General features: G+C 50.7%; 222 protein-coding genes, 35 tRNA genes, 1 rRNA gene, 2 riboswitches and 1 other annotated feature. Of the genes, 198 read left to right on the forward strand and 60 right to left on the reverse strand.

The features are described from left to right. Positions 1 to 11 precede the first annotated feature (11 nt). The 24 genes from rrf to LLU09_RS00120 all read left to right on the forward strand — a co-directional run bounded on the left by rrf (position 12) and on the right by LLU09_RS00120 (position 2,185). Positions 12 to 126 (forward strand): 5S ribosomal RNA (gene rrf, locus LLU09_RS00005). Positions 127 to 148: 22 nt separating this feature from the next. Continuing rightward, positions 149 to 224, forward strand: a tRNA-Val gene (locus tag LLU09_RS00010). Between the two features lie 7 nt (positions 225 to 231). After that, positions 232 to 307, forward strand: a tRNA-Thr gene (locus LLU09_RS00015). Between the two features lie 15 nt (positions 308 to 322). Further along, positions 323 to 395: transfer RNA gene (locus LLU09_RS00020), tRNA-Lys, on the forward strand. Between the two features lie 5 nt (positions 396 to 400). Then, positions 401 to 482, forward strand: a tRNA-Leu gene (locus LLU09_RS00025). A 6-nt stretch (positions 483 to 488) separates the two neighbouring features. After that, positions 489 to 563 (forward strand) — tRNA-Gly (locus tag LLU09_RS00030). A gap of 7 nt (positions 564 to 570) precedes the next feature. Next, positions 571 to 659, forward strand: a tRNA-Leu gene (locus tag LLU09_RS00035). A 22-nt stretch (positions 660 to 681) separates the two neighbouring features. Beyond that, a tRNA-Arg gene (locus tag LLU09_RS00040) sits at positions 682 to 755 on the forward strand. 12 nt (positions 756 to 767) lie between these two features. After that, positions 768 to 841 (forward strand) — tRNA-Pro (locus LLU09_RS00045). 15 nt (positions 842 to 856) lie between these two features. After that, positions 857 to 932 (forward strand) — tRNA-Ala (locus LLU09_RS00050). A 25-nt stretch (positions 933 to 957) separates the two neighbouring features. After that, positions 958 to 1,031, forward strand: a tRNA-Met gene (locus tag LLU09_RS00055). 4 nt (positions 1,032 to 1,035) lie between these two features. Beyond that, positions 1,036 to 1,112: transfer RNA gene (locus tag LLU09_RS00060), tRNA-Ile, on the forward strand. Between the two features lie 22 nt (positions 1,113 to 1,134). Next, a tRNA-Ser gene (locus LLU09_RS00065) sits at positions 1,135 to 1,227 on the forward strand. 10 nt (positions 1,228 to 1,237) lie between these two features. After that, a tRNA-Met gene (locus tag LLU09_RS00070) sits at positions 1,238 to 1,311 on the forward strand. 14 nt (positions 1,312 to 1,325) lie between these two features. Further along, positions 1,326 to 1,401: transfer RNA gene (locus LLU09_RS00075), tRNA-Asp, on the forward strand. A 14-nt stretch (positions 1,402 to 1,415) separates the two neighbouring features. Beyond that, positions 1,416 to 1,491 (forward strand) — tRNA-Phe (locus tag LLU09_RS00080). An 8-nt stretch (positions 1,492 to 1,499) separates the two neighbouring features. Continuing rightward, positions 1,500 to 1,575: transfer RNA gene (locus tag LLU09_RS00085), tRNA-Thr, on the forward strand. Between the two features lie 18 nt (positions 1,576 to 1,593). Continuing rightward, a tRNA-Tyr gene (locus LLU09_RS00090) sits at positions 1,594 to 1,674 on the forward strand. A 5-nt stretch (positions 1,675 to 1,679) separates the two neighbouring features. Continuing rightward, positions 1,680 to 1,753: transfer RNA gene (locus tag LLU09_RS00095), tRNA-Trp, on the forward strand. A gap of 4 nt (positions 1,754 to 1,757) precedes the next feature. Continuing rightward, positions 1,758 to 1,833 (forward strand) — tRNA-His (locus LLU09_RS00100). Between the two features lie 7 nt (positions 1,834 to 1,840). Beyond that, a tRNA-Gln gene (locus LLU09_RS00105) sits at positions 1,841 to 1,912 on the forward strand. Between the two features lie 6 nt (positions 1,913 to 1,918). Further along, positions 1,919 to 1,992, forward strand: a tRNA-Cys gene (locus LLU09_RS00110). A gap of 15 nt (positions 1,993 to 2,007) precedes the next feature. Beyond that, positions 2,008 to 2,079, forward strand: a tRNA-OTHER gene (locus tag LLU09_RS00115). 21 nt (positions 2,080 to 2,100) lie between these two features. Next, positions 2,101 to 2,185: transfer RNA gene (locus LLU09_RS00120), tRNA-Leu, on the forward strand. 252 nt (positions 2,186 to 2,437) lie between these two features. On the opposite strand, the gene LLU09_RS00125 is transcribed toward LLU09_RS00120, so the two are convergent. Next, positions 2,438 to 2,587: a sporulation protein Cse60 gene (locus LLU09_RS00125; RefSeq protein WP_228309963.1), complete on the reverse strand. Its 150-nt coding sequence runs from the start codon at positions 2,585 to 2,587 to the stop codon at positions 2,438 to 2,440. A 131-nt stretch (positions 2,588 to 2,718) separates the two neighbouring features. Between LLU09_RS00125 and LLU09_RS00130 the strand changes: the two genes are divergently transcribed. Beyond that, positions 2,719 to 4,416 carry an alpha/beta hydrolase family protein gene (locus LLU09_RS00130; protein ID WP_228309964.1) on the forward strand — a complete coding sequence of 566 codons (1,698 nt, stop codon included), beginning with the start codon at positions 2,719 to 2,721 and terminating at the stop codon, positions 4,414 to 4,416. A 33-nt stretch (positions 4,417 to 4,449) separates the two neighbouring features. On the opposite strand, the gene LLU09_RS00135 is transcribed toward LLU09_RS00130, so the two are convergent. Next, complete coding sequence (locus tag LLU09_RS00135; RefSeq protein ID WP_228309965.1) at positions 4,450 to 5,550, reverse strand: 5-methyltetrahydropteroyltriglutamate--homocysteine S-methyltransferase; 1,101 nt, start codon at positions 5,548 to 5,550, stop codon at positions 4,450 to 4,452. 85 nt (positions 5,551 to 5,635) lie between these two features. Beyond that, a riboswitch (SAM riboswitch) is annotated at positions 5,636 to 5,732 on the reverse strand. A gap of 65 nt (positions 5,733 to 5,797) precedes the next feature. After that, positions 5,798 to 6,046, reverse strand: coding sequence for a YgaP family membrane protein (locus LLU09_RS00140; protein ID WP_228309966.1), 249 nt, complete (start codon positions 6,044 to 6,046; stop codon positions 5,798 to 5,800). Between the two features lie 318 nt (positions 6,047 to 6,364). Between LLU09_RS00140 and LLU09_RS00145 the strand changes: the two genes are divergently transcribed. The 14 genes from LLU09_RS00145 to LLU09_RS00210 all read left to right on the forward strand — a co-directional run bounded on the left by LLU09_RS00145 (position 6,365) and on the right by LLU09_RS00210 (position 20,467). Then, positions 6,365 to 6,895 carry a YceI family protein gene (locus LLU09_RS00145; protein WP_228309967.1) on the forward strand — a complete coding sequence of 177 codons (531 nt, stop codon included), beginning with the start codon at positions 6,365 to 6,367 and terminating at the stop codon, positions 6,893 to 6,895. Positions 6,896 to 7,211: 316 nt separating this feature from the next. Next, on the forward strand, positions 7,212 to 7,862 hold the full coding sequence (locus LLU09_RS00150) for an HD domain-containing protein (protein WP_228309968.1): 651 nt from the start codon (positions 7,212 to 7,214) through the stop codon (positions 7,860 to 7,862). Continuing rightward, positions 7,837 to 8,274: a DUF6176 family protein gene (locus LLU09_RS00155; RefSeq protein ID WP_255620610.1), complete on the forward strand. Its 438-nt coding sequence runs from the start codon at positions 7,837 to 7,839 to the stop codon at positions 8,272 to 8,274. The genes LLU09_RS00150 and LLU09_RS00155 overlap by 26 nt, the downstream gene beginning before the upstream one ends. Beyond that, positions 8,249 to 9,553: a D-serine ammonia-lyase gene (locus LLU09_RS00160; RefSeq protein WP_370632466.1), complete on the forward strand. Its 1,305-nt coding sequence runs from the start codon at positions 8,249 to 8,251 to the stop codon at positions 9,551 to 9,553. The genes LLU09_RS00155 and LLU09_RS00160 overlap by 26 nt, the downstream gene beginning before the upstream one ends. Positions 9,554 to 9,630: 77 nt before the next feature. Then, positions 9,631 to 10,761: a tRNA epoxyqueuosine(34) reductase QueG gene (gene queG, locus LLU09_RS00165; protein WP_228309970.1), complete on the forward strand. Its 1,131-nt coding sequence runs from the start codon at positions 9,631 to 9,633 to the stop codon at positions 10,759 to 10,761. Between the two features lie 9 nt (positions 10,762 to 10,770). Then, a complete protein-coding gene (gene trmL, locus LLU09_RS00170) occupies positions 10,771 to 11,241 on the forward strand; it encodes a tRNA (uridine(34)/cytosine(34)/5-carboxymethylaminomethyluridine(34)-2'-O)-methyltransferase TrmL (protein WP_228309971.1) in 471 nt (156 codons plus the stop codon). 11 nt (positions 11,242 to 11,252) lie between these two features. Next, positions 11,253 to 11,990: an oxygen-insensitive NADPH nitroreductase gene (nfsA, locus tag LLU09_RS00175; RefSeq protein WP_228309972.1), complete on the forward strand. Its 738-nt coding sequence runs from the start codon at positions 11,253 to 11,255 to the stop codon at positions 11,988 to 11,990. A gap of 306 nt (positions 11,991 to 12,296) precedes the next feature. Continuing rightward, a complete protein-coding gene (locus tag LLU09_RS00180; protein ID WP_222999110.1) occupies positions 12,297 to 12,890 on the forward strand; it encodes a 6-phosphogluconolactonase in 594 nt (197 codons plus the stop codon). Between the two features lie 14 nt (positions 12,891 to 12,904). After that, entirely contained in the window at positions 12,905 to 13,099 is a 195-nt protein-coding gene (locus LLU09_RS00185) for an SAS053 family DNA gyrase inhibitor (protein WP_094905300.1), read from the forward strand. A gap of 68 nt (positions 13,100 to 13,167) precedes the next feature. Further along, positions 13,168 to 14,556 carry a class II fumarate hydratase gene (fumC, locus tag LLU09_RS00190; RefSeq protein WP_175287309.1) on the forward strand — a complete coding sequence of 463 codons (1,389 nt, stop codon included), beginning with the start codon at positions 13,168 to 13,170 and terminating at the stop codon, positions 14,554 to 14,556. Between the two features lie 10 nt (positions 14,557 to 14,566). Further along, a complete protein-coding gene (gene ppx / locus LLU09_RS00195) occupies positions 14,567 to 16,093 on the forward strand; it encodes an exopolyphosphatase (RefSeq protein ID WP_228309973.1) in 1,527 nt (508 codons plus the stop codon). Positions 16,094 to 16,130: 37 nt separating this feature from the next. Next, entirely contained in the window at positions 16,131 to 18,251 is a 2,121-nt protein-coding gene (locus tag LLU09_RS00200) for an RNA degradosome polyphosphate kinase (RefSeq protein WP_228309974.1), read from the forward strand. A gap of 105 nt (positions 18,252 to 18,356) precedes the next feature. Continuing rightward, a complete protein-coding gene (trpE, locus tag LLU09_RS00205) occupies positions 18,357 to 19,859 on the forward strand; it encodes an anthranilate synthase component I (protein ID WP_228309975.1) in 1,503 nt (500 codons plus the stop codon). 11 nt (positions 19,860 to 19,870) lie between these two features. After that, complete coding sequence (locus LLU09_RS00210) at positions 19,871 to 20,467, forward strand: anthranilate synthase component II (protein ID WP_228309976.1); 597 nt, start codon at positions 19,871 to 19,873, stop codon at positions 20,465 to 20,467. A 22-nt stretch (positions 20,468 to 20,489) separates the two neighbouring features. Here the strand turns inward: LLU09_RS00210 and LLU09_RS00215 are convergent, their stop codons facing one another. From LLU09_RS00215 to LLU09_RS00225, 3 genes are read right to left on the reverse strand one after another with little or no spacing between them, the layout of a single operon-like run. Next, positions 20,490 to 21,317, reverse strand: coding sequence for an RluA family pseudouridine synthase (locus tag LLU09_RS00215; protein ID WP_228309977.1), 828 nt, complete (start codon positions 21,315 to 21,317; stop codon positions 20,490 to 20,492). Further along, positions 21,318 to 21,824 (reverse strand): thioredoxin family protein, encoded by a 507-nt coding sequence (locus LLU09_RS00220; RefSeq protein WP_228309978.1) that lies wholly within the window; start codon positions 21,822 to 21,824, stop codon positions 21,318 to 21,320. It abuts the gene before it with no gap. Between the two features lie 15 nt (positions 21,825 to 21,839). Then, a complete protein-coding gene (locus LLU09_RS00225; protein WP_094905307.1) occupies positions 21,840 to 22,247 on the reverse strand; it encodes a disulfide oxidoreductase in 408 nt (135 codons plus the stop codon). Positions 22,248 to 22,369: 122 nt separating this feature from the next. Between LLU09_RS00225 and LLU09_RS00230 the strand changes: the two genes are divergently transcribed. The 9 genes from LLU09_RS00230 to yhaM all read left to right on the forward strand — a co-directional run bounded on the left by LLU09_RS00230 (position 22,370) and on the right by yhaM (position 32,902). Continuing rightward, positions 22,370 to 23,476: a GAF domain-containing sensor histidine kinase gene (locus LLU09_RS00230; protein ID WP_228309979.1), complete on the forward strand. Its 1,107-nt coding sequence runs from the start codon at positions 22,370 to 22,372 to the stop codon at positions 23,474 to 23,476. Between the two features lie 4 nt (positions 23,477 to 23,480). Continuing rightward, complete coding sequence (locus LLU09_RS00235) at positions 23,481 to 24,113, forward strand: response regulator transcription factor (protein WP_031544227.1); 633 nt, start codon at positions 23,481 to 23,483, stop codon at positions 24,111 to 24,113. Positions 24,114 to 24,218: 105 nt separating this feature from the next. Next, the gene (locus LLU09_RS00240; RefSeq protein ID WP_228309980.1) at positions 24,219 to 25,508 is read left to right on the forward strand and encodes a dicarboxylate/amino acid:cation symporter; all 1,290 of its coding nucleotides are present in this window, start codon (positions 24,219 to 24,221) and stop codon (positions 25,506 to 25,508) included. A 161-nt stretch (positions 25,509 to 25,669) separates the two neighbouring features. Next, on the forward strand, positions 25,670 to 26,125 hold the full coding sequence (xdrA, locus tag LLU09_RS00245) for an XRE family transcriptional regulator XdrA (protein ID WP_094905310.1): 456 nt from the start codon (positions 25,670 to 25,672) through the stop codon (positions 26,123 to 26,125). A 76-nt stretch (positions 26,126 to 26,201) separates the two neighbouring features. Then, entirely contained in the window at positions 26,202 to 27,332 is a 1,131-nt protein-coding gene (locus LLU09_RS00250; RefSeq protein ID WP_228309981.1) for a DUF445 domain-containing protein, read from the forward strand. Positions 27,333 to 27,385: 53 nt separating this feature from the next. Continuing rightward, positions 27,386 to 27,742, forward strand: a complete 357-nt coding sequence (locus LLU09_RS00255; RefSeq protein ID WP_040106525.1) for a YlbF/YmcA family competence regulator — start codon at positions 27,386 to 27,388, stop codon at positions 27,740 to 27,742. Between the two features lie 87 nt (positions 27,743 to 27,829). Beyond that, the gene (locus tag LLU09_RS00260; protein ID WP_228309982.1) at positions 27,830 to 29,014 is read left to right on the forward strand and encodes a metallophosphoesterase family protein; all 1,185 of its coding nucleotides are present in this window, start codon (positions 27,830 to 27,832) and stop codon (positions 29,012 to 29,014) included. A gap of 7 nt (positions 29,015 to 29,021) precedes the next feature. Continuing rightward, positions 29,022 to 31,949 carry an ATP-binding protein gene (locus LLU09_RS00265; RefSeq protein ID WP_228309983.1) on the forward strand — a complete coding sequence of 976 codons (2,928 nt, stop codon included), beginning with the start codon at positions 29,022 to 29,024 and terminating at the stop codon, positions 31,947 to 31,949. An 11-nt stretch (positions 31,950 to 31,960) separates the two neighbouring features. Further along, on the forward strand, positions 31,961 to 32,902 hold the full coding sequence (yhaM, locus tag LLU09_RS00270; protein ID WP_040106528.1) for a 3'-5' exoribonuclease YhaM: 942 nt from the start codon (positions 31,961 to 31,963) through the stop codon (positions 32,900 to 32,902). 55 nt (positions 32,903 to 32,957) lie between these two features. Here yhaM and LLU09_RS00275 read toward each other — a convergent pair whose 3' ends face one another. From LLU09_RS00275 to LLU09_RS00285, 3 genes are all read right to left on the reverse strand, one after another. Further along, positions 32,958 to 33,971 (reverse strand): peptidylprolyl isomerase, encoded by a 1,014-nt coding sequence (locus tag LLU09_RS00275; protein ID WP_228309984.1) that lies wholly within the window; start codon positions 33,969 to 33,971, stop codon positions 32,958 to 32,960. A gap of 94 nt (positions 33,972 to 34,065) precedes the next feature. Further along, positions 34,066 to 34,422, reverse strand: coding sequence for a YtxH domain-containing protein (locus LLU09_RS00280; RefSeq protein ID WP_228309985.1), 357 nt, complete (start codon positions 34,420 to 34,422; stop codon positions 34,066 to 34,068). 48 nt (positions 34,423 to 34,470) lie between these two features. Further along, a complete protein-coding gene (locus LLU09_RS00285) occupies positions 34,471 to 34,899 on the reverse strand; it encodes an HIT family protein (protein ID WP_228309986.1) in 429 nt (142 codons plus the stop codon). Positions 34,900 to 34,984: 85 nt separating this feature from the next. Between LLU09_RS00285 and LLU09_RS00290 the strand changes: the two genes are divergently transcribed. Beyond that, positions 34,985 to 35,725: an ABC transporter ATP-binding protein gene (locus LLU09_RS00290; RefSeq protein ID WP_228309987.1), complete on the forward strand. Its 741-nt coding sequence runs from the start codon at positions 34,985 to 34,987 to the stop codon at positions 35,723 to 35,725. Further along, entirely contained in the window at positions 35,718 to 36,920 is a 1,203-nt protein-coding gene (locus tag LLU09_RS00295) for an ABC transporter permease (protein ID WP_228309988.1), read from the forward strand. The genes LLU09_RS00290 and LLU09_RS00295 overlap by 8 nt, the downstream gene beginning before the upstream one ends. A 13-nt stretch (positions 36,921 to 36,933) precedes the next feature. On the opposite strand, the gene LLU09_RS00300 is transcribed toward LLU09_RS00295, so the two are convergent. Continuing rightward, positions 36,934 to 37,464: a hypothetical protein gene (locus LLU09_RS00300; protein ID WP_228309989.1), complete on the reverse strand. Its 531-nt coding sequence runs from the start codon at positions 37,462 to 37,464 to the stop codon at positions 36,934 to 36,936. Positions 37,465 to 37,624: 160 nt separating this feature from the next. On the opposite strand from LLU09_RS00300, the gene hemE reads away from it, so the two are divergent. The 4 genes from hemE (at position 37,625) to lplA (ending at position 42,020) form a co-directional block, all read left to right on the forward strand. Continuing rightward, the gene (gene hemE, locus LLU09_RS00305; RefSeq protein ID WP_228309990.1) at positions 37,625 to 38,650 is read left to right on the forward strand and encodes a uroporphyrinogen decarboxylase; all 1,026 of its coding nucleotides are present in this window, start codon (positions 37,625 to 37,627) and stop codon (positions 38,648 to 38,650) included. 5 nt (positions 38,651 to 38,655) lie between these two features. Next, the gene (gene hemH / locus LLU09_RS00310) at positions 38,656 to 39,573 is read left to right on the forward strand and encodes a ferrochelatase (RefSeq protein WP_228309991.1); all 918 of its coding nucleotides are present in this window, start codon (positions 38,656 to 38,658) and stop codon (positions 39,571 to 39,573) included. Positions 39,574 to 39,588: 15 nt separating this feature from the next. After that, the gene (gene hemY, locus LLU09_RS00315; protein ID WP_228311096.1) at positions 39,589 to 40,962 is read left to right on the forward strand and encodes a protoporphyrinogen oxidase; all 1,374 of its coding nucleotides are present in this window, start codon (positions 39,589 to 39,591) and stop codon (positions 40,960 to 40,962) included. A gap of 68 nt (positions 40,963 to 41,030) precedes the next feature. Beyond that, on the forward strand, positions 41,031 to 42,020 hold the full coding sequence (gene lplA / locus LLU09_RS00320) for a lipoate--protein ligase (protein WP_094905321.1): 990 nt from the start codon (positions 41,031 to 41,033) through the stop codon (positions 42,018 to 42,020). A 72-nt stretch (positions 42,021 to 42,092) separates the two neighbouring features. On the opposite strand, the gene LLU09_RS00325 is transcribed toward lplA, so the two are convergent. After that, positions 42,093 to 42,314: an IDEAL domain-containing protein gene (locus tag LLU09_RS00325; protein WP_040106539.1), complete on the reverse strand. Its 222-nt coding sequence runs from the start codon at positions 42,312 to 42,314 to the stop codon at positions 42,093 to 42,095. 205 nt (positions 42,315 to 42,519) lie between these two features. Here LLU09_RS00325 and LLU09_RS00330 point away from each other — a divergent pair, with 205 nt between their 5' ends. The 4 genes from LLU09_RS00330 to LLU09_RS00345 all read left to right on the forward strand — a co-directional run bounded on the left by LLU09_RS00330 (position 42,520) and on the right by LLU09_RS00345 (position 44,897). Beyond that, entirely contained in the window at positions 42,520 to 43,116 is a 597-nt protein-coding gene (locus LLU09_RS00330) for a competence protein ComK (protein WP_094905322.1), read from the forward strand. A gap of 85 nt (positions 43,117 to 43,201) precedes the next feature. Continuing rightward, positions 43,202 to 43,276, forward strand: a tRNA-Asn gene (locus LLU09_RS00335). Between the two features lies 1 nt (position 43,277). Further along, positions 43,278 to 43,366, forward strand: a tRNA-Ser gene (locus tag LLU09_RS00340). A gap of 409 nt (positions 43,367 to 43,775) precedes the next feature. Beyond that, entirely contained in the window at positions 43,776 to 44,897 is a 1,122-nt protein-coding gene (locus tag LLU09_RS00345; protein ID WP_228309992.1) for a thermonuclease family protein, read from the forward strand. Between the two features lie 166 nt (positions 44,898 to 45,063). Here LLU09_RS00345 and LLU09_RS00350 read toward each other — a convergent pair whose 3' ends face one another. Next, positions 45,064 to 45,546 (reverse strand): hypothetical protein, encoded by a 483-nt coding sequence (locus LLU09_RS00350; RefSeq protein WP_228309993.1) that lies wholly within the window; start codon positions 45,544 to 45,546, stop codon positions 45,064 to 45,066. A 94-nt stretch (positions 45,547 to 45,640) separates the two neighbouring features. Further along, positions 45,641 to 46,492, reverse strand: coding sequence for a VOC family protein (locus tag LLU09_RS00355; protein ID WP_228309994.1), 852 nt, complete (start codon positions 46,490 to 46,492; stop codon positions 45,641 to 45,643). 129 nt (positions 46,493 to 46,621) lie between these two features. Between LLU09_RS00355 and LLU09_RS00360 the strand changes: the two genes are divergently transcribed. Then, positions 46,622 to 46,957, forward strand: coding sequence for a winged helix-turn-helix transcriptional regulator (locus LLU09_RS00360; protein ID WP_228309995.1), 336 nt, complete (start codon positions 46,622 to 46,624; stop codon positions 46,955 to 46,957). Positions 46,958 to 47,019: 62 nt separating this feature from the next. Here LLU09_RS00360 and LLU09_RS00365 read toward each other — a convergent pair whose 3' ends face one another. Beyond that, the gene (locus LLU09_RS00365; protein ID WP_228309996.1) at positions 47,020 to 48,504 is read right to left on the reverse strand and encodes a purine-cytosine permease family protein; all 1,485 of its coding nucleotides are present in this window, start codon (positions 48,502 to 48,504) and stop codon (positions 47,020 to 47,022) included. A gap of 411 nt (positions 48,505 to 48,915) precedes the next feature. Next, positions 48,916 to 50,460: an FAD-dependent oxidoreductase gene (locus tag LLU09_RS00370; protein ID WP_228309997.1), complete on the reverse strand. Its 1,545-nt coding sequence runs from the start codon at positions 50,458 to 50,460 to the stop codon at positions 48,916 to 48,918. 179 nt (positions 50,461 to 50,639) lie between these two features. Here LLU09_RS00370 and LLU09_RS00375 point away from each other — a divergent pair. The 8 genes from LLU09_RS00375 to LLU09_RS00410 all read left to right on the forward strand — a co-directional run bounded on the left by LLU09_RS00375 (position 50,640) and on the right by LLU09_RS00410 (position 51,356). Next, a tRNA-Met gene (locus tag LLU09_RS00375) sits at positions 50,640 to 50,713 on the forward strand. A 14-nt stretch (positions 50,714 to 50,727) separates the two neighbouring features. After that, positions 50,728 to 50,803, forward strand: a tRNA-Asp gene (locus LLU09_RS00380). A 26-nt stretch (positions 50,804 to 50,829) separates the two neighbouring features. Then, a tRNA-Phe gene (locus LLU09_RS00385) sits at positions 50,830 to 50,902 on the forward strand. A gap of 13 nt (positions 50,903 to 50,915) precedes the next feature. After that, positions 50,916 to 50,988: transfer RNA gene (locus LLU09_RS00390), tRNA-His, on the forward strand. A 12-nt stretch (positions 50,989 to 51,000) separates the two neighbouring features. Beyond that, a tRNA-Gly gene (locus tag LLU09_RS00395) sits at positions 51,001 to 51,074 on the forward strand. 9 nt (positions 51,075 to 51,083) lie between these two features. Beyond that, positions 51,084 to 51,158 (forward strand) — tRNA-Asn (locus LLU09_RS00400). A 1-nt stretch (position 51,159) separates the two neighbouring features. Then, a tRNA-Glu gene (locus LLU09_RS00405) sits at positions 51,160 to 51,231 on the forward strand. A 37-nt stretch (positions 51,232 to 51,268) separates the two neighbouring features. Next, positions 51,269 to 51,356: transfer RNA gene (locus LLU09_RS00410), tRNA-Ser, on the forward strand. Positions 51,357 to 51,406: 50 nt separating this feature from the next. Here the strand turns inward: LLU09_RS00410 and LLU09_RS00415 are convergent. Then, positions 51,407 to 51,544 carry a hypothetical protein gene (locus LLU09_RS00415; RefSeq protein ID WP_228309998.1) on the reverse strand — a complete coding sequence of 46 codons (138 nt, stop codon included), beginning with the start codon at positions 51,542 to 51,544 and terminating at the stop codon, positions 51,407 to 51,409. Positions 51,545 to 51,655: 111 nt separating this feature from the next. On the opposite strand from LLU09_RS00415, the gene LLU09_RS00420 reads away from it, so the two are divergent. Next, positions 51,656 to 52,264 (forward strand): DedA family protein, encoded by a 609-nt coding sequence (locus tag LLU09_RS00420; protein WP_228309999.1) that lies wholly within the window; start codon positions 51,656 to 51,658, stop codon positions 52,262 to 52,264. 129 nt (positions 52,265 to 52,393) lie between these two features. On the opposite strand, the gene LLU09_RS12730 is transcribed toward LLU09_RS00420, so the two are convergent. From LLU09_RS12730 to LLU09_RS00435, 4 genes are all read right to left on the reverse strand, one after another. Next, a complete protein-coding gene (locus LLU09_RS12730) occupies positions 52,394 to 52,636 on the reverse strand; it encodes a helix-turn-helix domain-containing protein (protein ID WP_483314028.1) in 243 nt (80 codons plus the stop codon). 133 nt (positions 52,637 to 52,769) lie between these two features. Continuing rightward, positions 52,770 to 53,096 (reverse strand): four-helix bundle copper-binding protein, encoded by a 327-nt coding sequence (locus LLU09_RS00425; protein ID WP_228310000.1) that lies wholly within the window; start codon positions 53,094 to 53,096, stop codon positions 52,770 to 52,772. A 78-nt stretch (positions 53,097 to 53,174) separates the two neighbouring features. After that, positions 53,175 to 53,966 (reverse strand): class I SAM-dependent methyltransferase, encoded by a 792-nt coding sequence (locus LLU09_RS00430; protein ID WP_228310001.1) that lies wholly within the window; start codon positions 53,964 to 53,966, stop codon positions 53,175 to 53,177. Positions 53,967 to 54,023: 57 nt separating this feature from the next. Next, positions 54,024 to 54,758: a DUF5067 domain-containing protein gene (locus LLU09_RS00435; RefSeq protein WP_228310002.1), complete on the reverse strand. Its 735-nt coding sequence runs from the start codon at positions 54,756 to 54,758 to the stop codon at positions 54,024 to 54,026. Between the two features lie 166 nt (positions 54,759 to 54,924). On the opposite strand from LLU09_RS00435, the gene LLU09_RS00440 reads away from it, so the two are divergent. Continuing rightward, positions 54,925 to 55,434 carry a hypothetical protein gene (locus LLU09_RS00440; protein ID WP_228310003.1) on the forward strand — a complete coding sequence of 170 codons (510 nt, stop codon included), beginning with the start codon at positions 54,925 to 54,927 and terminating at the stop codon, positions 55,432 to 55,434. A 28-nt stretch (positions 55,435 to 55,462) separates the two neighbouring features. Here LLU09_RS00440 and LLU09_RS00445 read toward each other — a convergent pair whose 3' ends face one another. Further along, positions 55,463 to 56,380 carry a 1,4-dihydroxy-2-naphthoate polyprenyltransferase gene (locus LLU09_RS00445; protein WP_228310004.1) on the reverse strand — a complete coding sequence of 306 codons (918 nt, stop codon included), beginning with the start codon at positions 56,378 to 56,380 and terminating at the stop codon, positions 55,463 to 55,465. Between the two features lie 119 nt (positions 56,381 to 56,499). Between LLU09_RS00445 and LLU09_RS00450 the strand changes: the two genes are divergently transcribed. Genes LLU09_RS00450 through menE form a run of 5 tightly spaced genes read left to right on the forward strand, consistent with a single transcriptional unit; the run spans position 56,500 to position 62,588 of the window. Continuing rightward, positions 56,500 to 57,864 carry an isochorismate synthase gene (locus tag LLU09_RS00450; RefSeq protein WP_228310005.1) on the forward strand — a complete coding sequence of 455 codons (1,365 nt, stop codon included), beginning with the start codon at positions 56,500 to 56,502 and terminating at the stop codon, positions 57,862 to 57,864. After that, positions 57,861 to 59,537, forward strand: coding sequence for a 2-succinyl-5-enolpyruvyl-6-hydroxy-3-cyclohexene-1-carboxylic-acid synthase (menD, locus tag LLU09_RS00455; protein ID WP_228310006.1), 1,677 nt, complete (start codon positions 57,861 to 57,863; stop codon positions 59,535 to 59,537). Before LLU09_RS00450 ends, menD begins: the two co-directional genes overlap by 4 nt. Further along, positions 59,527 to 60,312, forward strand: coding sequence for a 2-succinyl-6-hydroxy-2,4-cyclohexadiene-1-carboxylate synthase (gene menH, locus LLU09_RS00460; protein ID WP_228310007.1), 786 nt, complete (start codon positions 59,527 to 59,529; stop codon positions 60,310 to 60,312). The genes menD and menH overlap by 11 nt, the downstream gene beginning before the upstream one ends. A gap of 3 nt (positions 60,313 to 60,315) precedes the next feature. After that, entirely contained in the window at positions 60,316 to 61,134 is an 819-nt protein-coding gene (gene menB / locus LLU09_RS00465; protein WP_228310008.1) for a 1,4-dihydroxy-2-naphthoyl-CoA synthase, read from the forward strand. Positions 61,135 to 61,184: 50 nt separating this feature from the next. Beyond that, positions 61,185 to 62,588: an o-succinylbenzoate--CoA ligase gene (menE, locus tag LLU09_RS00470; RefSeq protein WP_228310009.1), complete on the forward strand. Its 1,404-nt coding sequence runs from the start codon at positions 61,185 to 61,187 to the stop codon at positions 62,586 to 62,588. A 1-nt stretch (position 62,589) separates the two neighbouring features. Here menE and yidD read toward each other — a convergent pair whose 3' ends face one another. Continuing rightward, positions 62,590 to 62,832, reverse strand: coding sequence for a membrane protein insertion efficiency factor YidD (gene yidD / locus LLU09_RS00475; RefSeq protein WP_228310010.1), 243 nt, complete (start codon positions 62,830 to 62,832; stop codon positions 62,590 to 62,592). Between the two features lie 76 nt (positions 62,833 to 62,908). Between yidD and ytkD the strand changes: the two genes are divergently transcribed. Next, positions 62,909 to 63,370, forward strand: coding sequence for an RNA deprotection pyrophosphohydrolase (gene ytkD / locus LLU09_RS00480; RefSeq protein WP_228310011.1), 462 nt, complete (start codon positions 62,909 to 62,911; stop codon positions 63,368 to 63,370). A 53-nt stretch (positions 63,371 to 63,423) separates the two neighbouring features. Here ytkD and pckA read toward each other — a convergent pair whose 3' ends face one another. Next, the gene (gene pckA / locus LLU09_RS00485; RefSeq protein WP_228310012.1) at positions 63,424 to 65,004 is read right to left on the reverse strand and encodes a phosphoenolpyruvate carboxykinase (ATP); all 1,581 of its coding nucleotides are present in this window, start codon (positions 65,002 to 65,004) and stop codon (positions 63,424 to 63,426) included. Between the two features lie 150 nt (positions 65,005 to 65,154). Continuing rightward, positions 65,155 to 65,260, forward strand: a riboswitch (SAM riboswitch). Positions 65,261 to 65,350: 90 nt separating this feature from the next. Here pckA and metK point away from each other — a divergent pair. Continuing rightward, positions 65,351 to 66,544 (forward strand): methionine adenosyltransferase, encoded by a 1,194-nt coding sequence (gene metK, locus LLU09_RS00490; protein WP_228310013.1) that lies wholly within the window; start codon positions 65,351 to 65,353, stop codon positions 66,542 to 66,544. Between the two features lie 49 nt (positions 66,545 to 66,593). On the opposite strand, the gene LLU09_RS00495 is transcribed toward metK, so the two are convergent. Beyond that, complete coding sequence (locus LLU09_RS00495; RefSeq protein WP_040106614.1) at positions 66,594 to 66,785, reverse strand: hypothetical protein; 192 nt, start codon at positions 66,783 to 66,785, stop codon at positions 66,594 to 66,596. A 317-nt stretch (positions 66,786 to 67,102) separates the two neighbouring features. On the opposite strand from LLU09_RS00495, the gene LLU09_RS00500 reads away from it, so the two are divergent. After that, on the forward strand, positions 67,103 to 68,011 hold the full coding sequence (locus tag LLU09_RS00500) for a nuclease-related domain-containing protein (protein ID WP_228310014.1): 909 nt from the start codon (positions 67,103 to 67,105) through the stop codon (positions 68,009 to 68,011). A gap of 78 nt (positions 68,012 to 68,089) precedes the next feature. After that, positions 68,090 to 69,469: an NAD-dependent succinate-semialdehyde dehydrogenase gene (locus LLU09_RS00505; RefSeq protein ID WP_228310015.1), complete on the forward strand. Its 1,380-nt coding sequence runs from the start codon at positions 68,090 to 68,092 to the stop codon at positions 69,467 to 69,469. 46 nt (positions 69,470 to 69,515) lie between these two features. Here LLU09_RS00505 and LLU09_RS00510 read toward each other — a convergent pair whose 3' ends face one another. Both LLU09_RS00510 and LLU09_RS00515 read right to left on the reverse strand, forming a co-directional pair. Next, positions 69,516 to 69,875, reverse strand: a complete 360-nt coding sequence (locus LLU09_RS00510; RefSeq protein WP_228310016.1) for a fluoride efflux transporter FluC — start codon at positions 69,873 to 69,875, stop codon at positions 69,516 to 69,518. Continuing rightward, entirely contained in the window at positions 69,872 to 70,234 is a 363-nt protein-coding gene (locus tag LLU09_RS00515) for a fluoride efflux transporter FluC (protein ID WP_228310017.1), read from the reverse strand. The genes LLU09_RS00510 and LLU09_RS00515 overlap by 4 nt, the downstream gene beginning before the upstream one ends. 99 nt (positions 70,235 to 70,333) lie before the next feature. Between LLU09_RS00515 and LLU09_RS00520 the strand changes: the two genes are divergently transcribed. Further along, positions 70,334 to 71,758: an FAD/NAD(P)-binding protein gene (locus tag LLU09_RS00520; RefSeq protein WP_228310018.1), complete on the forward strand. Its 1,425-nt coding sequence runs from the start codon at positions 70,334 to 70,336 to the stop codon at positions 71,756 to 71,758. Between the two features lie 43 nt (positions 71,759 to 71,801). Here the strand turns inward: LLU09_RS00520 and LLU09_RS00525 are convergent, their stop codons facing one another. Together LLU09_RS00525 and LLU09_RS00530 are read right to left on the reverse strand one after the other, a co-directional pair. Continuing rightward, positions 71,802 to 72,791, reverse strand: a complete 990-nt coding sequence (locus LLU09_RS00525) for a proline dehydrogenase family protein (RefSeq protein ID WP_228310019.1) — start codon at positions 72,789 to 72,791, stop codon at positions 71,802 to 71,804. Positions 72,792 to 72,872: 81 nt separating this feature from the next. Then, positions 72,873 to 73,373 (reverse strand): gamma carbonic anhydrase, encoded by a 501-nt coding sequence (locus LLU09_RS00530; protein WP_228310020.1) that lies wholly within the window; start codon positions 73,371 to 73,373, stop codon positions 72,873 to 72,875. An 81-nt stretch (positions 73,374 to 73,454) separates the two neighbouring features. On the opposite strand from LLU09_RS00530, the gene LLU09_RS00535 reads away from it, so the two are divergent. Continuing rightward, entirely contained in the window at positions 73,455 to 74,258 is an 804-nt protein-coding gene (locus tag LLU09_RS00535; protein WP_228310021.1) for an alpha/beta hydrolase, read from the forward strand. A 16-nt stretch (positions 74,259 to 74,274) separates the two neighbouring features. On the opposite strand, the gene mnmM is transcribed toward LLU09_RS00535, so the two are convergent. Together mnmM and mnmL are read right to left on the reverse strand one after the other, a co-directional pair. Continuing rightward, on the reverse strand, positions 74,275 to 74,835 hold the full coding sequence (gene mnmM / locus LLU09_RS00540; protein ID WP_228310022.1) for a tRNA 5-(aminomethyl)-2-thiouridylate-methyltransferase MnmM: 561 nt from the start codon (positions 74,833 to 74,835) through the stop codon (positions 74,275 to 74,277). Next, complete coding sequence (gene mnmL / locus LLU09_RS00545; RefSeq protein WP_228310023.1) at positions 74,828 to 75,781, reverse strand: tRNA modification radical SAM protein MnmL/YtqA; 954 nt, start codon at positions 75,779 to 75,781, stop codon at positions 74,828 to 74,830. Before mnmL ends, mnmM begins: the two co-directional genes overlap by 8 nt. A gap of 158 nt (positions 75,782 to 75,939) precedes the next feature. Here mnmL and LLU09_RS00550 point away from each other — a divergent pair, with 158 nt between their 5' ends. From LLU09_RS00550 to leuS, 4 genes are all read left to right on the forward strand, one after another. Continuing rightward, the gene (locus LLU09_RS00550; RefSeq protein WP_228310024.1) at positions 75,940 to 76,665 is read left to right on the forward strand and encodes an ABC transporter ATP-binding protein; all 726 of its coding nucleotides are present in this window, start codon (positions 75,940 to 75,942) and stop codon (positions 76,663 to 76,665) included. 2 nt (positions 76,666 to 76,667) lie between these two features. After that, positions 76,668 to 78,209, forward strand: a complete 1,542-nt coding sequence (locus tag LLU09_RS00555; RefSeq protein ID WP_228310025.1) for a hypothetical protein — start codon at positions 76,668 to 76,670, stop codon at positions 78,207 to 78,209. Between the two features lie 5 nt (positions 78,210 to 78,214). Then, positions 78,215 to 78,706 (forward strand): methylated-DNA--[protein]-cysteine S-methyltransferase, encoded by a 492-nt coding sequence (locus tag LLU09_RS00560; RefSeq protein ID WP_228310026.1) that lies wholly within the window; start codon positions 78,215 to 78,217, stop codon positions 78,704 to 78,706. 257 nt (positions 78,707 to 78,963) lie between these two features. Continuing rightward, the gene (leuS, locus tag LLU09_RS00565) at positions 78,964 to 81,375 is read left to right on the forward strand and encodes a leucine--tRNA ligase (RefSeq protein WP_228310027.1); all 2,412 of its coding nucleotides are present in this window, start codon (positions 78,964 to 78,966) and stop codon (positions 81,373 to 81,375) included. A gap of 57 nt (positions 81,376 to 81,432) precedes the next feature. On the opposite strand, the gene LLU09_RS00570 is transcribed toward leuS, so the two are convergent. Next, positions 81,433 to 82,683 carry a BaiN/RdsA family NAD(P)/FAD-dependent oxidoreductase gene (locus LLU09_RS00570; RefSeq protein WP_228310028.1) on the reverse strand — a complete coding sequence of 417 codons (1,251 nt, stop codon included), beginning with the start codon at positions 82,681 to 82,683 and terminating at the stop codon, positions 81,433 to 81,435. Between the two features lie 79 nt (positions 82,684 to 82,762). Here LLU09_RS00570 and LLU09_RS00575 point away from each other — a divergent pair, with 79 nt between their 5' ends. From LLU09_RS00575 to LLU09_RS00610, 8 genes are all read left to right on the forward strand, one after another. Further along, complete coding sequence (locus LLU09_RS00575) at positions 82,763 to 84,397, forward strand: putative polysaccharide biosynthesis protein (RefSeq protein WP_228310029.1); 1,635 nt, start codon at positions 82,763 to 82,765, stop codon at positions 84,395 to 84,397. Beyond that, positions 84,398 to 85,090: a pseudouridine synthase gene (locus tag LLU09_RS00580; RefSeq protein WP_228310030.1), complete on the forward strand. Its 693-nt coding sequence runs from the start codon at positions 84,398 to 84,400 to the stop codon at positions 85,088 to 85,090. It abuts the gene before it with no gap. Positions 85,091 to 85,156: 66 nt separating this feature from the next. Further along, entirely contained in the window at positions 85,157 to 85,918 is a 762-nt protein-coding gene (locus tag LLU09_RS00585; protein ID WP_228310031.1) for an apolipoprotein A1/A4/E family protein, read from the forward strand. 111 nt (positions 85,919 to 86,029) lie between these two features. Further along, positions 86,030 to 87,460 (forward strand): dipeptidase PepV, encoded by a 1,431-nt coding sequence (gene pepV / locus LLU09_RS00590; protein ID WP_228310032.1) that lies wholly within the window; start codon positions 86,030 to 86,032, stop codon positions 87,458 to 87,460. Next, positions 87,441 to 88,289: a D-amino-acid transaminase gene (gene dat, locus LLU09_RS00595; protein WP_228310033.1), complete on the forward strand. Its 849-nt coding sequence runs from the start codon at positions 87,441 to 87,443 to the stop codon at positions 88,287 to 88,289. Before pepV ends, dat begins: the two co-directional genes overlap by 20 nt. A gap of 222 nt (positions 88,290 to 88,511) precedes the next feature. After that, the gene (locus LLU09_RS00600; protein ID WP_031544355.1) at positions 88,512 to 89,303 is read left to right on the forward strand and encodes a phosphotransferase family protein; all 792 of its coding nucleotides are present in this window, start codon (positions 88,512 to 88,514) and stop codon (positions 89,301 to 89,303) included. Between the two features lie 43 nt (positions 89,304 to 89,346). Next, on the forward strand, positions 89,347 to 89,979 hold the full coding sequence (gene trmB / locus LLU09_RS00605) for a tRNA (guanosine(46)-N7)-methyltransferase TrmB (protein WP_228310034.1): 633 nt from the start codon (positions 89,347 to 89,349) through the stop codon (positions 89,977 to 89,979). 93 nt (positions 89,980 to 90,072) lie between these two features. Beyond that, positions 90,073 to 91,275 carry a MalY/PatB family protein gene (locus LLU09_RS00610; RefSeq protein WP_228310035.1) on the forward strand — a complete coding sequence of 401 codons (1,203 nt, stop codon included), beginning with the start codon at positions 90,073 to 90,075 and terminating at the stop codon, positions 91,273 to 91,275. Here the strand turns inward: LLU09_RS00610 and LLU09_RS00615 are convergent. Then, complete coding sequence (locus LLU09_RS00615) at positions 91,262 to 91,561, reverse strand: hypothetical protein (protein ID WP_094905371.1); 300 nt, start codon at positions 91,559 to 91,561, stop codon at positions 91,262 to 91,264. The two genes, LLU09_RS00610 and LLU09_RS00615, sit on opposite strands and share 14 nt — an antisense overlap. A gap of 71 nt (positions 91,562 to 91,632) precedes the next feature. On the opposite strand from LLU09_RS00615, the gene LLU09_RS00620 reads away from it, so the two are divergent. From LLU09_RS00620 to ccpA, 10 genes are all read left to right on the forward strand, one after another. Then, entirely contained in the window at positions 91,633 to 92,715 is a 1,083-nt protein-coding gene (locus LLU09_RS00620) for a M42 family metallopeptidase (protein WP_228310036.1), read from the forward strand. Then, a complete protein-coding gene (locus tag LLU09_RS00625) occupies positions 92,715 to 93,710 on the forward strand; it encodes a PTS sugar transporter subunit IIC (protein ID WP_094905373.1) in 996 nt (331 codons plus the stop codon). Before LLU09_RS00620 ends, LLU09_RS00625 begins: the two co-directional genes overlap by 1 nt. A gap of 16 nt (positions 93,711 to 93,726) precedes the next feature. Continuing rightward, positions 93,727 to 94,539 (forward strand): DUF1444 family protein, encoded by an 813-nt coding sequence (locus LLU09_RS00630; protein WP_228310037.1) that lies wholly within the window; start codon positions 93,727 to 93,729, stop codon positions 94,537 to 94,539. Further along, positions 94,536 to 95,126, forward strand: coding sequence for a YtpR family tRNA-binding protein (gene ytpR, locus LLU09_RS00635; protein ID WP_228310038.1), 591 nt, complete (start codon positions 94,536 to 94,538; stop codon positions 95,124 to 95,126). The genes LLU09_RS00630 and ytpR overlap by 4 nt, the downstream gene beginning before the upstream one ends. A gap of 11 nt (positions 95,127 to 95,137) precedes the next feature. After that, a complete protein-coding gene (locus LLU09_RS00640; RefSeq protein ID WP_228310039.1) occupies positions 95,138 to 96,871 on the forward strand; it encodes a DNA translocase FtsK in 1,734 nt (577 codons plus the stop codon). A gap of 28 nt (positions 96,872 to 96,899) precedes the next feature. After that, complete coding sequence (murC, locus tag LLU09_RS00645) at positions 96,900 to 98,198, forward strand: UDP-N-acetylmuramate--L-alanine ligase (RefSeq protein ID WP_228310040.1); 1,299 nt, start codon at positions 96,900 to 96,902, stop codon at positions 98,196 to 98,198. Between the two features lie 77 nt (positions 98,199 to 98,275). Continuing rightward, positions 98,276 to 98,839, forward strand: a complete 564-nt coding sequence (locus tag LLU09_RS00650; protein WP_094905378.1) for a DUF948 domain-containing protein — start codon at positions 98,276 to 98,278, stop codon at positions 98,837 to 98,839. A 14-nt stretch (positions 98,840 to 98,853) separates the two neighbouring features. Then, complete coding sequence (locus LLU09_RS00655; RefSeq protein ID WP_228310041.1) at positions 98,854 to 99,330, forward strand: YtxH domain-containing protein; 477 nt, start codon at positions 98,854 to 98,856, stop codon at positions 99,328 to 99,330. Between the two features lie 69 nt (positions 99,331 to 99,399). Beyond that, on the forward strand, positions 99,400 to 100,419 hold the full coding sequence (locus tag LLU09_RS00660; protein ID WP_228310042.1) for a bifunctional 3-deoxy-7-phosphoheptulonate synthase/chorismate mutase: 1,020 nt from the start codon (positions 99,400 to 99,402) through the stop codon (positions 100,417 to 100,419). 71 nt (positions 100,420 to 100,490) lie between these two features. Beyond that, a complete protein-coding gene (gene ccpA, locus LLU09_RS00665; RefSeq protein WP_228310043.1) occupies positions 100,491 to 101,480 on the forward strand; it encodes a catabolite control protein A in 990 nt (329 codons plus the stop codon). Between the two features lie 53 nt (positions 101,481 to 101,533). Here the strand turns inward: ccpA and LLU09_RS00670 are convergent, their stop codons facing one another. The 3 genes from LLU09_RS00670 to LLU09_RS00680 are packed head-to-tail and all read right to left on the reverse strand — an operon-like array spanning position 101,534 to position 103,966. Next, positions 101,534 to 102,685, reverse strand: coding sequence for an acetoin utilization protein AcuC (locus tag LLU09_RS00670; RefSeq protein WP_228310044.1), 1,152 nt, complete (start codon positions 102,683 to 102,685; stop codon positions 101,534 to 101,536). Further along, positions 102,682 to 103,323 (reverse strand): CBS and ACT domain-containing protein, encoded by a 642-nt coding sequence (locus LLU09_RS00675; RefSeq protein ID WP_228310045.1) that lies wholly within the window; start codon positions 103,321 to 103,323, stop codon positions 102,682 to 102,684. Before LLU09_RS00675 ends, LLU09_RS00670 begins: the two co-directional genes overlap by 4 nt. Positions 103,324 to 103,333: 10 nt before the next feature. Further along, positions 103,334 to 103,966, reverse strand: a complete 633-nt coding sequence (locus LLU09_RS00680) for a GNAT family N-acetyltransferase (RefSeq protein ID WP_228310046.1) — start codon at positions 103,964 to 103,966, stop codon at positions 103,334 to 103,336. 104 nt (positions 103,967 to 104,070) lie between these two features. Between LLU09_RS00680 and acsA the strand changes: the two genes are divergently transcribed. Both acsA and LLU09_RS00690 read left to right on the forward strand, forming a co-directional pair. Then, on the forward strand, positions 104,071 to 105,783 hold the full coding sequence (gene acsA, locus LLU09_RS00685) for an acetate--CoA ligase (RefSeq protein ID WP_228310047.1): 1,713 nt from the start codon (positions 104,071 to 104,073) through the stop codon (positions 105,781 to 105,783). A gap of 98 nt (positions 105,784 to 105,881) precedes the next feature. Further along, complete coding sequence (locus tag LLU09_RS00690) at positions 105,882 to 107,549, forward strand: formate--tetrahydrofolate ligase (RefSeq protein WP_228310048.1); 1,668 nt, start codon at positions 105,882 to 105,884, stop codon at positions 107,547 to 107,549. A gap of 65 nt (positions 107,550 to 107,614) precedes the next feature. Here the strand turns inward: LLU09_RS00690 and LLU09_RS00695 are convergent, their stop codons facing one another. Then, positions 107,615 to 110,173, reverse strand: a complete 2,559-nt coding sequence (locus tag LLU09_RS00695) for a transglycosylase domain-containing protein (RefSeq protein ID WP_228310049.1) — start codon at positions 110,171 to 110,173, stop codon at positions 107,615 to 107,617. 414 nt (positions 110,174 to 110,587) lie between these two features. Here LLU09_RS00695 and tyrS point away from each other — a divergent pair, with 414 nt between their 5' ends. The 3 genes from tyrS to LLU09_RS00710 all read left to right on the forward strand — a co-directional run bounded on the left by tyrS (position 110,588) and on the right by LLU09_RS00710 (position 113,412). Next, complete coding sequence (tyrS, locus tag LLU09_RS00700; RefSeq protein WP_228311097.1) at positions 110,588 to 111,850, forward strand: tyrosine--tRNA ligase; 1,263 nt, start codon at positions 110,588 to 110,590, stop codon at positions 111,848 to 111,850. Positions 111,851 to 111,961: 111 nt separating this feature from the next. After that, positions 111,962 to 112,546 carry a LemA family protein gene (locus LLU09_RS00705; RefSeq protein ID WP_228310050.1) on the forward strand — a complete coding sequence of 195 codons (585 nt, stop codon included), beginning with the start codon at positions 111,962 to 111,964 and terminating at the stop codon, positions 112,544 to 112,546. Then, positions 112,546 to 113,412, forward strand: coding sequence for a TPM domain-containing protein (locus tag LLU09_RS00710; RefSeq protein WP_228310051.1), 867 nt, complete (start codon positions 112,546 to 112,548; stop codon positions 113,410 to 113,412). The genes LLU09_RS00705 and LLU09_RS00710 overlap by 1 nt, the downstream gene beginning before the upstream one ends. 65 nt (positions 113,413 to 113,477) lie before the next feature. Here the strand turns inward: LLU09_RS00710 and LLU09_RS00715 are convergent, their stop codons facing one another. Further along, positions 113,478 to 114,806, reverse strand: a complete 1,329-nt coding sequence (locus tag LLU09_RS00715) for a YjiH family protein (RefSeq protein WP_228310052.1) — start codon at positions 114,804 to 114,806, stop codon at positions 113,478 to 113,480. Positions 114,807 to 114,993: 187 nt separating this feature from the next. Between LLU09_RS00715 and LLU09_RS00720 the strand changes: the two genes are divergently transcribed. Then, on the forward strand, positions 114,994 to 115,950 hold the full coding sequence (locus LLU09_RS00720; protein WP_228310053.1) for a dipeptidase: 957 nt from the start codon (positions 114,994 to 114,996) through the stop codon (positions 115,948 to 115,950). Between the two features lie 15 nt (positions 115,951 to 115,965). On the opposite strand, the gene LLU09_RS00725 is transcribed toward LLU09_RS00720, so the two are convergent. Continuing rightward, complete coding sequence (locus tag LLU09_RS00725) at positions 115,966 to 116,466, reverse strand: hypothetical protein (protein WP_228310054.1); 501 nt, start codon at positions 116,464 to 116,466, stop codon at positions 115,966 to 115,968. 95 nt (positions 116,467 to 116,561) lie between these two features. Here LLU09_RS00725 and LLU09_RS00730 point away from each other — a divergent pair, with 95 nt between their 5' ends. From LLU09_RS00730 to LLU09_RS00740, 3 genes are all read left to right on the forward strand, one after another. Then, on the forward strand, positions 116,562 to 117,707 hold the full coding sequence (locus LLU09_RS00730; RefSeq protein WP_228310055.1) for an MFS transporter: 1,146 nt from the start codon (positions 116,562 to 116,564) through the stop codon (positions 117,705 to 117,707). A 25-nt stretch (positions 117,708 to 117,732) separates the two neighbouring features. Continuing rightward, positions 117,733 to 118,032 carry a hypothetical protein gene (locus LLU09_RS00735; RefSeq protein ID WP_094905393.1) on the forward strand — a complete coding sequence of 100 codons (300 nt, stop codon included), beginning with the start codon at positions 117,733 to 117,735 and terminating at the stop codon, positions 118,030 to 118,032. An 83-nt stretch (positions 118,033 to 118,115) separates the two neighbouring features. Continuing rightward, a complete protein-coding gene (locus LLU09_RS00740; RefSeq protein WP_228310056.1) occupies positions 118,116 to 119,306 on the forward strand; it encodes a DUF418 domain-containing protein in 1,191 nt (396 codons plus the stop codon). A 13-nt stretch (positions 119,307 to 119,319) separates the two neighbouring features. On the opposite strand, the gene LLU09_RS00745 is transcribed toward LLU09_RS00740, so the two are convergent. The 3 genes from LLU09_RS00745 to LLU09_RS00755 are packed head-to-tail and all read right to left on the reverse strand — an operon-like array spanning position 119,320 to position 121,528. Then, positions 119,320 to 119,832, reverse strand: a complete 513-nt coding sequence (locus tag LLU09_RS00745) for a DUF421 domain-containing protein (protein WP_483314029.1) — start codon at positions 119,830 to 119,832, stop codon at positions 119,320 to 119,322. 37 nt (positions 119,833 to 119,869) lie between these two features. Further along, positions 119,870 to 120,922 (reverse strand): C45 family autoproteolytic acyltransferase/hydrolase, encoded by a 1,053-nt coding sequence (locus tag LLU09_RS00750; protein ID WP_228310058.1) that lies wholly within the window; start codon positions 120,920 to 120,922, stop codon positions 119,870 to 119,872. 15 nt (positions 120,923 to 120,937) lie between these two features. Continuing rightward, positions 120,938 to 121,528 (reverse strand): histidine phosphatase family protein, encoded by a 591-nt coding sequence (locus LLU09_RS00755; protein WP_228310059.1) that lies wholly within the window; start codon positions 121,526 to 121,528, stop codon positions 120,938 to 120,940. Between the two features lie 116 nt (positions 121,529 to 121,644). Here LLU09_RS00755 and LLU09_RS00760 point away from each other — a divergent pair, with 116 nt between their 5' ends. The 3 genes from LLU09_RS00760 to LLU09_RS00770 are packed head-to-tail and all read left to right on the forward strand — an operon-like array spanning position 121,645 to position 123,803. After that, the gene (locus tag LLU09_RS00760) at positions 121,645 to 122,367 is read left to right on the forward strand and encodes a metallophosphoesterase family protein (protein ID WP_228310060.1); all 723 of its coding nucleotides are present in this window, start codon (positions 121,645 to 121,647) and stop codon (positions 122,365 to 122,367) included. A gap of 3 nt (positions 122,368 to 122,370) precedes the next feature. Beyond that, a complete protein-coding gene (locus tag LLU09_RS00765) occupies positions 122,371 to 122,865 on the forward strand; it encodes a GNAT family N-acetyltransferase (RefSeq protein ID WP_228310061.1) in 495 nt (164 codons plus the stop codon). Between the two features lie 17 nt (positions 122,866 to 122,882). Beyond that, a complete protein-coding gene (locus LLU09_RS00770; RefSeq protein WP_228310062.1) occupies positions 122,883 to 123,803 on the forward strand; it encodes an alpha/beta hydrolase in 921 nt (306 codons plus the stop codon). Between the two features lie 12 nt (positions 123,804 to 123,815). On the opposite strand, the gene LLU09_RS00775 is transcribed toward LLU09_RS00770, so the two are convergent. After that, the gene (locus LLU09_RS00775) at positions 123,816 to 124,022 is read right to left on the reverse strand and encodes a hypothetical protein (protein WP_228310063.1); all 207 of its coding nucleotides are present in this window, start codon (positions 124,020 to 124,022) and stop codon (positions 123,816 to 123,818) included. Positions 124,023 to 124,112: 90 nt separating this feature from the next. Here LLU09_RS00775 and LLU09_RS00780 point away from each other — a divergent pair, with 90 nt between their 5' ends. Then, entirely contained in the window at positions 124,113 to 124,739 is a 627-nt protein-coding gene (locus LLU09_RS00780) for a GNAT family N-acetyltransferase (protein ID WP_228310064.1), read from the forward strand. Between the two features lie 134 nt (positions 124,740 to 124,873). Continuing rightward, entirely contained in the window at positions 124,874 to 125,230 is a 357-nt protein-coding gene (locus LLU09_RS00785) for a SpoIIAA family protein (protein ID WP_228310065.1), read from the forward strand. Here the strand turns inward: LLU09_RS00785 and LLU09_RS00790 are convergent. Then, a complete protein-coding gene (locus LLU09_RS00790) occupies positions 125,221 to 125,973 on the reverse strand; it encodes a YqjF family protein (RefSeq protein ID WP_228310066.1) in 753 nt (250 codons plus the stop codon). The genes LLU09_RS00785 and LLU09_RS00790 overlap by 10 nt on opposite strands. Positions 125,974 to 126,094: 121 nt before the next feature. Between LLU09_RS00790 and LLU09_RS00795 the strand changes: the two genes are divergently transcribed. From LLU09_RS00795 to LLU09_RS00805, 3 genes are all read left to right on the forward strand, one after another. Then, complete coding sequence (locus LLU09_RS00795) at positions 126,095 to 126,475, forward strand: DUF2512 family protein (RefSeq protein WP_228310067.1); 381 nt, start codon at positions 126,095 to 126,097, stop codon at positions 126,473 to 126,475. A gap of 114 nt (positions 126,476 to 126,589) precedes the next feature. After that, a complete protein-coding gene (locus LLU09_RS00800; protein WP_228310068.1) occupies positions 126,590 to 127,279 on the forward strand; it encodes a DUF421 domain-containing protein in 690 nt (229 codons plus the stop codon). A gap of 86 nt (positions 127,280 to 127,365) precedes the next feature. Further along, on the forward strand, positions 127,366 to 128,544 hold the full coding sequence (locus LLU09_RS00805) for a M20 metallopeptidase family protein (RefSeq protein ID WP_228310069.1): 1,179 nt from the start codon (positions 127,366 to 127,368) through the stop codon (positions 128,542 to 128,544). On the opposite strand, the gene LLU09_RS00810 is transcribed toward LLU09_RS00805, so the two are convergent. The 4 genes from LLU09_RS00810 to LLU09_RS00825 all read right to left on the reverse strand — a co-directional run bounded on the left by LLU09_RS00810 (position 128,528) and on the right by LLU09_RS00825 (position 131,246). Beyond that, positions 128,528 to 128,959, reverse strand: a complete 432-nt coding sequence (locus LLU09_RS00810) for a hypothetical protein (RefSeq protein WP_228310070.1) — start codon at positions 128,957 to 128,959, stop codon at positions 128,528 to 128,530. The genes LLU09_RS00805 and LLU09_RS00810 overlap by 17 nt on opposite strands. 144 nt (positions 128,960 to 129,103) lie before the next feature. Continuing rightward, positions 129,104 to 129,760, reverse strand: coding sequence for a potassium channel family protein (locus tag LLU09_RS00815; protein ID WP_040106673.1), 657 nt, complete (start codon positions 129,758 to 129,760; stop codon positions 129,104 to 129,106). A gap of 186 nt (positions 129,761 to 129,946) precedes the next feature. Beyond that, complete coding sequence (rpsD, locus tag LLU09_RS00820; protein WP_228310071.1) at positions 129,947 to 130,549, reverse strand: 30S ribosomal protein S4; 603 nt, start codon at positions 130,547 to 130,549, stop codon at positions 129,947 to 129,949. A gap of 226 nt (positions 130,550 to 130,775) precedes the next feature. Next, positions 130,776 to 131,246 (reverse strand): GAF domain-containing protein, encoded by a 471-nt coding sequence (locus tag LLU09_RS00825; RefSeq protein WP_040106721.1) that lies wholly within the window; start codon positions 131,244 to 131,246, stop codon positions 130,776 to 130,778. 103 nt (positions 131,247 to 131,349) lie between these two features. Between LLU09_RS00825 and LLU09_RS00830 the strand changes: the two genes are divergently transcribed. The 4 genes from LLU09_RS00830 (at position 131,350) to LLU09_RS00845 (ending at position 136,193) form a co-directional block, all read left to right on the forward strand. Then, positions 131,350 to 133,044, forward strand: a complete 1,695-nt coding sequence (locus LLU09_RS00830) for a septation ring formation regulator EzrA (RefSeq protein ID WP_040106722.1) — start codon at positions 131,350 to 131,352, stop codon at positions 133,042 to 133,044. Between the two features lie 66 nt (positions 133,045 to 133,110). Further along, a complete protein-coding gene (locus tag LLU09_RS00835) occupies positions 133,111 to 134,229 on the forward strand; it encodes a cysteine desulfurase family protein (protein ID WP_228311098.1) in 1,119 nt (372 codons plus the stop codon). Beyond that, complete coding sequence (gene thiI / locus LLU09_RS00840; RefSeq protein WP_228310072.1) at positions 134,226 to 135,425, forward strand: tRNA uracil 4-sulfurtransferase ThiI; 1,200 nt, start codon at positions 134,226 to 134,228, stop codon at positions 135,423 to 135,425. Before LLU09_RS00835 ends, thiI begins: the two co-directional genes overlap by 4 nt. Positions 135,426 to 135,428: 3 nt before the next feature. Continuing rightward, positions 135,429 to 136,193 carry a TSUP family transporter gene (locus LLU09_RS00845; RefSeq protein ID WP_228310073.1) on the forward strand — a complete coding sequence of 255 codons (765 nt, stop codon included), beginning with the start codon at positions 135,429 to 135,431 and terminating at the stop codon, positions 136,191 to 136,193. Positions 136,194 to 136,218: 25 nt separating this feature from the next. Here the strand turns inward: LLU09_RS00845 and LLU09_RS00850 are convergent, their stop codons facing one another. Then, positions 136,219 to 137,019 carry an NAD kinase gene (locus tag LLU09_RS00850; RefSeq protein ID WP_228310074.1) on the reverse strand — a complete coding sequence of 267 codons (801 nt, stop codon included), beginning with the start codon at positions 137,017 to 137,019 and terminating at the stop codon, positions 136,219 to 136,221. Between the two features lie 83 nt (positions 137,020 to 137,102). Between LLU09_RS00850 and sppA the strand changes: the two genes are divergently transcribed. From sppA to LLU09_RS00875, 5 genes are all read left to right on the forward strand, one after another. Next, complete coding sequence (gene sppA, locus LLU09_RS00855; protein ID WP_228310075.1) at positions 137,103 to 138,101, forward strand: signal peptide peptidase SppA; 999 nt, start codon at positions 137,103 to 137,105, stop codon at positions 138,099 to 138,101. A 12-nt stretch (positions 138,102 to 138,113) separates the two neighbouring features. After that, entirely contained in the window at positions 138,114 to 138,653 is a 540-nt protein-coding gene (locus tag LLU09_RS00860; RefSeq protein WP_228310076.1) for an RDD family protein, read from the forward strand. A gap of 23 nt (positions 138,654 to 138,676) precedes the next feature. Next, positions 138,677 to 139,174, forward strand: coding sequence for a thiol peroxidase (gene tpx, locus LLU09_RS00865; RefSeq protein WP_094905414.1), 498 nt, complete (start codon positions 138,677 to 138,679; stop codon positions 139,172 to 139,174). 69 nt (positions 139,175 to 139,243) lie between these two features. Further along, positions 139,244 to 140,140: a class I SAM-dependent methyltransferase gene (locus LLU09_RS00870; protein ID WP_094905415.1), complete on the forward strand. Its 897-nt coding sequence runs from the start codon at positions 139,244 to 139,246 to the stop codon at positions 140,138 to 140,140. 17 nt (positions 140,141 to 140,157) lie between these two features. Then, positions 140,158 to 141,348: an acetate kinase gene (locus tag LLU09_RS00875; RefSeq protein ID WP_228310077.1), complete on the forward strand. Its 1,191-nt coding sequence runs from the start codon at positions 140,158 to 140,160 to the stop codon at positions 141,346 to 141,348. 171 nt (positions 141,349 to 141,519) lie between these two features. On the opposite strand, the gene LLU09_RS00880 is transcribed toward LLU09_RS00875, so the two are convergent. Continuing rightward, positions 141,520 to 142,017: a universal stress protein gene (locus LLU09_RS00880; protein WP_228310078.1), complete on the reverse strand. Its 498-nt coding sequence runs from the start codon at positions 142,015 to 142,017 to the stop codon at positions 141,520 to 141,522. A gap of 157 nt (positions 142,018 to 142,174) precedes the next feature. Here LLU09_RS00880 and ald point away from each other — a divergent pair, with 157 nt between their 5' ends. Then, positions 142,175 to 143,287 (forward strand): alanine dehydrogenase, encoded by a 1,113-nt coding sequence (gene ald / locus LLU09_RS00885; RefSeq protein WP_228310079.1) that lies wholly within the window; start codon positions 142,175 to 142,177, stop codon positions 143,285 to 143,287. A gap of 68 nt (positions 143,288 to 143,355) precedes the next feature. Here ald and LLU09_RS00890 read toward each other — a convergent pair whose 3' ends face one another. Both LLU09_RS00890 and LLU09_RS00895 read right to left on the reverse strand, forming a co-directional pair. Further along, entirely contained in the window at positions 143,356 to 144,486 is a 1,131-nt protein-coding gene (locus tag LLU09_RS00890) for an alcohol dehydrogenase catalytic domain-containing protein (protein WP_228310080.1), read from the reverse strand. A gap of 62 nt (positions 144,487 to 144,548) precedes the next feature. Further along, positions 144,549 to 145,127: a hypothetical protein gene (locus LLU09_RS00895; RefSeq protein ID WP_228310081.1), complete on the reverse strand. Its 579-nt coding sequence runs from the start codon at positions 145,125 to 145,127 to the stop codon at positions 144,549 to 144,551. A gap of 99 nt (positions 145,128 to 145,226) precedes the next feature. Between LLU09_RS00895 and LLU09_RS00900 the strand changes: the two genes are divergently transcribed. Then, the gene (locus tag LLU09_RS00900) at positions 145,227 to 145,913 is read left to right on the forward strand and encodes a metal-dependent hydrolase (RefSeq protein ID WP_228310082.1); all 687 of its coding nucleotides are present in this window, start codon (positions 145,227 to 145,229) and stop codon (positions 145,911 to 145,913) included. A 76-nt stretch (positions 145,914 to 145,989) separates the two neighbouring features. Further along, positions 145,990 to 147,255 carry a DRTGG domain-containing protein gene (locus LLU09_RS00905; RefSeq protein WP_228310083.1) on the forward strand — a complete coding sequence of 422 codons (1,266 nt, stop codon included), beginning with the start codon at positions 145,990 to 145,992 and terminating at the stop codon, positions 147,253 to 147,255. Positions 147,256 to 147,281: 26 nt separating this feature from the next. Here LLU09_RS00905 and LLU09_RS00910 read toward each other — a convergent pair whose 3' ends face one another. Beyond that, on the reverse strand, positions 147,282 to 147,629 hold the full coding sequence (locus tag LLU09_RS00910) for a YtpI family protein (protein WP_228310084.1): 348 nt from the start codon (positions 147,627 to 147,629) through the stop codon (positions 147,282 to 147,284). A gap of 140 nt (positions 147,630 to 147,769) precedes the next feature. Here LLU09_RS00910 and LLU09_RS00915 point away from each other — a divergent pair, with 140 nt between their 5' ends. The 26 genes from LLU09_RS00915 (at position 147,770) to rplT (ending at position 178,034) form a co-directional block, all read left to right on the forward strand. After that, positions 147,770 to 148,669 carry a DHH family phosphoesterase gene (locus tag LLU09_RS00915; RefSeq protein WP_228310085.1) on the forward strand — a complete coding sequence of 300 codons (900 nt, stop codon included), beginning with the start codon at positions 147,770 to 147,772 and terminating at the stop codon, positions 148,667 to 148,669. 14 nt (positions 148,670 to 148,683) lie between these two features. Continuing rightward, positions 148,684 to 151,824 (forward strand): DNA polymerase III subunit alpha, encoded by a 3,141-nt coding sequence (locus LLU09_RS00920; protein ID WP_228310086.1) that lies wholly within the window; start codon positions 148,684 to 148,686, stop codon positions 151,822 to 151,824. A 71-nt stretch (positions 151,825 to 151,895) separates the two neighbouring features. Beyond that, a complete protein-coding gene (gene ystJ, locus LLU09_RS00925; RefSeq protein ID WP_228311099.1) occupies positions 151,896 to 153,119 on the forward strand; it encodes an NADP-dependent malic enzyme in 1,224 nt (407 codons plus the stop codon). Beyond that, a complete protein-coding gene (locus tag LLU09_RS00930) occupies positions 153,119 to 153,556 on the forward strand; it encodes a FadR/GntR family transcriptional regulator (protein ID WP_228310087.1) in 438 nt (145 codons plus the stop codon). The genes ystJ and LLU09_RS00930 overlap by 1 nt, the downstream gene beginning before the upstream one ends. Before the next feature lie 18 nt (positions 153,557 to 153,574). Continuing rightward, positions 153,575 to 154,426: an acetyl-CoA carboxylase, carboxyltransferase subunit beta gene (gene accD / locus LLU09_RS00935; protein ID WP_228310088.1), complete on the forward strand. Its 852-nt coding sequence runs from the start codon at positions 153,575 to 153,577 to the stop codon at positions 154,424 to 154,426. A 2-nt stretch (positions 154,427 to 154,428) separates the two neighbouring features. Continuing rightward, positions 154,429 to 155,382, forward strand: a complete 954-nt coding sequence (locus LLU09_RS00940; RefSeq protein WP_228310089.1) for an acetyl-CoA carboxylase carboxyltransferase subunit alpha — start codon at positions 154,429 to 154,431, stop codon at positions 155,380 to 155,382. Positions 155,383 to 155,491: 109 nt separating this feature from the next. After that, positions 155,492 to 156,451 (forward strand): 6-phosphofructokinase, encoded by a 960-nt coding sequence (gene pfkA / locus LLU09_RS00945; protein WP_228310090.1) that lies wholly within the window; start codon positions 155,492 to 155,494, stop codon positions 156,449 to 156,451. Positions 156,452 to 156,462: 11 nt separating this feature from the next. After that, positions 156,463 to 158,223 carry a pyruvate kinase gene (gene pyk, locus LLU09_RS00950; protein ID WP_228310091.1) on the forward strand — a complete coding sequence of 587 codons (1,761 nt, stop codon included), beginning with the start codon at positions 156,463 to 156,465 and terminating at the stop codon, positions 158,221 to 158,223. 90 nt (positions 158,224 to 158,313) lie between these two features. Continuing rightward, positions 158,314 to 159,057 (forward strand): hypothetical protein, encoded by a 744-nt coding sequence (locus LLU09_RS00955; protein WP_228310092.1) that lies wholly within the window; start codon positions 158,314 to 158,316, stop codon positions 159,055 to 159,057. A gap of 149 nt (positions 159,058 to 159,206) precedes the next feature. Continuing rightward, positions 159,207 to 159,518, forward strand: coding sequence for a DUF485 domain-containing protein (locus LLU09_RS00960; RefSeq protein ID WP_040106746.1), 312 nt, complete (start codon positions 159,207 to 159,209; stop codon positions 159,516 to 159,518). Next, positions 159,515 to 161,062 (forward strand): solute symporter family protein, encoded by a 1,548-nt coding sequence (locus LLU09_RS00965; protein WP_228310093.1) that lies wholly within the window; start codon positions 159,515 to 159,517, stop codon positions 161,060 to 161,062. Before LLU09_RS00960 ends, LLU09_RS00965 begins: the two co-directional genes overlap by 4 nt. 231 nt (positions 161,063 to 161,293) lie before the next feature. Then, complete coding sequence (locus LLU09_RS00970; protein WP_228310094.1) at positions 161,294 to 162,409, forward strand: citrate synthase; 1,116 nt, start codon at positions 161,294 to 161,296, stop codon at positions 162,407 to 162,409. Positions 162,410 to 162,443: 34 nt separating this feature from the next. Then, entirely contained in the window at positions 162,444 to 163,709 is a 1,266-nt protein-coding gene (gene icd / locus LLU09_RS00975) for an NADP-dependent isocitrate dehydrogenase (protein WP_228310095.1), read from the forward strand. Between the two features lie 9 nt (positions 163,710 to 163,718). Next, positions 163,719 to 164,672 (forward strand): malate dehydrogenase, encoded by a 954-nt coding sequence (mdh, locus tag LLU09_RS00980; protein ID WP_228310096.1) that lies wholly within the window; start codon positions 163,719 to 163,721, stop codon positions 164,670 to 164,672. Between the two features lie 94 nt (positions 164,673 to 164,766). Then, a complete protein-coding gene (locus tag LLU09_RS00985) occupies positions 164,767 to 166,344 on the forward strand; it encodes an AbgT family transporter (RefSeq protein ID WP_228310097.1) in 1,578 nt (525 codons plus the stop codon). 123 nt (positions 166,345 to 166,467) lie between these two features. Then, entirely contained in the window at positions 166,468 to 169,068 is a 2,601-nt protein-coding gene (gene polA / locus LLU09_RS00990; protein ID WP_228310098.1) for a DNA polymerase I, read from the forward strand. An 8-nt stretch (positions 169,069 to 169,076) separates the two neighbouring features. Continuing rightward, positions 169,077 to 169,946, forward strand: a complete 870-nt coding sequence (gene mutM, locus LLU09_RS00995) for a bifunctional DNA-formamidopyrimidine glycosylase/DNA-(apurinic or apyrimidinic site) lyase (protein WP_228310099.1) — start codon at positions 169,077 to 169,079, stop codon at positions 169,944 to 169,946. Positions 169,947 to 169,950: 4 nt separating this feature from the next. Beyond that, positions 169,951 to 170,541, forward strand: a complete 591-nt coding sequence (gene coaE, locus LLU09_RS01000; protein WP_228310100.1) for a dephospho-CoA kinase — start codon at positions 169,951 to 169,953, stop codon at positions 170,539 to 170,541. A gap of 85 nt (positions 170,542 to 170,626) precedes the next feature. After that, the gene (locus tag LLU09_RS01005; protein ID WP_228310101.1) at positions 170,627 to 171,631 is read left to right on the forward strand and encodes a glyceraldehyde-3-phosphate dehydrogenase; all 1,005 of its coding nucleotides are present in this window, start codon (positions 170,627 to 170,629) and stop codon (positions 171,629 to 171,631) included. Between the two features lie 91 nt (positions 171,632 to 171,722). Then, positions 171,723 to 172,196 carry a transcriptional regulator NrdR gene (gene nrdR / locus LLU09_RS01010; protein ID WP_040106756.1) on the forward strand — a complete coding sequence of 158 codons (474 nt, stop codon included), beginning with the start codon at positions 171,723 to 171,725 and terminating at the stop codon, positions 172,194 to 172,196. Beyond that, positions 172,180 to 173,508, forward strand: coding sequence for a replication initiation and membrane attachment family protein (locus tag LLU09_RS01015; protein ID WP_228310102.1), 1,329 nt, complete (start codon positions 172,180 to 172,182; stop codon positions 173,506 to 173,508). Before nrdR ends, LLU09_RS01015 begins: the two co-directional genes overlap by 17 nt. Before the next feature lie 5 nt (positions 173,509 to 173,513). Next, positions 173,514 to 174,443 (forward strand): primosomal protein DnaI, encoded by a 930-nt coding sequence (gene dnaI, locus LLU09_RS01020; RefSeq protein ID WP_228310103.1) that lies wholly within the window; start codon positions 173,514 to 173,516, stop codon positions 174,441 to 174,443. 304 nt (positions 174,444 to 174,747) lie between these two features. Beyond that, the gene (gene thrS, locus LLU09_RS01025) at positions 174,748 to 176,676 is read left to right on the forward strand and encodes a threonine--tRNA ligase (protein WP_228310104.1); all 1,929 of its coding nucleotides are present in this window, start codon (positions 174,748 to 174,750) and stop codon (positions 176,674 to 176,676) included. Positions 176,677 to 176,899: 223 nt separating this feature from the next. Next, positions 176,900 to 177,430 (forward strand): translation initiation factor IF-3, encoded by a 531-nt coding sequence (gene infC / locus LLU09_RS01030; protein WP_040106817.1) that lies wholly within the window; start codon positions 176,900 to 176,902, stop codon positions 177,428 to 177,430. A gap of 19 nt (positions 177,431 to 177,449) precedes the next feature. Beyond that, positions 177,450 to 177,650: a 50S ribosomal protein L35 gene (rpmI, locus tag LLU09_RS01035; protein WP_031544559.1), complete on the forward strand. Its 201-nt coding sequence runs from the start codon at positions 177,450 to 177,452 to the stop codon at positions 177,648 to 177,650. 24 nt (positions 177,651 to 177,674) lie between these two features. Further along, positions 177,675 to 178,034, forward strand: a complete 360-nt coding sequence (gene rplT, locus LLU09_RS01040; protein WP_031544561.1) for a 50S ribosomal protein L20 — start codon at positions 177,675 to 177,677, stop codon at positions 178,032 to 178,034. Positions 178,035 to 178,078: 44 nt separating this feature from the next. On the opposite strand, the gene LLU09_RS01045 is transcribed toward rplT, so the two are convergent. Next, on the reverse strand, positions 178,079 to 178,348 hold the full coding sequence (locus LLU09_RS01045) for a hypothetical protein (RefSeq protein ID WP_228310105.1): 270 nt from the start codon (positions 178,346 to 178,348) through the stop codon (positions 178,079 to 178,081). A 154-nt stretch (positions 178,349 to 178,502) separates the two neighbouring features. Here LLU09_RS01045 and LLU09_RS01050 point away from each other — a divergent pair, with 154 nt between their 5' ends. The 4 genes from LLU09_RS01050 (at position 178,503) to pheT (ending at position 184,061) form a co-directional block, all read left to right on the forward strand. Next, complete coding sequence (locus tag LLU09_RS01050) at positions 178,503 to 179,576, forward strand: M42 family metallopeptidase (RefSeq protein ID WP_228310106.1); 1,074 nt, start codon at positions 178,503 to 178,505, stop codon at positions 179,574 to 179,576. Continuing rightward, the gene (locus LLU09_RS01055) at positions 179,570 to 180,316 is read left to right on the forward strand and encodes a TrmH family RNA methyltransferase (RefSeq protein ID WP_228310107.1); all 747 of its coding nucleotides are present in this window, start codon (positions 179,570 to 179,572) and stop codon (positions 180,314 to 180,316) included. The genes LLU09_RS01050 and LLU09_RS01055 overlap by 7 nt, the downstream gene beginning before the upstream one ends. Before the next feature lie 285 nt (positions 180,317 to 180,601). Then, a complete protein-coding gene (gene pheS, locus LLU09_RS01060) occupies positions 180,602 to 181,669 on the forward strand; it encodes a phenylalanine--tRNA ligase subunit alpha (RefSeq protein ID WP_228310108.1) in 1,068 nt (355 codons plus the stop codon). After that, a complete protein-coding gene (gene pheT / locus LLU09_RS01065; RefSeq protein ID WP_228310109.1) occupies positions 181,656 to 184,061 on the forward strand; it encodes a phenylalanine--tRNA ligase subunit beta in 2,406 nt (801 codons plus the stop codon). Before pheS ends, pheT begins: the two co-directional genes overlap by 14 nt. A gap of 48 nt (positions 184,062 to 184,109) precedes the next feature. Here the strand turns inward: pheT and LLU09_RS01070 are convergent, their stop codons facing one another. Beyond that, a complete protein-coding gene (locus LLU09_RS01070) occupies positions 184,110 to 184,574 on the reverse strand; it encodes an S-ribosylhomocysteine lyase (protein ID WP_040106765.1) in 465 nt (154 codons plus the stop codon). Between the two features lie 73 nt (positions 184,575 to 184,647). Further along, positions 184,648 to 185,463, reverse strand: coding sequence for a ribonuclease HIII (gene rnhC / locus LLU09_RS01075; RefSeq protein WP_370632467.1), 816 nt, complete (start codon positions 185,461 to 185,463; stop codon positions 184,648 to 184,650). Here rnhC and zapA point away from each other — a divergent pair. The 13 genes from zapA (at position 185,454) to LLU09_RS01140 (ending at position 198,349) form a co-directional block, all read left to right on the forward strand. Beyond that, positions 185,454 to 185,711: a cell division protein ZapA gene (zapA, locus tag LLU09_RS01080; protein WP_040106767.1), complete on the forward strand. Its 258-nt coding sequence runs from the start codon at positions 185,454 to 185,456 to the stop codon at positions 185,709 to 185,711. The two genes, rnhC and zapA, sit on opposite strands and share 10 nt — an antisense overlap. Before the next feature lie 4 nt (positions 185,712 to 185,715). Beyond that, entirely contained in the window at positions 185,716 to 186,249 is a 534-nt protein-coding gene (locus tag LLU09_RS01085) for a CvpA family protein (protein WP_228310110.1), read from the forward strand. A 28-nt stretch (positions 186,250 to 186,277) separates the two neighbouring features. Then, positions 186,278 to 187,972 (forward strand): DNA polymerase/3'-5' exonuclease PolX, encoded by a 1,695-nt coding sequence (gene polX, locus LLU09_RS01090; protein WP_228310111.1) that lies wholly within the window; start codon positions 186,278 to 186,280, stop codon positions 187,970 to 187,972. A gap of 10 nt (positions 187,973 to 187,982) precedes the next feature. Next, complete coding sequence (locus LLU09_RS01095) at positions 187,983 to 190,310, forward strand: endonuclease MutS2 (protein ID WP_228310112.1); 2,328 nt, start codon at positions 187,983 to 187,985, stop codon at positions 190,308 to 190,310. Positions 190,311 to 190,490: 180 nt separating this feature from the next. After that, positions 190,491 to 190,805 (forward strand): thioredoxin, encoded by a 315-nt coding sequence (gene trxA / locus LLU09_RS01100; RefSeq protein WP_031544591.1) that lies wholly within the window; start codon positions 190,491 to 190,493, stop codon positions 190,803 to 190,805. 54 nt (positions 190,806 to 190,859) lie between these two features. Then, the gene (uvrC, locus tag LLU09_RS01105) at positions 190,860 to 192,629 is read left to right on the forward strand and encodes an excinuclease ABC subunit UvrC (RefSeq protein WP_228310113.1); all 1,770 of its coding nucleotides are present in this window, start codon (positions 190,860 to 190,862) and stop codon (positions 192,627 to 192,629) included. Positions 192,630 to 192,757: 128 nt separating this feature from the next. Next, positions 192,758 to 193,369 carry a succinate dehydrogenase cytochrome b558 subunit gene (locus LLU09_RS01110; RefSeq protein WP_228310114.1) on the forward strand — a complete coding sequence of 204 codons (612 nt, stop codon included), beginning with the start codon at positions 192,758 to 192,760 and terminating at the stop codon, positions 193,367 to 193,369. A gap of 15 nt (positions 193,370 to 193,384) precedes the next feature. After that, complete coding sequence (gene sdhA, locus LLU09_RS01115; protein WP_228310115.1) at positions 193,385 to 195,154, forward strand: succinate dehydrogenase flavoprotein subunit; 1,770 nt, start codon at positions 193,385 to 193,387, stop codon at positions 195,152 to 195,154. Next, positions 195,155 to 195,919 (forward strand): succinate dehydrogenase iron-sulfur subunit, encoded by a 765-nt coding sequence (sdhB, locus tag LLU09_RS01120; RefSeq protein WP_228310116.1) that lies wholly within the window; start codon positions 195,155 to 195,157, stop codon positions 195,917 to 195,919. Positions 195,920 to 196,006: 87 nt separating this feature from the next. Beyond that, a complete protein-coding gene (locus tag LLU09_RS01125) occupies positions 196,007 to 196,450 on the forward strand; it encodes a MarR family winged helix-turn-helix transcriptional regulator (protein ID WP_040106775.1) in 444 nt (147 codons plus the stop codon). Beyond that, complete coding sequence (racE, locus tag LLU09_RS01130) at positions 196,443 to 197,240, forward strand: glutamate racemase (RefSeq protein WP_228310117.1); 798 nt, start codon at positions 196,443 to 196,445, stop codon at positions 197,238 to 197,240. Before LLU09_RS01125 ends, racE begins: the two co-directional genes overlap by 8 nt. A gap of 13 nt (positions 197,241 to 197,253) precedes the next feature. Next, a complete protein-coding gene (gene rdgB, locus LLU09_RS01135) occupies positions 197,254 to 197,883 on the forward strand; it encodes an RdgB/HAM1 family non-canonical purine NTP pyrophosphatase (protein WP_228310118.1) in 630 nt (209 codons plus the stop codon). Next, positions 197,861 to 198,349, forward strand: coding sequence for a YfcE family phosphodiesterase (locus tag LLU09_RS01140; protein ID WP_228310119.1), 489 nt, complete (start codon positions 197,861 to 197,863; stop codon positions 198,347 to 198,349). Before rdgB ends, LLU09_RS01140 begins: the two co-directional genes overlap by 23 nt. On the opposite strand, the gene LLU09_RS01145 is transcribed toward LLU09_RS01140, so the two are convergent. Then, positions 198,346 to 198,579, reverse strand: coding sequence for a hypothetical protein (locus LLU09_RS01145; protein WP_228310120.1), 234 nt, complete (start codon positions 198,577 to 198,579; stop codon positions 198,346 to 198,348). The two genes, LLU09_RS01140 and LLU09_RS01145, sit on opposite strands and share 4 nt — an antisense overlap. A gap of 50 nt (positions 198,580 to 198,629) precedes the next feature. On the opposite strand from LLU09_RS01145, the gene LLU09_RS01150 reads away from it, so the two are divergent. The 19 genes from LLU09_RS01150 to LLU09_RS01240 all read left to right on the forward strand — a co-directional run bounded on the left by LLU09_RS01150 (position 198,630) and on the right by LLU09_RS01240 (position 217,028). Next, positions 198,630 to 198,986 carry a thiol-disulfide oxidoreductase DCC family protein gene (locus LLU09_RS01150; protein WP_228310121.1) on the forward strand — a complete coding sequence of 119 codons (357 nt, stop codon included), beginning with the start codon at positions 198,630 to 198,632 and terminating at the stop codon, positions 198,984 to 198,986. A 47-nt stretch (positions 198,987 to 199,033) separates the two neighbouring features. After that, a complete protein-coding gene (locus tag LLU09_RS01155) occupies positions 199,034 to 199,585 on the forward strand; it encodes a GNAT family N-acetyltransferase (protein WP_228310122.1) in 552 nt (183 codons plus the stop codon). Positions 199,586 to 199,682: 97 nt separating this feature from the next. Continuing rightward, positions 199,683 to 199,756: transfer RNA gene (locus LLU09_RS01160), tRNA-Arg, on the forward strand. A 52-nt stretch (positions 199,757 to 199,808) separates the two neighbouring features. Next, positions 199,809 to 199,882, forward strand: a tRNA-Arg gene (locus LLU09_RS01165). Between the two features lie 91 nt (positions 199,883 to 199,973). Continuing rightward, positions 199,974 to 200,591 (forward strand): NUDIX domain-containing protein, encoded by a 618-nt coding sequence (locus LLU09_RS01170; RefSeq protein WP_228310123.1) that lies wholly within the window; start codon positions 199,974 to 199,976, stop codon positions 200,589 to 200,591. After that, positions 200,581 to 201,522, forward strand: coding sequence for a hypothetical protein (locus tag LLU09_RS01175; RefSeq protein WP_228310124.1), 942 nt, complete (start codon positions 200,581 to 200,583; stop codon positions 201,520 to 201,522). The genes LLU09_RS01170 and LLU09_RS01175 overlap by 11 nt, the downstream gene beginning before the upstream one ends. A gap of 89 nt (positions 201,523 to 201,611) precedes the next feature. Further along, entirely contained in the window at positions 201,612 to 202,895 is a 1,284-nt protein-coding gene (gene tig, locus LLU09_RS01180; RefSeq protein WP_228310125.1) for a trigger factor, read from the forward strand. 145 nt (positions 202,896 to 203,040) lie between these two features. After that, entirely contained in the window at positions 203,041 to 204,297 is a 1,257-nt protein-coding gene (clpX, locus tag LLU09_RS01185; protein ID WP_228310126.1) for an ATP-dependent Clp protease ATP-binding subunit ClpX, read from the forward strand. 58 nt (positions 204,298 to 204,355) lie between these two features. Continuing rightward, positions 204,356 to 204,943 (forward strand): ribosome biogenesis GTP-binding protein YihA/YsxC, encoded by a 588-nt coding sequence (gene yihA, locus LLU09_RS01190; protein WP_228310127.1) that lies wholly within the window; start codon positions 204,356 to 204,358, stop codon positions 204,941 to 204,943. Positions 204,944 to 205,082: 139 nt separating this feature from the next. Beyond that, a complete protein-coding gene (gene hemA / locus LLU09_RS01195; protein WP_228310128.1) occupies positions 205,083 to 206,429 on the forward strand; it encodes a glutamyl-tRNA reductase in 1,347 nt (448 codons plus the stop codon). 12 nt (positions 206,430 to 206,441) lie between these two features. Beyond that, positions 206,442 to 207,266, forward strand: a complete 825-nt coding sequence (gene ccsA / locus LLU09_RS01200; protein WP_228310129.1) for a cytochrome c biogenesis protein CcsA — start codon at positions 206,442 to 206,444, stop codon at positions 207,264 to 207,266. Positions 207,267 to 207,278: 12 nt separating this feature from the next. Continuing rightward, entirely contained in the window at positions 207,279 to 208,202 is a 924-nt protein-coding gene (gene hemC, locus LLU09_RS01205) for a hydroxymethylbilane synthase (RefSeq protein ID WP_228310130.1), read from the forward strand. Further along, on the forward strand, positions 208,189 to 208,890 hold the full coding sequence (locus LLU09_RS01210; RefSeq protein WP_228310131.1) for a uroporphyrinogen-III synthase: 702 nt from the start codon (positions 208,189 to 208,191) through the stop codon (positions 208,888 to 208,890). Before hemC ends, LLU09_RS01210 begins: the two co-directional genes overlap by 14 nt. Position 208,891: 1 nt before the next feature. After that, positions 208,892 to 209,872 (forward strand): porphobilinogen synthase, encoded by a 981-nt coding sequence (gene hemB / locus LLU09_RS01215; RefSeq protein ID WP_124009941.1) that lies wholly within the window; start codon positions 208,892 to 208,894, stop codon positions 209,870 to 209,872. A 1-nt stretch (position 209,873) separates the two neighbouring features. Continuing rightward, positions 209,874 to 211,160, forward strand: coding sequence for a glutamate-1-semialdehyde 2,1-aminomutase (gene hemL / locus LLU09_RS01220; protein WP_040104806.1), 1,287 nt, complete (start codon positions 209,874 to 209,876; stop codon positions 211,158 to 211,160). A gap of 74 nt (positions 211,161 to 211,234) precedes the next feature. Next, entirely contained in the window at positions 211,235 to 211,663 is a 429-nt protein-coding gene (locus tag LLU09_RS01225; protein WP_228310132.1) for a cytochrome c, read from the forward strand. A gap of 105 nt (positions 211,664 to 211,768) precedes the next feature. Next, positions 211,769 to 212,842 carry an AbrB family transcriptional regulator gene (locus tag LLU09_RS01230; protein WP_124009943.1) on the forward strand — a complete coding sequence of 358 codons (1,074 nt, stop codon included), beginning with the start codon at positions 211,769 to 211,771 and terminating at the stop codon, positions 212,840 to 212,842. Between the two features lie 32 nt (positions 212,843 to 212,874). Next, positions 212,875 to 213,081 (forward strand) — a binding site (T-box leader). A gap of 44 nt (positions 213,082 to 213,125) precedes the next feature. Further along, the gene (locus tag LLU09_RS01235) at positions 213,126 to 215,753 is read left to right on the forward strand and encodes a valine--tRNA ligase (protein WP_228310133.1); all 2,628 of its coding nucleotides are present in this window, start codon (positions 213,126 to 213,128) and stop codon (positions 215,751 to 215,753) included. Between the two features lie 3 nt (positions 215,754 to 215,756). Beyond that, entirely contained in the window at positions 215,757 to 217,028 is a 1,272-nt protein-coding gene (locus LLU09_RS01240) for a bifunctional folylpolyglutamate synthase/dihydrofolate synthase (RefSeq protein ID WP_228310134.1), read from the forward strand. A gap of 28 nt (positions 217,029 to 217,056) precedes the next feature. On the opposite strand, the gene LLU09_RS01245 is transcribed toward LLU09_RS01240, so the two are convergent. Continuing rightward, positions 217,057 to 218,436 carry a YfcC family protein gene (locus tag LLU09_RS01245; RefSeq protein ID WP_228310135.1) on the reverse strand — a complete coding sequence of 460 codons (1,380 nt, stop codon included), beginning with the start codon at positions 218,434 to 218,436 and terminating at the stop codon, positions 217,057 to 217,059. 149 nt (positions 218,437 to 218,585) lie between these two features. Here LLU09_RS01245 and LLU09_RS01250 point away from each other — a divergent pair, with 149 nt between their 5' ends. Next, complete coding sequence (locus LLU09_RS01250; protein ID WP_228310136.1) at positions 218,586 to 219,998, forward strand: YfcC family protein; 1,413 nt, start codon at positions 218,586 to 218,588, stop codon at positions 219,996 to 219,998. 42 nt (positions 219,999 to 220,040) lie between these two features. Here LLU09_RS01250 and mscL read toward each other — a convergent pair whose 3' ends face one another. Continuing rightward, positions 220,041 to 220,409, reverse strand: coding sequence for a large conductance mechanosensitive channel protein MscL (mscL, locus tag LLU09_RS01255; RefSeq protein WP_228310137.1), 369 nt, complete (start codon positions 220,407 to 220,409; stop codon positions 220,041 to 220,043). A 229-nt stretch (positions 220,410 to 220,638) separates the two neighbouring features. Between mscL and LLU09_RS01260 the strand changes: the two genes are divergently transcribed. Both LLU09_RS01260 and acnA read left to right on the forward strand, forming a co-directional pair. Then, positions 220,639 to 222,222: a glycine betaine uptake BCCT transporter gene (locus tag LLU09_RS01260; protein WP_228310138.1), complete on the forward strand. Its 1,584-nt coding sequence runs from the start codon at positions 220,639 to 220,641 to the stop codon at positions 222,220 to 222,222. Positions 222,223 to 222,417: 195 nt separating this feature from the next. After that, positions 222,418 to 225,126 (forward strand): aconitate hydratase AcnA, encoded by a 2,709-nt coding sequence (gene acnA, locus LLU09_RS01265; protein WP_228310139.1) that lies wholly within the window; start codon positions 222,418 to 222,420, stop codon positions 225,124 to 225,126. A gap of 40 nt (positions 225,127 to 225,166) precedes the next feature. On the opposite strand, the gene LLU09_RS01270 is transcribed toward acnA, so the two are convergent. Together LLU09_RS01270 and plsY are read right to left on the reverse strand one after the other, a co-directional pair. Continuing rightward, positions 225,167 to 225,445: a HesB/YadR/YfhF family protein gene (locus LLU09_RS01270; protein ID WP_040104798.1), complete on the reverse strand. Its 279-nt coding sequence runs from the start codon at positions 225,443 to 225,445 to the stop codon at positions 225,167 to 225,169. Between the two features lie 17 nt (positions 225,446 to 225,462). Then, a complete protein-coding gene (plsY, locus tag LLU09_RS01275; protein WP_228310140.1) occupies positions 225,463 to 226,047 on the reverse strand; it encodes a glycerol-3-phosphate 1-O-acyltransferase PlsY in 585 nt (194 codons plus the stop codon). Positions 226,048 to 226,259: 212 nt separating this feature from the next. Between plsY and parE the strand changes: the two genes are divergently transcribed. Further along, positions 226,260 to 228,242 (forward strand): DNA topoisomerase IV subunit B, encoded by a 1,983-nt coding sequence (parE, locus tag LLU09_RS01280; protein ID WP_228310141.1) that lies wholly within the window; start codon positions 226,260 to 226,262, stop codon positions 228,240 to 228,242. Further along, the gene (parC, locus tag LLU09_RS01285) at positions 228,235 to 230,664 is read left to right on the forward strand and encodes a DNA topoisomerase IV subunit A (protein ID WP_228310142.1); all 2,430 of its coding nucleotides are present in this window, start codon (positions 228,235 to 228,237) and stop codon (positions 230,662 to 230,664) included. Before parE ends, parC begins: the two co-directional genes overlap by 8 nt. Positions 230,665 to 230,686: the final 22 nt, after the last annotated feature.

Genomic DNA, 230,686 nt, shown 5'->3' on the forward strand with positions numbered 1-230,686 from the left:
CCTGAATATTGTCCGGTGGCAATGGCGGAGAGGCCCCACCTGTTCCCATGCCGAACACAGCAGTTAAGCTCTCCAGCGCCGATGGTAGTTGGACTGACGTCCCGTGAGAGTAGGACGCCGCCGGGCAGTATACAATTTAATATCAAATGGAGAATTAGCTCAGCTGGGAGAGCATCTGCCTTACAAGCAGAGGGTCGGCGGTTCGAACCCGTCATTCTCCACCATTTAAATGCCGGTCTAGCTCAATTGGCAGAGCAACTGACTTGTAATCAGTAGGTTGGGGGTTCGATTCCTCTGGCCGGCACCATTTAATCAATATGATGAGCCATTAGCTCAGTTGGTAGAGCATCTGACTTTTAATCAGAGGGTCAGAGGTTCGAATCCTCTATGGCTCACATACGCGGGTGTGGCGGAACTGGCAGACGCACTAGATTTAGGATCTAGCGCCTTCGGGCGTGGGGGTTCGACTCCCTTCACCCGCATTATCTGCGGAAGTAGTTCAGTGGTAGAACACCACCTTGCCAAGGTGGGGGTCGCGGGTTCGAATCCCGTCTTCCGCTCCATTATTTCGCCGGGGTGGCGGAACTGGCAGACGCACAGGACTTAAAATCCTGCGGTAAGTAATTACCGTACCGGTTCGATTCCGGTCCTCGGCACCAGTATAGGAACATATACCATAATGCGCCCGTAGCTCAATTGGATAGAGCGTTTGACTACGGATCAAGAGGTTAGGGGTTCGACTCCTCTCGGGCGCGCTTTATTACTTACGGGAAGTAGCTCAGCTTGGTAGAGCACTTGGTTTGGGACCAAGGGGTCGCAGGTTCGAATCCTGTCTTCCCGACTCTTAAGAAAAAATGGGGGCTTAGCTCAGCTGGGAGAGCGCCTGCTTTGCACGCAGGAGGTCAGCGGTTCGATCCCGCTAGTCTCCACCATTTTACTTAAACCTATATTTTTCATGGCGGTGTAGCTCAGCTGGCTAGAGCGTACGGTTCATACCCGTGAGGTCGGGGGTTCGATCCCCTCCGCCGCCATATTGGACCTTTAGCTCAGTTGGTCAGAGCAAACGGCTCATAACCGTTGGGTCGCAGGTTCGAGTCCTGCAAGGTCCACCATCGTTTTATTTTCATATCATACGGAGGAATACCCAAGTCTGGCTGAAGGGATCGGTCTTGAAAACCGACAGGGGCTTAACGGCCCGCGGGGGTTCGAATCCCTCTTCCTCCGCCATTATTATTATCGCGGGATAGAGCAGTCTGGTAGCTCGTCGGGCTCATAACCCGGAGGTCGGTGGTTCAAATCCACCTCCCGCAATTTATTTTTTATGTGGTCCCGTGGTGTAGCGGTTAACATGCCTGCCTGTCACGCAGGAGATCGCGGGTTCGATTCCCGTCGGGACCGCCATTTAAAATTCAAGTGGTTCAGTAGCTCAGTCGGTAGAGCATGTGATTGAAGCTCACAGTGTCGGCGGTTCGATTCCGTCCTGAACCACCATTTGTGTTGCCGGTCTAGCTCAATTGGCAGAGCAACTGACTTGTAATCAGTAGGTTGGGGGTTCGATTCCTCTGGCCGGCACCATTTTTTGATACGCATGACGGAGGGGTAGCGAAGTGGCTAAACGCGGCGGACTGTAAATCCGCTCCTTCGGGTTCGGCAGTTCGAATCTGCCCCCCTCCATATATAGGGGTATAGTTCAATGGTAGAATAGAGGTCTCCAAAACCTTTGGTGTGGGTTCGATTCCTACTACCCCTGCCATATGGCGGTTGTGGCGAAGTGGTTAACGCACCGGATTGTGGCTCCGGCATTCGTGGGTTCGATTCCCATCATCCGCCCCATTTTTATTGGGCTATCGCCAAGCGGTAAGGCAACGGTTTTTGGTACCGTCATGCGCAGGTTCGAATCCTGCTAGCCCAGCTTTGAGGCGCCATAGCCAAGGGGTAAGGCCGAGGACTGCAAATCCTCTATCACCGGTTCAAATCCGGTTGGCGCCTCCAATTTCTTATTCCCATGCGGAAGTAGTTCAGTGTTCAGAACATGCTTCTACCTGAAGCAAGACATAGGTTCAAATCCTATCTTCCGCTTTATAATTCTATTAATACTGGGCCACCGTGGCGGAATTGGCAGACGCGCTGGACTCAAAATCCAGTTCCCATTGCGGGAGTGTCGGTTCGATCCCGACCGGTGGTATAACTTGTTTCCAAAACAATATAAATGATATGTTTAATAATTGCCCGAAGGCAGTCAGAATGAATCATTTCATCTGGCTGCTTTTTTGCGTCTTAACAATACAAGGAGGAGATAGTACGAGTAACAACGACAAGACGAAGAACGTTGCAGTTCTGGTAAAAGAAATACTCCAGAGGAGATAATATTTCCTTTACCGTTATTATCAAAATAGAGAAGCTCTGCACTTCAGGAAATTGAAGTGCAGGGCTTCTTTTAGTCCCTGTAGATTACCAGGACAGCGTATGAACTGCCATAGGAGAATTTGATGTCGAGGATCTCCAGTTCTTGATTTTCATCGAGGAATCCATTCACTTTCTTTTCGAGACCTTTTTCCGTCATCGCACTCAGTGTCTTGACTTTCATAATTGGAAGCTCCCTTCATTCGTATTTGTCCCCATTAACACCCAAAGTTGACAGAAAAGTCATTTAATATAGTAGAATGGGATGAAAGTCATAGATAAAGGGGAAACATGATGGGGACATTCACCAAATATATGAATCTGAAATACAGTAGGGAAGAGAAGGTATTATATTTCATAAGCAGTGAAAGCGGCATGCACCAGCTGTGGAAGTTCAATCCGTCAACAGGCAGGAAAATGCAGCTCACCAGGCTCGAACAGAACGTCAAGAACTATTGGCTTGAAGACGGACAGATTACAATCGCAGTGGACTACCATGGAAACGAGCGGAACCAGTTCCACATGATGGACGGGGAGGGGATCGGGACGCTGATTGAAGATCCCGACTACTTCCACCATTATGGGGAATATGATGATGATCAGAACATATATACCATGGTCCGCAACCACCATGAATCCTCCAATTTTGACCTTTGCCTTGTCCATGCCAAAGGATCTGTCAGAGTGCTTCGAACTTTTGGGGGACCAGTCCATTTCATTTCCGAACTCCCTGCGGACAGACTGCTGCTGTCGAAAGATGTGAATAACATTGATGAAGCGCTGATGATCTATGATATGGATAAGGATGAAATGGAGGATGTGCCGTTACCCGAAGCCCGATTCTCCGCCTTCAAGTTCCATGAAGACAGGTGCCTGTGCCTCAGCGACATGCATGATGGATATATGAACGTCCATGAAATCAACGTGGAAGAGGACAGTCATCGGCGGCTCACTGCATTCGAATGGGACGTTGAACATTTCAAAGTATCCGTAGACAAGACGGAAGCGATTCTTTCGTGCAATGAGAATGGACAATCCGTACTCTATCGGATGGATCTTGAAACATCGTCGACCGAGAAACTGGGGGTCATAGGCGATGGCGTCGTGCATTCTTTGGCCTACGGAGAAGGGCGGGAGCTGTTCCTGATCCATTCCTCGGTCGACCAGCCGCATCGAATATGCCGGCATTCACTTGAAACCGGTGAGATGGAAACTGTGCTCGGAAACACTGATCAGGTGTCGGAAGTTTCGTGGCGCTTATCATCCTATCATTCATTCGACGATCTGGAAGTGCCATATTTCATATATGAGACGGACCAGGAAGGGAAGAAGACTGTCATCCATATACATGGAGGTCCGGAATCGCAGGCCAGGCCGGAATTCAATGCGCTCTATTACCAGCTGAACAGGGCAGGTTACCAGGTCGTTGTGCCGAATATCAGGGGCAGCAAAGGCTATGGACGCAGCTATCTTGAAGCTGATGACAAGGAGAAGCGCCTGGATGCGATGAAGGATGTTATCGAACTGAGGCGTCATCTGGTGGAGGATGGAAGGGCTGAAGACTCCCGCATCTCGGTGATGGGCAGGAGCTATGGCGGGCTGATGACGCTTCTTCTGGTTACCCATCATCCCGAATTTTGGGCCTCTGCAGTAGATATCGTCGGCATCTCGCACCTCAGGACCTTCCTCGAACATACACCGCCGTGGAGAAGGGCGCTGCGTGCTGCAGAATACGGCTCGATAGAAGAATCAGGTGCGTTTCTGGACGACATCTCGCCCCTCTCGAGAAGTAAGGATATATCGGTGCCGCTGATGGTCTTCCACAGCCACCATGACGCCCGTGTCCCATACAGCGAATCGGTCCAGATGGTGGAGGCGATGAAGGAGAACGGACAGTATGTCGGGTTCACGGCATATGAAAATGAAGGGCATACCTACATGCATCAGGAGAACATCGATGACATGAACAGTAAGATACTCGAATTCTTCAACCGGACATTACAGCATCCATAAAAATAAGGCCTCAACGGGGCCTTATTTCTATTCTTACAGAAGTTTCTCTGCAAGCGATACGATATATTCAAGTTTCTTCCACTGGGCTTCTTCAGTAAGTTCATTGCCGTGGTGTGTAGAGGCGAAGCCGCATTGGGGACTCAGACAGAGCTGATCTTTGGAAACATATTTCGATGCTTCCGCAACCCGTTCCCTGATCACATCTTCATCCTCGAGCTCACCATGCTTTGAGGTGAACAGTCCAAGGACAACCCGCGGACCTTCTTTAGGAATGTAGGAGAGCGGTTCGAAGTCTCCGGAACGGTCATCGTCATATTCGAGGAAGAATCCGTCAACCTTCTCCTTGGCAAAGAGCACGGGGGCGATTTTGGCGTAGCTGCCCTCGAATGCCCATTTCGACCTGTAGTTCCCGCGGCAGAGATGTGTGGTGATGACCATGTCCTCAGGTTTCTGTTCGAGTACGCCGTTGAGCACCCTCAGTGCCAGATGAATCAGGGATTCCCTGTCATAGCCGCTGTCATTGAATGGAATCTCCGGCGCATTGAGCCCCGCAATGTATACATCATCGAACTGGAGGTAGCGGCACCCTGCATCATAGAACGCCTGTACCGTATCCTGATAGGCCTTGATGACATCCTTGGCATATGTTTCGACATCGGGATATATATCCTGGTTCCGGATGCCGGCATTGAACATCTGGTTCGGGCTTGGAATCGTCTGTTTAGGCACCGCCCGGTCGCCGACGATCTCCTTGAATTCGATGAAGTCCTTTATATGCGGGTGCTCTTTATTGAATGCGATTTTCCCTGTAACGCGTACATCATACCGCTCGGTCTCGATGCCGTCGAACTGGAACCCGGTATCTGGGACGTAGCCTTCCACGCCATCCAGGTGTTCAAGGAAATCGGTATGCCAGAAGCGCCTTCTGAATTCGCCGTCGGTGACCGCCTTGAGGCCCACTTCAATCTGCTTGTCGACCACTTTCCTGATCTCTTCGGTCTCGATCTCCCTCAGCTGTTCATAGGAGATTCTATCCTCCTGATGGTCCTTGCGCGCCCTATGTATGCTGTCGGGCCGCAGCAGGCTCCCCACGTGATCCGCCCTGAATGGTGCTTCGACTGCCGTTTTCGTCATGCTGATCCCTCTTTCCAATAATATTAATATAATAAAATCCCCAATTGTCCGAAGTGGATAAATTGGGGATGATCATCATCCATTCATCTCATCTTCGAGCAGTGCTCCTGGAATTAGCACGGTACCTGGGGTCCGCTGCTGAGGTTTCGTTGGGCCAGTCCCTCCGCCTCTCTCGATAAGAGTTCGATTATTATATTAAATAATACTTTAAAGTATAAAGAATTTTCTGTCAAGTGTACTCTTGATGTCATTCGAGGAGGTCTTCAAGCGCATTTTTCTCCTGGTTTATTTCCCCCGGCGTCCTGATGCCGAGACGGCGTATTACTGATAGGGACGGGCACCACCCCTGGATTGCATGCTGGAGCAGGAACGAACCGACGATTCCGGGAAGCAGATTCCACTTTCTGCTGACGGAGGCACCCAATATGCTGCCGATGATGACCAGGGTGCTGGCGTTCGCCTCCAGGACCCGTTCAGTGTTCCACTCCCTCTCCAATGCATCAATACGTTCTCTGATATCCTTTTCGTCTTTTGCCCGATAATGATCGATGCTGCGCTGAATGTCATCCTGTATCTCCCTATTGATATGTTCCGGTGTATGGTTATGGACCCTTCCGTCGTTGCCGCAACTATTGCCATTGAAGTTCCTCCTCTGACCATATTTGCAATTACTTCATTATTTCCCATAGAAGATGAAACGAAACAAATCCTCATCATTTATATATATTTAATAATTAACTTGCTTAAAGTAAGTAAGTGATGTAAAATATAATTATCTTGAATTAGAGATAATAATTATTGGAGGTTTTTGACGATGACAACGTTCGTAACAGATCCAGCCCACTCTGAAGTGGGATTCCAGGTAAAGCACATGATGGTATCAAAGGTGAAGGGGCACTTCGAAGATTTTCATTTTGAAGTAAAAACGAATAGTCTCGAAACTTTCGAGGACGCTGAAGTCCATGCAGAAATAGATGTAAACAGCATAAGCACCAAAAATGAAGACCGGGACGCACATTTGAAATCAGAGGATTTCTTCAATGTGGAAAAGAATCCGAAAATCACGTTCAAATCGAGTAATGTCAATAAGTCCGGGGATACTGTATCGGTGACAGGTGAGACGACGATGAACGGCATCACGAAGGAAATGACAATCGACCTCCAGTACAATGGCAAGGGGACAAACCCCTGGGGACAGGAAGTCCACGGCTTCGAAACCGAGTTCACGATCAACCGTGAAGCATTCGGACTGACATGGAACCAGCAGCTGGAAACAGGCGGTGTACTGGTGAGCAAGGATGTAAAGGCACAGCTGGAGCTCCAGTTCTCCGAAAAAAGTGAATAGGCATAGAAGATGAAGATATTTCTTGCAGACCGGTCTGAAGCCAACTATTGGCTCCAGACCGGTTTTTCATAGTGCGGAGGTCTATAGTGTAGTTTATTAAAAATAGAGGCATTGCTATAATTTATTGGAATATATAAAGAAGATGAACCATGCTTCCCATTATCGTAATATGGCTGATGCATATCAAAACGGGAGACGATGCTTTTGGCATGGATCCCGTTTTTTTATGGAACAACCGGACACCGCAATCATGATATAATAGCCGGTGAATGAACCAGTGCAGGTTCCAGCATGAAATTTAAAAGGAGTATGGATTATGGATCACCACAGCATCATCGAAGACGCAAAGGCACGGGTATATGAATTCCACGATTCGGACAGTACGGGACATGACTATTGGCACGTCATGCGTGTATATAATAACGCACGCATGCTCCAGGCAGAAGAGGGGGGAGACCGATTCATCATAGAGGTCGCAGCCCTTTTCCATGACATGATCGACTATAAGCTGACTGATGATGAATATGCACAGATTGAAGTGATAAAGACATTCCTCGAAGCGCGCGGAGTCGGGGCAGATGTGATCGAACGCATCATCCACGCCATGCAGGCGGTTTCCTACAAGGGCGGGAACAATACCGTCGAAGTCGCTACCGTGGAGGATGCGATCGTGCAGGACGCCGACCGTCTTGATGCACTCGGTGCAGTCGGTATTGCACGCACTTTCATATATGGGGGGAATAAGCGGCACGCGCTCTATGACCCGGACCGGACTGCACGCGAGGAACTGACTTTCGAACTATACAGCAAGGAAGACAATACCATGATCAACCATTTCTATGAAAAGCTGCTCAGGCTGAAGGATCTGATGCATACGGATGCTGCCAAAAATGTGGCGGAAGCGCGCCATCAGTTCATGGAAGTGTATCTGGAGCAGTTTTATGAAGAATGGGAAGGCAGGCGGTGACCTGCCGATCAAAGCAATGACAGGGGGAAGACATGTGAGAGTAGAACTGACCAAATTCAAGGTGAAGGCAAATAAAAGCCATAAAGTAGATGAATGGATGAAGTATATAGAGGAGAACATGGAGGATGCGCTACTTACACTCGAGGGCGAGAAGATGTACGTAGAGACGATATTCAGGGAACAGGAAGGCAACCATGAATACCTCTACTGGTACAGTGTGCAGGAGAGTGATATGGAGGATGATGAGGATCTCAAGATCAACCAGCAGCTGGTCGATTTCTTTGACGAGTGCATCGATAAGACTTTCCAGCCGCTCGACCTTGATGCATCCGTCGTGATGATGCCGAAGCGCATCAGAAATGCCATGTTCAACAGTGGACAGGAGGATGATCATGAAGAACCGGTTGATTGATCAGCATCCGATCATCGGTCAGATGGCTGCCGGCGAGTCGGTGTTCTGGAAGAATGAATACTATACGGCATTCCAAACGGATGCTCCAGACGCCTTTCTGAAGCACGAAGACATCATGGAGGCAGACAGGCGATTGAGCCGTTTTGCGCCTTTCATGGAATCTGCCTTTCCGGAGACGAAAGCGCAGGGCGGCATCATCGAGTCGCCATTGGTACAGGCAGAAGGGATGAAGGATTTTCTTGGCGAAAGGTATGGGACATCCATAGATGGACCGCTCTACATCAAGGCGGATGACAGTCTCACGGTGTCGGGCTCCGTAAAGGCGCGCGGCGGCATCTATGAAGTGCTGAAGCATGCCGAAGACCTTGCCCTGGAGCACGGGATCATCGACCAGACTCAAGACTATGCACAATTTGATTCGGAGAAGTTCAGGAAGTTCTTTTCGGAATACACCATCGTCTGCGGATCGACCGGGAATCTCGGCCTCTCCATCGGCATCATCGGTGCGGCCCTTGGATTCAAGGTCGTCATCCACATGTCGAGTGATGCGAAGCAGTGGAAGAAGGACATGCTGCGCCACAATGGCGTAAAAGTGGTCGAGCATGAGGACGACTACAGCAGAGCGGTGGAAGAGGGCCGGGAAGAAGCCTTGCGTGATGACAAAGGCTATTTTGTCGACGATGAAGATTCGGAACCGCTCTTCCTCGGTTATGCTGTGGCTGCACTGCGTATTGAAAAGCAGCTTGAGGCACAGGGCATCACTGTGGATGAAAAACATCCACTCTATGTCTATCTCCCATGCGGGGTCGGAAGCGCCCCAGGAGGCGTTAGCTTCGGCCTGAAGCACGTATTCGGTGATGCGGTCCATCCGGTGTTCGCCGAACCTGTACAATCACCATGCATGATGCTCGGCATGATCACGGGGAAGCATGATGAAGTATCTGTGCGGGATATCGGTCTCGATAACCGGACCATCGCTGATGGGCTCGCAGTCGGGAGGCCCTCAAAGTTTGCAGGGAAGCTCCTCACAGGGAGTATCCATTCGTTCTACACTGTCCAGGATGATGAAATGTATACGCTCCTGGCTGAACTGTACGACCGCGAGGGTATGAAGATCGAGCCGTCTGCAGCAGCTGGCCTGCTGGGCCCTGCCATTCTTCACCAGAATATGGAGCGCCCTGGAATCCGGAACGCCACACATATCGTCTGGAGCACGGGCGGCAGCATGGTGCCTGAGGAGGAATGGCGAAAGGATTACCTGAGGGGTAGCCACGGCTGATTGTCAAAAGGCGGGGCAGGTAGTATAATATCTAGTTGAATTTGACTACGGCTGGAGTTTTGAAAGCAGGTGAAGAGATGGAACGATCCGAATTCAAGAAGAAAGTGGTCGATTATGCGCATTCGATAGGGATAGATCAGATCGGCTTCACCCACGCGGAACCTTTCGCGGAATTCAGGGAGAAGCTCATCGATTATCACAGGAGGGGATATGCTTCCGGATTCGAGAAGGGGTCGGTGGATGAACGGACGGATCCCCGCCTCTCGCTTGGCTCGGCAAGGAGCATCATCTCCATTGCGGTCGGTTATCCGAACCGGCTGCCGGACGCTCCCAAGAGCAGAAAGGGTGAACGGCGCGGCACGTTCGCTCGGGCTTCATGGGGTGTCGACTACCACACGCTACTGAACAGAAGGCTTGCCAGCCTGGAAGAATATATAAAGACGCTGGACCCTTCCATCGAGTGCCGGTCCATGGTGGATACAGGTGTGCTCAGTGACCGGGAAGTGGCGCGGCGCAGCGGTCTCGGCTACATCGGCAAAAACGGCTTTGTGATCAACCCGGAGCTCGGGACATACTCCTATCTCGGTGAAATGATCACGGACTACCCATTCCCGCCCGACGAAGAGCTGATCGATTCCTGCGGCGACTGCAATCTATGCGTCGACCGGTGCCCGACGGGAGCACTTGTCGGGAACGGTCAGCTGGATTCGCAGAAGTGCATTTCCTTCCTCACCCAGACGAAGGGGTTCCTGCCGGATGAATACCGAGGCAAGATCGGCAACCGCCTGTACGGCTGCGACACCTGCCAGCAGGTCTGTCCGAGGAACAAGGGCATCAATACGGACCATCATGCAGACATCGTGCTCGAACCCGAAATATTGAAGCCCGAGCTGACTGGACTGCTTGAGATATCCAATAAGGAGTTCAAGGAAACCTATGGTCATCTGGCCGGGGTCTGGAGAGGGAAGAAACCCATCCAACGCAATGCCATCATCGCGCTTGCCCACTTCAAGGAGGAGTCGGCCGTCGACACGCTGAAGCGTGTGGCGGAGAACGATCCCCGTCCGGTCATAAAAGGGACGGCCTACTGGGCCATTGGCCGGATTCTCGGGGACCGCGCACTTGATTATATAAATGAAAGATATAAAATGGAAACGGACGAATCAGTCAAGGATGAAATGCTGAAGGGCATCCAGGAAGTCGCCTAGGAGGTTGCAATGCCAAACCATATTGTTCTATATCAACCGGAAATACCATCGAATACAGGGAATATCGGCCGCACATGTGCGGCCACGGATACGACACTCCATCTGATCCGGCCGCTCGGCTTCTCCACCGATGACAAGATGTTGAAACGTGCAGGCCTCGACTACTGGCCGCATATCGATGTCATCTACCATGATTCAGTGGAAGATTTCTTCGAAGCCACGGAGGGCACATACTACCTGCTCACCAAGTTTGCAGAGCAGTCCTATGCAGACATGGACTTCAGCAGCCGGGACACCGAGCATTACTTCATCTTCGGCAGGGAGACTTCAGGCCTTCCGGAGTGGATGAGGGAGAAGTACAGTGATACGTCCCTCAGGATACCGATGAATGACAAGGTCAGGTCCCTCAATCTTTCCAACACAGCAGCCATATTGATATACGAGGCGCTGAAACAGCAGGACTTTCCACAACTAAATTAGGAGGCAATACAATGAACCAAGTGATCGAGCTATTGAAGAACCACCGTTCCATCCGCAAGTTCAAGGATGAGCGTCTGGATGAAGATACAATCCGGGAACTCGTCACCGCTGCCCAGGCGGCGAGTACATCAAGCTATGTACAGGCCTACAGCATCCTCGGCGTCACGGATCCCGACAAGAAAGCGGCGCTCAGGGAGATCAGCACCCAGCCGTATGTGGAGCACAACGGGCACCTGTTCGTCTTCCTGATGGACTACAATCGTCATGTCGAACTTTCCAAGGAGAAGGGGACGCCGATCGATCATGACAAGACCGAGCAGCTCATCGTGGGCACTGTCGATGCGACACTCGCTGCCCAGAACCTCGCGGTGGCAGCTGAAAGCATGGGACTCGGCATGTGCTACATCGGCTCACTGAGGAATGACATGGCACGCGTCATAGAGATTCTGGAACTGCCGAAAGGAGTCGTTCCCCTGTTCGGTATGGTGGTCGGCATACCCGATCAGGAAGGCAGCCAGAAGGAAAGGCTGCCATTCGAAGCGGTCTACCACGAGAATACCTATACACCGGTCGCAGAGGTGAAGGATGCGATCGACAGTTATGACGCACGCATCAGTGCGTACTATAAGGAGCGCTCAGGCGGCAAGCGGGATGATTCCTGGAGCGACCAGGTCATCGGCATGCTCAGCAAGAAGCAGCGCCTTGATGTGGATCAGGTGGTGAAGGGTCAAGGCTTCCTCGGCCAGTAAAAAAATAAGGCCATGCGGGATATCCCGCATGGCTTTATTTCTATTGACTGAGCTTTTCATCTCCGTCATCCTTGTAGCCCCATTCGGAGTCACGGCTTGAAGAGAGGATGGCGGTGATGAAGGATATGCTTACCATGAGTATCAGAAATGCTTTCATAAACTAGCGCCTCCTATATTTCCATACATATACACATTATAAACCATATGATGAAAAGAAAAAAGCTGAAAAGGGGGAAAAGTTTTGTTAGAAATAGTTCCGATGAGGGTAGAATATAAAAGACATTGAGAAATCTAGGAGGAATCAACATGGCAATGAACTTTAAGATCTTCAAGGACAAGGAACTGGTCAGCATCTATCTTGCTGATATCATCAGAAAGCAGGTCCATAATAATCCAACCAGCGTGATGGGTCTTGAAATGAATGAAGAACTGGATTGGGCCTACCAGAAATTTGTCGGCGAATCCAAACAGCATCCGGCTGATTTCTCACAGATATACCTCGTGACCATCAACAAGGATGGGGACACGGAAATATTCGAAAAACTGGATATCCCGGATAATCAGCTGAAGCGTGACGGTACTGTGGATTCGATGAAGAAGGTGCTGGACGACAAGGATCAGCTGAATCTTGCAGTCCTCTCGATCGGTGCGAACAAGAATCTCGGCTACAACGATTCAGACGGCAACGACCAGCTGTTCGACTCAAGGGAACTCATCCTTGTGGCTACAGGCAACGACAAGGCGGATGCCATCAGGGATCTTTATGATGCGGTCGAGAATGACAAGGATGACTTCGGGAAAGTGAAGAAGCACCGCATGGTGACGGTGGTCATGGATACTGAAGCGGCGTCCCGGCTCGACCAGGACATCGTCGACTACTACACTTCCGAATTCGCCTAGGAACGGGGGAGAACATGAAAAAGGACAAGGATATCGACTACAGGAACGACATTGAACCGGACGAAAATGAGATGACTGAAGATATGGAAGATGTGAAGGCGCTGGGGAAGGAAATGGAACAGCTTTCCCAGAACGCCGACTATCCGATTGATTCTTCCGATGATGAATCGCATGGTATGGAACCGGAAGACGGGGAAAATAATGAATAACAGATGAATCCTTCTGTAAATTAGTATAAAATATTCTATGAATACTAATTTTTCAGGAGGTTTTTTAATTGTCATATAGAATAGAGAAAGATACGATCGGTGAAATTAAAGTTCCTGGTGACAAATACTGGGCTGCACAGACGGAGAGGAGCAGACAGAACTTCCCAGTGGGCAAGGAGAAGATGCCGATCGAGGTCATCGTAGCATTCGCCCATCTGAAGAAGGCGGCTGCCGTATCGAACCATGATCTCGGAAAGCTTTCAGCAGACAAGAAGGAAGCGATCGTCCATGCCTGCGACAGGATCATCGCACGTGAACTAGACGAGCACTTCCCGCTTGTCGTATGGCAGACGGGGAGCGGGACGCAGAGCAACATGAACGTCAACGAAGTGGTCAGCTATGTGGCAAATGAATATCTCGAGGAAAAGGGGAGCGGCGAAAAGGTCCACCCGAATGATGACGTGAACAAATCCCAGAGTTCCAACGACACCTACCCGACAGCAATGCATGTTGCGCTGTATCAGGCGGTCGAGGAGCAGCTTGTACCTGCACTCGGTGTACTCCGTTCGACATTCGCGGACAAAGAGGCGCAGTTCAAGGACATCATCAAAATCGGCCGGACACACCTGCAGGACGCGACACCGTTGACGCTCGGTCAGGAAATCAGTGGATGGAGATACATGCTCGAGAAGTGTGAGACACTGGTGAACGAATCCAAGAGACAGCTTACAAACCTCGCAATCGGCGGTACGGCAGTCGGCACAGGCATCAACGCACATCCGGAATTCGGCGACCGCGTGGCAAAGGAGATCTCGAAGCAGACAGGCTATGAATTCGTCTCATCCGAGAACAAGTTCCATGCGCTTACTGCACATGATGAAGTGGTCTATCTCCATGGGGCGCTCAAGGCACTGGCGGCAGATCTGATGAAGATCGCCAATGATGTCAGATGGCTGGCCTCCGGCCCGAGGGCAGGCATCGCAGAGATTGAAATCCCTGCAAATGAGCCGGGTTCATCCATCATGCCGGGCAAAGTCAACCCGACCCAGTCCGAAATGCTCACGATGGTCGCGACCCAAGTGTTCGGAAACGATGCAGCAGTCGGATTTGCAGCGTCCCAGGGCAATTTCGAACTGAACGTCTTCAAGCCGGTCATCCTTTTCAACACACTGCAGTCAATCTATCTGCTGGCAGATGGCATGAACACGTTTAATGATAAGTGTGCAGTGGGAATAGAACCAATAGAAGAGAACATTGAACGCTTCCTGAACAATTCATTGATGCTGGTGACTGCACTCAATCCGCATATCGGCTATGAAAACGCAGCCAAGATTGCGAAGAATGCCCATGAAAAGGGAATTACACTCAAAGAGTCGGCAGTCGAATCCGGCCACCTCACTGAAGCGCAGTTTGATGAATGGATCAATCCGGAAGATATGATCCAATCCAAAGATTAGGAGCTTACTTATGAAAAGAATCGGACTTGTGGATATCGGTTCCAACACTGTACGCCTTGTACTTTTCGAATACAATGAAGAGACCGGACTGAAGGAGCTGCAGAACATCAAGACGCCTGCCAGGCTGGCCAGATATCTGGATGAAGACAATGTGATGGCCGAGGAGGGGATCGACAACCTCCTCTCCATCCTCGGCAGCTTCCAGAAGATCAGCGAGAAGTATGATGTGACGGAAATCTATCCTGTTGCGACGGCAGCGATCAGGCAGTCCGTCAACGTCGAAGATATTCTGGAGCGGGCGAAAAAAGAGGTCGGCATGGAAATCAAAGTCATTACCGGTAAGGAAGAGGCCTATTACGGTTATCATGCCGTCGTCCATACGATCAGCAACATGGATGCAGTGACGATTGATATAGGCGGGGGGAGCACCGAACTCAACTTCTTCGAGAACAAGGAGCTCATCCATTCCGTCAGCCTGCCCTTCGGGGTCGTCACATTGAAATCCATGTTCTTCGAGGGCAAGGATCATAACGATGAAGATGCGCTCGAAGAGACCGAGAAGTATGTCAAGGAGCAGCTGAAATCGGTCAAATGGCTGGCCAAAAGACGGGTGCCGATCTTGGCGATCGGCGGTAGTGCGCGTAACATTGCGCGCATCCACCAATCCTCCGTCAACTATCCTATCGCAGGCGTCCATGGGTATTCGATGGACCGCAATGACCTGCAAGATGTATACGACCTGCTGGAAAGCACCAAAGGCGACGACCTTGACGACATCGACGGCCTCAGCAAGGACAGGAGCGACATTATCCTGCCGAGTGCCATCGTCTTCAAGTCACTCTACGACCTCGTCAGGGCGGAAGAGTTCAAGTTCAGCCGCAAGGGGCTGCGTGAAGGTATGGCGATGTCGATCATCTCGAAGGATTATCCGGCCGCCTTCAACAAATACCACATTTTCCGGGACTCGCTCATGGAACTCGCCAGTGACTTCAACATACTGAAGAGTGAAGGTGAAAAGCGGCAGGAGATTGCAGAGCGCATCTATCATGAGCTCGCCCGTTTCGATTTCATAAAGACCGGCAAGCATGAGAAATATCTGATGAAGAATGCAGCGCATATCTTCTATCTGGGATCGTTCATCGACCGTGATGCGACGAGCCAGCATACGTACTATATAATATCCAACAGCAACATCAACGGCATCGTACACGAGGACAGGGTCAGGCTTGCCCTGATGGCGAGCTTCAAGAACAAGACGCTGCTCAAGTTCTATGCCGAGGAGTCGGGGTGGTTCGACAGCAGCGACCTCGATGTACTGCTGACGCTCGGAAGCATATTGAAGTTCTCCAATGCATTGAACGTCTCCAACACGGGCATCGTCCAGGACCTCTATCTTGAGGAGGATGGGGATGACATGATCATGACAGTCAAATATAAGGGAGATCCGATTGCCGAGGAGTATCAGGCAATCAGGCAGAAGAAACACATAGAAAAAATTATGGATAAAGATCTCGATATCAGGTTTGTTGAAGTTTAACATTTATCTTTAATTTAGAGGGAGTAGGAGAATAGTGATGGCATATCGATTGAATGATAAGGAATATTATAACAATCGAGAGTTGAGCTGGCTCAGATTCAATTACAGAGTCATTGAAGAAGCGGCGGATCCCAACAACCCGCTTCTTGAGAGATTGAAGTTCCTGGCGATAACCAGCTCGAATCTCGATGAGTTCTTCATGGTTCGGGTGGCTGGACTGAAGGATCAGGTGAAGATGAACTATCATGAGCCTGATACGAAGACGCAGATGACCCCGGGGGAGCAGCTTGAGGGCATCAGTGCGCTGAACCGCGAGAACAGTACTGTGCAGTACGACTATTTCCATCGTCTCATGGGGGAACTGGAAGCTTATGACATCTATCTGAAGCGGCCATATGAACTCCCGGATCATCTTCAGGATGAACTTGAGGAAATATTCGATACAGAAATATTTCCGTCTCTTACCCCTCTTGGAATCGATGCCTATCGTCCGTTCCCGAAGTTGATGAATAAAAAGATAAACATATTCATAAATCTGTCGAACGAATTAGGCGACCAGGCTGCCATCGTCCAGCTGCCTACGGTCATCAGGCGCTATTATGAACTTGAAGATGCAGGCAGGACCTATATCGTACTGGCTGAAGACATCATTGAAATGCACATCAACAAACTGTTCAGAGGGTATAGGATCGACCGGACATTCCCTTTCAGGATTACAAGGAATGCAGATTTGACGATACATGAAGAGGGAGCGGCGGACCTGCTGATTGAAATCGAAAGGTTCCTCAAGGAGCGGACTAAGGGGGCAGCAGTACGACTTGAAATCGATATAAGCAGAAATGACACCATCAATGGTTCATTCCTGCGCAATGAGCTGGGGTTGTATGAACAGGATGTCTACAAGTTCCACGGCCCACTCGATCTGACTTTCCTGTTCGGGTTGACCGCCTCCCTCGGCGACAGGTTCCCGCATTTGACATACCCGCCGTTCACACCCCAGGAGCCGAAATTCCTTTCCGGGGCGAACATATATGACAAGGCGCTGAAGGAGGACATATTCTTCCATCATCCTTTCGAAAGCTTCCAGCCGATTGTCGAATTTATGCGTGAGGCGGCCGAGAACCCCGATGTTCTTGCGATCAAGCAGACGCTCTACCGGGTGTCAAGCGATTCCCCGATCATCGAGGCGCTGAAGCGGGCTGCAGAGAATGGCAAGCAGGTGACGGTGCTCGTTGAACTGAAGGCGCGTTTCGATGAGGAGAACAACGTGCAGTGGGCGAAGGAGCTTGAAGATGCAGGATGCCACGTCATATACGGCATGCATTATCTGAAGACGCACAGCAAGATCACGCTTGTGGTCAAACGGGTCGGCAAGAAGCTCGTCAGGTATGTCCATCTGGGTACAGGAAACTACAATGATTCCACCGCGAAACTCTACACCGACATGGGTCTCGTGACGACCGATGAGGATATCGGTAATGATGCGATCAACTTCTTCAACTACTTGAGCGGCTATTCGCTGAAGCCGGACTACGAGTCATTGTATGTGGCGCCTTTCGATATACGCGATCTTTTTGCGGAATATATCGACAAGGAAATTGAACTGCACAGGATGCATGGCAAGGGCTATATATTCGCCAAGATGAACTCGCTGACCGACAAGAAGATCATCAACAAGCTGATGCAGGCTTCCCAGGAGGGCGTGAAGGTCGATCTTGTGATCCGGGGCATCTGCTGTTTGAAGTCGGGCATTGAAGGTGTCAGCAACAATATCCGGGTCATCAGCATCGTGGGCAGATTCCTGGAGCATTCCAGAATCTACTACTTCCATCACAACGGTGAAGAGAAGATGTTCCTCTCCTCCGCAGATATGATGACCCGCAACATGATCAAGCGGGTGGAGATCCTCTTCCCGATCAAGAGTACGGCAATCCTTGAAGAGATAAAGTCCATCAACAGGCTCTATCTGATGGACAACATCAAAGCACGTGTACAGAAGCCGGACGGCACCTATGAATATGTCGATAATGAGCATGAACCGAACAGCGCCCAGGTCGAACTGATGCGCCGCGCCGAGAGGAGCGGCAGGGAGCAACTCGTCCAGAAGGAGAATCAGCTGCTGCTCAAAGTGAAGGACCGCTTCAAACGAAGAAAATAGAATGGATTTGAGCCGGGGACGGAAGTCTCCGGCCTCTTTGCAATTGACTTTGTTTTCTGAATTGTTTAGACTGTCTAGATATAACTAAAATAATGAGGTGAAGATATGACCACGTATGAGGAATTTTTGAAGGATGCCGGGAATCACCGCACTGTACCGGTGATCGAATCGTTCAGCACCGATCTGCTGACGCCTGTACAGATGTTTCATTCTTTAAAGGATGAAGCAGTCTATATGCTGGAAAGTCAGGAACCCGAATCAGCGTGGTCTAACTTCTCCTTCATCGGACTGGACCCGATGGTCGAAATCAGGGAAACCGGACGCCGGTTCACAGTCCATGATCTTGAGCGGGGGAGCCGTCTGACGCTGCCTTCGTTCAAGGAGGCATTCGAAGAGACGCTCGGCCGTCTTGAGGTGAAGATACCCGAGATGGATATTCCCTTCAAAGGCGGCGGGGTAGGCTATATCAGCTATGATGCGATATCCGACTACGAACCGGTGCCGAGGGCACCGGAGGAGGCGGTGCAGATTGCGAACTACCACCTACTCTTCTGCCGATCGCTGCTCGTATACAACCATAATTCAAAAGAGATTCACATCATCCATTTCGCCAGGGTCGATGACGACAGGGACAACGGAGAGATCTACGAGGAATCGATGGAGACGATCGAGCGCATCAGGACGCACCTTCTGCACGACAGCGACCTGTCCGATCTGCTGCTTCCCACTGCGCTGCCGATGACATCCGCCTTCGATCTTGAAAGCAACTACGAAAAGGGAAAGTTCCTATCCGACGTCGAAAAGATTAAGGAGTACATCGAAGCGGGGGACATACTGCAGGCGGTCCTCTCCCAGCGTTTCCACAAGAAGACGGAAAGAAGCGGCTTTGAACTCTACCGTGTGCTGAGGAAGGTGAACCCGTCCCCATACATGTACTACTTGAAATTCAACGGGCTCGAAGTGATCGGCAGCTCCCCGGAACGGCAGCTGCAGGTCCAGGACGGAAACCTTGAGATCCACCCGATTGCTGGCACGAGAAAAAGGGGTGCTACTAAAGAGGAGGACGACAGGCTTGCCAGGGAGCTGCTTGAAGATGAAAAGGAGATCGCCGAGCACCGCATGCTGGTGGACCTTGCCCGGAATGACATCGGCAGGGTCGCCGAATACGGTTCAGTGTCCGTCAGCGAATATATGGTGATCGGCCGCTTCTCACGCGTGATGCACATCATCAGCAAGGTCAGGGGCAGGCTCAAGAGGGGCGTTTCCCCGATAGATGCATTCATCTCCTCCTTCCCGGCCGGCACACTGTCAGGCGCCCCGAAAGTACGGGCGATGCAGATCCTGAGGGAACTTGAGCCGACAGCGCGGAACTTGTATGGCGGGAGCATCCTCTATCTTGGCTTCGATGGGAACATCGACTCCTGCATCACCATCCGCACGATGACATTGGTGGACCAGAACCTCTACATCCAGGCGGGGGCAGGTGTGGTCGCCGATTCGGATCCGGAGTCGGAATATCAGGAGACGATCAACAAGGCGAGCGCACTCGAGCAGACGGTGCATCTGACGGAAAAGATATTCAGCGATGGAAATATACTGAAAGTATAGGGGGAAGGAAAATGATATATATGATCGACCACTTTGATTCCTTCACCTATAATATCGTGCAGGCACTTGGCGAGATGGGTGAGGAAATCGTTGTGAGAAGAAACGATGCAATTGATTTCGACGAGATTGACCGGCTTGCACCGGACCTGATCTTCCTGTCACCGGGGCCAAAGCGTCCTGAAGATACGGGGGTGACCATGGAGGTCGTCCGCCGCTACAGCGGGGAAGTGCCGATATTCGGCGTATGCCTGGGCCATCAGACCATCGCCCATGTGTTCGGCGGCAGTGTCAGGCGCACAGGAAAACTGATGCACGGCAAGACCTCGGAACTCCACCATGGGGATACGGACATATACGCCGGGATGTCCCAAGGGTCCGAAGTGATGAACTACCATTCCCTCGTCGTGGATGAAGCGACGCTGCCGGAGTGCCTCGTGGTGACGGCGCAGTCGGAACTTGGGGAGATCCTCGGCATCAGACATGAATCCCTGCCGGTGGAAGGTGTTCAGTTCCACCCTGAATCCATCGGATCAGCAGAAGGGCTGACGCTGCTCCGGAATGTGCTTGATAAATATTGCAGAAACACAAAAACACCGCTGAAACAATGAAGTTTCAGTGGTGTTTTCTGATTTATAGCGTCTCCTTGTCCAGTTCCAAACGTACCGTCTTCTGGAGCAGCGGATGGGTGAACTCTATCCTATAGCTGAAGAGCTGGAGGTCCCTGAGTGTCGAACTTCCATAGAGCGGATCTCCGATGACCGGAAAGCCGACATGTGCAAGGTGCACGCGGATCTGGTGGGTGCGGCCGGTCTCAAGTTCAATCTCAAGCTCACAGTATTCCGGTGTGACCCTCGATTCGATGACATGCGTGACGGCCGCCTTTCCTTTCGCGGTCACATGATACTTGTTGCGCTCCTTCGGGTTTTTGGCGATCGGTGCATCAATCGTCTGGGGCTCGAGCCGTTTCTTTGTATCCACCCTTGCGATGTAGGTGCGCTTGATGTCCCGTTCACTCAGCATATGGTCGAGCATCTTCTTGACAAGCGGGTTTTTGGCGATCAGGATCACGCCCTTGGTCTCCTGATCGAGCCGGTGTACAGGTTCCAGATAATCCGATTCGATCGTGTATACCGCATGGTTCATGAGCGTGTTCGTCTCGTTCATCTGGTTCGGGTGGGTCTTCACACCCCTCGGCTTGAAGAGCACGGCGAGGTACCTGTCTTCATAAAGTACATCACAGGTGCGGTAGCTCGGCTTGTACTGGCTCTCGGCTCCGGTGTCGGGCAGGACGACCGCATCCCCTGTGTGGATGGGTGCATTAAGTGGGGCCTGTTCCCCATTGATTGTGATGACCTTCGACATGCGCAGGAAATGGAGCTCCTTCTTTGGAACGTGGAGTGACTTCAGCATGTCTTCAAGTGTCATGCCATCAAAATTTTCGTGGATGTTCACCTTCATCTATTCATCCCCGGTCATGGTATTGATGAATTCCGCATAGTCGTCGGCATTGCCCGGGTTGCCCGTCATCCTGTCGACTTCTTCGCCGTCCTCGAAGTAGGCGAGCGTCGGTGTGGCTTCGATGGCGTATTCGTTCCATGCCTGATCATATTCCAGTATGTTCAGCTGGGTCACTTCCTCGCCAGTCTCATCAAATGCATCCGTCAGGAATGGTGTGGCTGCGATGCAGTGTACACATGTCGGGCTCCAGAAGTAGACGAATTCTCCTTCGCCGTCGTCTATGATCTCCTGGGTCTCGTCGAAAGTCTTGTTGTAGTGGTAGTTCTCGTCATCAAGCTTGTCGATTGTCGCACCTTCAAGTTCTTCCGGGTCCTTGTCCGTATACGGATAGTAGCCGGAGTCGCTCAAGTTTTCCGGATCGTTTGAAGCACTGTTCATATAGATGAAGATGCCGACGAAAGCGACGATGATCAGTGCGATGATGCCATAAAATAGTTTATTGCCCATGATTGAATCTCCTTTTTATTTTCTTTTTATCATAAATGATAATATAAAGATGAGTATGAAAGCAATGAGGGAGAGTAATGGTATCGTGATGAAGCCGAATATGTTGATGTACTGGACGGTGCAGGACACGCCAGTACATGCTGCGAAATTATCTCCCAGGAAACTGATCTTCTGCAGTGCATAGTGGTAGGAGGCAAGCAGTATGCCGAGTCCGCTCATCACGCGGATGTAGTATTTTGCCCCGTGGTCGTCACGGATGAATCCGATGATCGAGATGATGACGAGTGGGTACATCAGTATGCGCTGGTACCAGCAGAACTCGCAGGGGACGTACTGTCTGATCTCACTGAAATACAGGGAGCCGAGTGTAGCGACCAGTGCAGTGAGGAAGATGAGCTGCATGAAAAGTTTATTGTTGGCCATGCCATCCCTCCTGTTTGCTTTTTTATTTCAAGATCATACTATATCATTATAAGTGATAATGATATATGGATGGAAACGATTAATTTACAAAGTTATTAACTTTTTGCAGAAAGGATGTCACGATGAAGAGCAAACTGCAGCTTTTGAAGGATATCGCCGAGTTCCTGAATGAAGAAACCGACCGCAGCACGATGATCCACGGCGCCCTGAAGCTCCTGGTAGACTATTCCGAGTTCGATACTGGCTGGATATTCTTCATCAACAGCGAGGGCCAGCATGAACTGAGCGCCCACTACCGGCTGCCGCCGTCGCTCGAGAAGGAGCAGTACCATCACCTGTGCGACGGCAAATGCTGGTGTGTGAACAAGTACAACAACCGTGAACTCAAGACGGCTACGAATATATTCGTCTGTTCCAGGCTCGAGAAGGCAAGGATGGATTATCCCGGGGAGAACATGGGCATCACCCATCACGCGACGGTGCCGCTCATATCCGGTGAGGAATCATTCGGCCTCCTGAACGTCGCCAGCCCCTACAGGGAACAATTCACCCAGGATGAACTGGACCTGCTGGAATCCGTCGCCTTCCAGATCGGTTCAACGCTCAAGCGCATTGAACTGACGGCGCAGGAGCAGGAGAACATGATCATCCGTGAGCGGCAGCGCCTTGCACGGGATCTTCATGATTCGGTGAATCAGATGCTCTTCTCGATCGGCATCACCTCCCATGCGGCGAAATCCCTGGGTGACCAGCAGAAGGTTCAGGATGCATTCCAGTCGATCGAGCATACGTCGAAGCATGCGATGAAGGAGATGAAGGCGCTCATCTGGCAGCTCAAGCCGATCGGCCTTGAAAATGGCATCATCGATGCAGTGGAGAAGTATGCGGACATACTCGATCTCGGCATCACGATACAGGTCGACGGCTTCTACAATGTCTCCGACCGTGTGGAAATCGGTCTCTACAGGGTCATCCAGGAGAGTCTCAACAACATCAGGAAGCACTCCGGGATCAATGCAGCGCGGATTGAAATGGTTGCGGGAACGGATATGCTGGAGGTTACAATAGTGGATGAGGGCCGGGGGTTCGAGATCGATGAAAGCAAAGGCTACAGCTATGGCCTTGCAAACATGCGGGAGCGGGTACACAAGCTCGGCGGTTCTTTCGACATCATTTCAAAAAAAGGTGAGGGCACGAAAGTGGTTGTCAGTGTCCCGATGAAGGAGTGAGTATATGTATAACATCATACTGGTGGACGATCATCATATCGTCAGGGAAGGGATGAAGTTCCTTCTGTCCACCACGGAAAACATCAACGTACTCGAGGATTTCGGCACGGGACAGGAAGTCCTGGACTATCTGGAGGAGAAGCATTCACATATAGACCTGGTGCTTCTGGATCTCGTGATGCCCGAGATGGACGGCATCGAAGTGACACGCGCAATCAAAAGCCATTATCCGGGCATCAAAGTGCTCGTGCTCTCCAGCTATACGAGTGAAGAGTACATCCGTCCGGTGTTCGCCGCCCATGCGGATGGGTACATCATCAAGGAGATGGAGGCGGAGGAACTGATCGACTCCATTATAAAGGTGATCGAGGGCGAGAAGGTGATCCACCCGAACATTCTTGAAGTGATCGACCGCGAGGGGGATATGCCCCATGAGAAGAATGCACTCTCGGCGCGTGAAGTCGAAGTGCTGCGGGAGATCGTCAAAGGGAAATCGAACAAGGAGATCGGGGAGGCGCTCTATGTGAGTGAAAAGACGGTGAAGACCCATGTCAGCCATATCCTGAACAAACTTGAAGTTTCCGACCGCACCCAGGCTGTCATCTATGCCATCAAATACAATATCGTGGAACTTTAGAAAGCCACGGATGACGCCGAGTAAACCGGTTACAAATAGCAGTTTACAAAAACTGTTACAAGGAAGTATAATGAATCAAGGAGTTTCAAAGTCTGGAGGGGTAATATGAAAGTGGGAAATAAACTGACAATACAGATCGTCATCGCCCTGATCCTCGGCATCATCGTGGGCTCGGTGCTCAGCCCGATGGCTGATCAAAGCTGGGTGCAATGGGTTGATCAGTACATATTCAACCTGGTGGGGCAGCTGTTCCTGAACATGATCTTCATGATGGTGGTGCCGGTTGTATTCATCTCCATCGTGCTCGGGGTCGTCAATGTCGGTGACCCGAAGATGCTCGGCGGCATCGGTCTCAAAACACTCGCATTCTATCTGGCGACTACAGCAATCGCCATCACCATCGCGATGATCGTGGCGAACGTCCTGAACCCTGGAGAGGGGCAGTCCGAGCTCCTGGATTCTGAAGAGGTGTCCGAGTACCGTGAATCAGAGCTTGAAGGCGGTTCAACCGGCGAAGCTCTGCAGCAGGGATTCGACCAGACGGTCATCAACCTGATTCCGACGAACATCATCGAAGCGATGGGTACGCAGAACATGCTTCAGATCATCGCCTTTGCGATCTTCATCGGCATCGCGATGATTGCAGGCAAGGAAAAATCGGCACGGCTGACAGCACTATTCGAAGAGGCGAATGATGTCGTGATGTGGATCGTCATGGCCATCATGAAATACTTCGCGGCGATCGGTGCCTTCGGCCTCGTGGCGACTGCATTCGTGCAGGCCGGTTTCGGTGCCATCCAGCAGCTCGGCATGTACTTCATCTGCGTGCTGCTTGCACTGTTCATACATCTCGCACTTGTATATGGTTCAGTCGTGCAGTTCATGGCAAAGAAAAGCTTCGTATGGTTCATCAAGAACTTTGCGCCGGCAATGGGTGTGGCGTTCAGTACATCATCCTCCAGTGCGGTGCTGCCGATTTCACTCGAGACGGCACAGGATAACCTGAAGATACGAAAAAGCATATCCAGCTTCGTGCAGCCGCTCGGAGCGACCATAAACATGGATGGTACGGCGATCATGCAGGGGGTGGCGACGGTGTTCATCGCGCAGCTCTCCGGCATCGACCTGACGCTCATGCAGATGGTCACAGTGGTCATCATCGCAGTGGTGGCAAGTATCGGTACCGCTGGTGTGCCGGGTGTCGGCCTTGTCATGCTGGCCATGGTACTGACGGCAGTCGGCCTCGATCCGGCGGCGATCGGCATCATCATCGGTATCGACAGGCTGCTTGATATGACCCGTACGATGGTCAATATCACCGGTGATGCAACGATTGCGCTCGTCATCAACGAGCAGCAGACGCGTCGCGAAGAAGCTGCAAAAGCTGAATCGTAAAGCTTTTTAGGCATTAAAACTGAATAGGGCATATATTGAACACTTGGTGAAATTCAATATATGCCCTTTTAATTTTACCCGATCTATATTATTATATTAAAAGTGTATTATTATCGCATTTAAATTTTACAATACCCGATTTGAGTGAAAGGAAGAAAAGAATGGATAAACAGACTTTTACGGAGATGCTCCAGTCGAAGTTCAAGATGGTCAGGACGGAAGCTGGTTATACGCAGGACTCCATGAGTCAGACGATAGGGCTGTCTAAAAAGACCCTCGTGCAGATCGAGAAAGAACGCATCCTTCCGAACTGGACAACATGCATCTCCCTGTGTGCACTCTTCAGGGATAGTGAAGTCCTGACGAATTCATTCGGAGGGGATCCCCTTGAACTTGCCCAGGTGATATCCAGAGGGCATTGTGTCTACCCGAATTATGATGGCGAAGCGGTATATTGGGAGGATCTCGACAGAAAGAATGGTTTCCGTCTGCAGTATAATAAAAGCAATAAAATATATAGAGTACTGAACGATTCGAACCGTCCGGTCCATGCCTCATATATTGAACGGGAAATCAGGACTTACTTCATGAGACAGACGGATCTACAGCCTGTCTGATAAAACAGAAGCACCGTAAGGTGCTTTTTCTTTTGCATTGTTGTAGGATTAACGACAAGAGAAGGAGGGCTTTTCCTTGAACGATGGTTTTCAGATAATACTCATGGCCATTATCGGTGCACTGATCGGCGGCTTGACGAATATGCTCGCCATACGCATGCTCTTCCGGCCGTATGAAACAAAATATCTCTTCGGCAGACGCCTCCCCCTGACGCCGGGCGTGATCCCACGGCGGCGTGAGGAGGCTTCCATAAAGATGGGTGAGATCGTCACCAGGCACCTGTTGACGCCTGACGCCTTCATCGAGAAGATAAAGAGCCGCGAAACCCAGAACTTCATCATGCTGTTCATCGACAGACAGATCGAGACGATCGAATCCGAAAAGCTGACATTGCGCTATTTCCTTGAACGCATCAACGAAGGGCTGTCCGACAAGGTGGTCAAGGGCTTCAATGCCCAGTTGTCCGACAAGGTGACGGCGGAAGGCGCCAGGCTCTACCAGCAGGAGATCAGGAACCTCGTCCCGACGGATGCCATGGCGACGCTTGATGGGAAAATTGACACCCTGCAGCCGCAGATTACGCAGAAGATAGAGGAATACATCAATTCCGAGAAGGGCTACCAGGACCTCTACACGATGACCGACGAGTTCGTCGAGCATCGGGGGAGACTTGCCCGCTCGTTGAAGTATCTGATGTCGAAGGAGACGATTGTACAGAATATACGCAATGAGCTGAACAAGCTGATCCATCACCCGAAAATGACGGAGATACAGGTCCGCATCATCAATGATGAGTATGAACGGATCAAAAACAGCCGGGTGGATGCCCTGATTTCCGAAAGGGACCAGCAAAGGCTGATAGACAGCGTCTATGATGTACTCAGGGAAAGGATAGACATCGAAGGCATACTCGATTATCCGATCGAGGACTTCAACCGTGAAATGTTCGAGTCATTCAAAACGCGCGGGAAGTACCAGCTCCGCGACAACATCATAGAATACCTCGGACAGAATACAGGAAGGATCGTCGAAAAGCTCCAGCTTGCCCAGGTGGTCAAAAAGCAGATCGACAGTTTCGAGCTCAGCCATATAGAAGATCTGGTGATGGAGATCTCGAGCAAGGAGTTCCGTATGATCACACTCCTCGGCTTTTTCCTTGGGGGTATGATAGGAATCGTACAGGGGCTCATCGTTGTGTTTTTATAAGTCGCGGTTTTATGTTACAGTAGATATATCTTTATAAAGGGAGTTTTTCAATAATGGCAGTTAATGTATACGATCAGGCGAATGCATTGGAAGATGCACTCCGCAACTCAGATGAATTTCAAAATATGAAAGATCTTTATGGCAAAGTGAATTCCAATCCGGAATCCAAGCAGCTGTTCGAAGAGTTCAGGGAAGTACAGATGGACTTGCAGCAGAAACAGATGCAGGGTGAGGAAATCAATGAAGAAGATGTTCAGAAAGCACAGAAATCAGCAGAAGATATAGAGAAGGACGAAAATATCAAATCACTGATGGAAGCAGAACAGAAAATGAGCGAACTCATTCAGGACCTGAACCGCGTCATCATGAAACCTATAGAAGAGCTTTATGGTCTGAACAACCAGAATTAATTACTGAAGAGGTCTATTATAGGCCTCTTTCTTTTGTGTTTTTTGGTATACTGAAAATATAATGCCAGGAAAAGTCAGGTGAAATATATGGTTAAGTTTATTCACAGCGCAGATCTGCATCTGGACAGTCCTTTCAAGTCCAGGTCCAAAATGCCTTCAGGCATATTGGATGTGCTCATGGAAAGTACATACAATAGTGTCACGAGGATGATGGATCATGCCATTGAAGAAAAAGTCGACTTCATCATAATTGCGGGGGATGTCTTCGATCAGGCGAACCGCACATTGAAATCCGAGATATTCATGAAGCGCCAGTTCGAAAGGCTCAGGGAGGCCGGCATATTCGCCTACGTCATCCATGGGAACCATGACCCTCTGACTGATGGGATCAGGACATCCTGGCCGGACAACGTCACGGTCTTCAATGAAAATGTCGAAAGCTATGAGATGATCAGCGCGAAGGGGGAGAGTGTATTCCTTCACGGGTTCAGCTATTTCCTGGATGATACATACGAGAATAAGCTCGGAGATTATCCGGTGAATACGATGAACGACGGGATACATATCGGCATCCTGCACGGCACCTATTCGAAGAGCCAGTATGGACAGGAGCGCTATACGGAATTCAATCTGGAAGTGCTGAACGAGAAATTGTATCATTATTGGGCGCTCGGCCATATCCATCAGCGGGAACAGCTCAGCGACCTGCCGCCGATCCATTATTCCGGGAATATACAGGGCCGGCACAAGAATGAATATGGGGAAAAGGGCTTCCTGCTGGTGGAAGGGGACGATGTCTTCCTCAGTTCCCGTTTCGTGCCGGTACAGGAGCTCATCTTTTCGGAGTATGACCTTGAAGTCCAGTCGCTCGCCAAACAAGATCTTTACCAGACGATCGTCGAATTCAAGCATCGTCTGCGGGAGAAGGGGCGCCACATCATACAGCTCAATCTTATATATGATGGGGAAGAAGTGATATCGGCCGCCGATTTCACCGAAGTGATCGAACTGTTGAAGGAGGACGAGAGGGATCTGAAGCAGTTCATATGGATCGATGACCTCCGTCTCAAATATCTCACCCAGGACAACATCGCCCTGCTCAATGATATAAAGGCGACCCATTCCGGAAACAGGGAGCTGTTCAAGGAAGCGGTCAATGCACTTTATATGGATCCGAGGCTCAACAGATACTTGGAGCCCATCCAGGACATCGAGCAGGAAGCGCTGCTCAAAGAAGGCGAAGAGCGCCTTAGAATGCTGATGAGGAAGTAGTGGATATATGAAGATAATTGCTCTGAACATATACGGATATGGAAAGATAACAGAAACTGAAATAGATGTCGATCAGCAGTTCATCCAGTTCTTCGGGGAGAACGAAGCAGGCAAATCCACGATGCAGTCGTTCATTCATTCCATCCTGTTCGGTTTTCCGACGCGGAAGGAACAGGAGCCAAGAAGGGAACCGCGCATGCATAACCTGTATGGCGGGAAGATTACGGTGGAATTCCCCGATGAAGCGGGGCCGGTGGAGATCGAACGCATAAAAGGGAAGGTGCAGGGTGACGTCAAGGTCTATCTGGCGGATGGTACCGTCAGAGGCGAAGACTGGCTGATCAAGAAGCTGAACTTCATCGACAAGAAAACATACCGGTCGATCTTCTCCTTTGATGTGCTGGGCCTCCAGGATATCCATAAGAATATGACCGAAGACAAGCTGCAGGAATACCTGCTCCGTGCAGGCGCCCTCGGCTCGCATGAGTATGATGAGATGCTCAGTGCCATAGATGCCGAGATGAAATCCATCTATAAGAAGAATGGCACGAATCCGGAACTGAACCATGAAATGGATGAAATTTCCAGGCTCACTGAGAAGATCAGGGTGCTTGAACAGACGGAGGAGCGCTACAAGACGCTCATCAACGAAAAGATCAAGACCGAAGACAGCCTGAATGCGAAGCAGGATGCCTTGTTCCAGCTGGATATGGTCCGCAAGCAGAAGATGAAGGAAGTCATGTACCATAAGGACATCAAGGAATGGAAGACGCTTGAGGACAAGCTGAACATTGAACCCGTGGTCTTTCCGGAGCAGGGGCTCGAAAGGTATGAAAAGCTGAGGCATCAGGTCCAGCAGACCGACCGCGACATCGCCCTGCGCACCGAGAAGCTCAAAGTCCTGAAAAATGAAATGGACGGTGTGACCCTGCCCGACAAGGACCGGCTTGCCTATCTGGAGGGCATCCAGAAGCGGGAGCCGGACATCAAGCAGAAGAATATGGAGCATTCCAGGCTTTCCGCATCGATGGAGGCGCTGGAGGAGGAGATTGCCCAGCTCAGGCGGGATATCGGTTGGCAGCAGGAGCACCATGAAGTCGATGATTCGAATATCGTCAAGGAGTCTGTGCAGACGGTCCTTTCGAAGCTGGACGAAGTCACTCTGGAAGAGCAGTTCCTCATCCGCGAGATCGATCAGCTGAAGAGCGACCTCAAGCAGTTCGACCAGGACATAGAACATCTCGAGCAGGAACAGATCAGCGACGAACGCATCCGTGTGAAGAAGGAAGTCATGGAACGGGAGTTCGAACTGAAGGAAAAAGAGAAGATGTTCAGGCTCATCGAGAAGGATTATGAACGCGAGAAGCGGGAGCGGAACCGGGTCAAAAAAGGCCAGTCGGCCCTCATCATAGGTATCAGTGTCCTCGCCCTCCTGATCGGTCTGTTCTACCTGATCAACACCAATTGGCTGATGGGCGGCATCTTCACCGTGATCGGGGCGGTCACGCTGCTGCTCCTGATGCTCACCAACCAGCGGGAAGAAGATGGACTGAAGAACGACTACCAGAATGAAGTCCGCGAACTCAAGGACGCGATCGAGACGATAAAGCGGAACAACAACGTCAGTTTCGACCTGAATGATGCCAGGGACCTGAAGATGGATCTGAAGACCCAGCGGACGAAGCGGATCTCCGCGAATGTCAGGCTGGAAGAACTGAAGGAGACGCTCGCCCTCAAGGAAACGCAGCATGATTCATTGAATACCCAGCTCGCTGCCATCAAGGACGACCTGAAGGTCAATCCGGATATTGAAAATAAAAGCATCGTGGATGCCATCCACACCATCAGGGAAATCAAGCAGAAGCGGAATCAGATCAACAGGCACAGGATCGAGATGGACAACATCAACCGTGAACTCCAGCAATTCAAGAAGACGGTCAAGGAAGATGTGGCGGCGTTCGGCATACATTATGACGACAGCACGATCTTCTACGATGTCAAAAGCCTGGTATCCGGCATGTATAAGGATGAAGCGCACTACAATAGGCTGAAGGATCAGATCAACCTGCTCGAGAATGAAATCAAGGTGTTGGCCGAAAGGAACGAAGACGCCAGGCAGGAAACCGTACAGCTGCTCGACTATGTGGAAGCTGAAGACGAGGAAGAATATTACTACTACGCAAGGAAATACAAAGAGTACCAGGAGCACATGGAACGCTTCAAGGAACTGAGTGAAAAGCTTGAGGAGGAACACTTCGACTATGATGCAAGGAGTGAACTTTCGACCTATCTCCTCGCGGACCTGAAGGAGGAGGAAGAGGGCGTTGCTGAACAGATGGAGACATTCAACAGCGAACTGCAGCAGGAGCAGAAGACCCTTGCCGAGCTGAACTCCGAAATAAGCACCCTTGAAAGCGATGGGAAGCTGAGTGAGGTCAACCACAAGTTCGAGATGAAGAAAACCCTGATCCAGAATCTCTCAGAGGAATATATGTCGCTCAATTATATCCGTATCCTCATTGAAACCCATATCAAAGCCATCAAAGACGAAAGACTGCCTGTGGTCATAGAAGAGGCGAGGAGCATTTTCGAGAAAGTGACAAGAGGACGCTACATCAATGTCACCTATGACGACCACGGCATCACGGTAAGGCATGTGAATGGCCAGCTCTTCCATCCACTGGAACTCTCCCAATCGACGAAGGAGATGCTGTACATCAGCCTCAGGCTGAGCCTGATCAAAGCGCTGAAGGGCTACTATCAGCTGCCGCTGATCATAGACGATGCATTCGTCCACTTCGACAAGGAGCGCAAGAAGATCATCATCGACTACCTGCGCAACGAAGTGGATGATCAGGTACTGTACTTCACATGCAATCTGGACAGCACCATCCCGTCCTCACAGACAGTCAAACTTAAAGAAAGAGTAAAATGAGGTGACTATACTTGAATAACATATCGAAACTGAAACCAGGAGATTCGGTGGAAGCCTTCTACCTGATCAAAAGAAGCCAGCAGGGCGTCACATCCCAGGGCAAGCCCTATATGACGCTGTTCCTGCAGGACCGTACAGGGGAGATCGAAGCCAAGCTCTGGACCGTATCGAAAGAAGATATGGAAGTCCTGAAGCCGGAAGTGCTCATCAAGGTCAAAGGGGACGTCATCGACTACCGCAACAAGAAGCAGATGAAGATCGCCGCCTTCAGGACAGCAACCGAATCCGATGGGCTGAATGCCAAGGACTTCGTGGAGAAGGCACCGATCGACGAAGAGACGTTGTACGAGAGCATCATGGACTATGTCATCAAGATCGAGAACGGCAGCCTGCAGCGGATTGTCCGCCAGCTGCTCGGCAAGTACAGGAAGGAATTCCTGAGCTTCCCGGCGGCGATGACGAACCACCACGATTTCGTTTCGGGGCTGGCGTATCATGTACACTATATGCTCAGGACGGCAGAGGCACTGTGTGACATCTATCCGTCACTGAACCGCAGCCTGCTCTACAGCAGCATCATCCTCCATGATATCGGGAAGGTCAAGGAACTGTCCGGCCCGGTGGGGACGACGTATACGGTCGAAGGGAATCTGATCGGCCATATCGTCATCGCCAGTGAAGAGATCACGAGGGTCGCCCAGGAGCTGAACATCGATGGGGAAGAGGTCATGCTGCTCAAGCACATGATACTGAGCCATCACGGAAAACTGGAATACGGCTCCCCAAAGCCGCCGATGCTGAAGGAAGCCGAAATCCTCCATTTCATCGACAACATCGATGCGCGCATGATGATGATGGACAAGCATACATCGAAAGCCGAGAAGGGGCAGTTTACAGAGCGGATCTTCCCGCTTGAGAGCCGCTTCTTCTACCGTCCGGAATCACTGGATTAGGACTGGAGACATGAAAAAAGGACTTGTGAGTGCAACTCACAAGTCCTTTTTTCTTCTATTCGGCTGATTCTTCAGTGGGTTCTTCTGTAGATTCTTCTGTAGATTCTTCAGTGGATTCCTCTGCAGATTCCTCATCACCACTGTTCAGATATGTTTCTTCAATGTATGTGCGGATCTCTTCATTTTCAAATTCGACATTGTACTCTTCGAGAAGATCATTATAGAATCCGAGCACCTGATCCTGGTTTTCCTGGATCTTCTGGCTTACGACCTGGCGTTTGACGCTATCCAGCTCTTCGTCGATGTTCTCTTCTTCATGCCTCTTGATGATGTGGTAGCCGAAATCGGATTTGACCACATCGGATACTTCTCCCTGTTCAAGTTCGAAAAGGGCCTCTTCGAATGGTTCCACCATCTCACCACGCTGGACGTAGCCGAGTTCCCCATTATTTTCGGCGCTGCCCGTATCGTCTGATTCTTCAGATGCGAGCTCACCGAAATCAGCACCGTCTTCTATTTCCTGGTGGAGGGAGTCTGCCTTCTCCTTCGCTTCCTCATCGCTCAGGCCGTCTTCCTCTTCAGAGACTTCAACGAGGATATGGGATGCTTCACGCACGGATTCCTTCGCCTCTTCATCCGTCACTTCGAATTTATCAGCAAAGAATTTGTCGTGGTAGGCATTGTTGATGCGCTGTTCCTTGTACTGCTCCACAGTCATGCCCGGCTGCTGCTGTTGGAGCATCATCTCGAACTGATCTGCGCCTCCCATGCCCTCGATCTCTTCATCGATCTGGGATTCGATTTCTTCACGGTCGACTTCCTCACTGTATTTATCCTGAAGTATGGAATCCAGTGTCAGCTGGAAAGTACGGTTTGCGATGTTGTCCGTACCGAGTTCATTAAGTATATCGTCAGTGGTGACCTCTCCGGCATCGCTCGTTGCGAGCACATCACCGTATTCCGTTTCACCATTTTCACTGCCTGAACCGTTTTCGCTGCTGTCATCTGAACATCCAGCAAGACCGATGAGGCCCAGACCGACCACAATTGGCGCTAATTTTTTTCTCATTTCACAATTCTCCTTTGAATTTGGCTACAGGAAATAATATATCACACAAAAGTAGCGGGGTACAAATGTTTGTACACCCGCTATCAAATGGTTATCAGTCTTTTGTAAACGTATTCTGGACTTCTTCGACCCTGTTCTGTATGTTTTCCACATTCTCCTGGATATGCTCGATGTTCGGGTTGATGTCGGCCTTGTAGTTGCTGATCATCGTCTTGACTTCGTCGCCGAGCGTCTTGAACACTTCCTGGGATTCATGCTTCGTCTTCAGGAATGAGGATTTCACTTCATTGGCCTCTATTTTGAGCTGATCCATCTGGGTCTTCATGTCCCCGGAGCTGGATTTCAGCGAGGATTGCAGTTCACTTCCGGATTTGGGTGCATTCATGAGTGAGATCATTGTCCCTCCCGCTGCGCCAACGAGAAAACCGACTGCAAAATTTTTGATTTTCATATCATGTCACTTCCTTTTTAATATACCAATACCCTGGTGTCCGGCAGGTTATGCATCCAGACGGGTGCGGATTGCATTTTCAATCTCCGCCTTCTCTTCGTACGTGCGTTTTTTATCATCCTGTTCCCACTTGTAGCCGAAGCCGTCATATTCTTCCTTGTAGCGTGGGATGAGGTGGAAGTGGATATGGTACACGGACTGGGAAGCGAATGCGCCGTTATTCTGTACAACGTTCAACCCTTCCGGTGAGAAGGCATCCCTGAGGGCATTGGCCACTTTCGTGACGACCTGCATCAGGTGGGCGCCCGTCTCCTCATCGAGGTCGTAGATGTTTTCGATCGGCTTCCTCGGCACGACGAGCGTATGGCCCTTCGACAGAGGGAAAGCGTCCATGAATGCGATGCAGACATCATCCTCATAGACGATGTTTGCTGGGATTTCACCATCTGCGATCTGTTCAAAAATAGTTTTACTCATTCGTTGTACCTCCATTGTTCTGTTATGATATATTTACTTAGTACAAGTATACAAATAATATATATTAAATAAAAGGAAGTCGAATATGGTACTCCAAATAGATGGACTGACAGGTGGATATTCAAAGACACCGGTAATACATGATATCTCCTTCAATATCGGGCATGGGGAGATCGTCGGGCTCATCGGCCTGAACGGGGCCGGCAAAAGTACGACGATCAAGCATATACTCGGACTGCTGCGTCCCCATTCAGGAGAGATCAGGGTAGGGGGACTGAAGGCTTCGGAGGATATCGAATCCTACCGTCGGCAGCTTGCCTATATCCCAGAAACGCCGATACTATATGAAGAACTGACGCTGAAGGAGCACATCCAGATGACGGCGATGGCCTACGGCATCGATGAAGCCACGGCGATGTCACGTGCGGAGCGGCTCCTGAAGATATTCAGGCTCGAAACGAAAGTGGACATGTTCCCGACGCACTTCTCCAAAGGGATGAAGCAGAAGGTGATGCTCATCTGCGCATTCCTTTCGCATCCCGACCTCTACATCATAGATGAACCGTTCCTCGGCCTCGATCCACTCGGCATCGAATCACTGATCGAGCTGATGGTCGAAGAGAAGCGCAATGGCCGCTCGATACTGATGAGTACGCATATACTGGCGACGGCAGAACGGTACTGCGACCGGTTCGCGATCATCGATGACGGCCGCCTGATTGCGATCGGCAGCCTTGAAGCGCTCCGGGAGGAATTCGATATGCCGGGGGCCACATTGGATGAAGTGTACCTCAGGATTACAGGGGGCGGCGTCACTCATGACTGAACGACTATTCAGGGAGAGAATGAATGAGGATATAGAAAGAAGAAGCTATTACGGCAAATTCATCTTCAACAGCCATTTCCTCATTTTCCTGACGATCGCCTCAGGCTTCTTCCTCTATTCACTGCTCAGCCTCGTCCAGACACTCGAGCCCTCCCTGTGGCAGGACATCGCTGCTGCACTTCTGGTGAGTGTCACGATCGTTCCGGCGTACCGGACGCTCCTGAAGCGGGCGGATGGCGTGTTCCTGCTGCCCTATGAGGCGAAGTTCGACAAGTATATGACTTCAGCCGACAGGTATTCCCTCACCCTCGGCCTTGCGAAACCGGCCATCGGCGGCATCGTCGCAGCTCTGCTGCTGACGGTGGGGCACGGCGTCGTCGAGATTGCGGTCTTCATTGCAGCCGGCATCGTCTTCTATGTAATGAACTACCACATCAAGAAGACCGCAATCCATTCGGAACTGTCCAATGCGGCTGTCATCGCCGGGATGATGCTTCTGAGCTTCGTATCCCTGCTGCTGATCCTCCAGCACCTGCTGTGGGCCATCCCAGCTGTAGCCATTGTCTACATGGTGATGGGATACATGAAGAAGCGGCGCCATGACCAGCTGGACTGGAGTACACTGATCGACTATGAGGAAACCCAGCTCAACAGGTACTATCAGAACGTGGCACTCTTCACGAATGTCAGCCACATCGATAAGCAGTTCAAGCGGCGGAGGTACCTGGACCCATTCCTATGGAAGCCTAAGGGCGATGCCTTCGGCAAGGAACGGATGTACGAATACCTCTTCTACAGGACATTTGCCCGGGACCATGATCTGCCGATGATCGTCCTGCGGCTGATTCTACTCTTCGGCATCGTAATGGTCTGGATCGGGAACCTCTACCTCTCGGTCATCATCGTGCTGTTCGGCATCTACATCATCGTCCTTCAGATGTCGCAGATCTATACCGCCCAGGCCTATCTGCTCTGGCCGAAAGTCTGGCCGGTGGACCGGCGCTTCATCCAGAAGAGCTATGTCACATACTCCCACAAGCTTGTATTCGTGATTGTGGTCATCTTCAGCCTCATCTTCCTGGCGGTGCATATCCAGCACTTCTATCTGGTGCTGCTTTTCCCGCTGTGGGGCTACATCATCAACAGGACTTTGAGCAGAACCGTATATAAAAAGGAACAGCAATTAAGCGACTGAAATGTTCAGTCGCTTAAAATTCGTCTTCCGGATCTTCCTCATTGTCCTTGAGCGGCAGATAGAGCTTTGAGGAGATTGATTTGTGGAACAGCGATTCAGCCGTGCGGTACTTGGCGAGCGCCTCTGTGCTCAAATAGTTCCTATAGCTGTTCGTCTGCTTGAAGTCGTTGTAGGTCGATGTCTGTGCCCATTGGATGAGTACGATGTATGAATCCTCACCGAGCGCCTGACCTATGCGGTGGGACTGGACACCCCGCGTCCCGAGCAGTATTTCATTCACGTCGGCAAGGTGGCCGTGGAGCGGTCCCTTCCGTTCATCCGGTACGGGGATGAAGTGCATCGATGTCGGATTGTTTTCGTCCAATGTGCCGGATGTGTACTGCACATCATAGGAATTTCGGGAGCTGAAGATGCTGTCGGCACTCTCGCTTTCATAGTACAGGACTGCATCCTGGCCCATGGCGCCGATCTTGACGTCCTTGTGCTCCTTCTTCAGGCCCTGCATGTAGGTTATCGTACCTGTCGTCAAATGTAGTTTCATCATGTTCACCTCGTAAGTAGTCTTAATAGGTGTATACCTTAAAGCAGATAGGGGTAAACGTGCAAAAAATGAATCAAATTTTTGACATTGTGCCACTTATTAATAATTACTATCATCAATGTGTTAAAATATTGATGGATATTAAAAATTGGAGGAAAAAATTGTGTTCAATGATACGATAATTAAAGCGGCAAGAGGAGAAAAGACCGATTATACTCCTGTATGGTTCATGAGACAGGTCGGAAGAAGCCAGCCGGAATATAATAAGGTCAAAGAAAAGTATTCCCTGATGGAGATTACGCACCAGCCGGAGCTGACTGCATATCTTACTGCAACGCCAGTGGATAATTATGATGTGGACGCGGCTGTGCTGTACAAGGACATCGTCTCTCCTCTGGCGCCCCTCGGCGTTGATGTGGACATCAAACCGGGTGTCGGGCCTGTCATACAGAATCCGATCCGTGACATCAAGGACGTGGAGAAGCTGGGGGAAGTCGATCCCTACAAGGACCTCGACTACATCTATAAGACGATCGAGATATTGACGAAGGAAAAATTGAACGTTCCGCTCATCGGCTTCTGCGGGGCGCCATTCACTGTGGCCAGCTATATGATTGAAGGCGGTCCGTCGAAGAACTACCACAAGACGAAGACGATGATGTACAACCAGCCGGAAACCTGGTTCAGGCTGATGGACAAGCTGACTGACATGAGCATCCAGTATCTGCGGGCACAGGTCGAGTCGGGGGCGAGCCTCATCCAGATATTCGATTCATGGGGCGGTGCATTGAGCCGTGAGGACTACGCCTATTATCTGTCCCCTTCAATGAACAGGATCATCGACAGTGTAAGGGAGATGGATACACCCGTCATCGTATTCGGCATCGGGGCCTCCCACTTGATTCCGGAATGGAACACTCTTAATATGGATGTCATCGGTCTCGACTGGCGGACTTCAATTGATCAGGCAAGGGACCTCGGTGTCAAAAAGGCCCTCCAGGGCAACCTCGACCCAGCACTGCTGCTTTCAGACTGGCAGGTGATCGAGGACCGGGCAAAGGCCATCCTCGATCAGGGCAGGAACGAAGCCCACATATTCAACCTCGGCCATGGGGTCTTCCCGGAAGTGGACCCGGCCACACTCAAGCGATTAACTTCATTTGTACATGAATACAGTAAAGGAAAGTGATAGGAATGAAACAGAAAAAAGGTCTACTCGTAATGGCGTATGGCACGCCGTATAAAGAAGAGGATATCGAACCATACTACACCCACATCCGCAGGGGCAGGAAGCCTTCAGAGGAGGCACTCCAGGATCTGAAGGACCGCTATGAGGCGATCGGCGGGATTTCCCCATTGGCCGATACGACGAAGCGCCAGGCGGAAGCATTGGTCAACCAGCTGAACCAGTCCCAGGACGAAGTTGAATATGAGTTGTTCATCGGCCTGAAGCACATCGATCCATTCATCGAAGACGCAGTCGAGGCGATGAATGACCACGGCATCAAAGAGGCGGTATCAGTCGTATTGGCACCGCATTATTCCAACTTCTCCGTCGGTTCCTACAACAAGCGGGCGAAAGAGGAGGCCGACAAGTACGGCATCACGATCAAATCCGTTGAATCATATTATGAGCAGCAGCCGTTCATCGATTTCTGGACCGAAGCGGTGAAATCCTCCCTCAGTGAAGTGCCTGAAGCGGAGCGCGACGAGACGGCAGTCGTCGTAAGTGCACACAGCCTGCCGGAGAAGATCAAGGAGCATAATGACCCGTACCCGGATCAGCTCGAGGGAACGGCACAGCTCATCAAGGAGAATGCCGACCTCAAGAATGTGCATATCGGATGGCAGTCCGAAGGCAATACGCCGGATCCATGGCTCGGTCCGGACGTGCAGGACCTGACGAAGGACCTGTATGAAGAAAAAGGCTACAAGCACTTCATCTACCTCCCGGTCGGATTCGTCTGCGAGCACCTCGAAGTCCTCTATGACAACGATGTCGAGTGCAAGGACGTATGTGATGAAGTGGGCGCCGGATACCACAGGCCGACGATGCCGAATACGGATGAGCGTTTCATCCAGGCGATGATCAACGAAATAAACAGACTGTAGTAAAGAAGGCTGATTATAGTGAAAAAGGTAGCAATCATAGGCGCAGGGATAACAGGGTTATCCGCAGCCCATTACTTGTCGAAGCAGGAAGATGTCGAAGTGGACCTCTTCGAGCAGAGCGACAGGGCAGGCGGCAAGATCAGGACGCACCAGCAGGACGGCTATACGATCGAACTCGGTCCCGAATCGTATCTTGCCCGGAAGAAAATCCTCACTGAACTGGCTGAAGAGATCGGCCTCGGCGATGACCTCGTCCGCAACCAGACGGGGACATCATATATCTATGTGAACAAAAAGCTGTCGCCCCTCCCGAAAGGTGCAGTGCTCGGCATGCCGACGGAACTGGTGCCTTTCCTGACGACGGACCTCATCTCAGCCCGGGCCAAGCTTAGGGCCGGACTTGATTTCGTAAAGAAGCCGATCAAAGTGCACACCGATATCTCCGTCGGTGAGTTCTTCAGGAGCAGGCTCGGTGATGAAGTGCTCGAGAACATCGTCGAACCGCTCCTGTCCGGCATCTACAGCACCAACATCGATGAACTGAGCCTGATGTCCACCTTCCCGAACTTCAAGGAGATGGAAGAGCAGCACGGCAGCCTCATCAAAGGGGTCTATCACCAGAAGAACAGTGCTCCGAAAAGCGCGCCTGGCAAGAAGCAGGGCCAGTTCCTCCAATTCAAGAACGGGCTGCAGTCGTTCATAGACAGGCTCCTCGAAGTGATTCGGGAGAACGGCGTATCGACACATTTCAACCATGATGTGACCACCATCGAAAAAGACGGCGGGACATATGCGCTCACCGTCAATGGGGAAACACGCACATACGACAATGTCATCATCACGACGCCGCACTTCCAGTACAAGAGATGGTTCCAAGACATGCCGCTTGAATACTTCAAGCACATGAAGGCCACAAGCGTCGCAACGGTCGTCATGGCCTTTGATGATCATCAGGTGAAGAATGAGATCGACGGCACTGGTTTCGTAGTGAGCAGGAAGATGGATACGTCGATCACCGCATGCACATGGACCAACAAGAAATGGGCGCATGCTGCACCGGATGGTAAGACACTTCTGCGTGCCTATGTCGGCAGGCCGGGGGACTACATCGTAGAAGAGAAGGATGATGAAGAAATCGTACGTCTTGCCCGCAAAGATTTGGATCAGATCATGACGATCAATGGTGAGCCCGAGTTCACTATTGTGACGAAGCTGAAGCATTCCATGCCGCAGTACAAAGTGGGCCACAAGGAAATGATCCGGGGCATCCATGAGTATATGGCAGAACACTATCCGGGCGTTGTACTGACAGGCGCCTCACACAGCGGCGTCGGTCTGCCGGACTGTGTCAGACAGGCCAAGGAAGCAGTGGAGTCAATTACAGAATAGATGGAAAACCATGCCCTGAATGTTATCATATATAATATCAGGGCATTTTTTTAAGGAGGCTTTTACCAATGAAGTTCATTTCAAACAATAATATCACCGACCCGATGATCAACCTGGCAATGGAAGAGTACGTCCTGCGTGAAATCCCGACAGACGATTCGTACTTCCTGTTCTATGTGAACCAGCCATCCATCATCATCGGCAAGAACCAGAATACGATTGAGGAGATCAACGAGTCGTATATCCGGGAGAACAACATCAAAGTCGTCCGCCGCGTCTCAGGCGGCGGTGCCGTCTATCATGACGAAGGCAACCTGAATTTCAGCTTCATCACGGAAGACGACGGGGAGAGCTTCCACAACTTCAGGAAATTCACCCAGCCGATCGTCGACGTGCTGCAGGATATGGGCGTCAATGCAGAACTTTCCGGCAGGAACGACCTTGAAATCGATGGCAAGAAGGTATCCGGAAACGCGATGTTCAGCCAGAAGGGCAGGATGTTCTCACATGGGACACTCATGCTCGACAGCGACATCTCCGAAGTGCAGAACGCACTGAAGGTGAACCCGAAGAAGATCGAATCCAAAGGCGTCAAATCCGTAAGGGGACGCGTCGGCAACATCAATGACTTCATGGATGAGGATCTCGATATCGATACGTTCAAACAGAAGATTCTGGAATACATCTTCGGTGGCAGGGAGAACATCGAGGAGTATGTATTGACGGAGGAAGACTGGGAAAAGATCTACAAGCTGTCTGAAGAGAAGTATCAGACTTGGGATTGGAACTACGGAAAAAACCCGAAATACAACTTCAATGCCTCCCACAAATTCGATGCCGGACTGCTTGATGTCAGACTTGACGTCAAAAAGGGCCGCATCCAGAATGCGAAGATATTCGGGGACTTCTTCGGTGTAGGGGAAGTCGATGTCATCGAGGAGAAGCTGATCGGTGTCGAACACAACAGGGAAGCGATAGACAAGGCGCTCGAAGACGTCGACATCAGCTTCTACCTGGGAAGGATCACCAGGGAAGAATTCCTCGACCTGATTGCATAAAACATAAAAAATAGGCTGACCTTCAACTGTATGTACAATGTACAAGTTGAAAGTCAGCCTTTTTCACGTATATTAAGCGGCATCTTCATCTTCATCAGTCAATTCCTTTAGCAGTGATGTGTAGGTCATGAACTTCTCTTCGTCCTTTTCAATGAGGGCTTCTTCCACCTTTTCGGTGTATTGCTTACGATTATATTCATCCATGGCCTCTTGGAGCAATAGTTCAGCGGAAAGATCGTTTATCGTGTTGATGAAGACTCGCAACTGGTTAACCGGGTATACTTGTTTGTTCATCCCTAAATCCCCCTTCATCATTTGGTTGTTACAAATTATATAACACGAAATGCAGCAGGTCAAACTAAGTTTTGAATATTTAGACAATTTATTGTTGTAAATTTACAATTTATTAAATAAAATTAACATTATTTAAAATTTAATTAACAAAATAAAAACCATGTGATATAGTGTGAATATTGGAATATTTAAAAGGGGGAAGCACATGAACAGACTGCATTATCAGATTCATGAGGAGACGATGTACATCGTTCCGGTTAACAATGGCGGCTACATCGAGAGCAGAGTGGGGGAAACATATGGCGGAGGGATCGACTGCAGGCTCAATCCAAATAAATTGATTGAGCGCAACTGCCGCAATCATTCACAGAACTATGCAGCACGAAAGGACCTCACCAAGACACTCACCGGCATCACCAGCAAGCTGCCCGTCATCGTAGATCTTTTTGGCGCCTACATATACTTTTGTACACATTCGGACCGGATAGCAGAGAACAACTGGTTCAATATCAGGCACGTGCAGTCCTATTGGAATGATGGGGGGATGACCCGGGTGCAGTTTTCAAATAATGAGGAACGCATCATCGACATTTCCTACGCCTCCTTCAACAACCAGTATCTGAACGCACTCAAACTGCACTACAAGTTCAACCAGCAGAAGGAGAAGTATCAAAAAAAGGAGATGAATATGCACTTCCAGTACCCTACACTCGGCAGGGGAGAAGTGGCGCAGATCAATGAAACCATCTACCATTCCTACATTAATTATATAAACGGACTGCAAATTAAGGATGAAGTGTAAATTTAACTTAAAACATGTTTATAAACGGTTGAAAAAACGTGTGGAATTGTTATAATTGTAAATGTTCGATTGAAAACAACATTATTCCACAGTAGCTCAGTGGTAGAGCTATCGGCTGTTAACCGATCGGTCGTAGGTTCGAATCCTACCTGTGGAGCCATGGAGATGTACTCAAGTGGCTGAAGAGGCGCCCCTGCTAAGGGTGTAGGTCGGTTCTCCCGGCGCGAGGGTTCAAATCCCTCCATCTCCGTTATTTATCCCGTAACCTTTTAGGTTGCGGGATTTTTAATTTTTATCCTGTGAATAGTCATAGACTAAATAGAAACCGTAGAACTTTCCTTATATTTGGTAAAATCCTGTTAAATCCATTCAAAATCTTATTCCAATAGTGTAAAATGATGTAAATTGCATGTATTGGAGGGGAATCAGTGGGAACTTTTGTAGGATTATTAATGTTTTTAGGTGTGGTTGCAACTATCACTCTTTTCGTGCTTGGTTTAATCCGGGAGAACAGAGGACAAGCGTATTATAGTACATGGAAAGCGGCACTTTATTCCTTCGTGGCGACTTGTCTGCTTGTGGTCCTTTTGGGGATAGTAAGCAGTGAGTATTCCTTGGCGGATATGGTTGGGATACTATGGTTTTTTGTATCAATTGTGATGTTTGTCTTCATTGCTCTGGCATTGAGGTCCAAGTCTAAAAACCAGAACCCCCGCAGGCATTTCAGAAGGGCGGGCATCGCATTTGTGACAGGTTTGGCATTGTTCTTCGTGACTGTTGCTGTCACGGATGAAGTGGAGGAGCCTGTCGACCAGACCGCTTCAGCGGATGAAGATACTGAAGAGGTGACGGAAGAAGCGACAGAGGAAGAGACTGCAGAGGAGTCGAAAGAGGACGCAGAAGAAGAGGAGGCGGAGAAGGAAAAAGAGGAATCCATCGAAGCTGAGAAAGAAGCATCCATAGAAGCGGCTGAAAGAGAGAAGGAAGAATCGATTGAAGCCGAAAAAGAAGCGTCCATAGAAGCAAAGGAAGAATCAATCGAGAAGGCTGAAGCTGAGAAGGAAAAGTCCATCGAGGAAGCGGAAGCAAAAGCCGAAGCTGAAGAGGAGCCGGTGGAGGAACCTGTAGCTTCCAAGGAGGGGCTCATTCCGGTCTCCCTCTATCGTGTAGTCGATGGGGACACGGTCAATGTCATTGATGACTCCGGTGAGGAGCTGAAGCTGCGGTTGCTTTTGATCGACACACCTGAAACCGTCCATCCGAACAAGCCGGTCGAACCGTATGGCAAGGAAGCGTCTGCAAGATTGACAGAGCTGCTGAATGCGGCAGATCAGCTGTATATCGAGTATGACAGCGGCGATAAGACGGATCATTATGACAGGCATCTGGTCTATCTGTACGCGGATGATGTGAGTGTCCATGAAGTGCTGCTTAAAGAAGGTCTTGCACGCGTGGGCTACATCTACGAACAGCAACGTTACCTGTCCGAATTCCGTGCGGCGGAACAGTACGCCAAGGATCGCCAACTCGGCATCTGGTCCATCCCGGGCTACGTGAATGAAGGCGGGGAAGGGTTCAACAGTGAAGAACCGGAAGCTGAGCCGGAAACGACAAGCGAGCCGGCGACAAATGAAACTTCACCTTCAGAGGGCAATGGAGAAACAGAATACTTCCAGAACTGTACAGAGCTGAAGAAGGTCTATCCGGATGGTGTGTCTTCGGACCATGCAGCCTATCAGCCGAAGATGGACAGGGATAAGGACAACTGGGCATGTGAGTAGCAAACATCTATATAATATGAAGGAAAATGGCCTTGGGCATACCGTCATTTCAGCATCAACTCCGCAACCATTCTGGTTGCGGAGTTTTTGTGCCTTATATAGGACATAAAAAAGACGCAACTGCAATCAGCTGCGCCATAAATCCAATATCGATTCAAATTTTCTGCTACCTGTTCAGGAACTGTTCCTCTTCATCATCATGCTTCTTGAAGTATTCCTCTTCATCCTCTGTGACCATATCCGGGTTGTTGTTCTCGACTTCGACCATCGTACGGACGCCGGTGTTCACATCGACGACTTCGGTATCATATTCATCCCTAGGGACGACATTCGTGTACTTTTCACTGACCGCATCCATCTGTGGGGAATCGGTGTCTTCCTGATTGAGTCCCTCGAAGATGATGACTTCGTCATTTTCATAGTGATTCATGAGGTCCTTCTTGCTGCCTTCATCAAAGTCCAGCTTATCGATGTCGCGGTCGGGATGGTCGACGTTCCCATCGATGATCTTCAGCTCTTCAAACTTCGACTTGAGACCGGATAGATCCTGTTTGGATATGACGACATAATTCTTAAGGTCGATGTAGTTGTCCAGATAGATTTCTGCATCTTTTTCAGTCTTGAATGGTTTGTATTGATTCTTATACATGTATAGTGACCTCCGTTTTTTAAGTAGTTATTCCCGTTGGGGCGGAATTCAAACTAAAAACCCGCAATACAAAGTATTGCGGGCACGGGGAGGATCAGTCTGTTGTCATGATGACCTTGTTGCCGGAAGGGTCGTATGAAACGGTTGCGCCATCTTCGGAGCCGACTTCATAACCCAAGTCTTCAAGTCTTTTGGCTGCGGCGTTGAGTGATGCTGTGTCGGGGTAGCTCATGACGAAGGCATTGAGTCCGACACTGTCTGGCTCGGGCTGTGGGGCACCGATGCCGTTCCAAACATTGACGGCGATGTGGTGGTGATAGTCTTCAGAGGACATGAATGCCGCCTGGCCGGGGAACTCGGCTACGATCTTGAGTCCAAGTCCTTCCGTATAGAACTTCACGGCAGAAGGCATGTCGGAGACGTGCAGGTGAAGGTGTCCCATGACCGTACCTTCCGGCATGCCCTGCCACTCCTGTCCTTCCTCCAGTGATTCGACAAGGTTTTCAAAATCCAGCGGGTCTGTCGTCATTTCCACCCTTGAACCATTCCAGCTCCACTCTTCAGGTCTTCTGTCCCTGTATATTTCGATGCCGTTGCCGTCGGGGTCGTTGAGATATAGGGCTTCACTAACAAGGTGGTCGGACGCGCCCATTCTGACATCGTTTTTGGCAAGGTGGATGGTGACTGCAGCGAGATCTGCACGTTCAGGCAGGAGGATGGCGAAGTGATACAAGCCGGATGTCCTTTTCTTTTCTACAGGGTTTTCCGGTTCATGTAGCGAGAGGATGCTTGTCTTACCATCGGTCGTCAGCTGAGCATCCTTGTCACTCTGTTCGAGAATGGAGAAGCCGAGCAGGCCGGTATAGAAATTCAGGGCTTCCTTCATATCGGATACATTGATCTTTACATGGGAAACATGTGTAGCAGGGGGTGTGTGGAAATTCATAATTGCCTCCTATTAAAAGTTACTTTATGTAACTAAGTTTATATTACTAATTTGAATATGTAAAGTAAAATCATATCTTTATGTTTAAAGGTAACATATGGTATAATTACATCAAGGATGTGATACAAGTTGAAACAATCAAATCTTTGTCCTAAATTCGAAAAGGCAGTGTCACTGCTCAGCCAGAGATGGACGGCTCTGGTCATCTATCAGATGCTGGAAGCACCGCAACGCTTCGGGGAAATACAGGCCGCAATCGGCATCAGTGGGAAAGTGCTTTCCGACAGGCTTAAGGATATGGAACAGGAAGGGCTCATAAAAAGGGATGTATACCCCGAGACGCCTGTAGTCATAGAATATTCGCTTACAGAAAAAGGACGTTCCCTTGAAACTGTACTGAGAGACATTGAAAACTGGTCCCAGGACTGGATTGAAGTCGATCAGCAGAGTAATACGGGGTCCTAGCATATAAAAAAGTGGGGCGGAGGTCATTTATGACCTCCGTCCCACTTTTCATTTTCATCAGGCTATTTGTTCATGGCCTTTGCATTGACCGTAACCGGACGCCTGACCGGAACGGTTCTTTTCTGCTTTGTTTTCGGCTCATAAAGGTAATCTTCCTTGTCGATGTCATCGACCTCATTTTTAAGGTAGTATTTTCCTTTTGTCAGAACAGCCATGAGTACCGTGAGTGCCGCTGCGAGTGCTGCTGCAAAGAAGGCGGCGGTATTCTCGAGGAATGTGCCCATGTATCCAAGTGCAGCCACGGTACCAAGGGCACTGGAGACGATGAGCGCCACCACGCCGACCGGATTCCACTTGTACAGGTTCTCCTGGCGGGCTTCATAGAATGCAGGGCCGATCTTGAGCATCATCTTGACGATGAGGGCGTCGGTGATCAGCACGGCGGCCCATGCCAGCAGGAACACACCCTGGAAGATCAATGCTGCATCCAGATGATCCACGATGCCGCCGAGCATGAGGACCATTGCAGTGACGCCTGCAACGACGATCCAGAACCTGCGTCCCGGTGTGAAACGGAACACATTTTCAAAGAAGTTCGATAGGGATAGGGAACTGCTGTAGATGTTCGTCACATTGATGCGGATCTGCGTGAGCATCGTGAATAGTGCACCGCCGATGCCGAGCAGCTGGACGATGTAGACGCCAGGGTTCGGTTCTGCGAGACGGACACCGAACCATATGCCGAGGCCGCCCATGACGCCGTAACAGAAAATCTGCGGGATGACACCGATCATGACGGATCCGATCTTAAGATGTTCCGGTTTCAGGAACCGTGCGTAGTCGGATGCGAGCAGTGCAGTAAGTCCCATGATGCCGTGCTGCATGCCGATGCACATCAGAAGTGCAGTGCCGCCGATCTGCACACCTTCAGGCATGTAGGTCCAGAAGCGGCCATCGTATAGTGATGTAGTGAACAGTGCAACAGTAATTGCTGCGATAAGGAAAGCAAAGAATATCGGCAGAGACCATTTCTGCAGCTTATCCAGCTGCTTGATGCCGAACCAGTTCAATGGAATGACAAGCGTACCGAATACAACGATCAGAACCCATAATGGAATGGCCGGGAAAAATTCATGTATGGCGTACACAAGGATCATACCTTCGAACGCGCAGTACATGATGAAGTTGGATGCGTAGATCAGGGAAGTCAATGAAGCGCCTATGTAACCAAATCCGCCGCCTCGCGACATCAGGTTGACGTTCATCCCGGATCTTGCAGATAAGTAGGAAATAATCGTACCCATGATACCTGCTACAATGATGGCATAACCAGCTGATATGAGCGCGTTCACTGCACCGAATTGAAGTGCCATGACACTGCCCAGCTGGAAGTAGAAGATTGCAGTTGCGATACCAAAGGTTATGTTGGTAATGCTGAACCAGCCCATGTTCCTTTCTTTATAAGGAACTTTGTCCAAAGAGTAGTCATCTTCCTGTTCTTCAATCTCATGCTCAATCTTTTGATCTGTCACTTTCACAGATCCCATACATATCCTCTCCATTTCTATGAAATTTTCAAATTGCATGACTTTTATACTATACACTTAATAGAAAAATCATTCAACCTGTGTAACGCATACCAAGGGTTATATTGTGACTAAAAGCACATCTTTTGATAGATTTTAACATCTAAACTATGAAATTTTTTTATAATTATATAAGAAATTTAACTACATTAGTTTAAAGAATATGAAGCATGCATACCCTTTGGGGGAGAGGGGAAGTCGATGGTTTGGGTGGGGATTTTGAGCTGTTGAAAAAAAGCCGCTTAAAGTATTGGGATATAAAATAACACGGATAAAAAATGAAAATGTAACTTTTTTATCCGTGTTTTTATAATTTTTTTGAGTTTTTATGGTTTCTCAGGGTCATAATCGTATAAATCAGGAACTTCGTTGCTATTCATTTTCCGATTTCTTTATCTCCACATCGAGGTCTTCTGTCGCGGGACCTTCTATTACATTGCCTTTAAAGTTGAAGCGCGAACCGTGGCATGGGCAGTCCCATGTCCTGTCCTCCTGGTTCCAGCTCAGGCTGCATCCCATGTGGGTACAGCGGTTGTCCACGACCAGGTACTCATTGCTGTCCTCATCGCGGTAGAGCCCTTTCTTCATTATGCCATCCTGGACGACTGCCCCTTCACCTGCAGAAAGGTTCGCCTCATTGATGTCCGGATAGTTCTTCAGCATATTCTTCGCTTCGACGCCGAGGCTCTCCAACGGTGTTGTGGCGAACTGCTTGAGCTGGGCGAATGTACCCTTCTTACGGTGTGGGCTGACCATATCATGATACCTGTTCTCATTGCCCGCAATCAGGTCGCTGATGATCATGGAGGAGAGGACGCCATTGGTCATGCCATATTTGTTGAATCCGGATGCGACGAACCGGTTCTCGTGCTTCTGGTCGAAATATCCAATGTAGGGGAGGGAGTCCACCGTCATCTGGTCCTGTGCGCGGAAGGCATACAACCGCTCGTGGTTGGTCGTCTTCTGATCGGCGTAGAGCCTGAGTTTCTCCAGCTGCCCGGTCATATCCTGTTCGTCATAGGACATATGTCCGAGTCCGCCAAAGAGGACGGTAGGGAGTTCCTTGTCCGGGTTGACGATATTCCTTGTCGTCAGCCCGGGACCATCGAACCCGTTCAATGACAGATTCTCGGATGGCGGGGTGGACGTCGTGACGACGAGGCCATAGGACCGGTTGATCTTGAAACTGTTGAAGTAGAACCCCTGATAATCGAGGAACGGGAAGTGGGTGGCGACGACGAGATGTTCGAAATCGATGCTTATCCCTTCCGATGTCTTCAATGTATTGCCTTCGACACCTTTGCCCATCACATGTTCATATATTTCGACGCCTTTCTCTTCGAGGACTTCCAGTATGCCCTTCAGGAACTTCAACGGATGGAATTCCCCCTGGTTCCTCATGACAAGCTGGGCGACGGTTTCAAAGGGGAGATCGAGCTGTTCCTTCAATAGGGAGCCGTCGATATCGAGGTCCACATAGACCTTGGCCTCTTTTTCCAGGTCTTTGACCGAGCTTTCATTTTCAGCATACATGACCCCGTCGACCCTTCTGAAGTCGCAGTCTATGTTGTGCTTTCTGCTGATCGATTCAATTTCATCTATGGCCGCCATCTGGGATTCATAATAGAGGCGGGCGGTCTCCTTGTCCTGCTGCTTGCTGATCTGGCTGTAGAGCGGCCCCTGTTGTGCCATAAGGCGGGCGGTCGTATTCGCCGTCGTACCGGTGAGTACCTTATTGGCCTCAAGTACCATAACTTTGCGGCCCTGCATGGCAAGCTTATATGCATTCATCAGGCCGGTGATTCCGGCACCGACGACAAGCACCTCAGTACTCGTATCGTTTTCCAGCGTAGGGTAAGAGGGCAGGTCGACAGTATCAGTCCAAAAAGAGATGTTGTCATTGTTGAATTCACTCATCAATTATCCTCCTCAAACATTTTTATATCTTTTACCCTCATTCCATATGAAATACTTACGAACATCAAATTTTGTCCAAAGTGTAAATTTTACGTAACGAAATTATAAAAACCGCTTGAAAATACTTTGTAAAACGTATAGTATATGTATCAGGCGTTGAAAGCGCACAATAATATTACCGCGGGGTAGAGCAGTCTGGTAGCTCGTCGGGCTCATAACCCGGAGGTCGATGGTTCAAATCCATCCCCCGCAATATTTTTACATACAGGTCCCGTGGTGTAGCGGTTAACATGCCTGCCTGTCACGCAGGAGATCGCGGGTTCGATTCCCGTCGGGACCGCCATTATTTTTTTTGACTATACATACCAAGGTTCAGTAGCTCAGTCGGTAGAGCATGTGATTGAAGCTCACAGTGTCGGCGGTTCGATTCCGTCCTGAACCATTCTAATATTATGGCGGTTGTGGTGAAGTGGTTAACACACCGGATTGTGGTTCCGGCATGCGTGGGTTCGATCCCCATCAGCCGCCCTTATTGGTTATGCGGGTGTAGTTAAATGGTATAACCCCAGCCTTCCAAGCTGATGTCGTGGGTTCGATTCCCATCACCCGCTCCATTTTATTATTCCACAGTAGCTCAGTGGTAGAGCTATCGGCTGTTAACCGATCGGTCGTAGGTTCGAATCCTACCTGTGGAGCCATGGCCCGTTGGTCAAGTGGTTAAGACACCGCCCTTTCACGGCGGTAACACGGGTTCGAATCCCGTACGGGTCATAACAGAAGTGAGCCTGCTCACTTCTTTTTCAATCATGGACAGTTGGCCGAGCGGCTTAAGGCGCACGCCTGGAACGCGTGTATACGGCAACCCCGTATCGAGGGTTCGAATCCCTCACTGTCCGTACTCACCCCTTGAAACCAGAAGGTTTCAAGGGGCTTTTTTATGATGATTTTAATGTTCTTTTGACTTTTCATCTGTATAATCGCTTTGTTTAGCCTGGGCTTTTTCCATCATTTGTTCCTGCCGTTCCTGTTTCCTTCTGTAATCATCAAATACTCCTTTGTCTGTTCGTTTAGCTGTTTTAACCATATTATCGATGTCGTTAAACAATTACGGCATAATGGAACTGATTACGGGTAATTAAAAGAGGGAAGAGAAGTATATTTTATCCGCAATTTTTGTGCGTCTTAGGAGGATAAGATGGAAAGTTTGCTTACCTATATCATTAATAATTTCGGCCGTCTCGGCATCGCCTTTTTGATGGCTTTAGAAAATGTTTTCCCGCCCCTCCCATCAGAAGTGGTGCTGAGTTTCGGTGGTTTCATGACGACCCAGTCGAGTTTGGGGATGACCGGTGTCGTCATTTCAGCGACCATCGGTTCAGTGGGTGGCGCCACTGTCCTGTACTACTTCGGCAAATTTCAAGCTCAGAAGCGGATGGAAAAGATTGTAGACAAGTGGGGGCATATCCTACCGATAGATAAGGAAGATATCTATAAAACCAATGACTGGTTTAGTAAATTTCAATCAGTGGCTGTGTTCATATGCCGCTTCATTCCTGTGATGCGCAGCATCATATCAATCCCTGCAGGGATGGTACACATGAACATACTGTTGTTTCTTACATTGACTACAGTAGGTACTTTGATTTGGAATACTGTCCTCGTATACCTCGGTGCTTCTGCCGGTGGTTCGTGGCAGACAATTGTGGGATATATGGATATCTATTCAAAGATCATGTATGGCATTCTCATTGCAGTGGTGATCATCCTCATTTTCCTACTAATAAGAAAGAAAAAGAAACGATGATTTCATCAATGTCATTAACTTAAGGGTCTTGACATTATTTAATAAGCAGACATTCATGTAAGTGAACTATAACCCGAATAATGGAAAGTTAATAAAAAACGTCCATTGTTCGGGTTTTTCTGTGCCCACTCAATGATCTTGTTTATAAGTTTCATTCAATGACGCCGGCTGATTCTGTTTCTTTTTGGATGGTTTCTGATTCATCTGGGCCCGCCTGCCTTTCGATTTGGATTCCAACCCCACAATACCATATTGATTAAATTTAGCCTGCCAGTGGGTAACGGTGGAAGGATTCGGGATTCGCTGTCTCCCTGTAAGATAGCTGATGTTCTGAACGGTACTGTAGGACAGTGAGTTTAAACGTATCGGAATAAGCGGCTCTTGTCATACCGTCAATCAACCCCTGGGCGTCGTTTTGGTTGAATTGATTCACCATGGGAAGAAACATAAAAAGACAGGAGACTCATGGTTGGATGAGACTCCTGTCTGATGAAGGGCATTTTGATTATGCAGCATTTCTGCACGCTTCTGCACATTTGAAGCATGCTTCTGCACATTTCTGGCAGTGGTCATGGTCGTGCTTTTCACATTCCTTACCGCATGCTTCACAAATTGTTGCACATACGCCGGCGATTTCTTTTACAAATGGTGAATTCCTTGAAATTGCCTGTTCAAGATAACCGCACATATCCGCACATTCCCTGTCGAGGCGGATGCATTCGGCCATCATCTTGACGTCGTCTTCCTTGAGGCAGGCGTCGAAACAGTGGTTGCATTCTTCCATGCATTCATGCAGCGTTTGGAGCAGCTGCTGATGCTGTTCGTGTGCCATCAATGATCACTCCTAGGAATATTTTTATCTACATCTTTTTTATTCCCAGTCTCGGTCTCATTAAACATGGGCTGCCTCCTACTGTACCGTCCCGTCCTGCACATCGATGTACCCATAATGGAAGAGACTGGTCTTACGCTTCACCTGCGTGAATCCAAGTTCACTGAATTTCGGACTCTTCCAGTGGTCCTTCATGACCACACGCCTTCTGGCGACGCGCCGGGCTTCGATGATGGTTTCCATGCGGAGTCCGGACTGTTCGGTCTGATGGTGGATGGTGCGGATGGCGTTCGAGTTGTCGATGGCTTCACTGAACATGGGATCGAAGTAGATGATGTCGTATGAATCATCGGCCTCTGATGCGAGGAATGCATGATTTTCTGCATTCATTGTTGTTATACGGCGCATGGCTTCATTGATTTCCTGGTTTCCGGCAGGGAAGGACTGTAGTCCTTCTGCTGCAAGCAGGTGGAGCAGGGGGTCGGCTTCAAGGGCTGTAACCTGGCCGTCCGGCCCAGTGGCGAGGCTGGCGATGATGCTGTCTGAGGCCAGTCCCATGGTGCAGTCGAGCACGTGCATGCCGGGGATGATTCCTGCAGTTTCGATGAATGGGTCGGTCTCTCCACTCAGCATCCTTTTGGCGCGTACCATCGCCATGTTCGGATGGAATGTGAGCGGCTCCTTCCGGGAGAGGGGGTGGATGGCGATGCCGTTCCTGCTGACGACGATGATGTCTTCCTTGTAACACTCCTTCAATTTGGTGATGGACCGCTTCCCCCGGTCGATATAGGGGGAAGCATATGCTTCCGAGAGTGTTCGGGCATGGTCTATGGTCTGCTGATCGGTTCTTCCGCCGGTTGTGACTATCATGATATGCTCCTTAAATGAAATGACCCTGAACATTTTGTCAGGGTCATGATGGCGATATTATTCTTCAGAATCTTCCTCTGTTTCCTCTTCAGTCGTTTCTTCTTCGGAGGATTCGGTGCTTTTGAGTTCAATCGTGTGGTCGAGTGGTTCGATCTCCTCTTCGGCCATCGGGTTCTCGCGGCTCTGGAGGACGGTTTCAAGTTCAGGGTCGACCGGCCCATATGCAAGCACTGCTGTTGCCGTTTCACCAGGCTCGATCATTTCTGTTGCTGCAGATGCCTCTTCACTCTTTTCAAAGTCTTCTGGCAGGTCCATCGTCAAGTTTTCGAGTGTGGTTTCTCCACCCTCCATGATCTGTCTGACGGCAAGATCAAGGCCGAATGCTTCCTGCGGTGCAGTGGCTACATCGGAGTTGTTCGTGAATTCGAATTCGATGGTGACGACTTCAGTCGGCTGAGGTTCTTCTGCCCCTTCCTCAGTCTCCTCCTCAGTCGTCTCCTCTTCAGATTCCTCAGGCTCGATTGTATACTGGCCGAATTCACTTACCGTGTAGTCCCCATATTCACCGGAATGTGTGACTTCGCCGTCTTCGGAGGAATCACTCTCGGATTCTTCTGTCGACGCTTCGGAAGACTCTTCTTCAGTCGTTGCCTCTTCATTCGTATCTTCAGAATCCTCCTGGACAGTCTCTTCTTCTGATGTTTCTTCTTCAGAACCGCCTTCTCCACCACATGCTCCAAGAACAAGTGCAGTTGACAGGCCGCCGGCGAGCAGATATTTTTTTAATGTCATGTGAAATTTCCCCCTATAAATATAAAGATACATGTCAATTATAGTATAATTTTGAAAATAATCAATATTATTTCTATTCTCGAAATAATTATATCTCTTTTCATTGTAATTAATGTTAATCTCATATAAACTGAAGGAAACACTCTGGGAAATACGGGGAAAAGAAATGATAGCTTACAATGATGTAAATGAATACTTGAATAATATAGAGTTACCACGAAGTATAGAAGAAATCTTCTCGGCCGAGCACGAACTTGAGGGGAAGGAACTGGAGTTCCTTCAAGTGGCGAAGCGCTTCCTTAAGGAAAACCTTGATTTCGAGAGCTACCGCCTCAAACAGGTCCACTGCATCGGCACATGCAAGATCAACCTTACGCGCACAGCACTCTATTTACTGTTGGACGACGAAATCATCAGTGTGCACAAGTCCATCCTCAAGGATTTCAACGAGGAGGCGGATTGGACGCTTACGAATTTCCGTCTGGATGAAATCAAAAATATGGATTTCGATAATGATGAGTCAGGGTCTTCAAGATATGAAACAGGCGTGCTCTTTCTGAAGGTCCTGAACGAAAGGGGGGCTGTTCGTAACCGCACACTGCGTCATCTGAACCCAAATCATTTCCAGTGCTTTCATGATTTCTATACAAATATGCAGCAGAATAGAACGGTCTAAAAAGCTCTGGCGAAACTCGCCAGAGCTTTCATATTCCTGTAATACCGTAGAGCAGCAGGCCGATGGTTAGCAGCAGGCCGAACATGGTGTTCAGCTTACCCATGGAGGCCATGGCGGGAATCAGCTCCTGGGGTGTGCTGCCCCTCCACATCAGCTTGACCGTCCTTATGAAGATCGGCAGGGAGAGGAATGTCAGGATCATGAAGATGGAGCCGTAGGGTGTGAAGAAGGCGATCCATCCGATGAAGATGTATGAGAACAGGAGCAGCGCTGCAGTGGTGATGACGGCAATCGGTTTTCCGACCAGGATGACGAATGTCTTCCTGCCGCTTTCCTTGTCCTTTTTTCGGTCCCTTATATTATTCGCCATGTTCAGCAAGCCAATCGTTATGGCGACGGGTACCGACATCAGCAGCGGGAAGTAGTGCAGGGTGCCCGTGTGGATGTAGAATGTGATCATGATGATGACGGTGCCCATGAAGAAGCCGGCGAAAATTTCACCGAATGGCGTCCACGAGATGGGGAAGGGCCCCCCTGTATAGAGGTAGCCGACAGCCATTGAGATGATGCCGGCGACGAGTACCCAGAAGGAGCTGTTCAATGTGATGTAGATGCCGATCAGCGCAGCAAAGATATAGAAGATGACGGCGATGTTGAGCACAGTCCTTGGGGACATGCCGTTCCGCACAATTGCACCGGCGATCCCCACAGACTCGCGGCTGTCGAGTCCCTTCTTATAGTCGAAGTACTCGTTGAACATGTTTGTTGCGGACTGGATGAGCAGGGTAGCAATCAGCATCGCAAAAAACATATCCCATCTGATGGATGAAAATAGAAGTACACTCGCTGTGCCGACGAGCACTGGCACGAAGCTCGCCGTCAGGGTGTGCGGCCGGGTGAGGCTGATATATTTTTTGATGCCTGTATGTGTATCTGTTCCTTGCATGGCGATCTTCCTTTTTAATAATGATGATAACAATTTTAGCACATTTGATTATATATCATACACAGGTAAATGAATAAATGATAAAATAGTATTAATTATGCGGAAAGAAGTGTGTAGTAATGAATTTGGAAGCATATCAAAACGTTCTGGATGAAGTCAGGCTGGATTCGGATAGAGCCTATCTCAGTCTGCAGCTGCCCATTGATGGATATGATATAGATGAACAGAAGATATTTTCATATTTCCAGAAGGCGCAGGGGTCAAGATACTGGTTCCGTTCCAAAGATGACAGATATAATACCGTCGGTATCGAATACCTGGAAAGCATCAAAAGGGACAAGTACTCATCCAACGCGCTGGCCATCCAGAAATCCACATTGTATGACAGAATCCAGAAAGTGCCGCTTGAAGAGGGCATGAAATCCTCCCTCAACCTGTTTGGAGGTACACGCTTCGATGACAAGGACACTTCTGACGAATGGAATGATTTCACCATGGTGGAATTCCACCTTCCGAAGTGGCAGTTCGACCTGGTCAACAAGGAGCTGTTCTATTCGGTTTCGCTCGCGGAGGTGGAGATGTCCACCATCCTCGGCGCCATAACAGGAGAGCTCGAGAACATTGCAGCAGTTGAAGTGAAGGAGTTTGAAGCGCCCCAGATCAATATGGAGAAGGACATCTTTCCAGAGGAGTGGAAGTCCCTCGTTGATCATGCAGTAAGCGTATTGGATGACACGGCGTTCAGGAAAGTGGTGCTGGCAAGACAGCGGCTCCTGACATTCAAATCAACGATCGACCCGCTTTTCCTATTGAAGAGATTGAATGATGAGACCGGCACTTACACGATCTATTACGAAAAAGGGAAGTCCCTCTTCGTATCGAAGTCGCCTGAAAAGCTCTTCGATATCCAGGGGGACACCCTGAGGACGAATGCGATAGCAGGATCTTCTGAACGCACGGGAGACGCCGAGAAGGATGAAATGCAGAAGTCATTCCTCCTGAATGATGAAAAGAACCGGTATGAGCATGAACTTGTGAGGGAGTCCATCGTCAGCGACCTCGAACCCTTCACGGACTGGGTGGAGTTCGGGCCCGAGCCCAACATACTGGAAAATAGGTATATATACCACCTTCATACGCCGATCAAAGCCGAGCTTTCAGATGATTCGGGCATATTCGAACTGCTGGATGCCATCCACCCGACACCGGCGGTGGGCGGCATGCCGAAGGAACGGGCACGGCAGTACATCATGGAGGAGGAGTATGGTACAAGAGGACTCTACGCCGCACCAATCGGACTCATCCATGAAGACAATGAGAGCGAGTTCGTTGTGGCAATAAGATCCATGCTGCTGCATGCCAACAGTGCGACGCTGTTTGCGGGATGCGGCATCGTCAAAGGATCTTCCAGCGAGAAGGAATTTGAAGAGACGCGTGTCAAATTCACACCAATGCTTAATGTACTGGGGGTAGAGAACAGATGAATCCATCAGATCACCAGGAAGCATTGACGTACCAGGTATTTACGCTCATGGATCTGCTGCAGTCCCACGGGGTGCAGGAGGTCGTCATCAGCCCAGGCTCGCGTTCGACACCGCTCGCCCTGGCAGCAGAGCTTCACCCGGACATCCATACACATATCCACCCGGATGAAAGGAGTGCGGGCTTCTTTGCTTTGGGACTGGCCAAGTTGGAACATTCCCCTGTGGGTCTCATATGTACTTCCGGGACGGCGGCGGCAAACTATCTGCCGGCGCTCGCTGAAGCGGACCTCAGCCATATCCCACTCATCGCACTGACTGCAGACCGTCCGCATGAGCTCCGGGATGTGGGCGCCCCCCAGGCGATCAATCAGCAGAACATGTATCGCAACTATGTGCGGTATTATACGGAGCTTCCGATTGCAGATGTACACGAATCGCATCCGAACCTGCTTGAGACGAAAGTCATGCAGTGTGCGCAGTATCTCAGGGGGCCGGAAATGGGCCCGGTGCACATCAACGTGCCGATCAGGGAGCCGCTCATGCCTGACATGACCCGCACGGACTACTTCTTCAGGTCCCAAAAGAGGATGCAGCAGTACAGGGTTATGCCGGATGGGGACATCCATCTTGAAGGCCACGGCATCGTACTGATCGGTGAGACGGTCGAATCACTCGACTGCATTACGCCAATCCTCGAGCGGGACAACCTGACGGTTATAGCAGATCCGCGCCAGCATATCCGCCGGGAGATGGCGGGTGTCATCACACATCAGGATCTGATCTTCAACAGCATGGATGCGGACCAATTCGGCCGGCTTGAGAGTGAAGTCGACTTCATCGTGCGTATCGGGGAGCCGCTCACCTCAAAAGCGACCAATAAGTTTCTGGCACAGACCAGAATCCCGCAATATGTGATCAGCGAGCACCAGGCACTGAAGACTTTCCCTGTGGCTCCAAAGGAGGCATATGTGGGCACCATCAGTGCAATCCTGAAATCGGTCAAATTCACTTCTGCGGGCCGCGGGCCCAAAGAGTGGCTGACGGCGCTTGATGGAAGGATCAGCAGGAGAATCGAGAAATATATCGCGGACTACGATGATGAAGGCCGTTTCATGTATGAAATCATGAAACAAACACCGGCGCACCGTGCACTATTCCTTTCCAACAGCATGCCGATCAGGGACGGGGAACGCTATGACCTGGACAACACGCAGCGGATATATGCCAACCGGGGTGCAAATGGTATAGACGGCGTGGTCTCCACGGCGCTCGGCATGGCAATGAAGACGCCGCTCACCCTCGTCATCGGGGACATTGCACTCTACCATGATATGAACGGCCTGATCATGTCGAAGCTTGAAGATATAGACATCACCATCATCGTCTTCAACAACAATGGGGGCGGAATATTCAGCTTCTTGCCCCAGAGCGACAACCAGGAGCACTTCGAGCGGCTTTTCGGAACCCCGCTCGACCTCGATTTCAGGCACACTGCAGAACTGTACAATTTCAACTACATGCATACGGAAAAGGTTGAAGACATCACAAGCGGACTCATGAACAGCAAGGGCCGCAACATCATAGAAATAAAGACCGACAGGGTGGCAAATGCCGCATCCCACCAGGATCTGCGCAGACAGATTGAAGATGTGGTGAAATCCGTTGAAATTTAACCACCGGTTCACAGATAACGGCAAAAGCCGGACACTTCTGCTGCTCCACGGCTTCCTGTCGGATATGACGAGCATGGACGGGGTGGCCGGAGAGCTGTCGTCCCACTACAACATCCTTGCGGTCGACCTTCCGGGCTTCGGGGGGACACCAAGCGCTGGCATCGACTACGGCATGGAGGACATTGCGGAAGGTCTCCGCGATCTCCTCGCATCTTTGGACCTCGATCAGGTGGATGTACTCGGCTATTCGATGGGGGGCAGGGCAGCCCTCTCCTTCATTGCGAACCATCCCGAATACGTCGGACGTGCCGTACTTGAGAGCACTTCCCCGGGCATCGCCACAGAAACGGAGCGGGAGAAGCGACGGAGTGTGGATGCGGAGCGGGCAGCGCGCATCAACGAAGACTTCCCGGCATTCATTGCCGGCTGGGAGGACATGGGACTGTTCAGCAGCCAGCAGGCACTGCCTGAAAAGGCTCTGGAACATCAGCGGCAGAACCGCCTCTCCCAGCAGCCGGCTGAGGCGGCGGACAGCCTGATGAAATATGGGACGGGCGTTCAGCCTTCCTATTGGGAGGCACTCCGGCGCATCGACTTTCCCGTCCTGCTGCTGGCAGGAAATCGGGATGAAAAGTTCATTGGAATCAACTCCAGGATGGCGGAACTGCTGCCGGATGCCCGGTTTGAAATCGTCGATGGCGCAGGACATAATATTCATATGGAAGCGCCCAAGAAATTTGGTACAATAGTGATAGAATTTCTACTAGGAGGATAAAGCATGTCAAGAAAATGGGAAACACTCAAAGAATATAGAGAAATCAAGTATGAGTTCTACAACGGCATCGCCAAAGTGACGATCAACCGGCCCGAAGTGCGGAATGCGTTCACCCCGCTTACGGTCTCTGAAATGATCGATGCCTTTACACGCGCCCGGGACGACCAGAATGTTGCGGTCATCGTCCTGGCTGGAGAAGGGGATATGGCATTCTGCTCCGGCGGCGACCAGAAGGTGCGCGGCCATGGCGGCTACGTCGGGGAAGATGAGGTTCCAAGACTGAATGTACTGGATCTTCAGCGTCTCATCCGTGTCATCCCGAAACCTGTGGTAGCCATGGTATCCGGCTATGCTATCGGCGGCGGCCACGTCCTGCATGTCGTATGTGACCTGACGATCGCAGCAGACAATGCGCGCTTCGGTCAGACCGGCCCGAAAGTCGGCTCCTTCGATGCCGGCTACGGTGCAGGCTATTTGGCACGCATCGTCGGCCACAAGAAGGCGCGCGAAATCTGGTATCTGTGCAGGCAGTATAATGCAGATGAAGCACTTGAAATGGGTCTCGTAAATACAGTAGTCCCACTTGAGGAGCTTGAAGACGAGACGGTGCAATGGTGTGAAGAGATGATGCAGCATTCACCTACAGCACTGCGTCTGCTGAAAGCGGGCATGAACGCAGACACGGATGGTCTTGCAGGTCTGCAGCAGATGGCAGGGGATGCAACGTTGCTCTACTACACTACAGACGAAGCGAAAGAAGGCCGGGAAGCGTTCAAGGAAAAGAGAAAACCTGACTTCGGCCAGTTCCCAAGATTCCCATAAGCATTTACCAGCCCATCATCTGATGGGCTTTTTTAAAGGTGGAATAGGTTATGTACAATTGGTTGGAATCCCGGGCACGGGAAATGCCGGATAAGCCGGCAGTCATATTCGAAGGCAAGGCGGTCACCTTCTTTGAGCTGCACGAAACAGCAGTTGAAATGAAGGGGCGCCTCGAGGCGCTGGACCGGACGCGTGTAGCATTTTTCATCGGCAACACCCTGGATGCAGTATATGCAATCCACGGAGCCATGCTGGCCGGCATCGAAGTTGTGATGATCAACACCCGTCTGACCGGGCGGGAGATCGCAGCCCAGCTGGATGACATCGATGTGGATACGGTCGTGGCCACCGAGCCTGTCGTACTGGAAGGGTACAGGGTGTACACATGGGAGGATATCCGGAACATGGCGCCCGTTTCCGGCAGAGGTGGATCATCATCCGGCAGCGGTATCCTGTCGATCATGTTCACATCCGGCACGACGGGCCGGGCGAAGGCCGTCACCCAGAGCTATGACAACCACTATGCTTCAGCGCTCGGCTGTGAGGACCGCTTCGGCTACACGGAGGACAGCATGTGGATGAACATCAATCCCATCTACCATATTTCAGGGTTCTCCGTGCTGCTGCGTTCGGTCATACGGGGCTGCACCATTGTGCTCATCGAAAAGTTTGAAGAGGAGAAGATCTGGCGGACCATTTCTGAATATGGTGTGACCCACACCAGCATGGTGCCGATCATGCTGAAGCGGCTGATGGACCATGAGATTCCGGACCACCGTCTGGAGGGCATCCTCCTCGGCGGAGCCGGCGTCACGAGCGATATACTGCGCCGTGCACTTTCCATGGGACTGCCGGTCTACAACTCCTTCGGCATGACCGAAACTTGCTCTCAGATCGTCTCCATCGCCCCGGACGACCCGAAGATCCTCGACGGTACAGTAGGGAAGCCGCTCGGCAACATCGACATCAAGATCGATGACAGCAGTGATGGTGAACTGCTCGTGCGTGGCGGCCCCGTTACAGGGGGATACCTGAATGCCGGAATGGAAGTGTCTGACGGGTATTTCAGGACCGGCGACATGGGCCGGATCGATGAGGCGGGCTACCTCTATATATTGGACAGGCGTAAGGATCTGATCATCAGCGGTGGCGAGAATGTCTATCCGAAAGAAATAGAGGATGCCATCAACACCCATCCCGGAGTAGCGAATGCCGCAGCCGTCAAACGTAAGGACCCCGAGTGGGGGGAGGTTCCGATACTGCTTGTGGAACCCGTTGAAGGGTCGGTACTGAAGACTGCCGACCTGTTTGCCCATCTCGGCGAGAGGCTTGCCAGATACAAGCTGCCGAAGGAGATCCATCATGTCGACCGTATCATCATGACGTCGACGGGCAAAGTATCGAGGGCGCAGAACCAACACGCCTATAATACGAAAAGGAGCAGCAACCATTAGGTCACTGCTCCTTTTTCTCATAGTTCTTCGGATTCAGCGGGACGGGGTCATATCCTCCCGGATGGAAGGGATGGCACTTGAGGATGCGCTTGACGGCCATGAAGCTGCCCTTGAATGGCCCGTGTTCCTGCACGGCTTCAATCCCGTAGTTGGAGCATGTCGGGTAGAAGCGGCAGCTCGGCGGAAACATGGGGGAGATGGCCTTCTGGTAGAACCGCATCATATATAAAACCACTGTTTTCATTATTTATCACCCTATAGCATTTATAAGCATAATGATATAGGGTACACTGGATTTAAGCAAATTTGGAGATGATGCGATGCTTGAATTTAAAGACCAGAGCGGCCGAAAAGTGACGCTCGAATTCGAATATACAAACGACATGGATCATATCCTTGCCATCTGCATGATGGACGGCAAATATCTCTTCACCGACCACAAGGTGCGGGGCATAGAATTCCCGGGTGGAAAGATAGAGTCCGGGGAGAGTGCTGAGGAAGCGGTGCACAGGGAAGTCTTCGAAGAGACGGGCGCAAGCATCGGAAATATGCAGTTCATCGGAGTCTATACCGTCCATGATGAAGTCAGGCCTTTCGTTAAAGGGGTCTATCTTGCTGAAGTGGCGGACATGTTCTTCAAATGCGAATATATGGAGACATATGGGCCGGTACTGTACAAGGCGGTCGAAGACATACCCGAGGAGCGCCGGAGCTTCCTCCTTGATGATCCATGCATCGACTATCTGTATCAGAAGAGCCGGAATGAAGGCCAATTCAAATAAGGGAGCCGGACATCAGTATCACTGATGTCCGGCTCCCTTGAAATTTTATTCCGTTATAGGCTGAATCCGCCCTTTTTGGCGATGTCTTCGGATTCGGTACCGAACTTCTTGAAGTTTTCGATGAATGCTTCCTTGAGCTTAAGGGCCTTCTCATCGTAGGCTTCCTCGGACACCCATGTATTGCGTGGGTTCAGTATTTCCTTCGGCACACCGGCAACTGAAGTCGGGATGCTGAGGCCGAATGCGGTGTCCTCCTCGAATGCATTGAGGGCGAGTTCTCCGCTGATGGCACGTCTTACCATGGACCGTGTGTACTTGAGGTCCATGCGTTTGCCGACACCGTATTCGCCGCCGCTCCAGCCGGTGTTGACGAGGTATACATCCACATTATGCTTGTCGATCAGGCCACCGAGCATATCTGCATATGTCTTGGCATGCAGCGGCAGGAATGGTGAACCGAAGCATGTCGAGAATACAGGCTGTGGTGTCGTGATGCCGCGTTCCGTCCCGGCAAGCTTTGAAGTGAAGCCGCTCAGGAAGTGGTACATTGCCTGCTCCCTGGTCAGCTTGGAGATTGGCGGCAGCACACCGAATGCATCTGCCGTCAGGAAGATGATCGTATTCGGATGTCCGGCGACGGATGGAATGCGTGCATTATCGATGTGATCAAGCGGGTAGGCGGCACGTGTATTTTCCGTCAGGGAGCCATCATCATAGTCCGGCTTTCCTTCATCGTCGAGAGCGACGTTCTCCAGAACGGAGCCGAACTTGATCGCCTTGAAGATTTCAGGCTCCTTCTCGGGGGAGAGGTTGATCGTCTTCGCGTAGCAGCCGCCTTCGATGTTGAATACACCGTCTTCATTCCAGCCATGCTCATCATCGCCTATGAGTTCGCGCTGTGCATCTGCAGACAATGTCGTCTTGCCCGTGCCGGAGAGGCCGAAGAACAGGGCAACGTCCTTGTTTTCCCCTACGTTGGCGGAGCAGTGCATGCTCATTACACCCTGTTCTGGCAGCAGGTAGTTCATGATGGAGAAGATGGACTTCTTCATTTCTCCCGCATACTCCGTACCGCCGATCAGGATGATGCCCTTCTCGAGGGATACGATGACGAATGCTTCCGACTTCGTGCCGTCGGTTTCCGGGTCGGCCTTGAAGGTCGGTGCAGAAACGATCGTGAACTGCGCATCCATGCCGAGGGCTTCTTCCTTCGTTTCCGGACGGATGAACATCGTGCGTGCGAACATGCTGTGCCAGCTGAACTCGGTCACCACGCTGAGGTTGAGGCGCGTCTTCTCGTCAGCACCGGCATAGCCGTTGAAGACGAAGACTTCCTCCTTCTGTCCCAGGTAGTCGATGACCTTCGTGAACAGGTTGTCGAAGACTTCTTCGGAGATGGGCTGGTTGACCTCACCCCAGTCTACCTTGTCCTTTGAGGTGCCATCTTCGACGATGAAGCGGTCCTTTGGGCTGCGTCCGGTATATTTTCCGGTTTCAGCACGGAGCGCACCCGTCTCCGTCAATCTGCCTTCTCCCCTTTTCAAAGACTTTTCAACAAGCTGAGCAGTGGAAAGCTGGACATGCGAAGTATCCTTAGCCACCAGATTTTGAATGCTTTCGGAATGGTTTACCATAATTATTGCCCCCGTTTTATGTAGTATACAAAGTAATTGGTACTTTCACGAATTAGTATAACACATTGATAATTAATGTGACATAATAATTGTAAAATAATATTACCTTGATTTGAAACCCATCATCTAGTATATTATATGTTAAGTTATCTCTTATCAAGAGCCGGTGGAGGGAACATACCCGACGAAACCCAGCAACCTCTTTTCAACAAAGAAAGGTGCTAAAGGATGCAGAAGTTATTCTGATCGATAAGGGGAAGAGCGGAGCCTTTTCTCGTATTATTGGGAAAAGGCTTTATTTTTTGCTACTGGGAGATAGCTAATAATCATAAAGGAGATTTAATTAATGGCAGAGCGTAGACTTTTCACTTCCGAATCCGTAACGGAAGGTCATCCGGATAAGATCGCAGATCAGATATCCGATGCAATACTGGACGAAATACTGAAGGGGGATCCGCATGCCCGGGTCGCCTGTGAAACTGTAGTGAATACCGGCATGGCACTGATCGTTGGAGAAATAAGCACAAACACCTATGTCGACATCCCGAAGATAGTGCGGGAGACGGTGAAGGATATCGGTTATGTCCTTGCCAAATACGGCTACGACTATAAGACGATGTCAGTCCTGACGGGCATAGATGAGCAGTCCTCGGATATCGCCCAGGGGGTGAACAACGCAGTTGAGACGCGGGAGACCGAGGCGGTCTCCACCGGAGCAGGGGACCAGGGTCTGATGTTCGGCTTTGCGTGTGATGAGACTGAAGAGCTGATGCCTCTGCCGATCGCCCTTGCGCACAAGCTTTCAAGGCGCCTCACTGAAGCGCGCAAGGAGAATATCATCGACTACCTGAGGCCGGACGGCAAGACGCAGGTCACCGTCGAATATGACGAGAATGACGAGGTCAAGCGGGTGGATACGATCGTCATCTCGACGCAGCACCATGAAGAGGTGGAGAAGGAGACGATCCAGCGTGATCTGATCGAACACGTCATCCGTGAGGTCGTTCCGGCTGAACTGCTTGATGAAGAAACGAAATATATCATCAATCCGACAGGGCGCTTCGTCATCGGCGGCCCGCAGGGCGACGCCGGACTGACTGGAAGGAAGATCATCGTGGATACCTACGGCGGCTACGCACGCCACGGCGGGGGAGCCTTCAGCGGCAAGGACCCGACCAAGGTTGACCGCTCTGCAGCCTATGCAGCACGGTACATCGCCAAGAACATCGTGGCTGCAGGCATTGCTTCGAAATGCGAAATCCAGCTGGCATATGCCATCGGGGTCAGCGAACCCGTTTCAATATCCGTGGATACATTCGGCACCTCCTCCTACAGCGAGGCGGACATCGTCACGGTCATCAGAAGGCTCTTCAACCTTTCACCGGACGGCATCATAGAGATGCTCGACCTGCGCCGTCCGATTTACAAGAATACGGCGAGCTACGGACACTTTGGCCGTGAAGACCAGGATTTCCCGTGGGAAAAGCTGGATAAGGCAGCGCAGCTCAAAGAGGAGCTCTCGGCTATAAAAGTGAACTAGACACAAAAAAGGCTCCGGAATATTCCGGAGCCTTTTTATGCATGATCTGCTACTCTGTATCTTGTTCTGTCGTGACTTCATCTTCCATCGTGGTTTCTTCCATCGTTTCTTCTTCCATTGTTGTTTCTTCAGTGGTGGTTTCTTCTTCCATCGTGTCCTCTTCGGCAGAGTCACCGCCGCATGCGCCCAGTACGAGAACTGAAGCAAAACCGCCGGCCATTAGATACTTTCTGAGTTCCATGATAAACCCTCCTGATTTCTAATAGTCTGCATGTTGGATTGCCTGCCAGTTTCTCTCTCTGCCCGGCAAGTTAATATATACTTACCCGGAGTATTAGCAGTAAAACATATCAGGAGCCGATATGCACTGAATTTCGAGTGCCGGGAGGCCTGGGAATTATAATGCATATTGTAGATTCACACGGATATGATAGATGGCAAATAGATTTTCATTAAAATATTTGTTTTTGACCGTAAACATATATTATTTTGGTATAATGAACAAAGTCTTAGGCAAGACGACAAAATTATAATATGGAAGGGAATTGAGAAGGAGCTATGAATACGGAAATTTTCACTGACCCAATCGTCATTGCGCTGGCGGTACTGCTGCTTGCCATTGCCATCGCTTTCCTGGTCTATTACCTCAAGTATAGAAACAGGGTCAACGCGCTCAAAGAGGAGTATGGCAAGGAAAAGGAAAGCCTCGTAGAGAAGTATGAATCCGACAATGAAGAGCAGCGTCTCGAGTATAGGAAGGAAGTATCTTCGCTGAACGAAAAGTACCATAATGATACGACCCTGCTCAACAACAAGCTCTCCAGCCTGCGCCAGTTCACGGTGGACAAGGGGGAGTACCTGACCGACCTCTCTCTGATCCAATTGAAAGATCGTCTTGTACGTGATGAGAAGATCAGGGAAACGGACATGTATATACTGTCCAACGTCTATCTGCCATCAAGGAACTATACAAATACACGCAAGATCGACCACCTGGTGCTTACACGCACCGGCATCTATCTGATCGATTCCAAGTACTGGAAGGGTCACATACTGCACGGCGTGGATGAAAGCAACTTCGAGCAGCTGCCATATATCGAGTCGTTCTTCGACCTTCTGGATATCGACAAGTCGAAGGAGCAGACGCTGATCTTCGAAAAGTCGGATGATAAGAATGTATCGGTCAACTACTATAATGACACCATAGAAGAAACGAAGATTTCGGCCGAGAAGCTGAAGAACGTCTTCAAGCTCGAATATGATGTCGTGCCGATGCTGTACTTCAATCCGCAGGACAACGGAAACTACTCCATCAGCAACTACTCCAATGATCCATCCATAAAAGTCCTTGTCGGTGAGGAGGAGCTCGAGAACTTCTTCTTGAAGTATGTCTTCCATGGAAGGTTCCAGTACACCGTCAAAGATCTGGATGAGATTGCAGAGGCGATCTTCCAACTGAATCCGTAATCGTATTCTTTGTCTTGAATATGAAAAAGCCCTATAATTTTTTTATAGGGTTTTTATTTATTCCAAGGAGGCGTAGCAATGTCTGAAGAAATAATCGTGATGAACCCGGCTACCGGGGAAGAAGTTGATCGGGTCAAGAAGGAAAGCAGGGAAGACATCGAAAGGAAGATCGACAAAGCGCACGAGATGTTCAAGCAGTACAGGAAGAAGAATGCGCATGACCGCAGTGCACTGCTGGTCAGGTGGGCTGAACTCATCCGGGAAAATAAGGACGAAATCGCAGAACTGATCACTAAGGAGAACGGCAAGCCGCTCAAGGAAGCTGCAGGAGAAGTGGAGTATGCATGCAGCTATATCGACTACTATGCCGAAGAGGGGAAAAGGGTGTATGGCCGGACGATTCCACAGCACGAAGATGATGTCCGCCTGGTCGTCACCAAACAGCCGATCGGCGTGGTTGCTGCCATTACGCCGTGGAACTTCCCCGTCGCTATGATGGCCAGGAAAGCCGCGCCGGCGGTGGCGGCAGGATGTACATTCATCGTCAAGCCCGCCAGTGAAACGCCGCTGTCCGCCATCAGATTCCTCGACCTTGCACTGGAGGCGGGCTTCGAGGAAGGGGTCATCCAGTATGTGACGGCATCCGGCAAGGACGTCGGAGAGGTATTCTCCCACTCGGAAAAAATTATGAAGCTGACATTCACAGGCTCGACCGCCGTCGGCAAGACGCTGATGGAGGGCGCGGCATCCACAGTTAAGAACATCACGATGGAGCTCGGCGGCCACGCCCCGCTTGTAGTCAACAAGGATGCAGACCTCGATATGGCTGTTGAGCACGCGGTGGCTACGAAGTTCAGGAATTCCGGGCAGACATGCGTCTGTGCCAACAGGTTCTATGTGCATGAAGATGTCGCAGAAGCATTCAGCCAGAAGTTTGCGGACCGTGTGAAGACGCTCAAGGTCGGCAATGGACTCGACGAAGGTGTTGAAGTGGGGCCGATGATCAATGAGGATGGCTATGATAAGGTCATGAAGCACATCAGTGATGCGAAGGATAAAGGCGGTAAGGTCACAGCCGGCGGCGAAGGCAGCAAGGATGCCGGATACTTCATCGAACCTACGGTCATTACAGGCGCTACGGACGATATGCTCATCATGAACGAGGAAACGTTCGGGCCTGTCGCGCCGATCCAGACATTCGCGACCCTCGATGAGGCGATAGAGAAGGCTAATGATACCGAATACGGCCTCGCGGCATACTTCTTCACTGAGAGCTACCGTGATGGCATCAGATTGCAGGAAGGCCTTGATTTCGGTGTGCTCGGATGGAATAACGGGAAGCCGAGCGCGGCACACATCCCGTTCGGCGGCCTGAAGGAAAGCGGCATCGGACGAGAAGGCGGACCGGAAGGCATCGAGCCGTATCTTGAAACAAAGATCACTTCAATGAAGATATAGATCAAAAAAAGCCTGTATCAGATGATACAGGCTTTTTTTGATGGGATCAGAGTGACACTCCAACCAGCAGTCCCAGTGCGAGGGCGACAAGGCAGAAGAACATCATCATGAATGTGTATTTGATGAGCTTCCTGAACGCCTTCGCTTCAAACAGTCTGAGCTGGTCGAGGGTAAAGGCGGAGTAGGTGGTCAGCCCGCCCAGGAATCCGAATATGACCATGAAGTAGAGCAGGCTGCTCTGTATGATGAGGGGCATGCTGAGCCCCATCAGAAATGCTCCGACGACATTGACGGTGAAAGTCCCATAAGGCAGACTGAAGCGTTCGAATATCTTCAAAGAGACGATATAGGCCCTCAATGCAGTACCAAGCGCGGTACCCAAGGCAAGGAGGATGATACCGATCATCTGGAGCCACCTGCCTTCCAGCCCAACAGGGCAAGACTGAATCCGCCGACGATATTTATGGTAAGGTAGGTGAGGAAGATGTAGTATTCCCCATAGGAGAGCAGCAGGTACTGCTCATAGGTAAGCATCGAGAATGTTGTGAAGCTGCCCAAAAGTCCGGTGATGAGGAAGTCGCGTAGATGCCCTTCCCTGGCATGGTACTTTCTGAGCACGAGCCCGGCAATGAATGCCCCGAGCATGTTCACGATCAGCGTGCCCATGAAGAATGGGCTGGCGGCAGCCATCGCAACATAGGATATGGAGAATCTCAGCAGTGCCCCGATCATGGCGCCCAGTGATATGTATAGATACTTCTTCAATATGTGTCCTCCTTCGGAAATGGTTGGAGTAGAATGCAAAAATCAAAGGATACCTATATAATATTAACATAAGAAAAGTTGGGAAGAGAGTGTGGACTGATGGAGAAAAGTCAGAATATAGCAATCATCGGCGGCGGGGTCTCATCCGTCTCCATATTGAGTCATATGGTACATAATGCAGGATTCAATGACGAAATCACAATCGACATATATGATACGGAAAGGATGATGGGCAGGGGGCCGGCCTATCAGGAAGACAGCAGGCATCTGCTGATCAATGTACCCACGGAGGAGATGTCACTCGGTAATGGCCACCCTTCCTACAGGGAATGGCTCAAATCCAATTCGCATGAACCCGTCACCTATACCAGCAGGCATCTGTTCGGGGAATACATGAGGGAACTGATGACATCGGTCGCAAAAGTGCATGACAATATCCATCTGCATCATACCCTGGCGGATGACATCCAGTATGATTCGGAAAACGGCCGTTTCACCCTCCATTCGGGGGACGAAGTGAAAATCTACGACCATCTGTTTTTGACGATCGGCCAGCTGAACTATTTGGACCCATACCAGTTGAAAGCCTCTGAAGGCTACATCTATGATCCCTATCCCCTGGATGAAGGTCTGTCCGCTGTCGACGATGACAGGATTGGAATCGTCGGCTCGGGACTCTCGGCCATAGACTGCATCCGCTACCTGCTGATCGAGAGGGGAGTGCCGGAAGTCCATGCCTTTTCAAGAAGCGGTGACATGCCTTCCGTGAGGGGGACGCCGACTGATGTTGAGCTCTCGCATTTCACTTATGAAGAGCTCGAATCATTGAAGGTGAATGATGAAATCAGCCTGGAGTCCATCAAGGAACTCTTCAAGAAGGAACTCGCGCATCAGGGTGTTGATGAAGCGCTGCTCGACCGGCGTACCGGGAATACACTCGCCGACCTTCGCTTCGATGTCAGCCATCTCGATGAAATCGGTCGCCTGCAGTATGTGATCATCAGCGTGAACCCCATATTCAGTGATGTCTACCAATATCTCTCCCGTTCCGACAAGGTTGAATTTCTGGACAAATATCATCCTCTAATAGAAGAAAACCATTCGCCGATGCCTCTCGAGGTGGCTGAAGACCTCATCAAATGGGCGGAGGCGGGGCAGCTCCATATTGTGGATGGAACCCGCAGCATAGAGAAGGAGGATGAATTCATTGTTTCCACAGAGGAGGAGGAACAGTACTTCATCCGTACACTCATCAATGCGACGGGTCCGAAGAAGGACGTCAGGCAGGACGACACCGGCATCATCGGTGCACTCCTCAACCATCAGATTATTGCACCAAGTGAATTCGGCGGCATATTGGTCGATCAGAAGCGGCATGTCATCAGTCCCAAGACCGGGACGATTGAAAACATGTTCGTCCTCGGATCTTTGACGACCGGGGCCGATTACCTGTCCCATTCGGTACAGCTGCTGAACAGGAATGCACAAAAGATTGTGGATCAGTTCTACAATCAGCTGAAATGAAGAAAGCGCAACTTCAAAAGTTGCGCTTTTAATATTGCCCGATCTATTTTCTTGTAAAGAATTTCAGGGCGGCGATTCCAATGGTCAATGCTCCTGCCGCTGCAACGCCGGCCTGGACTGTTGGGTCCTTGCTGAGGGATTTGACGACCAGATTGATGTTCTGCGGACGTTCCGCGAGTCTTCTCATGAAGTAGGCGTACCAGTCGGTGCCGAATGGGATGTAGACACATACGTTGTATCCCCTGTCGACAAGCTCCCTCTGGAGTTCCTTGCGGAATCCGAAGAGCATCTGGAACTCGAACCTGTCGTTTGGAATATCGTTTTCCTTTATGAAGTCTATCATGTCTTCGATGATGTTATGGTCATGGGTGGCTATGGAAGTGAAGCCGTCCCCTTTGGTCAGATGGAGCCTGATCAGCAGTTCCAGCGCCTTGTCGATATCCTCCTTGCTCTGGAGGGCGACCTGCGGCGACTCCTTATAGGCACCTTTGACAAAGCGGGTCCGTCTGTCCTTGTATTTGTAGACATCGTCTTTCGCGGTGAACAGATAGGACTGCAGCACCGTGCCCACGTTGTCGTATTCCTCCATGAGCTGGTCGACGATGCGGATGGTATCGTCATAGGCTGCATAGTTCTCCATGTCGATGTTGACGAACATATTCTGCGCCTTTGCAGCATCCATGATTTCCCTGATGTTGTCCATGCAGAAATCAAAGTCGATGTTGAGTCCGATCTGTGAAAGTTTGATGGAGGCTGAGGCATCCACACCTTCCTCCCCAATGGCCTGTATCATCTTCAGGATGAGGTTCTTTTCTTTTGTGGCATCGGTCTTATTGGTGACGAATTCGCCAAGATTGTCGAAGCTTACGCTCATACCCTGGGAATTGATATCCTTTATACGTTCGATCGTCTCTTCTACTGTGATGCCGCCGACCACTTTGTTGGCCCCGAACTTCAGGCCGATCTTCTTGCTGGCGTCGTTCAATACTGCATTTTCCGATAGTGCGATGAATACATCTCTTAATAATGGCATAATTTACCTCCCGAATATTCGTAACAATCTTGTACCCTTAATTCTTTCTTTTAGACATTAAATTCATGCAATAACCATAATTTATTTGTAGTGTGGGATATGGTTGACATAGGTTTCGTTGATTCTCTTCATTTCTTCCAGATCTTCATCGGTCAGGTCCCTGACGACTCTTGCCGGACGGCCGAATGCCATCGTATTGGCAGGTATTTCAGTGCCGGGTGTTACGAGACTGCCTGCACCGATGAAGGCATTCTCCCCAATCACTGCACCATCAAGCACAGTGGAATCCATGCCGATCAATGCATTTTCCCTGATTGTGCAGCTGTGGAGCGTCACTTTGTGTCCGACGGTCACATTGTCTTCGATGACAAGCGGCATATCCGGGGTTTCATGCAGGATCGAGAGATCCTGTATGTTCGTATGGCTGCCGATGCGGATGGGTGCAATATCCCCCCGCAGCACTGTACCGAACCATACGGATGACCGCTCACCAATCTCTACGTCACCGATCACTGTGGCATTCGGAGCGATAAAAGCGCTTTCATGAATCTGCGGCGTGTTGTCTTTGTAGTCAAGTATCATTTCTCATGTCCTTTCTTCTAATGGATTGTTATAATAAGTTTATCATATAAGAATGAATTACAGTATGTTAGGAGCATTGCAATGTGGAAATGGGAAACGGACAAGCAGGCCAGGGGTGCAGTCGTCGTCATACATGACATGATGGAGCATCATGAATACTATGCACAGGTGATATCCCAGCTGAGGGATTCAGGGTATCACGTCATCACGGGGGACCTCCCGGGCCACGGCCAGACCACACGCATGAATAAGGGGCACATCACCGATTTCACACAGTACCTGGACCGTGTCCACGAGTGGCACGAGGTAGCGCGGGCCTACCGGCTGCCGACGTTCGTGCTCGGCCAGGGTCTTGGCGGATTGATAGCGATCGAAGCTGTGCGACAGAACCTGATCATGACCGATGGTCTGATCCTGCTGAATCCGCTGCTGGCATTCAAGCAGTCCTTCATAAACAGGAGGAACACCATACGGACAAGCGTCCGGACATCGAGTGATGCTTCGCGGTTCGACCCGGGCATCCACTTCAGCTATTTGACCGAAGACAGGAAATTCCTGGACCAGTACGAAAATGACGAGATGCTTGTGCGCAAGGTCAGCTATCACTGGTACCGCACGGTGATCAACCAGATGAAATCAACGGCGGAGTCCATGGATGACTTCCCGGATGTACCGGTGCTGGCAATGCTGAGCAGGGAGAATGACATCATCGAACCCCATCTCACTGCAAAGTACATCAAACAAATGAATACCGGGGAACTCTCCTTCCATATGCTGGGCGGCATCGAGCACAGCATCTTCCAGAGGGAACAGACTGCCGTTCCATATTACCATCTGGAGCGCTTCCTCAGCGCCCAGCTGTTCAGGATCGGCCTCCTGAAATAGACAGACACGCCTGGCTTCAGGCGTGTCTGTTCTTTTCTATGCATAATAGGAACGGGGCATCATTCTTCTGGTTGATGAACTGGTACTTGAGCACCTGGGCTTCCTTTTGGGGCCACTCGGAAAGCTGCTCCATCAGCACATCCCGTTCAACCTTGCCGCCCGGATGTCCATGGTAGACGACGATGATGATGCGGCCCCCATCCACAAGGCGGTCGAAAAGCTTCTGTATGGCAAGTATCGTGGAGTCGGGCGTCGTCGTTATCGACTTGTCCCCCTTTGGGAGGTAGCCGAGGTTGAACATGGCAGCCTTCAATGCCCTGTCGCCGGTATAGCGGTCGACATCTCCATGTGAATCCAATATGAATTCTATATTGTCATGGCCACTGCACAACGTGCGGGCATTCTCGATCGCTTCTGCCTGTATATCGAAGCTGTAGACCTTGCCTTCTGCACCGACGAGCCCGGCAAGAAACTTCGTGTCATGTCCGTTGCCGCATGTCGCATCGACTACAGCATCCCCCTCCTGTATGATCACTTCAGCAAGCGCCTTCGCCTGCGGGAGTACACGTTTAAGCATTGATCTTCTCCTTGTATCTGATTCCCTGGTGGGTGTTCCTTCTTTTCAGCTCCGCGTCGATGCTGTTGAGCACATTCCACTTATCGGTGCTCCACATCGGCCCGATGAGCTGGTCGATCGGGCCATCGCCTGTAATACGGTGGATGATCATATCCTCTGGCAGGATCTCGAGCTGGTCGCACACGAGATTGACGTACTCCGCCTGGTCCAGAAAGGAGACGAGCCCCTTTTCATACTGCTTGACCATGGGTGTGCCCTTCAGGAGGTGGAGCAGGTGGATCTTGATGCCCTGTACGTCCATGCCTGCAACAGCTTCAGCAGTCTCCATCATCATTTTACGGTCCTCCTGGGGGAGGCCGTTGATGATATGGCTGCAGACATTGATTTCATGCTTCCTCAGCTTCTCTACACCCTCGAGGTAGCAGTCCAGGTCATGGGCACGGTTGATCAGCTTCGAAGTGCTGTCATGGACCGTCTGGAGACCAAGTTCGACCCAGAGGTAGGTACGTGTGTTCAGTTCGGCCAGGTATTCCACTACATCATCCGGCAGGCAGTCCGGGCGTGTGCCGATGGAGAGTCCGACTACGCCGTCTATTTCAAGCGCCGCTTCGAATTTTTCACGCAGTACTTCAATGGGCGCATGTGTGTTGGTGAATGATTGGAAGTAGGCGATGTATCTGCCGTTCTTCCATTTCCGGCTCTGCATGTTGGATCTGATTTTTTCAAACTGTACGGGGATCGGATCGACCCGGTCCCCGGCGAAATCACCGCTGCCGGCAACCGAGCAGAATGTACACCCGCCGTAGGCGACGGTGCCGTCCCTGTTTGGGCAGTCGAATCCGGCATCCAGGGCGACCTTGAAAATCTTTTCATTGAATGTGTTCTTAAGATGATAGTTCAGCGTGTGGTACCGCTTATCATCGAAACTGTATTTGAAATCCGTCATATTCCTCACCTCTTGTTCATATTTGGCATTGTACCATATCACGGCGGGGGAATCGCATGTCGATTTGATGGACGGGGCGTCCCCGGGAAACTTTTCTGCCGGGTGCTGTTTGATGTATGATGGAGGGAGGAAAAAGTTTATTTGAGGCAGGGGATAATATGATCAAAGTGGACCGGTTGGGCAAGAGATACGGCACACACGAAGCAGTGAAGAATCTCGATTTTTCGGTGGGGGAAGGGGAACTGTTCGCCTTCATCGGACCGAACGGCTCGGGGAAGTCGACGACCATCCGGATGATGACCGGGCTGCTCAAGCCGACGTCGGGGGCGGTTGAGCTTTTCGGGGAGGAGATGGGGATGGAGAGGATCCACCTTAAGAAGCGGATCAGCTTCGTTCCCGATACACCGGACCTCATCGGCAAGCTCACCGGCCGGGAATACCTCAACTTCATCTCCAGTGCCTACCGTATGGATGAGGCGGTTTTCAGGGAGGAGCAGCAGAAGCTCGTGGAAATGTTCGAACTTGAAGGGAAACTCGACACGCTGGTCGAGGAATACTCCCACGGCATGAGGCAGAAGGTGGCGCTCATCGGCGCCCTGGTGCACAAGCCGGATATCCTTTTCCTCGATGAGCCGACCGTGGGTCTCGACCCGAAAAGCAACAGGAACCTGAAGAACTATCTGCGCGACTACATCAAGCAGGGGAAGACGGTCTTCCTGACCACGCATAACCTTGCGCTTGCTGAAGAGATCGCGACCGATATACTGATCATATATAATGGAGAGAATCTGGCGCACGGCTCCCTGGGTGAGCTGAGGAGCCGTATTGAAGAACCGGATGCGACGCTTGAGGACATCTTCCTGAAATTGACTGGGGGGAGCTGATCATGATCCGTCTGATCCTCCGGACAGAGCTCCATTCACTGTTCAACTACTGGAAGTCGCTTGGGGAGACGAAGATGGTGCTCTACATCATCTTCGGACTCCTGCTGCTGCTGTTTCCGCTGCCGATGCTCGTTTCCGTGATATTCTCGCTCACCCTTTCTATTGATGAAAGCGTGCTGGATGGGTACATGCTGCTGCTGTCGATCACTGCTGTCGTCATCCTGTTGCTGCTGTCGATACATTTCATCATCAAGGATATGATACTGGACCGGAATGTGCAGCTCTACCTGTCATTTCCCATATCCACGACTGAACTGTTCTTTGCCAAGTTCATCAAACATGGTCTCATATATGCTGTGTCCATCCTGCTGCCCCTGGGAGTAGTCATCGGAACGGCCCTGGCCATTAGATTCGGGCAGTGGATGCTGCTCGCAGACAGTCTGGTCTACTTTCTTGTACTTTCCATCCTCATCACCGCTTTGGCGTATGCCTTCATCTTCCTGACGGCGAACATCCTACCCGTCAGGAAAGTCAGTGAAATACTTTCGTTCCTCGGCGGCATTTCGTTCATACTGGTATATTTAGTTTTGCTCCAGGTGGGGGGCTCCGTCGGCAGTGTACTGCCATTCCTGGCAGATCTGCCCATTACATTCAGCGGATTCCTGTACAGCTATGAAGCGCTCCCGGGAACTTTCGCTGCGGTGCTGCTCATTGCAGCTGCCGTGCTGGCCCTGAAGGCAGCCGAACTCGTATCGGTGCGTGCCCTTTCACGCGGATGGGAAGTAGGGGGGCGGCCAGGCAGGAGGCGCAGGGCGTCAGGAGGGCGTGTGCGTCATCCCATCAGCTCACTCATGGAGAAGGACTTGAGGCTCACGACCCGGAACTTCAAGGAGATTGCCGCATTGCTGCCGTATTACCTGATGCCGCTGCTCTTCATCTACTTTTCCACATCGGTGGATGCCGGATCGGCTGCGGCGCTCGGGGCAAGCCAGCTTCTTGTTACGGCGATAGGGGGAACGCTCGTCATTTCCCTCTTCATCGGCGCATACAATACCGCGCGGGATTCAGAGCATTTTGCGATGCTGAAGGCTTTGCCGCTCTCCGGGAGGCATATTGCGGGTGCAAAGTATGGCTTCACCCTCCTCACGACCGCCCCCGTAGTAATGGCGGCCTTCACCGTCGCCTGGCTGTTCTCCTCAGCAGGCATCGGAGTCCTGCTCCAGCTGCTGGTGTTCATCATCCTTATGTCGATGGCCGCAGTGCCTGTGGGGATGTATATCGGCAGTGCCAATCCGGTCGTCAGCAGCAAGAACCCGGTGAAAAGGCTGGACACTGCAAGCAATATTGTGATCACCATCGTGATTTTCGCTGTTCTAGTGCTGACCGCCATCATCCTGGGTGTAATCGGCGACGACGGGGTTTCAACCATCCAGCTGCTTACAGCAGGAGGCATATTGCTTGTGATGGCCCTCTCGTCACTGTGGATGCTCAGGAAAGTCGGCGCACGCTATGACCAAGGATTCAAAATCACCTATAAGGACTGATTGATATGCAGGAAACCTATTTTATGCAGACGCCGATCGGACGGCTCAAAATCGTTTCTGAAGCAGGCGCCATCATCGCATTGGATCATGCTGATGAAGCGGCTGTCGTGGAAGGGGAGGGTGGTCCCGGAGAAGCTTCCGGGGTCATCCGCCAGTGCGTCCGGGAACTTGAGGAATATTTTTCCGGCAGCCGCCGGGAGTTCGAGGTGCCGATCAGCCTGGATCATGAGGGGACGGCGTTCCAGAGGAAGGTGTGGCACAGGCTCCGGGAGATTCCGTATGGGGAGACGCTGAGCTATAAGGCACTTGCTGCGGACTGCGGCGGTCCCAACCATTCCAGGGCGGTAGCGAACGCGAATGGCAGGAACCCGATCTCCATCATCGTGCCCTGCCACCGGGTGATCGCCTCCGATGGTACGCTTGGCGGATATACGGGTGGTGTAGGGAAGAAACGTCGGCTGCTTGAGCTCGAAGGGCTCGATATCCGTCCGAAATGAATATACAGCTTGCTTATTGCCTGAATATATTCTATATTTATAAGTGTTGGAAATAGTAGTATGCGAGTCCATTCCAAGAGAGCTGGTGGATGCTGTGAACCAGTAGTGGATCCATATGAACTCATCCGGACTGAACTGAATCCCATCGAACGAAGTTGCACTTAACGGTGAATGCGGGTGGTACCGCGGTCGTATACATATATGATCGTCCCATGCTTATACAGGCATGGGATTATTTATATTCAAGGAGGATTTTTATGGCGTTCAATCATATGGACATCGAAAGAAAATGGCAATCCCACTGGGAGAACGAAAAGATATTCAAAACGGAGGACGAAATCGGCAAGAAGAAATTCTATGCACTCGACATGTTCCCTTATCCTTCAGGCGCCGGTCTGCACGTCGGGCACCCGGAAGGCTACACGGCAACGGACATCATCTCACGCATGAAAAGGATGCAGGGATATAATGTACTGCACCCGATGGGCTGGGATGCATTCGGCCTGCCGGCTGAGCAGTATGCCATCGATACGGGCAATGACATCAGGGCCTTCAATGAAAAGAACATCGACAATTTCCGCCGCCAGATCAAGGAGCTCGGATTCAGCTATGATTGGGACCGCGAGATCAACACGACGGATCCCGAATACTACAAATGGACACAGTGGATCTTCATCCAGCTGTACAATAAAGGACTCGCCTACATTGATGAAGTGCCGGTGAACTGGTGTGAAGCGCTCGGTACGGTACTCGCCAATGAAGAAGTCATCGACGGCCTCTCCGAGCGTGGCGGACATCCCGTCGTCAGGAAGCCGATGAAGCAATGGATGCTCAAGATCACAGAATACGCAGACCGCCTGCTTGAGGACCTGGATGATCTGGACTGGCCGGAATCCCTCAAGGATATGCAGAGGAACTGGATCGGCAAATCCGAAGGGGCGAACATCCGCTTTGAAATAGAAGGTACTGGAGAATCGTTCACGGCATTCACGACCCGCCCTGATACGATCCACGGTGCGACATATGCGGTGCTGTCTCCGGAGCATGAGCTGATCGATGTCATCACGACGGAGGACCACCGTTCCGAAATCGAAGCCTATCAGGAAAAGGCTGCCAGGAAGAGTGAGCTTGAACGTACCGATCTCGCCAAGGAGAAAACGGGCGTATTCACAGGTGCGTATGCCGTCAATCCATTGTCGGGTGAAAAGATGCCGGTATGGATTGCGGATTATGTCCTAGCTTCCTATGGTACGGGGGCAATCATGGCCGTACCGGCCCATGATGAGCGCGACTATGAATTTGCACAGGAATACGACCTGCCGATCAAGGAAGTGGTTGCGGGCGGAGACGTTTCCAAAGAAGCCTATACGGGTGACGGGGAACACGTCAATTCCGGTGAACTGGATGGCCTCGGCAAGGAGGCGGCAATCGAGAAGTCGATCCGCATCCTGGAAGAGAAGGGTGCAGGGGAGCAGAAGACGACATACAAACTCCGTGACTGGCTGTTCTCCCGCCAGCGCTATTGGGGCGAGCCGATTCCCGTCATCCATTGGGAAGACGGCACGATGAGCGTCGTGGATGAATCCGAACTGCCGCTGATGCTGCCTGAAATGGATCAGATCAAGCCTTCCGGCACTGGCGAATCCCCACTCGCCAACAACGAGGACTGGATAACGGTCGTCAGGGAGGATGGCGTGAAGGGCCGCAGGGAGACCAACACGATGCCGCAATGGGCAGGAAGCTGCTGGTATTATCTGAGGTTCATCGATCCGCACAATACGGAAGCCCTTGCCTCAAAAGAGAAGATTGAACACTGGATGCCGGTGGATCTCTACATTGGCGGAGCGGAACATGCGGTACTCCACCTGCTCTATGCAAGATTCTGGCACAAGGTGCTCTATGATATCGGCGTGGTCCACACGAAGGAGCCTTTCCAGAAACTCTTCAACCAGGGCATGATTCTTGGGGAAGGCAATGAAAAGATGAGCAAGTCCAAAGGTAATGTCATCAATCCGGATGATATCGTCCGTTCCCATGGGGCAGATACGCTGCGCCTATATGAGATGTTCATGGGGCCGCTCGAGGCATCGGTCGCATGGAACGACAATGGACTTGATGGTGCGCGCCGTTTCCTCGACCGCGTATGGAGACTCCTCGTTGATGAGGAAGGACAGTTGAGAGGAAATGTGGTTGCACGGGAGACGCCGGATCTTGATAAGGTATACCATGAAACCGTCAAAAAGGTGACTGAGGACTTCGAATCGCTGAACTTCAATACGGCCATTTCCCAGCTTATGGTGTTCATCAATGAATGCTATAAGCAGGAGGAACTCGGCAGGGCCCATATCGAAGGATTCGTCAAACTCCTCGCCCCTGTGGCGCCCCATGTCGCAGAAGAACTGTGGGAGAAGTTGGGGCATGCGGACACGATCGCCTATGAAGCGTGGCCGCAGTTCGATGAATCCAAGCTGGTCGAGAATGAAATTGAAATCGTCATTCAGGTCAACGGCAAGGTGAAGGAAAAGATGAACGTGCCGACAGAAGCGACAAAGGAAGATCTTGAGCGCATTGCCGTTGAATCCGACAGGGTTCAGGAAGCAATCCGTGAGAAGACGGTCAGGAAAGTCATCGTTGTACCGAATAAACTTGTAAATATTGTAGCAAACTAGAAGAACACCTCCCGCGGGCCGGCCATCAGCCTGACGGGAGGTGTTCTTTGTCATATGCTACAGGGTGGTGCTGTGTCCTGCCACATAGCCGGTGACCAGGGCGCTCGTGATGTTGTAGCCGCCCGTGTACCCGTGGATATCAAGCACTTCCCCGGCAAAATAGAGGCCTGCCACCTTGCGGCTCTCCATCGTCTGGGGCGTGATTTCTGCAAGTTTCACACCGCCGCCGGTGACGAACGCCTTTTCAATCGATTGGGTGCCGTCAACACGGAATTCGAAAGCTTTGAGGAACTGGACGATCTTTTCGATATTCTCCTTGGATACATGATGACCGCTTGTTGCACCGTCAATGTCGAGGAAGTCCAGCATGAAGAGGACGAGGCGTTCCTGAAGGAATGTCTTCATCGTATTTTTCAGGGAACGGTCCCGGTTGGCGGCAATAATTTCCTCCATCATCGCCCTGAGGGCGCCTGCGCTTTTTTCCGGAAAGAAATCAAGGGACATGAGGATGGTTCCGCTTTTCTGCTTCTGCTTTTCCTTATGGACGAACTGGCTGCACCGGAGGGCGGCGGGTCCGCTGATGCCGAAGTGGGTGAAGATCATATCCATCCGATGGGCCACCCTCGGTTTCCCGTTCTTCTTCAGTACCGAAAGGGAGACGTCGGAGAGGCTCAGGCCCTTGAGGCGGCCTTCCTTTATGAAAGGCTCGGGGGAGGTGATGGGCACCTCGGTCGGGAACAGTTCCGTAATCGTATGGCCAGCGGATTCGGCAAATCGGTGGCCATCCCCTGTGGAACCGGTCTGGGGCACGCTCCTGCCGCCTGTGGTGACGATGACATTATCCGCCCGGATCATCGTTCCATCCGCCAGTTCCACGCCCGCAGCATGACCATCCTCCACAAGCACCTGCCTGACGATGGTCTCCGTCCGGATTTCAACTGCGTTCCTTTCAAGGGCACCGAGGAATACGGTGAGGATATCCTGTGCCCGGTCGGTGACGGGGAACATCCTGCCGTGGTCCTCCTCCTTAAGGGAGACGCCCCGGGACTCGACGAATTGTATGATGCTTTCGTTATCAAAGGTACTGAAGGGACCATAGAGGAATTTTCCGTTGCCCGGGATGTGACTTATGATCTCCTCGTAGGGAAGCCTGTTCGTGACATTGCATCGTCCGCCGCCCGAGATCAGCAGCTTCTTCCCAAGGGATTTGTTCTTTTCTATGAGCAGGACGCGGCTGCCGTCTTCGGACGCGGCATAGGCGGCCATGAGCCCGCTTACACCGCCGCCGACTACTATCGTATGGTACATGGGATGTTCTCCTTTTTGTTTAAAACTGATATGCTTTCGATTATAATGGATATTATTCTTAAAGTAAGAGGGTTATAAAATGTCTGATTCAAATAATCTGGTACGGGGTACATTCCTGCTGACCATCGCAACATTCATCACGAAGCTTCTTGGAATGCTGTACCTCATTCCATTTTACAGCATAATGGGCGGCGAGGAAAACCTCGCCCTCTACGGATATGCCTATACACCATACACCATCATGCTGTCGATTGCAGCAGCGGGTGTGCCGGGGGCCGTATCCAAATATGTATCGAAGTATAACGCGCTCGGAGCCTATGCCACCAGCCAGAAGCTCTACCGCTCGAGCCTCCTTGTGATGCTTGGTTCCGGCTTCATCGCCTTTCTCGCGCTCTTCCTGGCTGCGCCGTTCATCGCCGAACTGCAGATGCTCGCAGCTGGGGATGGCGCCCACCGTTGGTCGACCGAAGATGTCACGCGCATCATCAGGGTCGTCAGTGTAGCCGTCATCGTCGTGCCGTTCATGGCGACGTGGCGCGGCATATTCCAGGGGTTCGAGTCATTTGGCCCGACAAGCGTCTCCGCAGTCATCGAACAGCTGATACGGATCGCCTTCCTGCTCGGCGGTGCATTCATCGTCATCTATGTTCTGGACGGTACAGTCCAGACAGCAAATGAAGTGGCGGTCTTTGCCGCCTTCGTGGGCGTCCTTGCTGCGATGGCTACACTCTGGTATTTCTGGAGGAAAAGGAAGGGGCATATCGACCGCATGGTGGCGACGGATGATACGGATTATGATTTTTCATACCGTGAAATGTACTCTGAGATCATCCGCTATGGCATCCCGTTCATAATCGTGGGCATCAGCATTCCGCTGACGCTGTTCATCGACCAGTTGACCCACAACAACGGCCTTGCCCTCGGCGGCGTGCCGGAACAGTACCATGATGCATGGTTCGGCATGCTGAACCTGACGACGCACAAGCTGGTCATGATCCCGACGGCTTTCGCATCTGCATTTGCAATCACAATACTGCCATTCATCACGAAGAACTACCAGCGCGGGAAGATGGGAGATGTGCACGAGCAGATCAAGATGATGGTGCTCATGCTGCTCTTCTTCGTCATTCCGGCTGCGGTCGGTATGATGATACTTTCGGCACCACTTTATACATCGTTCTACAGCTACAATGAAATGGGCATAAAGATTTTGCTCTTCTATGCTCCGGTGAGCATCGCAATCTCGCTGTTCACGATCACATGCTCGATCGTACAGGGCATCGACAAGCAGAACCTGACCCTGTACGTGGTCCTGATCATGTTGGCAATCAAGGCGGCGATCAACATTCCGCTCATCATGCAGTTCCAGACTGTCGGTGCCGTAATGGGCACGGGCATCGCACTCAGCATCGGCGTACTGATCAATTTCATGATCATCAAGAAGTATGGGGAATTCCGCTTCAGGCCGCTCATCAGACCGCTGGCTGAAATTGTAGTATACAGCCTCGTCATGCTGCTCGTGGTGGAAATCATCTATTATATACTCATGCTCAATCTGGATGTATCGGAAAAATTGAACTCCGTCCTCATCATGGCAGTGGCTGTACCGATCGGTGGGCTGGTGTACATGCTGCTGTCGTTCAAGACCGGGCTGGCAGATGAAATACTCGGCAGCCGGGCGGACAAAATCAGGAAGAAATTGAAGGTGCTTTAGATGAGACTGGACAAGTATTTGGCAAATGCCGGCATCGGCAGCCGCAGTGAAGTGAAGAACATGATAAAGAAGAAGAGGATCACCGTGGAGGGTGAAACCGTCACGGATCCGAAGGCCAGGGTGTCCTCGGATGCTAGTGTACAGCTGGACGGCGGTCCTGTAGTGCTGGAGACGGAAATCTACATCATGCTCAACAAGCCGCAAGGCGTCATCTCATCGACAGAGAAGGGGCCGACCCCGACGGTAATCGACCTGATCGACCACCCCCAGAAGGATCAGCTGTTTCCAGTCGGCAGGCTGGACAAGGACACTACCGGCCTGCTGCTCATCACCAACGACGGGAAGCTTGCGCATGAACTGCTGAGCCCCAGAAGCAGGATAGGTAAGACATATGTTGCCGAACTCGAGAAGGAAGTGGCGGAAGCGGATATCTCACAGCTTGAATCCGGCATTCCCCTGAAGGAGTTCACGACAGCCCCGGCATCTGCAAAGAGGCTGGGCCCCCGCGAGGTGGAGCTGACGATTACGGAAGGGAAGTTCCACCAGGTCAAGCGGATGTTCCACCACGTGGGCAACGAAGTCACTGGACTCCACCGCATCAGGTTCGGAAATCTCGCACTCGATGAACACCTTACGCCAGGGGATTACAGAAGATTAAGTGAAAATGAAATCAAGTTGATCAAAAAGGTTTAAGGGTATTCTGATGGGGTAAATATGAATCAGATATCAAAACAAAATACTTAATAAGAGGTGTTGGAAATGGCTAGAAAAACAGGAGGACTACTGAAAGTCGCGGCAATGCTCGGGCTCGCAGTTGCTGCAAAGCAATTGTCCAAAAAAGAGAACCGCGATGTTGTGAAGAATGAATACAATAAAGTGAAGGAAGATCCTAAAAGCTATGCCCAGAATGTTCAGGAGAAGTTGTCCCAGCAGGCCGGGGAATATCAGGAAAAGGCCAAGAGTGAATATGACAGGGTGAAGCAGGATCCTAAGGGCTACGCGCAGAATGTCCAGGAGAAGGTCACCAAACAGGCAAGTGAATATCAGGAAAAGGTGACGAAGCAGGCCGGCGAATATCAGGAGAAGGCAAAATCTGAGTTCAGCAAGGCCAAGGAAGACCCGAAAGGCTATGCACAGAGTGCACAGGATAAGGTCAGATCCAGAATGGACAGGGACGAAGCCGACCAGGTTCCGAATGATGAAAATGATGAAAACAATCAGAATGACAAGATTTCACCGACTCAGGGAAAAAGCAGTGTAAGCGGTGATGATGAGCATTATACGAAACCTGACAGAATGGATGCTGAAGGCCAGCTCACTGCAGAACAGATGAACAATGAGTGGGTATCAGAAGGTGGCATTCACCCGGAAGAGCATCTGCAGGATGATGTCTCCTTCGGCGGTCTGAACAAAGACAATGCAACAGATGTAGATGTTTTGGACGACCAGGGAGAAAAGGACGACAATCATAATATCCATGTCGTTACAGACGATGATGAAGATTCTAACAAAAAGAAATAGCTATAATAATGGAGAGCAGGCGCATTTATTGCCCTGTTCTCTTGTTTTTACATATTTTTTTCTTTATTATTGATGAAAAGATTCTGTTACATATGATGGGAGAGTACGTTCATGGATTATAAAGCGCTGGTGGATGACTATAGGGAGAGTCTGATAGACGATCTGATGGGGCTTTTGAAAATTGAAAGTGTGAAAGGGGAACCTTCCAGTGGAGCACCGGTCGGCACAGGACCAAAGGCGGCACTGGATTACATGCTGGAACTGGGGACCCGTGATGGCATGTCCACCCTGGATGTGGAGAATGTTGCGGGCCATATCGAAGCCGGTGAAGGGGATAAGCTCTTCGGCATACTGGGCCATGTGGATGTGGTGCCACCCGGAAAAGGCTGGAATACGGATCCGTTCGTCCCTGAAATCATCGATGATGAGATAGTGGCGCGCGGCGTTCAGGATGACAAAGGCCCGACCATTGCAGCCTACTATGCAATGAAGATCCTTCATGAACAGGGGCTGCCGTTCAAATATCGTACGCGTCTGATTGTAGGGACCGATGAGGAATCGGATTGGCAGTGTACGGATGCGTACTTCAACTCGGAACAGATGCCCGATGCCGGCTTTGCGCCGGATGCGGCATTTCCATTGATTCATGGAGAAAAAGGCATCTCCACATTCAATTTCGTGCAGAAACCGATGCCGCTGGATGAGAAGGAGCCGAAGATTGAGCTGAAGGTGCTGATTTCCGGCGAGCGGTATAATATGGTGCCGGAAGACGCTGAAGCGAAACTGAAGGTTCAGCAGAATATGAGTGAGGTGATCCAGTCATACGAAGACTTCCTGCGGGAAGTCGATGCGGATGGCGCCTACGAAGTGGACAATGGATTTTTGAAACTGAGCATACAGGGAAGAAGCGCCCATGGCTCAACTCCGGAAGTCGGCGTGAACGCCGGCCTGATTCTCCTCCGCTTCCTGGATAGCCTGGCACTGGACAACAATGCTGCAGCCTTTACTGAATTTGCGATGGCGCGGCTGGTCGGCAGCACGGACGGCTCATTGCTTGGAATGGAATTCTCGCACCCTGAAATGGGGGACACGACCGTAAATGTGGGCATGATCAACTATACGGAAGTGGATGGCGGCATATTCGGAGTCAACTTGAGGTATCCGAAAGGCATCGATTTCGAAGGCGGTATGGCCAGTCTGAAGGAAGAGGTATATGCACAGGGGTTCGCCATCGAAGATCTTGAGTATCAGCCTCCCCATTATGTCGACAGGGAGGACCCGCTGGTGGCAATATTGACAGATGCCTACCGCAACCATGTGGATGATGACACGGAGCCATTCACCATCGGAGGGGGGACATATGCCCGCACCTTGAAAAAGGGTGTTGCCTTTGGGGCGATGTTCAAGGATACTGTAGATACGATGCACCAGAAAAACGAACGCATGAAGGTTGATGAGCTGCTTAAGGCAACGGAGATTTACCTCGAAGCACTGCATAGAATCTGTATAAAGGGTGAGATGGATGAAAATAAGCTACTATAATGGAGAATTCAAAAGGGACAATGAAATTTCAGTAGACTATAACGACCGCGCTTTTTATTTCGGTGATGGTGTATATGAAGTGGTAAGAGTATATGACAATGAGTTCTTTACACTTGAGGAGCACATGGACCGTCTGGTCAGAAGTGCTTCAGAAATCGAAATCAACGGTCTCGAACGGGAGAAGCTCATTGGAATCATCACCCAGTTGAAGGAGCGCAACAGCATCGAAAACGGATCCATCTACATCCAGGTGTCGAGGGGCATAGACCCGAGAAACCATGCCTATCCTGCAGGTGCCGAACCGGTCATCCTCGCCTATATGAATGCCTTGTCACGACCTTCCCTCCAGATGGAGGAGGGCGTGGAAATCATCACGGCAAATGACTACAGATGGTTGAAATGCCATGTCAAAAGCTTGAACCTGCTGGCAAATGTCATGGAAAAGGAGCGTGCAGTGCGCGCCGGCGCCCACGAAACAGTACTGCATCGTGATGGAGTGGTGACTGAAGGGTCCTCCACGAATGTATTCATCGTCAGTGATGGAGTGCTCAGGACCCATCCGGCAAACCACCTGATATTGAATGGCATCACGAGACAGGAAGTGCTGAAGATTGCACAGGAGCGGGAAATAGAATATCAGGAAAAGGCATTCACCCTTGATGAACTGAAATCGGCGGAGGAAGTATTCATCACAAGCACGACCCAGGAAGTCACGCCTGTGTCACATGTCGATGGCGAAAAGGTTGCTGACGGTTCGAAAGGGAAAATCACACAGGTGATACAGGAAGGATTCGACCAGAAAATCCACAAATTAAACCTGGTTAAATAATGTTAACCTGAAAAATTACCCTAATTAATTTTGGGGGGCTCAACGCTTACACTGTATGGTTTTGTGGGCACGTAACGCTCGGTTGTCATAAAATCTGTGGAGAATAGTCCTTGAAATAAACCATAAAACCCTATAAAATTTATAACACGAACAGAAACTGGCGCTATCTTATTCTTAAATATTTAGCGCTTTTTTCTTTGATGATGAAAAGAGGTGTGGAATTTGGAGCATTTCTATCAGCTCGGCTGGACACTCGACCCCGTTGGTGGAGCATCTGGCGAAGCCTATAAGGCAGAGCAAGATGGCAGGAAGCTGTTCCTGAAACGCAATGCCAGCCCTTTCCTTGCAGCGCTGTCCGCTGAAGGTATTGTACCGAAACTGGTCTGGACCAAAAGAATAGAGACCGGAGAAGTAGTGACAGCACAGCACTGGAAAAATGGCCGGGAGCTGACCCGTGAAGAGATGCATTCGGAGAGGGTAGCCTCACTGATGAAGAAAATCCATACATCAGGTCCTCTTCTCACTATGCTGAAAAAGCTCGGCATGAAACCCATGCTGCCGGATCTGTTGCTTAACAAGATACAGACCTCATTATCCCCGAAAGTCAATGCCCACCATACCGTCCGTTCTGCAATCCAATACCTGGAAAATGAGATGCCCCTGATCGATGAAGCATTTTGTACAGTATGCCATGGAGACGTCAATCACAACAATTGGCTCCTCTCTGACCAGGATGAGCTTTATCTGGTGGACTGGGAAGGTGCAATGATTGCGGATCCTGCGATAGATCTCGGTATGATCCTCTACACTTATGTGGAACCGGATGACTGGAAGGAATGGCTGGAAGTCTACGGCAAGCCATTGGACAGGACTTTGATGAAACGCATGAAGTGGTATACACTCGTGCAGGCGATCACAATGATCCAATGGTATGAAGATCATAAGCGTTTCAAGGATATGAATGATTGGATCATCTTCCTCAATAAAGTAATACAGAGAGACCGTTTTATATAATATTAAATATTCGAGTGATATGAGTAACAGGTGGGAAACTTAAATGAGAATGCGCAATAAGCCCTGGGCAATGGAATTTCTGAATGAAAACAGCAATATCGTGGATACGGATGGGAGCTATTCCGGGAGGATCGGTGACTTCTTTCCCGAAAGCAGGCCGCTTCATATAGAAGTCGGTACGGGGATGGGCACCTTCATAACGGAGCTTGCCGCCCGCAACCCGCATATCAACTATGTGGGCATAGAGTTGGACAAGAATGTGATGATACGTGTCGTGGAGAAGATCTTGGAGGCGGAACTTAATAATGTCAGGCTTCTGCTGCTCGATGCACGTGAAATAGATACGTATTTCCACAAGGACGAAGTGGACCGGATCTACCTCAATTTTTCCGATCCATGGCCGAAGAACCGGCATGAAAAGCGCCGTCTGACCCATGAGGCATTCCTTGAGAAGTACCGCTCCATCCTGGCCGAAGAAAGTCTCCTCCAGTTCAAGACAGACAACAGGGGGCTGTTCGAGTACAGTCTCGAGAGCCTGAACAACTTCGGCATGGTCTTCCATGAAGTGAAGCTCGATCTTCATGCAGACGAACCGGAAGACAACATAAGGACGGAGTACGAAGACAAGTTTTCAGCCAAGGGAAATAAAATATACAGACTCAAAGCATCTTTCTGAAGATGCTTTTTTTAATGTCGTGTATTTCACCGTGAAAGAATGATAAAATATACTTGGACAATATAAATTCTGGATCAGTTTGGAGGAGATCACTTGAGCACTTTTGACTTCAATAGGCAGACGACAAGGGAAGGTACATACAGCGTCCAGTACGAGGGGACCGAAAAGCTTTTCGGGACGGACGGGCTCGAACCATTCTGGATTGCGGACATGGACATCGAAACGCCGGAAGCGGTCTCGGATGCAATGAAGAAGCGCATCGACAACGGCATATTCGGTTATACGAAGTGGCAGAATCCGAAGTTCTATGGGGCGGTGAAAGGCTGGTGGCACGAGAGGTTCGGCATCACCCTCGAGGATGAGGAGATCCATTATGCGCCCTCTGTGATGTTTACAATCGGTGAGGTGGTCAGACAATTTTCCGAAGAAGGGGATGGTGTCATCCTCACCATGCCCTCCTATAACGCATTCATAGGAATGGTGAAGGGGAACGGCCGGAAGATCGTCGACTGCCCACTGCTCGAAAATGGTGATGGATGGCAGTTCGACTTCGAACGTTTTGAAGCGCTTTGCAGCCGGGACGATGTGAAAGTATACATCCACTGCAATCCGCACAATCCCACCGGGCGGGTGTGGAGGTGTGATGAACTGGAGAAGATCCGGGAAATCTGCCTCAGGACGGGCGTCTTTCTGATCAGCGATGAAATCCATATGGATTTTGTGCGACCGAAAGGACAGTTCGTTTCGATGGTGGAACTGATGGCGGACGGTGACCCGATGCTGGTGACGACAGGACTTGGGAAGACCTTCAACCTCGCCAGCATCCCGCACTCCTATTTCATTACGAGGGATAAGGCGCTCCGAAAGAAGATCGCCCGCAACATTGCATCCAGATACGGCATGGGGGCTGCAAACAGCCTGGCGCTCGAAGCGCTCCATGCTGCATATACGGAATGCGGGGCGTGGGTGGACGGGCTGAACAGCCACATCGAAGAGAACATGCAGCTCGTCGAAGACTACATCACTGCACACATGTCCGAATGGCTTGATTTCAAAAAGCCCGAGGCGACCTACCTGGCATGGATCAGCTTTGAAAAGAGCGGCCTTGCGGATGAGGAAGTACATAAGGCCCTAATCGACATCGGCGGTATCGCGGTGTCTCCCGGACACATATACGACATGAAAAAGAACCGGCATTTCCGGTTCAATGTCGCTTCAAGCCGTCATAGGGTCGAAGATGGGCTGGAGAGGATACACCGTACATTCAAAAAAATCACGAAATCTACAGTTCAGTAGCTTCCATGATTTCTCCAGTATATGCATCAGCGGTGAATTTATAGCGCTTCTTACCCGCATTTTCGTGCGTATGGAAGCGGCCTGTGAATACTTCGCGTTCAATGCCAAGGAATCTGTTCCTGTTGGCATGGTAGTCGATAGAAACGAATGAGATATCTTCATACTGCCTGTACAGCCGGTCGATGACCGTCTGGGGATGGATTGGCCTGTTCAGCCTGAACCAGACGACTACCGGAAGCAGGATGACTGATGAGATGAGCAGTGCTCTGACGATTTTGGATAGCATGTCATGACCTCCTTATCGCAATCAGTTTAACATATTTTATCAGTAGAAGGATTACAAAAAGGAGGATTTGAATGAAAATTGAAAAAAGCACATTGGAAAGAATGAAGACTCTGACGGAACTCCATGGCGCACCCGGTTTTGAGGACCAGGTCCGCGACTATATGAGGAAAGAGATGGAACCCTTTGCGGATGAAATAGTGCAGGATGGCCTCGGGGGCATCTTTGCGGTCAAGAAATCCAAGGTTGAAGGCGCCCCAAAAGTCATGATTGCCGGCCATATGGATGAAGTGGGCTTCATGGTCACGCAATTGACCGAAAATGGCATGATCAAATTCACCCCTCTCGGTGGCTGGTCGAATGATGTCCTGCTGAGCCACAAATTCAAGGTCAGGACGGCAGAAGACAGGCAGATCACCGGAATCATCGGGAGCGTGCCCGTCCACTTCAGAAAAGGCGAGGGCAAGAACAAGTCGGTGGAATTGGATGATATGCTCCTCGATGTCGGGGCCGACAGCAGGGAAGACCTCGAGGCCATGGGAATCCGCCCGGGTGATTCCATCGTACCGGATGTCGAATTCGAAGTGCTGGAGCAGGAGAACAAGCTGCTCGCAAAAGCATGGGACAACCGCTATGGCTGTCTGATCGCCATAGAGACGCTGGAGGCCCTCGCTGATGTGGACCTGGGATGCGACCTCTATGTCGGGGCCAATGTCCAGGAGGAAGTGGGGCTCAGGGGGGCAAAAGTGAGTTCCAACCTGATAAAGCCGGATGTCGCATTTGCAGTCGACTGCTCCCCGGCAAATGATATGCTGGGCAAGAAGGATGACATCGGCAGGATCGGTGGAGGGACGCTCGTCCGCATCATGGACCGGACGATGATCCTGTCCAAGTCGATGCGTGACTATATGCTTGAGACGGCGGAGCAGCATGACGTCAAATACCAGTACTACCAGTCCCCGGGCGGCACGGATGCAGGCAGCATCCATGTTTCCAATGAAGGGGTGGTCAGTGCTGTTGTGGGCATCGTGGCCCGCTATATCCATACGAGCCACTCGATCATCAACTCCGAGGACTACATGCATGCGAAGAAGATGCTGATGGAACTCGTTAAAGGCATCGATGCCGACAGGGTCGAGCAGTTGAGGGGCCGCTGATGAGGCGCCTGCTTAGAAGATGGTTCATTGATGGCATGAGCTTCATGGCACTCGGTCTGTTTTCTTCCCTCATCATCGGCCTCATCATTGATACGGTCGGGACTTATGTTCCCTACCTTGAAAGCCTGAAGGAGGTCGGAGCGGTGGCGATGGGCATGACGGGGGCGGCAATCGGTGCCGCCATCGCATATGGCCTGAAAGCCTCGCCGCTCGTCATATTTTCTGTAGTTGTCGTAAGCTACGCCGCCTACGATATGGGCGGAGCAGCCGGCAGCTACATCGCAAGCATCATCGCAATTGAAGTCGCACGCCTGTATGCGGGAAGGACCAAGATCGACATCATCGTCACCCCTTTCCTGACGATCGTGCTGGGCTATATCGTCGCCCGGTTCATCGGACCTGTCATCGGCGATTTCATGACGAGCATGGGCGAAGTGATCATCTTTGCGACTGAGCAGAGACCTTTCATAATGGGGATGCTCGTAGCAGTCATTTTCGGCATCACATTGACGGCGCCGCTCTCAAGCGCAGCACTTGCACTGATGCTCGACCTGAGTGGACTTGCCGCAGGCGCGGCAGTCATCGGCTGCTGCTGCCATATGGTAGGATTGGCTGTAACGGGGTATAGGGATAATGGATTTTCCGGATTGATATCCATCGGCATCGGCACTTCCATGCTGCAGGTCCCGAACGTACTTCTGAATCCGTTCATCATCCTGCCGCCTGTTTTGGCAAGTGCCGTCATCGCTCCCATCATGACGGTCTTCTTCCCGATGGAAAACAATGCCGCCGGCGCGGGAATGGGCACAAGCGGCCTGGTCGGACAGATCATGACCATCGAAACGATGGGGCCTTCGCTCGAAGTATGGCTGCTCATCCTCGTGTTCCAAATCGTTTTACCTGCCCTGACAACTCTGTTATTCTATACTTTGCTGAAACGTGCAGGCCTGATCAAAGATGGCGACCAGAAATTAAGAATTGGTGCGAAAGAATAGAACTGGAGGCAATCTGATGAATATTTTCCAGCTTAAAAATAGAATCATAGAGAAGCTAAATGAAAAGCGCAATGATTTCCAGACTTCTTTTGACAGGGAAGAGGAGATGCTCAGGGTGGAGCGCAATGATAACGGCAAAGGTCTCGACATCGCCCTGTCGAAAGCCGTGGATAAGGTCAAAAAAGATGAGAATTTCATAGAGGAAGTCGTCTACTATATAGATGAGACGCTTGAACGCATGAAGGAGGAGGAGATCTCCCTGGATGCATCGGCCGTCTATCCCGTCATCCGCTCTTCAAGCTTCCACAGGAAGAACAAGAAGGGGGATGCATTCGTCACGGATGGCCATACGAATGAGACGCGCATATATTATGCAGTGGACTTCAAGAACAGCTACAGGCTGATTGATGAGCCCCTCCTCAAGACGCTGGGGCTCGACAAGGAGGCGCTGCGGAAGCTGGCGGATGAAAACATGAAGCGCCTTCCCGTCTCCTATAAGAAGGAGTCTATCCAGGAGAACGACTTCTATTTCATCAACCATAATGACGGCTATGATGCGACGCGGATCCTGAACACGCAGCTCCTTGATGAAATGCATGACGGCTTCGATGGGGAAATGATGGTCGGACTGCCGCACCAGGATGTATTGATCATCGCCAATGTGAGGAACAGCGTAGGCTATGACATCATGGCACAGATGATGATGCAGTACTTCGCTGAAGGGCTGACGCCGATCACTTCCCTCTCGTTTTCATACCGGGAAAAGAAACTGGAACCAGTGTTCATACTGGGCAAACAAAAGAATCATAAAAGAGGTAGAGAAGAATGAAACTGACTTATAATTACCAGCATGTTGGAGATGTACTGCTTGTCACGTTGAAGAAAGCTGAAAACCCAAAATATGAATTCCATGAAACTCTGACAGTGATCAGGGACGGTGATGAAATCATCGGCCTGAATATCTTTGAGGCCTCAAAGCATATCGAACTGCCGGACACGGTGAACATCAAGGCGGATGAGAAGATTTTAGGAAGCATAAATGCATTGCTCGAAAGCAGGGGCGTCGCGAAAATCAATCCGGATCTCTCTCCGAAGTTCGTTGTCGGAAAAGTAACCGAAAAATCAAAGCACCCGGACGCAGACAAGCTGAATGTATGCAAGGTGGATGTCGGGGACGAAGAGCTGCAGATCGTGTGTGGGGCTCCGAATGTGGATGCGGGCCAGCATGTCGTCGTGGCAAAGGTCGGCGCAATCATGCCTGATGGCCTCTATATCAAGCCTTCCACACTGAGGGGCGTGGACTCGAAGGGCATGATCTGTTCAAAGAAGGAACTGAACCTTGAGGATGATGGTGTAAAAGGGATCTATGTACTGGACGATAGCTATGAAGTAGCGCAACCATTTGAAGTGAAGTAAGGGTGAGGCGGATGGATAGATCAAGAAGGAGAAGACAATTCAATCGTAATCTTGAAGAGGGGCGTACCGACAGGGAACGCTTCAGGTTTCCTTTGGATATGGATGACAAGGATGGCAGGGAAACACCTGCCAAGCCTGCCGAAAGAGAAGGGAAAAACCTTGAAGGCAGCGATTTGATAAGAAGAGAGCAACAGAAGTCACTACTTGGAGAAAGCCGCTATTCCAGAAAGAGGCCGAGGAAGAACACGATCAGCAAGGCACGAGCGGTGCCTTCTGCAATCCACGGCTCGAAAGGGAATCCGAATGCTGTGGGCCGGGATGAGACGGAAGCTTCCTCCGGAGATCAGAAATCCGGATATTCATCACCAATTGTAGAAGAATTGAAGAGGGAGAGGGCGCAGCGGGAAAAGAAGCAGCGTGAGCGCATGGAGAAAAGAGCGGAGAAGGCGGAAGCCGAAAGGTCCATCGGGGTTGTTACCGGCCAGTCCGGCAAGGCGAAGATGGAGCAGGAAATTGAGCCCGAAACCGATGTTCAGGAGTCCGGCGCCGACAAGAAGTCCACTTCTCCCTTCAATGTCATGATGACCCCCTATGACAAGAACAAGTACAGGGCGAAAAACAAGGCCCAGGCAAAACGAAGCGGGCCCAAAAACACTTTGCCGCCCCTACATATACTGGGTGAGGGCCAGGACGGCAGCTACGACAGGGTGGATGAAGTGCTCGCCGATGAAGTTGCTGCCGCCTTCGAGGCCATCGGTGTGCCTGTCAGTATCGTTGCGTACAGGACCAATGGCATCGTCGGCCGCTTTGAGCTCTCGATGAGGAGGAACTTCAGGCTGAATGTGGTAGGAAAGCTGAAAGAACATCTGCTTTCTGTGATGCCGTTTGAAGACTTCAAACTGATTGTGCCCATAGCCGGTACCAGCAACATCGGTGTGGAGTTCATCCTGCCCGAGCCATACACGATACCTTTCAGTACACTCTTCTCCTCCAGCAGCCTCAAGCTCAGAAAGAACGACTTCAAGTTTGTGGTGGGAAAAACAGTGGATGACCAGATCTTCAGCTTCCCGCTGAAGAAGGCCGGTCAAATACTGGTCTACGGTGGAGCGGAGGAATATTCATCTGCAGTGGTCGACAATATCCTCTTCTCCCTCATGATGAACCATAATCCAAGGGAGCTCCAGATCATGATTGCTTCCGACAAAGCCCATTACAGGGAATATGAAGGGCTGCCGCATATGTTCAGTGCATCCAGGTCCATCACCGACAAGCATGTACTGAAGGATATCCTCGAAGAGCTGAACAACAGGCACAACCAATTCAGAAGGGCGCATGTACGCAATCTGGACAGCTTCAACCAACGGGTCGGCAATGACTCCAAAAAGAGTGTCATTGTTGTCGTCATCGACGACCTCGCAGACCTGTTCGAACATAATAATCCAGAAGCGATACGGGCCATCGTCCAGATCCTGAAGAAGGGAAAACCCCTCGGCGTACACCTCATCATGAACCATTCAAGGGACGACGTGGGCCTCCGTTTCGAACTGCTCCAGATGATGCAGACGCGCATCTCGTTCAAAGACGGCAAGTCCAAGGTTGTCGACGGGGCGAAGGAGCTCGCTGAGGGCAACGACATGATGATCCAGATTCCAACATCCAATAAACCGCTCCGGGTGAATGCCGGGGTGCTGACTCAAAAAATCAAGGAAGATGTTCTTTCCCATCTGAAAGGGATATTCCGATGAATCCATTTTATGAAAGTATGGTGAGCCCATGGAAAAATATCATTTTATAGGAATAAAGGGCGCAGGCATGAGTGCGCTGGCCCAAGTACTTCATGATCTTGGTCATGAAGTCCAGGGGGCCGACATAGAAAAGGAAGTGTTCACTGAGCACCAGCTCCGCGACAAGGGGATAAGCATCCTGCCCTTTGATGAGGCGAACATCGTTGAAGGTTATACCTATATTGCCGGCAATGCTTTCGGTGACGACCATCTCGAAATCAGTGCAGCAAGGGAAAAAGGCTATCCGGTCATACGCTATCATGAGTTCCTCTCACAATTCATGTCCCAGTTCACTTCCATAGCGGTCACGGGTGCACATGGGAAGACCTCCACCACGGGTCTGCTCAGCCACGTGATGAATGGGGACGTGGACACGACATTCCTCATCGGGGACGGCACAGGATTCGGTCTTGAGGACAGCAAGTACTTCACTTTCGAATCATGTGAATACAAGCGGCATTTCCTGAGCTATCATCCCGATTATGCCATCATCACCAATATAGATTTTGACCATCCGGACTATTTCAGGGACCTGCAGGATGTCATCGATGCATTCACTGAAATGGCCGGCCAGGTCAAAAAGGCGGTGATCGCCTATGGCGGGGACAGCCATACAAGAAAAATGTCCTATAATGTGCCGGTCTATTTCTATGGCATCGGCGAGGGATATGACATCAGTGCCTCCAACATTGAAGTCCTCTCGAAGGGGACACGCTTTGACGTCAGTGTGGAAGGGGAGCACCTGGACACGTTCACCATACCGATGTATGGTGACCATCATGTGCTGAACTCCCTTGCGGTAATAGCAGTGGGCTACCTGGAAGACCTTGATATGGAGAACATCAAGAAGGCATTCATGACCTTCGGCGGAGTGAAGCGCCGGTTCAGCGAAACTTTCAGGAACGGCATGGTCATCGTCGATGATTATGCACATCATCCGAAAGAGATACAGGCAACGCTCGAGACGGCCCGGAAGAAATATAGTGGGAGGGAGATCATCACCGTTTTCCAGCCCCATACATTCTCGAGGACCGAAAAGTTCCTGAACGAGTTTGCAGAAGCCCTCTCCGGGTCGGATAAGGCGTACATCGTGGACATCTTCGGTTCGGCGAGGGAGGACGCAGGCGCCCTGACCAGCCGGGATCTGGTGGATCTGATACCGGACGCTGAACTGCTTGCAGAAGGAGATATCGAAAAGCTCAATTCACATGAAGAAGCCGTCATCATATTCATGGGGGCCGGTGACATCCAGAAATACGAGAAAAGATTTACCGAGCTATTATCCTGATAAAATGTTTATACCATAACCTTTTGGGTTAATTTAAAGAGTGAATAACAAATAAAGATATAGATGGAGGCGTTAAAATGGATTGGCAGATAATTTTGTATATTGCCGCAGGTGTTGCTGCTATTGCCTTCCTGATTCTTTGTATCGCTTTGGCGGTCGTACTGTTCTCAGTCAAAAAGAATCTGGATCATGTAGCGAAGACACTTGATGGAGTAGAAGGACAAATTCAAGGTATCACAAGAGAGTCGACAGACCTCCTGCATAAGACGAACCGTCTTGCAGAGGATGTGCAGGGTAAATCTGCAAAACTCAATTCCGTTGTGGATGCTGTACAAGGTATCGGACATTCCATGAATAACTTGAACTCTTCTGTAGATAGGGTGACGAATTCAATCACTCACAACATATCACAGAATGAAGATAAGATTTCCCAAGTTGTACAATGGTCCAATGTTGCAATGGAAGTTGCCGACAAATGGCAGATGAGACAGAAGCGCAACAGTGCTTTCAACACCAAGTATTCCACAACAGCCGAGAATGACCCGGATAATCTGCCGGTAGCTGTAAACCAGTCGGTGACGACGAACGATAATCTTGATGAAGATCGTGTGAACGCCGGACTCGACAACGACAGCAAATAAGGGGAGGTTCTTATATGGAAACCTATAACCGTGACAGGCACCTGCATGGTGTCGAAGAATACGAGGAACAGGTCAATCAGACGACCGGAAGGGATTTCTCCATCGGTCTCGCCATCGGCCTGCTTGTCGGAACGGTCGGCGGCCTGTTGCTTGCACCAAAATCCGGGGATGCGCTGAGGGATGATATTACAGAGCAGACCCAGAAGCTGTCCAAGAGCAAGGATGGCGGCAATGCAGAAGACGGAAACTTCAAGGAGAAGATCCAGGAAAAGACCGATCAGCTGCGTGATAAGGTAGAAGACAAGAAAGGCGACATTTCAGCCAAGAAGGGTGAAATGGATGAGAAGAAAAGGGTGAAATCCCTCGACGAATCTGCTGTCAAGGCTCAGAAGGATGCGATCCAGGAAGAAGTCAAGGAACCGCAGACAGATGATCCAAGAACGGTGGATATGTCGAAATACGCCGAAAAGCTTGACGACGACAAGAAATAGTAATAACATGATATCATTATTTTTCAACCACATGTTCCGGCATGTGGTTGATTTTGTGAGGTGGACGCTATGACCGGAAATGATGATTTGGACAGGGAAAAGCTGATGGAGATCGATACGGCCTTACTGGAGCTCCTGGATTCACGGGCTGCAGTAACCGGTCCTGTCGAGAAGAGGGTGGACAATGCGGAATATTACAGCAGACTGCTTTCTGAGTACGAAGGCGCATACGACACCGCTTTCATACAGGCTTTGCTGGAGGATCTGACGGATGCATCCTCACGGCAGGCGGATGCACAAGAGCCACCGCCCCTGCTCGTATCGAGAGCACATCAGAGTGAAGATACGATCGTCAGGATAGGAGAAGCCGAAATCGGCGGGAGCGAGCCTGCACATATATTCGGCCCCTGCTCAGTGGAATCCTACAGCCAGGTTGCGGAAGTGGCATCAGACCTTAAACGGAAGGGATTGAAGATGATCCGGGGTGGGGCATTCAAACCTCGCACTTCACCATACGACTTCCAGGGGCTGGGGCAGGAAGGCCTCGAAATACTGCTGGAAATAAAAAAGGCGCATGGGCTTGCAGTGGTCAGTGAAATCGTCGCTCCGGAACATGTCAACCTGGCAGAGCCCCATCTGGATGCCTTCCAGATTGGTGCCAGGAATATGCAGAATTTTGAACTGCTCAAGGCAGTCGGGCGCTCCAGCAAGCCGGTGATACTGAAGCGGGGCATGAGTGCCACTATAGAAGAGTTCCTCTATGCCGCCGAGTATATATTGGCTGAAGGCAATGGCAATGTCGTCTTTTGCGAGCGGGGTATACGGACATATGAAAAGAGTACAAGGAACACATTGGACATCTCGGCTGTGCCCCTGCTCAAGCAGGCGAGCCACCTGCCTGTCCTGGTGGATGTCACACATTCCACAGGCAGGAAGGAGATTATGGCCGATTGTGCCAAAGCAGCGCTTGCAGCAGGTGCTGACGGAATAATGGCCGAAGTCCATCCGGATCCGGCCACGGCTCTAAGCGACAGGGCCCAGCAGATGTCCCTTGAGGAATTCGATAAATTTCATTTAAGTATCATTTAAGAATGACGAAACTTTGGTATTCATGTTATTATAGTACAAAAAGCGCTTTCAAAAGCGTGCGGGGGTGCAATATGACGGTTACCATATATGATGTTGCCAGAGAGGCCAAAGTATCCATGGCAACAGTTTCCAGAGTGCTTAACGGAAATCCCAACGTGAAGCCGGAAACAAGAAAAAAGGTTAAAGATGTTATAGAAAGGCTGGACTATCGTCCAAATGCTGTGGCGCGAGGTCTCGCAAGCAAGAAGACGACGACTGTCGGCGTCATCATTCCGGATATTTCAAACTTGTATTATTCCTCTTTGGCCCGTGGCCTGGATGACATTGCAGAGATGTACAACTATCAGATCATCATCACGAACACAGACAATGATCCAGCCAAGGAAAGGGATGCCTTCCTTGGCCTTGTCAGCAAGCAGGTAGACGGCATCGTCTTCCTGGGCGGGGCATTGAATGACGAGACGCTCAATGATATAAAGAGCTCACACCTTCCTGTCGTCATATGCGGCACCAGTGAAAAGGATGAAAATATGCCATCGGTGAACATCGACTACTTTGAAGCCATCAAGGAAGCTGCATCCAAATTCCTTGAAGAAGGAGCTGACAAGATCGCCTTCGTCAAAGGGTCGTATTCGGAACAGCTGGAACGCCACATCGAAGAAGGCATAAAGGCAGCTTATCAGGATCAGGGCAGGAACTTCGATGAACAGTATCTTCTTTCTGCAGCGGCAGACTACCAGTCCGGTAAATCCCTGTTCTCCAAAATTCGTGAGCTGAAGGCGGACGTCATCGTTACAATGAGTGATGAAACGGCAATCGGGGTACTACACGGCGCGATGGATCACAACGTCCAGGTGCCTGAGGAACTGCAGATCATGAGCTGCAGCAATACACGACTCGTGAATATGGTGCGGCCGCCGCTGTCCAGTGTAGCACTGCCGCTGTATGATATCGGTGCTGTCGGCATGCGTCTGCTGACCAAATACATGAATGAAGAGACGGTGGAAGAGGCGAATGTCATCCTTCCATACAAAATTGAATATCGTTCGACAACGAAATAAGAAAAGACGGACTCTACAGAGTCCGTCTTTTTTTGTTTGTCGTGCTCTAAGAATCACTGCTCCTCCAGATGGAGCATGGCCCGAGTAAGCATGCTGCGATTTTTTTCGCTGATTTCCTCACGTCGGGGAATTTCGTTGTAGTCCGTCAGCACATCCTCCCAATTTTCAGGAAAGTCCACGGGGCTTTTTGGCCCGTACTGATCCATGAAATCCTCCGGCAAAGGACCGCGTGGTGCAGGCGCCCCGATCATGCTGAGCCATATCTGTGCCCACATGCGGGGGACGACCTGCCATATGTTATAGCCGCCGCCTCCGACAGCAATCCATTTGCCATCCGTATACTTGTCCGCCATTTCGTTGACGAAACGTGGGATCTCCTCGAAAGTTTTGGAAGTCAGTGCAAGGTGCGTCATCGGATCCCTGAAATGGGCATCGACGCCATTCTGGCTGAATATCACGTCCGGCTGGAATTTCTTGATTGCCGCCTCGAGCGTTTCCTTGAATATTTCCAGGAAGGAGTCATCTTCAGTGAATGCATCGATGGGGAGATTTACTGAAAATCCGAACCCTTCTTCTGTTCCCCGCTCAGTCAGGCTGCCTGTGCCGGGGAACAGGTAGCGTCCTGTTTCATGGATGGAGTAGGTCATGACTTCATTCGTATCATAGAAGATCCATTGCACACCGTCGCCATGATGGGCGTCCGTATCTATATAGAGTACGCGTTTGCCGTACTTCTTCCGGATGTGTTCTATGGCAACGGCTGAATCATTATAGATGCAGAAGCCGCTTGCGCGTCCACTGAAGCCATGATGAAGGCCTCCGGCAAGGCTCAGCGCCTTATCCGTCCGTCCGTCCATTACAGCCTCCACAGCGCTCAATGTGGCGCCCACAAGCATTCGGCTCTTCTCATGCATCCCTTCGAAACTCGGGGTGTCCTCCGTATTGAGGCCGTAGCTCTCCATCTTTTCTTCAGACAGTTTTCCCTCGCCGGCAAGCTTTACGGCTTCGATGAAGTCCTTCTTGTGGACGAGTTCGAGTTCCGCATCAGTCGCTTCACGCGGCCTGATGATGTCAGAGGCGCTGAGATGACCCGACGCCATCAGTAGATCGGTCGTCATCTTCAGCCGCATCTGGTTGAAGGGGTGTTTGGAATGGAACCGGTATTTGAGCAATGAATCATCATATACATAAAGTGGACTGGTCATTGGCCCATCTGCGAAGGTTCGAGCACGGTGAACCCTCTGTCTTTGAGTGTATCGATGGCTTTTCTCGGATTCATCGCCTGTACCCGCAGTACGATTGTCTTGAACCCCTTCTTCTCCTTATTCCTATATACGGAGATGCTCACTATCTTTATATTGAGCTCCTTGAAGACCCTGCCGATATCATAGATGACGCCGGTGCGGTCCTCGACTTCAACTTCTATAATCGAACCAGGTTCCGTAATGCCGGTCAGCTCGAGATAGGTATTGAGCATGTCCTTCTGGGTGATAATGCCTACAATCTTTCCGTTCCTGAGGACGGGTATCGCCCCGATGGCATAATGATAGAAATCAAGTGCAATTTCTTCGACGAAATCCAGGGGATGGCAATAGGTCACCCGCTTGCGCATGATTCTGGATAAGGGCACCTTCAGTGTAAAATCGGGATCATTATCCGAGAGTACGGAAGGCAGTGTAAGTTTGATGTCCCGGTCGGAGACGATGCCGACCAGATTCTCCTCTTCATCAATAAGCGGTATGTGACGGAAAGAGTAGGTGCTCATCATATTCATTGCATCTTCAATCGTGTGTTCGGGCGTCAGCGTCCGGACCGGGCTGGTCATGATTCTTTCAACTAGCATTTCTCTCCTCCTAGAAAAAAAAGCGGTTTTTAAATCTCAGCTTATCAAAAGCCATCATCTGTTCCTCTTTGATGTTCCTGCCGATACGCGCCATGAGTGTATTGGCGGGATGACCCGTGATTTCGGGGTCGTTCGTCTGGAAAACCTCGAATCCGGCACTTGCCATCAGTCTGATCATCAGGTCCTTGTATTCATATACATCGAGCCCGCTGTTCTTCAGGTCCCAATGCCAGTAGTATTCTGTAGTGATGATGATATAATTTTCCATGAATTCATCTTGCATGGACATTTTGAGCAGGCGCTTGCCGAGGCCGAAACCTCGGTATTCCAGGCTTACCTCGACGGCCCCGAGTTCCATGATATAGGGAAGATTGCCATCAGACCAGCGCTCCATCGGATCCGGATGAAGGTATGTGACATATCCGATGATATGCTCGTCCTCCCTGATGATTAATATTCTACCTTCTTCCAGGTCGGCGATTTCCTTTATCGCTTCGAACTGCTCGATCGGCGGACGGAAAGCATCAAGACCATCATCAAATGTGTAGCCGGAAAGCTCTTTGGCGGTCAAAGGTCCCTCAAGGATGAACGTGTGGTTTTCCGCCTCGTACTCTTCTTTATAATAAGTCTTTATATGATGCAAAAAGAAGCCCTCCTGGATTTTATTTGAATTATTTTGAAAAATGGTTCTATTCTATTATATAATAAGAAGTGTAAAAGAGAAAACACAAAAGGGGAGTTATTATTATGAAGGTAGAACTTTACGAAGCAACAGATCAGAATCCTAACTTGAAGGATTATGACGAGGCGGTGAAAAACCATGATTGGAAAGAAGTGGAGAAGCAATTCTCCTGGTACGAAACAGGAAAATACAACATGGCCTATGAATGCATAGACAGGCATGTCGATGACGGTCGTGGTGATAAAGTCGCACTTCACTATAAAAACGGAGACCAGAAACTCTCATATACATTCGAGGACATGAAAAAAGCATCAAACAAGGCAGCCAATGTCCTTCGCGATGAGGCAGGCGTCGAAAAAGGGGACCGTGTATTCATCTTCATGGCGAGGAGTCCTGAGCTCTACTTCTCACTGCTCGGTGCACTGAAGATCGGTGCAATCGTAGGACCGCTTTTCGAAGCATTCATGGAAAAGGCGGTAAGGGATCGTCTCGAGAACAGTGATGCGAAAGTCATCATTACGACACCTGAACTGCTGCCGAGAATTCCGGTGGATGATCTGCCGAACCTCGAAAAAGTCGTTGTCGTCGGTGATGGGTCCGATGATAAATACATCGATTTCGATAAAAGCTTCGAGCAGGCGAGCGATGAATTCGAAATAGAATGGCTCGACAAGGAAGATGGACTGATCCTGCACTATACAAGTGGTTCGACAGGACAGCCTAAAGGTGTGCTCCATGTCCAGTATGCGATGGTACAGCACTATATTTCCGGCAAATATGTACTGGACCTCAAAGAAGATGATGTCTACTGGTGTACAGCAGACCCGGGCTGGGTTACAGGTACATCCTACGGTATATTCGCACCTTGGCTGAATGGCGCAACGAATGTCGTGGTCGGGGGCCGGTTCTCTCCTGAATCATGGTATGGTGCCATCCAGGACTTGAACGTCACCATCTGGTACAGTGCACCGACTGCATTCCGCATGCTGATGGGTGCAGGGGATGAGATCGTCAACGACTATGACCTATCTTCACTCCGTCATGTACTCTCCGTCGGAGAGCCGCTCAACCCGGAAGTCGTGAAGTGGGGAATGAAGGTGTTCAACCTGAGAATCCACGATACTTGGTGGATGACTGAAACAGGGGCGCACATGATCGTCAACATGCCTGCTATGGACATTAAAGGTGGGTCAATGGGTAAACCACTGCCGGGTGTTGAAGCGGCAATCATCGACGATGAAGGCAATGAGCTTCCGGCAAACCGCATGGGCAACCTGGCGATGAAGCGGGGCTGGCCTGCGATGATGCGCAAGATATGGAAGAACGACGCCAAGTACGATTCCTACTTCATCGGCGACTGGTATGTATCCGGTGACTCCGCCTATAAGGATGAAGATGGCTACTACTGGTTCCAGGGCCGTGTGGATGATGTCATCATGACCGCCGGTGAGCGTGTTGGACCATTCGAAATAGAATCCAAGCTCGTGGAGCATCCAGCGGTACAGGAAGCAGGGGTGATCGGCAAGCCGGATCCCGTACGTGGTGAAATCGTCAAGGCATTCATCGCGCTCAGGGAAGGCAACGAGCCGACGGATGAACTGAAGGAAGAAATCCGTAAATATGTCAAGGAAGGCCTTGCAGCACATGCTGCTCCAAGAGAGATAGAATTCAAGGATAAGCTGCCTAAGACAAGAAGTGGTAAGATCATGCGCCGCGTGCTGAAAGCATGGGAGCTGGACCTGCCGACAGGCGACCTGTCATCCATGGATGACGATTAAAAAACTTGATTGCCCCTAATAAATATTAGGGGCAATTTTCTGTTTATTATGGCATAATGGAAGGGTAGGAATCTTAATAATAAAAAGGAGATGACGTAGTGGCACATTTGACAGACCAGGAAATCGCTGCTCAGGCAGACATCAAACCCATCGAGGGAATTGCAGAAAAGGCGGGCATTCCGCATGATGCTTTGGAGATGTATGGAAAATATAAGGCAAAAGTCGACATACATAAGATTGAAGGCAAAGAAAAGCAGTCCAAAGTCGTACTCGTATCTGCAATGAACCCGACACCGGCAGGTGAAGGCAAGTCCACTTGTACAGTCGGATTGGCTGATGCGTTCAACCAGCTCGAAAAGAATGTAATGGTGGCGCTCCGCGAACCATCCCTCGGCCCGGTTATGGGCATCAAGGGCGGCGCGACAGGCGGCGGCCGTGCACAGGTACTTCCTATGGAGGAGATCAACCTCCACTTCAATGGAGACCTGCATGCGATCACTACAGCAAACAACGCACTTTCAGCATTCATCGACAACCATATCCATCACGGGAACAAGCTGAACATCGACCCGAGACGTGTAACTTGGAAACGCGTTCTGGACATGAACGACCGCGCCCTACGCCAGGTGGTAGTCGGACTCGGTGGACCGACACGCGGTGTGCCGAGGGAAGACGGATTCGATATTACAGTGGCGAGTGAGATCATGGCAGTGCTGTGTCTTGCGAGCGACATAATCGACCTCAAGAAAAAGCTTGCTGATATCGTCATCGGCTACACTTATGACAGGGAGCCGGTTACAGTCGGACAGCTTGAAGTGCAAGGTGCACTTGCACTTCTGCTCAAGGAAGCAATCAAGCCGAACCTTGTCCAGACGATGGAAGGCACTCCAGCGCTCATCCATGGTGGGCCATTCGCGAACATTGCACACGGATGTAACTCACTCATCGCAACGAACACTGCAAGGAAACTTGCTGACATCGTCGTTACAGAATGTGGCTTCGGCTCCGACCTCGGTGGAGAGAAGTTCATGAACATCAAGGCGAGAAAAGGTGAATTCGCGCCGGATGCGATTGTACTTGTAGCAACAATCCGTGCACTCAAGATGAATGGCGGCGTAGCCAAGAAGGATCTTGGTGAAGCAAACGTGGATGCACTGAAAGAAGGCATCGCAAACCTTGAGAAGCATATCGAAAATGCACGCAAATTCGGCATCGAACCGGTTGTTGCACTCAACGACTTCGTAACCGATACTGATGAGGAGAGGGATTTCGTCCTCAACTGGTGCAAAGATCAGAACGTAAGGGTTTCCCTGACGAAAGTATGGGAAAAAGGCGGCGAAGGTGGTAAAGACCTCGCTGAGAAAGTACTTGAAGTACTCGACGAGCCACAGAACTTCAAGCACCTTTATGAGAATGAACTTCCGATCGACCAGAAGATCGAAAAAATCGTTACTGAAGTCTATGGTGGTGACGGTGTCATCTTCACCGACAAGGCCAAGAAGCAGCTTGCTGAAATCGATCGCCACGGTTGGGGAGACTTCCCGGTATGTATGGCGAAATCACAGTACTCCCTGAGCGATGATCCTACTCTGCTGGGCCGTCCAACAGGCTTCAAAGTTACTGTAAGGGAAGTTGTCGCCAAAGCAGGCGCAGGCTTCGTAGTAGCCCTGACAGGTGATATCATGACAATGCCTGGACTGCCTAAAGTCCCATCTGCAGTACACATGGATGTGGACGCAGATGGCAACTCCAAAGGCCTCTTCTAAGACCAAAAGAATATAGAGACAGAAAAATCGCCCCTATCAATTGAATTGATAGGGGCGATTTTTGGTTACTGCTCTTCTTCATCTTCTTCTTCACTGTCTTCGTCATCATCATCGGAACTGGAGCTGCCTCCGACACGATAGCGGTCATCATAGGAATTGGTCACCGTACCGCGGAGGTCTGAAGTGCTGAGTTCGGAATCGAAGTCCTCACCCATCCGCTGCATGATTTCGGAGTCGCTCAGGCCATCCTTGTCTTCAAGGCGTGTGTCTTCTGCAATGAGGCCTTCACGTACTTTGTCTACGTCCTTTTCGCAGTCATCTTCCATCTCCATGGTAAGTGCGCAGAATTCGACTTCCCTGACGGAGGATGGTCTGCTGAACCGTTCATTGGCACCCATCTGCTCCGGTGCGGCCTCGCTTAGGGCCTGGGCAATGTCACGCCAGTTATAGACGTGCAGATGCTGCTCGCTGTCTTGGTTCTCGACCTGTGGAATATTGCGGTCGTAGCCCATCCAGACGCCGAGTGTAACTTTTGGATTGTAGCCCATGAACCATGAATCTACAAATCCATTTGATGTACCTGTCTTGGCTGCCCAGTCATACGTATCACTGACACTGTTGTAGTAATCCTGGATATAGTAGGCGGAACCTGTCTGGAAGGTCTCCTTCAGAATGTCCGTCATCAGGTATGCTGTAGAGTCCTTGAAGACCTGTGTCGCCTCGCTTTCATGTTCATAGATGACTTCGCCCGTTGGGCTGGTGATCGATTCAATCATATAGCTGTCGACCAATTCTCCATTATTGCCGAAAGTGGAGAATGCGTTCGCATTGTCCTCGACGGACATATCATTCGAACCGAGCGGGAGGGAAGGGACAAGTGTGTTCTCATCTGCATAATTGTCGCTTGAGAGCGGCATGCCCATCTTCTCGAAATACTCCTGTGGGTTATGCTGTCTGACATCTGCCCACAATCTTAGCGTGCTCAAGTTGTAAGAGTTGCTGAGCGCGTGCTTGGCGGAGACGAGCCCGAATTCTTCATCGACATCATAGTTGCGTGGGCTGTAGTCATCACCAAAAGGATTGGGGATGGTGAATATTTCATCCAGTAGCACAGTGTCGGTTGTAATGAGTCCCTTATCAATTGCGGGCCCATAGGTGATCAGCGGCTTCATGGTCGATCCTGCCATCCTGGATGTCTGGGTGGCATGATTGATGGATGAGCGTTCATGGTCACGTCCCCCGATGAAGCCGAGGATCTTGCCGGTCTGGTTATCCTTCAGCATTGCACCGAGTTCGTGCTCGAACACTTCATCGCTTGATTCCTGCTCTTCTTCCGATGCATCCTGGGCCTCCTCGATGCTTCTTGAACCATAATAATAGCTCGAGTTGTCCTTTACATCCTGCATCGTATCGTAGATCGTCTTATCGATTGTCGTATCGATATGATATCCCTGGTTTCTCAAAGCAGTGTTGGCAAGACCTGTGTACTCCTGGTTGATCAGAGGAGTGGAATCGACATCTTCGCGTGTCAGACCATCCTCTTCAGCCAGATGGTACTTAAGTATGTCTATACTGCGCCTTTCTACTTCATCAGTCAGGAATGGATAATTCTGGTTTGGTACAGTCACACTGTCGGTGAGGTTGGCGTACAGATCATACTCGACTGCCTCATCATACTCTTCCTGGGTGATCTTGTCTTCAAGGAGCATCCTTTCCAGTACGAAGCGCTGTCTGTTCAATCCTGCCTGACGCAGCTCCTCGTCCTTGACCGTGCCTCCCTGGAGGAATGGGGTGTAGGCATAAGGGTTCTGCGGGATACCGGCGATGAAGGCACTTTCCGCAAGATTCAATTCAGATGCGTCCTTGCCGAAGATTCCTTCTGCAGCAGCCTGTACACCGGCGATGTTCTGACCGTTGGCATTCCGGCCGAAGGATACGGCATTCAGGTAGGCTTCTAAGATCTCTTCCTTGGACAGGAGCTTCTCTACACGGAACGCAAGCAGCAGTTCCGTCGCCTTCCTGTCGAAGGTCGTTTCATTCGTCAGCAGCTGGTTCTTGACGAGCTGCTGCGTCAGTGTACTTCCGCCTGTGCCCGATTCCGAGCCGCCGACCTGCTGGAGCGTGGCTCTGATGAAGGCTTTCGGCACGACGCCGTTATGTTCATAGAAATATTCATCCTCAGTGGCTATGAGTGCATCCACGACCTGGGGTGAAATGTCGTCATAGTCCACCCGCTCCCGTATAAGGTCGGCCCTTAATGTACCGAGCGATTCGCCGGAGCCGAAGGCGACGGTGGTACTCTCGGTCATCTCCGTGAGTGCCGTCTCCACCTCATCGGCAGGCTGGATCTCTTCATCATTTACGAGGGCTGCGAAATAGCCCACACCGATGCTGAATGCCAGTATGCCCACCAGAGTGGCTGCAAGCACTGTAAAGAGGATGATGTTCCAGATTGTGTCATAGGCAGTAAAAAAGGAGACCCTGAGCGGGGAGCCGGCTTTTTTGAAACGCGCGATGACACTATTGAATTTCTCTTTGAAGGTGGCACCTTCAATGGAATCCCTTTTTGTATCTTTGCGTGAAAATAGGTTTTTAATATAGTTTACAAAGTCATTATTCTTCATTGCTACCTCCTATCCTCGGTCATTATAACACAGAAAAAACAATAAGAGTTAGTGATAAAAGAGGGTCATGGTGGACGTTGCCACTCAAATATGAATGGTTCCGGGAGCGTGGAGTTTTGCCTCATGGATGGATTGTCTCTTGACTTTTTCACGGTAAAAATATATCATTCCTATAAATTGATATTATTCGAATGGCAGACAAGTAGTTGGTTTGGCGGAATCCAGAGAGCTGATGGCAGGTGGGAATCAGTGCACGCGTCCAATGAATACACTGCATCAGTTATTCGATCGTCGGGGTGGACGTTCCTGCCCATAAAGTGAAACTGTATGGTGGTACCGTGTACTCAAGCACCCTTACTCTCGTAGGGGTGCTTTTTAATTTGTAAAAATTATACATGATATTAGGAGGAAAATATAATGAATGAATTGCTGGAAGACTTGAAATACAGGGGAATCATCTATCAGATGACGGATGAAGAAAAGATTGCAGAATTGCTTGATCGCGGGCAGCTCTCATTATACTGCGGGGCCGATCCGACGGCGGACAGCCTTCACATCGGACACCTGGTGCCATTCCTGACACTCAGACGGTTCCAGGATCATGGACACCGGCCGATCGTCCTGATCGGCGGTGGCACAGGCATGATCGGGGATCCTTCCTTCAAGAGCGAGGAGCGGAAGCTTCAGACGGAGGATCAGATCGATGACAACGTTCGTGGCATAAAGAAGCAGATGGAACGCATCTTCGACTTTTCTGATGAAAACAGTGCATTGCTGGTCAACAACAAGGACTGGCTGCAGGAAATCAGTCTGATCAGCTTCCTGAGGGACTACGGGAAGCATGTCAGCCTGAACTACATGCTCGCAAAGGATGCCATCCAGTCCAGACTTGAGACCGGCATTTCATATACCGAGTTCACATATACGATCCTTCAGGCGATCGACTTCGGCCACCTGAACCGCCACTATGACTGCAAGATGCAGATCGGCGGCTCCGACCAATGGGGCAACATCACAAGCGGCCTCGACCTGATGCGGCGTGTATATGGGGAAACGGAAGCAGAAGGCATGACGATTCCACTCGTTACGAAAGCGGATGGCAAGAAATTCGGCAAAACGGAATCCGGCAACATATGGCTGGATCCGAAACGCACTTCCCCATATGAGTTCTATCAGTTCTGGATCAATCAGAGTGATGCGGACGTCATCAGATTCATCAAACTCTTCACCTTCCTGGAGAGGGAGGAGATAGAGGCACTTGAGGAATCGGTCAGGACGGAACCGCATCTGAGGAAGGCACAGAAGCGTCTTGCCGAAGACATCACGGCCTTCATCCATGGCGACGAGGCTTTGGCAGAAGCACAGCGCATTACTGAAGCACTCTTCAGCGGGGATATCAAATCCCTGTCCGTCGACCAGATCCGCGACGCCTTCAAGGATGTGCCGTCTGCAAGTTATACGGATGACGACATGAACCTCGTCAAAGTATTGGTGGAGACGGGCATCTCCTCCTCCCGCAGGCAGGCGAGGGAGGACATCAAGAATGGTGCCATCTACCTCAATGGGGAGCGCCAGCAGGATGTCGATTATGAAATTCATGAAGATGACAAGCTTGACGGTGCCTTCACCGTCATCAGAAGAGGCAAGAAGAAATACCATATGGTCAAGTATTCATAACAGCCGGGACTGGTGCACTGCACCGGTCTCTTTTGTCATGTGCCGAGGTTTGAAATGATAGAATTAATGGTAAGATAAAGGTATAACAAAGTGCAGAACAGGAGAAGAAAAATGAAAAAACTACTTATTCCATTGGGCGTCATTGTCGGATTCTTCATCATTCTGGCAATCATATTCGCACCGAAATACAACCAGTTCGTCAACCTCGAGGAGGAAGTGAACCAGAAGGAATCCCAGATTGAAACGCAGCTGCAGAGGAGGGGCGACCTGATCCCGAACCTTGTCAGCACAGTTCAGGGATATGCTTCCCATGAAGAGGAGATCTTTACTGATATCGCCGATGCGAGAAGCCGCCTGTCCGGTGCGGAGAATGTGGAAGAGATGGCCGAGGCGAATAACGAAGTGACTTCAGCACTATCAAGGCTCCTGGCCATATCGGAAAACTATCCGGATCTTCAGGCGAGTGAGCAGTTCACAGGGCTGCGCGATGAGCTTGCAGGAGCGGAGAACCGCATAGCGGTCGCACGTCAGGACTACAATACAGCCGTGCAGGAATTCAACAGGAACACGAGGACCTTCCCGGGCAACATGGTTGCAGGAATGTTCGGCTTCTCCGAAAAACCATACTTTGAAGCGGACGAGACGAGCAGGGACGTCCCTGAAGTTGAATTCAACACCGACCAGGATGAAGAATGATGAAACGCCTGATCATGCTCATGCTGATCATGTTCGTATTTTCCAGCCTCCCCGCCGAGGCGCGTGTATCCCTCCCGTCCCTCGATACCAGCCATTACTTCATTCAGGATAACGCAGGGGTGCTGAGCGAATCGACTATTGAGGAGCTCAATCAGATGGGAACGCATCTGGAAGAAGGCACAGGCGTTGAAATGCTGCTGCTCACCATGCCATCGACCGGCCAGGAGCACCGGCAGGATTATGCACTCAAGGCGCTGCGTGAATACGGCGTCGGCAAACAGGAGGAGGACAATGGCATCGTCATCCTCCTCAATCTGGATAATGGCAATGAATACAATAACCGGGGTGTCGAGGTCCAGGTCGGCTATGGCATTGAAGGATATCTGAACGATGCGAAGATCGGCAGGATCATCGATGACGTGGCCATGGAGCATTTCGTCGCGGCGACTGAGGCCGAGGAGGGCTCTGAAGCGGCAGCCTCCAACTATGAGCAGGGGCTTTCCAACCTCTATCAGGCGCTTTATCAGGAATCGCTTGATGCGTACGGATATGAAGAAGGAGAGTTCACCCGCGATACGCCTGAGGCAGATACCACCATGGGGGCAACAGGCGGCCAGACTCTCGGTGCTGGTGAGTCCATCTTTAGGCTCATCTTCATGATGGTCGCAATCTATCTGCTGTTCAAGTTCATGGGTGGCGGCGGCAAGCCTCCAAGAGGTGGAGGACGCCGCGGACGCAGACGGGGGCCTGTCGTGTTCTTCCCACCTTCCGGCGGCGGTGGACGCGGCGGCGGATTTGGTGGTGGTGGCTTCGGTGGCTTCGGGGGCGGCTCCGGAGGCGGAGGCGGTGCCGGCCGCGGCTTCTAACGATAATTAAATATAAAATTGAGAAGCGCCTCTGGTCGATATGACCAGAGGCGCTTCTTTTCATTTTAGAAGAATATGTGGGCAATCACTACGATGACCGGCAGTGTAATCGCGGTACGCAATAGGAAGATGATGAACAATTTTCCGATGCCGACCGGTATTTTCGAACCGAGTATGACGCCGCCGACTTCTGAAAGGTAGATCAGCTGGGTGATGCTCAGTGTACCGATGATGAAGCGGGTCATATCTGAAGAGACGCCTTCAATTAGGATGGCGGGAAGGAACATATCGGTGAACCCGATGAAGAGCGATTCTGACGCGGCCTGTGCCTCCGGCACGTTCATCAGTTCGAGAACCGGTACGAAAGGTGCGCCGATCCATGTGAAGACGGGTGTGTACTCCGCAAATATCGTCCCGAGTGTCCCGATTGCCATGACGATCGGCAACACTGCAAACCACATGTCCCCGACGGTCTTCACACCATCTTTCAGGAAATCACCGAAACCTTCAGCTTCATGTGCCCGGTCGAGGGCCTTCTTGTAACCCCAAGTGACCGGATTGTATCCTGAAGGGACGGTTTCATCTATTGCTCTACCCTCTACATAATAGTCATCCTTGATGCGGGAAAGGGGCGGAATCCTTGGCATGATCAATGCGGCGATGATGCCCGCGATGATGATCGTCATGTAGAACAGCAGGAAACGGTCCATCAGACCGATCAGGTCGAGTATGACGATTGAGAACGTGATGGAGACTACGGAGAAGGTCGTCGCGATGACCGCAGCTTCCCTTTTCGAGTAGTAGCCATTCTCATACTGGTTGCTCGTCAGCAGGACACCAACCGTACCGTCTCCGACCCATGATGCCAGGTTATCGACTGTGGAACGGCCCGGGAGGGTGAACAGCGGACGCATGATTTTGGCGAACATGGTGCCGACGAATTCGAGCAGACCATAGTTGAGCAGGAGCGGCAACAGTATGCCGGCAAAAAGGAATATGGCAAACAGTGTCGGCAGCAGATCATAGAGCATCAGTCCGCCTGTGTTTTCAGAATTTATGAACTCTGGACCGAAGACGAAATATGCCATCAGCGAGAATACTGCACCCAGCACACGCAGGATGACCCATACTGCATTCATCCGGAACAGGTTCCTGAGGAATTCGTAACCCGGATTGACTACCCAACTGAACAGGATGGTCAGCAATGCAGAAAGATTTATCAGTATGACGACGATGAGAACAACATTGTCATAGCCAATCAGTTCATTGAGTGCATTTGCAAGATAGGCGACGGGTATCGTCGTCTCCCCATCGATATTCAGGGGGAAGAGGAACATGAATACCCCAATCAGAGAAGGAATGATGAATTTAAATAAAATTGCACGTTTATGCATAATAAAGCCTCCTTATTAAATAATTATACATAGCAATTTAAACTTGTAAATCTCAAAGAAAAAGAAAACGTTTTCACATACTGAATTTATTTTATACAACTAGTAATAGTTATGCAATCTAATTCTTTTCTTATTGATTCAAGACATCCATGATTATTGTTATACTCGCAGAAAAGGAGGAGATGGAATGGAAATCATCGATACACATTGTGATGCACTGCTGAAACTTCAATCCGACTACAGAGAAAGCTACCGTAGCAAAGAACGCAGCCTTAATTTCAAGGATGGGGAAAATCTCGATACGAGTGCAGAGAAACTGAGGAAAGGTGGCGTCAAGGTCCAGTTCTTTGCCATCTTCATCCCACCGATGCTGCCGGATAATGAGAAATGGCAGCATGCACTCGAACAGGTGGATTGCTTCTATAATGAAGTGTTGGCGGAAGACGGTTTCGTGCACATACGGAACTTCGAGGACATCGACCGTCTGGAAGAAGGGGAGATCGGTGCTGTGCTTGCTCTGGAAGGGGTGGACGCGATAGGGAATGATCTGATGAAGCTGAGGACCCTCTTCAGGCTGGGTGTACTGTCCGTCGGCCTTACATGGAACGATGGAAACCTTGCTGCCGACGGTGTAGGCGAGCACAGGGGCACCGGCCTGTCTAAATTCGGATTCGATGTGGTGGATTGCTGCAACCGCCACAATGTCCTGGTGGATGTGAGCCATCTTAATCCTGAAGGCGTGGATGATGTCATCAGGAGTGCCGAGCGCGTCATCGCAACACATTCGAATGCAAGGGAAATATTCGACCATCGGAGAAATCTCCATGATGCGCAGATAAAAGCGCTGATCAATAAAGGCGGCATGGTCAACATCGTCTTCAATCCGCCCTTCATCGAGGAGGGGACTCCTGGTATAGAAGCACTTTTCGCGCACATAGACCGGATCATCGAGCTTGGAGGTGAGCAGGCCATCGGACTCGGCTCGGATTTCGACGGCATCGCATCATATGTGGAGGGACTTGAAGACGCAGGGAAATACCAGAACCTTGTAGAAGCGCTCGTCGAGAGGTATGGTGAAGACTTTGCTGAAAGAATCACTCATCTGAACTTCATGGAAAGGTACGTAAAAAAAGACTTGTCCTAACTTGGACAAGTCTTTCTATGAGCCTTCATCGGGAGTAAGCTCCCCATAATGGTCCTGGATTTGATTATAGCGTTCATCCACCAGCTCCTCTTGGGATTCTATTTCGGCAAGGATCGCATCGACTTCCTCTTTGAATTCTGAATCCCCAAGCGGGTTATAGTTGATGACGGTACGGCTGAACTCCCCGTTCAGTTCAACGAGCGTCTCCAAGGAATCGATATAGGTGAGCATCTCTTCCTTGAGCTGTTCATGCTCTGATCCGGTGACCGAATAATTATGGATGGTCCGCCTGAAATCTTCAATTGCCGGAAGCATCTCATCGTAGATCAGCTTGAGCTGTGCTTCCCGGTCTGCCTCACCGCTGTCCTCCATTTCCTCGAGCATAGTGGAGAATTCGGTTTCCAGTTCATCATGATTCCTCTCGAAAGCTTCGTAAAGTTCGTCCAGGGCATCCTGGTCAGCCTGCGCACACCCTGCAAGAAGGAGAAATATGAGCAATGGAAGCAATTTTTTCATAATACCACCTCATACTCATTTTAACACGTATCAGTTTGATTGAATCGTGATATGTTGTATAATAATCAGGTTGACTTTTTGAATGGGTGGTTATAATGAATAGAAAATTATTGGTGACATTTACCGTCGGCGTCTTTCTTCTGGGCATGATGGAACTCATCATCTCCGGTATATTGGAACTGATGAGTTCGGATCTCGGCATTTCAAATGCCTTGACGGGACAGCTGATTACAGTGTATGCAGTGAGTTTTGCGATATTTGGGCCGATACTGGTCAAGGCAACTGAGAAATTAAGGCCGAAACCTGTAATCCTCGTCTCACTGGTCGTGTTCATTCTCGGGAACGTAGTATTCGGATTGTCCAGTACATTCATGATGCTGGCGTTGGGGCGTGTCATTACGGCACTTGCAGCAGCGGTATTCATCGTCAAGATCATGGATATGACCGTGCTGCTTTCCGAACCCGCAATACGCGGCCGCATGATCGCCCTCGTCTACATGGGCTTCAGTGCAGCAAACGTCTTTGGCATTCCAATCGGCACAATCATCGGACAGCAGTTCGGATGGCGGGTCATTTTCTGGCTTGTCATTGTGATAGCAGTTATAGTAGGGTTAGGCATCATCGCCCTGGCACCGAACAGGAGGGGTGACGATCTGGGTGATCCCGTCCCGGACAAGATACTGGACAAGAGGAACATCGTACTCTACATAGGGATCACGATGTCTGTACTGATCGGTAACTACATTGTGCTCGGCTATATTTCCCCGCTCATGACGACCAATGGGTACAGCATTGAAAATGTTTCCGTTGCACTTCTCATCGCCGGTGTCGGCGGTATGCTCGGAACCATCCTCGGCGGCAATCTGGTCGACAGGATCGGCACACGCCGCACCTTGATGATCATGCTGTCGCTGTTCATCATATCGATGGCGGCGATGCCGCTGATATATGGCATTCCGGTACTGTTCTATATCAACCTCTTCCTTTGGAGCCTATTCCAGTGGAGTACAAGCCCGGCCGTCCAAAGCGGCCTGGTCGAGAACGTACAGGGTTCTGCCGCTGTGGTCTTCAGCTGGAACATGTCCGGACTCAATCTCGGCATAGGCATCGGGGCCGTCATCGGCGGCATCTACATCAGCCAATTCGACATCGGATATGCACCATGGCTCAGTGTATTCATCATTGCCATGGGTCTCCTGTGCGCCATATTCGTCAAGGAGACGGAAAAATCCTACCAATAATGCCAGTAAAAGGGTGTGAGTTCAAATGTTCATCAGATTGATACTGATTATTGCACTGTCATTTTTCGTCATATATGGACTGAACTATCTGGATCTCGCAGATATCGGCTACAGTTTCCAGACTGTGGCTGTGACAGCCATCGTACTGATTGTGCTCGGGATTCTTTACCGCGTATTTACGAAATTCCTGAAAGTGCTGCTCTTCGTGTTCGTATTTCTGCCGCTCGTGGCACTGCTCATATATTATCTCTACTCCTTTGTTACAGGCACTCCGATGGAGATGCCTGATATGGATTGGATCGAAAAGGGAACTCAATGGCTTTGAGTTCCCTTTTACTATTGAAACGATATATTATGTTCATCAATGGTATAATTCAGTAAAGAATTCCATAATCCAGGAGGTATGCTATGCAACACGACTATTCGCCTGTGCAGTCATCAACCAGGGTGTTCGAAATTGATGCGGTACGGGGCTTTGCACTTTTTGGCATATTGATGATGAATATCATGAGTTTTGCCGGCCCACATATGGAAGATCAACTGACGATGAATACGAGTGATATCTATTCCGGTACCAATTCAATCGTCATATTTCTGATCAATACGCTTGTAACTTCCAATTTCTATACGATGTTTTCCTTCCTTTTTGGGCTCGGCTTCTACATCTTCCTATCCCGGGCCGAAAAGAAATCAGGGTCTACATATCTATTATTCATTCGCAGGATGATCATCCTGCTTGTCATCGGCATCATTCATGCTGTATTCATCTGGTATGGTGATATCCTTACCGTCTATGCAATCACAGGACTGCTGCTTATTTTCTTCTATCGTCTGCCTCCGAAGTTCAACCTTGCCATCTCGTTTGTGATTCTTCTGCTCGGCACTGTATTCGTACTGCTGCTCACGCTTCTGATGTTTTCAATACGGGATGTCGACATGGGTGCACTTCCTGCCTCTGGTTACGGTGTGGATATGATGGCCGCAGCTGCGGGGTCCTATGGTGAGATCATTTCACTGAATATATCCATATTCGGACTGATGATGACGAATAATATAGTGATGGTGCCACTTGTACTCGCCATTTTCCTCATCGGTCTTTATGCCGGGCAGAAAGGCTATTTCGAAAGACTGTCTTCCATCCGTGGAATGCTGTGGAAAGTAGTTGTTTTGGGCATCGGCATCGGTCTGCCGATAAAACTGGCTACCGGATATGGGATGACATACGGTATGGATGACCCTGTATGGTCTATTGCCACGATGCTCGCATATACAGCAGGGGGACCATTGATGTCACTTGGATACATCGCACTCCTCCTTCTTATACTCGGACGTTTTGAAGGGCTCACCAGGCTGCTTCAGCCGGTGGGGCAGATGGCATTGACGAACTATATCATGCAGAGCGTACTCATGATCGTCCTGTTTTTCGGGTTCGACCTCTTCAATACGATCGGGGCGGTATGGTTCCCTCTGATTGTACTTGCAACATTCATGCTGCAGATTGTTCTCAGCCACATATGGATGAAGGCATTCAGCTATGGTCCACTCGAGTGGATCTGGCGCATACTGACATATGGCAGAATATTGCCGATAAAAAAATAAGACCCATCGGGTCTTATTTTTTTACTTCCCTGAACAGCCGGTCGAGACTCGGCTCATCGGATTGATTGCTGATGACTGAAATGCTGCCATCGGTCTCAAGGACGACCGCCATGACTTCCGACATGTCATCCTTGCCGCTTGAGCGGGCTGCCTGCCTGATTTCAATTTCCAGCACCCGTTCCTTCTTCATGTTCTGTGTCAGGAATTCCCCATTGTAATAGAGGAGGGCGGGCTGTGATTTGATCAGGCTGCTGAAGGCCTGGCTCTTTACAGAGAGTTTGGTGAAGATGTACTGCATGATGACAAGCACAAGGAATGCAGTGAGTCCCTGGGCAATTGTAATGTCCTTGCTCGTGATGATGCTGGCAAGGATGGAACCGAGTGCGATCGTCACGATGAAGTCAAAGGCGTTCATCTTGGTCAGGGTCCGCTTGCCGCTCACCCGGAGGATGAGCACGAGTGAGAGGTAGGCCATGATGCCCACCAGTACCGTCCGGATGATGACCTCAAAGTCATTGAATATGATCTTATCGAATTCGAGGATGATATCCACCTCCCTGGAATTAGATTCTGGTTTTCAACTGCCAGTCGGCGCTCGTGAAGCTGAGGTCCGTATCGATTTTCCCGTCGAGCTTTGTCTCTGTGATGTCTGTGCCATCCAGCCATGCTGCAAACTCAAATTCATGCATGCGTCCCTCTCCGCCAAGACGGATACCGGTCTTCAAGTTCTTCCGGTCATATATGGATGTATGGATGGTGCCGGCCCAGCTTTTGTAGTTATCCACGAAAAGGCCGTATGCCGGCTCGGTGAAGCGTGTGAGGAGTTCTTCCCTTGAGGTTGAATGTATGTCCTGCAGTATATCAAGGCGCTCCTTCGAATCGACGAGGTACCTCCGATTTTCATGCGCCAGCTTTTCATAGTGGTTGGTGCAGATCTGCGCTTCACGGAATTCCATGCCGCGTGCTGAAGTTTCCGCAATGAAGGAATGATTCCCCCTGTCCTGGATGATGTAGCTGAAGCCGCCGCGATGGGGGAGTTCCTTAAGCAATGCAGCCGCTTCGTCCGCCGTCCTGCACAATTCTAGGATGAAGCGGCCGATGATGAAGCACGTGAACCCATCGAATGGCTGTTTCCTGTTCATGAAATTGTAGGCCATGACGAGGCCATGTTCATTCATGCCGTCCATTCTCCCCGTTACCCTAGATGCGGGTCCGATATGCGCATATCCATGCTCGGGCTGGAAGAGTTTATACATTCCATCATAAGTGTTGGGATGATAGTCATAGTTCCTGATGAATACATCGTCATCCATGTAGACGCTGCATCCGTTATCCCGCGGTGATATCCTGTAGTGGGCAAGATTGAGGAGGACTTCGCGGTCTGTGATTTCAAGGGATTCCTGAAGACCCATTATCTCTTCCCAGATATGGGGGGCGAAATGCATATAGAGCTGCTTTGTTTCATCGTAGTCGAGGTCGAACTTCGGCCGGCGTTTTATCCACTCGTAGTTCCTGTTCTGCATATAGTGGGTCTGCTTCAGCCACTCAGCCTGCTGCACCCCATAGTCGAAATGAGTGCCTCTGAAGGGCTGGACGGCCGCGCTTATCTTCTGCATACGATCAATGCTCCTTTATCCATTATGCTCTTCCTGTCTGCTTTCTTTATAAGTAGGCACGTTATATGTGTGCACATGCCATTCGGAATCGATGAATTCGATGTGGCTCAGGCTGCAGTTGTCGAGCTTAGTCCTGAGCATATCGATTTCATCGCTGAACAGTGCAAGTATGGACTTGATCGTCCGGGAGTGTGCAGTGAGCAGCACATACTGACCCTCGAACTGTTCATGGATATGTTTTATGGCTTTCTCAGCACGGGCGGACAATGCTGAAAATGTTTCAGCACCGGGAAGTTCGCCATTTGGATACTTTTCGATGATATGGTCGATGTGGCTCCCTTCAAGCGTGCCGAAGTGCTGTTCTTTCAATTCCTCCATCGTATGGATCGGAAGGTGATGGTGCTGGTTTATGATTTCCGCTGTGCGGTAGGCGCGGCCGAGCGGACTTGAAACGATCGTGTCGAAGGGTTCCTCCTTTAATTCTTCAGCGGCACACTGCGCCTGATATTCCCCTTCAGCATTCAAGGGGATGTCTGAAGAACCCTGGAGTTTCCTCAGATGGTTATATTCCGTGAGGCCGTGCCTCACTAGGCAGATTCTGGTCATGGTACACCTCATTATTATTTTACATATATGATAACATGAGAATGAAATGATAGGTGAACGAAGGAACTTTTGTTAAAATGGAACATAAGAGTGGAAAGTAATGGAGGGTATGGACATTGAAGAGAAGGATGGCGGTCATCGCCGATATACATGGCAACTATGATGCGTTGTCAGAGGTGATGAAGGATATGGAAAAGTTCGATATTGATGCGGTCTACTGTCTGGGGGACATCGTTTCGCTGGGCCACCAGACCAATGAAGTTCTGGAACTGCTTACGGGGCTTCCGAACCTCACAATCATCCGCGGCAACCACGATGAAGAGGTATTGAAGGCTTTCCGGCACATACCTTCCGAAGTCACCGGTCCCGAGCATGATCACCACGTGTGGGTGGCAGAGCATCTGGATCCGGTGTATGAACAGTACCTCGCAACGCTTCCCCTCACACACACGCGGGAAAAGGGAGGCAGACAGATCCTGCTTACACATTACCATCTGGAATCGGACGATACATATAGTGCGATTGACCCTGCACCATCTGTGGAGAGCCTGGCGTCCATCTACGGGGGCAGGGGGCATGACATCGTCCTTTTCGGCCATGATCATATGAGACACCATTTCGAACATGGCCATCAGCTATTCCTGAATCCAGGAGCGCTTGGGGTCACGCCCAAAGCCTATGCCCCCTACATGATCATCGAAATCGAGGATGACGGCGCGGTGCACATCACCCATAGGAACATCCATTACGACCGCAGTGCCTTCATTGATGGACTCAGGAAAGAAAATCCACCAGCGCTTGATTTCATATTGAATGTACTGCTTAAGGAAAGGAGGTAGAGTATGGAAATCCGTGCGATAGAAATGCGGGATATTGAACAGTTCCTGAACCTGCTTGTGACATTGGAGGAGAACAGCAAAGATGACCTGTACGAAGATCAGCCGCTCAACATTTCAAATACCGAGACGCTGCTCTCTTCAGTGCTGCAGAACGCAAAACGTCAGATCTTCGTCGCCAAAGACAGCCAGGGGATTGTAGGGTACATCAGCCTGGCGGGGAACCATAATGAAATGACGGCGCACCGGGCCAACGTGTCACTGGGGGTACTCCAGACGGACCAGCAGAACAGCATTGGCAGGAACCTGTTGAATGCAGCCATCCACTGGGCGGAAGAGAACCGGATCCACCGCCTTGAGCTTTCCATACGGGATGATTTTGCAGAAGAAATCGAGCTGTATAAAGCACTTGGCTTCAAGGAGGAGGGTGAGCGGGTCGATGCGCTGTTCATAGATGGAGAATACAGGAACGAAATATACCTTTACAGACTGATCAATTGAAATGATGGGGGAGACACATGAATCTGCAGAGCTTTTATATTGGTGAAAAACATGCTGAAGTGACGATGATGCTTGGGGAAAGTACAGTACATGAGAAGGAGGGCAGGCCGGCAGTTGTCATCTGCCCGGGCGGGAGCTATATGTATGTATCCGAAAGGGAAGCGGAACCCGTCGGGTATGAGTTTCTGGCGAAAGGCTATCATGTATTCATACTCAGGTATTCCACAATCGGTTCGGCCATGCGCAGGGAGGGCAGACAGACCAATAGGGATGAACTGTATCAGATAGCATCCATGGTGGAGCAGGACGAAGTACTCGGATCGGAATTCCCGGGGCCCCTTGTGGAACTGGCGCAGACGATCACCTTCATCCGGGAAAACTGCCATGAATTCAATGTGAATCCGGATCAGATCGGCACAGTCGGATTCTCTGCGGGTGGCCATCTGGCTGCAAGCCTCGGTGTCCACTGGAATTCCGATTGGTTGAGCAGCCTTACAGGACAGGAACCGAGATGGTACCGTCCGAACTTCCAGGTGCTGGCCTATCCGATACTGGATTATATGCTGAACAGGGATATAGCCGAGGAACGCGGCATCGGGGACCCGAAGTACATGACGACCGCTTCAAGGATGGTATTCGGCCACGCTGCGGAAGACGAAACCATCGATCGTGCCGGTCTCAAGGCCCATGTGTCGAAAGATACTCCGCCGACCTTCATCTGGCACACCGTTGAAGACCGGCTGGTCTTTGTACAGAACGCCCTGGATTTTGCGAAGGCGCTCGAGAAATTTCAGGTGCCATGGGAGCTTCATACATTCAAGAGCGGCAGCCATGGTCTGAGTCTTGCCACAGAAGTGACCGGCAGGGAGGACGCACGTGCTTCCCAATGGACAGGCCTCATGTTCAGCTGGCTTGATGAAGTGCTGAACAAAAATTAGAGGACGCTGCTTTCAGCGTCCTCTGGTATAGTTGATCTTGAATTGTGTGAATGTTTCGGTATGCCCGGGGTAGATGAACTGTATGAATTTGTCATCTTCTGGAGTTGTTTCCTGAAGAATGTAGTCTGATTTATCAAATTCATTCACTTTATCATTCCGGATATACTTGAAATCCGTCCTGTCGTTCGTGCTGTCCTTAACCTTTACCAAGATTGCCATATGCACCAACTCCTCACTATGTATATATCCACAGTGACATGGACTCAAACGTGACTTAGTGAGCATATTATAAATAAAAAGGATGATTTGATGGATTTTAAAACACTGCATCTTGGAGACCTGCCTGAACTGCTTTCTCTCCAGAACATGGTATATGAAAGCCTTGAGGACAAGGAAGTCCTTCAGACGCTGACTGAAAGGGAGTTCAAGGAAATCATTGCACAAGGGTTCATAATCGGAGCCGTTGATGATGGACACCTCGTGGCTTCCAGGTCCATGTATGTTCCGACACCCGATGAGGAGGAGCATCTGGCGGATGATGTAGGCATCAAAGATAAGGAAAGCGTCATATATTCCGAGATCAGCTTCATTGCACCGTCCCACCGGGGCAGGGGTCTGCAGACGAGCATGGGGAGGCACCTCATTGAAATGGTTCGGGCAGACGGCAGATTCCAGAATGTGCTTACGACAGTGATGCCTGAAAATGTACCGAGCCTGAAGGATAAATTCAGATTGGGCTTCAAAATAAGGGAGACTACATATAAGTACAATGGTAAAAAGCGTCATGTGATGCATCTCCATCTTTGGGAGCCATATGTCCGCTCGGGCGAAGCCAAAAGGATCCACTATAAGGATACCGATTGGATGCTTAAACATGGTGCGGATTATGTAGGCAATGATTTCGATGGGGAGTATATATCCTATTACAGGAAATGAAAATATGAGGGACCGGCACTCTGCCGGTCCCTCATATTTGATTCCATGAATCTCCCCGTCTTCTATGGCTGATGTTTCCATTTATCCAAAAAGGGTAGCGGTCTATAAAAACACAATTCGTGAGAGGTGATAGTATGATGAAACTTGAGGAAAGTGAATATCCAAATGTAGTATATGTCGAAGTGGATGGGAAAGTGACTGAGGAGGACGCCGAGAAATCAGAAGCCTTCATCAATGAGCACTATGGAAATGAAAAGAAGCTCAACGCACTGGTCTATATTAAAGACATGGAAGGTGCAGATATTGGCGCCGTCCTGAAGGGCAGTGTTATTGATGTCAAGCACTGGGAACAATACGGGAAGTTTGCACTAATCGCGAATCCTGCCTGGATCGAAGGCGGCTCGACTGTCGCCGATCTCATGCCCAGTATAGAAGTGCGGCATTTCGATAAGGCTCAGATCGATGAGGCCTGGGAATGGCTTCAGGAGTAGGGGGCAGGCACCCTGCTCTGCAGCGGCCAGAAGATGACATCGAGTGCTTCGACATAGTGTGCGAGCACCGGTTCGCCTTCAATATCGCCTGGCAAAAGTGAATTGATTCCGCCGATTTCATACACCGCAGAGGCACGGGCTGGCTTCCAGGGCAGATGGTGGATGCCGACATGGACGGCAGTATTGCCCACTGTATTGAAAAGGTAGTAGCGTTCCAGGAGCCAGTAGTCGAGTGTGGCAAGCATTGGTTCTGCAGGTTCTGAGATGGCTTTGTACTTCCCTTTGAAGTAGGCGGGTGAACCGTGCTGCCGGCGGCTTTGGTAATGGATCCACCCATTCTTTTCTGCCAATTTCATACGCGCTTTGTAATAGGGCAGTGTCCCCATGCGGGCACCAATCACAGGAATGGTCTTTTCTGCATCCAGGCTGAAAAAATATATTCCGGGTATGTTTTTATACCTCACATACGTCCTGACATTGAGTTCAAGAAAATCGTCGAAGTATGGAAATGTCGGTAGGCCCCTAAACTGCATATCCCGTACCTGAAAGGGGAAGACGGAAAGCCAGGCATAACCGTCATATATATCAAGCTCAAGCTCTTTCGGCACATGGGGTGCAAGTTCATCAGGATCTACCGGAATGTGCATGCATAATAGATTCTCCCACCGCTGGTACAGTGTCCAGGGGCCGTGGGGAAATGGTGCATTTCTGTGTTCCGTGAAGTTCATCAATTCCTGTTTCATGATTTCCCTCCGTCCTTTTCTATCTGTATAGCCTTCAGCCCCTCCATTCAAACCATATGTTTCATGCATATTAATCAGGATATATTTACAATAGAAAATATATATGGAAGGGGAGAAGCAGATGGAACATGTTAAAGCGTTACTGATTAAAGCTGTTATGACGCTTGCTGTCTTATGGGTTGTACTTGGCGCCGGATACGGCATGGACTTCTGGCCAATGATTCCGGTTGTGATGATTGTTCTTGGAGTCATATCCTACTTTGCAGGCGACCTTGGCATACTGCCGGCAGCAGGCAACATGGTCGCTACAATTTCCGATCTCGTCCTTACCTTCATTGTAGTATGGCTTCTAGGCCTATTGATGACTGATATATCAGGCGCCACAGTTGTTGTGGCAGCTCTTATTTCTGCGGTTGTGATTGCCGTAGGAGAGTATCTGTTCCACATATATATGCTGAAAAGCGGCCCCGTGGCTCATGAAAAAGCAAACACTAAAGTCTGATGAGTACCGCATTTTAAAGGTTGCCGTATTTACCCCGTATGGCTGATAAAACAGCACCGGGGTTTTCTTACTACACACTTAATTTTATATAATTTACAGAAGAAGGTGAAATACATGGAAGATATGCTCACTTATGTGGTCAAACTTACAACAGGCCTGATCGGTGTCATCATAGTGCTCAGGCTGCTCGGCAAGAAGGAAATGGCTCAGATTACACCCCTTGATTTCGTCTATGCGTTGATTCTCGGAAGCATCGTCGAAGAGGCCCTGTATGAAACGACGATGCCCTTCTATGAGATGCTCTTCGCTCTCGCCTATTGGGCACTGCTAATATATGTAATTGAAAAGTTCGCCTTGAAGAATGAGCGTTTCAGAAGGGTGCTGAAAGGAAGGCCTGAACTATTGATCAATGATGGCATCATCGATGTTGAAGTGATGGACAGGAATAATATGGATGTCGATGAAGTGCGGGAACTCTTGCGGATGCAGCGGATCTTTTCATTGAAGAGTGTAAAGTATGCGGTACTTGAGAACAGCGGCATGCTGTCTGTCATACAATACGCAAGTGAAGAACCTGCGGTCAGAAAAGAACTGAAGGATGATGACGAGTATGACGAGAATGAGATCAACTACCTGTTCGTCGACGCCGGGAAGATAGAATACGAGGCACTCGAACGGGCTGGATTCGATGAGGAGTGGCTCCGTGAAAAGCTCAAAAAGGATACTGAATATGATGTGGATGATGTATACTTTGCAGAATGGAACAAGAATACCGGATTCTTTGCCCAAGGCAAACGTAAATAGGACTTGAAATGCAAAATCATGTCTTCCCGTTGTGGTAAGATTTAAAGGTATCTTCTTGCAAATAAAAAGTGAAAGGTGTTTTTAGGATGACACTCGATTCCCGCATAGTGGAAGAAGTTGTTGAATTCAGGAGGCTGCTGCACAGGAATCCCGAACTGAGTGGAGAGGAGCAGGAGACTTCACAGCGTATACAGGAGAAGCTGGATGAAATCGGTGTCCCTTATGAGACGGGGTTCGCAGGAACGGGAATCCTCGGCATCATTGAAGGGGGGAAATCAGGACCGACCATCGGGCTCAGGGCCGACATCGATGCCCTGCCGATCATGGAGAATTCAGGTGAGGATTTTTCCTCTGAAAATGACGGGGTGATGCATGCATGCGGCCATGATGCCCATACTGCGATGCTCTTCGGGACCGCGAAATATCTGCTCCAGCGCCGGGATGAAATAGAGGGCAAGATTTTGCTCATTTTCCAGCCGGCAGAAGAACAGTCGCCTACGGGCGGGTCGAAGCAGATGATGGAGGATGGTGTCTTCGATGAATACGTACCGGAAGTGTTGATTGCCCAGCATGTGTGGCCGCAGCTGCCTGTAGGGCAGTTCGGGGTGATGGCCGGGCCGATCATGGGCAACTCGGACCGCTTCAAGATCAAAGTGACCGGATCGGGCGGCCATGCGTCCATGCCGCATGACACCATCGATGCGATTGTCGCCGCCAACCAGATTGTGACAAGCCTGCAGACCATCGTCAGCCGGAATGCCAATCCATTCGACCCCGCAGTGGTGACTGTAGGAAAGTTCAATGCCGGGTTCCAGTATAATGTCATTGCTGAAACGGCAGAACTGGAAGGGACGATCCGGACACAGAGTGATGAAATGAAACAGAAGGTGAAGCGGCGGTTCTTTGAAGTCGTGGAAAACGTCGCTGAGGCAATGGATGCCAAAGTTGAAATCACCTATCTCGACGGATATCCCGCCACCGTCAACGATGCCGAATGGGCGGAACAGGTCCATACGACTGTAGAAGAAATGTATGGAGAGGAAGCACTGCCTGCATTGACCCCGAGCCTCGGCGGAGAGGATTTCAGCAGATTCCTGCAGAAATATCCGGGCGTCTACTATTGGCTGGGGAGCTCTGTCGGAGAAGGGCAGAAGCCGCTTCACAATCCTTCCTTCAGATTCAACGAAGAAGCGATTCCTTACGGCATCGAGGCGATGAGCCAAGTTGCGATCGACACACTCCAGACACTCAATAATAAGGGATAGCCAGTATATTCATACCTGCATGATGAAAGCCACCTGTGAAGGTGGCTTTTGCTGTGTGGATTTCAAATAGTCTTTCAATTTCTCGGTCTGGTGTCATGCGGGAAGAATTGTCCTCGACTTCCTCATCTTTCGATCCGGGCGCCTGATCTTCAGTGATCTCTTCGTCCTGCTCGTCACCGAAGAAAAGACCGGTACAAGATCCGAGGAAAACGATCAGAGCAATGATGGCGACCGTCAGAAGCAGACATCCATTGATGCCGGTCCGTTTATTCGCCTCGTATCTTCCTTCCTCACCAGACTGCCTCTTTGCCCGTTTCTTCCTCCTTATCGTCTCCTCATCGTCATTTTCATAGACGTTGGCGTCATCTTCCCAGTTTATCTCCTTATCGTCAAACTGATCCCTCCTGCCATCCATCCAGAACCCCCCTAAACATTTTTTTATTATAATACCCTCATATTCTGATAAAAAGCATGGAAACTGAATATTGAGGCATCTATTGAAGGGAGGGGAAAGGACTGCATTAAAAAAAGCCGCATAAGCGGCCTGATTCCAAAAAGGCTACATGCCTTCTTTCTCGAAACGGTCTATATCATCATTACGTCCGATGATGATCAAAGTATCGCCTTCATGTATGACTTCATCTACAGGGGGCGAGATGTTGAATTCCGTGCCCCTCTGGATCCCGACGATTGTACAGCCATATCTCACACGCAGGTTCAACTTTTGCAGGGTGAGGCCGTCAATCTTGGGCGTCGCCTCGATCTCGACGATACTGTATCTGTCCGACAGTTCTATGAAATCGATCATCTTGTCGGAGACGATGTGCTTCGCAATACGCTTGGCGACATCATGGGAAGGCTGGATGACCCGGTCCACACCGATCTTTTCCAGGACTTTCGTATGATGGGCATTCTGCGACTTCGTCCATACTTTGGGGACACCCATGTCCTTCAGCAGAAGGGAAGTCAATATGCTCGCCTGAAGGTCGTCACCGAATGAAACGAAGGCGTGATTGACATTTCTGACCCCCATATCGTTCAAAGTCGTCTCATCTATCTGGGAGATGCGTACTGCGTACGTAGCCAGATCGGAGTACGCCTTGATCTTATCTTCATCCTTATCCACAGCGATGACTTCTATACCGCTCTCATGGAACGCCTTGACGAGCGTGCCGCCGAACCGCCCCAGGCCGAACACAGCAAAAGATTTATCCATGCCTTCTCCTCCAGTCCTCATATTGGTTTCCTTATTCGTCAGTCATCTTACTCCCACTGAATGGTTTTGTAAAGAAGAATGTTATCTTCCCTTCAATATTAATGTGGTCAAGGAAACTATTCAAAACGAAAAAAGCCCCAAACCCTCATGTGAGGATCTGGAGCTTTAAGATACTGTTTCAACCTATTATCTGGAGTAGTACTCGACGATAAGCTGTTCGTTGATTTCAGCAGCGAGCTCGGAACGCTCTGGCTGACGTACGAAAGTACCTTCCATTTTTTCTTCGTCGAATGTAAGGTATTCAGGCACGAAGTTGTTGTACTCGATCGCTTCTTTGACGATGTCGAGGTTGCGGGATTTCTCACGCAGGCCGATAGTCTGGCCAGCTTTGAGCGTGTAGGATGGGATATCCACACGTTTGCCATCTACAGTCACGTGACCGTGGTTGACGAGCTGACGTGCCTGACGGCGTGTTCTTGCAAGTCCGAGCTGGTATACGACTGCATCCAGACGGGAAGCGAGAAGGATCATGAAGTTTTCACCATGAACACCTTTCATTTTTGCAGAACGGTCGAAGATTGTACGGAACTGGCGCTCAGTGATTCCATACATGAAACGGAGCTTCTGCTTCTCCTGAAGCTGCATTCCGTATTCGGAAAGTTTCTTCCTTTGTGTTGGTCCGTGGTCACCAGGGGCGTACGGACGACGTTCGAGTTCTTTGCCTGTGCCACTCAGTGAAATTCCGAGACGGCGGGACTTTTTCCAAGTTGAACCTGTAAAACGAGCCATTTTGACTCCTCCTTATTGTTTTGTCTATGCAAAAGACATCATAAGGGTGATAACCACTTACATGGGCATGCGATTTTAAGTGCCTTCGCCTTATAGCATCAGTTACGCAGCACACCCCGCGAGGGAACCGCATGCTGACACGTAATGGTCATCCGCTACTTAATCCGTTCATTTACACAATTACTGATTATACACAAACAGCTGTTGCTTGTCAATGGCGTACTCTCTAGATATACTGTTTCAGTACTTCCACGAATTCGCTGAGGCCCCTGCGGTCCTCTTCCGTGAAGCGGTCGAAAGTGGGGGAGTCGATGTCGAGTACGCCGATTGGTGTCCCATCCTTATATATCGGCACGACGATTTCGGACCGGCTGTTTGCATCGCAGGCGATGTGGCCGGGGAATTCTGTGACGTCATCGACGATGAAGATGTCATTGCCCCTGAAGGCGAGGCCGCATACGCCCTTGCCGTTCTGTATCCTTACACAGGCGGGCAGTCCCTGGAACGGGCCGAGCACGAGTTCGTCGGCCGCTTCATCATAGAGGTAGAAGCCGACCCAGTTGATATCTTCGAGGAATACGTTGAGCAGGCTTGAAGCATTGGACAGATTGGCGATGCGGTCCGTCTCGTCTTCGATCAGGCCCTTGAGCATCTGGTTCAGTTGTGTGTAGTCCTTAATTCTGGTTTCTGTAAACATTTGATCACCCTGTCTATATAAATATTAATGAATTATACATTTATATGTTTTTTCTTTCAATTTTTTAAGCTATAATCTAATTATATACTTAGGAGGTAGCTGTATGTGGGTCTATGTTTTAATCATTGTCATACTGGCTGTCGTGATCGCGATCGGCACGCTGTTATATATGCGCAACATCAGAAAAGATGATATAAAGACGCAATATGTAAAACTCGAGGGGATACGGAATCTGCCGTTTCAGGATGAGCTCGTCAAAGTCAAGGACTACAACCTCCACGGCGAGGCACAGTCACTGTACAAGACTTGGCAGTCGGACTGGCAGAACGTACTTAAACAATCTCTGGTAGAGGCCCAAAATGACCTGGATCAGGCTACTGAAGATGTTGAAAAATTTCGTTTCAATGACAGTCGCGCCAAGACTGAAAGTGCAAATGCGAAACTGGAGAGTGTCGAGGAGAAGTACAAGGCGCTTTCCGGTGAAATCCATCAGCTGATCGATGCGAACGAAGAGGGCGAGCGGAAGTACAGTGAGGCGGAGCGGCTGTATCGTGAGTCGAAACGCGATGTACTTGCAAATGGTCATCAGTTCGGTGATGCACAGCCACACCTGGAAAAGCTCATCGAAACTTATGAACCTGAACTGAAAAACTATGAAAAGCAGGCGAACCAGGGCAACTACGTCACTGCCAACAAGGAGATAGACGAAGTCCATGAGGAGCTCTCCATACTCAAGGAGAATATGGATGAAATACCGCTCCTGATCAAGGAGGTCCAGAAGGATCTGCCCCAGCAGTTCCAGGAAGTGCGCTTCGGATGCCGTGACTTGAAGGCGGATGGGTATGACCTCGAACATATCAAGGTGGAGGGTAAGCTGTCCACACTCAAAGGGAAGCTCAACCTGGTTGAACCGCTGATCACCCGTCTTGAACTTGATGAGGCCAGGGACATCCTGGAGGACATCAATACCCAGCTGGATGACATGCTTGAACTTGTTGAGCATGAAGTCATGGCGAAGACGAAAGTCGACCATGAAAAGGACATCATTACGGATGACCTTTTCCATGCGAAGGACATGAACTACACGCTGCGAACTGAAATCGACTATGTGAAAGAGCAGTTCCATATCAATGAAACGGATATCCATCAGGTGCAGAAGTACGAACATGAGATCGAGGGCATGATCGAGATCTATGATGAGATCATCTCCGAAACATCCAAATCGATGGCCCGGTACAGCGAAGTGCTGGATAACCTGGAGTACATCAAGGATAACATCGGCTCCATCAATGAAGAACAGCAGCAGATCCAGCAATATCTGATCAATCTGCGTGAAGATGAGGCGGAAGCCCGTGAGAATGCCCTCCTGATACAGGACCGCAAAGAAGAAATCTACAGGGAGCTTCTTGGTTCGAACTTGTCGAGTGTTCCGGAAAAGTTCCTGGTCATGAAGAACGAACTCGATATAGATGTCAAAGAGATCAACAAGTACTTCAAGCGGCGTCCCCTGAATGTGCAATACATCAAGGATAAGGTGAACCGTACGGTGATCCTGATGAACAAATATGAGCAGGAAGCATACGAGATACTTCAGGCGGCACGGCTCACTGAAGTGATGATCCAGTATGGCAACCGCTACAGGAGGGACGACCCGGATTTCAACCATAAGTTGAATGAAGCGGAACGCCTCTTCAGGGAAAACCGCTATAAGCGTGCCCTTGAGATTGTCCGGGCGGCCCTGGACAAAGTGGAACCGGGAGCAGCAGAGCGTATTGAGAAAGAATTTGATAAGCGCTAGAATAGGAGACTTGGGATGACAGATCCCAAGTCCCTTTTGTGTGAGGAGTGATATAATTTGATATACATGGATAACGCAGCAACAACACGTGCATACGACAACGTGCTGGAGACATATATGAACGTCAATAAGACGTATTATGCCAATACGTCAAGCATTCACCAGGCAGGGCGGGAAGCATCAAAGCTGTTGGAAGCCTCAAGGCGGCAGATCCTCGACCTGATGGGTCTCGGAGGATATGACTGCATATTCACTTCAGGTGCGACGGAAAGCAATAATATCGCCATCCAGAGTGTGCTCCGCCATAAAAAAACCTTCGGCAGGAAGGTGCTCATCAGTGAACTTGAACATCCAAGTGTCATCAATGTGATGGAAGCGATGAAAGACGAGGGTTTCATCGTCCAGTATATCCGCACCATGCCTGACGGCACAGTCGATATGGCGCATCTTCGGGAGCTGCTCGATGATGATGTCATCTTCGTCACTGTGATGGCGGTCAACAATATCGTCGGCACCATCCAGCCGATTGCAGAGATGGGCAGGATGCTGAAGGCATACCCGAAGGTGCACTTCCATGTCGATGCCACACAGGCTGTCGGCAAAATCAGGATGGATTACAGCGGGGTGGACTCCCTCAGCATAAGTGCCCATAAATTCCATGGAGTAAAAGGCATCGGGGCGCTCATTGCTCGCGAAGCGGAGACGCTGTCTGCCATTGCCTATGGGGGCGGTCATGAAAGGAACATCAGGAGCGGTACCGTCAATCTGCCCGGCGCCGTCTCGATGGCGCGGGCGCTGAGGATCAGCGATGAAACGCTGGAAGCGGCGGAGAAGCGGGTATATGCCTATAACAAGAAGGTGAGGGAGGCGGTGTCGGGGCTGCATGCGGTACAGGTGCAGCCCGGTGGCGTGCCACACATCATGAACATCTCATTCACTGGTGCCAAAGGTGAAGTGGTAGTCAATGCGCTCGGCACTCATGATATATTCGTCTCGACGACCAGTGCATGTGCATCAAAGCTGAAAAAGTTGAATGAGACCCTGCTGGCGATGGGGAGTTCTCAACCTGTGATAGAGGGCAGTATAAGAATCTCCTTCAGCAGCCAGACTGAAGAGGCGGAAGTGGAAAGACTGATCACCGCACTGCATGCGGTGCATACTGAAATAGGAGATGTTTTGAAATGATTTATGACCATATTCTGGTGAGGTACGGTGAAATTACGCTGAAGACAAGAAATAGGAAGATGTTCATCAACGCACTGCGGCAAAATATGAAACGTGCACTGACGGGCTTCAACATTGAACTCATTGCACACTGGGACCGGGCCTACATCAGGTTGAACAGGGAGGACCCTCATAAAGTGATGGATGCCTTGGAGAATGTGAACGGGATACTGAGTGTCTCACCTGTAGCGAAGCTCGAGAAGTCCGAAGAAACGATGAAGGAGACGGCCGTTCATTTTGCGGAAGGCTTCAATAAGGGGGACTCCTTCAAGATTGAAGTGAAGCGGGCAGATAAAAGCTATCATCTGAAGACTTTCGACATCCAGTATATGCTCGGTGGATACGTGCTGGAAAATGTGCTGGACCTGAAAGTGGATGTGAAGCATCCCGATCATCAGATCATGGTCGAGGTGAGACTTGATGGTATCTATATGTATCATGAAGTGAGGCAGTGCATCGGTGGTCTGCCGATCGGCACGGGCGGCCGGGCGCTGCTGATGCTCTCAGGGGGCATCGATTCACCGGTTGCCGGGCTGGAAGTGATGAAGAAGGGTGTTGAGATAGAAGCGATCCATTTCCATTCGCCTCCTTATACGAGTCCCCAGGCGACCGAAAAGGTCAAGCAGCTGGTCGACATCATGTCGAAGCGGACCGGGGCGGAAATAAAGCTCCATATCGTGCCCTTCACGGAACTCCAGACGAAGATTTATGACTGGATTCCGGACAACATGTCCATGACGACGACGCGCCGGATCATGCTTATCATTGCAGAACGGCTGGCAGAACGCATTGATGCAAAGGCAATCGTCAATGGCGAAAACCTCGGACAGGTCGCTTCCCAGACGCTCTCCAGCATGCACGCGATCAACGCGGTCACAAATTTTCCCGTGCTTCGTCCACTGTTGACGCTGGAGAAGAATGAAATCGTTGAAATGGCACGCAGATATGGCACCTACGAAACATCTGTGCTCCCGTATGAAGACTGCTGCACCATCTTCAAGCCAAAATCACCGAAGACAAGGCCTGAGGTGGAGAAAGTCGAGAAGTTCGAATCCAAGGTGGATTTCGCGCCGATGATCGAAAAGGCACTCGAGGGTATTGAATGCTATTCTGTGAACGATACAGAAGAAAAAGATGCATTCAGTTCATTGCTGTAGAAGATGCCGGATATTGAACTTTCCGCTTTGCTGCTGGTCATTGCGCTTGGTTTCCTGGCAGCATTCATTGATGCCGTGGTCGGCGGAGGCGGACTGATTTCCATTCCTGCACTGCTGGCTACAGGCATGACACCCGCCACAGCGCTCGGCACGAATAAGCTTGCTTCCGCCTTCGGTTCGCTGACAAGTTCATTGAAATTCCTGAGGGCGCGGCATGTGGATTTCAGGATGGTGATGAAGCTCTTCCCGTTGAGCTTCATCCTTTCCGTATGCGGAGCCCTCGTGGCAGTGCGGATGCCAGGCGAGGTGCTGAAGCCGCTCGTTCTGGTCATGCTGATATTCGTGCTCATCTATACGCTGGTGAAGAAGGATTGGGGCGGTATCGAAAAGAAGGCGGTGTTCACGCGGGAAAAGATCGTCTTCCTGGTGGTCTTCGTCATGCTCATCGGCTTCTATGATGGATTCATGGGCGGCGGCACGGGATCGTTCCTGATGTTTCTGATGCTTTTTTGCGGTTTTGACTTCCTGAGGTCTGCCGGGAATGCCAAAGTGTTGAATTTCGCCAGCAACATCGGTGCGCTGCTGCTGTTCATCATCATGGGGGAAGTGAACTATACGTATGGACTCGCCATGGGGGCAAGCATGATTCTTGGCTCATACACCGGCGCCCACATGGCCATCTCCAAAGGCGTCGGCTATGTGAAGGCGTTGTTCATCATCGTCACGTCCATACTCATCCTCGCAAACCTGTATGATTTTTTCCGATAGACACAAAGAAACTTCCTCTGATCCATCAGAGGAAGTTTCTTTGTGTCTTGTGCCAGAACGTGTTGTTCTTCAATTTCAGCGTCTTGATGAGCTTATCACTCATCCTCAGCTCCACTTTTTCCGTATTGCGTACGCTCAGGGCTTCATTGTCCAGCGACATGACCGGATAGTAGTCGGTATTCTTGTCGATCAGCAGTGTCAGCGGCCGGTCCTTGTTCAGCAGGAAGCTTGTGCCCAGAGTCCGGTGCGTATTGTTGTTGACGCTCGCCAGTTCGGTAACCTGCATGGCATGGATCAGCGGGTCGACCACTGCGCCCCCGATCGACTTGTTGTAGCCGGTGGAGCCTGTCGGGGTGGAGACCAGGATGCCGTCGCCGTTGAACTGTTCGAACAGGAAATCATTGATGTACACATCCATCTTAATGGTCCTGACGATGCTCGAGCGGAGGGTGAATTCGTTCAGGCAATAGCTCGGCTTATTGTCATTCACCTTCACTTCAAGGGCAGGATAGTTCCTGACATCGATGTCATCCCTTTCAAAAGCCTCTTCAAGGCTCTTTATATCCTGATAGTGGAAGTCCACGTAGAAGTATCTGGCGCTATCGATTGCGATGCCAAGGTAGACGCAATCATCCCTGAAATTGCTGCGCCTCACTGCCTGCAGGAAGGCGCCGTCCCCGCCGAGGGAGGCGATTATATCAGCTTCCGCATCGGATTCGACGGTACTTATGCCAAGACGGTTGAAAAGCTCTGAAAGCTCTTTCCTGATTTCTTCAGTTTCTTCCCCATGAGGGGCGTAGAAGTAGACGCTCTTATAATTGATCACTCAGTTCACTCCCGTTTCCTGTTAAGAATAAGTATATGGTATCATAAAAGCAGTATACAGTATAATCAGAAAGGGATGTTAATGTGAAAAGGATAATAGCGGTAGTTATTGCATTGGCCCTGCTTGTCTTCGGTGTCATGGCATCGATTTTCAATGCCCTGTGGGCGAGCAATTGGGAAGACGTGTTCGAGGACTATGCAGGCAGTGAATACCCACCTTCCTTTGTGGTGGAGGCGGGCGATGCAAACAGCAGGATCGCCATCCTCAACATAGAGGGGACGATCATGGATTCAGGATCGTCGAACATGTTCGGCACCGAAGCGTATGATCATACATTGACGGTGGAAGCCTTGAAGGAGATCATCAATGACGACAGCATCAAAGGGGTGCTCCTCAATGTCGATTCTCCGGGCGGGGGCGTATATGAAAGCGCCGAGATACATAAGTATCTGGTGGAAGCCAAAGAAGCCGGCAAGACCATCTACAGTTCGATGGCGGGCATGGCGGCTTCAGGCGGCTATTACGTATCCGCTCCGGCTGATGAGATCTATGCTTCCGACGAGACGCTTACCGGATCGATCGGCGTCATCATGCAGAGCATCAACTACAGCCAGCTTGCAGAAGACTACGGCATCGAATTCGAAACATATGCAAGCGGCGATATGAAGGAAATGCTCGGCGGACATAAGGATCCATCCCAGGAAGAGGAACAGTATGTCCAGGGCATGGTCGACAGCATGTATAAGGACTTTGTCAGTGTCGTTGCCGAAGGCAGGGACATGAGTGAGGGGGAAGTCGAGAACCTTGCTGACGGCAGGATCTATCTCGGAGAGGACGCGATGGAGAATGGCCTCGTCGACCAGATGGGCTATCTTGAAGACGCATTGGCAAGCCTCAAGGAGAATGTCGGCGGCAACCCTGAGGTAATCGAATATGGACGCGGTGGAAACAACCAGATCTCCTTCAGCTATAAGGCGAAGTCATTCATCAACGGCCTTTTCGGAGACACGGAGATTGCACAGATAGAGTCACTACTCAAGAACAGACAGGGCGTCCAACCGATGTACCTGTATGAACAGTAAGGAGGGGTCTGTTTGGAACACAATGAAAGATATGGACCGGAACACGATACACTGTTCGATAAGCTGGACTATATGGCCACTGCGCATTTCTTCACGAGACTCGTCAGCTATATCATAGACATCATCATATTATGGTCAGTGTCACAGATTCTCGTCTACCCGATGCTGAATGTATTTGAAATCAGCGATGCATATTTCTGGATACCATTCTTCAGTATTGGTAACATCATGACAGCAGTCATATACTTCTCCTATTTTGTGTTGATGACGCACTTCTTCCAGCAGACGCTCGGCAAGATGATCACCGGCATCAGCGTCATCTCCCAGGACGGCAGAAAATTGACATTTGCCCAAGTGGTCTATCGTGAACTGGTTGGACGGTTCATCAACAACCAGCTCTTCTATCTGCCATACCTGATGATCATCTTCACAGAGAACAGGATAGGGCTGCATGATTTCTTTGCTGACACATATGTGGTCAAGAACAGCTACGAGAACTACAAGAAAATGATTAAATCCCGCTATTTAAGGGAATCATATGATGGACAGTAATTATACCAGGAGGATGATTGAACATGGCAAACGTAACATTTAAAGGAAACCCGATGACTTTGAGGGGCGAAGAATTGAAAGTTGGAGACCAGGCACCGGACTTCACAGCACTCAATACAAGCCTGGAGCAGGTCAGCCTCAGCGATTTTGAGGGTAAGAGGAAACTCATCAGCGTCATTCCTTCAATCGATACAGGCGTCTGCAGTACACAGACCAAGACCTTCAACGAAAGGGCAGCAGGAGTCGAAAATGTCGAGGTGCTGACAATCTCCAATGACCTGCCGTTTGCACAGAAGAGATGGACTGCCGATGAAGGACTTGAAAATGCAGTTACACTGAGTGACCACAGGGACCTTTCCTTCGGTGAAAACTACGGCGTCGTGATGGAGGAGTTGAGACTGCTCGCACGCAGCGTGTTCATCCTGGATGAGGACAACAAGGTTGTATATGTCGAATACGTACCGGAAGGCACAGATCATCCGGATTACGACAAAGCGATTGAAGCATTGGAAGCAATGTAATATAATAATAAAAAGATTCTGGACTGCCGCTTATTGGCAGTCCATATTTTATGGCAATGAGGAGATTTTATGGAACAGACAAATATGGAAAAAACGTATCAGAAACTCGTACAGGAGACAGACCAGCTGATAGAGGAGAACCCTGATGCCTCAAGACTCGAAGCGCTCGGGGAAGCACTTTTGTATGTAGAGGGTGAGGGCTCATTTGACGAACGGAGGAAAGCATTCCAGTTCGCCTACCTCCAGCAGGTACAGAAGGAGCAGGTCCAGCCCAACCACCAGCTCACCCCCGATTCCATCGGTTATATGGTCGCCCATCTCGTCCAGCTCTTCCATGGAAGCTCCGTGGAGGTCCTGGATGCAGGAAGCGGTACGGGACATCTGTCCATGACGGTGAAGGAACAGGTGGAGGAGGCGCAATTGAATGGGATTGAAGTGGATCCTGTATTGGCCCGGCTGAATGCCAACCTGTGCGAATTCCTGGAGGTTCCGATGAACATCTACCCGCAGGACATCATCGAGCCGGCACGTATAAACCAGGTTGATGCAGCCATCGGGGATCTGCCCGTCGGCTATTATCCACTGGAAGTGGAGGGATTCACCACCGCGTTCAAAAAAGGCAGGAGCTTCGCCCATCTTCTGATGCTGGAGAGCGCCATGACCTACGTCAAGGATGACGGCCTCGGTGTATTCGTCGTACCATCGGACATGCTCGAGAAGGACAATGAGACGATCAAGCAGTACCTGTCGGAAAGCGCGACACTGCTCATGTTCCTGAACCTGCCGAAGAGCATCTTCAAGACCGAGAATCAGCGGAAATCCATCATCGTGATGAAGAAGAACTTCTCGCCGCTCAAGAATAACGAAGTCCTCATCGGGGATGTTCCGGATTTCAAGAATACGTCACAGATGAAACGCTTCTTGGAACAGACGGAATCGTGGTATGATAGCTATGCCAGGAATTAAAATATCGGGAGGAAGTTATGTCTAAGATTATTGCTATAAATGCAGGCAGTTCATCTTTTAAATTCCAATTGTTTGAAATGCCCGAAGAGAAAGAGATCGCAAAAGGACTCGTGGAACGGATAGGGCTTGAAAACGGCATCTTCTCCATCACCATCGATGGGGAAAAGCATAAACTGGAGCAGGATTTCAAAGACCATGAAGAAGCTGTGAACCTTATGCTGAAGAAGCTTGTGGAATACAAGGTCATCAAGGATATCAATGATATCGAAGCGAGCGGCCACAGGGTCGTCCATGGGGGCGAGACCTTCGATGATTCGGCTCTGATCGATGATGAAGTCGTACGTCATATCCAGGAACTCAGTGAGCTTGCACCATTGCACAACCCGGCAAACCTGATGGGCATCAACGCCTTCAGGGAACTGCTTCCTGATGTTCCGCATGTGGCAGTCTTCGATACTTCATTCCATCAGACCATGCCAGAAAGCTCGTATCTGTACAGTCTGCCGTACCATTACTATAAGGATTACGGCATCAGAAAATACGGCTTCCACGGAACGAGCCATAAATATGTGACGCAGCGTGCCAGTGAGCTCCTTGGAAGACCCCTTGAAGAGCTCAGGATGATCAGTTGCCATCTCGGTAATGGAGCAAGTATCGCTGCGGTCAAAGGCGGGAAATCCGTCGATACTTCCATGGGCTTTACACCACTTGCGGGTGTGACAATGGGAACGCGCTCCGGCAACATCGATCCGGCGCTCATTCCCTACATTATGGAGAAGACCGGAAAATCTGCAGTGGAAGTACTCAATGTACTCAACAAGGAATCCGGCCTCCTCGGAGTGAGCGGTTTCTCCAGCGACCTGCGTGATATTGAAAGCGAAGCGCAGAAGGGCAATGAAAGAGCCATTCTGGCACTTGAAGTCTTCGGTGAGAGGATCCACAAGTACATGGGTTCATACGCCACCCGTATGGGCGGACTCGATGCCATCATCTTTACAGCCGGTGTCGGGGAAAATTCGAATATCGTCCGCGAAAAGGTCATCGAAGGCCTCGAATTCATGGGCGTCTATTTCGACCCTTCAATGAATAATGTGCGGGGAGAGGAAAAGTTCATCAACCATCCGTATTCGCCGGTCAAGATCATCATCATTCCTACAGACGAGGAAGTCATGATCGCCAGGGATGTCATGAGGATTGCAGGACTGTAAAGGATTTTGTAATTGCTCAGATAAAAACCATCTTTCTTCATAATTTGTGATGAAAGATGATTTTACTTTGTATAATAAATACCTACGCCATTGAAAATTTGGAATAGGTCAATACCTGCAAACTTAATACCCCCTGGATGCTCAGCATCCAGGGGGCTTTTTCAATCATGATCATTTGTTTTCGTTCATGAACTCCTCTGTAGCAACAACTGGCTCGAAATCATCAGGCAATGTTTCTGTTCTGACAACCAGCACATCACAAGGTGCATGGCGTACAATGGCTTCCGACACGGAGCCGATGATGAAGCGCTCAACTGCGTTGAGGCCTGTAGCACCACAGGCGATCAGGTCCGCGCCCGTCTTCTTGACAGCTTTCTTGGGGATGATGGATTTCGGGGAGCCGTAATCAATGATCTTATCGACTTCTTCAACACCTCTGTCGAGGGCAAGTGCCTCATAGCCATCAAGCAGCTTTTGGGCAAAATCGTTGGCACGCTGTGAAATCGTGCGATCATAGGCTTCGACTGAGGCGAAGGAGCGCGTATCGATGACGTTGATGATGGAAAGCTTGGAGTTGTTACGCTTGGCGATGTCGATTGCTTTTTGGAACGCCCACTCAGCTTCCCGGGATCCGTCTACTGCGATTAGAATGTTATCATACTTAAGCATTTTAAATACCCCTTTCGTTGCTGTATCGCTTTCATATATATTATACCACAATTTGAGAAAATTATAACTTTTTACAAAAGAAGTTCATGACTATTTTGTTAACTCTGTGATACAATTGTCACGTTGCTAAGTATACAATTGAAAGGGGTTTCAAAAAATGAAGATTGGTGTGCCTAAGGAAATCAAGAACAACGAGAGCAGGGTCGGTCTTACACCGGGCGGGGTGCATGCTTTTGTTGAAGCAGGCCATACTGTTGTAGTGGAGAAGAATGCAGGGGGAGGGTCCTATTTTGAAGATGTGGACTATACCGATGCTGGAGCTGAGATTGTAGATACTGCAGAGGAGGCATGGGATGCGGAAATGGTCGTAAAGGTCAAGGAGCCGCTGCCTGAGGAATTCGGATATTTCAAAGAGGGAATGATCCTGTTTACATATCTTCACCTGGCTCCTGAAAAGGAACTGACGCAGGCCCTCCTTGAGAAGAAGGTTACGGCAATCGCCTATGAAACAATCCAGCTGCCGGACGGTTCGCTGCCACTGCTGTCACCTATGAGTGAAGTGGCAGGGCGCATGGCGACACAGATCGGTGCAGAATATCTGCAGAAGATCAAAGGCGGCAAAGGGGTCCTGTTGAGCGGTGTGCCGGGCGTATCCCGCGGCAAGGTGACGGTCATCGGAGGCGGCATGGCTGGAACGAATGCTGCCAAGATGGCTGTCGGGCTGGGGGCGGATGTGACGATCCTGGACCTTAACCCGAAGCGCTTGAGGGAACTGGATGACCTGTTCGGTTCAAGCGTTCAGACACTCATGTCTTCGCCATTGAACATCGCCCAGTCGGTCAAGGAAAGTGACCTCGTCATTGGGGCTGTACTCATTCCTGGAGCACGCGCACCACGTCTCGTCACTGAAGAAATGATCAGCTCCATGAATGCCGGATCGGTAATCGTGGATATCGCCATCGACCAGGGTGGCATCTTCGAGACGACTGATAAAGTGACGACGCATGATGATCCGATCTACTTCAAGCACGATGTCGTACACTATGCTGTGGCGAACATGCCGGGCGCAGTACCGCGTACGTCCACGATTGCTTTGACGAATGCGACCATGGCCTACGGTCTGCAGATTGCGAACAAGGGCTACAGGGAAGCGGCAAAGTCGAACCCATCACTGCTCGGAGGCTTCAATACACTTGGCGGTCATGTGACCTACAAGGCTGTGGCGGAAGCACAGAACCTCGAATACAAAGATGTGAATGACCTTCTGTAAAATAGAGTCATTCAACGGAGAAAGCCCTGCAGAGCAAGTGCTCTGCAGGGCTTTCTTCATTCTCCATCCTATGGCTTCATGACTACTTTTATGCAGTCATCTTCGTGGCCATCGAAAATCTTATACATCTTTTCAGCTTTTTTTAGGGGTACTTTATGGGTGATGATATCAGTCGGATCGATTTTACCATCTTCCACCATCCTGTACAGTTCAGGCATGAAGTGTATGACTGGGGCCTGTCCTGCTTTTACTGTAATGTTCCTGGTGAAGATCTTCGGCAGTGGGAAGCCTGCAGCAGGCGCACCATAGATGCCGGTCAATTGGATGGTTCCAAATTTCTTGACCGAGTCTGCAGCAGTGATGATCGGGTCGATTGTGCCGATCTGTCCGCCGAGCGTCTTGATGCGGTCCTTCGCTGTAATTTCTCCATCCATGCCGACGCAGTCGATGACGACTTCGGCACCGCCCCTTGTGGATTCATGGAGATATTTGCCGATATCATCGTATTCCTTGTAGTTGAAAGTTTCGACATTGTTTGTACGTTTGGCATGGTTCAGCCTGACAGGGTCATGGTCGACTGCAATGACACGCTTCGCACCTTTCATCCAGGCGAATTTCTGTGTCATCAGGCCGACTGGACCGGAACCGAGGACGATCACGGTATCCCCATTTTTGAAGCCGCTGTTTACGACGCTCCAGTAGGCTGTAGGCATCACATCAGAGAGGAACAGAAGACTTTCGTCTTCAAGTTCGCTTTCTTCCGGTACGACGAACGAAGTGAAGTCGGCATAAGGTACCCTTAAGTATTCAGCCTGTCCGCCCGGGTAGTTTCCGAACTGTTCAGAGAATCCGAAGTAGGCACCGGTGTCATTGTGGGGATTTGATACATCGCATTGGCTTTCCATCTGATTCTGGCAGAAATGGCATTCGCCGCAGCTGACGTTGAATGGGATGACTACGCGGTCTCCCTTTTTGATCTTCTGGACACCAGGACCGACTTCCTCCACAATTCCCATAGGTTCATGTCCGATGATGTAGTCATTTGATATTGGCATGGTTTTTCTGTAAAGATGCAGGTCCGATCCGCATATCGCTGTCGAGGTAACGCGTATGATCATGTCTGTTCCTTCTTGGATTTCAGGCGCTTTCATCTTCTTGACTTTGACTTTGTTCTTTCCCTGTACAGTTACAGCTTGCACAATTGACACATCCTTTACATGAGTGTTGCAAACTTTATTCCCCAATAGGGGGATCGTAAACATCACCCAGCAATACAGATGACCTCGAAGGGGATGTTGCGCGTCAAGGCCTTCTTCTGATCTTCGTCTTTGACGACCGGGATGAGGACGATACGCTTTTTCGCATGGATCTTAAGTTTTGCAAGAGGCTGGAGTGCATTGAAGTCATTCGGATCGATATCCCTCACATCATACATCACGCCGGACACGTCGTATGAGACGAGTTCATCGAGCAGGCGGCTCTGAAGGAAGGGTGGCACCCTGCTGAAGCTCGGGCCGGCGATGAAATGTCGGCTGCCGATGAGTTTTGAGAGTTCACTGACGAACTGGCGGTTGATGTGATGATGACGGTCTTCAAAGATCTGATCCGTTATGAAGCCGTCTGCATCATCCAGCATGCGCACGGTCTCCACGATGATGTTGTGGTGGAGGAATGGATCTTTTTCTTCCCAATGGTTCAGGGAAATGAAGTGTTCACTTCCTGGATAGAGCGCCTTTTTCATACCCGGCAGGACCAGGTTTGGGATGCTGAAATCCGGTTTTGCCAATATTTCCGATGTATAATCTTTTGAAAGTTCATGATTCAGATGGATCGTTTTCATATATTTCACCTCAAAAAAATTGTATCATAATAATGAATGAACCGAAGTACTTCGGGTAAAGTAATAACATGCAACAATCATTAAGGAAGGAAGGATTTCATGAAATTAAGCTATCACGGCCATTCAATCATCCAACTCGAAAATAATGATACAAAAGTCATCGTGGATCCGTTCATCAACGGCAATGAATTGACGGATCTCGAGGCAGGGGATGTCAAGGCGGACTATATCCTGCTGACACACGGACATAACGACCATGTGGGGGATACCGTCGAGATTGCGAAAAACAATGATGCGACGGTCGTCGCCCCTGTCGAGCTTGCCGGCTATCTGGAAGGCCAGGGCCTTGAGACGATCGGAATGAATATCGGCGGCAGGAAGTCGTTCGAGTTCGGCTCCATAAAATTCGTGCATGCATTCCACAGTTCCAGCTTCACGGATGATGATGGTAAGGTACATTATACTGGAATGCCGACCGGCATCATCATCGAAGCAGGGGAGAAGAAAATCTATCATGCCGGCGACACAGGCATCTTCGGCGACATGAAGCTCATCTCCGACCTCAACGGCCCGTTTGATGTGGCGTTCGTGCCGATCGGCGATCACTTCACGATGGGGATCGAGGATGCGGCCTACGCAACAGACGAACTGATCCGTCCAAAAATTGCGGTACCGGTGCACTACGATACTTTCCCACCGATCAAGCAGGATGCTGAAGCATTCAAAAACAGTGCCAAAACTGAGGTTCAAGTATTGAAACCGGGAGAGACGGTGGATTTCCAATAGAAATTCCGAATATAATGGGAGAGGGACACCAGAAATGGTGTTCCTCATTTTTATAATTTGAATGCCGGGTGATCATATGTCAAAGCACGATGAAATCATTGAATATATATACAGCCTTCCGGAAGGGGCCAAAATTTCGGTCAGGCAGATATCCGCCCATCTCGGCGTATCGGATGGGACAAGCTACAGGGCGATAAAGGATGCGGAAACGGAAGGGCTGGTCAAAACGATAGAAAGGGTCGGTACAATCAGGGTTGCACCGAAGGAGCAGTACATAGAAGGCAACCTGAGCTTCGAGCAGGTGAACAGGGTGATAGAGGGTAAAGTGCTGGCCGGGGCGGAAGGCCTGGACCGGGAAATCAGCAAGTTCATCATCGGTGCCATGCGTACGGATGCGCTCGAGACCTATCTGGAGGAGGGGGCCCTGCTGATCGTGGGCAACCGGGAGGATGCCCAGTGGCGTGCACTTGAGAACCACTCCGGGATACTCATCACCGGCGGTTTCGGCGCGGATGCCGCTATACTGGAGAAGGCCGATGCGCTGGCGCTGCCGGTCATATCGACCACAGCAGATACATTCTCGGTCGCATCGATCATCCAGAGGGAGCTCTACAGCATGCTCATGATGACGAATGTCATCACTGCAGGCGACCTTGTCATCAGACAGGATGAGTATGTCCGCGATATCAAGCGGGATGCCGGGAAAGAGTATTTCCCGGCGGATGCTGTTACAGTGCTTACTGAAGATGGCAAGTACATGGGTGTGATCAAGTCCTCGGAACTGCCGAAGATGGATGGAAGGGGGCCGGGTGCACTTGCTTCCGACATCGTCGCCAGCCCGTCCAGTACACTGCAGCGTCTCAGGCAGCTGATGAGCTGGCACCAGCTCAACATCGTGCCGGTAGTCGAGGAGGACGGGACGCTTGCAGGCATCGTGCACCGCCGTGATGTGTTCAAGCAGAGGGAGTCCAGCAAACTTGGCAGCGGCCTCTCATCGGACACACTGATGGACCGTGAGATAAGGATCGATGAGAATAAAGTCCATATCAAAGTGATGCCCTTCATGACCGATGAACATGGCAGCATTGCCCAGTCCGAATTCATGCGCCTCATCGAACGGCTTGCCGAAGTGGTACTCAACAATAACGGGATCTACAGCTATCATATCGACACGCTCAATGTGATGAACATCAAACTCGTCCAGATGCACCAGGAACTCGTCATCGAGGGCCATATACTGGATCTCGGGGACCAGTTCCTGAGACTCGAGATAGAGGCGCTCTCAAATGGGGAGACATACTCGAAGGCGATGCTGCTCATCCAATACTACAAAGAAAAATAGACAAGTGGAATCCACTTGTCTATCATCTATTTTCGAGACTTGCGATTGAACTCTGCCCAGGCCTCATCTTCAATCGGCAGGTTGCCTTTGAAGTATTTCCTTGCAGCATTGAAGTGCCATATATTATATGCGCCTACTGCGATGAACAGTGCGCCGATAATATACGAAACGGCTGTAGGAAACTGGATGATCGTATTGAGGCCGAACGACAGGATCAATATGCCAAGCCAGATCCTTGATATGCTGTTGTAGTATGCCTTTCTGACGTCACGTCCGCACCTTACCATCCTCACCTTATAGAGGATGAACATGAAAAAGCTGAGGAGGAGCACAGTGACGAGAAAGGAGACAGCAATCTGATATAACATTTCCATCGGATACAACTCCATTCCATAATGTAGTATAATTTATTATACTGACCAAGTAAATCCAAATAGAGGGAGATTTTTAATTGTTCACAGAATATATAAATAGGTTTCCAACTTTGAAAAGCAACCACAAGTCACTTCTCAACATGATTAACGAATACGACGAAATAATCATTCTGAGGCACGTGAGGCCTGACCCAGATGCCATCGGCGCCCAGCTGGGCCTCAAGGCGATCTTGAAATCAATCTTTCCGAACAAGAAGGTGACGGCACTCGGAGAAATGGAGCCTTCCCTTGCATTCCTCGGGGAGATGGATACTGCGGCATCAGTGGAAAAACCGCTTCTCATCGTAGTGGATACTGCCGGCGTCGACAGGATTGATGGGGACCTGTCCCTTGGAGATAAGGTCGTCAAGATCGATCACCATCCGAATAACGATCCATTCGGAGACCTCAATATCGTGGAGACGGGTGTATCATCCACTTCAGAACTGATATTCCTGCTGTCCTTCATATGGGGCTTCGACAACGACTACATCAATGATGTTTCAGCCAGGCTTCTTTTTGCTGGCATCGTCGGCGACACCGGCAGGTTCCTGTTCGACAACACGAGTAGCATGACCCATCTGGTTGCATCCGAGCTGAAGAAGTTCAATTTTGATGCGACGAAGGACATGAGTGACATGAACAGGCAGTCCATCAGACAGTTCAAATTCAAAGGCTACCTCATCGACAACTTCGAAATGACCGATAAGGGCGTCCTTTCCGTATGGGTCCCGAAAGAGGTGCTTGAAGAATATGACATCAACAGCAATGAAGCGAGCATGCACGTCAACCTCTACAGGGAGATTGAAGAGGCTGCCGTATGGTTCATGGCCGTCGAAGAGGAGGATGAAATCCGTGTCAGGCTGCGTTCCAGGAAAGCCGTCATCAACGATGTGGCAGAAAGGTTCGGTGGCGGCGGACACCCGCTTGCGAGCGGAGTGAGCCTCGATTCCAGGGAGGAACTGGATGCACTGGTCAAAGCATTGGAGAGCAAACTTTAAAAGGGGGCGGCCCTATGATCAATTTGAATGTTCACAGCTGCTACGAATTTTTGAATAGCAATATCAGGATTGATCAGCTGCTTAAGAAAGTATCTTCGGACGGGCAGACGGCTGTGGCACTGACCGACTTCAACCGTCTGCACGCCATCTACCAGTTCGTCAGCCGCGCGGATCATTTCGGCGTGAAGCCGCTGATCGGCATGGAAATCGCGGTGGATGACCAGCTGGATGGCATCCCCTTGGTCCTGATCGCAAAGAACACCCCGGGCTACCGTGAGCTGATCCGGCTCTCGGCTATGCTTTCCTACAAGGACCTGCACTACACACCTCAGAATTTCCTGACTAAAAATATCCACAACTGCCTCGTGATAGCAAAAGACGCTTCAGGCATTGAGATGATTGAGACGATACCCGTCGACCCGGCTGACAAATATGCAAGCCACGAAGTGGCGGAATCTCCATTTGAACGTGTATTCATCAGGCGGTCCCACTACATATCCCCGGAGGACCTGCCTGCAAAGGAAGTGCTGAATGCCATCCGCGACAACGGAAGGATCGATCCGGAAGAGATCCGCAATCTGCGGGGAGAGGACTATGTAAGGACTTTTGATGACCTGGACGAAGCGGAAAGGCAGTACCTGGAAAATAATGAGGCACTGGCCGGGAAATGTGATGTTACACTGCCCCGTGCCGAGCGGACACTGCCACATTATCCGCATCCGGACAATCATGATTCGAAAGCTTTCCTATGGAATATGCTGAAGGCACAGCTTGAATCTAAGACCGATGGCAGTGATGCATATGTCGAAAGGCTTGAGTATGAATATGAAATCATTGTGGAGATGGGTTACGAAGATTACTTCCTGATTGTGCAGGATGCCGTCAACTACGCAAAACAGCAGGGGATATATGTCGGGCCGGGCAGGGGGTCTTCAAGTGCGAGCCTCGTCTCCTTCCTGCTGAACATCACTGAAATAGACCCGCTCAAATACAATCTGCTGTTCGAACGCTTCCTGAACCCAGAACGTGTCACGATGCCGGATATCGATATAGACTTCGAGGATACGAGACGGGATGAGGTCGTGGCGTACCTCATTGAGAAATATGGGGAGATGAATGTCGCCCATATCGTGACCTATGGGACGCTGAGTGCCAAGATGGCCGCGCGTGATGTCGGCCGGGTGCTTGGTTTCAGTAACGACGAATTGAAGATGATCTCAAACATCATCCCGGAGGCCCCTGGTACAAGGCTGGAAGAGGCGTTTGCCACAGATGCGTTCCAGTCTCTTGTTGAGGCGGATGAAAGGTACGGTGTCTATGCAGCCATGTGCCGCAAGATAGAAGGTTTGCCGCGCCATACGTCGACCCATGCTGCAGGCGTGCTGCTCAGTGAGGACAGGCTGACGGACAATGTGCCGGTCATCTTCAGTGAAGGGCACACCCTGAGCCAGTGGCCGATGAATGAAGTCGAGGGCTCGGGGCTCCTCAAGATCGATATCCTCGGCCTTAGGAACCTGTCGCTGCTCAAAAATATGGTGACCCGGATAAAAAGGGTGGACGACGGATTCAGTCTGTCCGACCTCCCGGACGACCCTGACGTGTACCGGCTGCTCGGCCGCGGCATGACCCTGGGCGTATTCCAGCTCGAGTCCGACGGCATTCGGAAAGTCATCAGGGAGATGAAACCGGAACAGTTTCTGGACATCGTCGCCGTCAACGCCCTCTACCGTCCCGGACCGATGAAGGAAATCCCCAATTTCATCGCCGGCAAACGGAATCCCTCCTCCGTCAAGTATCCCCATGATGATATCAGGGACATCTTGAAGGAGACATATGGCGTCATCGTCTATCAGGAGCAGATCATGCAGATTGCCTCCAGGATTGCGGGATACTCCTATGCGGAAGCGGATATTCTGAGGCGTGCGATGAGCAAGAAGGACAGGGAGACGCTTGAACGGGAGCGCGGACATTTCGAGAAGGGTGCAGAAGCGTGTGGCTACAGCAGCAACGTCGGCCGCCATATCTTCAACCTGATCCTCGAATTTGCAGATTATGGCTTTCCGAAGAGTCATGCCGTCGCCTACAGCAGAATTTCCTACATGCTCTCCTACATCAAGACGAAGTTTCCGGAAATATTCTACTCGGTCATATTGTCCCATCACTATGGAAATGACGTGAAAGTGGAGCAGGTCATCAATGAGGTGAAGCAGAGGCAGATTAGGATGCATCCGCCGGACATCAACCGTTCGGTCTGGAGCAACAGGAGTGGAGACGGCATCCAGCTTGGTTTTTCGATGATCCGGGGTCTGACATACCGGATGAGCGAGGCGATAATCGAGGCGCGCAAAGAAGGGCCATTCGAGGACATATATGAGCTTAAGACGCGTGTGAAGGATGTGGTGCTGGGCAGGAAGGTGCTGACACAGCTCATTTTCTCGGGGGCGCTGGACTGTTTTGAGGAGAACCGGAAGACATTGCTCCAATCGCTGCCCATGCTCGATGAACTGAACTCCGAAGAGTATGCCCACGACTCGTTCCTGAGTACACTGGGCTTCAACATAAAGAAGGAATACAATTACGCGGATGAAATGGATGATATCGAAAAGATAGAAGGGGAGAAGGAAGTCTTCGGTTTCCACCTGTCGGATCATCCCATCATTTCATTGCAGAAATCCCTGCAGTACATCCCATTTTCCCTCCTCCATCAGAAGAGGCAGGGGACCTATCTCGTATTTTTTGAGAAAATCAAGACAATACGTACGAAAAAAGGGCAGAACATGGCCTTCGTCAGGATATCCGATGGATACCAGGAGATGGAAGGCGTCATCTTCCCGAAGGTGTATTTCAACGTTCATCCCAAGCTGTCGCACAGAATCGTCGCGGTGACCGGAAGGATCGAGGTCAGGAAGTCCCAGCCGCAGCTGATCATCGATTCTGTGGAAGATGTGGAAACGTTCCGTGACGACTATATCCATAAGTCAAAAAGTGTCGTCATACGGAACTCTGCAAACTACGACATATCGGGACTGCTTGGTGCAGAAGGCATACCCGTCCATGATTTCGACCGGAAGGAAGAGCTTGGCAATGTTGAAAAATCAAACTTCCATAAGCTGCTGGAACACATTGATCTGTCTGATATCCGCCTGCTTGCGTGAACTTGTTGTCATGGAAAATGGATAATGTTAATATAATTGGTGGTATGACCACTCAAGAAAGGAAGATCATAGTGTCCCTAAGAGATGATGCACTAGAAATGCATAGAGAAAAGCAAGGAAAACTTTCCGTAAACTCCAAAGTGGAGATAAAAGACAAGGAGGCGCTGAGCCTGGCCTATTCGCCGGGGGTGGCCGAGCCCTGCAAGGAAATTTATGAAGATGAACGCACGGTCTTCGACTATACGATAAAAAGCAATACCGTCGGCGTCATCACAGACGGATCGGCCGTACTCGGCCTGGGCAATATCGGTGCGATGGCGAGCCTGCCGGTAATGGAAGGAAAAAGCGCCCTGTTCAAGAATTTTGCCGGAGTGGATTCCTTTCCGCTTGCCCTGGATACGAATGATGTGGATGAAATAGTCAGGACGGTCAGGCTCCTCACGCCTGTTTTCGGCGGTATCAACCTTGAGGATATTTCTGCTCCGAGATGCTTCGAGATTGAAGAGCGTCTTGGACGTGAAACGGATATACCCGTTTTCCATGACGACCAGCACGGCACGGCTATCGTCACCCTGAGCGGTCTGATGAACGCCTTGAAGCTGACCGGAAAATCACTCAACCAGATCAAAGTTGTACTGAACGGCGCAGGCGCTGCCGGAGTGGCGATCGTCAAGCTGCTCCACAGTTTTGGTGTGAATGAGATGGTCATGTGCGATTCCAGAGGCGCAATCTATGAAGGCCGGCCGAACGGCATGAATGATGTGAAGGAGGAAGTCAGCCGATTCACCAACTATAATCGTGAGGAAGGTGAACTCAGTGATGTCATCAAAGGCGCTGATGTATTCATCGGTGTATCCGTTGCGGGCGCGCTGACGAAAGAGATGGTGGAGAGCATGGCCGAGAACCCGATCATATTCGCAATGGCCAACCCGAACCCTGAAATCATGCCGGAGGATGCGAAGGCTGCAGGCGCACTTGTCGTCGGAACGGGGCGGAGTGATTTCCCGAACCAGATCAATAACGTTCTGGCCTTCCCTGGAATATTCAGGGGTGCACTTGATGTCAGAGCGACAAACATCAATGAGGAAATGAAGAAGGCTGCGGTCCTTGCGATTGCGGACCTGATCGATGAAGATGATCTGCACAGCGACTATGTCATCCCCGAGCCGTTCAACAAGGAAGTGGCACCAAACGTGGCGCGGGCTGTGGCGGCAGCGGCGATGGAGACGGGTGTGAGCCGCATCAAGGTGGACCCGGATGAAGTCTATGATAAGGCTCGGAGGCTGACGCTATAGTGTCTGATGAAATGGCGGAAAAAAAAGGGCTGGAAAATATTGTTGAAGAAATTCACAATCTCATCGAATCCGAAAATATCCAGGTGGGTGAAAAACTGCCAAGTGAAAGATATCTGAAGGAAAAGCTGAATGTGAGCAGACAGAGTGTAAGGGAAGCCCTGAGGGCGCTTGAACTTCTCGGCATCATCTACGTCAGGCGTGGAGAAGGGACATTTCTGGCTGACATCGACAGCCATCAGCTTTTCCAGCTCATCGGCAGATATCTGATACGGACGGAAAGGCAGCAGAATGAAATAGTTGAAATAAAACAGGTGATCGAGGCCTATGTGAAATCAAAGCACCAGGATGACACAGTGACTGTGCTTGATGATGACAATCAGATCATGAAGAAGATCTACATCCTGCTCGACAAATATTCAAAAGCTTTCAAATCGTAAAGAAGCAAGGGGTTTATTATGCTAAAAGACTTGTTCTCCAAACTGAATAAAAAAGTGAACGAAACCGACCGTAATGATGGCACTTTCGAAAACAGCGAGGCCATCATGACGAAGTGTCCAAACTGCAAGAAGATACTGTACTCGAAGGAACTCTACAAGCGGCTGAATGTCTGCACGAATTGTGAACATCATCTTCCCATAACCGCTCCGGATCGTATGGAGGCGCTGATGGACGAAGGATCGGTGATGCCGATCCTCGAAAGCATCACTTCCGCGAACCCCCTGAACTTTCCCAACTATGAATCCAAGCTGAACAAGGATAAGGAGAAGACAGGGTTGAATGAAGCGGTCATCTGTGCGGAAGGGACCATCGAAGGGACACCTGCTGTAGTGGCCATCATGGACTCCAGGTTCAGGATGGGCAGCATGGGTTCCGCCGTCGGCGAAAAGCTGGCCAGAACCTTCGAATATGCTACAGAGCGCCGTCTTCCTGTGATCGTCTTTACGGCGAGTGGCGGTGCGCGCATGCAGGAGGGCATCATCTCACTGATGCAGATGGCAAAGGTGAGCGTGGCCATTGAGCGCCATAACCAGGCCGGGCTCCTCTATATCGCCTATATGACAAACCCGACGACGGGCGGGGTATCTGCAAGCTTCGCATCCGTCGGGGATATCAACCTTGCTGAACGGGGTGCGCTCATCGGCTTTGCCGGCAGACGGGTGATAGAGGAGACCATCAAGGAAAAACTGCCGGATGATTTCCAGACAGCCGAATTCCTACTGAAGCATGGACAGCTGGATGAAGTCGTCAACCGCAGGGATATGAAGAGCTATCTCGGAAGAATACTGAAACTGCATAGTGGGGTGTGACCATGGCGTTTGAATTTGAAAAGCCGATTTATGAGCTGGAAGATAAGATTGGAGAACTTGAGAAGTATGCTGCAAAGAACAAGATCGATCTGACGAAGGAAATCAATTTCCTTGAGAAGAAGGTCGAGGACAAGAAGGATGAGGTCTACAGCAATCTGACCCCGTGGCAGCGCGTCGAAATAGCGAGGTACGTCAAACGTCCGACGACGCTCGAATACATTGAGGAGATGTTCGATGATTTCATCGAGTTCTTCGGAGACCGCGTGCACAGTGATGACGCTGCCATCGTAGGGGGGATCGCATCATATCATGGCACTCCTGTTACGGTCATCGGACATCAGCGCGGCCGGGATACGAAAGGCAACATCCACAGAAACTTCGGCATGGCGCATCCGGATGGCTACCGCAAGGCACTGAGGCTGATGAAACAGGCGGATAAATTCAACCGTCCGGTCATATGCTTCATCGACACGAAGGGGGCATATCCGGGGAAAGCGGCAGAAGAGCGCGGGCAGAGCGAGTCCATTGCGCGTAACCTAGTTGAAATGGCCGGTCTCAAAGTGCCGGTGATCAGCATCGTCATCGGGGAAGGCGGCTCTGGGGGGGCTTTGGCCCTTGGTGTATGCAACCGGCTCCTGATGCTTGAGAATGCCACGTATTCCGTCATTTCTCCGGAAGGAGCAGCGAGCATACTCTTCAAGGATGCATCCCTCAAGGAGATTGCTGCGGAATCCCTGAAGATCACTGCTGCAGACCTGAAATCATTCGGCATCGCAGATGAGGTCATCGTGGAGCCGAAAGGTGGCGCCCACAATGACAGGGAGGCAGTGATCTCCGCGCTCGATGCAGCGATCGCAAGGCACCTTGATGAGCTTCGCACCATGGACGGCCAGACATTGATGGATGACCGTTATGAAAAATACATGAATATCGGCGTTTTTACTGAACAGTCCTGATCCAGACTGTTCTTTTTTGGCTTTAAAACGGTTTCAACCACTCAAATTATGGCTAAGGATAAGCAGTTGTGCTATTTTAAAGATAAGATCATGTTTAACGGAGGGAACTATGAAGAAAATTGCAGTACTGACAAGCGGAGGAGATTCTCCCGGCATGAATGCCGCAGTAAGAGCCGTCGTAAGGAAAAGCATATATGAAGGCATAGAAGTCTACGGTGTATACCAAGGCTATCAGGGCCTCGTCACCGACAATATAAAGAAACTCGAACTGGGGGATGTCGGAGACATCATCCAGAGAGGGGGCACAAAGCTCTATTCTGCAAGGTGCCCGGAATTCATAGAGCCCGACGTCAGGAAAAAGGCCATCGAAAATCTCCAGAAGCGCGGCATCGACTCCCTTGTAGTCATCGGTGGGGACGGCTCCTACAGAGGCGCCCAGCGTCTGAATGAAGAGGGCATCCATACAGTCGGCGTACCGGGCACGATAGATAATGACATCAACGGCACGGACTATACCATCGGATTCGATACGGCCCTCAATACGATCATTGACGCGGTCGACAGGATCAGGGATACGGCGACGAGCCACGAACGGACCTTCATCATCGAGGTCATGGGAAGGGACGCCGGTGACCTGGCACTTTGGGCCGGTGTGGCAGGCGGGGCTGAGACGATCCTCATCCCGGAAGCCCCATCCGATATCAAAGAGGTTGCCGAAAGGATCGAAACCGGCATGAAGCGTGGCAAGAAGCACTCCATCATCATCGTTGCAGAAGGTGTGATGAGTGCAGGGGAATGTGCAGATGAGCTCCGCAAATACATCAATGTGGATACACGCGAGAGCGTCCTCGGCCACATGCAGCGTGGAGGAAAACCGACGGGCAGCGACCGTGTGCTGGCCTCCCGTCTGGGGGCATATGCAGTGGAACTGCTCCTGAATGATATCCACGGACACGCAGTCGGCATTGAAAACAACCGTATGACGAAGACGAGCTTCGACAAGGTCTTCGAAGAAAGCCACAAGATAGATGAAGGTCTATACAGACTCTCGAGAGAGCTATCCATATAGGAGGAATTGACATGCGCAACACTAAGATAGTATGTACGATAGGACCCGCTTCCGAGTCACCTGAAATGCTGGAAAAGCTGATGGATGCAGGCATGAACATCGCCCGCCTGAACTTTTCCCATGGTGACCATGAAGAGCATCGGGCAAGGATCGCGAACATAAGAAAAGCAGCGGACAAGCTTGGCCATACAGTAGCTATCCTGCTCGATACAAAAGGACCTGAAATCCGTACACATACGATGGAGAATGGGGAAATCGAACTTTCCAAGGGACAGAAGATCACCGTATCCATGGAAGAGGTCCTCGGGACGCCTGAGAAGTTTTCCGTAACTTACGCAGGGCTGATCGATGATGTCGATACCGAAGACCGCATCCTGCTGGATGACGGGCTGATCGAGCTGAAAATCGACGACATTGACCATGATGCGAAAGAAATACACTGCCATGTCCTGAACGATGGCGTGTTGAAGAACAAGAAGGGCGTCAATGTACCCGGTGTATCCGTGAAACTTCCAGGCATCACCGAAAAGGACCGTGAAGACATCATTTTTGGCATCGGGGAAGGTGTCGACTTCATTGCAGCGAGCTTCATCCGTACGAACAGCGATGTGCTGGAGATACGTGAGCTGCTCGAAGAGCAGTCTGCCGAATACATCAAGGTCATTCCGAAGATCGAGAACCAGGAAGGCATCGACAACATTGACGAGATCCTGGAAGTATCGGACGGCCTGATGGTGGCGCGCGGCGACATGGGTGTCGAGATTCCACCAGAGTCCGTACCGATGGTCCAGAAGGACCTCATCAAAAAATGCAATATGCTCGGAAAGCCAGTGATTACTGCCACCCAGATGCTGGATTCCATGCAGTATAACCCGCGTTGTACACGTGCTGAAGCCAGTGACGTGGCCAATGCCATCTATGATGGCACGGATGCGGTGATGCTGAGCGGTGAGACGGCTGCCGGGGACTATCCATTGGAATCCGTACAGACGATGGCCAGCATCGCCGTTTCTGCTGAAGAGGCACAAGACTATAAGAAGCTCCTCTCTGCACGGACCAAGTCGCTACAGACGAACCTCGTCACGGCCATCGGTGTCTCCGTTGCCCATACGGCCCTCAACCTTCAGTGTCGTGCAATAGTGGCAGCCACTGAATCAGGTCATACAGCGCGGATGATTTCGAAGTATCGCCCGCATGCTGACATCGTTGCCGTGACGCCGCATGAATATGTGGCCCGCCAACTCCAGCTTGTCTGGGGTGTGCATCCCGTCGTTAAGGAAGGAGAGCGGGACACTGATGAGTTGCTGAATGTATCCGTATCTGCGGCAATGGAAAAAGGTTTTGCCACACACGGTGATCTGCTGATCATCACTGCAGGGGTGCCGGCTGGTGAAGCCGGAACGACCAACCTGATGAAACTGCACATCGTCGGGGACGTCCTCGTACGGGCCCAAGGGATCGGCAGAAGAAGTACTGTCGGCGAAGTTGTCATCATTAATTCATCAGACGACATCTCTAAAAAGGACGTCGAAGGAAAAATCATCGTTGTCCAGTCTGTGGACGCCGATATGACCCCTTATCTCGAAAAGGCTGCGGGTCTCGTCACCGTAGAAGGTGGGCTGACCTCCCATGGTGCCATTGTGGGGCTGAACTTGAATCTGCCGACGATCGTTGGTGCCAAGGAAGCGCTTGAAGTTCTTGAAGAAGGTATGACAATCACTGTAGATTCGGAACAGAACTGCATCTTCAGCGGTCATGCCAATGTACTATAGGCACTATTCAGGAAAGGGTACTGTAAAAGTGCCCTTTTTGTTGTTGTAGAGCAAAGGGACGGCCGGTATAATGTAGATGAGGTGGCGGAGATGAAAAAATTACTATTATTGGCAGTCATGCTGTGGCTGGCTGCATGCGGCAATGGGGCCGATGAGTCCGGAGCCGAGAATCCGGAAGAACAGAATGAGGAAACGACGGAATCCCATGAAGGGGAGACGCAATCTGAAGAAGAGGAAAGTTCGATGACTGCTTCCGAACTGCTGGATGAATCATCATCGGCATGGGGGGACACTGTAAGCTATGAAGCGAGACAGACGTCCACTATTTCTTCTGGTGAAAGCCAGTATGTGTTCAGGACCATCACGACAAGAAGCGAAGCGGATGAAATCAAAGTGGAAGTTGATGATGGGGAAGAAATCAAGACACACTATATCGTTGAAGGTGAGCATTTCATCTATCAGGGTAACAACACCGAAGCGCAGGATGCGCCGCGGGAAATCGACGGCAGCGAATATGGTGCGCTCATCTCCGGTCTTGAACCCTATAGGGAAGGGACGGTAACGGAGGTCGAATCCGGCTATGAGCTTCGCTATACCATGGATGGTAAAGAGGGTGCCGAGCCATTCCTCGATGATGGGATGGCAGAGCTGCTCGACGATGTCGATACATTCAGCGGCCAGGTGACGCTACAGTTCAATGATGAATTTCAGTACACCGAAGCCAAGTTCACTCTGACGGTCGGTTCAGATGAGGAAGAGGTGAACATCATCTCGAATATCACCATGGACAGGATCGGGGAAGTCGACAGGATTGAAAAACCGAAAAATATGTAGCAGAAGCGGCCGTTCAGGAATGGACGGCTTTTTTTCATAATTTATAGTAAGCGCTTACATAATGTGTAATTTTATACGATTTTTACTATTCGAAAAATTGACATTATTATACACCACCCATAGAATGTTAGTTACAAGGGGGAATTGAAATGTCAAATATTGATTATAAGAAGATTTCTGATCAGCCTGAATTCGAGGCGCTTCTCAGAAAGCGGAATAAGTTCATCCTGCCGATCAGCATCTTCTTCATCATCGCTACGCTTATTTTTCCGGTACTGACGGGATACACCGACCTGCTCAATTATGAGGCGTTCGGTAACATTTCATGGGCGTGGATCTACGCAATTATGCTTTTCATCATGGTCTGGACACTTGTCACAATCTACATGAAAAGGGCGAAGGAGTTCGACAAGGAAGCCGATGAAATCATCAGAAAGTACAGGGAAGGGGAATACAAATGAATTTAACAGTCATCATCATGTTCCTGGTGTTTGTTGGGGCAACATTGGTAATTACATATTTTGCTTCCAAGCGCACACAGTCCACGAATGACTTCTATACAGCAGGCGGAGGCCTGACAGGCTGGCAGAACGGCCTGGCAATTTCAGGTGACTATCTGTCGGCGGCTTCATTTCTGGGTATCGCTGGTGCAATCGCCCTGTGGGGATTCGATGGGTTCTTCTATAGTGTCGGCTATTTGACCGCTTATCTGGTCGTTCTGTATATCGTCGCAGAGCCACTCAGGAATTTGGGTAAATACACAGTTGCGGATATGATAGCCGCAAGGTTTGAATTGAAGAAAGTGCGGGCATTTGCAGCCCTCTCTTCCATCACGATCGTCATCTTCTATATGCTTGCCCAGCTTGTTGGCGCAGGCGCACTGATACAGCTTCTATTTGATATACCGTACAGTGTCTCAGTCATCCTGGTAGGCATCATGATGACGATCTATGTCCTGTTCGGTGGGATGACGGCGACGAGCTGGGTGCAGATGGTCAAAGCGGTACTGCTCATGATCGGTACGCTCATCATCTCTTTTCTTGTACTGCTCAACTTCAACTTCAATATATTCGCGATGTTCGGGGAGATGAAGAACATCACGGCACCCGAGCTGGAGGGTCCATTCCTCAATCCGGGATCCCAGGGTTCTTCGCCCCTCAATAACATTTCACTCATCGTCGCGCTGCTGTTCGGTACTGCAGGGCTGCCGCACATCCTCATGAGGTTCTTTACCGTCAAGGATGCGAAGACGGCGAGAAGCTCCGTCATGTGGGCAACATGGATCATAGGCATCTTCTATATCCTGACGATCTTCCTCGGTTTCGGCGCTGCTGCACTGCTGACGCGTGAAGAGATCATCGCTGCGAACCCTGCAGGCAACATGGCTGCACCACTCCTTGCTGAAAGGCTTGGGGGAGACTTCCTCATGTCCTTCGTCGCCGCGGTCGCATTCGCAACGATCCTCGCTGTAGTAGCCGGGCTGGTACTCTCCGGCGCAAGTGCATTTGCACATGATATATACGGTCAGGTGATAAAGAAGGGCAAGATGACGGACAGGGAACAGATGCTGGCGGCAAGGACTGCAGCTTTGAGCGTCAGTGTGCTGTCCATAATCCTTGCACTTTTCGCCCAGAACCAGAACGTGGCGTTCCTGGTCTCCCTGGCATTTTGTGTAGCCGCCAGTGCAAACCTTCCGGTCATCGTCTATACGATCTTCTGGAAGCGCTTCAACACACAGGGGGCGATTGCCGGCATCATCACAGGCTTGGTCGTATCACTGGTACTTGTCATCCTGAGTCCGAACGTAATGGACCCATCCGGAAATGCATTCATTGCCATGGAACCGATATTCCCATTGGATAACCCTGCACTGATTTCTGTACCTGCAGGCTTTATCGGTGCCTTCCTCGGGACATTCCTCGGCAAGGCGGAATCCCACGAAAAGTATCGGGAGGTCAAGGTCAAATCGGTCACAGGCATATCCACTTCGGATGTTTCCCATTAGGTATAAGTTTATCTTATATGAATCAATAAGTTAATTAATTGTTTCTTATGAAAGCGGTAATTTCTTTAGATTACCGCTTTTTCCTTTATGTAAGGGCTTTCGAGCATGATAACGGTAATTTTTTCACAATATAATATATTTTCTTGATTTATTCACAAAGTTCTTGAATTTGATATAATGGGGTAGAAGCCGAAGTGGCTATTCTATGAATTAATAAGAAGGAGAGTCAATATGTCTGACAAAAAAGGTTTAGAAGGTATTGTAGCGGCCGAGTCCCGCATCAGCTCCATCATTGGTTCACAGCTGACTTATTGTGGCTATGAAATCGATGACCTTGCTGAAAATGCATCGTTCGAGGAAGTCGTCTTCCTGCTTTGGAACGATAGGCTCCCGAACCAATCAGAACTGGATGATTTCCAGGCGAAACTATTCGAGCATATGACACTCAACCCGAGAGTCTACAACCATTTCGAAGAATATGCTGCAGATAAGGTCCACCCGATGACGGGCATCCGTACTGCACTGTCATACCTTGCGCATTTCGATCCGAATGCAGAAGATATGAGCGAAGAGGCGAACCAGGAAAAGGCGATCCGCATCCAGGCGAAGGTTGCATCCCTCGTTTCTGCATTCTCAAGGATCCGCAACGGTCAGGAAGTCGTGAAGCCGAAGGAAGGCCTGAGCTACGCAGCCAACTTCCTGTACATGCTGAACGGAGAAGAGCCGAATGACACTGAAGTTGAAGCGATGAACAAGGCGCTTGTACTTCATGCGGACCACGAACTCAATGCCTCCACATTCACTGCACGTGTATGTGTAGCAACGCTGTCGGATGTATATTCCGGTGTCACTGCAGCAGCAGGCGCCCTTAAAGGACCACTCCATGGCGGGGCCAACGAACGCGTGATGCAGATGCTTTCTGAAATCGACTCATCTGATGATGTGGAAAGCTATCTCAAAGAGAAATTTGAGAACAAGGAAAAAATCATGGGCATGGGCCACCGTGTATATAAAGAAGGGGACCCACGCGCCAAATACTTGAAGGATATGTCCAAGAAGCTGACCGAACAGATCGGCGAACCGGATCTTTATGAGAAATCAGTAAAGATTGCTGAAATCGTTGAGAGGGAGAAGGGCCTTCTTCCAAACGTCGACTTCTTCAGTGCGTCCGTGTACCACTCGCTCGGCATCGACCACGACCTGTTTACACCAATCTTTGCGATGAGCCGTGTTTCTGGATGGCTTGCACATATCCTTGAGCAGTATCAGGACAACCGTCTGATCAGACCACGAGCCGAATATGTAGGCCAGATTGACAGAAAATACGAACCTATTGAAGAAAGATAAGCGATCAAGATAAATAATTGGAGGAATAAATTCTATGGCTAGTCAAAAAATCACTACAGACAACGGGGTACTCAACGTACCGGATCAACCTGTCATTCCATTCATCGAAGGAGACGGCATCGGCCCTGACATCTGGAGCGCAGCAAGTAAAGTGCTTGATGCAGCAGTTGAGAAAGCATACGACGGCAAAAAAGGCATCGAATGGAAGGAAGTCCTTGCGGGACAGAAAGCCTACGACAAGACTGGCGAATGGCTGCCGCAGGAAACGCTCGATACGATCGATGAATACCTGCTGGCCATCAAAGGGCCTCTCACAACGCCAATCGGCGGCGGCATCCGTTCCCTCAACGTTGCGTTGAGGCAGGAATTGGATCTCTTCACATGCCTTCGTCCGGTAAGGTATTTCGAAGGCGTACCTTCCCCGCTGAAGCGTCCGGAAGAGACTGACATGGTCATTTTCCGTGAGAACACTGAAGATATCTATGCGGGCATTGAATTCCAGGAAGGTACTGATGATGTCAAGAAAGTCATCGATTTCCTGCAGAATGAAATGGGTGCAAAAAATATCCGTTTCCCTGAAACTTCCGGAATCGGCATCAAACCAGTATCCAAAGAAGGAACGGAAAGGCTCGTCCGCTCTGCAATCAACTATGCGATCGACAACAACCGCCCGTCTGTAACGCTTGTCCACAAAGGGAACATCATGAAGTTCACTGAAGGTGCATTCAAAGCATGGGGTTATGACCTTGCTGAGCGCGAATTCGGAGATAAGGTCTTCACGTGGAAAGAATATGACAAGATCGTCGAGGATGAAGGCAGGGAAGCGGCAGACAAAGCGCAGTCCGAAGCTGAAGCAGCAGGCAAAATCGTCATCAAGGACGCAATTGCAGACATCTTCCTGCAGCAGATCCTCACACGTCCAAAAGACTTCGGTGTCGTAGCGACGATGAACCTGAACGGCGACTATGTTTCCGATGCACTTGCAGCGCAAGTCGGCGGAATCGGCATTGCACCAGGTGCAAACATCAACTATGAGACTGGACACGCCATCTTCGAAGCGACTCATGGTACGGCACCGAAGTACGCAGGACTCGATAAGGTGAATCCATCTTCAGTCATCCTCTCCGGCGTATTGATGCTTGAGCACATCGGATGGCAGGAAGCGGCCGACCTCATCACGAAATCAATGGAGAAGACAATCGCCTCCAAAGTGGTCACTTATGACTTTGCCCGTCTCATGGATGGCGCAACAGAAGTGAAATGTTCCGAATTCGGAGATGAACTGATCAAAAACATGTAATCATGTTTGATGACAAGGAGCGTGGACAGCATGAACAGGAAGAAGATTTCAGTCATTGGTGCCGGATTTACCGGTGCCACGACAGCTTTCATCGCTGCATCAAAAGCATTGGGTGACGTTGTATTGGTTGATATACCACAAGCTGAAGATCCGACCCGGGGCAAAGCCCTGGACATGTCGGAAGCGACGCCTGTGCTGGGTGTTGATGTGGACATTACAGGCACAAGCAGCTATGAAGACACAAAAGACTCCGATATCGTCATCATCACAGCAGGCATAGCCAGAAAGCCGGGTATGAGCAGGGATGACCTTGTGAAGACCAACCAGAAGGTGATGTCCGCCGTTACACGTGAAATCGTCAAATATTCACCGGACTGCTCAATCCTCGTCCTCACCAACCCGGTGGATGCCATGACCTACACTGTGTACAAGGAGTCGGGCTTCCCGAAGAACAGGGTGATCGGCCAATCCGGCGTCCTTGACACAGCGCGGTTCAGAACATTCATAGCCGAAGAGCTGAAGCTTTCCGTCCAGGATGTCCAAGGCTTCGTACTCGGCGGTCATGGTGATGATATGGTGCCATTGATACGCTATTCGAACGTAGGGGGCGTCCCTCTTACAAGCCTGCTGGACCAGGATAAGATTGATGCCATCATCGAACGCACACGGAAGGGTGGGGCGGAAATCGTCAACCTGCTTGGCAGTGGTTCCGCATATTATGCACCTGCTGCAGCTCTTGTAGAAATGGCCGAAGCCATCCTTTCGGATCAGAAACGCGTACTTCCGGCAATCGCATACCTTGAAGGCGAGTACGGCTATGAGGACATCTATCTTGGGGTGCCTACAGTGCTTGGCGCAGAAGGTATTGAGCGCATCATTGAACTGGAGCTCACCGACGAAGAAAAGAGCGGGCTGGATAAATCCAAGGACTCTGTGACGAATGTCATGAACATGTTGAAATAATATTTGTAAAATTCAAGTATGGGTATTATACTGGAAAGGCTGCCAACTGGCGGCCTTTTCGGTTTATAGTTTAAAATGGGAGGAAATTTTTGAAATGGAAGATAGTAGGAAGAAGGATGGTATTTTTCAGAAATTTCTTGATTTTGTAGAGTGGCTGGGCAATAAGCTGCCTCACCCGGTGACCTTGTTTGCGCTTCTTGCAGCGCTGACTCTGGTGGCATCCGCCATTTTGGCAATGTTCGAAATTACGGTGGAACATCCGGGAGAAGATCAGGAAACTGTTTCAATCAATAATCTACTGGACAGTGAAGGAATAAGCTACATATTCTCAAGCATGACCGACAACTTCATCAACTTTGCGCCGCTTGGCGTAGTGCTTGTCACGATGCTTGGGATAGGTGTCGCTGAAAGATCCGGACTGATCAGTGCTGCATTGCGAGGCTTTGTGCTGTCAATACCGAAGCAGCTGATTACTGCCGGACTGGTATTTGCCGGTATCATGTCATCGCTCGCTTCCGACGCAGGATATGTCGTGCTGCCGCCACTTGGAGCGGTGCTGTTCCTCGCGCTGGGAAGACATCCGCTCGCAGGGCTTGCAGCAGCATTTGCCGGTGTTTCTGCCGGCTTCTCTGCTAACCTGCTCCTCAGTGGAACGGACGCGATGCTTGCAGAACTTTCGATCGCAGCTGCATCAGTCATAGACCCCCAATATGCAGAGGGTATGAACGTGGCGATGAACTACTTCTTCATTGCAGCGAGTGTATTCCTGCTCACACTTGTAGGGTGGTTCGTCTCAGATAAGATCGTCGAACCGAGGCTTGGAAGCTTTGATCCGCAGAATGGTGATTCCACTGCAGTGGAGAACACTGATGAAATGAATCCTCTGAAGCCTGTCGAAAAGAAAGGGCTGATCTGGGCAATCATTTCTGCTGTTGTGGGCATCGCGCTTGCATCACTGCTCGTCGTACTGCCGAATTCTCCGATGCGTGGTGACGATTCCATAGGCAATTATATGGACACGATCGTCCAATCTCCGTTCATGAGTGATGGGCTGGTGCCAATCATCGCAATCCTCTTCTTCATACCAGGGCTCGTATATGGACTGATCACGCGCAGCATCAAGAACGACAAGGATGTCGCCAACCAGATGACCGAAACGATGGCTGCCATGGGTATGTTCATCGTCCTGGCATTCACTGCCGGACAGTTCGTTGCATACTTCGCAGAATCCAACATCGGTCTTGTCATCGGCGTGTATGGTGCAGAGCTGCTTGAAGCACTCAACCTTACCGGCATTCCATTGATCATCGGCTTCATGTTAGTAACGGCCGTGGTCAACCTCTTCATCGGAAGTGCCAGCGCCAAATGGGCGATGATGGCACCGATATTCGTGCCGATCATGATGCAGCTCGGATATTCTCCGGAACTGACGACTATGGCATACCGTGTTGCGGATTCATCCACGAACATCATCACACCACTGTTGACATACTTTGCGATCATCATCGCCTTTGCCCAGCAGTACGATAAGAACATCGGCATTGGTACATTGATTTCCGTCATGCTGCCATATTCCATCTTCTTCTTCGTTACATGGGCACTCATGCTCATCGTATGGATGCTTTTCGGAATTCCGCTCGGACCGAATGCACCAATCGAATATACCGGATAACAACAAGGCGCAGCCCAGGCTGCGCCTTTTTCTATGGATTAAACCGCCCTGGAAATGTATAATCTGATATGAAGAGGCTGAGTTGGAGCGGCCGGGACGATTCAGCAGAGAGGAGATATTATAATGAAGAAACTGATTCTGATAGATGGAAACAGCGTCGCTTTCCGTGCATTCTATGGACTGCCGCTGTTGAGCAACCAGAGCGGCCTGCATACGAATGCCATTTTCGGTTACGCAAGGCTTTTGGAGAAATTGATTGCAGATGAGGCACCCACCCATTTCCTCGTTGCCTTCGATGCAGGAAAATCAACTTTCCGGCATAAGCAGTACGAAGAGTACAAGGGGGGCAGGCAGAAGATGCCGCCTGAACTGGGTGAACAGCTCGCCCCGATCCGCAGGCTGATCGATGCGTATGGCATCAAAAGGTATGAACTGGACGAATATGAAGCGGACGACATCATCGGTACCATGAGCAGGAAAGCGGATGAAGAAGGCTTCGAAACGATCATCATCACCGGAGACAGGGACCTCACCCAGCTGGCCAGTGCCAATACGGTCATCTATTATACGAAGAAGGGCATATCGGATATCGATAAATACACCCCGGAATATATCGAGGAGATATATGGACTTGATCCGGAACAGATCGTCGATCTGAAGGGCCTGATGGGGGACAAGTCCGATAATATACCTGGCGTGCCGGGCGTAGGCGAAAAGACGGCGCTTAAACTGCTCAAGAATCATGGCAGTGTGGAAGAAGTGCTGGAGCATCTGGATGAAGTCAAAGGGAAGAAGCTCAAGGAGAACCTCACTGCACACAAAGAGGATGCACTGATGAGCAAATCCCTCGCTACCATCCACCGTGCCGTGCCCGTCGATTTCGGGATGGATGACCTGAAATTCACTGATGACAATGAACAGGAGAAGTATGAACTCTTCAAGGAGCTTGAGTTCGACTCCCTGCTCAAGAACATGGAAGCCAGTGAAACGGAAGACAAGGTCGAGTTTTCCGACGAACGTGTGACGGACATGGAGGCGCTTCGGGAGGACATATCCTTCCATTTGGAAGTGCGGGCGGACAACTACCTGGTCCACAAGCCGGAATATGTTGCGGCCACCGATGGTGAACGCACTTTCGTCAGCCATATGGATGATGTGGATCCAGGACAGCTTGAAAGTTTCCTTGAGTCTAGAAGCACGATCAATGTGTATGACATCAAGCGCCAGATGGGTCTTCTCAGGCACCTGGACATCCATTTTCAGGATTTCGATCATGACATCATGCTGGGCAGCTTCCTGCTTGATCCGTCCAAGAAGATCATCGACGTAGCAGAGACGGCGGCCCAGTTCAACATCAATATAGACAGTGATGACTATCACTACGGCAAGGGACGCAATGCCAAGGAACCGACGGGGGAGGCGCATTTCAAGTTCCTGAATGACAAGGTCATGGCTGTGCATAACGTGAGGAACAAAATGGATACTTCATTGGCAGAGGATGAAATGCTCGATCTGTGGAAAGATCTCGAAATTCCCCTGGCCAAAGTCCTTTCCGAGATGGAATACCGCGGCATCAGGGTGGATGCTTCACGCCTCAAGGAAATGGAGTCGGGAATAAAGGAACGGCTCGAGGAAATAGAAGAACGGATTTATACACTTGCAGGTGAAGCGTTCAACATCAACTCGCCGAAGCAGCTCGGCCACATCCTTTTTGAAAAGCTGGAGCTCCCGGTCATCAAAAAGACGAAGACGGGCTATTCGACAGCGGTCGGTGTACTGGAAGAGCTTCAGGATAAACATGATATCATCAAATACCTTCTGGATTACCGGACCCTCGCGAAACTCCAGTCCACCTACGTCATCGGGCTCCAGGGGGAGATAAAGGAAGATTCGAAGATCCACACGCGCTTCAACCAGACGCTGGCACAGACAGGCCGTCTGTCATCCGTGGAACCGAACCTCCAGAACATACCCATCCGTATAGATGAGGGCAGGCGGATCAGGAAGGCATTCGTCCCGAAGGATGATGCGCACGTACTGCTGGCACTCGACTATTCGCAGATTGAACTGCGGGTGCTTGCACACATCACAGGGGACGAGACGATGACAAGCGCATTTACGAGTGATACTGATATCCATACAAAGACAGCAATGGAAGTCTTCAATGTGGAGCGTGAGGATGTCACATCCGAGATGCGGCGGAACGCCAAGGCCGTGAACTTCGGCATCGTGTACGGCATCAGTGATTATGGTCTCAGTCAGAACCTCGGCATCACACGCAAGGAGGCCAAGACGTTCATCGACAATTATCTGGATTCCTTCCCTGAGGTGAAGAACTTCATGAAGTCCATTGTGCAGGATGCCAAACGGGATGGCTATGTGAAGACGCTCCTCAACAGAAGGAGGTACATCCCGGACATACACAGCCGCAATTTCAATGCGAGAAGCTTTGCAGAACGGACGGCCATGAACTCTCCGATACAGGGGAGTGCGGCAGATATCATCAAACTCGCCATGGTCAAGTACGAACAATCGGAAGCAGCACAGAAATTCAATGCCGAATTGTTGCTCCAGATCCACGATGAACTGATTTTTGACATTCCGAGAGATGAAGTGGAAGATTTTATCCCGGTCATCAAGGAAATCATGGAGAATGCGATGGAACTTCGTGTTCCTCTTAAAGTGGATTATGGTTATGGCAATGACTGGTATGAAGTAAAGTAGGTGGAGAAATGCCGGAATTACCGGAAGTTGAGCTGGTCCGGCGGGCGCTTGAGAAGGAAGTGGAGGGCGCCTCGATTGAAGCGGTCGCCTTTTCCGACTTCGTGAACAAGGGGCACGCAACCAGCCGAAAGACGATCATAAAGCAGGATTTGGATACATTCCACAGCAATGTCAGTGGAGCGACAATAAGGAAAGTGGGCAGACGTGGAAAATACCTATACTTCATCATGGAGAAATCCGATGAAATTTTCCACATGGTCTCGCATCTGGGCATGTCCGGTGCCTTCTTTGTCACAGACTCCATTGAAGCCATTGCGGACAGGAATTACAGGAAGCATTGGCAGGTCGCCTTCAGGCTTGAGGACGGGCGGACTCTGTCATATTGCGACATCAGAAGATTCGGGGAGATGTTGACCGTGGGCAGAATGGGTGATTTCCCGCCATTCGAACGCATGGCAGTCGAATACACACACCCTGACAGCCTGGTCGATTTCATCGACAGGGCGCGGGCCCCGGCCAACAGGAACAAGGCGATCAAAGCCGTAATCATGGATAGTGCGGTCATTCCGGGTGTCGGAAATATCTATGCATCAGAGGCTCTTTTTACTTCAGGGATACTGCCGACGAGAAAAGCCGGAAACATCTCAGTCAAGCGGCTGATGGCACTTCATAAGGCAATTGCCGATGTGTTCGACCTCTCCATAGAGAACGGCGGCTCGACCATCTCGGACTACCGGGGTGTGTCGGGGGAGAAGGGGAGCATGCAGGACCGTTTCCATATCTATCAGAAGAAATCCTGTTCCTCGTGTGGCGGACCGGTCAAGACTAAAACGATCGCAACACGGAACACATTCTACTGTACCAAATGCCAGAGGTGATATAATGAATTATATAATCGGTCTGACGGGCGGAATTGCCAGCGGCAAATCCACTGCCTCGGACTATATCAGATCAAAAGGGTATCCGGTCCTCGATGCGGATACCTATGCGAAGAAGGCAACCGCCAAAGGCGGTCCCGCATATCAGGGGATCATCGATCATTTCGGCGCAGAACTCCTGCAGGATGACGGGGAGATCGACCGGCGGAAACTGGGGGCCATCGTCTTCAATGATGACGGAGAGAGGAAGGTCCTGAACCAGCTGGTGCATCCGGAAGTGCGGCGGATGATGGATGAGGACAAGGAACGGCTGGCCGAATCGGGCCATGTATTCCTCGATATCCCGCTGCTTTTCGAAAATGGACTGGACCGTCAATGTGACATCACATTGACGGTATATGTGGATCAGGAGACACAGATTGAAAGGCTGATGGAAAGGAACGGGTTCTCCCATTCCGAAGCCCTGTCCAGGATAAACAGTCAGATGCCGCTTTCCGAGAAGCGTGACAGAAGTGATGAAGTACTTGACAACAGTGGTTCAAAAAATGAGCTGTATGCGCAGATTGAAGATTTTTTGGCGAACATTGAAAAGTAGACAATTTATACTAAATACTCCTTTTAATCAAAAATCAATATGTTATACTAATTATTGAAAAGTATAGCATAAAGGGGCTAATGTCATGAAAAAAGTAGCAATCAACGGTCTTGGAAGAATAGGAAGAATGGTGTTCCGCATTGCGGCCGCTTCCGATGAATTGGAACTTGTAGCAGTCAATGCCAGCTATCCGGCAGAAACGCTTGCGCATCTTCTCAATTATGACACTACCCATGGCAAGTGGGAAAAGCATGTGGAGGCGAAGGAAGGCAAGCTCGTCATAGATGGCAGCGAAGTTCAGATCACCAATGAAAGAAACCCTGAAAACCTGCCGTGGGAATCCATGGGTGTGGACCTTGTCATAGAGGCGACAGGCGCATTCAACCATGGCGACAAAGCCATAGCCCATGTCAAGGCGGGCGCAAAGAAAGTACTGCTTACTGCACCGGCGAAAGGCGGAGAAGTGCAGACGGTCGTACTTGGCGTCAATGATGAGGCCCTCGACCTCAATACATATGATGTATTCTCAAATGCTTCATGCACTACGAACTGTCTGGCACCGGTCGCAAAGGTGCTCGATGATGAGTACGGCATCAACAACGGCCTTATGACTACGGTCCATGCCTATACAAATGATCAGAAGAACATAGATAACCCACACAAGGACTTGAGAAGGGCGCGGTCTTGCGGAGACAACATCATCCCGACTTCGACCGGAGCGGCAAAGGCCCTCGGTGTCGTGCTGCCCCAGCTGAATGGCAAACTCCATGGTCTGGCCCTCCGCGTTCCGGTATCCAATGTGTCCCTTGTGGACCTGGTCGTCGACCTGGACAAGCCGGTCACCAAAGAGGAGCTGAATGCAACGTTTGAAAAGCATGCAGAGGGGCCGCTCAAAGGCATACTCGGTGTTACAGACGAGCCGCTCGTATCGAGCGACTTCAATACAGACAGCAGAAGCTCCATCATCGATTCCTCCCTCACCATGGTCATGGATGACAGGAAAGTGAAGGTGCTTGCGTGGTACGACAATGAGTGGGGATACTCCACACGTGTCGTCGAACTTGCTGAAAAGATTGTTTCGGAAATATAAATGATTTTTAAAAGAAGAAACTCCTGTTTCTTCTTTTTTTATTCCTGATATATTATAATGGTATACTAATCCCGGGAAGTGAGGTGGTCATATGAGATGTCCAAACTGCCAGCATACGAGTTCCAGAGTGGTCGATTCCAGGCATACGGATGAGCTGTCCGCCATCCGCAGACGCAGGGAATGTGAGGAGTGCGGTTTCAGGTTCACCACTTTTGAACGCATGGAACTGTCTCCGCTCGTCGTAGTAAAAAAAGATGGCAATCGAGAAGTCTTCAGTCGGGACAAGCTCATGGACGGACTGCTCAGAGCATGTGAGAAGCGTCCGATTCCATACGAAGCATTGGAAAAAACGACTGCACGCATAGAATCTGCGCTCAGAAACCTGAACAAGCCAGAGATATCAAGCAATGAAATTGGTGAATTTGTGATGAAGGAATTGATTACACTGGACCAGGTGGCCTATGTCAGGTTCGCTTCGGTCTATAAGGAATTCAAGGATATCGACCAGTTGATGGATACACTGAAGCACCTCGCCAAAGGCAGGGATGATGATGAACTTCAATGAACGTCTGAAACCGAATACCGAGTTCATGATCTATAACCCCTCCGATTTTGAAAAGTCCCACCTGAATGTGCTGAATGAACTCTACCTCCCCCTCATCCATCAGGATGCTGCGATGGCATACATCTATCTGCAGGAATCCTCCCTGCATCACGGGACGCTCGAGATCAGGTTCCATAAGGAGATCATGGATGAACTGAACATGCCCCTGTCCACATTTTCTGCGCTTCTGGAAAAATTGGAGGGCATCGGCCTCATAAGGTCCTTCGTCTCCAACGAGGAGCACGATGACCTGTTCATCTATGAACTGCTCCTTCCGCTTACCCCGGAGGACTTCTTCAAGGATCCCATGCTGAGCCTGTACCTGTACAGCCATATCGGTCCGAATGCATACAAGAAGAAGAAGGAGCGGCTGACATATCCGATGAAGCCGAAGAACATCACCGAGGTGACGCGGAAGTTCACTGAAGTGTTTCAGGCAGGGAGCGGCGAGGGATTCACCGTACCCGATGCCTCCTTCAAGAGGGAGAATGTCTCCGCCGGGCCGAACCTTGATATCGAAGACTTCGACTTTGATGTACTCTTCACACACTTGAAGGGCACGAAGATCGACAGGTCCTTCTTCACAAGGGAAGTCAGGATGCTGATTGTGAAATTGAGTGTGCTATTCAACCTGAATGCATATGATGTGAAGCAGATTCTGCTGTCATCGACGACACAATATGCCGGCATCGATATGGAGCAGCTGAAATACGAGGCGAGAAGGTACTATCAGAAGGAGAGCCGGGGGAAACTCCCGGCGATATCAAAACCCCAGGTGGCAGAGAGGGAGACGGAGCAGGATTCCTATATCGACCGGCTCGAGTCGATCAGTCCGCTTGATAGGCTGAACGACATCAGGAACAATCAGCCAAGCGACAACGACCTCAAACTTGTGACCGATATCATCGCCAGGACCAGCCTGCCGAACGGGGTGATCAACCTCCTGCTTGAATATGTCTATCAGCAGAAGAACGGGGACCTCGGGTACAATTATACGATGAAGATCGCAAGGGACTGGGAGGACAAGGGAATCCGTTCCGCCAAGGAGGCCTACCAGTCCATAATGGACTACAGGAAACAAATGAATGCAAAGCGCAAAGGACCGAAAGACCGCCAGGGTGAACGCAAGCCATCCTGGATGGACGGCGGCCGGAAGCGGGCTGAAAAGAAAGAAGCGGAGCAGCCTGCGCCCCGGAAGGAAGCTGTCCAGAAGACGGCCAAGGACGATCCTGAGATCCAGAAAATGATAGACGACTTTAGAAAGTCCAGGTGATATGAATGGAACCCATCAACCAGTTCTTGAAGAACTCGAAAAAAATAAAAGATAATAACGACAAACTCTATGACTCCCTGATCCAGCACCCGAGGATCATAGAGCTGATAGAGAACAGTGATTTCGAAATCACCCGTTCGATGATCCGGAACGACCTGCTTCAGTTGAAGCGGTACACCGAACAGTCGCTGGCATGCGAGAAGTGCAGCTCACTTGGTGAATGCATCAACCACCCGCAGGGATATGTCCCATCCATTGATGTCAGAGGCGGAAGGATCCATATCATCTATTCCCCATGTCCGACAAAGATCAAAGATGATGCATTCCGCGAAAAGGAGAAGATGATCGAATCCTACCATGTGCCGAAGGATGTCAAGGATGCGACATTCGAGACGGTGTTCCTCGATCCGGATTCGAACAGGCAGGAGATCATCAAGCGCGCCATCGGCACAAGCAAGAAGATCATCGAAGGCATCGATACGAAGGGGCTCTATATACACGGCAGCTTCGGCATCGGCAAATCCTACCTGCTCGGATGCATCGCCAATGAACTGAAGGACCAGTCGGTGTCCTCGATCATCGTCTATGTGCCTGAAATCATCCGCGACCTGAAGGCAGGGTTCAAGGATGGAACGACGGACAAGAAGTTCAACACCATCAAGAACGCGCAGGTGCTCATGCTGGATGACCTCGGTGCGGAGGATGTGACCCCGTGGGTGCGGGACGAAATCATTACCGGTATACTGCATCACCGTATGGTGGAAGGGCTGCCGACCTTCGTCAGCTCCAACTATTCCATCGAGGAGCTGGAGTACCGCTACAGCAGGACGAGGGAGAACGGCATCGAGGAGACCAAGGCGCGCCGTATGACGGAGCGGCTCCGGGCGCTGTGTGAGGAAGTGCAGCTTGAAGGCAGCAACTACAGGAACAATTGATGCTTGATTAATGGATGTCCCTAAAGTATAATCTATGTATAATTTCATTAATTAAATTCCAAGGACAATACTTTTTCTCGTCTGTTCAAAGAGAGTGCATGAATGGTGGGACATGCATAACAGACCGTCTGAGTTACTCCCTTGATATATGCTGGCTAATACCCAGACGGATCGGACCGTTATTTCCGGCTGAAGGCAGGTCCCGGACCTGCAAATCAGGGTGGTACCGCGGTGAAAGTCGCCCCTCTATCAGAGGGGCGACTTTTTTATTAAAATAAACCAATAATTGGAAAGGGTGGAGAAGATGAGCGGAATAGAAATCAAATTCCCGGACGGGAATGCCAAAAGTTTCGATGAAGGTGTAACAGCTGAGGAGATAGCACACTCGATCAGCCCGGGCCTCAGGAAGGCGGCACTTGCTGCGAAGATTGATGGTGAGATGTACGATCTGAGGCGTCCGATCGAATCGGACAGTGATATAGAACTGATCACGAACAAGAATGAAGAGGGTCTGGAGGTACTGCGCCACTCCACTGCGCACCTCATGGCCCAGGCGCTCAAGCGCCTCTACGGCGATGTGAAATTCGGTGTCGGCCCCGTCATCGAAGAGGGCTTCTACTACGACTTTGATATGGAAGAGAAGATCTCCTCCGATGACTTCGATAAGATCGAGAAGGAAATGAAGAAGATCGTCGACGAGAATGTCGAAATCGAGCGCCGTGAACTCTCAAGGGACGAGGCGAAGGAGCTTTTCAAGGATGATCCCTACAAGCTCGAGCTCATCGATGCGATTCCGGAAGATGAGACGGTGACCGTCTATTCACAGGGCGAATTCACGGATCTGTGCCGCGGTGTGCATGTACCGTCGACATCGAAGATCAAGTCGTTCAAGCTGCTGTCTACAGCCGGCGCCTACTGGCGCGGTGACAGCGACAACAAGATGCTCCAGCGGATATACGGCACTGCCTTCTTCGACAAGAAGGATCTGAAGGCATACCTCAACCTGCTAGAGGAGAGGAAGGAGCGCGACCACAGGAAGATCGGCCGGGACATGGAGCTCTTTCAGAACAATCAGCTGATCGGGGCAGGGCTGCCGCTGTGGCTGCCGAATGGTGCGACGATCCGCCGTGAGATCGAGCGCTACATCGTGGATAAGGAGATTGCGCTCGGCTACGATCATGTCTATACACCGGTGATGGCCAACGTGGACCTCTACAAGACGAGCGGCCACTGGGAACACTACCAGGATGACATGTTCCCGCCGATGGACATGAACGGTGAGGAGCTGGTGCTCCGTCCGATGAACTGTCCGCACCACATGATGATCTACAAATCAAGCAAGCACTCCTACAGGGAACTGCCGATACGCATTGCGGAACTCGGCATGATGCACCGCTATGAAGCGAGTGGGGCGGTCAGCGGCCTGCAGCGTGTACGGGGGATGACGCTCAACGATGCCCATGTGTTCGTGCGCCCGGACCAGATTAAGGAAGAGTTCAAGCGTGTGGTCCAACTGATCATCGATGTGTATGAAGATTTCGGCTTCGAGAACTATTCATTCCGTCTGAGCTACCGCGACCCTGAAGATACGGAGAAATATTTCGATGACGATGAAATGTGGAACAAGGCGGAGTCCATGCTGAAGGAAGCGGTCGATGAAATGGCGCTCGACTATACTGAGGCTGACGGGGAAGCGGCGTTCTATGGTCCGAAACTCGATGTCCAGGTACAGACGGCGCTCGGCAAGGAGGAGACGCTGTCCACAGTGCAGCTCGACTTCCTGCTCCCTGAGAGGTTCGATCTGACATATACGGGCAGTGACGGGGAACTGCATCGTCCTGTCGTCATCCACCGTGGTGTCGTCTCCACGATGGAACGTTTCGTTGCATTCCTGACAGAGGAGTACAAGGGAGCCTTCCCGCTCTGGCTTGCGCCACAGCAGGTGGAGATCATACCGGTCAACCTAGACCTGCATTATGATTACGCAAGAGCCCTTAAAGATGAGATGAAGAGCCATGGCATCCGTGTCAACATCGATGACAGGAACGAAAAGATGGGCTACAAGATCAGGGAGGCGCAGATGAGGAAGGTGCCTTATCAAGTCGTCATCGGCGACAGGGAGATTGAAGAGAACCAGGTCAACGTCAGGAAGTATGGGGAGAAGGACCAGAACACCTTCGACCGGGATGACTTCATATGGCAGATCGTGGATGAAATCAGGCTGAAGAAATAGATGCTTGACATTCACGGTACAAACGTGTAGTATATTAAGAGTTGATAAGAACGGACAAGAAGAAGCTCCCGCTTCTCACCCGCAAGCGTCCAATGTGGCAGCGACCGGGTTTGTACAGTGAGAATGGAATGCAGAGTGCCAGGCACTTCTGCATGTATCTCAATGCTGGTTGGCGGGCGCATAATGTGCCCGCCCTTTTTGTTCGTCTTCAAAATTTATGGAGGTGTCAAAGATAGCAAAAGACCAAACTTTAATCAATGACAGGATTCGTGCCAAAGAAGTGCGCCTTATTGGACAGGATGGTTCCCAGCTTGGAATCAAATCCAAAAAGGATGCACAGGAAATGGCAGACCGTGTAGAACTTGATCTTGTACTCGTTGCACCAAACGCAAAGCCGCCGGTCGCACGCATCATGGACTACGGCAAGTACAGATACGAACAGCAGCGTAAAGAGAAGGAAGCACGCAAAAAACAGAAAGTGGTCAACGTCAAGGAAATCAGACTTTCCCCGACAATCGAAGACCATGATTTCAACACCAAGTTGAAAAATGCCAAGAAATTCCTGGCAAAAGAAGACAAGGTGAAGGTTTCAATCCGATTCCGCGGCCGTGCAATCACGCACAAGGACATCGGACGCAAAGTATTGGAGCGGTTCGCAGACGAACTTTCCGAAGTTGCAACAGTTGAACAGAGACCGAAGATGGAAGGTCGTTCAATGTTCCTCGTGGTTGCCCCAATCACTGAAAACAAATAATAATCCGGAGGTTAGACCCATGCCAAAAATGAAAACTCACAAAGGTTACGCCAAACGTGTAAAGCGTACTGGAACAGGTAAATTCAAACGCAACAGCGCGTTCACTTCCCACCTGTTCGCCAACAAATCCACTAAACAGAAACGTCACCTGAGGAAAGCATCCCTAGTGGCTAAAGCTGACCAGAAGCGCATCAAAAAACTACTATCATACGTAAAATAATCGAACGATTAAGGAGGAGCACACATGGCACGTGTTAAGAATGGTTTGACGTCCCGTAAAAGACGTAAAAGAGTATTGAAGCAGGCAAAAGGATATTTCGGTGCGAAGCGCACTCTCTATAGAACAGCAAAACAGCAGGTTATCAAATCCGGTCAGTATGCATACCGTGACCGCCGTCAGACAAAACGCGAATTCCGCAAGCTTTGGATTGCGCGTATCAATGCAGCAGCCCGCCAGAATGGCATGAGCTACAGTCGTCTGATGAACGGCCTGAAGACTGCCGGCATCGACATCAACAGAAAAATGCTTTCAGAAATCGCCATTTCTGATGAAAAGGCATTTGCTGAAATCGTCAGCCAGGCTAAAAATGCTCTGGAAAAATAAGCATGAATCAAAAAGGAGCCACTCATAGAGGAGTGGCTCCTTTTTTAGATATGTCCGGAGAGTTCCTCGAGCAGCGGCTCGGAGAATTCAAAATAACATTCCTTCTGCTCCTTGTTCTCATCGTCCGGCTTCTGTTCCGGGACGATATCCAGCCGGATCAGTTTTTCCCCTTCATCAAAGAACGGGAGGGTCTGATCGGCATATTCATCGGTAAGTCTGTTATAGAGGCCCACTGCCTTGTCGTCTTCATAAGTGCTGCTCTTCACCAGCACTTCCTGACCGGATTCTTCCACTTTTGATATCGTAATATTCATCAAGGTAACGCCTCCTAGAGTGTTTCTATATTTCTATCTATATTGATGATATCAACTTATCTGAAATATGTGTATCAATATGGATTATATTACGGAAACTGAAATAGTTTATGGTAGAATGGAATTATCTTAATAAAAGACAAGGAGATTGATTATGGACAAGCAGCTTCAAATGATGAAAAGCCTTACGGATGCCCATGGCATTTCCGGTTTTGAGTATGATGTGAAGAAAGTGATGCAGGGATACCTCGAGCCCGTGAGTGATGAACTCGTACAGGATAACTTGGGCGGAATCTTCGGCAAGCGCAATGCCAAAGAAGGATCGCGCACACTGCTCATCGGCGGCCACCTTGATGAGATCGGCTTTATGGTCACAAGGATTGATGACGAGGGATTCATCCGCTTCACGCCGATCGGCGGATGGTGGAACCAGGTCATGCTTTCACAGAGGATGAACGTCGTGACCGAATCAGGTGTACTGACGGGTGTCATCGGCTCCAAGCCGCCCCACGTGCTCTCCCAGGAAGCGCGCAAGAAGCCTGTGGATATGAAGGACATGTTCATCGACATCGGTGTCGCTTCGAAAGAGGAGGCGGAAGAAGCGGGTGTGAAAGTTGGCGACATGATTACGCCGCATTGTGACTTCACAGAAATGGCCAACAAGGATTATCTGCTGGCGAAGGCATGGGACAACAGGTTCGGCTGTGGTGTCGCGATCGAAGTGCTCGAATCACTGAAGGATGAAGATGTGAACATCAATGTTGTCAGTGGTGCGACAGTGCAGGAGGAAGTCGGTCTCCGCGGTGCGAAGGTCGCTGCGAACAAAGTGAAGCCGGACCTTGCGATTGCAGTGGATGTCGGCATCTCCTGGGATACGCCGGGCATGAGCGAAAAGGATGGCACCGGCAAGATGGGGGACGGTCCGCTCGTGCTTCTGCTTGACGGCTCCAATATCGGACATGTCGGCTTCAGAAGGCATGTCGAGCAGCTGGCCAAGGATAAGGATATTCCGGTACAGTGGTCTGCCATCACAGGCGGCGGCACCGACTCAGGCGCCTTCCACGTCTCCAACGAAGGGGTACCTTCCATCTCGATCGGGGTGCCGCTCAGATACATGCACTCCAACGTTTCCATATTGAACCGCAATGACTACAATAATGCGGTGCGTCTCGTCACTGAAATCGTCAGATCACTCGATGACAGCAAGGTGGAAGAGATCATTTGGTAGCACCGAAACATATTGCGTCAAAGGACAACAGGCGCATCAAGGATCTGAAGAAGCTTCAACAGAAGAAGTACCGCAGAAAGCAGGACCTCTTCCTGATCGAAGGTGCGCATCTGGTAGAAGAAGCACTCAATCACGGTCAAAAAGTGCAGACACTCATTGCGCTCGAAGACTATGACTACAGCCCCTACGCCGCAGCTGACATGGAAGTGATCACTGTCGCCCCGGGCGTGATGAAGCTCCTTTCTTCACTCGAGACGCCTCCCGGCATCATGGCTGCGGTCTCCTACAGGAAGCCGTCGTCAGAGGGCCGCCGTGTCCTGCTGCTTGACGGCATCCAGGACCCCGGTAATCTGGGGACGCTTCTGCGTACCGCAGATGCCTTCGGCTTCGAGCGGGTCATCCTGTCGCAGGATACCGTCGACGCCTTCAGTGATAAAGTGCTCCGGAGCGCACAGGGCAGTACCTTCCACATTGAAATTGCTGTGGCGGATGCCGTGCAGTCTGTCCGTGAATTCGACGGAACGGTGCTCGGGACTTCGCTTGAAGGCGCGTCTTCACTGGAACAGCTGGAACTTCCTGAGGGACCGCTCATGATCGTCCTCGGCAATGAGGGCCGGGGCGTTTCGGAGGAAGTGCTCTCCAATGTGGATGTGCGGATGAAGATAGAAATGCCCGGCCAGAGCGAAAGTCTGAACGTCGCGATTGCCGGCGGCATCATCATGCACCATTTCAAAGCTTGATTTTTAATAACTTTGATTTATAATAATGCTATAGATGAATATCAAGCTTCAGATGAAGCCGGACATAAATGGTCCAGGAATCCGAGACAGGGAGTGCAGCACATGGACTGGAATGCTGTGCACGGATGGGACCAGGGTTCACCTGGCAGATGGAGCAGTGGGATAATCCCTTATCTTTCCAGAAGCGTCTGTATTTGTTATGCAGAAAATCAGGTGGTACCGCGGAAACTCCGTCCTTTGATACAAGGATGGAGTTTTTTTATTTATATTGGAGGAGTGGAAACGATGGATACAGCAGGAATCTTGGAAGTCAGGCAGTCGTTCGATGACGCGATATCGGACGTCGATAATCTGAATGCACTACAGCAGTTGAAGGTGGAATACCTTGGCAAGAAGGGCAAGGTCACTGGCCTCATGAAGGAAATGAAGAACCTTTCCAACGAGGAGCGCCCGGAATACGGTGCGAAGGTGAATGAAGTCCGCACACATATTACGGAAGCGATCGAGCGCCGGGGCGAAGTGCTGGAAGAAGCGGCACTTGAAGAGAAGCTTCGGGAGGAGACGATCGATGTCACACTCCCGGGCCGGACATTCAGTCTCGGAAGCCCGCATCCGCTCAGCCGGACGATCGAGGACATCGAAGACTTCTTCCTCGGCCTCGGCTATGAAATAGCGGAAGGCTATGAAGTGGAGACCGACTACTATAACTTCGAGGCGCTCAATCTGCCGAAATCCCACCCTGCACGTGATATGCAGGATACGTTCTACATCTCGGAGGAGACGCTGCTGCGGACACACACCTCGCCGGTACAGGCTCGGACGATGGAGTCGCGGAAAGGCCGGGGACCGGTCAAGATCATCTGTCCGGGCAAAGTCTACAGGCGGGACAGCGATGATGCGACCCACAGCCACCAGTTCACCCAGATCGAAGGGCTGGTCGTGGATCGGAACATCCGTATGAGTGACCTGAAGGGTACGCTCGAGCTCTTCGCCAAGGAGATATTCGGTGCAGAACGCGAAATCAGGCTGCGCCCGAGCTACTTCCCGTTCACGGAACCGAGTGTGGAAGTGGACATCTCCTGCTTCAAATGCAAAGGGGCAGGCTGCAACGTCTGCAAGGGCACCGGATGGATAGAGATCCTCGGCGCGGGCATGGTCCATCCGAACGTGCTGGAGATGGCCGGTTTCGATCCGGATGAATATTCCGGGTTCGCATTCGGCATGGGGCCGGACAGGATTGCGATGCTGAAGTACGGCATCGAGGACATCAGGCATTTCTACACGAATGACTTAAGGTTTATCAATCAGTTCAAAGCGACAGAAGATGGTGGTGCGACAAATGAAAGTATCTAAAGAGTGGTTGAATGAATGGATCCAGATAGATGTGCCGATCGATGAATTGGCCGAAAAGATTACGCGCGGGGGCATCGAGGTCGATGATGTCATCGACTACACGGCCGAGGTGAAGCATCTCGTCGTCGGTTACGTAGAGCGCGTCGAACAGCATCCGGAAGCGGACCGGCTGAAGATATGCCAGGTCGATACGGGCGGGGAAACAAACCAGATCATCTGCGGTGCCCCGAATGTCGAGGCGGATTCCTACGTGGTCGTCTGCAAAGTGGGCGGACGCCTGCCGGGCGGCATCAAGATCAAACGGGCGAAGCTCCGTGGGGAAGTTTCGGAAGGCATGATCTGCTCCCTCGAGGAACTGGGCATTCCGGAAGACTATGTCCCCCAGGAGTACCAGAACGGCATCTTCATGTTCCCGGAAGAGAAGACGGCCGGCAGCAATGCGCTCGAAGCTCTGCTGCTCGATGACCAGGTCATGGAATTCGACCTGACGCCAAACCGGAAGGATGCCCTCAGCATGGCGGGGGCGGCCTATGAGGTGCGCGCACTGTTCGGCGGCGAAGTGGTTCTGCCTGAACATGAAGTGACTGAAAAGAATACGGTTGAAGACGGCACGCTCGAAATCAGGAATGAGGATGCGGCCGCTGTACCGTACTATGGTGCACGTGTCGTCGAGAACGTGAAGATCGCACCGGCACCGGCATGGATGCAGCTGCGCCTGATCAAGGCCGGCATCCGTCCGATCAACAACGTCGTCGACATCTCGAACTATGTACTGCTTGAATTCGGACAGCCCCTCCACATGTTCGACCGCGACCATATCGGATCGGACCAGATTGTGACGCGCTATGCCGAAGAAGACGAAAAGATGACGACACTCGACGGGAAGGAACGGCATCTTGAAAGCCAGGACATCGTCATCACCAACGGTACGGAACCGATCGCGCTCGCTGGCGTGATGGGCGGAGCGTTCTCGGAAGTGACGGATGAAACGACGAATGTCGTAATCGAATCCGCCGTATTCAACCCTGTCTCCATACGCAGGACGAGCAGCCGTCTGAACTTGCGGAGCGAAGCTTCCACACGGTTTGAAAAAGGTGTCTCCCACGAATTCGTGCTCAAGGCGCTGGACCGTGCAGCACTGCTGCTTGAGCAGTATGCAGGCGGCACCGTCTCGACGCCTGTCATCTCCGACGGGGCACTTGAACTTGAAGATACGACGATAGATATCTCAGAGCAGTTCATCAACGCCCATCTCGGCATGAGCCTCACGACTGAGGAGATCCAGGAAAGCCTGTCGAAGCTCGGTCTGAAGGCAACAGCGAAGGGGGAAGGGCTCGAAGTATCCATTCCATCCCGGAGGGATGACCTGAAGATCAAAGAGGACATCACCGAAGAGGTGGCACGCATCTACGGCTACGACGCCCTGCCGTCCTCCCTGCCTGAGTACACGAAGATCACACCCGGCAGACTGACGGATGAACAGACTAAGGTCCGCATCATCCGCCACCAGCTCGAATCACTGGGGCTGTCGCAGTCGATCAACTATGCACTGACGAGCCGGGAGAAGGCAGCCCAGTTCAGCGGCCCGGAAGATGCGCTTGAACTTCTCATGCCGATGAGCGAGGACCACGCGGTGCTCAGGAAGAGCATGATCCCTCATCTGGTGGACAACGTCGTCTACAACAAGAACCGTCAGCAGAAGAATGTCCAGCTCTATGAGATCGGCAAGATCTTCGTTTCCAACGGCACGACGGTGCTCCCGGATGAAGAGGAGATGCTGGCCGGAATCCTGACAGGGGATATGAACCGGACGGACTGGCTCGGAACGAAAGTCCCTGCAGATTTCTATGCAGCCAAAGGCATCGTGGAGAGCATCCTTGAAAAACTGGGCCTTGAAGGCAATGTCCGCTATGAGCAGGTCGCAAGGTTCGATGAACTGCATCCGGGCAGGTCGGCGGATGTCCTGCTGGACAATGAAACGATCGGCTTCATCGGTGAACTGCACCCCAAATATGCAAGGGAGAACGATCTTGAGCGGACAGCGGTCTTCGAAGTGAATCTGGATCGTCTGCTTGCCGTCAAACAGGGCAACGTCGTCTATGAACAGCTGTCCAGATATCCATCCATCACACGTGACATCGCCCTGGTCGTCGACGCATCCGTCGCGGCGGATACACTTGTCCGGACTATTGAGGCGGCGGCGCGGAAATATCTTGTCGATGTCTATGTGTTCGATGTCTATGAAGGTGAAAATATGGAAGCGGGCAGGAAGTCCGTGGCACTCCGCCTCACCTACCTGAATAAGGAGAATACACTGACGGACGAGGAAATAGAAAAACTGCATACACCTGTTCTGGAAGCACTTGAAGAGAGCGGTGCACAGATCAGATAGAAAAAAGGACGATCACATAAAGATGTGATCGTCCTTTTCATGTCTGTTCTATTTGGCGAATACGACATCCCAGCCGTCTTTTTTGGCGAGCATATTCCGGGCAATCTCCTTGGCGCCTTCCAGGCTGTGGCTCGCTGCCCAGCCGCACTGCACTTCATTGCATGCAGGGACTTCATCTGCTTCGAGCACATCATCGAGTGTCTTTTCCACCACTTCCCGGATATGGTCGAAGTCATCATCGTTCAGCACGGCAAGGTAGAAGCCGGTCTGGCAGCCCATCGGGCTCAGATCGACGACCTTGTCATGATGGTTCCTGATGTTTTCTGCCATCAGGTGCTCGAGTGAATGCAGCCCCGGCATTTCCATATGCTCCTTGTTCGGCTGGCAGAACCTTATGTCGTATTTGTAGATGACGTCCCCATGCTCACCTTCACTCTTTCCGGCGAGGCGGATGTAGGGCGCATCGACTTTCGTATGGTCGAGGTTGAAGCTTTCGACATTCATTTTCGGCATTTTAAAGACTCCTTTAACTGATTGATTATTCCCATAATAAAGGAAAAGCCATTGATTCTCAAATGTATCGGATCTACATGGAGCCTTTCTTCCTGAGCAGGTCCATCACCTTCTGTCTCGACTTGAAATGCTTCTTCGTCATATTATCGAGGTAGTCCATGCCATGACGGTCTGCGATCTTTGCTGCAAATGCATCCGTCTTTCCGCTGGCGCCCCGCGGCACCGTGGTTTTCAGATTGCGGTTCAGATTTTCCATCTGCTCCAGATATTTGCTCCGTGCAAGTATGCTGGCACAGGCGACGGCGATCGATTTCGACTCGGCCTTCGTCTCATGATGGATCAGTTCCGGCCTGAACGGATCGGGGACATATTTCCTGTAGGCATTCTCCGTCGTGAACTGGTCGATGACGATTGCCTGGACATCCTGCTGCGCCCCGTCATCAAGCTTTTCATATACATTGCGGATGCAGTGGTCGTGCAGGACCGCCTTCAGCTTAACAATGTTCCATCCCGCATCGATCTTTTCATTATAGGATGGATTGTCGAGTATGACGAGTGAGTAGGGGACGATATGGATGATGTCACGGGCCAGTTTATCGACCGTCCTGTTCGAGAGGTTTTTGGAGTCCTTCACCCCAAGTTCCTTCAGGAGGGCCACTTTTTCCGCGGGGACGTGGGCCGCACATACCGTCATCGGCCCGAAGTAGTCGCCGACACCAGCCTCATCACTACCTATAGTATTCAGTTGATCATAGTTCATATTTACCCGTTCCTTTATGTTTTTTCGTATGCATATACTTGTATAACCACTGGTGGATAAGTATAATAAATTAATGATAACATAAAGAGCTGAAACTTTTGATGGGGAGGCAATGTCAGATGGCAGAATATAGAAACCGCATTGCTGTCGAAATAAATGATCAGCAGTATACGCTGGTCGGCGAAGATGATCCGGAACACATCCGTTATGTGGCCAGACTCGTCGATGAAAAGATAAAGGAGATCGGTATGAAGAGTGCAGGGCTTGATACCACCAGGAAAGCAGTGCTTACGGCAGTGAATGTCATGGATGAATATGTGAAGCTGGTTGAAAAGCATGAGGCATTATTGAAAGAAATGGACCAGCAGGGTAATTGATGTCATGACACTACTTCTACTGATACTGCTTGTCATTGGGATGGTCATCGGCTACCGGAGGGGCGTCATTCTGCAGTCCCTTCATCTGATCGGTACGATTTCGGCCATCATCATTGCTGCCATGAACTACGAAAAACTCGCCTCTCGCTTCGATATGGTGATGCCCTATCCATCAACTGCAGAGACACTTACGAATCCGCTGCTCCCTGAAGTGGATAATGCAGAACTCGCCTTCTACAGGATGGTCGCGTTCTTCATGATATTCGTGGTGGCGAAGATTGTGATACAGCTGATCGTCAGCGCATTCGACTACCTGCAGCAGATCAACGCGTTCGGCACCATCGGTGATGTCCTTGGCACGATACTCGGCATCATAGAGATGATATATATACTGGTTGTCCTTCTGATGATGGCAGCCGTAATACCGCTCGAAGGTGTGCAGACGATGATGGAGAATTCAGGGTTTGCACAGTTCCTCATGGAGAACACTTTCATCATTTCCGATAAATTCATAGAATGGTTACAAACTGAGTCATAGCGATATGGCTCTTTTTTTGGAGGACATTATGACTAAAAAAGATATAATCAACCTGCTTGAAACGATAGCCACATACATGGAGCTCTCCCTGGAGAACCCGTTCAAGGTCTCCGCCTACCGGAAAGCGGCTGGAGCAATCGAGAGGGATCCGAGGTCGCTTGCAGAGATCGATGACTTCTCCGAAATCAAGGGCATCGGCAAAGGCGTGAACGAAGTCATCACAGAGTATGTCGAGAAGAGGGAGTCATCCGTACTCGGCGAATTGAGGGAGTCGGTTCCGGCACCGCTCATCCAGATGCTCAAACTGCCGACGCTCGGCCCCAAAAAGATTGCGAAACTTCATAAGGAGCTCGGGGTCACATCGCTTGAAGCCCTTAAGGCGGAATGTGAAGCGGGCAGGGTGAGTGAACTGAGTGGCTTCGGCAAGAAGACGGAGGAGAACATTTCCAAAGCCATCGATGAGCTGCTCACACGTCCGGAACGGTATCCGATCGAAAAGGTGCAGCAGTTCAGGCGGCTCGTCGAAGCGTCTTTCGAGGATATGGAAGGCATCAGCCGCTATGATAATGCAGGCAGCGCCAGACGTTTCAAGGAAACGAGCAGAGATCTCGACTTCATCGCGGAGACCAAGGATGCAGCCGGCGTGGCGGAATCGTTCATCGGTCTGCCCTTCGTGAAGGAGGTTGTGGCGAAGGGGGAACGGAAACTCTCCGTCGTAATCGAACATGATCTGGATCAGATCGGTGTCGATATACGTTTTGTGGCGCCTGAAGCCTATGCGACGACCCTTCATCATTTCACCGGTTCCAAGGATCATAACGTGAAAATGCGGCAGATCGCCAAAGCCCGGGGCGAGAAGATCAGTGAATATGGTGTGGAGAAGGATGGCGGGGTACTCACATTCGATTCCGAAACGGATTTCTTCAGCCACTTCGACCTTCCCTATATTCCGCCGGCAATGCGGGAGACGGGGGAGGAGACGGAAGTTGATGTATCCGGCATCGTCACACTGGAGGACATCCGGGGGGACCTGCATATGCACACGGTCTACAGTGATGGGGCCTATTCCGTCCGTGAGATGGTGGAGGCCTGCATCGCCAAAGGCTATGAATACATGGTCATCACCGACCATTCCAAAAGCCTCCGTGTCGCAAACGGCCTCGACGAAGTGCGGCTGCGCCGACAGATCGAAGAGATAAAGTCTCTCAGGCCGGAGTACCCGGAAATAGACATCTATACAGGTACGGAAATGGACATCCTCAAAGATGGCACACTCGACTTCCAGGATGATATGCTTGAGGAACTCGATTATGTCATCGCTGCAATCCACTCGAGCTTCCAGCAGACGGAGGAGGAGATCATGCACCGTCTGCAGATGGCATGTGAGAACCCCCATGTCAGGCACATCGCCCATCCGACGGGCAGGCTGATCGGCAGGCGGGAAGGCTATGCGGTCGATACGGAAAGGCTTGTACAGATGGCGAAGGATACGGGAACAGTGCTTGAAGTGAATGCCAACCCAAGGCGCCTCGACCTATCATCGGATGTCATCAGGAATTCGGGGCTCATGTTGACGGTGAATACGGATGCACACCATTCCAGCCATCTGGATTTCATGGATTACGGAGTGGCGACCCTGCAGAAGGGTCTGATAGAAAAAAATAAAGTGGTCAACACTCTCTGCCGGGAGAAGTTCAGAGAGTGGGTCCAAAAAGGGAAATAGAGGGTTTTGAATGAATGAAAGAACGATAAATGCATTGGAGTTCAATAAGATACTTTCCCAGCTTTCTGCCTTTGCAGAGAGCGGGAAGACGAAGAAAGTGATCACTGCCGACATCGTCTCGACCGATCTTGAAGAAGTGCTGCAGATGATCAATGAAGTAGATGATGCTTCGACGATGCTGAGGTACAGGGCGGTTGAACTCGGCGGCATCACGGACATCAAGAGGCATGTCAGGCGTGCAGAGATCGGCAGCATGCTCGGTGTACCGGAGCTGAATGAAATCAGGACGGTACTCAGCCGCAAGCATGCCCTGAATGCGGTGTTCAATGATTTCGAGGAAGATGAGGTCATCCTCCCGAACCTGCCGGTCTATATCAACGGGCTGCCGGACATCCACTTCCTGTACAGGCGGATTACGGAGACGATCGACGAGAGCCAGGTGCTCGACCATGCCTCGGAGGCACTGCTCCGCATCAGACGGAAGATCAAATCCGAGGAAGGCAGGATACGGGACCGTTTGAATGACATCATCCGCGGCGGCAGCCAGAAGAAGCTCTCTGACAGCCTCATCACGATGCGGAACAACCGCTATGTGGTCCCGGTCAAGGTGGAGCATCAGGGCGAATTCAATGGCATCGTGCACGACATCTCCTCAAGTGGACAGACGGTCTATATGGAGCCGATGGCCGTCGTCCAGATGACCAATCAGATCCAGAGGCTGAGGGAGGAGGAACAGTCGGAGGTCGAACGCATCCTCTACCAGCTGTCATCCGAAGTCGCCGAGGTATCAGAAGAGCTCGGCATGACTGATGATGCGCTGCACCATATAGACATGGTGTTCGCCAAAGCGAAGTATGGGGCGAAGATCCGGGGCTCGAAACCCGAGGTGATGGCCTCGGGCGGCATCTATCTGCCCGCCGCCTTCCACCCGTTGATTCCAGGTGATGAAGTCGTGAAGAACGACATCGAGATGGATGAGGAGACACTGGCCGTCATCATCACCGGACCGAACACCGGCGGGAAGACCGTGACGATCAAGACCATCGGCCTCAGTGTGCTCATGGCCCAGGCAGGAATCCCCGTGCCGGCCCGTGACGGCAGCCGCCTGCGGCTGTTCGGAAAGGTCTACAGTGACATCGGTGATGAACAGTCCATCGAGCAGTCCCTCTCGACCTTCTCGAGCCACATGACGAACATCACCGGCATCCTTGAAGAGGCGGATGACAACAGCCTCGTCCTGTTGGATGAGCTCGGGGCGGGTACGGATCCGGAAGAAGGTGCGGCGCTGGCGATCAGCATTTTGGAATATCTGCTCGACAGACACACTACGGTCGTGGCGACGACGCACTACCCGCAGTTGAAATCCTTCAGCTATACAAGGGAGGATACGGTCAATGCCAGTGTGGAATTCGATGTGGAGACGCTGTCGCCGACCTATCGTCTCTTGATGGGCATCCCCGGCAAGTCCAATGCCTTTGAAATATCGAACAAGCTTGGGCTCGACGAGACGGTCATCGACCGGGCAAGGAAACTCGCAGGGCGGGATTCCACGGATGTCAACGACATGATTTCAGCCCTTGAGCGGCATACGAAGACCGCCCAGGACAATGAGCGGGAAACGCATGAACTGCTCAGGGAATCCGAAAGGCTCCACAACGAGCTGAAATCCTATATGAACGATTATGAAGCCTATAAGGAAAAGCTCAGAAAAGAAGCGCGTGAAAAGGCGAACCGGGTCATAAAGGATGCCGAGGCAAAGGCAGATGACATCATACGCACCCTTGAAGATATGAAGAAACTCGGCGCCGACATCCAGGAGCATGAACTGATCGACCAGAAGAAGGCGCTGTCCGACAGCTACCAGCAGGAGGATATACGCAAGAAGGAGCGGGCGGAAAAGATCGAACAGATATCCCCGGGGGATGAAGTCGATGTGCTCTCCTATGGCCAGAAGGGCGAAGTGATCGAAGTGAAGGACGACTCCATCACCGTCCAGATGGGCATCATCAAGATGAAGGTCGGCAAGGACGAAGTGAAGCGGCGCAAGAAGGAGAAGCAGCAACGCACCGTATCGAGGCGAATCGGAAAATCTCCGGTGAAGCGGGAACTCGACCTCAGGGGAGAGCGCTATGAGGAGGCTATCCAGAAACTGGACAGATATCTGGATCAGGTGATACTCTCGAATTATAATGAAGTGGAGATCATCCACGGCAAGGGGACGGGTGCGCTGCAGAAAGGCGTTCAGCAGTTCCTGAAGTCCCATTCCAAAGTGAAGTCATTCAGGGGCGGCATGCCGAGCGAAGGCGGCTTCGGAGTGACCATAGTTGAAATGAAGTAGGTGTCCGGATGGATAATTTTGATATGTATAAGCTGGCGAAGATACTGATAGCTGCCGGCATCCTCATGTTTCTGAGCGGTGTCATCTATCTGATGTTCTTTGCCTAGGCAGTAAAATTGAGGACAAATATATCCTCATGCTATACTTGTTTCATAACTTAACCTAATGGAGGTATTTTATATGGCTATTATAGAAGTGAATGATCAGAACTTTAAAGAAGAAGTGGGAAGCGGCATCAAATTGGTGGACTTCTGGGCACCTTGGTGTGGACCTTGTAAAATGATCGCACCGGTTCTTGAAGAAGTTGCACAGGATGTCGAAGGGAAAGCGGACATCGCCAAACTGAACGTCGACGACAACCAGGCGACGGCCAGCGAGTACGAAGTCATGAGCATTCCAACACTTATCCTGTTCAAGGATGGCCAGCCGGTGGATAAAGTGGTCGGCTTCCAGCCTAAAGAACAGCTCGTTTCACTTATCGAAAAACATGCATAATTGATACAGCCGCCCTCGGGCGGCTTTTTTATCATGAAATATAGAGGGATCGCTATGGAAGAACTCAAATTGAAACTGTCGGTATTGCCGACTGAACCAGGATGCTACCTGATGAAGGACAGGCATGGAATCGTCATATATGTGGGCAAGGCCAAAAACCTCCGGAACAGGGTGCGGTCATATTTCACCGGAGCGCATGATGAGAAGACGATGCGGCTCGTCAAGGAGATTACGGATTTCGACTTCATCGTGACAAACTCCGAGGTGGAGTCGCTGCTGCTCGAACTCAATCTGATCAAGAAGCACTATCCGCGGTACAATATACTGCTCAAGGATGACAAGAGCTATCCATTCATCAAGATCACAAAGGAAGAGCATCCGAAACTCATCGTCACAAGAACGGTGAAGCCCGCTACCGGGACCTATTTCGGGCCCTATCCGAACGCCTACAGCGCACATGAGACGAAGAAGCTGCTGGACCGCATATACCCCCTCAGAAAATGCAATACCATGCCCGACAAGCTGTGTCTCTATTATCATATCGGGCAGTGCCTGGGACCGTGCGTCTATGATGTCCAGCAGGAACAATACAAGGAAATGATCGATGGCATCACCCGTTTTCTGAATGGCGATACGAAGCAGATCACCGATGAACTGAAGGAAAAGATGAATGCCGCTTCGGAAGCATTGGAATTTGAGAAGGCGAAGGAGTACCGGGATCTTCTCGGACATATCGAGGCGACCATGAACAAGCAGAAGATGATGACCAAGGATATGACTGCAAGGGATTGCTTCGGCTACAGCGTCTCCAAAGGATGGATGGCCATTTCTGTGCTGCTCATCAGAAACGGCAACCTCATTGAAAAGAAGGCGGACATGTTTCCGATCAATGATGATGTACAGGAGGAGTTCTTCCGGTACATCGCACAGTTCTATGACCTGAAATCCAACCTTCTGCCGAAGGAAGTCCATATCGCCAAAGGGCTGGATCAGAAGATCATAGATGAATATCTGCCGGTGGCGGTCGTCCAGCCCAAAAAGGGACAGAAGAAGGAAATGGTCGACTTGGCAATCAAAAATGCGGAGATCGCGCTTGAAAACAAGTTCGAGATGATCGACAAGGATGAAGCGCGGACGGTCAAGGCGATAGAGTCCCTCGGAGAGGTGCTCAACATCGAGACGCCGATCCGGATAGAGGCCTTCGACAACTCGAATATACAGGGTGTCGACCCGGTCAGCGTCATGGTGGCCTTCGTGGACGGCCGTCCGAGCAAGCGGGACTACCGCAAGTACAAGATCCGGACGGTGACCCAGCCGGATGACTATGCATCGATGGCAGAGGCCGTCAGGCGCAGATACACACGGGTGTTGAAGGAAGGGCTCCCATTGCCGGACCTGATCATCGTCGATGGCGGCGTCGGCCACATGAACACGGTCAAATCCGTGCTGATGGATGAATTGTCACTGGAAATTCCGGTGGCAGGGCTCGCGAAGAATGAAAAGCACAAGACGGCTGAACTGCTCTACGGCGACCAGGCGTCCATCGTACCGCTCAAGAAGAATTCGCAGGAATTCTACCTGCTTCAAAGGATCCAGGACGAGGTCCACCGGTTCGCCATCAGCTTCCATAGGAATACACGCCGGAAGACGTCAGTCACATCGAAGCTCGATGGCATCGAAGGTGTGGGGCCGAAGCGCAAGCAGAAACTGCTGAGTCATTTCGGATCCATAAAGCGGATGAGAGAAAAGGAAATAGAGGATTTCACAGAAATAGGGATTCCGGCACCGATCGCAAAAAGGATTTTAGAGACTTTGAAGGCCTGATCGACACGTTTGAATTTTCACAATCTTTTTTTGTGCAAGAATCCAAGTTGTCTTGATTTATGCATACCTTGAGAGTAAAATGATGGATGTGTAAACTTATTTCATTGGAGAGTTAGGGGGGAATTCGAGTGTCGAAACAAGATTCAAGTTTTGCGATCAGGCGCCTTCATTCTTTGCTGGGGGTCATTCCTTTAGGTGTCTTCCTGATACAGCACCTATTGGTCAACCATACGGCTACAAGAAGTGAAGAAGCGTTCAACGCAGCATCAGAGTTTATGGGTAATCTGCCTTTTGTACTATTTTTGGAGATCTTCATCATCTATATTCCAATTCTATTCCACGGTATCTACGGTATCTACATTGCATTTACTGCAAAGTACAATGTCGGACACTACAGTACATACAGGAACTGGATGTTTCTTCTTCAGAGGATCAGCGGCGTGATTGCATTCATCTTCATCGCCATCCACGTGTATCAGACGCGTGTTCAGGTGTTCTTTGGTGAAGAGGTCAACTTCGATATGGTGCATCAGATTGTTACGAACCCGGCATGGCTGGTGTTCTACATCATAGGTATCATCGCGACCGTCTACCATTTCGCCAATGGTCTCTGGTCGTTCATGGTGACATGGGGCTTCACACAGTCCGACAAGTCACAGCGTGTGATGAGCTACGTAACTGCTGTCATTTTCGTAGTAGTCAGCTTCATCGGTGTACAAGCAATATTGGCATTTATTTAATAAGGAGTGGACAGAATGGCTAATGATAAAATCATCGTTGTCGGTGGCGGACTCGCCGGATTGATGGCAACGATAAAAGCAGCTGAGACAGGCGCTGAGGTGGACCTGTTCTCAATTGTGCCCGTAAAACGTTCTCACTCCGTATGTGCTCAAGGTGGAATCAATGGAGCGGTCAACACGAAAGGTGAGGGCGACTCTCCAGCAATCCACTTTGACGACACAGTCTACGGTGGGGACTTCCTGGCCAACCAGCCTCCGGTCAAAGCAATGACGGATGCTGCGCCTCAAATCATCCACCTGCTGGACCGCATGGGTGTCATGTTCAACAGGACGCCGGAAGGTCTGCTTGACTTCAGGCGTTTTGGTGGCACGCTGCACCACAGGACTGCATATGCAGGGGCGACGACTGGGCAGCAGCTGCTGTATGCCCTGGATGAGCAGGTCAGGAAATATGAAGTGGATGGTCTTGTCCGCAAGTTCGAAGGCTGGGAATTCCTTGGTGTCGTCCTCGATGACGAAGGACGCGCACGCGGAATTACGGCACAGCAGATGACCAATGCTGAAATAGAGACGTTCAAATCGGATGCTGTGGTCATGGCGACAGGTGGTCCGGGGATCATCTTCGGCAAATCCACAAACTCCATGATCAATACAGGGTCTGCTGCATCCGTCGTATACCAGCAGGGTGCCATCTATGCAAATGGTGAGTTCATCCAGATCCACCCGACGGCGATCCCTGGGGATGACAAGCTCAGACTGATGAGTGAATCCGCCCGTGGTGAAGGTGGACGCATATGGACATATAAAGACGGCAAACCATGGTACTTCCTTGAAGAGAAGTATCCGGACTACGGAAACCTGGTGCCAAGGGATATCGCGACACGTGAAATATTCGACGTCTGTGTAAACCAGAAACTCGGCATCAATGGTGAGAACATGGTCTATCTGGACCTCTCCCATAAGGATCCGCATGAGCTTGACGTCAAACTCGGCGGCATCATCGAAATCTATGAGAAGTTTACAGGGGACGATCCACGTAAAGTTCCGATGAAGATCTTCCCTGCAGTCCACTATTCGATGGGCGGCCTCTACGTCGATTTCGATCAGATGACGAATATACCTGGACTGTTTGCAGCCGGAGAGTGTGACTATTCACAGCATGGTGGAAACCGTCTCGGCGCAAACTCACTGCTTTCAGCCATCTATGGCGGAATGGTCGCAGGACCAAACGCGATCGAATATGTCAAAGGTCTGGACACTTCATTCGAAGATCTGGATGATTCCATCTATGAGAAGCACGCGAAAGCAGAACAGGAGAAATTCGACAACATCATGAGCATGGACGGCGATGAGAACGCCTATGTCATCCATAAGGAGCTCGGTGAACTGATGACGGACAACGTCACTGTCGTGCGTCACAACGACAAGCTTCTTGAGACGGATAAACGCATCGTTGAACTCATGGAGCGCTATAAGCGCATCAACATCAACGACACCAAGAAGTGGAGCAACCAGGCGGCATTCTTCACCCGTCAGCTCTGGAACATGCTTGTCCTTGCACGTGTCATCACGATCGGCGCCTACAACCGGAATGAATCCCGCGGTGCCCACTACAAGCCTGAATTCCCTGAACGTAATGATGAGGAATGGCTCAAGACGACAAAAGCACATTTCGAAGGTCCGGACGAAGCGCCGCGCTTTGAATATGAAGATGTTGATGTCAGCCTCATCCCGCCACGTAAAAGAGACTACTCTGCAAAGTCGGAAGGGAGTGCTAAAAAGTAAATGAGTGAAAAAACAGTAAGATTCAATATAAAACGTCAGGAAAATACTGAATCAAAGCCATACTGGGAAGAATTTGAAGTTCCATACCGCGAGAACATGAACGTGATCAGCGCATTGATGGAAATCCAAAGGAACCCGGTGAACACCAAAGGTGAGAAGACGACACCGGTCACTTGGGACATGAACTGTCTTGAGGAAGTCTGTGGTGCATGTTCAATGGTCATTAACGGCAACGCCCGCCAGTCCTGTACAGCATTGATCGATCAGCTCGATCAGCCGGTCAAGCTGGAGCCGATGTCCACTTTCCCTATCGTGAAAGACCTTCAGGTCGACCGTTCATTCATGTTCGACAGCCTGAAGCGCGTCAAGGCATGGGTACCGATCGATGGTACTTACGACCTCGGTCCAGGACCGCGCATGCCTGAGAAGAAACGTCAGACAGCCTATGAACTTTCAAAATGCATGACGTGCGGCGTATGCCTTGAAGTGTGCCCGAACGTCAATGACAGCTCCAAGTTCATGGGTGCTGCACCGGTCAGTCAGGTCAGACTGTTCAACCTGCACCCGACAGGCAGCATGAACAAGAATGAAAGGCTCGATGCCCTCATGGGCGTCGGCGGTGTCGCTGAATGCGGCATGGCACAGAACTGTGTCAAAGCATGCCCTAAAGGCATCCCGCTCACCACTTCCATTGCTGCAATGCAAAGGGAGACGAACTTCCATATGTTCAAATCCTTCTTCGGAAGCGACCATGAAGTAGAATAATCTGAAATGGGAAGAGCGCTGCTCTTCCTATTTTTTTATTTTCAAGTACGTTATAATGAAGGAAATAAGCGAGAAGGACTGGGGTCAATGAGTGATAGGGAATCGATCATATCGATAGAGAAATCAATCAGATACATATCCGCCCATGTCAAAAGCCATGGACGGGAAATATTGAAGAAATACGAACTTTCACCTCTTCAGTTCGTCGCCCTACAGTGGGTGGACGACAAGGAGGGCATCACCATCGGGGAATTGTCGAACAGGCTGGATCTGGCGCATTCAACCACCACCGATATCGTCGATAAGCTTGAGAATGGTGCATTCGTAAAAAGGCAGAAGTATGAGAAGGACAAGAGGATCGTGCTGGTGCTGATGCAGGACAAGGGGCATCAGATCATCAAAGAGGTCATCGCCAAGCGCATATCCTATATTTCGGAAATCACATCACATCTCTCGGCCGATGAAAAGGAGATGCTTCCGGTCATACTGGAGTCGATTCTGCAAGAAAGTGAAAAACGGAGCCATGAGTAGACCGATCGGTGTGATGGATTCTGGTGTTGGCGGCCTCACGGTGGCAAGCGAGATCATGAGGCAGCTGCCTGACGAGTCGATCATCTATTTCGGAGATCTCGACCGATGTCCCTATGGCAGCCGTCCGATGGAGGAGGTGAGGCGGTTCACAATAGAAGTGGCCGACCATCTCGTGGACCGGGGCATAAAGATGCTTGTCGTGGCCTGCAACACCGCTACGGCGGCAGCGCTTGATACGTTGAAGGAACGATATGACATACCGGTGATCGGCGTCATAGAGCCGGGGGCAAGAAGTGCGATACAGGGCAGTACGAACCAGAATGTCATCGTGCTGGCGACGGAAGGGACAGTGCAGTCCGGGGCCTACCCGGAAGCGATATGGCACATCAACCGCAATTTCAGCGTCCAGAGCACCGCATGCCCGAAATTCGTCCCACTCGTCGAAGAACTGCGGTACAAGGACCGTGTGGTGGTCCGGATCGTCCTCCACCAGACTTTGAAGCATCTGGCGGATTCCAGGGCGGATACCGTCATATTGGGGTGTACACACTATCCCCTGCTGGCTAATGAAATCAGGGACTATTTCGATGGCAGGAAGAAAGTGATCGACTCCGGGTACGAAACCGCACGGGAAGTGAGTGCCATACTGACGCTCTTCGATTCGCATGCTCCACCCGAATCGGAGCCGCGCCACCTGATGATTGTAAATGGGGAGACGTCCCGTTTCGAGTATATACTGAAGGACTGGATGCCCTTCATGAAGTACACATTGGAACAGGTTGAACTTTAAGGAGGAATGCATGATGGTCAGAATAGTGGTCGCCAGCGGAAACGAAGGGAAGATCAATGATTTCAGGGCGATATTCCCCGATGATGAAATCATCGGCATAAAGGAGATGCTGCCCGGCTTTTCGGTGGATGAGACGGAGGATACATTCAGGGGCAATGCCATACTCAAGGCGGAAGCAGCTGCAGAGGCGCTCGACATGCCCGTCCTGAGTGATGATTCGGGCCTCAGCGTCGATGCATTGGACGGTGCGCCAGGCGTCTATTCGGCAAGGTTTGCTGGAGTGGATGCGACGGATGAGGAGAACAACAGCAGGCTCCTGTCCGAACTGGAAGGTGTCGGGGACCGCACTGCACATTTCACATGTGTCATCGCCCTCGCCATGCCGGGCCGGGAGACACGGACGTACGAAGGAAAGCTCCATGGTGAAATCCTCGAATCCCCTCAGGGTGGGGGTGGATTCGGATATGACCCGCTCTTCCGGACGGAGGATGGCAGGCTGCTCGGCATGGTTAGTGCCGAGGAAAAAGGGGAAATAAGCCATAGAAGAAATGCATTGGACCGGCTTCGGGAAGACACCGAATTATTCGATGCATTAATACACTTTGATGGAGATGATGGCAATGAGGATTCTGATCGTAAGTGACAACCATGGTGAAAAGGGGGTCGTATATGAGGCATATGGCAGAAATGCAGGCGATCTGAACATCCACCTTGGGGACAGTGAGTTCAACTACGACGATACCGAGATGGTGCATTTCGAACGTGTCAGGGGAAATGTGGATACGGACAGCCGCTACCCTATAGAAGGGCATCACGAAACATCGGGCGTCTTCTATACACATGGACACTACTACGATGTCAAGAAGGGCCGGGAAGTGCTGGCAGACCGCGCCAGGGAATACGATGCCACGTATGCATTCTACGGCCATTCTCATGTGGCGAAGGCCGAAGATGTAGGTGGCGTCTTCTGCATCAATCCGGGAAGCATCTCAAACTCCAAGGGTGAACTCGTGGAGTCCTATGCGGTGCTCGACACATCCAGCAATGTCGTCACCTTCCTGGACAGGGAGCATGAGGTGATCAAGGAAGTGGATCTGGATACGCTCTAGGCCATGAGCGCAGTCATGAGCATCAGTACTGTAAGCATGAGCATCGCCCATTCGATCGTCCCCCGTCCGTGGCTGTCCCGCATGGCAGAACCGAGGAAGACGAGCAGTACGATGGACAGGATAATGAAGATCGGGGGGTGCATTTCAAATGTCGTATATCTGCCGGTCAGGTAGAGTATGGAGAGTGCGGTGAAAAACGTGGCGAGAAATATTCTGCCTGGATTCTTCATAGGCATGATGCATCCTTTCACAATGAGTTTGAAAGTCAGGAGGGTCAAATATGAATATACTTTATTTCGATGACGATTGCATCATCTGCAACCGTTTTGCGAAGATCATCACTGCTCTGGACCGAAAGGACGCCATACGCTTCAGCTCCATAAAGGAGCTGGAAGGGATTGTGCCGGAGGACATCGATTCCGTCGTGTACTACTCCGATGACATGTACATCCATTCCGATGCCGTCATCGAAGTGGCTGCCGATGCGACGGGCTTCAGGCCCGTCAGATTGCTGAAGGCCATTCCCGTCTGCTGGCGGAATGCCCTCTACAGGCTGATCGCAAGGAACAGGTATCGGCTGAATGACAGGATGTCATGCACCATCGACCCGGATGTGAGAAAGAAGATCATCTCATAGGGCAATATATGGCCAAAACCGACTAATCATGACAGAGGGATCATAATATGGTGAGGATAAAAGTGGACGCGGATATAGAACTGAAGGCCATGGAACAGGGTGACCGGGCGATGGTATTCAATACAGTGGACCAGAACCGCGGCCATCTCAGGAAGTGGCTGCCATGGGTCGACTACATGACCAGTGCAGAGGACTATATCGGTGTGATAAAAGCATGGCAGGAGGATATCGACAACGGCGTCGGCCTGCAGCTCGGCATCTTCCATAAGGGGGAGTTCGTCGGGATGTGCGGATATAATGAAATATTCTTCCTCAGCAGGCGCGGCCAACTCGGCTACTGGATCTCGAAGGAAGGGGAGGGGAAGGGGCTCGTCATGCGGTCCGTCCGAAAGCTTGTGGAATATGGATTCAGCACGCTCGAACTGAACCGGATAGAGATCATCTGCGGAGAATACAACTACAGGAGCCGGGCCCTGCCCGAGGCAATGGGATTCACGAAGGAAGCTGTACTTGCAGACTACGAGTTCCTGTACGACCATTATCACGACTGCATCATGTACCGGCAGCTGAAAAGGGAGTACGATGCAGGGCAGCCCTGAAGCGGAATATCCGCTAGTGTAATAAAACATGAATTATTTCAAATAGGTGTTTGACTTAGAGGGGACCTTTTGATTATAATTGTACTTGTCCGATTCAGTCCTGGTAGCTCAGCTGGATAGAGCAATAGCCTTCTAAGCTATCGGTCGGGGGTTCGAATCCCTCCCAGGACGCTATGAAAGAACCCCCTTGAGTGGGGTTCCTTTTTTTATCATTCCAGATGATGTCCCAGTAGCTCAGCAGGATAGAGCGACAGCCTCCTAAGCTGTAGGTCGGGGGTTCGACTCCCTCCTGGGACGTAACCGCCCTCCTTCGTGGAGGGTTTTTTTATTTTACAAACAAAACAGGCTTCTATAAAATTATTATGACTTCATATAAAGGAGAATTATGATGAGCAAATTTGATGAACCTATTCTCGTAGTACCGAGGGATGTTCTTTTTAATGATGAGGCGGATGCCTTCAATGGTTTCATTGGCATGAACGACAGGAGGTACGAAAACATTATTTCGACCCTTCCCAAGTTCGAAGTGAAGCGGCGGGGGGACATGGAGGAAGATCCGGCGTACAAGCAGCTGGTCGGTTATGTCATAATCACTTCCGACAATGGGAAAACACTCGTCTACAAACGCCTGAATGGCGGTGGTGAAGCGCGCCTGCACGGCATGCTGTCGATTGGTGTCGGCGGGCATATGAATGATGTACCGGATGCTTCCGGCATCGAAGAAAAGCTTTACATCAATGCAGGACGGGAACTTTCTGAGGAGGTGGGACTCTCCCAGGAACAGCTCGAAGATATAGAAATCGTCGGTCTGATCAACGACGATGATAACGAGGTGGGCCGTGTCCATATCGGTGTCGTATTCAAGGTGACGGTCGAGGAAGCGGATGTTGCGTCGCATGAGGAGGATACACTTGAGCTCATCTGGGAAAAGGACGACCAGCTGGCGGAGCGGTCCCCTTACGAATCATGGAGCGAACTGATCATCAAGGATGCCTATGGACGATAAGGTCATCTCCCACCGCCGGTTCCTCGGCAAGATGGAACGCGACATGGAAGCCGACCGTCAGAATGACGATCATGCGGAATTCGTCGAGAAGTTCAGAAGATACGAAGCACTTCTGGAGCCGGACATCGGCCTGATCGAACAGTTCTACCGGGCGCTTTCCGCCATCGGAAAGCATGATGAGATCATCGATTATGCCCTGCTGCAGATGAATGCCGGGCGCGGACATTATGATGTGCACATGCGCCACCTGCTCGAAGGACTCCTGAGCCAGGAGCGGTATTTCGAGGTGGTCGAATTCTCCGACCATCTCATGAAGGAGGAAATCCCCCATGACTTCCGGATTGAAGTGGCGGCGCTCCGCCACCGGGCGAAGAAGGCAATTGACGAGAAGAAAGAGGCTTCGATGTCTGAAATGCCGGAAGTCGATGCCGACTCCTACAATGATATGCAGTCCTATGAACGGATGGATTTCCTGAAGCGGATCATTGAAGAGGCGGATGACCGATACCGGGAGCTCATCCGGAACGCGGCGGCGGCGGAGGATAACCCTGAACTGCTGACGTTCATGCTACTGTATCTGAGGACGGCGGGGGACGAAAATGTGCTCGCCGTCCATAAGATGGGTAAAAGGATAGAGGTCGTCCCCGGAGAACTGCATGACCTTGAGGAAGGTCCCTTCAGGTCGATCAGTGCGCGTGTCATGGATGAAGTGGAGGACAGGATTCCGCAGTTTGCCGAGTCGGCGGCTGCCATGCTGATGTCGCATATGCTCTACTGCTACCCGGTCGAGCCGCCTTTTGGGACAGAGGATATGGTGGCTGCATATCTGGAGGAGATACTCGGTATGGTGAACATCGAGTATGAAGTCGCGGCCAACCCCCAGGCAGTCTCCTGGATCCGGGCGCTCGAGCAGTCGATTGCCGGGGAATGAAGGCTGTAAATCAAATGTTGGATATGAAAAAGTGATATGTTATACTATATTGGTTGATTGAAATCATGGACTAACGGAGGAATAAGAATATGTCTCAAAAGTGGGAAAAACAAGAGGGTAACGAAGGAGTTCTGACTGTCACAGTCCCTGCAAAGGAAGTTGACGGTGCTCTCAATGAAGCATTCAAGAAAGTTTCAAAAGATGTAAGCATTCCAGGATTCAGAAAAGGCAAAGTGCCGCGCCAAATGTTCGAAAAGCGTTTCGGTGTAGAATCCCTTTACCAGGATGCACTGGATATCCTGCTTCCAAAAGCTTATACAGAAGCTGTAAATGAAGCGGACATCAATCCTGTGGATCAGCCTGAAGTGGACATCGAGCAGATGGAGAAGGGCAAAGACCTCATCTTCACTGCGAAAGTCATCGTGGAACCTGAAGTGAAGCTCGGCGAATACAAAGGGCTTGAAGCTGAAGAGCTTGACACGGAAGTGACTGAAGAGGATGTTCAGAAGGAAATCGACAACATGCTCGAAGCACATGCTGACATGGTTGTTAAGGAAGACGGAAAAGTTGAAGAGGGAGACGTCGTCAACCTCGACTTCGACGGCTATATAGATGGTGAACAGTTCGAAGGCGGCCAGGCTGAAGGCTACGAACTCGAAATCGGTTCCGGCAGCTTCATCCCAGGCTTCGAAGAACAGGTAGTCGGCATGGGTGTTGAAGAGGAGAAGGATGTCAACGTCACTTTCCCTGAGGAATACCATGCAGAAGAACTTGCTGGCAAAGAAGCGACTTTCAAAGTCAAAGTCAACAGCATGAAATCCAAGGAGATTCCTGAACTCGACGACGAACTCGTCAAGGAACTCGATCAGGATGTAGAAACTGTGGACGCTTTGAAGGAGAAGGTCGAAAAAGACCTCAAAGAAGCGAAGGAAAATGAAGCGGATGTGACCATGAAGGAACAGCTCATCGAGCAGGCTGCAGAAAATGCAGAAATCGATGTGCCGGAAGCGATGGTCAAGACGGAAACTGACAGGATGCTCCAGGAATTCGAACAGCGCCTCTCCCAGCAGGGCATCAACATGGAGATGTACCAGCAGCTGTCCGGCCAGGACGAAGATGCACTCCGTGAACAGATGAAGGACGATGCACAGAAGCGTGTACGTACGAATCTCGTGCTCAAGCAGATTGCTGTTGATGAGGACATCGAAGTGACTGAAGCGGACATGGACAAAGAGCTTGAAAAGATGAGCGAACAGTTCGGCATCAAAGTGGAAGACATCAAATCCACTCTCGGCGACCTCTCCATGCTCCAGGACGACCTCAAAGTACAGAAGGCAATCGATGTACTTGTAGACAACAGGAAACAGAAATAGAACAGGCAAAAGAGTACAAATGAATCAAGAGCTCTGCAACAGGTCGTTGCAGAGCTCTTAGCTTTATGGCGCTCCGAGACTGTATATTTGATTTTAACGATGATTTCTAGTATATTTTACAGGAATGAAAAAAGAGGTGTTGAAAATGTTTAAATTTAATGAAGACGACACAAATCTCACTTGTTCCTTCTGTGGCAAGGATCAGGAACAGGTGAAGAAATTGATCGCAGGCAGCGGTGTCTACATCTGCAACGAATGTATCGAACTCTGCCATGAAATCATCGAAGAAGAGCTGAAGTCCGAGAAGACTGAAGTGTTTACAGAAATACCGAAACCGCAGGAAATACTTGAGGCGCTGAATGACTATGTCATCGGGCAGGACAATGCCAAGCGTGCGCTGAGTGTAGCGGTATATAACCACTATAAACGCATCAACCAGAACCAGGAAGACGGCGTGGAAATCTCGAAGAGTAACATCGCGCTGATCGGACCGACAGGAAGCGGTAAGACACTGCTCGCCCAGACTCTGGCCAGGACACTCAATGTGCCGTTTGCCATCGCCGATGCAACAAGCCTGACTGAAGCGGGCTATGTCGGGGACGATGTCGAGAACATCCTCCTCCGTCTGATCCAGGCAGCGGACTTTGATGTAGAACGTGCTGAACAGGGCATCATCTACGTCGATGAAATCGACAAGATCGCACGCAAGAGCGAGAACACTTCCATCACAAGGGACGTCTCCGGTGAAGGCGTCCAGCAGGCACTTCTTAAGATTCTCGAAGGAACAACAGCAAGCGTTCCGCCACAAGGAGGCAGGAAACATCCGAACCAGGAATCCATCCAGATCGATACGAAGAACATCCTCTTCGTCCTCGGTGGCGCTTTCGACGGCATGGATGAAATCATCAAGAGGCGTATCGGCGAGAAGGTCATCGGGTTCGGCGGTGCATCCGAAAAGTCGAATGACAAAGATGAGATCATGAAAAAAGTCCGTCCGGACGATCTCCAGAGCTACGGCTTGATTCCGGAATTCATCGGACGTGTACCGATCATCAGCTACCTTGAGGAACTCGATGTCGATGCACTCAACTCCATTCTGACAGAGCCGAAGAATGCGCTCGTCAAGCAGTATCAGAAGATGCTCGAGATAGACAATGTGGAACTGGAATTCGACCAGGACGCACTGAATGCCATCAGTGAACTGGCGATCGAAAGGAAAACAGGGGCCCGCGGCCTCCGTTCGATCATTGAGGAGCGCATGGTGGACATCATGTTCAATGTGCCTTCCAATGAAGATATCCGCAAGGTGAAGATCACAAGAGCGACAATTGAAGAGGAAGCAGAACCCCTGCTCTTCGATGAAAACGGGGAAGAGATCCAACTGAACCGTAAAAGTGCATAATACCTGAAAGAGCTGTCTGAACCATGGACAGCTCTTTTTACTGAAAGGAAGAAGAGCGATGAGAATCAATCCAAACAATGTAGAAATACTCATCTCTGCCGTAGGCAGTGACCAATATCCGAAGACCGGCCTGCGGGAAATCGCTTTGAGCGGCCGCTCGAATGTCGGCAAGTCCTCCTTCATCAATGCGGTGGCCGGCCGGAAGAATATCGCAAGGACTTCTTCCAAGCCGGGGAAGACGCAGACGCTGAACTTCTATAATATGGACGATCAGTTCATATTCGTGGATGTCCCCGGCTATGGCTATGCCAAGCAGTCGAAGAAGTCCCGTGAAGAGTGGGGCCGGATGATCGAGAGCTACTTGGCGGAAAGGGACGAGCTGGCGGCTGTCATCCAGCTGGTCGACTTGAGGCACAAGCCGACGGAAGATGATGTACTGATGTACAATTATCTGAAGCATTTCGAGATTCCGGTGATGATGATATGCACCAAGATGGACAAGATTCCAAAAAGCAAGCTGCAGAAGCACCTTAAGGTGGTCAGGGAGACGATCGACTTTGAAGAGGGTGATGTGATGATCCCCTTCTCCGCATTGGACAAGAAGAATCTGTCCCAGGCAATGGATGCCATTTCACAGTATATGTAGTGTTGTTCACAAAAAATACTTATTTATAATTGATATAAATAAGATTGTGTCGTGGATTATAAGCCTGCAATCTGTTAAAATAATAATTATTGAAAGTGTCCAAAGACGAGGCACAATAGGATAGTGGGGGGCAATTCGGATGCATGTCATCGCATTGAGTCTGAATTACAGGAAAGCGAGTGTCGAAGAAAGAGAAAAGGTGGCGTTCAAGGATGAGGAAGTCATCCCGGCGCTGCATAGGCTGAGGGAGCAGAAAAGTGTGCTTGAAGCCGTACTTCTGTCCACATGCAACAGGACGGAAGTCTACGTCGTCAGCGACCAGGTGCATACAGGGAAGTATTATTCCCAGACGTTCCTTGCCGACTGGTTCGATCTGGACTTGGCATCGGTCAAGAGGATTACGGATGTCAAAGTCGGAGATGAAGCAATCGAGCATCTGTACCGTGTCGCCTCCGGGCTGGAATCGATGGTTCTCGGAGAGACCCAGATTCTTGGACAGATCAGGGATGCATTCTTTACTGCCCAAAATGAGCATACGACAGGCACAATGTTCAACAAGCTTTTCAAAGAAGCGATTACGGTGGCAAAGCGCGGACATAGTGAAACGGATATCTCCAAGAATGCGATATCCATTTCATACGCCGCAGTGGAGCTTGCCAAGAAGATATTCTCCCGTGTGGACGACAGCAAAGTTCTGATCATCGGGGCGGGGGAAATGGCTGAACAGTCCCTGTTGAACCTGACTTCGAACGGCATCAGGAATGTCACGGTCGTCAACCGGTCTGAAGAGAAGGCTGAACATTTGGCAGGCCGGTTCAATGGTAAAAGTGCCTCCATCGACAGTCTGGAGCAGGAACTTGCAGGTGCCGACATCGTAATTTCGAGCACTGCTGCACGGAACTACGTCATTACCGAGGAGCTCGTCTCGGAAGCGATGTCGGCCCGTAAAGGAAAGCCGCTCATCATGATGGACATCGCGCTGCCGCGTGACATCGACCCGACCGTGGGTGGAATGGACAATGTCTACATGTACAACGTGGACGACCTCCAGGGACTGGTTGACGCCAACCTGTCCACACGTCAGGAGGAAGCCGCAAAAATCGAAGGCATGATCGCCGAAAGCATGGACAAGTTCACTGAGTGGGTAAACATGCTTGGTGTAGTGCCGGTCATCCAGGCGCTCCGTTCAAAGGCACTCTCCATCCATGAAGAGACATTCCAGAGTGTGGAGCGGAAAATGCCGGATATGACCGACCGTGAGCGTACAGTGATATCCAAGCATATGAAGAGCATCATCAACCAGATGCTCAAGGACCCGATCATCTACACCAAGGAGATTTCAGGTGATCGGAAAGCAAGTGCTAAACTTGAAGAAATAGAGCAGCTCTTCGGCATCGAAGAAGAAGTGGATGCCATCCGCCAGCAGGAAAAAGAGAAACAGCATCAGAAAAGATTGGCAAGGAAGCAGGAGCTGGCTCTGGATTAAGGTGGAAACCATATGGATATGATGTTCCGCAGTCATGAATTTATATTGTTATTATACTTTTTGAGCCTTTCTGTGCTAAGCTACGATCTGTTTTTCAGGAATCGGCTGGCCAGGAAGGTTTCCTTTTATCTTGTCGTAATTGCCGCCGTGCTGCAGGTCGCCACATTCATATATATCGGGGTGGCCCTCGGCCGCATTCCCATCCAGACGACGTTTGAAGGGATATATGTATTTTCCGCCCTTGTTGTGATCATAGGGCTGGTGCACTACAGCCGGAGCGACTCGGAAATCGCCTTTTCGCTCTATGTATTCTGTGCCTTTATACTGTTTTCCATATATACATTTGCACCTGTCGCCTACAACAGGGTGACCGAGGTTTCAGCCATCATGAATGAACTGCTCGTCATCCACATCGTATTGGCGCTGTTTGCCTACGTGTTGTACTTCATTTCGGTGATACATGCCGTGATATATATCATCCAATATGATAATCTGAAAAAGAAGCGTTTCAATCGTCTTTTCTTTTCACTATTCAGTGTAGAGAAAGCGAAGAAGACGATGATACGTACGCTCGTGCTCGGAGTGCTGTTCATGCTGATCAGTATATCCCTCGGAACGCAGTGGGGCGTATATATATTTGGAACGGAAATATTCCGTGACTTCAAGGTGCTTGGTACCCTGTTCGTGCTCATACTGTACACAGCGCTTTTCTTCCATCTGAAGGTAAGGAAGAACACATACCAGTTTGCCTGGTTCAACATACTGATCTTCATCATATGCATGTTGAACTATCTATTCATTACACAACTTTCCAGTTTTCACTTCTGGAGCTATTAAAGGAGACGCAAAATGAGAAAATTTATCGTTGGTTCAAGACGCAGCGGCCTGGCGATGACCCAGTCCAGACAGTTCATCGACAGCCTCAAGTCGCATTATCCGGATATGGATATAGAAATTAAGGAAATAGTGACCAAAGGGGACAGGATCGTGGATGTCCAGCTGTCGAAAGTCGGCGGCAAAGGCCTTTTCGTCAAGGAGATAGAGCAGGCCCTCGCCGACAAGGAGATCGACATGGCGATCCACAGCCTGAAGGATGTGCCGAGTTCCATGCCGGAAGGCTTCACCATTGCGTGTGTGCCTGAACGGGAGGATATGCGGGATGCCTTCCTGTCCAACAACAAAGTCCACTTCAAGGATCTGCCTGCAGGCAGTGTTGTGGGTACAAGCAGCCTGAGGCGCGGCGCCCAGCTGCTTGCGATGCGTGATGATATCGAAGTGAAGTGGGTGCGCGGCAACATCGATACACGCATCAAGAAGATGGAATCCGGTGAATATGATGCAATCGTGCTTGCAGCTGCAGGCCTTAAACGTATGGGCTGGTCCGACAATATCGTCACGGAATACTTCGATCCGGAATCATTCATTCCGGCCATTGCCCAGGGCGCCCTCGGCATCGAGTGCCGTTCCGACGATAAGGAACTGATCGAAATGCTGCAGAAGGTGCATTCGGATGTGGATGCGGCATGCACGTCTGCTGAACGCGCCTTCCTGAAGCGCATGGACGGCAGCTGCCAGGTACCGATCGGCGGCTATGCAGCCTATGAGGATGGGGAGCTCTACCTTACCGGCCTGATCATGCCGGAGGATGGCAGTGAGCAGTATATCGTCAAGAAATCCCATCAGGATCCGGATACGCTCGGCAACCTCGTCGCTGATGAGATGGAGCGCATCGGTGCAAAGGATATCATCGACCGCATCAATGAATCGCTCTAGACCTTTCCTCATCATGACGCAGAGCAGGGAGCAGGAATGCCGGTCGGACAGGTTTGCGCTCCATCATGTACCGTTGATTACAACCGAACGGCTATCTTTTGATGCATCATTGCTGGAAGATGGATATGACTGGCTTGTGCTTACAAGCCGCAATGCGGTGGAGCACTTCCTGCCGTATATGGACTCCGTCAAATTCGACAGGCTGGCGAGCATCGGCAGAAAGACGAGCGAGAGCCTCGAGTCCCATGGTTTTACAGTGGACTTCGAGCCGCCGGATTATTCACAGGAAGGTTTCATGGCGCATTTTACAGCCCAACCGGGTGACCGTGTGCTCTATCCCGTCAGTGAGCGCGCACGCCCGCTCCTTTATGAGCATCTGGGCAGACAGGGATGTACGGTGACACGCATCGCCCTCTATCGGCCCACAGACAACGGTGCTTCAAGGAAAGTGCTGCAGGAGCTGCTTATGGAGAAACCGTATGGCATCACATTCTCGAGCCCGTCGGGGGTCCGGACCTTCATGAAATGGTTTGCTCCCGGCATGCTCAAAGGCATGACTGTCGCTGCAATCGGACATGTGACGGCGGAAGCTTTGGAGGAGTACGGCGTATCCTCCATCCAGCCCGCGAAGGAAACGGTGGAGGATATGATCCTGATGCTTGAAGAAAGAATAGATAGGGGAGTATAAAATGAATTTCGATAGACATAGACGTCTGAGAAGGACAGAATTTATGAGGGATATGGTCAGGGAGACGAAAGTTGCAAAGGAAGACCTGATCTACCCGATCTTCGTAGTGGAAGCAGATGATGTGAAGGAGGAAGTGCCATCGATGAAGGGGGTCTTCCAGATTTCACTGAACCGCCTCCACGAAGAACTCGAGGAAGTGAAGGCAGCCGGCATCAAATCGGTCATCTTCTTCGGCATACCGGACGAAAAGGATCCCGAAGGCCACGGTGCCTACCATGACCATGGTGTGGTCCAGGAAGCGTGCAGGATCTCCAAGGGATTGTATCCTGAAATACTGGTCATCCTGGATACATGCCTGTGTGAATATACAGACCACGGCCACTGCGGCCTCATCGATCCGGACACGAAGGATGTCGACAACGACAGTACACTGCCGCTCCTGGTCAGGACGGCCGTCTCGCAGGCAAAAGCCGGCGCCGATATCATCGCACCGAGCAATATGATGGACGGTTTCGTCACGGAAATAAGGAAGGGGCTCGATGACAACGGCTACAGCCATATACCGATCATGAGCTACGGAATCAAATATGCCTCCAAATTCTATGGGCCATTCCGCGATGCGGCGGATTCCACACCATCCTTCGGCGACCGCAGGACCTATCAGATGGACCCTGCAAACCGTCTGGAGGCACAGCGCGAACTGGAAAGCGACCTCGAAGAGGGATGCGACATGATGATCGTCAAACCGGCGCTATCCTATCTTGACATCATCAGGGATGTCAGGAACAATACCAATGTACCGGTAGTCGCCTATAATGTCAGTGGAGAATATGCAATGACACGCACCGCAGTCGATATGGGACTCCTCGAGGAGTCAGTCATCATGGAGCAGATGGTTTCCATGAAGCGCGCAGGTGCGGATATGATCATCACATACTTTGCCAAAGACATATGCCGAATGCTTGATGAAGGGATGAAATGAAATGTACGAAAAATCGAAAGCACTCTATGAAAAAGCAAAAGACCTCATGCCCGGCGGGGTGAACAGTCCTGTCAGGGCTTTCAACTCCGTTGGTATGGACCCGGTCTTCATCGATCACGGGAAAGATGCGCGGACCTATGATGTGGACGGCAATGAATACATCGATTACGTGCTCAGTTTCGGCCCACTGATCCTTGGACACAGTGACAGGACCGTCGTCGATGCCCTTACTGCCGCTGCACAGAAAGGCACGAGCTTCGGTGCGCCGACCGCACTTGAAAATGAACTGGCGGAACTCGTCATCGACCGCGTACCTTCAGTCGAGATGCTCCGCATGGTCTCTTCCGGTACGGAAGCGACGCTTGCTGCACTGAGGCTGGCGAGAGGTTTTACGGGAAAGAATAAAATACTGAAATTCGAAGGCTGCTACCACGGCCACAGTGATTCCCTACTGATCAAAGCGGGCAGCGGCGTTGCGACGCTTGGATTGCCGGATTCCCCGGGTGTGCCGGAAGGGACGGCGGCGAATACCATCACCGTACCGTACAACGATGAAGAAAGCCTTTCCGAGGCATTCGACAAGTTTGGTGACGACATTGCTGCAGTCATCATGGAGCCGGTCGCCGGCAACATGGGCGTCGTGCCTCCAAAAGAAGGGTTCCTGAAGTTCGTCCGTGAGATTACGGAGCAGAATGATGCACTGCTCATATTCGATGAGGTCATGACCGGTTTCCGTGTCGACTACAACAGTGCCCAGGGACATTATGGCATAACACCTGACCTGACCTGCCTCGGCAAGGTGATCGGCGGCGGACTGCCTGTAGGGGCCTATGGCGGCAGGCGCGACATCATGGAGCGCATTGCACCCGTCGGGGACATCTACCAGGCTGGTACACTGTCCGGGAACCCCCTCGCGATGACGGCAGGGCTCGAGACGCTCAAACAGCTGACGCCGGAAAGCTATGAACATTTCAATAAGCTCGGCGACATGCTTGAAGTCGGCCTGAAGGAGATATTCAGCGAAAAAGGCTACCCGATCACCGTCAATCGTGCCGGCTCGATGATCGGCTTCTTCCTTACCGAAGGACCAGTCGTGGATTTCGACAGCGCCAACACGAGTGATCTGGAGCTTTTCAAAAATCTGTACCAGGAACTGCTCAAGGAAGGCGTCTACCTGCCGCCTTCCCAGTTTGAAGGCATGTTCCTCTCTACCAAGCATACAGAGGAAGATATACGGAAGACGCTGGATGCATTCAGAAATGCACTCGACCGCGCAGCGGACAGATAAGACGTGAATTTTGATTTTATCTGCACTGAATAAAGTGTATAATGGAAGAGAATATACAACGGGAGGTAGTTTGAATGGCCAAGGACAAGGATAAGCACATATCCGACAAGGATATGAACATGAAAGGCAAAAGAGATGAAGATAAAGTCTACATCGAAGGTCAGAACAGGGAAATGATCGAGCACAAAGAGGACAACAAGAAGAACCCGCTCATGTGGATCATTCCAATCGTCATCGTCCTGTTGATTCTTCCACTGATCATCAACCAGTTCAGTGGCGGTGGAGATGAAGAGGATGGTTCGACATCGACCACTTCCGGAGAAGAGGAGACACAGGAAGAGGGGATGACTGAAGAGGAGAGCACGGAAGAAGGCTCCGGTTCAGAAGGATCTGAAGAAGAGGAAAGTACTGAAGAGGACGCATCCGGTGATTCAGAGGAAGAAACTACAGAAGAGGATTCTGGATCTGGGGATTCAGAGGAAGAGACCTCTGAAGGCAACTAGAATGAATCCTGATACAACCCCGCAGCAGTGGATACTGGGCGGGGTTGCATTATGCGTGGATATTGTTTTGGATTCCGAAATAATCAAGGGGAGGGGGCAGGTCCGATGAAATATATGAACCTGGTCTTCCTGTTCATCGCTGCAATCGTCCTGTCTGCCCTGCTCCAGTGGGTGGGCATGGTGCTGCCATGGCTTTTCGGAGCAATGATGGCAACAGTCCTGTTCTACAGGCTGGTGACGAAGGCGTTCCATTATCCGAGATGGCTCGGCAACGTCGGCCTCGTCATCATCGGGGCGGAGATCGGATCCGCCTTCACTCTGCAGACACTCAGTGATATGGCAGACGACTACATGAACATCATCCTGATTTCACTGTTCATCATCATTCTGAGCCTGATTCTGGCGCGGTTCTTCATGAAGATGACCGGCTGTACAATGGAGACGGCGGTCCTTTCCTCGATTCCGGGGGCATTGTCACAGATGATTGTGATGGCAGAGGAGGAGAAGCGTGCAGATCTGCTGCTCGTCACGATGACGCAGATGTCCCGCATCGTACTCGTCGTCATATTCGTACCGCTGATCGCGAGCCTCACGAAAGGGCAGGGAACTTCTGAACTGAATGAAACTGCTGCACCCCTCCTCTCAGTCGTGACATGGGATATGCTCTGGATCATTGCAGCGGTTCCCGTCATCATCCTCATACTGATGAAATTGAAGTTCCCCGTCCCATTCATGATGGGGCCGATGCTGGCCATACTCGGCTGGAACATGGCCACGGACTATACATTTTCGGTCGACACGGAGTTCATGTATGCAGCACAGCTGTTCTTCGGCATCCGGATCGGCGTCCAGCTGTCGGCGCTCATCACCCAGCTGAACAGCCGGATGATCGCCGCCATGTTCATACAGAATGTACTGGTGATTGCAGGGACGATGGGCATCGTGCTGATGTTCCTGCTCGTAACAGACCATAATTTCACCGATCTGTTCCTGAGTGCGGCACCCGGCGGCATCGGACAGATCATCATCGTAGCTGTTGAAATGGGGGCGAACACGGCGATGATCTCCAGCTATCACATATTCAGGATCTTCTTCATCCTCCTGATCATCGCCCCCCTCATAAACTATCTTCTGAGGCGGAACAGGCGCCGGCGCCAGCATGCGGATGATGGGGCTTGACAGCGCCCGGGTGTTGGAATACTATAAAATTAATGCAATAGATGAAGGCAGGAGAGTAGTGGTGTACGGGTTACAGAGAGCATGTGGATGCTGTGAACATGCCGAAGTATGCCATGAAAGTAGTCTGCATAGATCAGTCCTGAACCAAAGTAGGGCCTGACGTGGGATGAGCGTTAATCGTCTCGAGTGCAGCATTTCATGCTGAATCTAGGTGGTACCGCGGAGCTTCCGTCCTATAGTCATGGACAGGAAGCTTTTTATTTTGTCTAAAGGAGAGAATGTTATGGAAATGTCCAAGAAGTACGATCCAAAAACGGTTGAAGAAGGTAAATATGAAAAATGGGTGGAAGCCGGATATTTCAAGTCCGATGCGTCTTCAGACAAGCCGCCGTACTCCATCGTCATTCCGCCGCCGAATGTGACGGGGAAACTGCACCTCGGCCATGCCTGGGATACGACACTGCAGGATATCATCACGCGCATGAAGCGCATGCAAGGCTATGAGGTCCTCTACCTGCCCGGCATGGACCATGCAGGCATCGCCACACAGGCGAAGGTGGAAGCGCGCCTGCGCGAGCAGGGCGTCACCCGTCATGAGCTCGGCAGGGAAAAATTCCTTGAACGTGCATGGGACTGGAAGGAGGAGTATGCCGATTTCATCCGCAGCCAGTGGGAGAAGCTCGGCCTGGGCCTCGATTATGACAAGGAACGCTTTACGATGGATGAAGGCCTGTCGAAAGCGGTGCGGAAGGTCTTCGTCGACATGTACAACAAGGGGATGATCTACCGCGGTGAATACATCATCAACTGGGACCCGGCAACACAGACTGCCCTGAGTGACATCGAGGTCATCCATAAGGAAGTTGAAGGGAACTTTTATCATGTGAAGTACCCGCTCCCTGACGGCAATCATCTTGAAATCGCAACGACACGCCCGGAGACGATGCTTGGTGATACGGCGATCGTCGTCCATCCCGACGATGACCGCTACAAGGAGTACATCGGCAAGACCGTAACGCTGCCGATCATGGAACGGGAACTGCCGATCATCGCAGATCCGTATGTCGATATGGAATTCGGTACCGGTGTGATGAAGGTGACGCCGGCACACGACCCGAACGACTTTGCGCTTGGCGAACGCCACGAGCTGAAGCGAATCAATGTCATGAATGAGGACGGTTCGATGAACGACCTTGCAGGCAGATATGCAGGCATGGACCGTTTCGAATGCCGCAAGGCACTGGTCAAGGATCTCGAGGCGGAAAGCTACCTGATCAAGGTGGAGCCGCATATCCACTCGGTCGGACATTCCGAGCGCAGCGGAGCTGTCGTCGAGCCCTACCTGTCCACACAATGGTTCGTCAAGATGGACGACCTTGCCAAAAAGAGCCTGGACAATCAGGATTCCGATAATGCGATCAACTTCGTACCCGAGCGCTTCGATGCGACATTCCGCCGCTGGATGGAAGATATCCGCGACTGGTGCATTTCCCGCCAGCTCTGGTGGGGACACCAGATTCCGGCCTGGTATCATAAAGACTCCGGAGAGATGCATGTCGGCATGGAACCGCCGGCGGACGCAGACAACTGGGTCCAGGACGAAGATGTGCTGGATACATGGTTCTCAAGCGCACTATGGCCATTTTCCACGATGGGATGGCCTGAAGAGACGGAAGATCTGAAGAAGTTCTTCCCGACCAATGTACTCGTGACCGGGTACGACATCATCTTCTTCTGGGTGGCGCGGATGATCTTCTCCTCCCTTGAGCATACAGGTGAGAATCCGTTCGATGATGTACTGCTCCATGGTCTGGTGAGGGATGAGCAGAACCGGAAGATGTCCAAATCCCTCGGCAATGGTGTCGATCCGATGGATGTCATCGAAAAATACGGAGCAGATGCCCTGCGCTACTTCCTGTCCACAGGAACAACACCGGGACACGATCTCAGATATTCCGACGAAAAAGTCGAATCCGTCTGGAACTTCATCAATAAAATTTGGAACGCCTCGCGCTTCAGCCTGATGAACATCGGCGAGGACTTCGGCATGGACGACATCAATCTCGAAGGTGAAAAATCATTGGCCGACGAATGGATACTGACGCGGCTGAATGAAACGATCGGCAATGTCACCCAGCTGTCCGAACGCTACGAATTCGGTGAAGCCGGCCGTCTGCTGTACAACTTCATCTGGGATGATTTCTGTGACTGGTACATCGAAATGGCGAAAGTGCCGATGACTGAAGGTACTGATGCAGAGAAGGCGATGACACGCTCCGTGCTGCTCCATACACTGGACAATATACTGAAGATGCTCCATCCATTCATGCCATTCGTGACGGAAGAGATCTATCAGACGATAGAGCCGGGCAGGACGATCGTCACAAGCGAGTGGGCGAAGGCGCATACACACCTCAGCAATCCGACTTCCGAGGATGCCATGGCACTGCTCGTCGACATCATCAAATCCGTCCGCCAGACGAGAAATGAAGTCAACACGCCGCTGTCGAAGCCGATAGACATATCCATAGAAGTCAAGGACGCAGCACGCCGGGAACTCATCGAGAACAACAGGCACTACATCGAAAGGTTCTGCAACCCGTCGTCCCTCGAAATCTCTTCTGAAATCGTGTCAGAAGAGGATGTGAAGACGGATGTAGTGAATGGCGCGACCATCATACTGCCATTGTCCGGCCTGATAGATATGCAGGAGGAGATTGCACGCCTCGAAGGCGAGCTGAAGCGCCTTGAGGGTGAACTGAAACGTGTCGACGGCAAGCTCTCCAACGAAAAGTTCGTTGCGAATGCACCGGCAGATGTCGTGGAAAAGGAAAAAGAGAAACAGATCGGCTACCAGTCCCAGTTCAATGAAGTCAGGGAAAGGCTGGATAATCTGAAAAGAAAGGGATAGGCGATGAGCTACCAAGAAGGATTGAATTGGATTCATGAAAGAATGAAATTTGGCATCAAACCGGGTGTCCGCCGCATGGAGTGGATGCTTGAACGTCTGGAGAATCCGGAACAAAACATCAATGGCATACATGTAGTGGGCACGAACGGCAAGGGATCCACGGTCTCCTACATGCGGAATGCACTGAACCATAATGGCTACACTGTAGGGACGTTCACCTCTCCGTACATTGAGACATTCAACGAACGGATTTCAGTGGACGGCACGCCGATACCGGATGATGACATCGTCGCTCTGGTCGAAATCGTCAAACCGGTGAGTGAAGCGCTGGAGGCCGAGACGGATCTCGGCACCGCAACAGAGTTTGAAATCATCACGATGATGATGTTCATCTATTTTGGAAAGATGCATTCGGTGGACTACGTGATCGTTGAGGCCGGGCTTGGTGGAAAGAACGATTCGACAAACGTATTCCAGCCGATCATGACGGTATTGACAAGCATCGGGCTTGATCATACGAGCATACTTGGGGACAGCCTGCTGGATATCGCCAAGGACAAGAGCGGCGTCATCAAGCCGGGGATCCCGCTCGTCTTCAGCATCAAGGATGATGTGTCGCGCGAATACATCCATAAGGTGCTTGAAGAGAATCATGCGAAGGGGATCGAACTGAACCGGGACATCATCATGATTCCCGAGAATGGCGAGTTCCAGTTCCAGTATGGCACCTATGATTTCCAGGACATCCGCCTGAGCATGGCGGGCAGGCATCAGAAGGAGAATGCCTCCCTCGCCATAGCTGCCCTGATCGAACTGCATGAAAGGGGGAAGGCCGTCCTCGACTGGAACCTGATGATCCGGGCCATGGAAGAGACCACATGGCCTGGACGCATCGAGACCTTGAGCGAAGATCCGCTGGTGATCATAGACGGCGCCCATAATAATGAAGCTGTCGAGGCCCTGGTGGAGACTATCGGCAGGCAGTATCCGGACAGGGAGATTACTGTGCTCTTCTCTGCGATAGAAGGGAAGCCGCTCTCCACGATGGTGGAGAAGCTTGAAGGGATTGCGGATGCGTTCAGCGTCACGGACTTCGATTTTCCGAAGGCGCTGCCGAAAGAGGAGATCTATGACAAGGTGAAGCATCCGAACCGGTCGATGGTGGATGACCACATCCAGTTCATTGAAGCGTTCGAGGGGGATATTCTGCTTGTGACGGGAAGCCTCTACTTCATCAGTGAAATCAAGCAGCACTACAATGCAAAAAGACGATAATCCATTAGGATTATCGTCTTTTTCTATGCTAGAAGGGCCCGTAGCCGATCCAGAGGCTGATGACCATGAAGGCGGAACATGCAATGATCCATACGAGCATGATCGGCCAGACGAACCTGAGCCATTTCTCATATGGGATATTGGCGATGCTGAGTCCTGCCATCAGTATGGCCGAAGTCGGGAACAGGTAGTTCGACAGCCCATCCCCCATCTGGAATGCGAGGACCACCGATTGTCTGGGCACACCCACGATATCCCCGATGGGTGCCATCAGCGGGATGGTGGTGGCCGCCTGTCCGGAACCGGATGGGATGAAGAAGTTTATGATGAACTGGGTGAAGAACATGCCGACCGCGGCTATGGAGGCAGGCAGCCCCTCCAGGATGGAGCTGACGGAGAAAATGACCGTATCGATGATGGTGCCGTCCTCCAGTATGAGCAGGATGCACCTGGCCAGCCCGACGATGAGCGCGCCGAATGTGACTTCCTTAGCGCCCTTGATGAAGTCTTCGGCGATCCCGTTCGGGGTGTTGCCTCCGACCAGGCCGGAGAAGATGCCCATGGCAAGGAATATTGCTGCAAGATCGGTGCCCGTCGACCAGCCCTGGACGACCCCATAGATGATGAGGCCGAATCCAGCCAGTATGATCAGGAGGACGAATATATGCCTTGATGTCAGCGTCTTGAATTCGTAGGATTCCGCCTGTGCATTCTTCTCAAGTCGATATACATAGCTGTTGTTCATGTCGCGTTGGACACGTTTGCCGTACCGGTATACGAAGAAGGCGGCAATGATGACGAATACGACCTGGATGATGATCCTGTAGAACATCCCTGAGAACAGGGGCAGGCCGGCGACTTCCTGTGCCACACCGACCGTGAATATGTTCATGAACCCGCCTGCAAATCCTGCTGCGGCCCCGAGTGCGACCATGGCCATGCCGGTCATGGCATCCATGCCGAGGGAGCGTGCAAGCATGATGCCCATCGGAATGAATATCAGGGTGGATTCGGCCATGCCGAATGTGGCACCGCCCAGTGAGAATATGAGCATCGTCAGTGGTATGAGTATGATTTCGCGGTTCTTGAGCAGCGAGACCACCTTGTTGATGCCTGCTTCTATCGCCCCGGTGCCATTGATCATACCGAATGCGCCGCCGATGATGAAGATCAGGAATATGATGCCTGCAGCATCCGTCATGCCTGCAGGGACGACGCGGAATATTTCAGTCCAGTGGACGGGGCTCTGTTCAGTGAACTCGAAAGAAGTTTCGTCCACCACGAGGATGCCGTTCTCATTCTCCGTCCGGTCGTATTCCCCAGCCGGGATGATGTAGCTGAGGAGCATCGCCAGAATGACGATGGAGTAGATGAGGACGAAAGCATGGGGTACTTTTATGTATTTCATTTATATGCCTCCTGTGCTGTTGATGCCATTAATTATACTTGAGTGATGGGAGATGGCAAGCGCATATAAAAAGTCTCCAAATAATTCAGTCTTTTTTATATTTTTTAATAAATGTATAATGGAATCATCAGAATGTGGAGGGAGATCATATGGATAAAGAAGAAAAAGCAGAACAGAGCCCTGCGGGGTTCAGATTTCCGCATACTTATGCAATTCTATTTTCAGTCGTCATCATTGCAGCAGCACTCAGCTATGTCATCCCGGCCGGGGAATTCGAACGGGTCGAGGTGGGGGATCGGACAGAAGTCGTACCCGGAAGCTACACGGGTGTAGAGCAGAGTCCGGTTTCATTCTTCGAACTGTTCAAGGCCATCCCGACAGGCCTGATCGACGGGGCGAACATCATCTTCTACATATTCCTGGTCGGTGGCGCCTTCGGCATCATCCGCGCGACAGGTGCCATAGAAGCGGCCATCCAGAAGGTGATGATCATGGTCAAGGGGAATGAAAGGCTGATGATACCGGTCATCATGCTTGTATTCTCCATTCTGGGCTTCACTACTGGTATGGCGGAGGAGGCCATCATCTTCGTTCCAATCGGCATCGTGCTGGCGACAGCCCTCGGGTATGATGCGATGGTAGGGACCGCCATGGTGACGCTCGGAGCAGCTTCAGGCTTCATCGGCGGCATGCTCAACCCCTTTACCGTGGGGATTGCGCAGGAAATCGCCGAATTGACCATCTTCTCGGGCTGGCAGTTCCGGGGTGTCGTCTATTTCTTTGTGCTGGGCATTGCCATCCTTTATGTCATGCATTATGCGAAGAAGGTGAAGCGGAAACCGGAGTCGAGCCTGGTCTATGAGGAAGCGCAGAAAGGGCATGTGAACTTTACGGATGATGTCATGAATTTCGACGAACTCAAAAAACGGCACATCATGATCCTCATCACGTTTGCAGCCGGAATCATCATCAATATCTATGGCATATTCCAGCATGGGTGGTTCCTGACCGAACTTTCCGCAAACTTCTTTGTGATCGGCCTCATCGCCGGCCTTGTCGGCGGCATGAAGATCAACGATATATTTGATGCATTCATCGACGGCATGAAGCTTGTCGTCTATGGAGCGATCATCGTCGGGTTTGCAAGGGCCATTGTGGTGGTGCTCGAGTCCGGCGTCATCATAGATTCGGTCATCAATGGAATGAGCAGTGTGCTCGACTTCCTGCCGCCATCCATTACGGCGCTCGGGATGCTTGTCATACAGGTCGTGATCAACTTCTTCATCCCGTCCGGGTCCGGCCAGGCGATGACGACGATGCCGATCATGACGCCGATCGCCGATCTGCAGGAAATTCCGAGGCAGGTCGCCGTACTTGCCTATCAATACGGGGATGCAATCACGAATACGATCATACCGACGTCGGCCTCGCTCATGGGGGTTCTGGCCGTTTCAGGCATCCCATACATCAAATGGGTCCGGTTCGTCTGGAAATTGACGCTGATGTGGCTCATCATCGCTGCCGCAGCACTCGTTGCTGCAACGATCCTCGGCATCTCATAGTACATGAAAAGGCCGGCGGTTACGCCGGCCTTTTCTGATGGATCATGAACTTGCATCTTCCTTTTTCAGTGCGTCCCTGATCTCCCTGAGCAGCACCGTCTGCTCATCTTCGGCCGCCTCCTCGACGAAGTGGTTCCGCGTCAGGAGATTGACGGCTTTGATGAATACGAATATTGCTGCTGCTATGATGAGGAAGTCTATGATCGCCTGGATGAAGACGCCATAGGTGATCCCCTTGTATGCCCATTCCGATGTGAAGTCGGTGTTGCCGAATATCAGTGCAATCGACGGCATGATGATGTTTTCTACGAGTGCAGTGACGATTTTGCTGAATGCCGCACCAATGACGACGGCGACTGCAAGATCCAGTACATTGCCCCTGAGTATGAAGTCCTTGAATTCCTGCCACATGATGATTCCTCCGAATTTTTATTTATCGGTCCAGCATCCATCATACAGTAAAAGTCCGTACTTGCAAGAGGGCATAATACTTTATTTACAGCGCTGTTGATATATACTTGAATGTAGAGTGGATGTATATTTGCTAGACTCCAGATGATGTGTTAACATCAATAATTGTTTTGTAAGTTGCGTTACAAAAAGTAATTAAAGGGAATAACCCATCTAAAGGAGGAGTAGAATGGAAGAGAATCAAAAATCAAGATTAACTCCAGTTTTCTGGATTGCACTTGCCATCGTTTCCGCACTTGTACTCTATGGCGTGTTCTTCTCAGAAAACTTCGAAAGTGTCACAGGTGTGATGCAGGGGTTCATTACGAGCAACTTCAGCTGGTACTATGTTTCACTCACAACCATATTCATCGCTTTCTGTCTAATATTCGTATTTACACCGATGGGGCAGATCCGTCTCGGCAAGCCGACGGAAAAGCCTGAATTCAAGACCGCTTCATGGTTTGCGATGCTGTTCAGTGCCGGTATGGGGATTGGGCTGGTCTTCTGGGGGGCGGCTGAACCGATCAGCCACTATTTCACCCCGCCGACAGCCGAACCAGGCACAGATACCGCAATGAAGGAAGCACTCAGAAGATCCTTCTTCCACTGGGGCTTCCATGCTTGGGCTGTCTATGCTGTAGTCGGCTTGGCACTGGCGTTCGCCCAGTTCAGAAGAAATGAACCGGGTCTGATTTCAAGCACCCTGAGGCCGATACTCGGCAAACACGTGGATGGACCGATCGGTACAGCCATCGATGTACTCGCTGTATTTGCGACGATTGCCGGTGTTGCGACATCACTTGGTCTTGGTGTCATGCAGATCAACGGCGGCCTGAGCTACCTGTTCGGCATCCCGAACAACATCTATGTACAGATCATCATCATCGCCGTGATCACGGTACTGTTCATGTACAGTGCATGGACCGGCCTGTCGAAAGGCATCCAGTACCTCAGTAATGCAAACATGGTACTTGCCGGCCTGCTGATGATATTCACACTGGTACTCGGACCGACCGTACTCATCCTGAACATGTGGACGGATACATTCGGCGGCATGGTAAGCAACTTCATCAACATGAGCTACGATGTTGCACCACTGAACCAGGAGAAGAATGACTGGCTTGGTGCATGGACGATCTACTACTGGGGCTGGTGGATGGCATGGAGTCCGTTCGTCGGCATCTTCATCGCCCGTGTCTCCCGTGGACGCACAATCCGTGAATTCGTCCTCGCGGTCATGGTCGGCCCGGCAGTCGTCAGCTTCCTATGGTTCAGCATATTCGGCGTCACTGCCATTGAATCCGATAGACAGGTTGGCGGTTTCTCCGACCTTGCGACTGAAACAGTATTGTTTGAAATGTTCAATAACATGCCGCTCGGCTTCATCGTTTCACTCGTAGCCGTGCTGCTGATCGGGACGTTCTTCATCACATCTGCAGACTCCGCTACATTCGTACTGGGCATGCAGACGACGAATGGCTCCCTGACACCATCCAACAGGGTCAAGATGATCTGGGGTGTCGCCCAGGTGATGATTGCCGTCGTACTCCTTATGGGTGGCGGCCTGACGGCATTGCAGGCATCTTCAATCATCTCGGCATTCCCATTCTCGCTCATTCTGATACTCATGATGATTGCGACATACAAGGATATCGCAAAAGAGCAGAGGTCATTGAACCTCCTCATCGAGCCGGACTACAAAGGTACGGAGTATGAGAAGCTGATGGAAGATCATGAGGCGAAATTGAGAAGAGAGAACAATGAAGGCTAGGGTAAACTAGAGTTAAGGTTAATATATAGTTATGATGATGACCTATAGAGATAAGTTATACTTATTGCTATAGGTCATCTTTTTGTATCGAAATTATGGCAGAATTGACAGGGACGGCGTTTACATCCCTTATGTAAAGATATACAATTGATACGAACGGTCTTATGACTGGAATATTGATAGGGGGCTATTACAATGAGTCAAAATGTTAATGAAGCTGCCAGGAAGTCGTTCAATGTCGGCGGCAAGGACTATAACTACTATAGTCTGAAGACATTGACTGAACGGGGCATGTCCGAAACACACAAATTGCCATACTCCGTCAGAGTACTGCTTGAATCGGTACTGCGCCAGTACGATGGCAGTGTCATCAAAGATGAACATATCGAATCTCTGGCAACTTGGGATAAAGGCGACCACCAAGGAAAAGAAGTGCCATTCAAACCTTCACGTGTCATTCTCCAGGACTTTACCGGTGTGCCTGCGGTCGTCGACCTGGCATCACTCAGGAAGGCAATGGATGATGTAGGCGGGGATGTACAGAAGATCAATCCTGAAGTGCCTGTCGATCTCGTCATCGACCACTCCGTACAGGTGGATGCCTATGGTACCGATGATGCACTCAGATTGAACATGGAGCTCGAGTTCGAAAGGAACCAGGAACGCTATGAATTCCTGCACTGGGCAACGAAGGCATTCGACAACTACAAAGCTGTTCCGCCAGCAACAGGTATCGTCCACCAGGTCAACCTCGAGTACCTGGCGAACGTTGTCCATGTCAAGGAAGACGGCGATGAACGCGTCACGTTCCCTGATACACTTGTCGGTACGGATTCCCACACTACCATGATCAATGGTCTCGGCGTCCTTGGCTGGGGTGTCGGCGGCATCGAGGCTGAAGCCGGAATGCTCGGACAGCCATCCTACTTCCCTGTACCTGAAGTCGTTGGGGTACGCATGACGAATGGACTGCCGGAAGGTGCCACTGCAACAGACCTTGCACTGCGCGTCACTGAACTGCTGCGCAAACATGGTGTTGTAGGCAAGTTTGTCGAATTCTTCGGCCAGGGCGTCACTGAACTTCCGCTTGCCGACAGGGCGACGATTGCAAACATGGCGCCTGAATATGGTGCAACATGCGGCTTCTTCCCTGTTGATGATGAAACGCTAGAATACATGAAGCTCACAGGACGCAGTGAAGAACATATCGATATCGTCAAAAAGTATCTGCAGGAGAATGACATGTTCTTCGATCCTGCAAATGAACCAGTCTACAGCGAAGTCGTCGACCTCGACCTCTCCACTGTTGAGCCTGCACTTGCTGGACCAAAGCGTCCACAGGATCTGATCCAGCTCTCCGACATGAAGAAGGAGTACAGGAAATCAGTGACTGCGGAAAGCGGCAACCATGGCCATGGTCTGGACGAATCCGAATTCGACAAGAAGACGACGATCAAATTCAACGATGGCAGGGAAGTAGAAATGAAGACCGGCGACCTCGCCATTGCCGCCATCACTTCATGTACGAACACATCCAACCCTTATGTCATGCTGGGTGCGGGTCTGGTCGCAAAGAAAGCGGTTGAAAAAGGCCTCGAGGTTCCAGCATATGTGAAGACTTCACTGGCACCAGGCTCCAAAGTCGTTACCGGCTACCTTGAAGACTCCGGCCTGCAGGAATACATGGATAAGCTCGGCTTCAACCTCGTAGGTTACGGCTGTACGACATGTATCGGAAACTCCGGTCCACTGCTTCCTGAAATTACAGAAGCAATCACTGAAAGCGATCTGCTTGTAAGTTCAGTGCTGTCCGGAAACCGTAACTTTGAAGGCAGGATCCACCCGCTCGTCAAAGCCAACTATCTTGCTTCACCTCCACTGATCGTGGCATATGCGCTTGCCGGTACAGTAGACATCGATCTGCGCAATGAACCGCTCGGTAAGGACAAGGACGGCAACGATGTCTTCATGAAGGATATCTGGCCATCCACCCAGGAAGTCAAGGATGCAGTAATGAGCAACGTCAGCCCTGAGCTCTTCAGAAAAGAGTACGAAAGGGTATTCGATGCCAACGAAATCTGGAACAACATCGAAACGACGGATGCACCGCTCTACGACTTCGATCCGGAGTCCACGTACATCCAGAACCCATCATTCTTCCAGAACCTGTCCACAGAACCGGGCAAAGTGGAATCACTGAATGGCCTGCGTGTACTCGGCAAGTTCGGCGACTCCGTAACGACAGACCACATCTCACCTGCGGGTGCGATCGGCAAGGATACACCTGCCGGAAAATGGCTGATCGAGCAGGGTGTATCCCCAAGGAACTTCAACTCATATGGTTCCCGACGCGGAAACCACGAAGTGATGCTCCGCGGTACATTCGCCAACATCCGTATCCGCAACCAGATTGCGGACGGCAAAGAGGGCGGATTCACAACGTACTGGCCGACTGGTGAAGTCATGAGCATCTATGATGCTGCAATGAAATATCAGCAGGATGGCACGGGACTCGTGGTCATCGCAGGAGACGACTACGGTATGGGCTCCAGCCGTGACTGGGCAGCCAAAGGTACGAACCTCCTCGGTGTCAAAGCGGTCATCGCAGCAAGCTATGAGCGTATCCACCGTTCGAACCTCGTAATGATGGGCGTCCTCCCACTCCAGTTCGTCGATGGGGAAGATGCAGATTCACTCGGCTTTGACGGCAGCGAGACATTCGACATCCAAGTCGGTGAAGATGTCATGCCTGGCCACATCCTTGATGCTGTAGCGACGAACCAGGACGGCAAGAAGACTGAGTTCAAAGTCAAGGCACGCTTCGATTCAGAAGTAGAAGTGGACTACTACCGCAACGGCGGCATCCTGCAGCTTGTACTCAGAAACAAACTTAAAGAGCAGTAATATTAAAATAACCCATCTCTTCTGAGATGGGTTATTGCTTTTATCTGCTTTCGAATGTGACTTCATCATCCTCAGAATCTATGACCAGTTCCGTATCTTCAAAGTACCACAGGTCCGATTCCTTGATGAACACCTGTATGCCATCATAGTCGAATACTTTACTGTCAGAGGGGATGCGCTCTACTGTCAATGCTGGAGAAAACCCCTGTTTCAGCTGTGTTTCCCCGCCATACCTTACATAGATGTTGACGCCCTGTCCTTCTTCCGGGTCCAGTTCTTCCTTCATCCAATCCAGTGCACGATCTGTAACTTCCAACATTTCAATCATCCCTTCTGCTACATGAATGTGATTTTAGATTCTGTACCATCCATTATACGTTTAATGTTGGAGATATGTCTAACGACAATGACTACGGCGATGATGAATGAGAATGCAATCAGCAGCGGATCCCTGAATGCCAGCGAAAGAATAAAGAATAGGACGGCACTCACGATGCTGGACAGGGATACATATTTGCTGAGCTTCAATGTTATCAGGAAAGCGGCCAGGAGCATGATGAAGAGCAGGGGATTGTATGCCAGTACGGCACCTGCACTGGTAGCGACTGCCTTGCCACCCTTGAATTTGAGGAATATGGAGTAGACATGGCCAAGGGCCGCAACAAGACCGGGAATGAATATATGCATATCCACGTTGAGGAGCATCGCGGCAACCACTGGAAGTGCCCCCTTGAACATATCCAGGAGCAGCACGACGATGCCCGCCTTCTTCCCAAGGATCCTGAAGGTGTTTGTGGTGCCTATATTGCCGCTGCCATGCTGTCTGAGGTCGATCTTATAGAACCACAGGCCGATGAGCAGGCTGAATGGCGTGGAACCCAGGAGATAGCTCAATACCAGGAGTATTATGATCGTTTCCATTTAAAAACCCCTTTATTATCAGGTACTAACAGTTTACCATAAATTTTTAATGGGGTATAATAAAATATAGTTTACCATAAAATTATTATGTAAACTATTAATGTTATATGCAATATGAATACATTGATTATGGTTGCAATCCTTACGCTTTTGTATAAAAATAGAACATGAGATAAAAATAACGAACATATGTTTGTGGGAGGAAATCCGATTTGGCAAGACAGAATACTTATAACGATGATTCAATACAAATACTTGAAGGTCTGGACGCCGTAAGGAAAAGGCCGGGGATGTATGTCGGTTCAACCGATCATAGGGGGCTGCATCACTTGGTGTACGAGATCACCGACAACTCGGTCGATGAGGTCATCAACGGCTACGGCGATGAAATCAACATCACCATCAATCCGGATGAAAGCATCACCATCCGCGACAACGGGCGGGGCATGCCAACGGGCATGCACACATCCGGCAAGCCGACACCGGAAGTCATATTCACGGTGCTCCATGCAGGCGGCAAGTTCGGTGCCGGCGGCTATAAGACATCCGGCGGCCTTCACGGTGTGGGGGCTTCGGTCGTCAATGCGCTGAGCGAATGGATGGAAATCAGGATCTACCGGGATGGAAAAGTGCATGAGATGTCATTCAAGGACGGCGGCAAGCTCGACCGTCCATTGGAAGTGACCGGAAAGACGAAGCAGACCGGCACGGAAGTGACCTTCATGCCCGATGGAAAGATATTCAAGAGCGGTACTTCATTCCATTTTGAAACCATCATGGAAAGGATGCGGGAATCCGCGTTCCTGCAGAAGGGGATGCGCATTTCGATTACGGACAGGCGTCCCGAGGAGCCGCTCGAGGAAGTCTTCCAATATGATGATGGGCTGAAAGCCTTCATCAACTTCCTGAATGAGGGCAAGGATGCGATCGGGGATGTGGTCATGTTCTCCGGCGAGTACAACGATATCGTGGCTGAAGTGAGCTTCCAGTATAATGACCAGTACAGTGAAACGCTGATCTCCTTCGTCAATAATGTACGGACGAAGGATGGCGGAACGCATGAGGTCGGCTTCAAGACTGGCTTCACGCGTGTATTCAATGAATACGCACGCAAGATCAAGGAATTGAAGGACAAGGACAAGAACCTTGAAGGCAGCGACATCAGGGAAGGCCTGACTGCCGTCATCTCGGTGAAGGTCCCTGAGAACCTGCTCCAGTTCGAAGGCCAGACGAAGAGCAAGCTCGGTACGAGTGAAGCGCGGAATGTCATGGAATCGCTGATGAGCGAACATCTTCCATACTATCTGGAGGAGAACGGGGCGCTGAGCACCCAGCTGGTCAAGAAGGCGATCAAGGCAAGGAGCGTCCGGGAGACTGCACGGAAAGCCCGTGAGGAGGCGAGGAACGGCAAGAAGCGCCGCAAGGATACACTGCTTTCCGGCAAATTGACGCCCGCCCAGAGCCGCAATGCCAAGAAGAATGAACTGTATCTTGTCGAAGGGGACTCTGCAGGCGGATCTGCAAAGCAGGGCCGCGACAGGCGATTCCAGGCCATCCTGCCGCTGCGCGGCAAGGTCATCAATACCGAGAAGGCGAAGTTTGAGGACATCTTCAAAAATGAAGAGATCAATACGATCATCCATACGATCGGTGCCGGCGTCGGTACGGAATTCAGTGTGGATGATACGAACTATGACAAGATCGTCATCATGACGGACGCGGACACCGATGGTGCGCACATCCAGGTGCTGCTCCTTACGTTCTTCTTCAACTACATGCGTCCGCTCTTCGATGCGGGCAAGATCTATATCGCCCTGCCGCCTTTATTCCAGCTCAAGAAGAAGGGCAGGAAAAAGGATGAGGTACGGTATGTCTGGACTGAGGATGAACTCGTCGAGGCCCAGAAGGAAATGGGCAAAAATGTCGAACTCCAGCGCTATAAGGGTCTGGGTGAGATGATGCCGGAACAGCTGTGGGAAACGACGATGAATCCGGAGACGCGGACGTTGATCCAGGTGCGTATTGAAGATGAGGCACTTTCATTGAAGCGTGTCACGACCCTCATGGGGGACAATGTGGAGATGCGCAGGAAGTGGATCGAATCGAATGTCAGCTTCACACTCGAAGATGCAGACAGCATATTGGGGAATGAAGATGTTACAAAACTGGGAGAAAGTGGTGAATTGAATGACTGAACAAGTTCAGCAGCTACAACTTGAAGATGTCATCGGCGACCGTTTCGGACGCTACAGCAAATACGTCATCCAGGATCGTGCCATACCTGATGTCAGGGACGGCCTGAAGCCGGTCCAGCGGCGGATTCTGTACGCTATGTACAAGGAAGGGAACACCTTTGAGAAGAGCTTCAGGAAAAGTGCCAAGACTGTAGGGAATGTCATCGGTAACTATCACCCGCACGGGGACTCCAGTGTCTATGAAGCGATGGTCCGCCTCTCCCAGGAATGGAAGATGCGCGAGGAACTGATTGATATGCATGGCAACAAGGGGAGCGTCGATGGCGATCCGCCGGCTGCGATGCGCTACACGGAGGCGCGGCTGTCCGAAATCTCGAATGAAATGCTCCGGGACATCAACAAGAAGACCGTCGACTTCATCAACAACTTCGATGATACGGAGATGGAGCCGACCGTCCTGCCTTCGAAATTCCCGAACCTCCTGGTCAATGGCTCGACAGGCATCTCTGCAGGCTATGCCACAGACATCCCGCCCCACAACCTCGAAGAGGTCATCGATGCGACATTGAAGGTCATCGATAAGCCGTCCGCCTCCATGGATGAATTGATGGAGATCATCAAAGGCCCGGATTTCCCCACAGGAGGCATCATCCAGGGCAAGGACCAGATCAGGAAGGCATATGAGACGGGACGCGGGAAGATCATCGTCCGGAGCAGGGTGCGGACCGAGGACACCCGGGGCGGCAAGACCCATATCATCATCGATGAACTGCCATTCGAGGTGAACAAGGCGAACCTTGTCAAAAAGATGGATGAAATCCGTGCAGACCGCAAGATCGATGGCATCATCGAAGTCCGGGACGAAACCGACCGTGAAGGCATGCGCATCATAGTGGAGGTCAAGAAGGAGGCGAATGTCGAAGGCATCATCAACTACTTCTACAAGAAGACGGACCTCCAGGTATCCTACAACTTCAATATGGTGGCGATCAGCGACAGGGCACCGAAGCAGCTCGGGCTGAAGGAAATTCTGGAGAGCTATATCGCCCATCAGAAGGACGTCATCCTCAGGCGCTCGCAGTATGAGCTTTCGGAAGCGGAGCGCAGGATGCATATCATCGAAGGACTCATGCACGCGCTGTCCATATTGGACGAAGTCATCCGCGTCATCCGGGAGTCGGATAACAAGCGCAATGCCAAGGCGAATCTGGTGGAAGCCTTCAGCTTCACGGAAGCCCAGGCGGAAGCAATCGTCATGCTTCAGCTGTACCGTCTGACGAACACGGATATCGCAGAACTTGAAACTGAGCACAGCGAGTTGGAATATACGATCAATCAGCTGCGGGAAATACTGGGCAATGAAAAGCAGCTGCTCAAAGTGATCAAAAAAGAGCTGCGTGACATCAAAAAGAAATATGCCACACCGCGCAGAAGTACGGTGGAAGATGAAATCGAGGCCATCGAGCTTGAGAAGGAAGTGCTGATCGCCAAGGAGGAAGTCGTCGTTTCACTGACGAAGGAAGGGTATGTGAAGCGTACGAGCCTTCGGAGCTACAATGCGAGCACCCCGGATGAAATCGGCATGAAGGAGGATGACCAGGTGCTCCTTTCCCGTCATGCCCATACACTTGAACATCTGCTCGTCTTCACCAATCTCGGCAACTATATGATCATTCCCGTCCATGAACTGTCTGAGATCAGATGGAAGGACAATGGCCAGCATCTCTCCAACCGCTTCAGGCTCGGGGCGGATGAATCACCGGTGACGGCCTTCGTCATTGAGGATTATGGGGCCGACCTCTCTGTAGTGACGACCACGCGCCGAGGTCAGATCAAGCGGACTGAGCTCAAGGCCTATGAAGCGAGCCGCATCAGGCGGCCGATTTCCGGCATCAGCCTCAAGAAGGACGACCAGGTGGTTTCAGTGGAACTTTCCCAGGGCGGCACGGAGGATGTGCTGCTGATTACACAAAAGGGCATCTCCCTGAGATATCCATTGTCGGAAGTCAATCCGGTCGGCCTGAAGGCGCAGGGCGTCAGGGCAATCCAGCTGAAGCCGGATGATGCGCTTATCTTCTCTGGGCTCGTCTCCGATGAGAAATTCCTCGTCACGGTCTCCCAGCGGGGAGCAGTCAAACGGACATCAATCGATGTATTGGAAAGGGGCGCGCGGGCACAGGTGGGCAGCACACTGCTCAAGGAGATCAAATCGAAGCCTCATCGCATCATCGGTGCCCGGCTCATAGAAAGCAATGTCGATATGGTCCTCTATTCACAGGGCTCCAGCTTCAAATTGGATGCACGATCTATCCGGGTAAGCGGCAAATATGCCAATGGTTCATTTGTGGTCGATGAAAATGAATTCGGCGAGGTGGAGCGCGTCGTGTTTGAAGCGGTCAATAGTTCGAATAGTCCAACTTGAATTTAGGGCTTTAAAGCGTTTT

This window comes from Salinicoccus sp. RF5 (assembly GCF_020786625.1).
In the GTDB taxonomy this organism is placed as follows: Bacteria; Bacillota; Bacilli; order Staphylococcales; family Salinicoccaceae; genus Salinicoccus.

Bases quoted from the DNA above. Each gene is read 5' to 3' on its own strand.
- LLU09_RS00770 (WP_228310062.1), top strand. From the start codon at position 122,883: ATGAATCTGCAGAGCTTTTATATTGGTGAAAAACATGCTGAAGTGACG.
- coaE (WP_228310100.1), top strand. From the start codon at position 169,951: ATGAATTATATAATCGGTCTGACGGGCGGAATTGCCAGCGGCAAATCC.
- pheT (WP_228310109.1), top strand. From the start codon at position 181,656: ATGAAAGTATCTAAAGAGTGGTTGAATGAATGGATCCAGATAGATGTG.
- LLU09_RS00365 (WP_228309996.1), bottom strand. From the start codon at position 48,504: ATGGGATCTGTGAAAGTGACAGATCAAAAGATTGAGCATGAGATTGAA.
- pfkA (WP_228310090.1), top strand. From the start codon at position 155,492: ATGAAGAAAATTGCAGTACTGACAAGCGGAGGAGATTCTCCCGGCATG.
- LLU09_RS00125 (WP_228309963.1), bottom strand. From the start codon at position 2,587: ATGAAAGTCAAGACACTGAGTGCGATGACGGAAAAAGGTCTCGAAAAG.
- LLU09_RS00555 (WP_228310025.1), top strand. From the start codon at position 76,668: ATGATCCGTCTGATCCTCCGGACAGAGCTCCATTCACTGTTCAACTAC.
- LLU09_RS00435 (WP_228310002.1), bottom strand. From the start codon at position 54,758: ATGACATTAAAAAAATATCTGCTCGCCGGCGGCCTGTCAACTGCACTT.
- LLU09_RS00525 (WP_228310019.1), bottom strand. From the start codon at position 72,791: ATGCCATTATTAAGAGATGTATTCATCGCACTATCGGAAAATGCAGTA.
- trmB (WP_228310034.1), top strand. From the start codon at position 89,347: ATGAGAATGCGCAATAAGCCCTGGGCAATGGAATTTCTGAATGAAAAC.
- LLU09_RS00240 (WP_228309980.1), top strand. From the start codon at position 24,219: ATGAAAGTGGGAAATAAACTGACAATACAGATCGTCATCGCCCTGATC.
- leuS (WP_228310027.1), top strand. From the start codon at position 78,964: ATGGCGTTCAATCATATGGACATCGAAAGAAAATGGCAATCCCACTGG.
- LLU09_RS01260 (WP_228310138.1), top strand. From the start codon at position 220,639: ATGGAAGAGAATCAAAAATCAAGATTAACTCCAGTTTTCTGGATTGCA.
- LLU09_RS00915 (WP_228310085.1), top strand. From the start codon at position 147,770: ATGATTAACGAATACGACGAAATAATCATTCTGAGGCACGTGAGGCCT.
- rdgB (WP_228310118.1), top strand. From the start codon at position 197,254: ATGGTCAGAATAGTGGTCGCCAGCGGAAACGAAGGGAAGATCAATGAT.
- LLU09_RS00350 (WP_228309993.1), bottom strand. From the start codon at position 45,546: ATGTATAAGAATCAATACAAACCATTCAAGACTGAAAAAGATGCAGAA.
- LLU09_RS00675 (WP_228310045.1), bottom strand. From the start codon at position 103,323: ATGCTAGTTGAAAGAATCATGACCAGCCCGGTCCGGACGCTGACGCCC.
- xdrA (WP_094905310.1), top strand. From the start codon at position 25,670: ATGGATAAACAGACTTTTACGGAGATGCTCCAGTCGAAGTTCAAGATG.
- accD (WP_228310088.1), top strand. From the start codon at position 153,575: ATGCTAAAAGACTTGTTCTCCAAACTGAATAAAAAAGTGAACGAAACC.
- menB (WP_228310008.1), top strand. From the start codon at position 60,316: ATGTCAAGAAAATGGGAAACACTCAAAGAATATAGAGAAATCAAGTAT.
- dat (WP_228310033.1), top strand. From the start codon at position 87,441: ATGAAAATAAGCTACTATAATGGAGAATTCAAAAGGGACAATGAAATT.
- LLU09_RS00835 (WP_228311098.1), top strand. From the start codon at position 133,111: ATGGATAACGCAGCAACAACACGTGCATACGACAACGTGCTGGAGACA.
- LLU09_RS00220 (WP_228309978.1), bottom strand. From the start codon at position 21,824: ATGGGCAATAAACTATTTTATGGCATCATCGCACTGATCATCGTCGCT.
- yidD (WP_228310010.1), bottom strand. From the start codon at position 62,832: ATGAAAACAGTGGTTTTATATATGATGCGGTTCTACCAGAAGGCCATC.
- LLU09_RS00425 (WP_228310000.1), bottom strand. From the start codon at position 53,096: ATGGCACACGAACAGCATCAGCAGCTGCTCCAAACGCTGCATGAATGC.
- LLU09_RS00825 (WP_040106721.1), bottom strand. From the start codon at position 131,246: ATGTTTACAGAAACCAGAATTAAGGACTACACACAACTGAACCAGATG.
- LLU09_RS00790 (WP_228310066.1), bottom strand. From the start codon at position 125,973: ATGAAACAGGAATTGATGAACTTCACGGAACACAGAAATGCACCATTT.
- LLU09_RS01050 (WP_228310106.1), top strand. From the start codon at position 178,503: ATGGACAAGCAGCTTCAAATGATGAAAAGCCTTACGGATGCCCATGGC.
- ald (WP_228310079.1), top strand. From the start codon at position 142,175: ATGAAGATTGGTGTGCCTAAGGAAATCAAGAACAACGAGAGCAGGGTC.
- LLU09_RS01245 (WP_228310135.1), bottom strand. From the start codon at position 218,436: ATGAAATACATAAAAGTACCCCATGCTTTCGTCCTCATCTACTCCATC.
- LLU09_RS00640 (WP_228310039.1), top strand. From the start codon at position 95,138: ATGGATAGATCAAGAAGGAGAAGACAATTCAATCGTAATCTTGAAGAG.
- yihA (WP_228310127.1), top strand. From the start codon at position 204,356: ATGAGAATCAATCCAAACAATGTAGAAATACTCATCTCTGCCGTAGGC.
- mdh (WP_228310096.1), top strand. From the start codon at position 163,719: ATGACAAGGAGCGTGGACAGCATGAACAGGAAGAAGATTTCAGTCATT.
- menD (WP_228310006.1), top strand. From the start codon at position 57,861: ATGAATCCATCAGATCACCAGGAAGCATTGACGTACCAGGTATTTACG.
- trmL (WP_228309971.1), top strand. From the start codon at position 10,771: ATGCCAAACCATATTGTTCTATATCAACCGGAAATACCATCGAATACA.
- lplA (WP_094905321.1), top strand. From the start codon at position 41,031: ATGAAGTTCATTTCAAACAATAATATCACCGACCCGATGATCAACCTG.
- LLU09_RS00560 (WP_228310026.1), top strand. From the start codon at position 78,215: ATGCAGGAAACCTATTTTATGCAGACGCCGATCGGACGGCTCAAAATC.
- LLU09_RS00530 (WP_228310020.1), bottom strand. From the start codon at position 73,373: ATGATACTTGACTACAAAGACAACACGCCGCAGATTCATGAAAGCGCT.
- LLU09_RS00440 (WP_228310003.1), top strand. From the start codon at position 54,925: ATGATAGCTTACAATGATGTAAATGAATACTTGAATAATATAGAGTTA.
- mnmM (WP_228310022.1), bottom strand. From the start codon at position 74,835: ATGCTTAAACGTGTACTCCCGCAGGCGAAGGCGCTTGCTGAAGTGATC.
- trxA (WP_031544591.1), top strand. From the start codon at position 190,491: ATGGCTATTATAGAAGTGAATGATCAGAACTTTAAAGAAGAAGTGGGA.
- LLU09_RS00785 (WP_228310065.1), top strand. From the start codon at position 124,874: ATGATGAAACTTGAGGAAAGTGAATATCCAAATGTAGTATATGTCGAA.
- hemC (WP_228310130.1), top strand. From the start codon at position 207,279: ATGAGAAAATTTATCGTTGGTTCAAGACGCAGCGGCCTGGCGATGACC.
- trpE (WP_228309975.1), top strand. From the start codon at position 18,357: ATGACCACGTATGAGGAATTTTTGAAGGATGCCGGGAATCACCGCACT.
- rplT (WP_031544561.1), top strand. From the start codon at position 177,675: ATGGCACGTGTTAAGAATGGTTTGACGTCCCGTAAAAGACGTAAAAGA.
- LLU09_RS01145 (WP_228310120.1), bottom strand. From the start codon at position 198,579: ATGAAGAATCCAGGCAGAATATTTCTCGCCACGTTTTTCACCGCACTC.
- LLU09_RS01170 (WP_228310123.1), top strand. From the start codon at position 199,974: ATGAGCAAATTTGATGAACCTATTCTCGTAGTACCGAGGGATGTTCTT.
- LLU09_RS00260 (WP_228309982.1), top strand. From the start codon at position 27,830: ATGGTTAAGTTTATTCACAGCGCAGATCTGCATCTGGACAGTCCTTTC.
- LLU09_RS00735 (WP_094905393.1), top strand. From the start codon at position 117,733: ATGTTCATCAGATTGATACTGATTATTGCACTGTCATTTTTCGTCATA.
- acnA (WP_228310139.1), top strand. From the start codon at position 222,418: ATGAGTCAAAATGTTAATGAAGCTGCCAGGAAGTCGTTCAATGTCGGC.
- ytpR (WP_228310038.1), top strand. From the start codon at position 94,536: ATGAAACTGACTTATAATTACCAGCATGTTGGAGATGTACTGCTTGTC.
- LLU09_RS00905 (WP_228310083.1), top strand. From the start codon at position 145,990: ATGTCAAAGCACGATGAAATCATTGAATATATATACAGCCTTCCGGAA.
- pyk (WP_228310091.1), top strand. From the start codon at position 156,463: ATGCGCAACACTAAGATAGTATGTACGATAGGACCCGCTTCCGAGTCA.
- thrS (WP_228310104.1), top strand. From the start codon at position 174,748: ATGAGCGGAATAGAAATCAAATTCCCGGACGGGAATGCCAAAAGTTTC.
- polX (WP_228310111.1), top strand. From the start codon at position 186,278: ATGACTAAAAAAGATATAATCAACCTGCTTGAAACGATAGCCACATAC.
- LLU09_RS00800 (WP_228310068.1), top strand. From the start codon at position 126,590: ATGGAAGATATGCTCACTTATGTGGTCAAACTTACAACAGGCCTGATC.
- LLU09_RS00235 (WP_031544227.1), top strand. From the start codon at position 23,481: ATGTATAACATCATACTGGTGGACGATCATCATATCGTCAGGGAAGGG.
- rpmI (WP_031544559.1), top strand. From the start codon at position 177,450: ATGCCAAAAATGAAAACTCACAAAGGTTACGCCAAACGTGTAAAGCGT.
- LLU09_RS00300 (WP_228309989.1), bottom strand. From the start codon at position 37,464: ATGATGAAACTACATTTGACGACAGGTACGATAACCTACATGCAGGGC.
- tig (WP_228310125.1), top strand. From the start codon at position 201,612: ATGTCTCAAAAGTGGGAAAAACAAGAGGGTAACGAAGGAGTTCTGACT.
- LLU09_RS00130 (WP_228309964.1), top strand. From the start codon at position 2,719: ATGAATCTGAAATACAGTAGGGAAGAGAAGGTATTATATTTCATAAGC.
- nrdR (WP_040106756.1), top strand. From the start codon at position 171,723: ATGAGATGTCCAAACTGCCAGCATACGAGTTCCAGAGTGGTCGATTCC.
- LLU09_RS00780 (WP_228310064.1), top strand. From the start codon at position 124,113: ATGGATTTTAAAACACTGCATCTTGGAGACCTGCCTGAACTGCTTTCT.
- acsA (WP_228310047.1), top strand. From the start codon at position 104,071: ATGAAGGTAGAACTTTACGAAGCAACAGATCAGAATCCTAACTTGAAG.
- LLU09_RS00445 (WP_228310004.1), bottom strand. From the start codon at position 56,380: ATGCAAGGAACAGATACACATACAGGCATCAAAAAATATATCAGCCTC.
- LLU09_RS01250 (WP_228310136.1), top strand. From the start codon at position 218,586: ATGGATAAAGAAGAAAAAGCAGAACAGAGCCCTGCGGGGTTCAGATTT.
- LLU09_RS00655 (WP_228310041.1), top strand. From the start codon at position 98,854: ATGGAAACCTATAACCGTGACAGGCACCTGCATGGTGTCGAAGAATAC.
- clpX (WP_228310126.1), top strand. From the start codon at position 203,041: ATGTTTAAATTTAATGAAGACGACACAAATCTCACTTGTTCCTTCTGT.
- LLU09_RS01125 (WP_040106775.1), top strand. From the start codon at position 196,007: ATGAGTGATAGGGAATCGATCATATCGATAGAGAAATCAATCAGATAC.
- LLU09_RS00280 (WP_228309985.1), bottom strand. From the start codon at position 34,422: ATGAAAATCAAAAATTTTGCAGTCGGTTTTCTCGTTGGCGCAGCGGGA.
- LLU09_RS00650 (WP_094905378.1), top strand. From the start codon at position 98,276: ATGGATTGGCAGATAATTTTGTATATTGCCGCAGGTGTTGCTGCTATT.
- LLU09_RS00500 (WP_228310014.1), top strand. From the start codon at position 67,103: ATGAATACGGAAATTTTCACTGACCCAATCGTCATTGCGCTGGCGGTA.
- LLU09_RS00660 (WP_228310042.1), top strand. From the start codon at position 99,400: ATGACCGGAAATGATGATTTGGACAGGGAAAAGCTGATGGAGATCGAT.
- LLU09_RS00730 (WP_228310055.1), top strand. From the start codon at position 116,562: ATGAATAGAAAATTATTGGTGACATTTACCGTCGGCGTCTTTCTTCTG.
- pckA (WP_228310012.1), bottom strand. From the start codon at position 65,004: ATGGTAAACCATTCCGAAAGCATTCAAAATCTGGTGGCTAAGGATACT.
- uvrC (WP_228310113.1), top strand. From the start codon at position 190,860: ATGGAAGAACTCAAATTGAAACTGTCGGTATTGCCGACTGAACCAGGA.
- LLU09_RS01175 (WP_228310124.1), top strand. From the start codon at position 200,581: ATGGACGATAAGGTCATCTCCCACCGCCGGTTCCTCGGCAAGATGGAA.
- LLU09_RS00965 (WP_228310093.1), top strand. From the start codon at position 159,515: ATGAATTTAACAGTCATCATCATGTTCCTGGTGTTTGTTGGGGCAACA.
- LLU09_RS00180 (WP_222999110.1), top strand. From the start codon at position 12,297: ATGGCAATGAACTTTAAGATCTTCAAGGACAAGGAACTGGTCAGCATC.
- LLU09_RS00940 (WP_228310089.1), top strand. From the start codon at position 154,429: ATGGCGTTTGAATTTGAAAAGCCGATTTATGAGCTGGAAGATAAGATT.
- LLU09_RS00325 (WP_040106539.1), bottom strand. From the start codon at position 42,314: ATGAACAAACAAGTATACCCGGTTAACCAGTTGCGAGTCTTCATCAAC.
- LLU09_RS00705 (WP_228310050.1), top strand. From the start codon at position 111,962: ATGAAAAAACTACTTATTCCATTGGGCGTCATTGTCGGATTCTTCATC.
- dnaI (WP_228310103.1), top strand. From the start codon at position 173,514: ATGGAACCCATCAACCAGTTCTTGAAGAACTCGAAAAAAATAAAAGAT.
- LLU09_RS00535 (WP_228310021.1), top strand. From the start codon at position 73,455: ATGTGGAAATGGGAAACGGACAAGCAGGCCAGGGGTGCAGTCGTCGTC.
- hemA (WP_228310128.1), top strand. From the start codon at position 205,083: ATGCATGTCATCGCATTGAGTCTGAATTACAGGAAAGCGAGTGTCGAA.
- LLU09_RS00750 (WP_228310058.1), bottom strand. From the start codon at position 120,922: ATGCAGAAGATAAGCGCGGCCGTCCAGCCCTTCAGAGGCACTCATTTC.
- LLU09_RS01210 (WP_228310131.1), top strand. From the start codon at position 208,189: ATGAATCGCTCTAGACCTTTCCTCATCATGACGCAGAGCAGGGAGCAG.
- icd (WP_228310095.1), top strand. From the start codon at position 162,444: ATGGCTAGTCAAAAAATCACTACAGACAACGGGGTACTCAACGTACCG.
- LLU09_RS00575 (WP_228310029.1), top strand. From the start codon at position 82,763: ATGTCTGATTCAAATAATCTGGTACGGGGTACATTCCTGCTGACCATC.
- LLU09_RS00370 (WP_228309997.1), bottom strand. From the start codon at position 50,460: ATGAGTGAATTCAACAATGACAACATCTCTTTTTGGACTGATACTGTC.
- pheS (WP_228310108.1), top strand. From the start codon at position 180,602: ATGGATACAGCAGGAATCTTGGAAGTCAGGCAGTCGTTCGATGACGCG.
- metK (WP_228310013.1), top strand. From the start codon at position 65,351: ATGGCAGAGCGTAGACTTTTCACTTCCGAATCCGTAACGGAAGGTCAT.
- LLU09_RS01155 (WP_228310122.1), top strand. From the start codon at position 199,034: ATGGTGAGGATAAAAGTGGACGCGGATATAGAACTGAAGGCCATGGAA.
- LLU09_RS01085 (WP_228310110.1), top strand. From the start codon at position 185,716: ATGACACTACTTCTACTGATACTGCTTGTCATTGGGATGGTCATCGGC.
- LLU09_RS00155 (WP_255620610.1), top strand. From the start codon at position 7,837: ATGAAGAATGGGAAGGCAGGCGGTGACCTGCCGATCAAAGCAATGACA.
- LLU09_RS01070 (WP_040106765.1), bottom strand. From the start codon at position 184,574: ATGCCGAAAATGAATGTCGAAAGCTTCAACCTCGACCATACGAAAGTC.
- nfsA (WP_228309972.1), top strand. From the start codon at position 11,253: ATGAACCAAGTGATCGAGCTATTGAAGAACCACCGTTCCATCCGCAAG.
- LLU09_RS01230 (WP_124009943.1), top strand. From the start codon at position 211,769: ATGAAATATATGAACCTGGTCTTCCTGTTCATCGCTGCAATCGTCCTG.
- LLU09_RS00230 (WP_228309979.1), top strand. From the start codon at position 22,370: ATGAAGAGCAAACTGCAGCTTTTGAAGGATATCGCCGAGTTCCTGAAT.
- LLU09_RS00255 (WP_040106525.1), top strand. From the start codon at position 27,386: ATGGCAGTTAATGTATACGATCAGGCGAATGCATTGGAAGATGCACTC.
- LLU09_RS00620 (WP_228310036.1), top strand. From the start codon at position 91,633: ATGAAAATTGAAAAAAGCACATTGGAAAGAATGAAGACTCTGACGGAA.
- LLU09_RS00160 (WP_370632466.1), top strand. From the start codon at position 8,249: ATGATCATGAAGAACCGGTTGATTGATCAGCATCCGATCATCGGTCAG.
- LLU09_RS00450 (WP_228310005.1), top strand. From the start codon at position 56,500: ATGAATTTGGAAGCATATCAAAACGTTCTGGATGAAGTCAGGCTGGAT.
- LLU09_RS00505 (WP_228310015.1), top strand. From the start codon at position 68,090: ATGTCTGAAGAAATAATCGTGATGAACCCGGCTACCGGGGAAGAAGTT.
- LLU09_RS00985 (WP_228310097.1), top strand. From the start codon at position 164,767: ATGGAAGATAGTAGGAAGAAGGATGGTATTTTTCAGAAATTTCTTGAT.
- LLU09_RS01045 (WP_228310105.1), bottom strand. From the start codon at position 178,348: ATGAATATTACGATATCAAAAGTGGAAGAATCCGGTCAGGAAGTGCTG.
- LLU09_RS00900 (WP_228310082.1), top strand. From the start codon at position 145,227: ATGAAATTAAGCTATCACGGCCATTCAATCATCCAACTCGAAAATAAT.
- plsY (WP_228310140.1), bottom strand. From the start codon at position 226,047: ATGGAAACGATCATAATACTCCTGGTATTGAGCTATCTCCTGGGTTCC.
- LLU09_RS00495 (WP_040106614.1), bottom strand. From the start codon at position 66,785: ATGGAACTCAGAAAGTATCTAATGGCCGGCGGTTTTGCTTCAGTTCTC.
- LLU09_RS00775 (WP_228310063.1), bottom strand. From the start codon at position 124,022: ATGGCAATCTTGGTAAAGGTTAAGGACAGCACGAACGACAGGACGGAT.
- LLU09_RS00910 (WP_228310084.1), bottom strand. From the start codon at position 147,629: ATGGAAATGTTATATCAGATTGCTGTCTCCTTTCTCGTCACTGTGCTC.
- LLU09_RS00550 (WP_228310024.1), top strand. From the start codon at position 75,940: ATGATCAAAGTGGACCGGTTGGGCAAGAGATACGGCACACACGAAGCA.
- LLU09_RS00740 (WP_228310056.1), top strand. From the start codon at position 118,116: ATGCAACACGACTATTCGCCTGTGCAGTCATCAACCAGGGTGTTCGAA.
- mnmL (WP_228310023.1), bottom strand. From the start codon at position 75,781: ATGACGGATTTCAAATACAGTTTCGATGATAAGCGGTACCACACGCTG.
- LLU09_RS00920 (WP_228310086.1), top strand. From the start codon at position 148,684: ATGATCAATTTGAATGTTCACAGCTGCTACGAATTTTTGAATAGCAAT.
- LLU09_RS00710 (WP_228310051.1), top strand. From the start codon at position 112,546: ATGAAACGCCTGATCATGCTCATGCTGATCATGTTCGTATTTTCCAGC.
- LLU09_RS00225 (WP_094905307.1), bottom strand. From the start codon at position 22,247: ATGGCCAACAATAAACTTTTCATGCAGCTCATCTTCCTCACTGCACTG.
- ccsA (WP_228310129.1), top strand. From the start codon at position 206,442: ATGGATATGATGTTCCGCAGTCATGAATTTATATTGTTATTATACTTT.
- mscL (WP_228310137.1), bottom strand. From the start codon at position 220,409: ATGTGGCAGGAATTCAAGGACTTCATACTCAGGGGCAATGTACTGGAT.
- LLU09_RS01005 (WP_228310101.1), top strand. From the start codon at position 170,627: ATGAAAAAAGTAGCAATCAACGGTCTTGGAAGAATAGGAAGAATGGTG.
- LLU09_RS01150 (WP_228310121.1), top strand. From the start codon at position 198,630: ATGAATATACTTTATTTCGATGACGATTGCATCATCTGCAACCGTTTT.
- sdhB (WP_228310116.1), top strand. From the start codon at position 195,155: ATGAGTGAAAAAACAGTAAGATTCAATATAAAACGTCAGGAAAATACT.
- LLU09_RS00345 (WP_228309992.1), top strand. From the start codon at position 43,776: ATGTTTGTCTTCATTGCTCTGGCATTGAGGTCCAAGTCTAAAAACCAG.
- murC (WP_228310040.1), top strand. From the start codon at position 96,900: ATGGAAAAATATCATTTTATAGGAATAAAGGGCGCAGGCATGAGTGCG.
- ytkD (WP_228310011.1), top strand. From the start codon at position 62,909: ATGCTTGAATTTAAAGACCAGAGCGGCCGAAAAGTGACGCTCGAATTC.
- LLU09_RS01015 (WP_228310102.1), top strand. From the start codon at position 172,180: ATGATGAACTTCAATGAACGTCTGAAACCGAATACCGAGTTCATGATC.
- LLU09_RS00725 (WP_228310054.1), bottom strand. From the start codon at position 116,466: ATGAAAAAATTGCTTCCATTGCTCATATTTCTCCTTCTTGCAGGGTGT.
- LLU09_RS00135 (WP_228309965.1), bottom strand. From the start codon at position 5,550: ATGACGAAAACGGCAGTCGAAGCACCATTCAGGGCGGATCACGTGGGG.
- LLU09_RS00275 (WP_228309984.1), bottom strand. From the start codon at position 33,971: ATGAGAAAAAAATTAGCGCCAATTGTGGTCGGTCTGGGCCTCATCGGT.
- LLU09_RS00145 (WP_228309967.1), top strand. From the start codon at position 6,365: ATGACAACGTTCGTAACAGATCCAGCCCACTCTGAAGTGGGATTCCAG.
- LLU09_RS00585 (WP_228310031.1), top strand. From the start codon at position 85,157: ATGGCTAGAAAAACAGGAGGACTACTGAAAGTCGCGGCAATGCTCGGG.
- LLU09_RS00630 (WP_228310037.1), top strand. From the start codon at position 93,727: ATGAATATTTTCCAGCTTAAAAATAGAATCATAGAGAAGCTAAATGAA.
- LLU09_RS00845 (WP_228310073.1), top strand. From the start codon at position 135,429: ATGCCGGATATTGAACTTTCCGCTTTGCTGCTGGTCATTGCGCTTGGT.
- LLU09_RS00200 (WP_228309974.1), top strand. From the start codon at position 16,131: ATGGCATATCGATTGAATGATAAGGAATATTATAACAATCGAGAGTTG.
- tpx (WP_094905414.1), top strand. From the start codon at position 138,677: ATGGCAAACGTAACATTTAAAGGAAACCCGATGACTTTGAGGGGCGAA.
- ppx (WP_228309973.1), top strand. From the start codon at position 14,567: ATGAAAAGAATCGGACTTGTGGATATCGGTTCCAACACTGTACGCCTT.
- LLU09_RS00430 (WP_228310001.1), bottom strand. From the start codon at position 53,966: ATGATAGTCACAACCGGCGGAAGAACCGATCAGCAGACCATAGACCAT.
- LLU09_RS00580 (WP_228310030.1), top strand. From the start codon at position 84,398: ATGAGACTGGACAAGTATTTGGCAAATGCCGGCATCGGCAGCCGCAGT.
- LLU09_RS00265 (WP_228309983.1), top strand. From the start codon at position 29,022: ATGAAGATAATTGCTCTGAACATATACGGATATGGAAAGATAACAGAA.
- LLU09_RS01240 (WP_228310134.1), top strand. From the start codon at position 215,757: ATGAGCTACCAAGAAGGATTGAATTGGATTCATGAAAGAATGAAATTT.
- LLU09_RS00875 (WP_228310077.1), top strand. From the start codon at position 140,158: ATGTCTAAGATTATTGCTATAAATGCAGGCAGTTCATCTTTTAAATTC.
- LLU09_RS00720 (WP_228310053.1), top strand. From the start codon at position 114,994: ATGGAAATCATCGATACACATTGTGATGCACTGCTGAAACTTCAATCC.
- LLU09_RS00880 (WP_228310078.1), bottom strand. From the start codon at position 142,017: ATGCTTAAGTATGATAACATTCTAATCGCAGTAGACGGATCCCGGGAA.
- LLU09_RS00810 (WP_228310070.1), bottom strand. From the start codon at position 128,959: ATGGATGGCAGGAGGGATCAGTTTGACGATAAGGAGATAAACTGGGAA.
- LLU09_RS00805 (WP_228310069.1), top strand. From the start codon at position 127,366: ATGACACTCGATTCCCGCATAGTGGAAGAAGTTGTTGAATTCAGGAGG.
- LLU09_RS00765 (WP_228310061.1), top strand. From the start codon at position 122,371: ATGGAAATCCGTGCGATAGAAATGCGGGATATTGAACAGTTCCTGAAC.
- LLU09_RS00330 (WP_094905322.1), top strand. From the start codon at position 42,520: ATGAACAGACTGCATTATCAGATTCATGAGGAGACGATGTACATCGTT.
- hemL (WP_040104806.1), top strand. From the start codon at position 209,874: ATGTACGAAAAATCGAAAGCACTCTATGAAAAAGCAAAAGACCTCATG.
- mutM (WP_228310099.1), top strand. From the start codon at position 169,077: ATGCCGGAATTACCGGAAGTTGAGCTGGTCCGGCGGGCGCTTGAGAAG.
- pepV (WP_228310032.1), top strand. From the start codon at position 86,030: ATGGATTATAAAGCGCTGGTGGATGACTATAGGGAGAGTCTGATAGAC.
- LLU09_RS00415 (WP_228309998.1), bottom strand. From the start codon at position 51,544: ATGGTTAAAACAGCTAAACGAACAGACAAAGGAGTATTTGATGATTAC.
- LLU09_RS00960 (WP_040106746.1), top strand. From the start codon at position 159,207: ATGTCAAATATTGATTATAAGAAGATTTCTGATCAGCCTGAATTCGAG.
- LLU09_RS01270 (WP_040104798.1), bottom strand. From the start codon at position 225,445: ATGTTGGAAGTTACAGATCGTGCACTGGATTGGATGAAGGAAGAACTG.
- LLU09_RS00510 (WP_228310016.1), bottom strand. From the start codon at position 69,875: ATGATCGGTATCATCCTCCTTGCCTTGGGTACCGCGCTTGGTACTGCA.
- zapA (WP_040106767.1), top strand. From the start codon at position 185,454: ATGGCAGAATATAGAAACCGCATTGCTGTCGAAATAAATGATCAGCAG.
- LLU09_RS01095 (WP_228310112.1), top strand. From the start codon at position 187,983: ATGAATGAAAGAACGATAAATGCATTGGAGTTCAATAAGATACTTTCC.
- LLU09_RS01225 (WP_228310132.1), top strand. From the start codon at position 211,235: ATGGCCAAGGACAAGGATAAGCACATATCCGACAAGGATATGAACATG.
- LLU09_RS00695 (WP_228310049.1), bottom strand. From the start codon at position 110,173: ATGAAGAATAATGACTTTGTAAACTATATTAAAAACCTATTTTCACGC.
- hemH (WP_228309991.1), top strand. From the start codon at position 38,656: ATGAAACAGAAAAAAGGTCTACTCGTAATGGCGTATGGCACGCCGTAT.
- sdhA (WP_228310115.1), top strand. From the start codon at position 193,385: ATGGCTAATGATAAAATCATCGTTGTCGGTGGCGGACTCGCCGGATTG.
- menE (WP_228310009.1), top strand. From the start codon at position 61,185: ATGTACAATTGGTTGGAATCCCGGGCACGGGAAATGCCGGATAAGCCG.
- LLU09_RS00755 (WP_228310059.1), bottom strand. From the start codon at position 121,528: ATGACCAGAATCTGCCTAGTGAGGCACGGCCTCACGGAATATAACCAT.
- LLU09_RS00955 (WP_228310092.1), top strand. From the start codon at position 158,314: ATGAAAAAATTACTATTATTGGCAGTCATGCTGTGGCTGGCTGCATGC.
- LLU09_RS01235 (WP_228310133.1), top strand. From the start codon at position 213,126: ATGGAAATGTCCAAGAAGTACGATCCAAAAACGGTTGAAGAAGGTAAA.
- polA (WP_228310098.1), top strand. From the start codon at position 166,468: ATGAAGAAACTGATTCTGATAGATGGAAACAGCGTCGCTTTCCGTGCA.
- LLU09_RS00355 (WP_228309994.1), bottom strand. From the start codon at position 46,492: ATGAATTTCCACACACCCCCTGCTACACATGTTTCCCATGTAAAGATC.
- thiI (WP_228310072.1), top strand. From the start codon at position 134,226: ATGATTTATGACCATATTCTGGTGAGGTACGGTGAAATTACGCTGAAG.
- hemB (WP_124009941.1), top strand. From the start codon at position 208,892: ATGAATTTCGATAGACATAGACGTCTGAGAAGGACAGAATTTATGAGG.
- LLU09_RS00295 (WP_228309988.1), top strand. From the start codon at position 35,718: ATGACTGAACGACTATTCAGGGAGAGAATGAATGAGGATATAGAAAGA.
- rpsD (WP_228310071.1), bottom strand. From the start codon at position 130,549: ATGGCTCGTTTTACAGGTTCAACTTGGAAAAAGTCCCGCCGTCTCGGA.
- queG (WP_228309970.1), top strand. From the start codon at position 9,631: ATGGAACGATCCGAATTCAAGAAGAAAGTGGTCGATTATGCGCATTCG.
- LLU09_RS00210 (WP_228309976.1), top strand. From the start codon at position 19,871: ATGATATATATGATCGACCACTTTGATTCCTTCACCTATAATATCGTG.
- LLU09_RS00625 (WP_094905373.1), top strand. From the start codon at position 92,715: ATGAGGCGCCTGCTTAGAAGATGGTTCATTGATGGCATGAGCTTCATG.
- LLU09_RS00570 (WP_228310028.1), bottom strand. From the start codon at position 82,683: ATGTACCATACGATAGTAGTCGGCGGCGGTGTAAGCGGGCTCATGGCC.
- LLU09_RS00185 (WP_094905300.1), top strand. From the start codon at position 12,905: ATGAAAAAGGACAAGGATATCGACTACAGGAACGACATTGAACCGGAC.
- LLU09_RS00815 (WP_040106673.1), bottom strand. From the start codon at position 129,760: ATGGATAAATCTTTTGCTGTGTTCGGCCTGGGGCGGTTCGGCGGCACG.
- LLU09_RS00215 (WP_228309977.1), bottom strand. From the start codon at position 21,317: ATGAAGGTGAACATCCACGAAAATTTTGATGGCATGACACTTGAAGAC.
- LLU09_RS00895 (WP_228310081.1), bottom strand. From the start codon at position 145,127: ATGAAAACGATCCATCTGAATCATGAACTTTCAAAAGATTATACATCG.
- LLU09_RS00520 (WP_228310018.1), top strand. From the start codon at position 70,334: ATGGAGAAAAGTCAGAATATAGCAATCATCGGCGGCGGGGTCTCATCC.
- racE (WP_228310117.1), top strand. From the start codon at position 196,443: ATGAGTAGACCGATCGGTGTGATGGATTCTGGTGTTGGCGGCCTCACG.
- LLU09_RS00715 (WP_228310052.1), bottom strand. From the start codon at position 114,806: ATGCATAAACGTGCAATTTTATTTAAATTCATCATTCCTTCTCTGATT.
- LLU09_RS00830 (WP_040106722.1), top strand. From the start codon at position 131,350: ATGTGGGTCTATGTTTTAATCATTGTCATACTGGCTGTCGTGATCGCG.
- LLU09_RS00615 (WP_094905371.1), bottom strand. From the start codon at position 91,561: ATGCTATCCAAAATCGTCAGAGCACTGCTCATCTCATCAGTCATCCTG.
- LLU09_RS00150 (WP_228309968.1), top strand. From the start codon at position 7,212: ATGGATCACCACAGCATCATCGAAGACGCAAAGGCACGGGTATATGAA.
- LLU09_RS00285 (WP_228309986.1), bottom strand. From the start codon at position 34,899: ATGAGTAAAACTATTTTTGAACAGATCGCAGATGGTGAAATCCCAGCA.
- LLU09_RS00795 (WP_228310067.1), top strand. From the start codon at position 126,095: ATGGAACATGTTAAAGCGTTACTGATTAAAGCTGTTATGACGCTTGCT.
- parC (WP_228310142.1), top strand. From the start codon at position 228,235: ATGACTGAACAAGTTCAGCAGCTACAACTTGAAGATGTCATCGGCGAC.
- LLU09_RS00290 (WP_228309987.1), top strand. From the start codon at position 34,985: ATGGTACTCCAAATAGATGGACTGACAGGTGGATATTCAAAGACACCG.
- LLU09_RS00870 (WP_094905415.1), top strand. From the start codon at position 139,244: ATGGAACAGACAAATATGGAAAAAACGTATCAGAAACTCGTACAGGAG.
- ccpA (WP_228310043.1), top strand. From the start codon at position 100,491: ATGACGGTTACCATATATGATGTTGCCAGAGAGGCCAAAGTATCCATG.
- LLU09_RS00670 (WP_228310044.1), bottom strand. From the start codon at position 102,685: ATGACCAGTCCACTTTATGTATATGATGATTCATTGCTCAAATACCGG.
- LLU09_RS01140 (WP_228310119.1), top strand. From the start codon at position 197,861: ATGAGGATTCTGATCGTAAGTGACAACCATGGTGAAAAGGGGGTCGTA.
- LLU09_RS00420 (WP_228309999.1), top strand. From the start codon at position 51,656: ATGGAAAGTTTGCTTACCTATATCATTAATAATTTCGGCCGTCTCGGC.
- LLU09_RS00970 (WP_228310094.1), top strand. From the start codon at position 161,294: ATGTCTGACAAAAAAGGTTTAGAAGGTATTGTAGCGGCCGAGTCCCGC.